We start from the raw sequence: 229641 nt of genomic DNA, 5'->3' as shown, positions 1-229641 counted from the left end.
AAAATATACGTTATCAGGCGATGCTGGAGGCTCAAGGTGAGTTGAATGAGTTACAGGCTCGTTATGCATTGCCCAGTCGTTTGGGGGATATTCTGATCGAGGGGACGCGATCGGCTGGGGCGTTCTTCTCGGTGCCGGGGCGTTTGCATCGGGCATGGCGGCAGAATCGACATGGATCCCCTTCTGCAGCATTGGGGGGGAAATCTTTTGATAAAGTCATTCAGGCATACCAAAAAGGCGGACAAGGCCAGGTGCAGGAGTTGTTAAGTCGAACGACTGCTTCCAATGCGGTCCAAGCAAATGCTTGGACCGCTCTTGCTCGTACTTTGATGGAAACGGAGCCTGCAGTGGCTGCTTCAATGGCAAGCCGGGCTTATGCACTGGAGCCACGAGGTTTTCGGCAGAAATGGTTGGCTTTCCGTTTTCATGAGGCTGGGGATTTTATCAAGGCAGAGGCTTGGCTTGAACTTTTGCCGCAAGATGTACCGTTCACCGAATCAGAGATGCGCCATAAAGAGCGGCTGTTGAAGCAGGCAGTGCAGTACCGTCAGGAGCAGGCTCGTCTGCGTTATGAGGTGGATACTCAGCAACAACAGGTTCAATTTCAGTGGGAGAAGCTGGCTCAAGCGCGTGACGCATTGGCAGGAACCGTCGAGCAACAACGAGCACAGTTGGCTAGCCTGCATACCCAGGTGCAAAACCTGGATCAAGAGCGGGTTGCGCAAATGAATGTATCGCAAGAGTTGCGTGTGCACTCTCAGTGGCTGGAGCAGGAGTTGGCTCAGTTGCGACAAGACCGGGACTTGCAGATACAACGTGCTGATGAATTGCAAGCACACATGCAAGCATTAGCTGAGGAAGCAAAGACATACAAGCAGACCAGTCAGCAGCAGAGTGTGCTGATTGAGCAGCAAGAACAAGAGTGCATCGGCCTCAAGCAGAGTATTGAGAGTTTGCAGCAATCAGTTCGTGATGAAAAAGAGCAGGTATCGCAGTGGTTTGAGCAGTGTCGAGTATTGCAAGCCGGTTTAGCCGAGGCATTCCAGGAGCGAGATCGACTGCAAGAGCTGGAAAAACAGCACAACGAGCAACAAGCCTCGCTGTTGGCGGAACTGGAGTCCTTGGCCCTTCGTCACGATGAACAGCAGCTTTTTGCCGCTCAAAAACAAAATGAGTGCGAGTCTCTGCGCTTGGAGATTAGCGTTTTGGAGGCGCGGCTACAGGAGCATCTGGAGCTTCAGAGTGAAGAGCGGCAGCAACATGCTGTTCTGCAGTCTCAATTTGCGACATTAAATGAAAATCATGAGTATCACTTGGGTTTGCTGAACCAGAAGCAAAGTGAGCATGAGGCTTTAAGTCTGGATGTTGCTGCCTTGCAGTTGAAGTTGAATGAGCAAACGGAGTTGCTGGAAAAAGAGCAGCAACAAAATGAGTTCTTGCAGTCGGAGCTGGATGCTCTTGGTTTGCACCATGATGAGCAGCAGGCACTGACAGCGCAGGCGCAAAGTGATTGTGAGGCACTGGCGCTGGATATCAGCGCTTTGCAACTGAAGTTCGATGAGCAAACCAAGCTTCTGGAGCAGGCTAAACAGCAAGCAGAGGCTGCTCAGCATCAGGCAGAAGCTGTGTTGGCAGATCAGGAGAAAATCAGTGCTCTGAGGACTCAAGAGCATAATGAGCGGCTATCAATACAAACTGCGCTGGATGCCTTGAAACTGGTATGTGCAGAGCAGACTCAGTTAGCGGCACAGCGTCTGGACCGTTGCGAGTCTGTCCAGATGGAATTAAATGCCATGACCACAGCGCATGCTGAGCAGGCTGCTTTGGCTGCACAGCGACAGGGTGAGCTATTGCAGCAGGGGCGAGAGCAACTGAGCCTGGAGAAAGCGAGGGCAGCTTTAGAAAACAAGCAGCGGGAGCTGGAGCAGAAATTGATCGCTCAGATTGAGCGCGAGGCAGGCTTGATTCAGGATTTGAGTAAGCAAGTTCAAGGTTTGGCTGCGCGCGATTTGATTTCACCTGAGACGCTGCAAGGGATGTTGACAGCGCAGGCAGAAGAGTTGGCCAGAGCGCATCGCCAGATTGAATTGTCCGTACAGAAAAGCAGTCTGAATACGGCTCGCCAAATTCAGTCTTTTGTGAGTATGCAGGAGTATTTTGCAACGGGCGTTTTGCCAGCCTTCAATAGTGAAAGCCATAGCTGGCCAGTGTCTGCCGATTTTGCGTTTTGTCTGATACAGCGTTTGGTACTCGAGCAATACGATTTGGTGATCGAGTTCGGCTCAGGCATGTCTACCGTGATTGTGGCACGAACATTAGCCTCCATTGCTGAGCGACAGCAAGCTGCCTCGGCTCACTTTATATCCTTTGACCATTTGGAGGCCTATTACCAGCAGACCTTGGGCTATTTGCAACAAGCTGGTCTGGAAAAGGGTGTTCAGTTAACTCTGGCTCCATTGCAAGAGTGGCAAGGTGCCGATAGTCAAACATACTCCTACTACAGTTGCCAATCTGCTCTGGCGCAATTGGCTAAACAAAAGAAAGCCTCCAGAAAACGTATTTTGGTGATTGTAGATGGCCCCCCAGCAGCAACAGGTCCCAAAGCTCGTTATCCTGCGGGCCCCATTGTGATGCAGCACTTTCCGGATGCCCACATTGATTTCTTGATGGATGATTTTATTCGTCAAGATGAAAAGGAAGTTGCCAAACACTGGCAGCGTGATGTGAAGGCTGCTGGCCTATTGAACGCTGTACGAAATTTCAAGCTTGAAAAAGACGCCTGTTTAATAACTGTTCACCCTAAAGATACAAAGTAATTTTATGAAGATTTTGACTGTATTTGGCACACGACCGGAAGCTATCAAAATGGCTCCGGTGGTTAAGGCCTTGGCTGCCGACTCAGCATTTGAAGCGCGCGTTTGCGTTACTGGCCAGCACCGTCAGATGCTGGATCAGGTTCTGGATATTTTTTCCATCACACCTGATTTTGACTTGAATCTGATGAAGCCAGGCCAGGACCTGTATGACATCACTAGTAATGTGCTGTTGGGCATGCGCGATGTCTACAAGCAATGGCAACCAGACATGATCCTGGTGCATGGTGATACGACGACCACGATGGCTGCTGCCTTGTCGGCCTATTACGCCAAGATCAAGGTTGGGCACGTAGAAGCTGGCTTGCGTACTCACAATAAATACTCGCCTTGGCCAGAGGAAATGAACCGTCGCCAAGCGGGCGTGTTGGCTGATGTGCACTTTGCTCCAACCGAGCAATCGCAGTCTCATTTATTGCATGAGGGTGTGGATCCCAAGACGGTGCATATTACAGGCAATACCGTCATTGATGCGCTGCTGGATGTAGCCGCGCGCGTACGTCAGGACTCGGAACTGCGTAGCCGTTTTGAGGCTCAGTTCTCTTTTATCAATCCAGCCAAACGCTTGGTTCTGGTGACGGGGCATCGTCGTGAGAACTTTGGTTCTGGCTTTGAAAACATCTGCCTGGCTTTGCGCCAGATTGCCTCCCGTGGCGATGTGCAGGTGGTGTATCCCGTGCACTTGAATCCAAATGTTCAGGAACCAGTACGTCGTATCTTATCCGACGTTTCCGATGTTCATTTGATCGAACCACTGGATTATTTGCCCTTTGTTTACCTAATGGATCGTTGCGACCTTTTGGTTACCGACTCCGGGGGCATTCAGGAAGAAGCGCCTTCGTTGGGCAAACCGGTATTGGTGATGCGAGACACGACCGAGCGCCCAGAAGCCGTGGATGCAGGAACGGTGCGTCTGGTGGGAACAGAAACTCACGCCATTGTCAGCGCAGCCACGCAACTGTTGGATGACGCCGCTGAATATGAGCGTATGGCGCGGGCGCACAACCCTTATGGGGACGGCAAAGCCGCCACCCGTATTAGCGAAATTCTAAAAACTTTGATCTCTTGATTCGGAAAACCAGCATGTTTGAAACTCTCTCCATGATCGGCCTGGGCTATATTGGCCTGCCTACTGCAACATTATTCGCCTCACGCCGCAAAAAAGTCATTGGCGTTGATGTGAACGCTTACGCGGTCGACACAATTAATCAAGGCCGGATTCATATTGTTGAGCCTGAACTGGATATGCTGGTGCAGGCTGCCGTACATGGCGGTTACTTGCGCGCCACGCTGACTCCAGAACCTGCTGACGCGTTTCTGATTGCCGTCCCAACTCCTTTCCTGGAAGGCAACAAGCCTGACCTGAGCTATATCGCCGACGCCGCTAAAGCCATTGCACCCGTGCTGGCCAAAGGTAATCTGGTCATTCTGGAGTCGACGTCCCCTGTTGGTACGACTGAACAACTGGCCCAATGGTTGGCCGAAGCCCGTCCTGATTTGAGTTTCCCTCAGCAGGCAGGCGAAGAGGCTGACATTCAGGTGGCCTATTGCCCAGAGCGTGTTTTGCCAGGTCGTGTTGTTCATGAGTTGGTGAGTAACGACCGCGTGATTGGTGGCATGACTCAAAAAGCGACCGAGATGGCAACTGAGCTGTACCGAATTTTTGTGGAAGGCGCTTTGGTACCAACCAATGCCCGTACCGCTGAAATGTGCAAACTGACCGAGAACAGTTTCCGCGACGTCAATATCGCATTTGCCAACGAGCTGTCCCTGATTTGCGATCGCTTGAATATTAATGTGTGGGAACTGATCAGCCTGGCTAACCGTCACCCACGCGTTAATATTTTGCAGCCTGGTGCCGGGGTGGGTGGTCATTGCATCGCTGTGGACCCTTGGTTCATCGTGGACAAAACACCTGAAGAGGCTCGCATTGTTCGCTTGGCTCGCGAGATCAACGATTACAAACCTGAGTGGGTTGTAGAGAAAGTTAAAGCCGCTATTGCCGGCGTGCTGTCGCTGCGTCCTGATGCCCGCATGGCGGATATCAAGGTGGCATGCCTGGGTTTGGCCTTTAAACCCGATATCGATGACCTGCGTGAAAGCCCTGCTGTGGGTGTTGCCAAGAAGATTGCCAGTCTGGGCTGCAAAGTACATGCCGTAGAACCCAATATCAAAGAATTGCCTGCCAAGCTGCAAGGTACGGGTATTGAGCTGTCTGCTCTGGGTAGCGCGCTGGCTGATGCCGATGTTGTCTGCATTCTTGTCAAACATCACCCATTCATCGAGCAAGTTGCTGAAATCCGCAAGCATGCTCAGTGCATTGATGTTGTTGGGTTGTTTGCGGAATAAGTTGGCTGTCTTGCTGTTTAGCAAGCAAAGTGGTTCGGGCCTCATTGACTATTGCGCAAGCGTCACGAGATGTAGGCTTGAACTGCTTTGAGTAGTAGGTTGAATACTTTGGAGCGAGGAGTCAGGCTAGCGTTGGTTAGACATAAGCTGTTGCAGTGCGTTTAGTGTTGTGCTTGCGCTCGCTCTATGTGGTCAGTTGTTTTTAACCGCTTTCGTGCTGTCCTGAACGTGCTGGACTAGCATTCGGGAACGTTTTTTGTGTTTTGTTGTTCCGTTAGGTTGTGAGCCCGCTTTGTTCTCTTTTAATCGCTATGTTCTGCTAACGGTAGATACTGAAGCCTTGCCAAGGCGCGCACAGGATAAGCATGTCCAGCGTTTGGTCTGGGGGGAGTATACGGCGGGGAGCGCGGGTATTCGTGAGATGTGTGCGATTGGTGATGAGTTGGGTGCTAAGCATGTGTTCTTTACAGACTTGTGTGCTACTTTGGGACAACAGGCACAGATGTTGGAGGCTGTTCGCTGGCTTGATAAGCAAGGACAAGATGTACAGTTGCATGCTCATCCTGAGACGTTGCCAAAACAATTCTGGACGGAGCACGGTCTGGAGACACTCCCTAAGTTAATGAACGAATATCAAGACCAAGCTCGTGCCGAATTCGTCTTCCGACACTTCGGCAAGCTGATCTCGGACGTCACGGGCAAACCTATTCTCGCCCACCGCGCCGGTTCGTTCCGTTGGAATGCCCTCACAATCCGTGCTTTGCGGGCCGTCGGTATTCCCTTGTCGTTCAACCAGTCTATGCGGGCCGCCTTGTTGAAACGCTGCCCAACAGGTCAGCCTGATTGCTTGCCTTACGCCTGGTCGAACGGAACGATTGAAGTCCCGGTAACAGAGCGTTTTACACCCGGAGGGTCGGATGCCAAACCAGACCGCTGGTCCAGCCTGACTTATCCGGAGTCTTCTTATTTTCAATATGGTTCGCGGCCTACGACTTTCTGGAAGGATCCTCTGTGGTCTTTACCCAAAGTCTCGGTGGTGTTGATGCATTCCTGGTCTTTGTTGGATCTGGATGAAAATGGCCATTTCCACTACACCAACGACCGTTTGCTGGAGGGCTACCGCCTGTTCTTGCAACGAGTTGTTAAGGACTACGACGTGATCACCACAGCAGATTTTTTGGATCTGCAGGCGCGGGGTAAAATCCGCCTTTCGCGAACAGTTAACTTAGAGCAGGTAGAAACACAGGTATGAGGGATCGCTACGCAATGATTACGGTCGATACAGAGGCTCTGCCCAAGCGCGCCTCTGACGATCATGTTAATCGTCTGATCTGGGGGCGATTTCCTAAGGGGACGGCCGGGGTGGCCGAAATGTGCAAGATCGGTGACGAGTTCGGCGTCAAGCATGTGTTCTTTACGGACTTGTGTGGGGCATACTCGCGGCTCGATGAGTTGAAAGAAGTGGTGCGCTGGCTGGATGAACAAGGCCAGGATGTGCAACTGCACACCCATCCGGAGTACTTGCCTGACAGCTTCTGGAAAGAGCATGGTTTGTCGAACCGTCCTCAGTACATGAACCAGTACACCGAGCAGGCTCGTGCCGAGTTTGTGTTCAGGCACTTTGCGGGTTTGATGTCCGAGGTAACAGGCAAGCCGGTTCTGGCGCATCGTGCGGGTTCGTTCCGCTGGAATGCGGATACGATTCGTGCGCTAAAGGCAGTGGGTATTCCTTTGTCTTTCAACAACTCTGTATGCGCTGTCCATAACAATCAGTGCATTTACAGCAAGCCCACGAACACGCCTTTTACTTGGTCCAATGGCGTGATTGAGGTGCCCATGACCGAGAAACGGATTCTAGGTAAGGTAGGCAAGCCAGAGTGGTGGGCTCGCCTTACTTACCCAGAGTCCAGCTATTTCCGCTTCCGTCCCTGGTGGGGGCAGTTGCTGTTGAATACGCTTAGCGGCAACCCTTCCTTTGCTGTCTTTCTGCTGCACTCCTGGTCCTTGTTGTTCTGGGATGAGAATGGCTTGGGTGAGTATCGTGACGATAGCCGCATGGAAGGCTATCGCAAGTTGCTGGCCCGTCTGACTAAAGACTATGACGTGATTACGACGGCAGAGTTTCTGGATTTGAAGGCTCGCGGAAAAATTGTTGTGCCTGATACGGTGGACTTGTCGCTGGCAGAGCTGCAAGCAGAACCGGACAATAAAATTCAGAAAAAGGCTTGAGGAAAATGCTCTTTAAGTTATGGCGTGGGCTGTTGCGGGAGCCTTGGATGGCTCTGAGCCGGCGTTTGACCTTGTTGACCGTGCGTCGGCAAACCCGACGCGGTCAGCGCCGCGAGACTCCTTACGAGCCTGTGCCAGGACGTTTGCTGTATGTGCCTGCTAGCGCCTTGCCGTACCACATCAGTGGCTACACCACCCGAACCCATGAAATTATCCGCGCCATGCAGGCGGCTGGTGGAGATATCTGCGTGCTGACGCGCCCCGGTTATCCATGGGATCGTAAAGACAGATTAGTGGATGCCGATCAAGATGAAACCCTGGTGGATGGAGTGCGCTACGCGCACGCTCGCAACCCCTCCAACAAGCGCCCCGTCATGCAGTTCGCCATCGAAGCCGCCGCCTCCATCGCCCAGGAAGCCATCAAGCAACGTGTCGCTGTCATCCATGCCGCTTCCAACCACGTTAATGCCTTGCCAGCCTTGATCGCCGCGCGTCAGTTGGGCATTCCGTTCCAATATGAAATGCGTGGCTTATGGGAGCTGAGCCGAGCCTCCCGCATGCCGGAGTTTCGGGACTCTCAAGGTTTCAAGCAGGGGTTGGAGCTGGAGGGTCTGGTTGCCAGTCAGGCAGACCGTTTGTTTGTTATTTCCGAGCAGTTGGGTCAATATGCTCGCGAGCACTGGAATGTGGACCCGGCACGTATGGGTTTGATGCCCAATTGCGTGGATCCCTCGCGCTTTACGCCTGGTGCTGCTCAGGATGTGCAGCCCAATACCATTGTCTATGCCGGTTCCCTGATTGTTTATGAGGGGCTGGATGTCTTGATCGACGCCGTGGCGAATTTGGTGGGCCGTGGCAAGGATGTGACCCTGACCATTATTGGAGATGGGGAGGCGCGCGCTCAGTTGCAGGCTCAGGTGCAAAGTCTGGGTATGGAACAGCACGTGCTGTTTGCGGGTCGGGTCTCGCCTGAAGAGGCCCGCGCTTTGCAGGCCAAGGCTGCATTGGTATGTATTCCTCGTCGTCCTTTTGAAGTGTGTCGCATTGTGCCTCCCATCAAGCTGGTCGAGGCGATGGCGATGGGCAAACCTGTTTTGGTGCCGGATTTGCCGGTGTTCAAGGATGAGGTTGGGTCGTGCCGTTCGGTACGCTTTTTTAAAGCAGGTGATGTGCAGGACTTGGCCCGGGTGCTGAATGAGACGTTTCAGGCGGGGTCGGAGGTCTTGGCGCAGGACGGTGCCTTGGCACGTGAAGAAGCCTCGCAGCGTCGCAGTTGGGCGGACTTTGTGGTGCATGCTTTGCCGGCCGGGGCTAAGTCATGATTGGCCGCGCCATCCGGGCTTTGGGGGCGCGTATTTATACGCACCCCACCGTCAGCGAAGGCGGCAAGCCCGCAGGGCCGTTTGGGCAATTGAAAGTGGCTTTGGTCTCGGACTACTTTACGGCAGACTGCCTGTCCGCCGAGTGCTCGATTCGTATTCTTAGCCCGCGCAATTATCAGGAGGTCATCTCCTCCTGGAAGCCTGATCTGCTTTTTGTGGAGTCCGTGTTTCATGGGCTGGGTGGCGCGTGGCGTTACGAACTGGCCAAGCAGTCGCGGCTGATCCGTTTGCGTACGCCTCGCACGATTTACAAGCTGGTGCAGTTCGCTAAAGATCAGGGCGTGCCCACGGTGTTCTGGAACAAGGACGACGGGGCGTACTTCGAGCACTTCATTGATGTGGCCAAGGCCTTTGATTATGTATTCACTACGGACAGCGATTGCTTGCCGCGCTATCACGCTCGCTTGAGCCCTGATGTGCCTGTGAATACCTTGAGTATGCCGTACCAGCCTGCGTTTCATCATTTCACGGGCTTTGAGTTCACACGCAAGGAAGGCTGTTTTACCGGCAGTTATTACCGCCGCATTCTCAGTGAGCGTCGCCGTTTTCTGGACATGATTTTTGGGGCCTGTGAGGATGCTCAAATGCATCTGAATGCCTACGACAGAAATCACGACAGGCTGTCCCGGCATATTGAATTCCGTTTTCCACGCTCGACTCATGTGCAGGTGCATGGTCAGGTGCCGCACCGCGAGACCGGGCGTATCTATAAAGAGCATGTCATGTGCCTGAACGTGAACTCGGTTACGGATTCTGACACCATGTGCTCGCGCCGCTTGCTGGAAATTCTGGCCAGTGGGGGCATTGCGGTGACCAACCCCGGTCGGGCTGTGGATCGTTATTTCCGAGACTTCTGCCATGTGGTGCATTCTCGTGAGCAGGCCAGTGAATTGTTTGCCCGTTTGCGCCAAGGCCCCTCTGCACAGGATTGTGAGCGTGCGGCGGCGGGGGCGGCTTATGTGCGCCAGTTCCACACCTGGGAGCATCGCCTCCAGGAGTTGGCTGATGTGGTTGGCTTTTAGGGTGCGCTTGTTTCCATGATTGTGAGCATTTTTGCGTACCTGATTCAGGCGCTGTTTTTGCTGGTTGTCGGGGCCTTTGCCTTGTACGTGGTTCTGGAACTGCGGGTACTGCTGATCTCGCGGCGGGTGGAGCGTCGCAAGTTAAGCGAGCTGGTGCAGACGCCTGCCGCCTTGCAGCAGGATTGGTATCCCAAGGTCAGTGTTCTGCTACCGATTTATAACGAGGCTGCCGTTGTCGAGCGTCTGATCGATGCGGCTTGTCGTCTGGACTATCCGGTATCTGCGCTGGAAATTCTGGTGCTGGACGATTCAACAGACAAGACGGCGCTGTTGGCTCAGAACAAGGTGAGTCAACTGGCCAGTCAGGGTGTGCCTGTTCGACGCATTCAGCGTGCAGATCGTGCAGGCTATAAGGCCGGGAATCTGGTGCATGGCATTCAGCATTCCCAGGGCGAGTTTTTTGCGATCTTCGATGCGGACTTTTTACCGCCCGCTGATTTTTTGCAGAAAACCATCCCGCCTTTCAAGGACGAGAAACTGGGGTTTTTGCAGACGGGCATTGGTTATGAAAACCGCGACCATTCTTTTCTGACCCGCTTTCAGGCCATGGAAATGGGGCACCAGCAGTATGTGACGGTGGGGCTGAGTGAAGACGGGGATATGGCCTCCTTAAGTGGCAGCTCCTGTGTCTGGCGGCGCGCTTGCGTGGAAGCTTTGGGCGGCTGGAATGCCTCCACCATTACCGAGGACGTGGATCTGGGCTATCGGGCCCAGTTCGGGGACTGGAAGTACGCCTATTTACGCGATGTGGTGTCCATGTCCACCTTGCCCGAGAACATCAGTGCCTTCCGTGTGCAGCGGGAACGCTGGGGGCGGGGGCTGATACACAGTGCCTTCAAGCACCTGGGCCAGATGTGGCAGCAGGATATGCCCTTGATGAAGCGCATGCATGCGTTTTCCATGATGTTTTCATCGGTCATGCTGGCGTCGATTTATGTTCTGATTCTATTGAGCCTGCCACTGAATTATTTGCTGGATTTTGATCATGTGGTCTTGCTGTGGGGCGCGCCACTATTCTTCTTGCTGGTGGCTGTCTGGGCGTTGAATAATGCCTTTGGGGCTCGCAAGGGCGCGCGTTTTGATGACCGGCCTGGCGTCTTAGGCACCTTGTGGCACACCTATTTGTATGTCGCCATGTTTCCGCCTATGGCTTGGTACTATTTTGTCGGTGGCGTACGAGCCGCCTTCAAGGTCTACGGTGAATTTAACCGCACGCCCAAAGGGGTGGGTGAGAAGGCGGCAAGACAGCCCCGCATCAATCTGTATTTGCTGATTGGTGAAGTGTTCACCTTCCTGTATTCGGCATGGGCTATGTATGTGGCCATACGCATGGGTAATTACTTGTTGGTTCCCTTGAACGCGACGGTTTGTGTTGGTTTTGGCATGGTTTTGTACTGGTCCTTTCAAGAAAGGAGAGCACGTGGGCGTGGCTGAACCTGCAGGGCAGGAACGGATTCTGATTACCGGCGCCACCAGTGCGATTGGTGGCGCGTTGGCGCTTTACTATGCCAAGCCCGGTATAGAGCTGACTCTGCATGGTCGCAATGTGGCGATTCTGGAGGCTGTGGCCGAGCGTTGTCGACAGGTGGGCGCGCAGGTACAGATTTATCAGTTGGACCTGCGTGATCTGGGTGCCTTGCATGCGTGGTTGTCGCAATGTGCCGCGTTTGATCTGGTCATCGTCAATGCAGGTATGAATATCCATGTTGGCCCCAATGGCGAGCCGGAGGCCTGGGAAGATACCGAACTGCTGCTGGATATCAATGTGAAGGCCTCGCTGCGGGTGGTGCAGTCCGTGCTGCCTGCCATGCGTGCGAGAGGGCGCGGTCAGATTGCCTTGATGAGCTCCTTGGCCGCTTACTTTGGCTTGCCCTCCACGCCGTCTTATAGTGCCAGCAAGGCGGCGGTTAAAGCCTATGGTGAAGGCTTGCGTGGTTGGTTGGCGCCAGAGGGGATCAAGGTCAATGTGGTGATGCCAGGCTACGTTAGCTCGCCCATGTGCGATGCCATGCCCGGCCCCAAGCCTTTCTTGTGGAGTCCGCAACGAGCTGCCAAGCGCATTGCCCGTGGTCTGAAAGCCAATAAAGCACGTATCAGCTTTCCTTTTCCTTTAAACCTTGGTTGCTGGTTGCTCGCCGTGCTGCCCGCCCGTTTGTCTGTCTTTATTTTGAGCAAGATCGGTTATGACGCTTGAGCCCGGATTCTGGACTGCAATCCTGGCGGCTTTGTCGGGACTGGCTTTGACAGTCGGGTTGGAGCGTTTTTTGCAAACGGCAGCCAGTTTGCGTCGTCCCGCAGCGGCCTGGGCTTTGCATATTGGTTTGTATGGCTTGGCGTATGTCGTGCTGGTTTTTGTGCTGGGGCGGCCTATCTTTGCCACGGCCTTGCTGTGCGCTTTTTTTCTGCTGCTGGTCGTGGTCAGCAATGCCAAGTTCAAGGCGTTGCGTGAAGCCTTTGTATTTCAGGATTACGAGTATTTTACGGATGCGATCCGTCATCCTCGGCTCTACATTCCTTTTCTAGGATGGGGTAAATTCTTTTTGGCGGCAGCGGGTTTTATAGCTGCTCTGATGATTGGTTTATGGCTGGAAGCCGTGCCTGCGCTACGGGCAGCCTGGACGGGGCAATGGGGAGCCTTGGCGCTAATCGCTGTGCTGAGCCTGGGTTTGCTTTTGTGGGGCAATAGGGCGCGCTTGATGGTGCAGATTGCACCGGAGCAGGACGTGCAGGCCTTGGGGCTGTTAGCCAGCTTCTGGCGATACTGGCAGCAAGGGAAGGAGCGCCCCCGTGTGTTGTCGCCTTTTGAAGGTGTTGCTCCAACGTCTACGTCTGTTTTGTCCGGCGCGGGTTCCTTGGCTGATTTGCCTCATCTGGTTTCCGTGCAAAGCGAGTCTTTCTTTGATGCCCGGCGAATTTCTGATGGAATTCGGCCAGAGATTCTGGCGGAGTTCGACCGCTTCAAATCCGAAGCGGTTTCCAGCGGATACTTGCAGGTTCCCGCCTGGGGCGCGAACACTGTGCGCTCGGAGTTTTCCTTCTTGAGCGGTATTGAAAACAGTACTTTGGGTGTGCACCGCTTCAACCCTTATCGCGCAGTATGCGCGGGATGGTCCGTGGCGACTTTGGCCTCCTGGTTGAAGCAGCAGGGTTACCGGACGATTTGCATTCACCCTTATCCCGCCAGTTTTTACCAGCGTAATCGCGTATTCCCACTGTTTGGGTTTGACGAGTTTTTGGACATCAAGGCTTTTGCTGATGTGGAACGTACCGGCCCTTATATTGGTGATCTGGCGGTGGCAGATAAAGTCGCCAGTGTGCTGGGGCAGGCTAGAGGGCCGGTATTCATACACGTGATTACGATGGAGAATCACGGGCCTTTGCACTTGGAAAAAGTTGCAGCGGGGGATATCGAGGCCTTGTACCAGCAAGCCCCCCCGCCAGGTTGCGAGGATCTGACGATTTACTTGCGTCACATCCGCAATGCTGATGCCATGCTGGCACGTCTGCGCGGGGCCTTGAGTGCATCGGATCGGCCCGCCAGCCTGTGCTGGTATGGTGACCATGTTCCCATCATGCCTTCGGTCTACGCGGCCTTGGGTACGCCGTGTGGGGATGTGGATTACTTTATTTGGAGCTCGACGGGCAATCAGACAAAAACGCCGCATCGGGATGCGGCGATTCATGATCTGGCGCGGGAGTGGATGTGCTTTAGTGGATTGATGGGTAAGTAGACATTTTCTCCGATTGCGGCACTGGTATCTATTATTAGTTTTAGTACCAATCGACAGCCTTGTCTGCCAGGGCGTTATGCATTCCCGCATCGCTGGATACCAAGATGGCTCCTATTGAATGGGCATGGGCTGCAATCAGCATGCCCATATACGACAGTGAGCGACCTTTGGCTTCTATTCCTACACGGAAAGTTGGATAAACATCAGAAACGGAGTCATCCCAATCCAGCACAGTCATCGTGCTTAGCAGGGCTTCTGTTGTTGCCTGCAAGGTAGGTCTGGACTTCTTGGCAAACCCATACATTAGTTCAGCAAGCACAATATTAGAGACAAAAATAGTGCTGGGACTGTGTCCCAGCATGGTTTCTCTTACCTTGCCCCTGTTCATGGCAGCGTTCGAAACTGCATTGGTATCTAGCATGTAGATCATTCTTCCCACCCTGCGAAGTGATCTTTCTCGGGAGCCGGCTCTTTGTCTCTGTTCAGATCTTCCAGGAAGCCTTCGAATTCAGCAGGGTCAGTATTAGCGGCAACATTAAGGAAGTGATCCCAGCCCCTTGGTTTTGAGGACAGAATGACATCGCCAGACTCTTGATCTCGTCGTATGAAGACTCTTTTCCCCTCGAAGCGAAAACCTTCTGGTAAACGCACAGCCTGACTATTTCCGCTCATGAATACGCTTGTTGTCTTGCTGGTAGGGTGAGCTTTCTTGGCGGGTAGTTTTATGTTTGTACGCATAGTTACCTCCATAGCCTGTATATACGAATAGTATACACGCAAAGGTTGGCGAGAAAAATGGAACCGTATACCGTTGATATAAAAAGAAATTAGTTGGATGAAGCTCAGAGGATGACTTTAGTTCTTGAAAGTCTCTATCCAATGCCGAGTAGACGCATCATGTTCAGCAGACATTTCTTTCTCTCCCGACAGCTCCTGCAAAATCCCGTTTGCCAATACTTTGCCGTACTCCACCCCCCATTGGTCAAAGGGGTTGATCCCCCAGATCAAGGCCTGCACAAAAATCTTGTGCTCATACAAGGCCAGCAGGGCGCCTAGCGAGAAGGGGTTCAGGCGGGGCAATACGATCAGTGTGTTGGGGCGTCCGCCCGAGTGCACGCGGTGGTGGGCCAGCTCGGCAGCTTGCTCACCCAGACCTTGTTTTTCGCATTCGGCCAGGGCTTGCTCGTAGGTCTTGCCACGCATCAGGGCTTCGCGCTGTGCCAGGCAGTTTGCCAGCAGCAGGTTATGGTGCTCGGCCTGATTGTGATCCGCCTGCTGGCACACAATAAAGTCCACCGGAGCGCCATCGCTGCCTTGGTGCAGCCATTGGTAGAAGGTGTGTTGTGCGTCTGTTCCAGCCAGCCCCCAGACGGCTGCACCTGTGGCTAAGCCAACGGGTTCGCCGTTGGTGGTGACAGACTTGCCCAGAGACTCCATATCCAGTTGCTGAATGTAGGGCACCAGATTGCCCAGACGGAAATCGTAGGGCGAGATATTCAATGAGCCATAGCCCAGCACACTGCGGTTGACGACACCGGCCAGTGCCATCTGCACAGGTACGTTAGACGCAACAGGAGCCTCCTGAAAATGCTGGTCCATGGCTGCAGCGCCTGACAACATCCCGGCCACCACGTCACTGCTAACTGCTAAGGCCGTGGTTAAGCTGACTGCCGACCACAGGGAGAAGCGGCCACCTACCCAATCCCAGAACTGGAAGATGTTTTTTTGTGGAACACCCCAATGCGAGGCGGTTTCAGGGCGGGCGGTGACCGCAACGATTTGTTCATAGGGGTTGCCAACGCCCGCGGCTTGCAGCCATTCCAGGGCGCGCTGTCCGTTCTTGAGAGTCTCGGTCGTGGTGAAGGATTTGGAGGCGATCACGATCAAGGTGTCGTGAGGGTCCATACCCGACAAGGCATGTTCCAGCGCATGGCCGTCGATATTGGCCAGGAAGCGCACATTGCGCCAGCTATGGCGATAGCCAAAAGCCGCCAGGGACAGACGCACGCCCCAGTCGCTGCCACCAATACCGATATGAATGATGTTGCGCCAGCGGCGCTCGGAGTCGGCTACGCGCACGAATTCGTTCATGCGCTCGCGTTCTTTGGCAACTTCCGCCGTGGGGGCGGGCGCACGCAGGGCGCTGTGCCAGGCGGCACGTTGTTCTGTATTGTTGACGATGCCGCCGTTAAGCAACTGTTTGCGCGCCGTGTCGAAATGGCGGGCTGCCAAAAGGGCGGCCCCGGCAGCCTGTAGCTCTGGCGAATGCCGCTGTCCACTCAAGTCCACTTGCAGGCCTGCTGCCTTCAGGCAATGCAGGTCCAGCGCGTAACGGTCGGACTGGCGTGCTGCCTCGCAAAAACCGGCCCATTCTGGCAGACCGGGCAAAGGGGCAGCACAGGGAAGGTCTGGAGAGTGTACGGACATGGAGATTTAGCCTGCAGTAGACGAAACCGCCATTGTACGAGGCTTTATCGGGCTTGCGCGTCTGCTGGTAAGCGGGTTTGTCTTGGTGTTGACGAGTGCATGGCGACAAGCTGATCCCCATCGTCGGGTAGCACCCAGGCCCGCACACTGGGGTCGTTTGCCAGAACCCGCGCAATGGCTGAGGGCGACATCCATGAGAAGGCCGTGGACAGGGCGTCGGCAATCGTGGCATTCCCAGCCACGACAGAGACACTGCGATACAAAGGTCGGGCCTGACCATTGGCGGGGTTGAACAGATGGGTAACCGATCCATCGCGGCTAAGCGACGTGCCTGACCCCGATGAGGTGCTGACTGCCTGATTGTGTACATCCAGACTCAACAAGCTGGCAGGCTCTGCTTGATCGCCTGCCAGACCGACGCGCCAGGGACGATTACTCGGAGCCATACCCAGGCCACGTATCTCGCCCATATCAACCAGGGCGTGTTCCAGGCCTGCCTGTTTCAACTGCTCGGTGATGCGATCAGTAATGTAGCCTTGGGCTATCCCGTTCAGGGTCAGGGCCATGCCAGGGTGCTGTAGCTGGACAGTGTCATCCTGAATGTGGATGGCTTGGTAGCCCACTTGTTGCAGCGTCTGCTTGATCTCGGCGGCATTGGGAATGGAGGTTTGAATACTGTGTTGAGCGGCCTGACTATACAGTTCCCAAAGCACCTGCACGGTGGGATCAAAGGCCCCGTTCGTTAATTCACTCAGGCGCTGTGACTCCAGCAGCAAGCGCGTCAGATCACCGGGGGCTTGCTTCAGATAGCCGTCGCGGTTCAGACGTCGCAAGGCGCTGTCTTCCTGATACAGGCTGAAAATTCGCTCCAGCCGTCGCACCTCGGACAGGGCCTGATCGATCAAGGTCTGTGCAAAAACCGGGTCGGGATGATGGATATGCAGTTGTGCGTCCGCACCCAAAGCCACGCCTTGCCAGGAGCTGAGCGGGGTAGTGGCCGCTTGCATTGCTTTGGCGGCCCACGGCACGCAAGTCAGTGCGCTGGTTGCGGCCACGATACCGATAAAACGACGACGGGAAACAGGAGTAGAAGTCATGGCAAATACCTGGGATCAGGAAGAGGAGCGTTTCAAGGCAGCGCGACTGCACCGAAGATGTAGTTCTCCGGCATGTCGGCAAAGCGAACCACTTGGCCGCCATGCTGTTGCTGGAAGTCCTTGGCGGCCTGCTCCTGGCTAAAGGGCAGGGCATCAATGGTGCCCATGCCGCCGGTATAGCGGCTGTAGATCAGATACCAGGCCTCTTGTGCCGGTATCCAGGCTTGTTCAGGGAACTGGCCGTCCTGATCGCGCTGGGCCATGTCTTGCACATAGGTGGCGGCGATGGCTTTGGACTCTTCAGGCAGCATGGTGTAGGCAAAGACCTCGCGTATGGTGGTGAACCAGAGTGGCGCTTCGCGTTCGCGCAGAAGAATCTGCCCTTTGGGGCCTTGATGCTCGAACAGGTACATGCCGCAGTAGTGGCCCACGGCGGTTTGGGGAATCTGGACGACGGGCGGCGGTGGGGCTTGTATGGGTTCGGGCTGACCGCAGGCAGCCAGTATCAGGCCCAGGCACAGCAACAGAAAAGTGCGTAGTTTTTTCATAGTGTTTTTTTGTTGAATACCAGGCTTGCCAGACCAAAAGGCACGGCGATCCACAGCAGTAGAACGCTCATCAAGACGCTGGCGGGCAGGCGAGCCTGTTCGCTTAAACCGGCCATGCCGGCAAACATGGCGACATTCTCATAGCCGGTCAGATTCAGCAGGCGGTACACGTCGGTGGGGTTGAACAGCAGGATGATGTTCAGCCAGGAAGCGGTGATCATGGCGCCTTGGTCGGCAACCAGAATACCTAGCAGAGCCATGTCATAAATCACCACGAAGAACAGCCAGATACCGATGGCCAGACCTGCCGCCGTTGCCCGTTCTCTGACCAGGGTGCTGATGAAATAGCCCAAGGACAAGAAGCTGGCACCGAGCAGAATGCTGGCGCCCATCATGGCCAGAAAGGGTGTCCAGACGCTGAAGTCCAGGCCGCCATGTGCTACTTGCAAGGTGACGCCTGCCAAGCCGTAGCCCACCACCGTAGACAGGCTCAGGATCAGGGCATGGCCCAGGAATTTACCGACCAGAACCTGCCAGCGATGGACGGGATAGCTAAGCAGCAAGGACATGGTGCCGCGCTCGATCTCGCCCACAATGGCGTCGTAGGACAGCAGCATGGCAATCAGCGGGATCAGGAAAATAGATAGGCTGGACAGGCTGACAACCGTGACTGTCAACGGATCTACCTTGACGCTGCCGGTGGGGGCGCTGCCCAGAAACCCCAGAGACAAAGCCAGTGCCGCCAGCAAGAGGGTGACGGCCAGTACCCAACGATTGCGCAATCCGTCGCGCACTTCCTTTTGGATGATGATCAGGACAGGGTTCATGGCTTAGTAATCCTCGCGCTTCAAAAAGTGCGCATACAACTCGTCCAGACCGGGGGATTCCAGTTCCAGGTCGGTCAATCCTGCAATGGCATGCGCTTCGCGCAGAATCTGGATTTTTTCGGCTTCGGTGCAATGACGCTCCAGACGATTGGCACCGATGACATTCCAGTGTTGTGGCACAGAGTCGGAAATTTGCTCCACGGTCAGGCGAATACGTACCGGCAAGCCCGCGTGTTGGCGCAGTTCGGACAAGGTGCCATCGGCAATCTTGCGCCCCTGTTGCATCACGATGATGCGGTCTGCCAGACGCTCCATTTCGGCCAGCGCGTGGGTGCTGAGCAGGATGGTGGCCCCGGCATCGCGTAGTTCTTGCACGATCTCGTAGAACAGCAGGCGGGAGGCTGGGTCCAGGCCCGTTGTAGGTTCGTCCAGCAAAAGCACGCGGGGTTTGCCCAGCAAGGTTTGGGCCAGTGCCAGCCGTTGGCGCATGCCTTTGGAGTACGTGCCTACGCGTTTGTGAGCCGCTTGGGCAATGCCGACACGTGCCAGTAAAGCCTGGTTGTCACGGGTCGGCAGCCCTTTCAGGCGGGCGTAAAACGCCAGTGTTTCGGTGCCGGTCAAGGCAGGGTGCAGGGCGACGGTTTCAGGCAAGTAGCCGATATGGGTTCGCAGCCGGGCCGCTTGGGACGAACCAGCGTCATGATCCAGCAAGGTGACCTTGCCTTCATCAGCACGGATCAGGCCCAGAATCAGCTTGATGACGGTACTTTTGCCTGCACCATTGTGGCCAGCCAGCACCGTGCATTGGCCGGGATAAAGCTCGAAGTTCACTGCGTTGGCGGCGCGCTGCTGACCATACAGCTTGCTGACATTGGCCAGTGAGACAGGGGCGGGACCGTTATTGGATGAAATCATGATTGGCCTTGTAGCGCTCCCAGACGGGATTGTCGGGCGCACGCATCAGCGGTGCGCTATCGATGATGCCGCCAGGCAAAATGGCGGGAAATTGAGTTTGCGCCCAGCGCACAATGGAAACAGCAGGGCTGTTCAAAAGCACGCGTGCCGAAGGAGCTCGCCAGACCAGTTGTTCAACAAGGCCATTGGGGCGATAAGCGGTGTCACCAATGCCGTCACCGTTCAGGTCAAAGGCGCTGTGATCGCTCCAGTAATTGCCCCGGTCCTTGCTGGACCACTCCAGGTAGCGGGTGCCCACATACTTCACCTGATTCTGGTTCTGGATGAAGGCGTTTTCCGTGATCTCATTGCCCTCGGAACCGGCGGTGTAGTGCACCCCGATCTGGGTGTTCTGAATCAGGTTGCCGGAGATCTTGTTGAAGTTGGCGTTGTAGAGAAAAACGCCTTTTTCGGCACCGTCCACAATGTTGTCAGTAATGCTTGATTGCTGAGCCGCATTAAGCATCAAACCTTGATGCGTGCTGTTGATACTGATGTTTTCACGGACCGTCAGGAACTGCGAGAACATCAGGGCATACGCAATGTCATTGCCGATGGAGACATTGCTGCTGACTTCACTGTTATTGGTGTACATGTAGTGCACCGCATAGCGCAGTTGGGTAAAGCGGTTATGGCTAAAGACGTTGTCGCGGCTGGCATTGGAAAAAATTCCGTCGCGACCCCAGGAAATATCGTTGTTCAGGATGCGTGAGCCGGGGGAGTTCCATACCGTGACGCCATTGCCGCGCTCGTTCAAACGCAACTCTTTATTGCCCACGATGGTGTTGTGTTGCACCAGCGCGTTATGGGGCCCCCAAACATACACCCCCACCAGGTTGTCGAGGATGTCGTTGTGTTCGATCAGGGCATTATGGGCGGGTTTGTCCAGGAAGATGCCCGCATCCATGTCGGGCAGGCTCAAGCCGGAGTGACGCACGGTTATCTGACGTATCTGCACATCTTCCGCCTGAACCCACACCGTGCGACCTTCACGTTCGCCCATCAACACAGCTTGCCGGTTGCTGGGGCCTTGAAGCGTCAAAGGTTTGTTCACGATGATATTGCCCTGATACGTGCCGGGGGCCAGCATCAGGATGTCGCCGGCTTGGGCGGCATCGATAGCGGCTTGCAGCGCGGTATCGGCAGGCACCTCAATGGTGGCCGCTTGAGCCATTAGGCTACTGGCCGCCAGGGCCAGGGCCGTCAGCGGCTTGATGGCCAGCCTCAGCGCCAAGCTGGGGCGCAGGCACCGTGCACGGGCGGGGAACAGGCGGAAAGGCTTCATGTCACCGTCAGGCTTTGGGTTTCACATTCATCTGACCGGACATTTCCATGTGCAAGGCGTGGCAGAACCACTGGCAGTAGTACCAATGCACACCGGGGCGGGAGGCCGTGAAGGTGACCGAGCTGGTTTGCTGCGGTCCAATTTCCATGGCCACGCCATAGCCGGACAACGTGAAGCCGTGGGTCAAGTCTTCGATCATCTCCATATTGGTGACGACAACGGTGACTTCATCGCCTTGATTGACCTCAAAGCTGGGCACGGAGAACACGGGTGCCACGGCGGTCATGTAGACCCGTACCTTGTTGCCATCACGGATGACTTTGGAGGCACCTTCCAGGGTGACCCCATCTTTTTCGGCCATTTTCCGTGCACCATCCCACCAGGGGTCGTCGCGGGTCCAGACGCGCTTGGGTCGTACCTTCTCGGCGGCAACCAGCAGCATGTCGTGTGGTTCGGCAAAGCTTGGGCCGTCGTGAACCAGCTTCATCTCGTCGCCTGAAATATCGATCAGTTGATCGTTTTCTGGTTTGAGCGGGCCTACGTTCAGGAAGCGGTCTTTGGAAAACTTGTTCAGTGACACCAGCCACTTGCCATCGGCCTCTTTGGTCTCGCCCATGGTGGTGTGGTTGTGACCGGGCTGGTAATGAACGTCCAGTTTCTGGATGATGGGATCGACGTCCTTGCCCTGGTAGGCTTCAATCGCCTTGGCGATATTCCACTTCACGATCTGGCTGTCGATAAACAGGGTGGTGTAGGCATTGCCACGGCCATCATAGGCCGTGTGCAGTGGGCCCAGGCCCAGTTGAGGTTCGGCCACGACGCAGTCGCGTGCTTTGATCTTGTCGGCAAACAGGTCATCCAGGCGGCGCACATCAATCATGGTGACGGTGGGCGAGAGTTTGCCGTTAAAGACCACGTGGATGCCGTCGGGGCTGGCATTGCAACCGTGCGGGGAGTTGGGCACGGGAATATAGCGGGTGTAGCGCGAGCCTTTGCGGCCATCCAGCACTTTGACGCCCTGTATCTCTTTGAAGTCACCTTTTTTGACACCGTCTTCAATGGCCTTGAGGTTGAACACCACAGCCCAGTCCTGCTCGTTGGCACTCATCTCGCCGACATCCACTCCCTTTTCGGAGTTGTAGCAGGTGGAGAAGGCGTATTTGCCTTGATAGTCGGCGTCGCAGTTGTCCAGGTTGCCGTCTACGATCACCTGCCAGGCGATTTCCATGGTGTCGCCATCAATGGCGGTAAACACCGAAAAATAGTTTTCTTTGGGGTTACCAAAGATGGTGCCGTTATTGGGCAGGGGGACAATGTGCTCGCCATTGCAGAACACATAGCCGGTGCGGGGGTAGCGTTGGGGGCGCAGGCCGTGTACACCGTCGGCATTGGGAATCTCGATAATTTTGTCGCACTTCATGACATCGCAGCGCACCCGAGCCACGCGGTTATTGGCCTTGTCATTGATGAAGATGAAGCGCCCGTCGTAGGTCCCGTCGGTAAAGGACATATGGGGGTGGTGAGCGTCGCCGTTAGGCAGGATGCCGCCCAAGGTATCGGCAAAAGCCAGGGTTTCAGGCGTCAGGTTGGCGCGCATGATCTGGCGACTTTCGTTGGTGATCCCCCAGCCGGTGGCACTGCAGATATTGAAGATCGGGATGCGCATCAGCTCGCGCATGGAGGGGAGCCCCATGATGCGGATTTCGCCAGACTGACCGCCGGAGTTAAAGGCGTAGTACTGGTCCAGTTCGCCCGGCTCGATATGGGCATTTTGCCCGTTTGGTGCCTTTTTAGTGTCGGCCAAGGCATTGCCAATGTGGGTGGCGCTGACCACCGCAGCGCCGGATAAGGCGGCGGTGCCCAGAAAGGCGCGGCGGCTCAAACCTTGTTTATCCTGCTTGTTCTCGGACATGGTGTGATTTTCCTTGTGTGTAATGACGTGACCGACTTGGCGCTGGGACGCGCCCAGGCGTCTCACGGCGTGGCGGGGGTGGAATCAGTGCTGTCTACGCTACGTGGACGCACGGTAGGGCGGGCAGCAGCATCGTCTTGCAGCGAGCTGGCAACGGCGATGGGAGCCGGTTTATCTCGCTTGCGTTTGGCGATCTTTTGAATCAGGTGCGGGCATTTTTTCTCGTGGTGATACAGCATCTGGCAGTTCAGACATTGGATGCACTCATTGGGATTAATCGGGCCTTCGGGCTCGATGGCTTGTACGGGGCAGTCGGTCGCACAACGCTGGCAGGGGTTGCCACACATGGGGTAGCGCCGCAGCCAGTCAAAAATGCGCAAGCGGGCGGGGATGGCTAAGGCAGCACCTAGCGCACAGAGGTAGCGGCAGTAAAAGCGTTCGATGAACAGGCTGGCAATCAGCAGCAGGACGGCAAAGATCGTGAAGGGCCAGTCGCGGATGAATTTCAGGATGATGGCGGTCTTGAAGGGTTCGACTTCGGCCATCTTTTCGGCCACGGCCATGTCGTACAGGGCAAAGCCAAACAGCACAATGAAGATCACGTACTTGATGGAAACCAAGCGTTTATGGGCGTTGTAAGCCACCTTGATCTGGGGAATGCGCAGGAAGCGGGCCAGCTTGTTGGCCAGCTCTTGCAGTGCTCCGAAAGGACAGAGCCAGCCACAGAAGGCGCCCCGGTTCCAGAAAATCAGAGAGATGGCGGTGGCAATCCATAGGATGAAGACCAGTGGATCCATCAGGAAGTATTCCCAGCGGAAATCGGTGCGCAAGGCGTGCGAGAAGGTCAGCACATTCACCACCGAGAGCTGGGCCGAGGCGTACCAGCCAATCCAGATCAGGGAAAAGAGCAGAAAACCGATGCGAAAGCGTTGGTAAAAGACCTCGTGCTTGGTCAGCGTGTCCTGGAAGAAAAAGACACCCCCCAAGGTCAGCAAGGACAGCAGCAGTACGGCAATCTGTATTTTCTTGCCGGCCCAGATTTGCTTGTACAAGGGTTGGCTGGCGGTTTCCAGGTCATCGTGCTCTGCGGCTTCGGGGGCCGTTGCAGCGGGAGGGGGCGCCGTCAAATAGGAGTCAGGAAGCTGGTAATTCAGGCTTAGCGTGACAAAGGCTTTGTCTTTGACGCTCAGGACGCGCTGCACCAGCAGTTGCAGCCGCCAGGGCAGAACGGGGTCAAAGGTGGCGGTAGCCGGGATCTTGAACAGGGCGGCTTCTTTGAAGTCCGGCGCGCCTGCGGCTTTCACGCCGGGTAGACGTTGGTGATCCAGGTCGGTGAAGTGAAAGCTGTCCAGGTCCTGGATGACTTCGATCCGGTCGAAAATTCCGCCGCGCACATAGCCCGATCCCTTGAAGGAATACAGCCCATTGCCTAACACCAGCATGGCTTGCTGGCCGGGTTTTAACTCTTGCTGCAGGTAGTTGTAGTCGGCCTCGCCCAAAAGACTTTGCCCGATACTAGGTACGCTGACCAGTGCGGCGTACAGATCAATAAAGGTGTCTTGCGGATTGCCTTCCTGCGGATGGGCGGCGGCCTCTGTGCGGCCATTATCAATAAAGGCCTGGTTGATGTCGGCCACGCTGACATGCAGGCGTTGGATGGCCCCGCTTTGGAGCAGCTCGTCCCAGTTGGAGATAGTGTGATTGCTGGTATCGATGCTGCGTTTGACGGCGGCTGGTGCCGTGGCGGGGGCGGCAGGCTGGCCTATGCCCTCTTGCCGGGCCACCAACTGGGAAGAGCGCATGATGCTGTCGCCCACGACCATCAAGGTCACGGTGGCACCGCTGATGATATCGACGGGTGGCGGTGCGCCGGGTTTGGGACGGTTCTTGATGTAGTTCTGGCCGATATAGCCTTGAATAAAGGCTTCGACGCGCGACTCCGGAATACCGATCAACACGATGGGTTCATGGTGTTCCAGCAGCCTGGCGGCGACGATGCTGCCATCCATGCTCATGGCAACCAGAGTGTCGATGGGGAAACTGGAGTAACCACGGGTGTTGACGATGTCGGTCGTCACATACACATACCCTAGCTGCTCCTGATCCTTAAAGACTTTAGCAACAGGCAGCGTGCCTGCGGGCTCGCTGGTGTGGGTGGCGGTGGGAAAGATCTTGTTGAGGGCAATGTCCGGCAAGAAATGGGCAATGCGCGAACTGGAGTGTGCCGGGGGACTGCTCAGACAGGCTGCCAGTACAAAAAGCAGGAGCCAGATAATACGGAATTGAACATACCGGGCAACGCGAGTGAGGGACGTCATTTCTTACCACCTGCAACAAGATTCTTGCGAGATGGTAGGGGTTACCCTTTGTTTGCTCTTTGTGTCAGAGCAAGGACAGATTCTGACAAGAGTGGGCGCGGGTCAGTGTCAGTCTGTCGCTGATTTGCGATAAATGATGGCAGGCCTTGTGGGCTGGGCCTAAGGTGTGATTGGGTCGTGGCGACGCAAATAATTCAGGACAGTGTCGGCATCACCCTGAAAAATGACCCGATCGGCTTTCTGCTCGCGCTGATAGCTGTACATGGGGTCGTAGTATTGCCTCAGCAAGCCCCCAATCCAGTCGCGGTGGCCGTCCAGTGCGCCACTGCGCTCTTGTTCCTGCAGGGCGGCGTCCATGATGGCTGATAGTTGCTGATAGCGTTGATGACCCAGCCGTTTGGTGATGCGGGCCAGGCTTTGTCGCAGTTGCTCGGCAAACAGCGTAAAGCCGGTTTGCGGGCCGTACTGTTGTGTAAATTCTGCGTGCAGATTCTGGACGTAGTCGCGCACAATGCGCGTAATGCGGTTTTCCAGACTGTCTTCCAGCCAGATAAGGGGCCACTGCTGCATGCCACGATACAGGCTCAGTGGCAGGCTGCAACGGCCGATGGTCTGGCTTTCGTCTTCCAGCACAAAGCCTTGATGCCCTTGTGCGGTTTTCTTGAGCATGGCAATGGACAGGCGGTGTTCAAAGTCGATCTGGCTGGGTTGGCCAGTGGCATGTTTGCCAAAGCTGGAACCGCGATGGTGGGCATAGCCCTCCAGATCCAGGCTGTGATCAAGTTGCTGCAGCACATCAGTTTTGCCGGTACCTGTCATGCCCCCCAGAATCTGAAAGCGGGCACTACTGATGGTTTGTTCCAGATTGTTCAGCAAAAAGCCCCTCATGGCCTTGTAGCCACCTACTACACGGGGGTATCGAATGCCTGCTTCTTCGCGTAGCCAGGTTTGTGCGATCTGGCTGCGTAGACCACCTCGGAAGCAATACAAATAGCCGTCGGGATGGGCTTGCGTAAATTGCGCCCAGGCCTGCAGGCGTTCTCTCTTGATCTGACCGCTGACCAGCTTGTTGCCCAGTGCAATAGCCGCTTCCTGGCCGTGTTGCTTGTAGCAGATACCCACTTGATGCCGTTCTTCATCGTTCATCAGCGGCAGGTTCAACGCGCCGGGAAAGGCACCTTTGTTGAACTCGATGGGAGCGCGAGCGTCCATCAAGGGCACATCGTTCAGGAACAGCTCGCGGTAGTGGTGGGTGTCAGGGCGCATCAAGCGATTTCGACGGCGTGGGTTTGGGCAGGGATGAACTCCCCAATGGCTTCCAGTTGCAGGCCTAGTTCGGCAGCCGTAGCCATAAATTCGGCAGTGGCAGAAGGTTCTACCGCGATCAGCAAACCGCCGCTGGTTTGCGGGTCGCACAGGATATTGATTTGTTCCTGGCTGATAGGGGCAATGCGGTGGCCGTAGCTGTCGAAGTTACGTTGCGTGCCGCCGGGCACACAGCCTTCCTGCAGATAGTGTTCAATGCCGGGCAGCATGGGCACTCGGTCCAGAGTCAGACGGGCGGTCAGGCCACTGCCGTCTGCCATTTCGATCAGGTGGCCCAGCAAACCAAAGCCGGTTACATCTGTCATGGCTTTGACGCCGGACAGTTGTGCAAAGCGGTTGCCAGGTTTGTTCAGCGTACACATCCAGTCGCGTGCCAGGTTTTGATCTTCGGGGCGCAGCTTGGCTTTTTTCTCGGCTGTGGTCAGCACGCCAATGCCCAACGGCTTGGTCAGATAGAGCTGGCAACCTTCGGTAGCCGTGTCGTTGCGCTTTAACTGGCCTTTATCAACCACGCCGGTGACGGCCAGACCAAAAATAGGTTCGGGTGCATCAATGGAATGGCCACCCGCCAGGGCGATGCCCGCGGCATCGCAAGCAGCGCGCCCGCCGCGTACGACTTCTCGGGCGACTTCGGGGGACAGCACATTGATGGGCCAGCCCAAGATGGCGATGGCCATGATGGGCTTGCCACCCATGGCGTAGATATCGCTGATGGCATTGGTCGCGGCAATGCGTCCAAAGTCATACGGATCGTCCACGATGGGCATGAAAAAGTCGGTCGTGGAAACCACGCCCGTTTCCTCATTCAAACCGTAGACAGCCGCGTCATCCCGTGAGGTATTGCCGACCCACAGATTCGGGTCCACGTTTTGGGCGCCGCTTCCCGCCAGGATAATGTCCAATACTTTGGGGGAAATCTTGCAGCCGCAGCCGGCTCCATGACTGTATTGGGTCAGACGAATAGGAGTATCCATATTGTTCGGGGGGAGGTTGTGATCAGAAGTCGTTATGGTAAATCGAGAAGGGCACTTAGGCGATGTCTGGACGTTATGGACAGGCCCCGGTTTGTTTGTTCAGAGTGGTTGTGCCTTGAAAGCGGGATGCGTTTATACCTGAAAATATCCCTGTTTTTTGCTGGATCACATTTTTAAAATAAATATTTTTCATTACAATAATAAGAATAATTCTTATTTGCATGAAGGGGAAGTAATGAAAGTAGTGGTTTGGGCTGGCGGGTATTCCATGGTGTTGGGGCTTTTGATGAGTGCGGCGCATGCTCAGGAAACACCTCAGGAAGTGTCCACCTTGTCGTCCATTAAAGTGCGGGCTCACAATGAGAAGTCAGAGGGGACAGGCAGCTATCAGCAGCAGGCAGTGCCCCAGATTTTGAAGTTGCCAATGACGCTACAGGAGCTGCCCCAGTCTGCAACGGTCATTACGCAGCAACGGATGGAAGATCAGGGCCTGGATACCTTGGGACAGGTCATAGAGCAAAGTCCTGGGGTCAGTCGCCGCCAATATGGAGATGACGGCGCAGGCTACACCTCATTTCAGGCCCGTGGCTTTAACATCACGAACTACGTTATTGATGGCGTGCCTACGACGGCTGCCGCCTTGCAAGGTTATGGCGGGGTGAGCGTCATGGATACGGCTATTTATGACAATGTCGCCATTGTGCGCGGCGCGACCGGCCTGCTCAGTGGGGCCGGAGAGCCGTCCGCATCCATCATGATGCAGCGCAAGCGGCCCACTGCAGAGTTTCAAGGGCAGGTTTCCGTGGGAGCTGGGACCTGGAACCGTTACCGTGGCATGGCCGATATTTCGGGCCCGCTCAATGACAGCGGTTCTGTGCGGGGACGTCTGGTTGCGGCCTATGATCAGTCCCGTTCCTGGAAGGATGGCTACAAGGGTAAACGGGATGTTTTCTATGGCGTGATCGAGGCGGATCTGGGGGCGCGAACGGTAGCCAGATTAGGTATTGAGCACATGGATAATCGTTACGACGGCTCCAGCATGCACGCATTCAGTGTCTCGGATACGGCCGGAAATCCGGTGGAGTGGGATCGCAGTGATTCGGCAACGGCGGCATGGGCTTACAGCAAACAGCGTCGAACGATGGCGTTCGCTCAACTTGAGCACGAATTCAACGATGATTGGTCCATTCAAATGGCGATGGGGCGTTCTTGGCTGAATAATGAGCAATTGTATGGCGTGGCCGCTCCGGCACCGACCCCGCAGGGACGTGGCTCCATGACGGCGGGCTTTAACGAAAAAACACCGACTCAAGATACGGCTGACATCACGATCAAAGGGCGTTTTCAGGCTTGGGGGCAAGGGCATGACATTATGCTGGGGGGCAATTACTACGAGCTTTCCCGGCATGACATGGCTTATGCGCGCCAGCGTATCCCTATTGCTCAGATCAAGGACTTTGACCGTAACTTACCGCGCCCGGACTTGAAAATTACGGGGCCGGATAATCAGCGCGCACGACAGTGGGGGGCGTATGCCGCAACACGCCTGCGCTTGACGGACAAGTTGGCGTTGATCGCGGGTGGACGAGTCACTAGCTGGAAGGATCACTCCAATACGACTTTGCGCAAAGACAATGGCGTGTTCACCCCGTACGCCGGTCTGGTCTACGACTGGAATGAGCAGTGGGCGACCTATGTCAGCTATACGCAAATTTTCAATCCTCAGTCCAGACAGGACAGAGACGGCAATTATCTGGATCCTGAACAAGGTACTAACTACGAGGTGGGGGTTAAATATCTGTTCCCTGGGGAGGCGGCATCCGCATCGTTGGCAGTGTTTCAGACTCGTAAGGATAATCTGGCAGTCGTCGATGGCAAGGAACTGACGCCTAGTGGGAATCAGGCGTACACCGCTGCCAGCAATACGCGTTCTGAGGGGGTTGAGTTCGAGATCAACGGCGAACTGGCCCCCGGCTGGCAAATGGGAGCGGGCTATACCCATTACCGCTTCCGTGGTGCTGACGGAGAAAAGATCAAGACGGATATTCCGGCTGACCAAGTCAAGCTGTTCACGACGTATCGTTTGCCTGGAGCATGGCATAAGTTAACGGTAGGTGGCTCTGTGCAATGGCAAAGCAAGATTTTTGATAATCAGTTAACCGGCGTAGCCCGTGAAACCAACACACAGAAAGCCTATGCGGTGGTGGATCTGATGGCGCGATATGCCTTTACGCCTCGGGCGGATTTAACCGTGAATTTCAATAATATTTTCGATAAAACCTATCGCCTGGCGTACAGCAGTCATACTTACGGTGCTCCACGTAATGTGATGGCGTCATTGCGCTATCGGTTTTGAGCTGACGGGTACTTCTTGCTTGGCTGGCGCCATTTAGGGAAAGGGCAGGGGGCGCACCACCTGGGCAAGCCGGTCAGTAGCGACCCATTGTGCAAACTGCTCGCCCAGGTGCTGGCTGTGTTCAACGGCGTGTTGCCAGGCCAGACGTCGGTCCGCATCAGACAGACGCTTGTAGTCGGAACGATCCGGGATTTTGTGGCCTTTCAGGCGCTGATAAAAGTGTGGGGTGGGGCATAACAGAATCAGATTATCCAGGCTATGGGGGCGGCGGGCCTTCTGCCAGCGTGGCAGGTATTTGTCGAACCAACTGGCGCTGATTTTTTGTGTGAAATGGGGAAACAAGGTCAGGCCAGGGCTGTCCAGATCCAGTGCGCAAAAGTTGTAGTCCACCAGTCCACCGTCCCGGTAGAGCCCGGCGGGCCAGTTATGGGCAGCATCAACACCGTCGATGACTAATGGAATGGCGGTGCTGGCAGCCAGGGTCTGGAACAGGTTGTGCTGATCCAGCGCCGCGTAGCGAGCCTGACTGTGATGTTTGCCGTGGATGGGCAAGGGGCTGCGGGTGTCGTGCACGATGACCCGTTCAAAGAACCAGCGCGGGATGGCTGGGTGTACATAGTTGCCGACCATGCAACCGAGCAGGGCTGCGCCAAGCTGTTTTTGATTGCGAGAGCTCGCCCAGCCTTTGCTGCGCGCCACGGTAATGGCGAAGCGATAGCGCGGGTGGTTCAGGATGGCCGCCTGCGAGTCGGCGTCCCCCAGGAACGTTTTCAGCATGGTCTGGGTAGACCGGGTAATGTCCGCTACTGTGGAGTTAGGTAGAAAGGGGCTGTGTATATAAAGCTGCGCGAAGTCCGCAAAAGCTTTGTGGGGGTCGTTCTGGGCTGCGCAGGCAAACCGCCAGGAGGCCACTGAGCTGCCAAATAACCATAGTGGCTCGTCATGTGTGTTGAGCCAGTCCCCAAACAGGTACTGATCCAGCCCAGTGAGTGCCAAGGCCTTTGGTCCGCCCGCGCTGCCAATTAATGTGCTGATATCTTTGGCATGCAAACCCTGGTTTTGAATGTGGCGATGGGCACGAGGCCCGGCGTAGATCGCGAGGTCAGGCTCGGTGGACGACAAGATCAGCTCCCGAATGTGATGGTTCTGTAGCCAGATGGATGGCTAACAAGGCTTTAGTCTAGCGTTGTTGGGGCGGGGCCGGGGAGAGCTGGGTCGAAGCGAGGGAAGAGCTAGCCCCTGCCACTCCAGTTGAGGAGGGCAGGGGCTCTAGCAAGAGGCCTTAGAAGCTGGCTGTCAAAGTTGCATAGTATTGACGGCCAGGCTCGTTATAGGTGTTGGCACCTTGGCCGCTACCGGAGTCCTCGCGGTACAGACGCTTGTCGAACAGGTTGTTGACGCCCAGGCGGATATTCGTGGACTTGGTCACTTGATAAGCACCGCTTAGGCCGAAGATGGCATACGAGCCACGTTCACGCAGACCATCGCCTGTCACGGCCGAGTTATTGGACAGGTTCTGCGAGCGAGGTTTTTGCTTGCCATACAGGGTGGCGGTTGCCAGCATGGACAGCTTGTCGTTCACGCGCCAATCCAGCGTGCTGTTCAGGGTGTAGCGTGGAATGACGGTCAAAGGCTGATTCGTTTCCTTGGACTTGTTGGTGATCATGTAAGTCAGGTTATTGCTCAGGCTCAGTGTCTCGCCGTTCTCACCCAGAATCGGGATGGTCAGATTGCCCTCCAGACCGCGGATGACCGCCTTGCCGGAGTTCACCCATTGGAAGGGACGCACCAGGGAGCCGCCGATGTTCACCGCATCCGGAATGGTTTGGTCGCCCATATCGGCCACAATCTTGTTGCTGTAGTCGTTTTGAAAGTACGTCAACCCTGCTGCCCAGCCGGCATTGTCGTAGGCCAGACCAATTTCCTTGTTGATGCTGCGCTCGGGCGACAGATTGTCGTTACCGAAGATGTAGCAAGGTCCACTCACACGTTGGCCTGTTACGGGGTCGAACGGGCAACCGTAGCCACGTGTCTGGTACAGGTAGTTGGGGTTGGACTGGTACAGGTTAGGCGCTTTGAACGCGCGGGCAATACCGCCTTTCAGGGTCAGATGGTCGGTCAGGAAGTAGGAGGCGTTCAGGCTGGGGCTCCAGTTGTCGCCAAACTTGCTGTGGTGGTCAAAGCGGACACCGGGAGTGATGGTCAGGGCTTCGGTCAGCTCGATATTGCCTTCCACATAGGCGGCAGTGGTGCGAGCCTTGCTCTTGGAGTCGGTGTTGCCATTGATGGTCTGGCCAGAGCGGGTAGCGTAATCATCATCCAGGCGTTGATCACGGTGTTCAAAGCCTATGGTCATCAGCACGTGCTTGTTGGCGATCTGTAAGGGCGTGTTGTATTCGCCTGACAGGTTCAACGAGCGCAGCTCTGATACGGAACCCGCGCCAGGGTTGGAAATACTGCCTTCGCCACCTCCGGCCAGCCCTTCATTCAAGCGGGAGTTGGTGGTGCCCTCATAGGCAACGGTGAGGCGCGAACGGCGGCCTTGGCCATAGTCTCCATAGTGGCTCAAGGAGCCAGCGCGGCGATACATGATGTTGGTTTCGGCACCGTCATCGGCCAGCGAAGCGATAGTGGCATTGCCATTGGTGAACAGACGTTCGCCGGCAAAAATATTACCCTGGCGACTAAACGAGCCTTCCAGTTCCAGGCGATGGTCGCGGTTGATATCTAGGCGGATCAAGCCGTTGATGTCCTTGTTGCGTACACCTTCGCGGCCTGCGGGTGGGACGTTTGTTTCGCTGACATCAATGCCAGAGGATTGGGCGTTCAAGGCAGGTTTGTCTGCATCGGTTTTGGCGATATTGCCGTAGACGCGGAAAGACAGTTTGTCGGCGATGGGGCCGGACAGGTTAAAGCCGGTGCGACGTGTGGAGCCGTAATCGCTGTCCTCGGGGATTAAGCCATAGGCGGTTACCGAGCCGGAGAAGGTATCGGTAGGCGCTTTTGTGATGATGTTCACCACACCACCGGCGGCCCCGGAGCCGTAGCGCGCGGCTGCTGGCCCACGCAAAACCTCAATGCGTTCGATGGCGTTGGCAGGTACCCAGTTGCTGTCGCCACGGGTATTGCGTTCCCCGTTGCGTCCCATGCGGATGGAGTCGCGCGAGCTGACGGGCTTGCCGTCAATCAGGATCAAGGTGTTTTCCGGGCCCATGCCGCGCAAGTCAATCTGGCGACTATTACCGTAGGTTCCAGATGGGCTGTTACCTGTCAGGTTCACGCCAGGCATGGTACGGATTAGCTCAGACAGATCGTTGGCGGGAGGGCGTTTTTCAATATCCTTGGCGGTGATAGTGGACACGCCTGGAGCCTGTTTGACAGCCTCTTCTGCCGAAGGCAGGACACGGATTTCCTCCAGCGAGGTGACCCCACCACGTACGTTGGAGGTTTGTGCTTGCGCATTGAAACTGGCTGCCAAAGCCGTGGCGAGCAGGCCCAATGCAAAGATCGGGCGGCGGGCCGGTGGCGTCAATACATTCATACTCTCTTTCCTGGTAGCTGATAAATATAATGAGAATTATTCGTAATCAATATTTTGTTTAAAAATGTGTTGGCTGTCGAGAAAGCAGACGAATGTGTGGTGTCTGAAACACGGACAGCACAGATAAGCCTTCAGTGGTGTTCTGGACAAGATTTGTTTTATAGGAAAACTTCTGGTTTTTTTCAGATGGCTGTCATACCTGGACAGCGCCACGAATCCCGAAAATACGCCTACTGCTTCCTTGCTTGGGTTCGATAAAAAAATCTTTTAAGACATTCATTTCTTTATTTGACACGATGGGTCATTTTTGATGAGAATGTGTCCTGAACAATTCAAACTTAAAAAGTTCAGGAGACATGTCATGAAAAGGATGCTTGGTTTAACGATGGCCGGGTGGGCGGCCTTGATGATGTTTGTGGGGTCGGCGCAGGCAACGACGTTTCCAGCTCAGCCAGTGCGTTTGATCGTGCCCTTTGGCGCAGGCGGTATCACAGATCTGGTGGCCCGCCTTCTTGCCCAGCAGTTGGGCAAGGAGTTGGATCAGACCGTGATTGTTGAAAACAAGGCGGGTGCCGGTGGCATGATTGCCGCCCAGGCCGCACAAAATGCCAAAGCGGACGGATACACCGTGTTCATGGGGACAGTAGGGACACAGGTGGTCAATCCCTTGCTTGTCTCCAAGATCAACTACGACCCACAGGCTTTTGTACCCATCGGTATGGTGACGGGGTCGCCGTATGTGCTGGCAGTTCGTTCGGACCTGGGTACAGAAACGTACGCCCAATTGGTCAGCCATGCCCGGCAGGAACCGGGGCTGCTGAACTTTGGGTCTGCAGGAGTCGGGAGTTCTCCGCATTTAGGGATCGAACTGTTCAAGCTAACCGAGAAACTGGATGTACGACATATCCCCTTCAAGAGCGGGGGGGAAGCGGTCAGCGCCGTGGTGGGTCGCCATGCTGACATGGTGATGGATGCCATTCCAGTGATCATGCCGCAAGTGAAGGCGGGCAAACTCCATGCACTGGTGCTGGCTGATAGTCAACGTTCCTCGGCCGCTCCGGAAGTCCCTTCCAGCGCAGAGTTGGGCGCCCCTGATTTGCGCATCAGCTCCTGGAACGTGTTGTTGGCTCCACCCGGTACGCCACCGGAGACCGTTGCTGTATTGAGGACGGCATTACAAAAGACACTGGCCGACCCGGAGTTCAAAGCTCATCTGGAGCAGCAAGGCAGCCAGGTCTACACCGGCACCCAGGACGAGTACCAAAACTTCATCAAGGCCGAGCGCAGCAAGTGGGAGCGTATTGTGCAGACCGCAGCAATCAGCCTGGAGTAAGGGGCAAATGATGAACCAACCGGCACTGGAGCTTATCGACACGATCTATACCGGCAATGGCTGGAAGGTGCGACTGCTGTGTGGCTATCTGGATATAACGCTACAGCGGCGCAGCCTGTCTATCGTGGAGGGGGATCTGGATACCGAGGCGTTCCGGCGTATCAATCCCTGGGGGCAGGTGCCGGTATTGCGGACTCGGGAAGGGCCCTGGCTGGCGGAATCGGCCGCTATCTTGTGGTATCTGGCACAGGGCACGGCGTTCTTGCCCGCCGATGCGCTCACCCAGGCACAGATTCTGCAGTGGCTGTCTTTTGAGCAGACGCAGCATATGACCAACCTTGCCCAGCCAAGACTGTGGGTGACATTGCGAGGCACGATGACGGTGGACGACCCTGCAGTGCTGGCGTGGCGTGAGCAGGGCAATAAGGCTCTGGCCCATATGGAGGCGCATCTGCAGTTACATCACTATTTTGTGGGAGACAGTCCCAGCATCGCGGATGTTGCCTTGTTTCCCTATACCTGCATGGCGCCGCAAGGGGGGTATGATCTGCGCGCTTATCCATCGGTCCGACTCTGGCTCGAGCGCATGCAGGCCCTGGCGGGCTATGTCCCGCTGTTGTGAGCAGGAACGTCATTTACAAAAGGAGTGGTTATGAGTGACACCATGAGCTTGTCTAAATCTGTGCTGATTGAACAAGCACAAAGCCGAATGCAGGCCGTGTTTGAAATCCCTGAACGCAGTGTCCCCGAGAAGCTCGCACTGACTTGCCGTATTCTCTTTGATGGTGGCCATGACTCTGGGCTGGCAGGCCAGATTACCGCACGCGGGGAACAGGAGGGCACGTACTTTACCCAGCAACTGGGCTTGGGTTTTGACGAGATCACCTCGACGAACGTTTTGCTGGTAGACGAGGATCTGACCGTGTTGAAGGGGTATGGCATGCCGAATCCGGCAAACCGCTTTCACTCCTGGGTGTATCGTGCCCGACCCGATGTGAACTGCATCATTCATACGCATCCTTTGCATGTGGCCGCCCTGTCCATGCTGGAGGTTCCGTTAGAGGTCTCTCATATGGACAACTGCCCCTTGTATGAGGACTGTGCGTTCCTGAAAGATTGGCCTGGTGTGCCCGTTGGCAATGAAGAAGGGCAGATCATTGCCGAGGCTTTGGGTGATAAACGCGCTATTTTGTTGTCACACCATGGCATGTTGGTGGCGGCGGCCTCCGTAGAAGAGGCTTGTGTTCTGGCATTGCAATTTGAGCGTACAGCGCGCATGCAACTGTTGGCGATGTCGGCCGGACAGATCAAGCCTATTGCACCGGAATTGGGCCGGGAGGCGCATGACTGGATTTTGAGGCCACGTCGTTCCGAGATCGGCTTTGAATACTATGCCCGAAAGGCCTTGAAACGCCATGCGGATGTTTTTGAGTAGAATAAGAGGCTGCTTTTTTATATGCGCTCCGAGCCTGGCCTCGGGCGCCGCACCTCTTTTTAGCCCACATGACCCATCTTCCCTTTCGCTTGCGCGCTCTGCGTCGCCAACATGGCTTGTCGCTGGAGCAATTGGCCCAGCGTACTGGTCTGACTAAAAGTTATTTGTCCAAGCTGGAGCGAGCTGTCAGCGCGCCCTCTATCTCTACCGTGGTCAAGCTGGCTCAGGCTTATGGCATGGGAGTGTCGCAACTGATTGGAGAGGGGGAGTTGGATCAAGACGAAAGTGTGTGTGTCGTGCGTCGGCACGATCGTATGCCCTTGCCCAGCGTGGCCGGCCACAGCGCGTACCGTTACGAAAGCATGGCCGGGCGACGACGTTTTCGCTTGATGGATCCCTTTATCATTTACCCTCCACACGACCACCAGCAGCCTGCACCGACCTTCCCGCACGGGGGGGAAGAGTTTTTGTTTGTGATTCAAGGACAAGTGCAGGTCACCATTGCCGAACACAGCATGACCTTGGAGGTGGGTGATTCCGTTTATTTTGACTCGGAGCTACCCCATAGTGTGCTTAGCTTGGGGGATCAACAGGCGCAGGTACTGGCGGTGACTTGCTCAGACGCAGGGCCGACAGCAGGGCGTCGTTCCACGCCTGAGAGGTAGGCTGGCCAACACACACACAGGCGTCTCAGTAGTGCCTGTGGCGTTGGGGGCGCTTAAGAAACTGGCGGAAAGCAGCAGGAGTCGAACCTACCTGGGAACGTCTGACGCCCCCAACCGGGTTTGAAGCCCGGCCGTGCCACCGGGCACGGATGCTTTCCATCGAGGCCCTATCATACGTTAGGGCTGAGTACGCTTCAACGATCAGGGTGCTGCATGCCCTGACTCCCGCATGACGCTCCGGGTTCAATGTGCAGCCGACCAGGCTTCCCCCCGTAATACATGGCGATCACGTACCCGTCGTGTATAGCCGACGCGATCAAAGAATTCCAGAATCTGAATGGCCCGTTTGCGGCCCAATCCCGTGGCATCGCGAAACTGCGCGGCACTGAGGCCTTGGCCGCTGTGCAGCTCCTTGACGATATCAGCCAGGATGGCAATCTGGCGGCGGTGATAAAAGAGATCATGCACGATCTGAAACAGCTCCCCTTGGCGTACCAGTCGGCGCAGCACATGGCGGGTCTGGTCTTCCGGGGTTTCGGTCTCTTTGGCCAGATCGCGTGTCCAAGGTGGGTCAAAACGACCGGCTTCGATCAAGGGCAGCAAGGTACTGGCCAAAGCCTGGTCTTCCGGACTCAGGGTAACGCGGTGTCCAGGTGTGTGCAGCCAGGCCCCCTGACGTGCCAGACGCTGGGCGGCTAGCATATGTTCAGTCAGTAGTTGCCAGACGGTGTCGGGCATGGTGGGGGCGGCCATGCGTCGCAGACGGCTGATGGACAGGCCAGGCTCGTCGGGACTGCGTTCGTGGAACTGCAGCATGACGCTTTCGACGTGTTGGGTCAGGGCCTCCAGGCGTGCATCACTGATCAAAATAGACGGGCTTTGTGGGCGAGAACCCGTGTGCCAGCGTGCATTGGCCGGGGCGATCAAACCTTGTTGAGATCCTCCCGACAGACGCAGCAGCGTTGCCTCGTCCAGCCCGTAGGGCGCGTGGGCCAGCAGGCCCTCCAGTGGTCCACCATGCGCCCATTGTGCCAAGGCGTCCAGCCAGGCCAGGCGCGTTGTAGAGCGTCGTTTGCGGTCCGGTGCATTCGGGTCCAGCACAATCCCGCCGCCGACCGTTTCGCTAGCCTGGGCGTTGCGCACAATAAATCGCTCGCCCGTCATGGTGCAGATGGGACGGTCAAAGACCAATTGGACCTTGCCGGTCTGGCCGGGCTGCAAGGACTCGCCATCCAAAGGCACGGCATGGGCCGTCAGGTGTGCGGCCCCCATGTGGACATGCCAGGGCGACCAGGTGCGCAAGGCGGGGATATCTTTGTCCAGCAGGCTCAGTTCCACGTCGATACGCGTGGAGGGGATGAAGCATCGCGCGTCGGCCAGCCAGTCGCCGCGCTCGATATCCTGCACATCCATCCCGCCCAGGTTCAGGGCACAACGCTGGCCGGCTCGGGCCTGGCGCGAGGCCTGGTTCTGGGCATGGATACTGCGTACTCGCACTGGCGTGCCACGCGGCATCAGGCGCAAGTCTATCGCCGGGCCGTCCAGATCCAGCACCCCGTCGTGTACCGTGCCGGTCACGACCGTGCCATGGCCTTGCAGGGTGAAAACACGATCAATGGCCAGCCGGAAATAGCCTTGGCCATTCTGTGTGGCGGATTGCAGGGCTTGTGTATGCAGATGCTGGCGTAACGCTTCCAGACCGGGTCGGTCGTTGGACAGGGCATCGACGACGAAGACGGGCGCATGGTCCAGAAAGGTTCCTTGGACAAGGGTTTGCAGCTCGGCTTTGACGGATTCAATCCGGGCCACATCCGCGCGATCCGCCTTGCTCAGAACGATGGCGCCGGCCTGTAACCCGAGTAGTTGCAGCACCGCCAAATGCTCGCGGGTTTGCGGCATGACGCCGTCATCTGCGGCCACGATCAGCAGGCCAAAATCAATGCCGGTGGCCCCTGCAACCATGGTGTGTACCAGACGCTCGTGGCCGGGAACATCAATAAATCCCAGAATCTGTCCGTCGGGTAAGGGCGTATAGGCATAGCCCAACTGGATGGAGATGCCGCGCTTTTTTTCCTCTTCCAGACGGTCGGTATCCACGCCAGTCAAGGCGCGGATCAAGGTGGTTTTGCCGTGATCGATATGTCCTGCGGTGCCAACAATCATGCTTGCTCGGGAGTCAGTTGTGCGCTGAAGGTGGCTTCAAAGGGCTCTTCCAGACAACGCAGGTCCAGCCAAAAGGCATCTTGCGCAATACGCCCGATGACGGGCTGGGGTAAAGTGCGCAGGCGTTTTTCCAGTGCAGTCAGATGGCGGCCCGGACGGCCTGTGCCTGGGTAGGCAAAGCGTAGGCCAAAGCTGGGCAGCACATCCTCGGGCAGAGCACCGCTGCCAATCTGGCTCAGCATGGCAGTGGGCTCGACAACAAATTGTGTCCCTACCCATTGCTGCAAGACAGGTGCCAAACGCAGTGCCTGGGCACGCATTTCAGCCGCTGGCCGAGTCAGCAGACGCAGGGTGGTCAGGTGTTCGGGCAGGCGTTCTGGCGAACGGTACAAGGCCAGTACCGGTTCCAGCGCGGCCAAGGTAATTTTGCCCACGCGCAGAGCGCGTTTGAGCGGGTTTTTCTTGATCTTGGCGATCAGGTCTGCCCGGCCTACGATCAGACCCGCCTGGGGGCCACCCAGCAGCTTGTCGCCGCTGAAGGTCACGATATCGGCACCGGCTTCGATGGTCTCGCGCACGGTGGGTTCAGGGGGCAGACCCCATTGGCTCAGGTCCACCAAGGTGCCGCTGCCCAGATCCACGCTGGTGGGCAGGCCGTGTTTTTTGGCTATCTGTGCAACTTCTTCGACTGAAACGCTTTTGGTGAAGCCTTTGACGGCGTAATTGCTGCAATGCACCTTCATCAACATGGCGGTGCGCTCGTTGATGGCGTTTTCGTAGTCAGCCGCGTGGGTACGGTTGGTGGTGCCTACTTCATGCAGGCGGGCACCTGCCCGTTTCATGATGTCGGGGATACGGAAGGCGCCGCCAATTTCAACCAGCTCACCGCGCGACACCACGGTTTCCCGTCGGGGGCTCAGGGTGCTGAGCATCAGCAGCACGGCGGCGGCATTATTGTTTACGACCGTGGCGGCTTCGGCGCCCGTCAATTCGCAGAGCAAGGGGTTGATCAGGTCATCGCGGTCGCCTCGGCCTCCGGTGTGCAGATCGAATTCCAGATTGGCGGGGGAGCGCATGGCCTGGACGACAGCCTGGATGGCGTCATCCGGTAGCATCGCACGCCCAAGATTGGTGTGCAGCACGGTGCCGGTCAGATTGAAGACCGGGCGCAGTTGTAGCTTGGATTCTTCTTGCAGCTTGGCCTGCAATGCTTGAGTGAGCTGGGCGGGCTCCAGATCCTGAGGGCGTAGTGCTCCCTTTAACACGGCCTCCCGCAGTGCCTGCAAATGGACGCGGGCGTGCTGACTGACGCGTGTGTGACCGAACTGGCTGAGCAAGGGCTGGAACTCTGGCGAGCGCAGCAGGCGGTCCAGGGAAGGGATGTGGGCGGGGGAGAGTTCAGGAGTAGGGCTCATCATTCAAAGGCAGGCATTTGAGTCTATGGGCGGGGTCCATCAGCTACGCCTTGTGCGCAAAGCGACAAGGCGTAGGGGAATCTTAGCTTAAGACTGCTGCCAAAGAAGTGGATTGCCGCTGGCGCGGGAATAGCCTTCTTCGCCCATCAGAACGTCCAGAGCCAGGCTGGCCAGGTCGTCCGCAACCGGGTCTATGCCCAACTGCTTTTCCTGATAGAAGATTTTGCGGTAGGTGTGGCAGTTGTCGCAGGACTCGGCCTTGATCCCTTCCGGGCCATCTTCAATGGCGTGATAAGCCACGCTTTTGGTGCTTTCGCAGTGCGAGCAGGTGACACGCACCAGATGCCATTCCACGCTGCAACGGGGGCAGCACATGTAGCGGCAGCCATCTTCACGACCACCGACACGCACCACGCTGGATACGGGCAGGCTGCCGCAGGATGGGCATACGCCAAAGGGGCTGGTTACAGACAGTTGGCCCTCGGTCAGCGAACAGGCCAGGTGCGTCCAGTAGACCTGCAAGGCGGCCATGACAAAAGGTGCGGCGGCACCATCTTGTTCTGGCAATTGCTCGGCCAGAATCGCGTCAGCCAGATCTTCCAGCTTTTGTGGGTCAGACTCGGCTTTGTTAAGCAGGCCCTGGCAAACCTCTTGGGCAGCCGCAGGCACATCCGAGGTCTGGATCATGTGATGGAGCAAGCTGCTCAGAATACTGAGCCACTGCGGATCGCGCTTCCAGCCCGAGGCCAGCAAGGGCGGCATGCCGTGTTGTTGTGCCGTTTCCAGCACATCAGCAGGCAGTTCGGCGGGGACAAGCGCAGTGAGTTGCTTGTGCTGCCCGTCCACCAGATGCGCCAGCAAGAGCAGATAGGCTCCAACGGGATTGTCGGCAGCCAATTGACGCAGACGCGCCGCCCGGTCTGCAAAGACGCTGGCTCGCACAGGCAGGCGCAGTCGGGGGATGGAGGTGTGGTCCAGACTTTCGATTTCGCCGCGCGGAAGGATGCGTTGCAAGACAGACTCCTGAAAACAAGACTGCCATGCCCGAAATGGCGCATGGCAGCCGGGTTGCTGATAAAACAGAGCCCCGCTTATTCGGCAGGACGGTTAGGACCTTTTTCCATTTCTTCACGGAACCAGGCGCGGTGGTGTTTCCAAGCCCAGGCACGGGTCACTGTGCCTTGGGTCATGGCTTTGACCGAACCCTTTACCCAGATACCGGCGTAGATGTGCACGATAATCGCGCAAATCATCAGCAGGGCGCAGACCGCATGCAGCACGGAGGCCAAGCGGATGGCCCAGATGGGGAAGAAGGCGGAAAAGTATTCGCGCCACATCACCACACCCGTTGCCAGTAAGCCGATCATGAAGATCACCAGCGCAAAAAACAGGATTTTTTGCCCGGCGTTATAGCGGCCTACTTCGGGGATACGCTCGTCCTTGGCGTTGAGCACGTCCTTGAAGTGACGCAGCCAGGCCGCATCACCCTTGGAGAACATATTGTGCCGTACCATGCGTGCCGCAAACAGGAAAAAGCACACAAACATCACCACGCCAATAAACGGGTGAAGAATGCGTGTCCACGGGCCCCCGCCAAACAGATTGGTCAGCCAGAACATGGACGGATGAAACAGCGCCAGCCCGGACAAAGTCAGCAGCACAAAGCTTATGGCAATAATCCAGTGATTAATGCGCTGACTGGCGGTGTAACGCTGAATCAGGCCTTTGCGGTTGTGATCAGTCATGGTGAGCCTCCTGGATCTTGCGGGCGTCCTCGTCGGCGCGGCGCTCGTCTTCCTCGTCAGTCTCGTTCGGGCCGGTTCGGATGTAGTGGAAGAAACCAACCAGAGCGGTCAGTGCCATCGCTGCAACCCCCAGCGGTTTGGCTACTCCCTTCCAGAGCGAGACCATCGGACTGATTTGCGGGTCTTTGGGCAGGTCGCTGTACAGCTCGGGCTTGTCGGCGTGATGCAGCACATACATGACGTGGGTGCCGCCCACTCCAGCCGGGTCGTACAGACCGGCGTTTTCAAAGCCGCGCGATTTCAGGTCCTCAATACGCTCTTCAGCATGATGCTGCATGTCTTCTTTCGTACCGAAAACAATCGCGCCGGTAGGACAGGTCTTGGCACAGGCCGGTTCCTGTCCGACCGCCACACGGTCCGAACACAAGGTGCACTTGTAGGCTTTCTTGTCCTTTTCCGAAATGCGGGGCACATCGAAAGGACAGCCGGTCACGCAGTAGCCGCAGCCAATGCAGTTTTCTTCGTGGAAATCCACAATGCCGTTGGTGTACTGCACGATGGCGCCCGGCGAGGGACAGGCCTTCAGGCAGCCTGGGTCCTCGCAGTGCATACAGCCGTCTTTGCGAATCAGCCATTCCAGGTCGCCAGCGGGGTTTTCATACTCCGCAAAGCGCATGATGGTCCAGGACTTGTCGGTCAGGTCGGCCGGGTTGTCATACACCCCGACGTTGTGGCCGATTTCGTCGCGCGTATCGTTCCATTCCATGCAGGCGACCTGACAGGCCTTACAGCCAATGCACTTACTGGTGTCGATCAGCTTGGCCACCTCCCCGCCCACGGGCTCGCGCACGCTGGGCGATGGGGTGGTGGTTGCAGAGCGCCGTTTGATATCGAGTGATTGCAAGGCCATGGCTTACTCCTTAACCTTTTCAAGTTGAACCAAAAAGGCCTTGGTCTCCGGCGTTTGCGAGTTGCCGTCCCCTACGGGCGGTGTCAGCGCATTGATCAGGAAACCAGGTCGGGCCAGACCTACAAAACCCCAGTGCAGCGGGATCCCCACTTGGTGGACCGTTTTGCCATCCACGTTCAGGGCCTTGATGCGCTTGGTCACGACTGCCACGGCCTTGATGTAGCCCCGGTTGGAGGACACCTTGACGCGGTCGCCCTGGACAATGCCCACTTCCTTGGCCAGTTCCTCGCCAATTTCCACAAACTGTTCGGGCTGCACGATGGCGTTCAGCTTCACGTGCTTGGTCCAGTAGTGGAAGTGCTCGGTCAGGCGGTAGGTGGTACCCACGTAGGGGAACTTGTCTACCGTACCCATGGCCGCCAGGTCGTCCTTGAAGATACGCGCCGCCGGGTTGGTCATGGCACGAGGCTCGTCAGGACTGAGCGGGTTGTAGCTCAAGGGGCTTTCAAAGGGCTCGTAGTGCTCGGGGAACGGGCCTTCTGCCATGCCTTTGCGGGCAAAGAAGCGGGCCACCCCTTCGGGGTTCATGATGAACGGGCCCATGCCATCAGCGGGATTTTCATCGGCCTTGTAGTCAGGGACGTCCGCACCACCCCAGCGTTTTCCATCCCAGTGAATCAGGTTGCGGCGAGGGTCAAAAGGCTTGCCGTTCAGGTCACAGGACGCACGGTTGTAGAGCACGCGGCGGTTCGCTGGCCAGGCCCAGGCCCAGTTCAGCGTCTGGCCGATGCCGGTTGGATCGCTATTGTCGCGGCGAGCCATCAGGTTGCCTTGCTGCGTCCAGGCACCGGCATAGATCCAGCAACCACTGAGCGTGGTGCCGTCGTCGCGCAATTGGGCAAAGCCATCGAGCTGTTCGCCTGCCTTACGTATGATCTTGGTCGGATCTTTGGGATCGACCAGATCGACCAGTGCCCGCCCCGAGTATTCCTTGGCCAGTTCAGCAGCGGTTGGATCGTGCGGGTTGGAGTACGGCCAGGACAGGTTCAGGATTGGGTCAGGGAAGGCGCCGCCTTCTTTCTGGTACAGCGAGCGAATATGCGTGAACAGCGTGCTCATGATCTCAATGTCGCTCTTGGCCTCCCCCGGAGGGTTGGCGGCCTTCCAGTGCCATTGCAACCAGCGGCCCGAGTTCACCAGTGCGCCTTCTTCCTCGGCGAAACAGGTGGTGGGCAGACGGAACACTTCGGTCTGGATGGAAGCGGAATCGACATCATTGTGTTCGCCATAGTTTTTCCAGAACTCTGACGTTTCCGTGACCAGCGGGTCCATGATGACCATGTACTTGAGCTTGGAGAAACCACGCAGTAGTTTGGCCTTGTACGGAGCCGCCGCCAGGGGGTTGAAGCCCTGACAGATGTAGCCCGTCATCTTGCCTTCGTCCATCAGCTCGAACACCTGCAGCATGTCGTAGAGCTTGTCCAGCTTGGGCAGGTAGTCGTAGGCCCAGTTGTTCTCGGCCTGGGCAGCATCACCAAACCAGGCTTTCATCAGGCTGACGTGGAACTTCTTGTAGTTGCGCCAGTAGCTCAACTGGTTCGGGCGGAGCGGTTGGTGGGCGCGTGCACCAATGTAGCCGTCAAACTCTTGCTCGGCCTGGTTGGGCAAGGTCAGATAGCCCGGTAGCAGGTTGGACATCAAACCCAGGTCGGTCAGCCCCTGAATGTTGGAGTGTCCGCGCAGTGCGTTCATGCCACCACCGGCAATACCGATATTACCCAGCAGCAACTGGACCATGGCGCCGGTGCGGATGATTTGCGACCCAATCGTGTGTTGCGTCCAGCCCAGTGCATACAGAATGGTGCCCGCGCGACCCGGTTCCGCGGTCGAGGCCAGCATTTCACAGACTTTCAGGAACTTGTCCTTGGGCGTGCCACAGACGCGTTCCACCATCTCGGGCGTGTAGCGCTCGTAGTGCTTGCGCAGCAGTTGGTACACCGAGCGTGGGTGTTGCAAGGTGGGGTCGGTTTTGACGTAACCGTCCTCGCCCAGCTCGTAGTCCCAGGAGGACTTGTCGTAGCTGCGTTTTTCTTCGTTGTAGCCCGAATACAGCCCTTGCTCGAAGTCAAAGTCTTCGCGCACGATAAAGGGCATATCGGTGTAGTTGCGCACGTATTCGTGCTGGATTTTGTCGTTATCCAGCAGGTATTTGATGACGCCACCCAGGAAGGTGATGTCGGTACCAGTACGTATAGGCGCGTAATAGTCCGCCACGGATGCCGAACGCGTAAAGCGTGGATCCACAACGATCAGTTTTGCATTGTTGTGTGCTTTGGCCTCGGTTACCCATTTGAAACCACAGGGGTGCGCCTCGGCTGCGTTGCCGCCCATAATCAGCACAATATCCGCGTTCTTGATGTCGACCCAATGGTTCGTCATCGCTCCACGGCCAAACGTCGGGGCAAGACCTGCCACCGTCGGGCCGTGTCAGACACGTGCTTGGTTATCGAACGCCAGAACACCCATGCTGCGGATGACTTTATGGGTGACATAGCCCACTTCGTTACTGCTGGCCGAAGCTGCCAGCATGCCCGTGGTCAGCCAGCGGTTCACGACGGTGCCGTCTTCAGTTGTAGTCTGGAAGTTGGCGTCGCGGTCTTCTTTCATCAGCTTGGCAATACGCGAGAAAGCGTCTTCCCAGGAGATGCGCTCCCATTTGTCCGAGCCGGCGGCGCGGTATTCGGGGTATTTGAGTCGGTTGGGGCTCTTGATGAAATCCACCAAGCCTGCGCCCTTGGGACAGAGTGTGCCACGGTTGACCGGGTGGTCTGCGTCGCCTTCGATGTGAACCACACTGGGCTCGGCATTCATGGCACCGTCACCACGGGAGTACAACAGCACTCCACAGGCTACAGAACAGTAAGGACAGGTATTTCGCGTCTCTGTCATGCGGGTCAGTTTGTACTGCCTGACTTCCGCCATGGCGGGGGTGGGCGCAGCGCCCAGCAAAACCATGCTGGAACTGGCCAGCGAGGCCCCCGTCACTTTGAAGAACTGACGCCGATTCATGTTCACCATGCGGCTCTCCAATAGGATTGTGTTTTCGTGTTTGAAATCTGAAGGGGCTTGCCTTGTGAGCGACACCCCTGTTTTATAGTTGAACAGTATAAGCGTTGAACGTAAGGTTCCGGCCTGATGGGCGTGTCTAATTGAGCAAGAGTAATCTTGATTCTATTGAGGTTTTCACGCGGGAGCCGCAAGTGTAGTCGGTGATGCGGGTATTCACCTATTATTTGTAAGGGATTTTTTCAATTTAGCGGGCGTGTTTGAAGAATTCGATCTGAAAGCGACCGGGCAGCTCAAACTCCACATGATGCAGGACTTGGGGTTCAATGACTACGCATTGTCCGGTAGTCAGGACCACTTCGGTAAAGGGCTCCTGATCCAGCGTGAAGCGTAGTACGCCGGATTGAACCCGCAGCAGGCCCCAGGTGCCGACCTTGGTGTTGTGGGCACGGCGCAGGGCCTCGGGCAAATTGTCCGGCGTGAAAACGGGGGATTGGCTGTAGCGTTCCAGCCCTTCGGGCAGGGTGTCGGGCAGGCGCGTTTGATGGCTTTGCGCCTGATAGGTTTGCCAAAGTTTGGCGGCAATGCGGTCTGCCATCGCGTCTGCCTTTTCTTGCAGGGCGGGTTTACCCAGATTGGCCGTGGTTTGGTGGAAAATTTCCAGCCAGCGTTCAAACAAGGGCCAGGATAACTCGGGCAGGGCCGCATGGCGCGCAATCGGGGCGCCCTTGAAGCGGCGTGTGCCCAGCAAAATGGCCGACCAGAAGTCGCACAGCATATCCAGATGCTCGTCCCAGTCCTGCACATGGTGCTCAAAAATCGGGCCTAGCTGTGTATCTTGCCGCACCTGCGCGTAGAACTGGGTCACTAATTGGCGGATGTCGGCTTCGGTGTCATCGGTCTGCGGCAGCGTGGGTGTCATGGGTATCAGGCAGGGAAGCTAAAAGTCGGCATTCTGGGTCTGCTTGAAAGGTCTTCCAATGACAAAAGTCATGATTGCCTAGAGGTGGAGCACTTCCGGCTTCAGGCGGCGATGCCCTCGCTCAGTTGTTCACACCGCGTTTCAAAAAAGCAGGTGGCCTGTGGTCCAGCTTCTGCGGCTGCTGGATGCGTTGGGACAATCCTTTCTTGGTGGCTTTGATATCACCTAAAAGGAGCGTTGTGCAGGGCTGGCTAAGCGTAGAAGATGGGCCTGGTCGCGTACCTGCCAGTCGCTGCGTTTGCCACTGACATAGCCACGCGCCTGCCAATCCGTAAACAAACGGCTCAAGGTTTCAGCCCGTATACCCAAATGGGCGGCCAGTTGTCGCTGGTTCATGGGAAGCTGAATGTTTTCCCCTTGGCGGGCTTGCAGGTTCAGCAAGTAGTTCGCCAGGCGCTCGGCCGCCGAGCTGGCGGAAATCCAGTCCACTTTATTGACCTGTGCATACAGGGCACTGCTCAGGCCGGCCATCATGTTCATGGCCAGGTCGGGCCAGCGGCGGCAGGCTGCTTGCAAACTGCTGCGTGAGAGCTTGTAAACATGCACGGCTCCTTTGGCGCGGGCGCACATGGGGTAGCGGCCATGGGGCATGAACATGGCCGCTTCCGCCACCAGTTGACCGGAATCGAACACGTGAAAAACACGCTCGTCGCCATTTTGGCTGTAGCGCAGGATTTCTACCTGGCCGCTGTCGACCAGCAAGCAATAGCGGGCCTCGTCTCCTTCATCGAACAGGATCTGCCCCGAATAGGCGTGTTGCGCCAAGGCGTCACGGCACACATGTTGGATGACCTCAATGGGCAGACCTTGCAGGAGACGATGGCGGGCCAGCAATTCAAACAAAGCGGGGCACGGGCCGGGCATGTTGACTTTTGTCATTTGGGCGCTTGGATGAAGATGGGAGAATTCCCATTTGATAATAGTTCTCATTATACGAATCTCCATGCCATATATCTATCAAGGGTTTTGCCGCTGGGCTGCTTCCCAGGCAAAAAGCACGCGTTCCGACAGAGGGCAGCAGGCCATAAAAAAAATTGGCAGTGGGATATTTGTCCCTAAAGCCTTGGGGCGCGTTCTGTCTGGTTTGCTTTTGGCCTCGCTTGTCACAGGTGCCCAGGCTGCGCCCCGTTACGAGTCCCTGACGCTGGCTGGCCCAGGTGCGGTGGTGTCCTATCCCTTGATGCATATGGCCAAGACCCAGGCCTTGAGTCAATACACGGACAAGCTGGAATTTCGTCTGTGGCAAAACCCGGATCAGTTGCGTGTTTTACTGGCCAAAAAAGAAGTGGATTACAGTGCTGCGCCCAGCAATTTGTCCGCCTTGATGTTCAACAAGGGGCAAGCCGTCAAGCAATTGAATATTTCGGTCTGGGGGATTTTGTGGCTGGTCAGCCGAGATCCTGCCGTCAAGAGTTTTAGCGATCTGGCCGGTAAAGAACTGCTGGTGCCATTCCAGCGTGACCTCCCTGCTGTCTTGCTGGATACCTTGCTAGCTAAACAAGCCGAGCCGGGCAAGCAAGCTGTGCGTTTGCGTCGTACCCGCGATGCGCAAGACGCCATCGCCTTGATGTTGACTGGGCAGGGCGATCAAGCCTTGCTGGTTGAGCCCACCGCGTCTTTGCTGTTGTGGCAGGCAGGGCAGAAGAAGGTGGTGCTGCATCGTGGCCAAAGTCTGGAGCAAGCCTGGGCGGAAGTGTTCCCTTCGCAACAGGCACTGCCCCAAGCGGGCGTGATGGCGAACGTCACCGTAGCTCACGATACCGAGCTGAATCAGGCCGTAGAGCGGGCGTATGCCGAGTCGGCCCGCTGGTGCAGCCAGCAGCCGCAAGCGTGTGCCCAAATGGTTCATGGCTATTTGCCGCAGTTCCCGGTTCCAGCCATTCAAACCGCCATTGAAAAGACACGCCTGGACAGTCGCCCGGCCAGTGAAATTCGCCCTCAACTGGAAGCTTTGTATCAATTGCTGGCGGATTCGCATCCCCAAGCCTTGGGGGGTGGTTTGCCTGCTGCCGGGTTTTATGGGCCATGAAAACCAAGCCTCATTTAACAGCTCGTAGCTCTCGTGTCTGGGGCCTGGTGGGTGTGGTGCTGATCCTGCTGTGCTGGCAGATCAGCGCCATGCTTCTGGGGCCTTTACTGATGGCCTCGCCCATGGAAACTGCCCGCGCTATTCCACGTTTGATGATGTCCGGCCACTTTCTGAATGATGCAGGAGCCAGTTTGCTGCGCGTGGCGGTCGGCGTCAGCGTCGGCTGCTCCATCGGTTTCACGCTGGGCATTTTGGCGGCGCACAGCCCGCGGCTGCGCGGCTTGCTGGAACCTTTGCGCTGGCTGCTGATGGCGATCCCACCTGTAGTGGTTGTCGTGCTGGCCATGCTCTGGTTTGGTCTGGGTTCGGGCATGGTGATTTTCATGACGGTGCTGATGATGGTGCCGGGCATGTACGTGAACACCGTCAAAGGCATGTTGCAGGTAGATCGCGACCTGATCGAGATGAGCCACGTTTACCGCTTTGGCTGGTGGCGTCGTCTGCGCCACCTGTATCTGCCTTCTCTGACGGCCCCTTTGACGGCTGCCTTGCTGATCGCCTGCTGTGGCGGTGTGCGTCTGGTGGTGATGGCCGAAGTGTTGGGCGCAGAAAGTGGCGCAGGCTATGCCCTGGCCAATGCGCGCAGCACCTTTGACAGTGCTGAGCTGTATGCCTGGGTGGTGCTGATTCTGGGCTTGGTCGCTGCGATTGAATTTGTCTTGCTGCAACCCTTGCAGCGTCGTCTGGGGCAGTGGCGGGAGGACAGCCATGCTTGAGTTAAGCCATGTCCAGGTGCTGTTCGGACAAAAGCCGGTTTTGCAGGATTTAAGTTTCACCTTGAAGGCTGGGCAGCGTCTGGGCGTTCTGGGGCCTAGCGGTGAAGGCAAAAGCACCTTGCTGCGTTTGGTGGCCGGGCTCATCAAGCCCGATCGCGGCCAGATCTGGAACAAGTTTCGTCATCCCGTGCTGGTGTTTCAGCAGCCTCGCTTGCTCCCCTGGCGCAGCGTGCTGGACAACGTGCAGATTCCGCTGCGCGCGCAAGGTCTGTCCGCTACGCAAGCCAAAGAACGTGCCATGTACTGGCTGGGGCAGGTAGAGCTGGCCGATGTTGCCCAGTTCTGGCCCGGTGAGTTGTCCGGTGGCATGGCGCAGCGGGTGGCACTGGCCCGCGCCTTTGCCTTGCAGCCGGACCTGCTGCTGCTGGACGAACCTTTTAGCGCGCTGGATCCGGCCTTGCGTAACAGCCTGGCTCAAGTCTGCCTGCGCTGTCTGGAAGAAACCGGAGCGGCGCTGCTGTACGTCAGCCATCAACCTCGTGAATTGATGCAGGTTGCTGATTCCTGCCTGCTGCTGCAAAAGGGGCAAGGTCAGTTGTTTCAGCCTGTAGCCCCGGCGGATACCGCTGCCCGCGAGCGTCTGGCCGATTCTTTGTATGCCCAACTTTTGTCTCAGGAGGCTTTGACGCCATGACCGCCTATCCCGTGATCCTGCTGTTTCATCTGTTTGCCGCCCTTTTTTTTATCGGCACGGTGTTTTTTGAAGTCCTGATGCTGGAAGGGATACGCAAGCACGTTCCGCGAGAGGCCATGCGCACCTTGGAGATTGCCATTGGTGACCGTGCCCGCCGCATCATGCCCTGGGTTTTGCTGGTTCTGTACAGTGCGGGGATAGGTTTGGCCTGGCATCACCGTGCGGCGCTTGCCCACCCTTTCGATAACACTTTGGGCCTGTTTCTGACGATCAAGATTCTGTTGGCACTCAGCGTTTTTGGCCATTTTCTGACGGCTATGACTTTGCGGCGCACCGGACGCATGAAGTCCATCCATTTCAAGCGCATTCACCTAAGCGTGTTCTGTCACATGGTCGGGATCGTGATCCTGGCCAAGACCATGTTTTATCTGCACTGGTAATTTCACTTTCTATCGAGAATACGATGTCACACGTTCCTGTATTGCGTCGGCTGACGGTCAGCCTGGCGCTGGGAGGGCTGTGGTCGGGCGCCGTCTGGGCCGACCCGTCTACCCCCACCCTGTCTCCCATTGTCATCAAGGCGCCTGTCGGGCAAAGCGTGCTGCAGGCTGACCTGCGACAAGAGAAAGCCCGCCTGGACGCCGTGCCCGGTGGCACCAACTTGATTCAGCCGCAGGAAGAAGTGCGTCTGGTGACCTTGCGCGATGCCCTGGATTATCAACCCGGTCTGGTGGTGCAGGATTTCTTTGGCGGGATTGATCAGCCACGGCTCAATATCCGGGGTTCGGGCATTCAAAGCAATCCGGTCAATCGAGGTGTCTTGCTGCTGCAGGATGGCCTGCCTTTGAACGAGGCGGACGGCTCCTTTGTGATTGGCTTTCTGGAACCGCGCAACAGCTCCTTGATCAGCGTGCGGCGTGGTGCGAATGCCTTGTCCGCCAGTGCGACCACTTTAGGTGGAGAATTGGATTTTCGCTCCATGAACGGTACACAAGGCGATACCATCAGCGTGGAAGGCGGCAGCTTTGGGCGTCTGGGTTTGTATGCGGCCAAGGGGTTTCAGACGGACGAGTTTGATGGGCGCTTGGCAGTCAGCCATGACAAGGCCGATGGCTATCGTCATCATTCGGATTCCGAGCGCACGAATGTGCAGGGCAATATCGGTTTCAAGCGCGGACAGTTCGAGAATCGTACCTACCTGTCCTATGTGGATTTGAAGTTTGATATTCCCAATGTGGTCCCGCGTGAGCGCCTCTACAGCGATCCGCGCAGTGTGATGGGAGACTACGGCACACCGCAGGATAGGGCGGTGAATGTGTATAAGCGTGACCCGAGTCGCAAGGCTACTCAGTTCCGTCTGGCGAATCGCAGCTACTGGGGCACCGAGGATTTCAACCAGACCGTGGGTCTGTATTGGCAGACGGTGGACGATACCTTTACGAATCCGCAGGTGTCTTCGCCCACCAAGGGGCATACCTATGGGGCGCAGTGGCAAGTTGCGGGCCGCGCGGGCTCTCTGGACTATCGCGTGGCTTTGGACTGGGCGCGCAGTGATATGGATCGTGAGCTGTACGCGGTCAACCCGGCCAATGGCAGCCGTGCGCTGTTCTTTGGGGACTATCGTCTGCGGGCTGAAAACCGCAATGCGCTATTGGGTTTGAGCTGGAAGCTTACACCCCAGTGGACGGTGGTGGGGGATGTGAAGTACAGCCAGGCGATTCGTGATGCGCGCAATCGTTTGGGTGGCGATACCTTGAACCAGAAATGGTCCTATGCCAGCCCGAAATTGGGTGTGGTGTGGCAGCCGTCCGAGGATTTACGGGTGTTTGCCAATGTCAGCCGCAGTCATGAAGCGCCTACGTATTGGGAGATCATCAGCGCGCAAGTGCCGCAGCCCATGAATGTGCGCTCGGCAGTGACAGGGCTGACAGAATTGAATGTGCAAAAGGCCACCACCTTTGAGCTGGGTGGAGCCGGGCGTTTGGGCAGTGGCGAGTCGGCGGTGGACTGGTCCTTGGCCGTGTATCGCAGCAATGTGAAAGATGAGCTGATGGCTGTCAGCGATGCGACGGGAACGTCCTCAGTCACCTTCAACTATGGCGATCGTACGCGTCACCAGGGGGTGGAAGCGGGCTTGAGCGGTTCTTTGCCTGCGCCGGCGGCGGGACGCTGGGACTATCGTCTGTCTTACACCTACAGTGATTTCCGTTTCCGTGGCGGCGAGTATGAAGGCAATCGTATTGCCGGGGTGCCCAAGCATTTGCTGGGTGCAGAACTGATGTATCGACGTGGTGGCTGGCGGTTTGGGCCGAACGTGCGCTGGCTGGCTTCGGATACGCCGACCAATCATCAAAATGTGGAAGGCACGCATCAAAATGCCTATGCCATTTGGGGTTTCAAGGTCGCTTATCAGCATGACAAGCATTGGAGTGCTTATCTGATGGCAGATAACATTTTTGATAAGACTTATGCCAGCAGTTATGTGATTCGTCGCTCGGCGTCGGAGGCGATGCCGACTTATCTGGCGGGTAATGGCAGGAGTTTCTTTGGTGGGGTGAAATATAACTTTTGATCGTTTTGATGCCTGCAGGTTGTAGTTGGGGGTTGGAATAAGGACTAAGGCAGAAAGCATCTCAATGAAGACGCCCCTCTGGCCTGCGCCGGGGCCTTGGGGCTTGAGCTCTTGCCGGTGCTGCGCACCGGTCCCCTTGGCCAGAGATCAGGCAGGGCGCACCCAGAACTCACCCGGTACTTGGTCCCCCGTACATGGACGCCCCTGTTTTGCCAAGCACTCACTTCATGTTGGACAGTGGGTCGAGATTGCACCCGTACATTCGGACTTGATTGCCGCGTCAGCGGCGGTCCCTGATGGGTTTTGCTGGTTGGTGCCTCAATCGGACCAGCGCACTGCGTTGTGCCTGGGGGACATCGGGTTTAACCAACCACGGTCTGACCTATCTTGCCATCATGTCGTGCTTGCCTGAGCAATCGGGGGAAGGGTTAATAGTGGTTTTTAAAGGGGAGCTCAGTTCAGCCTGACTATGAGCCGTCAGGCGTATAGTCAGGCTGGAAGGTTCGTTGATTGGCCAGTAACGCCCAGACGATACGNTTGTTGTTGTTGTTGTTGTTGTTGTTGTTGTTGTTGTTGTTGTTGTTGTTGTTGTTGTTGTTGTTGTTGTTGTTGTTGTTGTTGTTGATATGCGCAGTGCTGTGTTTTGGACGAGTGCCTCTGAACGTGTTCAGAGGCATTTTTTATGGTCTGTGCAGGCGTGTTGCTTGATCAGGATAAGCCAATAGGGTGGGCTGGGGACAGTTTCAGAATTATCTGACAGAACAGGGTGGAACGGCTCGGTAAGTTCATGGTTCACCGTCACCTCTTACATCCCTAGGTCTGTCAGCCATGATGAATACATACTTGTTGAGCACTGAAGATATTGATCCCCGTACGCTACCTGAGCAGGCCATGCTGTATACCCATCTGTTGACACGGGATGCCATGCATGACGAGTGCGTGCGCAAGCTGATGGCCGCGCCGCGTTTTGTGCGCTCGGAAAGGGGTATCCCCTACGCAGTACTTAAGGATATGCACAAGCATCGCTGGACGCTTATTCGTGCCTGGCGGGAATATCTGGAGATCAAGCGTGAGCGTTTGGCCTCTCGATTAGGTATGAGTACGGCGGAGTACGAGGTGCTGGAAAAAGGCTTGGTGCCGCTCAGTCTGGCGATGTTGGCGCAACTGGCTCAAGGAATGGGTTTGGATGAGGCACAGTTGCAGATTGCTGCCCCAGAGGCCGTTTTGCGGTCACGCGTTTTGCAAGAAGGGCGGTCGGTCTCGAGCCTTTAGCAATGACTGCTGGATTGGCTGCCTGGGCTGATGGAACAAAGGCAGCCTGCCCAGGTGCGGCGCTTCGGGCAGGCTGTGTCTGAAAAAGTATCCTAGTCTTGCGGGCAAGAGTCTTCGGTTTGCAGTTTCACTACCTGTTTGGCACGGGTGTCGACATGCAGTGAGAAGATGTCAGGACGCGAGTAGTGGCCGTAAACATCAAAGTCCAGATTGGCTTGTTTGAGCAGATCCATATCTAGATCGGCATACAGTTCGGTTTCTTCGTCGAACACCGGACCGGCCAGCACGTCGCCGGTAGGGCTGACGATCATGCTGCCACCACGCATCACGTAGCTGTCTGGAGCAAATTCGCCGGGCAGGGCAAACTCTTTCTGGAAGGACTCGGGGTAGTCGTTCAGGCGGATGGCCTGGCAAGCGGACAGTACAAATACGCGACCTTCAACGGCGATGTGAATCATGGACGAGGCCCAGGTAGGGCGGTCGTCTGCCGTGGGGGCGCAGTATAGTTCGGTGCCTTGAGCGTACATGGTCTGACGCAGGGCTGGCATGTAGTTTTCCCAGCAGATCACGTTACCGATACGGCCCATAGGGGTGTTGACGGTGCCCAGGGTGGAGCCATCGCCAAAGCCCCATACCAGACGTTCCTGACCGGTCGGCATCAGTTTGCGGTGGATGCCCACCACACCTTTGCCGGGAGCCAGCGTCAGTGCGGTGCAATACAAGGTGCGGCCCATTTTTTCGATCACACCCATCACGGTGTAGACACCAGTTTGAGTAACGGCATCGGCCAGGGCTTCCAGTTCGGGGCCTCCCAGAATGACAGCACCTTCCACATACATCTGGTACAGGGCACGGCCCTCGGGGCGGCGGTTGCCGATCACGCTGCCAAAGCTGATGCCTTTGGGATAACCACCCAGAAAGGCTTCAGGAAAGACCGCCAGGGTGGCGCCGTTGGCCGATACCCGCTGCAAGATGGCAGCGGCTTTTTCGACACTGCTGGCAGAGTCAAACGGGATGGACGCCGCTTGTATAACAGCAACTTTGCTCATAACGAGCTCTCCTTTAAAAATCAGCCTGCGGACAAGTCCACGTTTTTGGTTTCAGGCAGGCGGGTATACAGGATCAGGAAACACAGCAGGGATACGGCAGCCAGGTACCAGGCGGGTACGTTAGGGTTGCCGGTGTACTGGATCAGGGCAGCAGCAATGAAGGGGCCAGGGCCGGCCAGCAGTGCTGACGAGACGTTGTGACCCAAGGCCGCGCCAGTGGAGCGGATCGAGGCTGGGAATACCTCCACCAGCAGTACCACGTTCATGACGGCAGAAATGGCGACTAGAAAAGCCAGGATAGTCAGGCTCAGCAGGATCAGAGCCGGTTTGCCGGTGTTCATCATGAGAAAAACGGGGTAAGCCATGATGGTCAGGCCGGCGGCGGCGAACAAGGCCAGTTTGCGACGACCGTAGTGGTCCGAGAAACGGCCCACCAGCGGGTGCAAAATGCAATACACCACCAACGCGGCGCTGCACAGCCACAGAGCGTTTGTCTTGTTCATGCCCAGAATGGAAACCAGGTGGTTATTGGCGTAGGTGATGAAGTAGTACAGCGACACCAGAAACAGCGCGGAGAATGCAAAGGACAGCACAAAGGCGTTGAACTTGTCCTTGGGCGAGACGCGCGCCAGGGTGTTGTTGGCTTTCTTTTCCTGCAGCTCGTGGTAGACCGGGGTGTCGTTCAGTTTGCGGCGGATAAATACGGCAATGAAGGTCATCACGATGGACAGCACGAAAGGCACACGCCAGCCCCAGTTGTAGACCTGGGCTTCGGTCAAGGTTGTGTTGATGGCGGCCGCCGTGGCGGTTCCTGTCAGAAAAGCAATGCCGGCTGTAAAGGTCACCACGCTGGCGGCGCTGGCGCGACGGTTGGCGGGGGCGCTTTCCACCAGAAAAATACCGGCAGCCGACCATTCACCGCCTACCATCATCCCTTGTAGAAAGCGCAGAATGACCAACAGGGTGGGAGCGGCAATGCCGATGGTGGCATAGCCGGGTAGCAGGCCGATCAAGGTGGTAAAGACACCCATGCCAAAGACAGTAATCATCAGCACGGTCTTGCGACCAAAGCGGTCGCCAATGGGCCCCAGAATCAGGGCGCCAAAGGGGCGCGAGACAAAGCCCACTGCAAACACGGCCAAGGACGACAAGAGGGAAACGCCCGTGGCGTCAGATGGGAAGTAAATGCTGCCGATAACGGCGGCAAAGTAGCCGTAAATTGCGAAATCAAACCATTCCATAAAGTTGCCGATACCGACGGCAACAACTTGTTTTCGACTCAGGGTCGGCTGGCCTGGGGGGGCCGCATTGGCGTGTGAAGGGGCGATGGTGGCAGTGCCCATAGAGGTCTCCTCAAGCGGGGAAGGTAAATACCTGACCCTTATTGTGGTTGTGGTTAATTTTTAGTCTAATCAAGCTAAATAATCATTCAAACTAATTAGAAAAATGGCTTTCATTAATATTGCTAATATCAGGCGCGTGGATTTGAACCTGCTGCTGGTGTTTCAATGCTTGATGAACGAGCGCAGCGTCACCAAAGCCGCCAATGCCTTGTTTCTGACCCAGGGGGCGGTTAGTGCGTCCTTGCGCAAGTTGCGGGTGGTGTTCAATGACGAGTTATTTACGCGTGGATCGCACGGAATGACGCCGACGCATCGCGCCTTGGAGATTGCCCCGCAGATATCGGAAGCCTTGAAAAGCATCTCGGCGCTGGTTACCTCTGATCAAGAATTCGATCCACGCCGCTCCAGTCGGGTTTTTCGTATCGCCTTGTCTGATGATCTGGAAAATATGCTGGCCAAACGCATGATTCGCATGGCCGATGAGCAAGGCTGGACGATCGGTTTTTCTTTCTATCAAACCAATAGCTATGTGTGGCCGCAAAGCATGCAAGAGCACGGGGCGGATCTGGCGATCTGCTCCAGCCCCAAATTGCTAAGCACCATGCACAAGTCCCAAGTGCTGTTTCCGGCCTCGTATATCTGCATATACGATAAGGAGTCTATCCAGTTTTCGGCACCTATCAGCAAGCCGGAGTATCTGCATGCGCATCATGGACGTGTGTCTTTTGATGGTTTGCGGGGGTTTGTTGATGAGCTATTTGATGCCGAGCGTCTGCAGCGCAAGGTCAAGGCCTCGTTCACTCACTTTTCCGGTGCGATCAACGCAATCATTGGCAGCCCTTTGGTGCTGACCATGCCTGATTATGCCGCCCGCTCTTTTGCCGAGTGCAATAGCCGTCTGGCCGTATCCCCGGTGCCCTTGCGTGTCCCGTCGTTTGTGGTGTCCATGATTTGGGATATCAATAAAGAACACGATGAAGAAAGTCGCTGGCTACGTCGGTTTGTGCTGGAGCTGACCGAGCCGGTTAGCGCGTAAAGCGCGGTTGACAAGCTCCGGCGGCGTACTATTGCTCCTGTTCTGTTTTCTTTTCTACCATCCGCCATGCGAATTTTATTGATTGAAGACGAGCCTGATTTGGCCCTGTGGCTGACCCGCAGCCTGCAAAAGAAAGGGTTTTCGGTTGAGTGGTCCAACGACGGGATGGTGGCCTATCACCGTTTGCAGATCGAGGAGTTTGATGCGCTGGTTCTGGACCTGGGCCTGCCGGGTATGGATGGGCGCGCCTTGCTGGCACGTTTGCGCTCGGAGGATGACCGCACTCCCGTGTTGATTTTGACAGCGCGTGATTCCTTGCAGGAGCGGGTAGAGGCGCTGGAGTGCGGAGCAGATGATTTCCTGCCCAAGCCGTTTCGTATCGAAGAGCTGGTGGCCCGCCTCAACGCCTTGATTCGTCGTAGCCGTGGCAAGGACAAGCCTCGCATGGCATGTGCCAGCCTGGTCTATGACTTGTCCACGCAGCGTTTTACGCTGGACGGTGTGCTGTTGTCCGTGTCGCCGCGCGAGGCCGAGGTATTGCGTATTCTGGTGCAGCGTAGTGGCGAGCCCGTGAACAAGCAGTTCATTTTGGACCGGCTTAACGAAAAAGATGAAGACGAAATCAATATCGAGGCCATCGAAGTGCTGGTACATCGTTTGCGCAAGAAGCTGCAGGCCTCGGATGTTCACATCATTACCTTGCGCGGCGTAGGCTATTGCCTGGAGCCGGTCAGCGAAGAGGAACCGTAAGTCCATGCCTTTGCAGGAGCCGCTATGGCCTTGAGCAGTCTGCGTCGCACCTTGTTGGTCATGCTGATTCCGGCGGCTTTGCTGACATCGGCCGTGTCCCTGTTCATTTCCAGCATGACGCTGAAGGATCAGGTGAATGCGGCGTTCGATCGGGCCCTGGCGGGGGCGTTGAAATCCATGTCAGCCAATGTGCTGACCATTAGCGGTGGACTGGCCATGGAGCAGTCCTACTACATGATGGAGTTCATGGAATACACCATCAGCAGTCAGGTGTATTTCCGGGTGGCCACCGAAGATGGTTTGTCGGAAATTGGTTATACCGGTATGCCGTTGCCGCGGGGCAGGCTGGTGAGTAATCAGCCTGTTTTTTATGACGCCCACTATTTGGGAGAGCCTTTGCGTATTGCGGCGGTGGCGCTGGAGTCAGGGGGACGGCTGCAGACGTATCAGGATAGTCGGGTCTTGATCCAGGCTGGCGAGAACGTAAGCGAGCGCGACGAGTTCATCCGTAAAGTCATTGTGCAGAACCTGATTCAGGATGTGGCGGTTCTCAGCCTGTTTACGGTGCTGATTTTGGTGGGAACCTTGCTGGCTTTGCGCCCTTTGCGCAAGTTAAGCGCAGAGGTACGGTATCGTTCTCCCGATAATCTGGAGCCCATCAGCGAGGCCAGTCTGCCCCGAGAAGTGCGTCCTTTGGTGCAGACCATTAATTTGCACATGGATCGCTATGCGCGTAAATCACGCGAGCAGCAGCAATTTCTGGATGATGCGTCCCATCAGTTGAAAACGCCGTTGGCCGTCTTGCTGACTCAGGTGGATTTTGCCTTGACCGTGGCCAAGACAGATGAAATGAAAGAGGTGCTGGAGGCGATTCAGTCGCGTTTGAATAATACGGCCCAGATGACGCATCAAATGGTGGCCCTGTCGCGGGTGCGCGATGCGGCTGATCAGTTGCGCAGCCGTGCTGCTTTGGGAACGGTGGATCTGTGTCAGCAGGCCGGGCAGGTGGTTGACGAGTTGTGGGGCCTGGCCCGATCGCGTCGTCAGGATCTGGGACTGGATGTCCCTTCAAAACCGGTGCGAGTGGCGGGAGAGGCTTGGCTGTTGCAGCAGGCCTTGAGCAATATCGTCAGCAATGCCATCAAGTACTGTCCACGGGCCGCTCGCATTACTGTGTCTGTCTGGCAAGAGGGCGGAATGTGTTATCTGCAAGTGGAGGATGACGGCCCGGGCATGAGTGCAGACGATATGGCCAAGGCGGGCCATCGCTTCCGGCGGGGAGAGGCTGGCAAGGCCTTGCAAGGCTCGGGGTTGGGCCTGGCAATTGTGCAGGCTATTGCTCAAATTCATGGTGCTCGCATGAGCTTGCAGCCTGGACCGCAGCAGCGCGGCCTGATCGTGCGTTTGGCGTTTGAGGCGCTCAAACAGTGATCTTTTAATCTAGGGTATACCCTTGAGATTGGCGGTTTTTGGGGTAATTGAAAGCTAGGCGAAAGCTTCGCTCCGGTAAGGTCGCAACCATTACAACGACGACGATCATCCAGGAGGCGATCCAATGACTATTCACACGAAACTACGGGTGCTGTTTGCGAGCAGCATTCTGGGTCTGAGCAGCTTGAGCGGTGTCCATGCCCAGCAACCTTCCAAACCTGAATGTATTGCTCCGGCCCAACCCGGTGGCGGCTTTGATTTGACCTGCCGTGTGGCCGTCAATGGTTTTCTGGAAACCAAGCTGCTGGAAAATGCCATGCGTACCGTGTATATGCCTGGAGGTGTGGGAGCGGTCGCGTATAACCACATCGTGGCGCAGCGTCCGGGTGATGGCAATGCGATTGCGGCCTTCTCCGGTGGCTCTTTGCTCAATCTGGCGCAGGGCAAGTTTGGCAAATATTCGGTGGATGATGTGCGCTGGCTGGCGTCGATAGGCAGTGATTACGGTGTTGCTATCGTACGTAATGATTCACCCTACCAGGATCTGAAGTCCTTGATGGAGGCATTCAAGGCTGATCCGAGCAAGATCGTGTTGGGGGCCGGTGGGTCCGTTGGTGGTCAGGACTGGATGAAAGCGGCCTTGACGGCGCGTGCGGCTGATGTGGATTTCCGAAAAATGCGTTTTGTCGCGTTTGAAGGGGGTGGCGAAGCCATGACGGCGTTGCGCGGTGGTCACGTTCAGGCCTATATGGGTGATGCTGCTGAGGCACATACGATGCTGGAAGGTGGGGCCCCTATCCGCGTATTGGCCGTGTTCAATGATAAGCGACTGGACGGCGCCCTGGCGGATATTCCTACCGCCAAAGAGCAGGGTTTTGATATTGAATGGCCGATTATCCGTGGTTTTTACATGGGGCCCGAAGTCTCTGACGAACAATATCAGTGGTGGGTTCAAGTCTTTGATCGTCTGATGAAGACCCCTGAATTTGCTCACTTGCAAACACAGCAGGGTTTGTTCTCGTTCAATATGACCGGTTCCGAGCTGGACGCGTATGTAAAACAGCGAGTGGTTCAGTATCGGGACTTGGCTGATTCTTTTGGCCTGATCAAGAAGTAAATCTTTACGGTGTTCCCCAGCTTTTTTGAATCGGGAACACCGCCTTTGTGCCCCGCCGTGCATGGCGGGTGAATCCGGAGATTCCATCATGACGCTAAATGATCGCGTGCTAGGCGTGGGCGCGTTGGTGCTTGCCGCCTTGATCACCGCCTTTGGCTACGACCTAGAGCCCCCCTTTTCCTATGAGCCGGTTGGGCCCAAAGCCTTTCCCTTGCTGCTGGCATTGATTATTGCCTTGTGCGGTTTGCGCTTGATGATCAAGGGTGGTGGGCAAGTGGCTGCCAATCCACCCGGTGCCAACGGCCGCATTTTGATGATGGTGGCGTATTTGGCGGCTTATGCCTGGCTCTTTCAATGGTTGGGCTTCATTGTCGCCACCACGATTATGGCGGCACTGGTTGGGCGCCTGTTTGGCGGCTCCTGGAGGCAGGCCCTTATGGGCGGGCTGGTGATGGGCGTAGGCCTGTTCTTGTTGTTTGACCTGGGCCTGGATGTCGTTCTGCCATCCGGCATCCTGGGAGAGTGGTTATGAGCTCTATTCTTGAATATTTAAGTGTCGGCTTTGGTGTCGCCTTCTCCGCCCAGAACCTGCTGGTGGCCGCTATTGGTGCTTTTATTGGCACCATTGTGGGGGTTTTGCCGGGGCTGGGGCCTATCAACGGCGTCGCCATGCTGGTGCCGATTGCGTTTGCCATGAAATTGCCGCCCGAATCTGCCTTGATTTTACTGGCGGCCGTGTATGTGGGGGCAGAATACGGTGGGCGCATTACCTCCATCTTGATCAATGTGCCGGGCGAAGCGGCCGCTGTCATGACGACATTGGATGGCTATCCGTTGGCACGTAAAGGCATGGCCAGCGTGGCCTTGTCCTTGTCTGCTTTTGCTTCTTTTATCGGTTCCACCATCGCTATTTGCGGGATTGTGCTGCTGGCTCCCCTATTGGCGGGTTGGGCGGTTGCCTTCGGCCCTGCCGAGTACTTTGTGCTGATGGTCTTTGCCTTCTGTGCCTTGACGAGTTTGTTGGGCGATGAACCCGTTAAAGGTATCCTGGCAGCCATGGTGGGTTTGTTCATCTCGACGATTGGGGTGGATGCGAATTCCGGGGTGTATCGATACAGTTTTGACATTCCGAACCTGGCAGACGGTATTGATTTTGTGGTTGTTGTGATCGGTTTGTTTGCGGTGGCCGAGATGTTGCAGATGCTGGAGAATCTGCTGGGTGGGGTGTCAATTGAAGTGCCTAAAAGCAAGCGTAAGCTCTTTAATTTTCAAGAGTTGGGTATGACCTGGTGGAGCACCATACGCGGTGGTGTGATGGGCTTCTTTATCGGTATCTTGCCCGGTGCCGGGGCCAGTGTGGCTTCAGCGGTAACCTATGCTAACGAGAAAAAATACATCGAAGGCAAAGACCCCAATGCCATGTTTGGACAGGGCGATCTGCGAGGCCTGGCTGCGCCCGAAGCGGCCAATAACAGTGCGGCAACCGGTTCCTTTATTCCCATGTTGACGTTGGGTGTGCCCGGCTCGGGGACGACAGCGGTCATGATGGGCGCTCTGACGCTGTACAACATCACGCCGGGGCCAGTGCTGTTTGAGTCGCAGCCACAGATTGTCTGGGGCTTGATTGCCTCCTTGATGGTGGCCAACGTCATGTTGTTCTTGATGAACGTGCCTATGGTGCGGGTGTTTGCCGCTATGCTGGCTATTCCGCCACGCTTGTTGGTGCCGGGTATTCTGGCGATCAGCTATATCGGTGTTTATGCCATCAATGGCACGACGTTTGATCTGCAACTGGTCGTTGGTATCGGTGTCCTGGGTTATTTTCTGCGCAAGATGAATGTGCCGATGGCGCCCATGGTGCTGGGCGTGGTTCTGGGCAATATGATGGAGCAGAATTTGCGTCGTGCGCTCTCGATTACGAATGGCGAAATCGGCATTCTGTTCGAGAGCACTATTTCAATTGCCTTATGGATCGCTGCTGTTCTAGTGAGCGTAGGTCCGATCGTGTTGCGTCATCTTGCCGCCCGCAAGCAAGGGCACGACAAGCCATAAGGAAGTGACCCCCACTTGTCTGGTGGGGGATTTTGAGAGGAAGCGCCAGGCTGCGGCCTGGCCTTGTCGTGTTTGTTATGGCTAACTGGTTTCGAATTGTTCTGGGTTTTGGCGTGGCCTTGTTAGGTGCGCTGGCAGCTACTTGGCTGAGCATGCCTTTGCCCTGGATGCTGGGTGCCCTGATCTTGACAGCGGCCACCAAAATGGCCGGCAGTCCCGGTGCGTGCATGCCGCTGGCGCGGAATGCAGGGCAGTGGGTGATTGGGGCATCCCTGGGGCTGTACTTCACCCCTGCCATGGTGCACCTGATTGGCAGCAATGCCGTGTTCATTGTGATGGGTATGGTGTTTGCGCTGGTCTTGTGCTGTATCGGCACTTTCATGTTGACCCGCTTTGCCGGTACGGACCTGCGTACGGCCTGGTTTGCCAGCGCGGTAGGCGGTGCCAGCGAGATGACCGGGCTGGCAGAACGCTACGGCGCACGTCCGGATCTGGTCGCCTCTGCACATGGCCTGCGGGTGTTGATGGTGGTGGTGATTATTCCCTTCGCATTCGAGGCTCTGGGCTTTTCGGGTGAACAGCTTGGGGCTGTGCTGAGACCCGACTTTTTGAACCTGCCCGGTCTGGCTCTGTTGGTGTTATTGAGCAGTGCTGCAGGGTTGGCCTTTCAAGTGTTCCGTCTGCCCAATCCCTGGGTGTTGGGGCCTTTGCTGGTGGTGGCCATCCTGACGTATAAGGATATTATTTTGTCGGGCTTGCCGGTAGAGATTTCCAACCTGGGGCAGTTGTGTATCGGCTGGGCCTTGGGCGACAAGTTCGGCCCGGATTTCTTCCGTCGGGCGCCCCGTTATCTCGGTGTTGCCGCCGTCAGCACTGTCATCAACCTGGCCTTGGCCTTTGGCTTTGCCTATGGCTTGTATCGATTGTCTGATATTCCTTACCCCACGCTGGTGCTGGGTGTCAGTCCCGGAGGGATTGCGGAGATGGCCATCACCGCCAAAGTCCTGCAGTTGGGTGCGCCCATGGTGACCTCATTCCAAGTTGCCCGCATGGTGTGTGTGCTGGTGCTGACCGGACCTTTGTATACGCGTATTGCCCGGTTTCTGGAAGGTCGTTGATCAAGGCGGCAACTCCTGCGTACCAGAGCGCCAGCAAAAGCCCGGCGCAAGGCCGGGCGTCAGGTTTTAGTCACGCAGCAGGGGCTATATGTAGCGATCTGGTTTGGAGGCAGGGCTGATTTTGCCGTGCTCCCCCAGTTCTGTCAGTTGCTCGCCCGTCAGGGTTGCCTTGAGCATCTTGCCTGCCTGAGCCAGTTTGCCTTCGCGCACGCTCCAGTACTCGGCACTGTCTATCTGTACGCAGACCAGAGCAACATCCGCATCGGTGATGCCTTCTTCAAACCAGGCCTCGACCAGCGTGTTCCAGAATCGCTCCTTTTGATTCATGGAGTCCACAACGCTGGCCATGCCCGAGACCGACACATAGGTGTCAGTCTTGGGGTTGGCATAGCTGACGTTGACATGCGGGTTGGCGATCAGATTGTGGACCACCTGGCTGGACCTGGCCATGAAGAACCAGAGCTTGTCGTGCTCAAAGTCCTCCTGTTCCGAACTCATTTTGGCCTGTTGCGTGGTCATGGGCCAGGCATGAAGCTGGCCGCCTTGTGCGTGGGTGACGAACATCGCAAAGCGAATGTCCTTGATCATCTCTTGCAGTTGTTCAAAGGAAGATTCAATCGTTTCGTTCATGGCATCTCCTTGAAAAAGTTAAAGGGATGAAGGCGCCTACTTGATCACTCCGCAGGCAAAGCGTCCGGCACCGCCGCCCAGTGGTGCAGGGTGGTCGGAGTGGTTGTCACCGCCTTCGTGGATCATCAGGGCTCGGCCCTTGATCTGATCCAGTGACTTCAGGCGCGGGGCCAGAACGGGGGTGCTGGCGCTGCCGTCAGCCTGGACATACAGGGCGGGCAAATCACCCAGGTGGCCATTGCCCCATGGGAAACCGTGCTTGCCGGTCTTGTTGGGATCCAGATGGCCGCCAGCCGCCCCAGCAGGCGTTACCTTGCCGTCTTTCTCGCTGGGGGCGCAGCTGGGGTTCTCATGCACATGGAAACCATGCACACCGGGTTTGAGGTTCTTCAGATCTGGCGTGAAGACCAAACCGTGTTCCGTCTGCCGAACGCTGATTTGGCCGATTTGCTCGCCAGCACCACTTTCGGTAGCCAGATTCATGGGAATAATGACGTCCGCCAGTGAAGGGGCCGACAAGGCAAGGGTGGCGCTGACGGTGGCCAAGGTCATTGCGCATCGTGCTTTGAAGGAAGAAAAACGCATAAGGCTGATTCCTTTACTGGATAAACAAGAGTTAGGACAGCCTAGCATTGCGAGCACGAGATGCCGTTAAGAGACGTTTCTCTTTGTCAGTAAGAGGCGGATTCATACCGCAGGGACTTTTCTATATCTAAATGAGAATTATTGTTAATATGCTCGCTTCATTCGACATTCGTCTCTTGCATTTGCCATGTCCCGCCGACCTTCGCCCAAGAAAGGCTGGCTCGCTCATTACAGCGGGCTGATCGGCTCGTGGGCGAAGCGCAGTTCTTTGCCGCAGGACGCGGAAGATGCCGCGCAGGACTCCATTGAAGGCTTGTTGCGCGGTGAACATGCTGCGGCACTGAATCAAAAAGCCTATCTGTATCGCAGTGCGCAAAACCAATTGATCAGTGAAATCCGCCGCCAGTCGCGCCATGAGGTGGTGCCCTTGCACGATTTGCGCGAGGAGGAGCATCCGGTAGACCCTGGCCCGGAAAGTGATCTGCGCATGGAGCAGCTTAGCCAGGCGTTGCGGGAGGCTTTGCAGGAGCTGCCCTTGAAGTGCCAGCAAGTGTTTTTGTGGAACAAAATAGAGGGCTATACGCAAAAGGAAATTGCAGAGAAGCTGGATCTGACGCCCAGCTCGGTGGAAAAATACATGAAGCGGGCATTACGGCATCTTCAGAAAAAGTTACAAAACTATGCCCCTCATTGATTCCGGATTTCCTTATGCATAAACGTCTTATCAGTGAAGGGCACGGTTTTTTGCCCTGTGTCCCTGGCGACGCGAGCCATGCCTAAAAACGACAAGCCCACCCCCTCTCATCTGCCCCAAGAGCAAGCGCTGGACTGGTTTTCCAGAGAGCAGCTCGGTGAGCTGACGCCGCAGGAACAGCGTGAGCGGGATGCGTGGTTGGCGCAGGATCCGGCTAATGAGCGGGAGTACCGTTCCTTGCAGCAGGTCTGGCAGGTGGCGGATCATCTGCCCATGGACGAGATGCGGGAGATCATGAATCGTCCGGCGCAAGAGGTGCCCAACTTTGCGCGGCGGCGCTGGGTGATGGGTACAGGGGCGACGTTTGCCGCGGTGGCTGCCGGGGCCTGGTTCAGTCGTTCGATGTGGGCCGAGACACCAGTGTTTACCCAGCGCCTGTTGACGGCACGCGGCGAGCGCAAGCAGTTTGAATTGCCGGATGGTTCGCGTCTGGATTTGAATACGGACACGGAAGTGAACATCGCGTTTTACGCGTCGCGCCGTAGCGTGGAGTTGCTGCGGGGCGAGGCCCTGCTTGCCGTACAGTCCGACAAGAATCGACCCTTCTCCGTAGACGCGGGTCAAGCGCAGGTGCTGGTTACCGGCACGCAGTTCAATGTGCGTCGAGAGGCTGAAGGTGTCACCGTGGCGGTGCGCGAGGGATCGGTGCAGCTTTCTACCGGTCCGTGGTGGCGCAGGGACCGGGCGATGTTATTGGCCGGGCAAGTATCCGGCGCGGTAAACAACAAGGTGACGCCTTTGGAGCAGGAGCGTGTGGAAGCGATTACGGCCTGGCAAGAGGGGCGCATCGTGTTCCGCGATGTGCCTTTGACGACGTTGGCAGAAGAGCTGAGCCGCTATCTGGATCACCCTTTGCGGGTGGCAGACTCACAGATCGCCAAGCTGCGCATATCGGGCACATTGAGTATTGAGGAGCCAGCAGCGGCGCTGGATATCCTGCCGGATATTGCGCCAGTCCTGGTGGCGCGACAGGCGGATGGTAGCGCTTTGCTGATGGCGCCTTAAAGTTTCGGTTCGTTTTATGCTTGACTGCAAGCCACAAGCCACAAGCCACAAGCCACAAGCCACAAGCCACAAGCCACAAGCCACAAGCCACAAGCCACAAGCCACAAGCCACAAGCCACAAGCCACGAACCGTGAAGTGCGGACAGTGAACAGCGATTCGAAGACGAATCATGTTGTGCTGTCGAGTCCTGTCGCCAAGCAAATCATGCATCATTGATGATACATTTTGTATCAAAAAGAGCAGTGAGAATCATTCCGGAAAATTTTTCGCTACGGCGTCTTACTTATGGGGGCCTGCTTTCCAGACCGGAAGCAGACTAGCCCATAGCCTTGGCCAAGGGTGTCTGCGCACCGTGCGCGTACTTATTTTTTGGAACTCTGTTCATGCTGGACACGCAAGCTATACCCTCCGCCGCCGCGCGTCGGGGTACGACATCGATTGGTCTTAACGCCCTCGCTCTTTCTCTTTTTCTGGCTATTGGTCTGCATGCACCCCACGCTTGGGCGCAGGAAACGCCGGTGGCGATCAGCATTGCCGCGCAACCCTTGGAGGCCGCGCTGGAAAAACTGGGAGCACAGGCCGGCTTGCAGATTTTCTATCTGCCTGAGGCGGTTAAGGGGATGACGGCTCCCTCTGTGTCCGGCAGTTTGACGGCGGATCAAGCCTTAAGCCGCTTGCTGGCAGGTACAGGCCTGGAGTTCCGGCGTAAGGGCAAGAACGTGTCCCTGACCCGCCCGGTTCAAGGCGAGGCGACTCAGCTGGCTCCGGTTCGTGTGGTGGGGCGTGATCTGTCTACTGAAGGCTCGGGCTCCTATGCCGTGCAGGCGACTACGGCAGCAACAGGTTTGCGCCTGTCACCACGCGAGACCCCGCAGTCCGTCAGTGTGATCACACGCCAGCAGATGGAAGACATGAATCTGACCACACTGGGTGAGAGTTTCAAGACCGTGACGGGGATTGCGACTTCCATGTCGGATATTGACCGTACCGACATCCATTCGCGTGGTTTCTATGTCGACACTTACCAATACGATGGGGTGTCCATTGCCACGCAGAACGACTTTTTCGGGACGTCCAACTTTGATCCCATTCTGTACGACCGCATCGAGATTGTGCGTGGTGCGACTGGTTTGATGACGGGGGCGGGTAATCCAGGCGCCTCGGTGAATATCGTGCGCAAACGCGCGACCAGTGATGTGTTTACCGGCACCGCTTCTGTTGGCATAGGGTCCTGGGACCAGCATCGAGGCACGATTGATCTATCCACGCCCTTGAACAAGGACGGTACAGTGCGTGCTCGCGTGGCAGGGATGATGGAGGAGCGCGACTCGTATATCGACCGTTATCACACGCGTAATCGTGCCTGGTTGGCAACCGCGGAAGCGGATCTGACGGCAGACACCACTGTGCGGGTGGGGGTGGAGCACCAGGCCAAGCGTCCGACAGGGGTGACCTGGGGCGGTCTGCCTACCTTGGATAACAAGGGCGGGGATCTGGATTGGCGTCGCTCGTTCAGTGTTGGAGCAGATTGGACGCGCTGGGATACGACCAGCAATACCTTCTACGCGGGCATCGACCATCGCTTTTCCAATGGCTGGTCCTTGAAAGCCAATGTCAGCCGTCTGGAAAGCGAGTACGACTCCAAGCTGGTGTATTTGATGGGCCACCCTGATCCAGTCACCGGCCTGGGCATGACTTCCTTGCTGAATAACTCGCATCAGGAGTTCGATCAGAACAGCGCGTCGTTGGAACTGAGCGGGCCATTTGAGGCCTTTGGGCAGGAGCACGAGGCATTGGTGGGGGTAATGGGCAGCAAGTCCAACTACCGCTACGGCAATCATGCTCCACAAGGCAATACGCCAGTAGGCAATGTCTTTGAATGGGACGGCTCCTATCCCGAGCCGGTATGGGGGAGTTTCCAGCTGCTGGGTGAGCAGGAAACGCGCCAGAATGCGGTCTATGGTGCTCTGCGCTTGTCCTTGAGCGATTCCCTGAAGCTGATCGTGGGTGGCCGACAAACCAACTGGAAGCGCGAGTCCGGCGATGACACCATGAACCATCACGTATTCACGCCTTACGCTGGTCTGCTGTACGACTTCACCGAGAACGTCACGGCCTATCTCAGCTACACCGATATCTTCCAGCCACAGACCTATCGTGACGCCAGTGGTGGCTATCTGGACCCGGTGCAGGGCAAGAGCTACGAGCTGGGCCTGAAGTCCGAACACTTTGACGGCAAGCTCAACACGTCGCTGGCACTGTTTCGCATCGAGCAGGACAATGTGGCCGAAAAAGACGGCGACAGGACGGTACCCGGTTCTAGCGATTTTGCTTATCGCGGGGCCAAGGGCGTGACCAGCGAGGGCTTCGAGCTGCAGGCTTCAGGTGAAATCCAGCCAGGCTGGCAGGTGTCCGCAGGTTTTTCCCGTAATCTGGTGCGTAATGCCGAAGGCGGTCCCTTCAAAACCTCTGAACCGCAGAATCTGGCTAATCTGCAGACCTCCTATCTTGTGCCGGGCACTGAAGGCAAGCTGACGATAGGTGGCGGTGTGCAATGGCGCAGTCATGTTTATGTGGATAGAACCGTGGCGCCAAACCTTAGCGCCCGACGCGAGCAAGGCTCCGTGTTGCTGGCCAACGTGATGGCGCATTACCGTTTCTCGCCCAGCTTGTCGGCGCAGTTGAATGTGAACAATTTGTTCGACAAGAAGTATGTGGATCTGACGGAGGATTCCCAGGGCTTTTATGGTGCGCCCCAGAAAATCATGCTGACGATGAAGTACCAGTTCTAAAACAAAAGCCCTGCTTGGGTGCCAGGGCTTGATATGGGTATCGGTGTTGTGAAGCAGGGGCCTGCGGGATCAGGCCTCTTCGTCCACCTCTTCTACGGACAGCAGTTCCTGATGGTCGAAGTACAGGTTGGAGCTGATGACGGGGGAGGCCGCATTGGCCTGTGCGCTGAGTTCCAGACAATCGCCGGACAGGTACAGGTCCGTCAGCAGGGCGGGCTTGCCGTTCATCCAGATTTTCCCGCTGACATCCTGATAACGCTGCTTGAGCTGCAAGCGGTAGTCTGTTCCGTCCAGGCCTTCCCACTCCCATTCGCCTGCCACCTGCGCCGGCACAATCCATTTGTAGATTTTGATGCCGCCCACATGCAGGATTTCATCGGCTTCCCAATCGCCCATATCAAAGGCGTGCGACACAATCCGCGCACCGGGTCGCAGCTCCTGCAACAGGCGCGGGCGCAGGATGGCATTGATGGTGTCCATCAAGTACAAGGTCACGATGGTGGCCTGGCTGAAGTCTGCGGTAAACAGATCCTCTTCCACAAAGTCCACCAGATACTCCACGCCTGCATGGCCTGCTTGCTCCATGGCGTCGGCAACACGCAGCGGGTCCAGCTCTACGCCTATGCTGGTGCAGCGGTATTTTTTGGCGGCGGCGATGACAATGCGTCCATCGCCACAACCCAGGTCATACAGGATGTCCTTGCGCCCGGTCCGGGCCAGTTGCAGCATGGTGTCGATGACGCGGTCGTCACTGGGGACGAAGGGGACGTCCAGAAAGATGTCAGGTTCCACGATGGAATGGTCGTTGAGGTCGTTAATCAGGTCTTTGAACAATAGCGGTCCTTATCAGCGGCGTTAAGCGGAAATTCGTTTAAATTCGGCTATCTATAGTTTAAACAACAGCAAAATACGCCAAAATTAGCTTTTTGTGTGAATATGGACGATCATCAGTCTATGTCAGACTTATATGGCTCGACCTCATCCACGCCCGCCAAGTTAAAAACCCGTCTCCAGCATATACGAATCTCGCCTACAGAATCGTTACGTATTCGTTCCTTGGCCGATCACATGCAATATGCCGACCCGTTGGGACACGCCCAGTCTCTGGGAATAGGCCCGGCTGTCTGGCCTTTGTTTGGTCTTGTGTGGCCATCCAGCATTCAACTGGCGCGCAAACTGAAAAACCGCCCCATTCGGGCGGATGAAAGCATTCTGGAGTTGGGCTGCGGCTTGGGCCTGACCAGTCTGGTGATGCATAAACGGGGTGCGCAAATTCACGCCAGCGATTGCCACCCCATGGTGCCGCATTTTCTGAAGCTGAATCAGGCTTTGAATGGCTTGTCCGATCTGCCCTATGTTCATGCGCAGTGGGGGGAGGAATCCTGCCCTGCTTTGCTGGCGTCCCTGGGACTGAAGCCTGCCCGGCAACGCTACGACCTGATCGTGGGCAGCGACTTGCTGTATGAAGGTAATACGCCTGCCCAATTGGCCCAGTTGGTGGACCAGCGTGCGAAGAAGCAGGCCGAGGTCTGGGTGGTAGACCCGGACCGTGGGTATCGCAATAAATTTACTCAGGAAATGGGACGCTACGGCTTTGAGCTGGTGCGGCAAGTGTGTTTACGCGACCGGCCTATCTTCATGCCCGAAGGCAAGGAGTTGTCTTACAAGGGGCGCTGTTTGCAGTATCAACGAGGTTGAATCATTGGCCGGCGGTGGATTGTTGACGTGGATTGTCAGTGGAATCTAAATGTTCCAGATGGTCTTACGTAAAATGGTGTTGATACCCATCATCGTTCTGCCGTTGTTCTCAATGAGAAAAATCCCGCGCTTTAGACGAATGTTCGCACGACGCTGGTCAGTTAATTTGCGAAGTCTTATCTTGTGGTTGTGCCTGTCTTTCGTCCTTTTGGTTTTGTTCAGCAGCTTGCATGCCGCCTATCGGGTGCAACAGGGGCTTTTGCTCGAGCAAAGTGTACGAGTCAATCAGGCTTATGCGGAAAGGTTGGCACACGCCAGTGACGATTTTCTTCGGTCATCGGCTGCGGTGCTGAAAAGTGCTGCTTTGGATATCACGGCAGGGCAACTTGATGCAGCCGTTATACGGGAAGAGTTCAGGCAAGTGATGGAGGTCACCAAGGCGTTCGATGCGCTTGTCTTGGTTGATGTGTCAGGCTCCGTGTTGGCAGCCAGCCCAAACTCTGCTTTGTTGGATGTGACATTGCCCTTGTGGCCGGAGCGGTTCCAGGGCAAGGCTTGGTCAGAGCCGATGGTTACAGGAGCATTTCAGGCGGGAGAGGGGCGATGGATGACAATGGTTGCCACTCCGGTTTTCGCACCGAATGGGGCCTACGCGGGCTTTATGGGTGGAGGGATGTACTTGCAAAGCCGCAGTGCATTGCAGGAGTCGCTGGATAAATTGAGCTATGAGGAAGGAACTTATTTTCGCATCGTCGATGGCTCGCAGGCCATTATTTATCATCCGGAGCAAAGTCAGATAGGGTCCAGAGCCCTGGACGTGGTAGCGGTGATCGAGCAGTCACTGATTAACAGCAGGCAAGCATCGCCTGAGCCGGATGTGGTCAAACGGGATCAGGAACTGGTCAGTGTGGCAGCGATTCCGACCGCTGGTTGGGTTGTTATTGCGCAGCGTCCCACAGAGCGAGTGCTCGCCAATACGGGTGAGCTGCTGTTGCGTACATTTTTGCTTTCCTTGCCAGTCTTTGCTGTGAGCCTGCTGGCAATTTGGTACTTCTCCGGGCTGATTGCCAATCCGTTGCGCCAGTTGGCAATTGCGGCTGCCAATCTGGATAATCACGCTGATTTTCGACGTATTCGGTTTGTTAGGGGGTGGTATGTGGAGGCCGCTCTGATTCGACAGGGCTTGATGCACAGCTTTTCTGCGATAGGTAGTCGGATTCGCAAGCTGTATCAGCAGGGGGCAACCGATCCCCTGACAGGGACGATGAATCGGCGCGGTCTGGATGCTGCCCTGGAGGAAATGACAGAGGCTGAGCAATCCGTAGCGGTGGTGATGATTGATATTGATCATTTCAAAACGGTCAATGATCGGTTCGGTCATGCGGCTGGGGATGAGGTGCTTAAGGCGATTGCAGAGTTGATCATGGCTCAGGTACGTCGGGAAGACGTTGTGGCTCGCCTGGGAGGCGAAGAGTTTGTGCTTGTGTTGCCAGAGGTGGGTCTTGACGCGGCGGGCGAGTTTGCAGAGCGTTTGCGCCTTGCGGTAGCGAATACCGCCTTTGAGGCAGTGGAGAGCGTGACCGTGTCTTTGGGCGTGGCCTGCTACCCAGCGCATGGCAATGATCTTTACGAAACCCTGGCTCTGGCTGATGCGGCCTTGTACCGGGCCAAGGCGGATGGCCGCAATCGCGTCCATCTGGCCGAGTAAAGGACTGCTTGGCACCTCACCAAGTCTACGGGCCTTATTGAAGGTGCGATCAGCCGTACCTGGTCAGTGCCCATTCCTCGTTGATGGGATAGGGCTTCCCGATGTGGCCATAGAAAGCAAAAAGCCCAGTCGTTTGACTGGGCTTTTTGTGTGAATTCTTTGGTGGCCTGGGGCGGAATCGAACCACCGACACAAGGATTTTCAATCCTCTGCTCTACCGACTGAGCTACCAGGCCAACGTGTACTGCTCGGTAAAAATAGAACTATACCACGGTTTTTGATTTGTGCGCATAGTACAACAAAAATTTTATGCATCTTTTCGACTTCAAATTTGTCGTATCCCTAGGGGGAGGCCCTTTTCAGGGAAAAGAAGGCTGCACAAAGGAGGGCAATTGTAATCACAAAACGGCAATTCAAGTAACATTTTTGGCAAAACGGCGGCTTGCGGCGTAAAATCACTTAAATTTCATGCGTTTTGCGTCCGCAAAAACTGCCTGTCTTGGTCTTTTTCAAGGCTATAGCCTGTACTGCTCATGTCTGTAGATGTTCTAACCTTCGGTCTGAATCATGTGTCCGCGCCGGTCGCCGTGCGCGAGCGCGTAACGTTTCCGATCGATGTGTTAAAGCCTGCGCTTGATACCTTGCGTGCCACTTTTGGCACCGGTGTCCGTGAAGCAGCCATCCTGTCTACCTGTAATCGCACCGAGATTTACTGTGCGGCCGAGCCTCATGTTGCAGAACGTTTGCCCGAATGGATGGCAGACTTCAACAGCCTGCGCTCTGCCGAGTTGACCCCTCATTTGTATCGCTACAACCAGAACGAGGCCGTGCGCCATGCGTTCCGTGTTGCCAGCGGTTTGGACTCCATGGTCTTGGGAGAGCCCCAGATTCTGGGGCAGATGAAAGATGCCGTGCGTGCCGCCAACGAAGCCGGTTCGCTAGGCACTTTGCTACATCAATTGTTCCAGCGCACCTTCTCGGTGGCCAAGGAAGTCCGTACGCAAACCGCGATTGGCGCCCATTCGGTGTCCATGGCGGCGGCGGCAGTTCGTTTGGCCGAGCGTGTGTTTGGTGATCTTGGTCAGGCCAAGGTGCTGTTTATTGGGGCTGGCGAAATGATCGAGTTGTGCGCTACGCACTTTGCCGCAGTGAACCCCTGTAGCATCGTGGTCGCCAACCGTACTCAGGAACGTGCTGAAAACCTGGCGTCTCGCTTTATGGGCAGCACCATGAAGCTGGCGGATGTACCCGAGCGTCTGGCGGACTTTGATGTGGTGGTGTCCTGTACGGCCAGCACTTTGCCCATTTTGGGTTTGGGTATGGTGGAGCGTGCAGTACGTTCACGCCGTCACCGCCCTGTGGTCATGGTCGATCTGGCCGTGCCACGCGACATTGAAACCGAAGTGGGCCGTCTGGACGATGTGTACCTGTACACCGTCGATGATCTGGGCCGCTTTGTGCAACGGGGTGCCGATGCACGTCAGGCCGCCGTGGTTCAGGCCGAAGCCATTATCGACACCCAGGTGCAGCACTATATGCACTGGCTTGGCACTCGTGCGATTGTGCCCGCTATTTTAAATGTGCAGCAATCGGTCGAAAAAGTACGCCAGCACGAACTGGAGCGTGCGCGTCGCATGCTGGCTCGTGGTGGTGATCCGGCAGAGGTCATTGAAATGCTGGCACATGGCCTGACTCAAAAGTATATGCATGGCCCCATGGCCGAATTGACGCGCAGCGAAGGTGCAGAGCGTGCGCAACTGCTGGATCTTTTGCCTCGCCTGTTACCCTCGACTACCCGTCGGCGTTAGCGTCTGAACTGCTGTCTGTCCACCGACTTTTCTGCGGTGCAGCCTGATTGCTTTGCACTGCGCCCAGACCTTCTGATTTTCCCTTTAGGCTGTTCCCTATGAAAGACTCTATGCGCAGTCGGCTTGAGCAATTGTCTCGCCGTCTGCATGAAGTTGATGCCATGCTGGCCGAGCCAGAAATTGCCAGCAATATGGATGAGTTTCGCAAACTGTCGCGCGAGCGTGCCGAGCTGGACCCTGTCGTTACGGCTTTCAAGAGCTATGAAGCGGCCGAGGGCGATTTGCAGGCGGCCCAGGACATGATGTCCGACCCTGAATTGAAGGAAATGGGCGAGGAAGAATACAAGCTGGGCAAAGAGCGTATCGCCCAATTGGAGGACGAGCTGCAAATCCTCTTGTTGCCCCGTGATCCGGACGATACCCGCAACGTGTTCATTGAGATCCGTGCTGGTGCCGGTGGTGACGAAAGTGCCTTGTTTGCCGGGGATTTGCTGCGTATGTACATGCGTTACGCCGAAAACTGCGGCTGGCGCACGGAAATCATGTCCGCCAGCGATTCGGAAGTGGGTGGCTACAAAGAAGTCATCGTGCGTATTGAAGGCCAGGATGTATATGGTCGTCTGAAGTTCGAATCTGGTGCGCACCGTGTGCAGCGCGTTCCCGAGACGGAAGCCCAGGGCCGTATCCATACCTCTACGTGTACGGTGGCCGTGTTGCCCGAAGCCGAAGGCTTGGCAGAGATCACGATCAACCCCGCTGACTTGCGTGTGGACACCTTCCGCGCCAGTGGTGCTGGTGGTCAGCACGTGAACAAGACGGACTCCGCTGTTCGTCTGACCCACTTGCCTACGGGTTTGGTGGTGGAGTGTCAGGACGACCGTTCCCAGCATCGTAACCGTGAAAAAGCCTTGCAGGTGCTGGCCGCGCGTCTGAAAGACAAGCAGCAGCGCGAGCAATCCGACAAAGAAGCCGCCGAGCGTAAAAGCCTGGTCGGTACGGGCGACCGCTCCGAGCGCATCCGCACCTACAACTTCCCGCAAGGTCGCATGACGGATCACCGTATCAACCTGACCTTGTACAAGCTGGGCTACATCATGGACGGTGATCTGGACGAGCTGATCAAGGCCTTGCTGTCCGAGCATCAGGCCGGTTTGCTGGCTGATCTGGCACAGGCGTGAGCATGAGCCTATCTGGTGAGCAGGCTGCGCCCCAAGCGGCTACGCCTGCTGATTCTCCCCGTACCTTGCGAGCCTTGCAGCCGCTAAGCCCCTTGCCGCGCCTGGAGCGTGACATGCTGTGGATGCAGGTGCTGGGCGTCGGTCGTTCCTGGTTGATTGCGCACGACACGGACGAGTTACCGCTGGGCAAGATCCAAGCCTATCAAGCCCTGGAAGCCCGCCGTGTGGCGGGTGAGCCCATGGCGTATATCGTCGGTGTCCGTGAATTCATGGGCCATGAGTTTTTGGTATCGCCCTCGGTGCTGATTCCGCGCCCTGATACGGAAACCCTGGTTGAGTGTGCGCTGGAGCGCGTGCAGAACATTCCATCTCCCCGCATTCTGGATATGGGCTGTGGCAGCGGCGCCATTGCAGTTTCTCTGGCGCTGGCACGCCCCGATGCCCATGTGGTGGCCAGTGACATCAGCACGTTGGTCTTGGCGCAAGCGGGGCTAAATGCTCAGCGTTTGTGTGGGAAAGTCGAGTTTTGCCTGGGGAGTTGGTACGATGCCGTGGCAGGCCAGGAACCTTTTGACCTGATCGTGTCCAACCCTCCATACATTGCAGTGGATGATGAACATCTGGCGCAGGGCGATGTGCGGTTCGAGCCGCGTCAGGCACTGACAGATGGCTCTGACGGCTTGACGGATTTGCGTACAATAGTTCAGGGAGCCGGGCCGTATCTACACCCCGGTGCAAGTCTTCTCATGGAGCACGGCTGGGATCAGGCCGACCATGTGCAAAATATGCTGCGGCAGGCAGGGTTCAAGCAGGTCTTTAGTTATGAAGATCTGGCAGGAATCCGGCGGGTCACAGGTGGACAGTGTTAATTCTTTTCTTAAGAGAACATCATGAGTGAAGTTCAAGATTTCATCCGCGAAACCGTCACGGAAAACCCTGTTGTGCTGTTTATGAAGGGCACAGCTCAAGCTCCTCAGTGCGGTTTCTCCGCTCGTACCGTGCAGATCCTGCGCGCTGTTGGCTTGAGCCAGGTGGTGGTGGTCAACGTGCTGGACGACGCCGAAGTGCGTCAGGGCATCAAGGATTTCTCCAGCTGGCCCACTATTCCCCAGTTGTACATCAAGGGCGAATTCGTCGGCGGTTCGGACATCGTGTCTGAAATGTACGAAAACGGCGAACTGGAAACCATGCTGCGCGAGGCTGGGGCTCTGGAGTGAGCACCAAGCGACGCCTGGTCATAGGTATGACCGGGGCCACAGGTGCGGTCTACACCGTGCGTCTGCTGCAAGTGCTGCAGTCCTGTCCGGATGTGGAAACCCATTTGGTGATCTCGCCTTCCGGGGTGCTGAACATCAAATATGAGCTGGATATCGGCAGGCACGAGATCCAGGCTTTGGCCGATCAGGTGCACAGCTTCCGCGATGTGGGCGCAACCTTGGCCAGTGGCAGTTTTCCTACCGCCGGCATGGTGATTGTGCCCTGTTCGATGCGTACCTTGGCCGCTGTGGCGCATGGCCTGTCCGATAACCTGATTACCCGGGCGGCCGACGTTACCTTGAAGGAGCGTCGCCGTCTGGTGATGATGGTGCGTGAAACGCCATTCAATCTGGCGCATTTGCGTAATATGACGGCCGTGACGGAAATGGGCGGGATTATCTTCCCGCCTATGCCCGCGTTTTACCTGCGTCCCAAAAGCATAGCCGATATTGTCGATCACACAGTGATGCGGGTGCTTGAATTGTTCGATATTCAGGTGCCCGGTGAACGCTGGGATGGTTCGCAAAAGCCGAGCTAAGGCCTGATAGCCATTCGGTGGGTGCAAAAAAGCCCCGATATAAATCTCCAAAACCTGGACATCAGTCTAGAGACGGGCGGTTTATATCGGGGCTTTTCATTGTTTGACGCAGGTGTGTTTGCAAGCAGCAAACACGACGCTACGTTGTGTGCCAGGTTTATTGACCGGAACGACGCTTGCTCATGAACACAATCTGCTGTTCGCCAGATGTTGCTGGCTGTGCGGGTGTGAAGGCGTCCTGACGCGCAGTAGGCACTGAGTTATCGGCGTCTTCCTCAAAGCCTGCAGCCAGCAAGCTCTCGGGCAGGTGATCATCAAAATAATCCTGATCAAAACCTTTATCACCTTCCGGGTCCGCCTGTCCTGTCACCTTCAGGTCTGCAAAGTTATGCAGCTTGGGGTCCATCAGGTGCGAAGGCACGACGCGGGTCAGGGCGCCAAACACGTTCCAGGAACGGTGCGGGAATTTTTTGTCCCAGTCCGCAATCATGCGGTTGATTTCCTGGCGTTTCAGGTTTTCCTGCGAGCCGCACAGGTTACAGGGGATGATGGGGAATTCTTTCAGCTTGGCGTAGGCGATCAGGTCTTTCTCGGGCACGTAGGCCAGAGGGCGGATCACAATATGTTCGCCGTTGTCCGACATCAGCTTGGGTGGCATGCCCTTCATACGGCCACCGTAAAACAGGTTCAGGAAGAAGGTCGCCAGAATGTCGTCACGGTGGTGGCCCAGGGCGATCTTGGTGGCACCCAGCTCCTTGGCGACACGGTACAGGATCCCGCGACGCAGGCGCGAGCACAGAGAGCACATGGTCTTGCCTTCGGCAATCACGCGCGTCACTACCGAATATGTGTCCTGCGTTTCGATGTGATAGGGCACGCCCAGCTTTTCCAGATACTCGGGCAGGATGTGGTCAGGGAAGCCGGGCTGCTTCTGGTCAAGGTTCACGGCCACGATGTCGAACTTGATCGGCGCGCGCTTTTGCAATGTCATCAGCACGTCCAGCAGGCCGTAGGAGTCCTTGCCGCCGGACAGGCAGACCATGATCTTGTCGCCTTCCTCGATCATGTTGAAGTCGCCGATGGCGCGGCCCACTTCACGCATGATGCGTTTGCTCAGCTTGTTGTCATTGACGCGTTGCTTGCGTTCAGCCTTGCTGGCAAACACGGGGGTCTCGGTTTCGGAAGGAGGAAGGGTGCTGGTGTCTTGGGACATAAGGAAAAGCGGAAAGAAGTGTCGTCGTGGCCCCGGCAGGGACGCGGGGCGGGGCTTTAGCGGCTGCGTTCGATCTCGATGCCGACGGCATCACAATCGGTAAAGGCCTCGGGTTTGCTGGCCCGGATTTTAACGCGTTCCACGGCCGGGAAATCATTCTGGATGCGATCAGCGAGGCGTTCCACCAGCGTTTCCAGCAGATGGGTGTGCTCGGTCGTGCTGACTTCAATCAACGCTTCGCGCAACTGGCGGTAGTCCAGTACGGTACTGATGTCATTGTCCTGAACGTCCTGCGTAATGGTGGTGTCGAATTCAGCATCAATATGCAGGGGCTGGCGTTGAGTCAGCTCGTGATCCAGCATGCCGATAGAGGCTTGCACCACCAGATTGTTGATAAATATACGGCGTGTTGTCATGGCAAAAACAAAGTATCAGGCCCGCTGGGTGTGGCGGGCCTGTGAGGGTCAATCAGGACTGGCGGCTCAGGACGCATTCGTCCAACGCAGGGCGTGCCAGTTGCAGCGTGAAGCAGTGTAGTTCATCGCGGCGGAAGGCGTGGACCTGAACGGTCTGGCCGGGCTCGTACGCAGCCAGCAGGCGCTCCAGGCTGGTCGTGTCGCTGACACGCAAGCCGTCAATCGCGACCAGGGCGTCACCCGCAGACAGGCCGGCTTGATGCGCTGCACCATCGGTAAACACAGTGGCCAACTGGCATTGACCCGCGCTTTGGCGCAAGCGGGCGTTCAGGCTGGGTAGCTTGGAGGAGGCTTGCCATTCCAGCTTCAAGCCTTGCTCGGCCAGCCAGGTTTTCAAGGGCAGGTCTTCGCAACCTTCAACATAGCGGGCAATGAAGTCCGTGGCGTCGTAGCCGGTTGCTTCCAGAATCAAGGCAGGCATGGCGTCTTCAGGAATGCCTTGTGGCTTGCCTTGATAGAAGTCGCGGCCATAGCGTTCCCACATCAGCAGCATCACCTCATCCAGGCCCTTGGCCTGCTGGGTATGGTTGCGAATGCACAGGTCCAGGCCCAGGGCAATCAGGGCACCCTTGCTGTAATAGCTGACCAGCGCGTTGGGGGAGTTCTCGTCCTGCTTGTAAAAGCGCGTCCAGGCATCAAAAGAGCTTTGTGCGGCGGACTGCTTGAAGCGGCCAGGGCCACGCTCGACGGCGTTGATGTTTTTGGCCAGCAGCTTTAGGTAGTCGGCTTCGTTCAGCACGCCCGAACGCAGCAGCATCAAATCGTCGTAGTAAGACGTGAAGCCCTCAAACACCCATAGCAATCGGGTGTGGTTTTCGCGGCTCAAGTCATAGGGCGCAAATGCAGCAGGCTTGATGCGCTTGACGTTCCAGGTGTGGAAGTATTCATGGCTGACCAGACCCAAAAAGGTTTGGTAGCCTGCGCTTTTCACCGATTTGTCCTGGCCCTGGGTGGGCAGGTCGCGGCGCGAAGCCATCAGGGCGGTCGAGGCACGATGCTCCAGGCCGCCGTAACCGTCGTCGGTCACCATGGTCATGAACACGTAGCGCGAGCTGCTGTCCAGAAAGGGGGCGCGGCGGGTTTCGGGTTCAAAAAAAGCGATTTGTGCGGCGCAGATTTTCTCTACATCACGGGCGATGCGAGGCAAATCCAGATTGGGGATGACGCCAGTAAAGACCAGTTCGTGTTCGGCGCCGTGGACAAAGAAGCTGATGACCTGGGGAGTGCCCATTTCAATCGGGTGGTCGATCAGTTCGTCATAATTGCTGGCGCGATACAGGCCAAAACCATAACGTTCGGCCGCGCCCGGTATGCCGGTTGCTTCGGGCAGGCTGGTGTAGACCTGCCAATCCTCCATGTCCTTGTTGGATACCAGTTCCAGCAGGCAAGGCTGTTCGGTCTGGCCCTCAACGGCCAGCAGGGCACTGGTGCCATTAAAGAAAGCATGGGTCTGATCAATATGTGCGCCTCGTACGGACAGGTCCCAGGCATAGACCTGGTACTGCACGTTCAAGGGGCCTTCACAGGACTCGCACTGCCAGCGGTGATTGTCCAGCTTGTGGATGGCAACCGGCTTTTCGCCAGAGAAGGCAGTTATGCTTTCGATCTGACGCGAGAAGTCGCGGATCAGGTAGCTGCCAGGAATCCAGGCCGGAAGGCTCAAGATCTGGCCATCTGTTTGGGGGGAAGTGATCTGTATCTGGACAGTCAGGCGGTGGCCGGCGAGATCTGTCGGTTCGGCACGGTAAAGTACGGGTGTAGGTTCCATTCCCCTATTCTATTTAATTTTTCTGGGAGTCAGCATGAACGAACCCTTAGTCAAAGCAGAGGTGCATGGTCGTGTTGCTTTATTGACATTAAATCGACCCAAGGCTTTGAATGCGCTCAATAACGAGCTGATCGCCGAGTTGTATGCCCTGTTAAAGAAATACGATGCCGACAACGAAATCGGTTGTATTGTGCTGACCGGTAATGAAAAAGCCTTTGCGGCCGGTGCTGACATTGGCGCCATGAAAGACTGGACTTACCACGATGTCAGCTCCCAGGATTATTTGGGTGGTCAGTGGGAAGAGCTGCGCCGTTTCCGCAAACCCATCATCGCCGCTGTTGCGGGCTACGCCTTGGGTGGTGGCTGCGAGTTGGCCATGCTGTGCGACTTCATCATTGCGGCTGACTCCGCCCGTTTTGGTCAACCGGAAATCAAGCTGGGCGTGATTCCCGGTTTCGGTGGCACGCAGCGTCTGCCTCGTGCCGTGGGCAAGGCCAAAGCGATGGATTTGATTTTGACCGCGCGCATGATGAACGCCGAAGAGGCTGAGCGTTCCGGTCTGGTCGCCCGCGTGGTGCCTGCCGACAAACTGTTGGAAGAAGCACTTGAAGCCGCAACGGTTATTTCAAGCATGTCACTGCCGTCAGTTTTGATGGCCAAAGAATGCGTGAACCGCGCGTTTGAGTCGTCTCTGGAAGAGGGGTTGCTGTTTGAACGTCGCAACTTTCATGGCTTGTTTGCCACTGACGATCAAAAAGAAGGCATGCGTGCTTTCGTCGAGAAACGTCAGCCCGAATTCAAGCATCGCTAAGTTTCCCAATCGCTGATAAATCAGGGGGTGTGTTGTAAAATTGCTGCGCTGCAATGTTACAAAATAAGCGGACCCCTTGATGCCATTGGGATTGTGTATATCGGCCTTGTATTAAGTATCAAACAAGCAAGGCTGAATTTGCTTACAACAAAAAAAAGACGCTATACTTTATGGGTTTGACGACACCGGCTTTTTAAAAGGGGCCGATAATATTGCGCGGATGGATTGGCCAAGGCCTTTGCAGTACATCCACCCACACAACGTTATCTGACAGTTTCCTATTATGAATCAGCCGATTTATCAGCAAACAGGCACCACCGCCACGGTGCAGGCAGCAGGGGACAAAGCACCATTTCCCGAACCCGTCGTATTGACGCCCGAGCAACGTAGCCGCATGGCTCGCCGGGCAGGGCAAGGGATTGTGCGCACACTGCTTGCTCAGGCTTTTATGGGTCTGTTGGCGATTGGCCTGTCGGCATGGATTTCCGGCGCATATGCAGCAGCCTCGGCACTTATTGGTGCGGCTGCTTATTTTGTGCCTAACGCATTGTTCGCATTGCGTCTTTTGCTGGGTTTGATGGGCGGCGGCAACGCCGGCGCACTTTCCTTCTTTTGGGGGGAAGCCTTCAAACTTGGCTTTGCTGTATTGACACTGGCAACGGCTGCCATGGCAAATACAGGCTGGTTGGTTTGGCCTGCTTTGCTCTTTGGCTTGCTATGTGTCTTGAAGGGATATGTGCTGCTGCTGTTTTTTCGCAAGCTGCCATAACGAATTTTGTTTCACGGGCTTGTCCCATAACATATACATCACAGGGTAAATACAGATGGCTGCTGCTAGTGATATTTCGCCTCAGTCAGGGTACATCCAGCATCACCTGGTTCACTTGAATAACGTGGGTGAAAAACAGGATGTTCTGGCCAACTTCGGTGTCATTAACTACGACTCCATGTTCTGGTCTCTGCTGATGGGTCTGATTGTGGTTTTCTTTCTGTGGCGTGCCGCGTCGGCCGCAACAGCCGGTGTGCCAGGCCGCTTGCAGTCTTTCGTAGAAATGCTGGTCGATTGGGTTGAGGATCAGGCCAAATCGATTGTGCCCAATGCCGAGTCCCGGAAGTTTGTCTCGCCTCTGGCGCTGACCGTGTTTCTGTGGATCCTCATGATGAACGTGCTGGATTTGCTGCCGGTTGATGCCTTGCCATGGTTTTTCATTCAAAGCGGCCTGGGTACCGAGCCTAGCGACCCTCTGTATTACCACCGTATTTTGCCAACTGCTGATTTGAACGTGCCAATGGGCATGTCCATGGGTGTGCTGCTGCTGATGTTCTACTACGGCATCAAGATCAAGCATCCCGGCGGTTTTGTCAAAGAGCTGTTTACTGCACCATTCACCGCGACTGGCCTGATGGCTGTTGTGCTTGTGCCTTTCAACTTTTTACTCAATTGCATCGAATACGCGGCCAAGTCTGTGTCTTTAGGTATGCGGTTGTTTGGCAATATGTTTGCCGGTGAATTGGTTTTCATGTTGATCGCTCTGCTGGGTGGCGCATGGACAGGGTTTAATGGCGCCAGCCTGGGGTTGGGTATCGGTCACATTCTGGCCGGTTCTGTGTGGGCAATCTTCCATATCATGATTGTGTTGCTCCAGGCGTTCATCTTCATGATGCTTACCCTTGTCTATATCGGACAAGCACACGAAGGCCATTAATCCGATTCCGACTGGACAATGGTGTCTGGTTGGGGGGAGCAGGCTTAGCCTGCTAACGCTTTGATTTTTTTGAATTACACCTGATTTTTAACCAAGGAGTTGTCATGACCAACGTAGCTCTCGTTGCTCTTGCTTGCGGTATCATCATCGGTCTGGGCGCTTTTGGCGCTTGCATTGGTATCGCCCTGATGGGTGGTAAATATCTGGAAGCATCGGCTCGTCAGCCTGAACTGATGAACGCTCTGCAAACCAAGATGTTCCTGTTGGCCGGTCTGATCGATGCTGCTTTCCTGATCGGTGTCGGTATCGCCATGTTGTTTGCATTCGCCAACCCATTTGTTGGGTAAGAAGGCGAGTCCGCTGCCGTTTTTGGCAGATGGGCAGGCAGTCGTCGTTAGCGGTGTGTTGCTCGGTTTGATCATGCACCGCTTGTCGACTTGAACATACATGTGTCAGGACGCATACCGCATCCTACACACGTGGTATTGAAGGGATACGACCGTGAATTTAAACGCGACTCTCTTTTTTCAGATGATCGTGTTTTTCGTTTTGGCCTGGTTTACGATGAAATTCGTATGGCCGCCACTGACGAAAGCAATCGATGATCGTCGTCAGAAAATCGCTGATGGTTTGGCTGCTGCCGATAAAGGCAAGGCCGATCTGGCACAGGCCCAAGCGCGTATCAGTCTGATGGATGCGTCGGCCAAGTCCGAAAACCATCAACGCATTGTTGACGCTGAAAAACAAGCGACTGCTCTTTTGGAGCAAGCTCGTCGTGAAGCCGAAGCCGAAAAAGCCCGCATTATTGCGCAGGCCCAGCAAGACGCCAACCAGGAAGTGCAACGTGTACGTGAAGGTCTGCGTAGCGAAGTGGCTGCCTTGGCTGTCAAGGGTGCCGAGCAAATCTTGCGACGCGAAGTTGACGCGAATGCGCATGCCCAGCTGCTCGAGCAGCTCAAGGCAGAACTTTAACATCAAGGCAGGCCATGGCTGAACTATCGACTATTGCCAGACCTTACGCCGAAGCCCTGTTCGCCGCCTTGCGCGACGACAGCCAGGGTCTCGAATCGTGGTCGGCCCTGTTGTCCGAAATGGCTCAGGTGGCCGGTCTCCACGATGTGCGCGAGGCACTGAACGATCCGCGCCTGAATAATGGGCAGCGACTCGAACTCTTTACGGGCCTGGTTAAGTCACAGGTCACCGAAAAGGCTCGCAACTTTCTTCAATTGTTGGTGGATAACCAGCGCATCTTGCTGCTGCCACAAATTGCAGAACAGTTTGATCTATTGAAACACCAACTCGAAGGCACGGCGCAGGCACAGATTATCAGTGCTTTCCCGATGGCTGAGGCTCAGATTGCTGAGCTGACCGCTGGGCTGGAGAAAAAGTTTGGCCTGAAGCTAAAACCGACTGTGACCGTCGACACTGACCTTATCGGCGGTATTCGGGTGATTGTTGGTGACCAGGTGCTCGACACTTCCGTGCAGGCCCGGCTGGCCAGCATGCGCGATACGCTGACCGCATAGCGCGAGTCAGTAAACAGGATTTCAGGAGTCTGAACATGCAACTTAATCCGTCCGAGATCAGCGAACTGCTCAAGAGCCGCATCGAAGGCCTGGGCGCGTCGACTGACGTTCGTACACAAGGTACGGTCGTATCCGTGACCGACGGTATTACGCGCATCCACGGTTTGTCCGATGTGATGCAGGGCGAAATGCTCGAATTTCCGAACAACACGTTCGGTCTGGCCCTTAACCTCGAGCGCGACTCTGTCGGCGCCGTGATTCTGGGTGAATACACTGGTGTTTCCGAAGGCGACGCAGTCAAAACAACTGGCCGCATTCTGGAAGTACCCGTTGGCCCCGAACTGCTGGGTCGTGTGGTTGATACGCTGGGTATGCCTATCGACGGCAAGGGCCCGATCAACGCCAAGATGACAGACGTCATCGAGAAAGTGGCTCCTGGCGTTATTGCCCGTGAGTCCGTCTCCCAGCCCATGCAGACTGGCACGAAAGCCGTGGACTCCATGGTGCCAATCGGCCGTGGTCAGCGCGAACTGATCATTGGTGACCGTCAGACCGGTAAAACTGCCGTGGCTGTGGACACCATCATTGCTCAAAAGGGCAATGGCGTTAAATGTATCTACGTTGCCGTGGGCCAAAAAGCCTCCACGATCAACAACGTGGTGCGCAAGCTCGAAGAGCACGGTGCTCTGGAGTACACGATTATTGTGGCCGCCTCGGCTTCCGAGTCCGCTGCCATGCAATACCTGGCTCCTTACTCCGGTTGCACCATGGGTGAATACTTCCGTGATCGTGGCGAAGACGCCCTGATCATTTATGACGATTTGACCAAGCAAGCTTGGGCCTACCGTCAAGTATCCCTGTTGCTGCGTCGCCCACCAGGCCGTGAAGCCTACCCCGGTGACGTGTTCTACCTGCACTCCCGTCTGCTCGAGCGCGCTGCTCGCGTGAACGCCGAGTACGTAGAAAAATTCACTAACGGTGAAGTGAAAGGCAAGACCGGTTCGTTGACCGCACTGCCTATCATTGAAACGCAAGCCGGTGACGTTTCCGCTTTCGTTCCAACCAACGTGATTTCGATTACTGATGGTCAGATCTTCCTGGAGTCTGACTTGTTCAACGCAGGTGTTCGCCCTGCTATTAACGCCGGTATTTCGGTGTCCCGCGTGGGTGGCGCTGCTCAAACCAAGGTCATCAAGAAGCTGTCCGGCGGTATTCGTACCGACTTGGCTCAGTACCGTGAATTGGCTGCGTTTGCTCAGTTTGCTTCCGATCTGGACGACGCAACCCGTCGCCAGTTGGAGCGTGGTAAGCGCGTGGTCGAACTGCTCAAGCAGCCCCAGTATCAGCCTCTGGCTGTGTGGGAACTGGCCGTGAGCCTGTACGCTGTGAACAACGGTTACTTCGACGATCTGGAAGTCGCTCAGGTTCTGCCTTTCGAGAAAGGCCTGAAAGATCACCTGCGCAGCAAGTTCGCTGCCCTGGTTGAGCGTATCGAAAGCAAGAAGGAACTGGTTAAAGAAGACGAGGCTGAGTTGGTTGCAGCCATCCAGGACTTCAAAAAGCACGGCGCTTTCTAATCATTGTTGGCAGGCGCCGGAAACCCCGGCGTCATGATTAGCGGGAGTCGACAGCCTAGTCTGGCTCCCGATAATGCCCTTACAGGAAAGTGTGATGGCCGGAATCAAGGAAATTCGTACTAAGATCAAGAGCGTGCAAAACACGTCCAAGATCACCAAAGCCATGGAGATGGTGGCGGCATCCAAGATGCGCAAGGCGCAAGAGCGGATGCGTGCTGGCCGTCCCTATGCAGACAAGGTGCGCGAGATTGCTTCGCATCTGATGCAGGCGCACCCCGACTACACTCACCCCTACATGGTTGAGCCCGCCGAAGTCAAATCGGTCGGTATCGTGGTTGTCAGCACGGACAAAGGTCTGTGTGGCGGCTTGAACACCAATATTTTGCGTCTGGTTCTTGCGCGTGTTCGCGAGTTTGAAGACAAAGGTATTAGCGTTCAGACAACGGCTCTGGGTGGTAAAGCTGCTGGAACATTGGCGCGTGTGGGTGCCAATCTGGTTTCTCAGGAAGTGGGTTTGGGCGATGCGCCTAACCTGGAACGTCTGATTGGCGCTATCAAGGTGCAGATCGACGACTTCGTGGAAGGCCGTATTGATGCTGTTTATCTGGCGACCAGCCGCTTTGTCAATACGATGAAGCAGGACCCAACATTTATTCGCTTGTTGCCCCTTCCTTCCGGTCTGAAAGATCCTTTCCAGGCTGGTGATCAGGTAGAGGCTCAAGAAAGTGCTAACTCTTCCGAATACGGTTGGGATTACATCTACGAACCTGATGCCAAGTCGGTTATTGATGACTTGTTGCTGCGTTACGTAGAGGGTCTGGTGTATCAGGCCGTTGCCGAGAATATGGCCTCTGAGCAGTCTGCCCGTATGGTGGCCATGAAAGCCGCTTCGGACAACGCCAAGACCGTTATCGGTGATCTTCAGCTGGTCTATAACAAGACCCGCCAGGCAGCGATTACGAAAGAAATCTCTGAAATCGTGGGGGGTGCCGCCGCTGTGTAATCACGGCAAGGCACACCATCAAAGTTATATTGCAAGGACTCAACATGAGCAACGGTACCATCGTTCAGTGCATCGGCGCCGTGGTGGATATTCAGTTCCCCCGCGACAGCATCCCTAAAGTCTACGAAGCATTGACGCTCGTTGACGAAAGTTCGGCTTTCGCAGAAAAAGGCCTGACTTTTGAAGTACAGCAACAATTGGGTGACGGTGTAGTTCGCACCATCGCCATGGGTTCCAGCGACGGCCTGCGCCGTGGTATGGAAGTGGCCGGTTCGGGCGCTCCCATCTCCGTGCCAGTCGGTGTTGGCACCCTGGGCCGCATTATGGACGTTCTGGGTCGCCCGATCGACGAAGTCGGTCCTATCCAGTCCGACGAGCGTCGCGCCATTCACCAGGCTGCGCCTACGTTTGACGAACTGTCGCCTTCCGTAGAGCTGCTGGAAACCGGTATTAAAGTGATTGACCTGGTTTGCCCGTTCGCCAAGGGTGGTAAGGTTGGTCTGTTCGGTGGTGCCGGTGTGGGCAAGACCGTGAACATGCTGGAGCTGATCAACAACATCGCCAAGGCACACAGTGGTCTGTCCGTGTTTGCCGGTGTGGGTGAGCGTACCCGTGAAGGTAACGACTTCTACCACGAAATGGCTGATGCTGGCGTTATCCAGATGGATAACCTGAGCGATTCCAAGGTGGCTATGGTGTTCGGTCAGATGAACGAACCTCCAGGCAACCGTCTGCGTGTGGCACTGTCCGGCCTGACCATGGCTGAGAAGTTCCGTGACGAAGGCCGTGACATCCTGTTCTTTGTGGACAACATCTACCGCTACACGCTGGCCGGTACCGAAGTGTCTGCTCTGCTGGGTCGTATGCCTTCCGCAGTGGGTTACCAGCCTACGCTGGCCGAGGAAATGGGTAAGCTGCAAGAGCGTATTACCTCCACCAAGACCGGTTCGATTACGTCCATCCAGGCCGTTTACGTTCCAGCCGATGACTTGACTGACCCATCGCCTGCTACGACCTTCTTGCACTTGGACTCCACCGTTGTGTTGTCCCGTGATATTGCTGCTCTGGGTATTTACCCCGCTGTGGACCCTCTGGACTCCACCAGCCGTCAGTTGGATCCACAAGTTGTGGGTGAAGAGCATTACGCAGTGGCTCGCGGTGTTCAGCAGACGCTGCAGCGTTACAAGGAATTGCGCGACATTATCGCGATTCTGGGTATGGATGAGCTGTCTCCAGAAGACAAGCAGGCTGTTGCCCGCGCTCGTAAGATCCAGCGTTTCCTGTCTCAGCCTTTCCACGTGGCAGAAGTGTTTACCGGCTCGCCTGGTAAGTACGTTCCACTGGCTGAAACCCTGCGTGGCTTTAAGATGATCGTCGACGGCGAGTGTGATGCTCTGCCAGAACAGGCGTTCTACATGGTCGGTTCCATCGACGAGGCTTTCGAGAAAGCCAAGACTATTCAGTAAAAAGGATTGCTCATGGCTAAGCTTCATGTTGACGTGGTCAGTGCCGAAGAATCGATCTTTGCCGGTGAGGCAAAGTTCGTGGCGCTGCCCGGCGAGGCTGGAGAGCTGGGTATTTTGCCTGGTCACACTCCACTGATCTCGCGGATTCGTCCCGGCACGCTGAAGATCGTTATGGACGATGGCAGCGAAGAGCATATCTTTGTCGCTGGCGGCATACTCGAGGTTCAGCCTGGGAAAGTCACTGTATTGTCGGATACCGCGATTCGCGCACACGACTTGGATGAAGCAAAGGCTCTGGAAGCCCGCAAACATGCGGAAGAAGCCCTGCGCAACACCAAGGACAAAGCCGACATCGCTGTTGTGGAAGCCGAGTTGGCCATGCTGGCCGCTCAAGCCGCCGCAGCACGACGCCTGAGCAACGCGCGCAAGCACTAAGCTCAAGTCGGTAGCAAACGCAAAAAAGCCACCCTTGGGGGTGGCTTTTTTGCGTTTGCTGTAGACAGAAGGGTGGGGTTGAATATCTACTTTTTCTGACTGCAACTGCAACTGCAGTAATCAACTACCTGAGTGGCGACTATGTCAGAGGTATAGGTAGAGATTCCGACTGGCAGTGGGTGTCCCTGATGGGTCGAACTCGGCTACCACAGGGCAGAATAAGCACACCATCCGCTTTGGTTGTGGCACCCATGCGGCTTGGTTTGCTACATCTGTTTCAGGGCAAGCAGACTTTGCTCGATACCGTGTTGCCAGTCTTTTTCGATATGTTGTGCACCTAGCAGAGCATCCAGCCTGCCTTGTAGCAGACTAGACTGTGCTGGCCGCTTGGCAGGTGTCGGGTACTGGCTAGTAGCGATAGCGTTCAACCTTGGTGCCTGCGCAAGCAGTCCCAGTTTGACGGCCTGGGCAAAGATTTCCTGGGCGAAGCCATACCAACTGATAGAGGGTTGGCCTGCAAAATGGTAGATGCCGGATGGAGACTGCTGCTTGCCAGTGTCCTGTTTGGACTCACACAGCCGTTGTGCCAGTTGCAGTAATACTTGAGCAATATGTGGCGCGTAGCTGGGGCCACCAATCTGATCATCCACAATGTTCAGCTCGGTGTGCTCTTTGCCCAAGCGAAGCATGGTCTTCAGAAAGTTCTTTCCAAACTGACTGAACACCCAACTAGTGCGCAAAATGATGGCCGAGGGCAGGGCAGCCAGGACTGCTTGTTCCCCCGCCAATTTGCTTTGTCCGTAGACACTGGCAGGCTGCGTAGAGGCGTCTTCGGCATAGGGAGTCTCTGCCAGACCGTCAAAGACGTAGTCTGTAGAGACATGTACCAGCCCTATGCCACGTTCAGCGCAGGCAGCGGCCAGAAGGCCGGGGGCTATGCCGTTGATCAGGTGTGCTGTCTCTGGTTCGGACTCTGCCTGGTCGACAGCGGTGTAGGCAGCTGTGTTGATTAGGACTGTTGGCTTGTACTGATCTAATGCGCGTGCGATTGAGTCTGGTTGGGTGATATCCAGTTCATCTCGGCTGAGCAGACTTAGGTTGCTGTCCAAGGGTCCGAGCTTGTGTATCCATTGGAAGGATTGCCCTAGCTGGCCTTGAGCTCCTGTAACAAGAATGGGGGTGTGTGACATGGATACTCAAGTTCTTTGTTGTGTCGCCAACTGTTGAAGGCCTGGATATTGTGTGTCTTTTTCAGATAGCTTCGGGTTTTGGATTGGCCATGCTATTGCCACTTCAGGACAGTTCCATGCCAGTCCGGCCTCGTCCTGGGGGGAATAGTAATCGGTGCATTTATAGGTGAAGTCGGCAATCTCGGACAGAACACAGAATCCGTGTGCATAGCCTGGGGGAACCCATAGTTGGCGGTGATTACTGTCGCTAAGCTCTACCCCAACATAGGTGCCAAACGTAGGTGAGGAGGGGTTGATATCGACAGCGACATCGTAAACTGCACCCCGTGTCACGCTGACTAATTTGCCTTGCGGTCGGGTGCGCTGAAAATGCATCCCACGCAGAACACCTTGTTGTGAACGTGAATGATTATCTTGAACGAATGGCAGTGCAATGCCTGCTTGATCACGATATCGTTCGACACTGAATGTCTCCTTAAAGAACCCTCGTTCGTCGCCGAAGACACGTGGTTCGATGATCATGACTCCATTCAATACAGTTTCAATCACCTTCATGTTGCGCTCCAGCCAGTTTCAGCAGGTATTGGCCATAGCCCGTTTTAGCCAACGCCAGAGCTTGCTTGTGTAGCTGCTCACGACTTAGCCAGCCCTGATTGAAAGCAATTTCTTCCAGACAGGCGACTTTCAGACCTTGACGATGCTCAATCGTGCGCACGAAGGTGCCCGCTTCTTGCAGGCTTTCGTGAGTGCCTGTATCCAGCCAAGCAAAGCCCCTGCCTAAAAGGCTGACGTGTAATTCGCCGGACTCCAGGTAGGCATTGTTGACGTCGGTGATTTCCAGTTCGCCGCGGGCGGAAGGTCTGACTTGACGGGCGATGTCGACCACCCGGTTATCGTAAAAATACAGGCCAGTGACAGCAAAATTTGATTTGGGTTTGGAGGGCTTTTCCTCAATCGAAATCGCTTTACCTAGTGCGTCGAATTCGACAACGCCAAAGCGTTCTGGATCACTAACTTGATAGCCAAAGACTGTTGCGCCTGTTTTTCGTTCTGCAGCTTCGCGTAACATCTGGCTAAATCCGTATCCGTAGAAGATATTATCTCCGAGAATCAGACTGACATTGTCTTGGCCGATGAAGTCGGCGCCAATAATAAAGGCTTGGGCCAATCCATCCGGAGAGGGTTGTTCAGCGTAAGACAAAGACAAGCCGTAGCGAGAGCCATCTCCGAGTAGTTTGCGGAAACTGGGAAGATCTTCGGGGGTGGAGATAATCAAGATTTCTCTAATGCCTGCCAACATCAAAACCGATAAAGGATAGAAAATCATCGGTTTATCGTAGATGGGCAGCAGTTGTTTGGACACGCCCATGGTAATGGGGTGAAGGCGAGTCCCAGACCCGCCTGCCAGAATAATGCCTTTCATGCCTTGTTTCCTATACGATCCAGACGGTAGTCGCCGCTAAGCACTCGTTCCCACCAGCCCGTGTTTTCCAGATACCAGGCCACGGTCTTGCGCAGTCCTGTTTCAAATGTTTCTTTTGGGCGCCAGCCTAGCTCATTGGCAATTTTGCTTGCATCGATTGCGTAGCGTTTGTCGTGACCTGGGCGGTCTGTGACAAAAGTGATCAGATCGGCGTATTGTTTGACCCCCTCGGGTTTGCCAGGAGCTAATTTTTCTAGAATAGTACAGATGCTTTGTACGACTTCTAGGTTCTGCTTTTCGTTGTGGCCGCCAATATTATAGGTTTCACCCGCCTTGCCAGCTGTAGCAACCAGTACCAATGCACGTGCATGGTCTTCGACATATAGCCAATCCCGAATCTGATCGCCTTTGCCATAGATCGGCAAAGGCTTACCTTTCAGTGCATTCAAAATGACGTGGGGAATGAGCTTTTCCGGAAAATGGTATGGCCCATAGTTGTTGGAGCAGTTGGTAATCAGCACCGGTAGCCCATAGGTGCGGTGCCAGGCACGGACCAAGTGATCGGAGCTGGCTTTACTCGCAGAATAGGGTGAACTGGGCGCATATGGCGTTGTTTCAACAAACAATTGATCCGTTCCGTCCAGATCGCCATAAACCTCGTCGGTAGAAATATGATGGAAGCGGAACCTGGCTTGTTCCTCACCCTGCAAGCTTGACCAGTACTGTCGTGCGGCTTCCAGCAGGGTGTAGGTGCCCATGATATTGGTCTGAATAAATGCGGAGGGCCCATCGATAGAGCGATCCACATGAGACTCCGCGGCCAAGTGCATGATCACGTCGGGGCAAAACTGCGTGAGTAACTGACTCATCTGGGAGGCGTTACATATATCAGCATGAGCAAATTGGTATCGGGGATTGTGAGCTACCGGAGCAACAGACTCCAGATTCCCCGCGTAAGTCAGTTTGTCGACATTAAGGACGCTGTGATCCGTATCCAGGATCAAGTGGCGGATGACTGCCGAGCCGATGAAGCCCGCGCCGCCGGTGACTAGAATGCGCATGAAGAGATCTCGTTAGTGCGGTTAGACAAAAGATAAGACTCGGACAGTGAGAATTAGCGGTATCGTTTGGACAACAGGACAAGTGCCAGGCAATCTACACTGACTCGTATCGTCCATGCCAGTGCTGCGCCGATGACGCCCCACCGATTGATACTCAAATAGAGCAGCCCTAAATAAGGCATGATCTCGGCCAGGTGCAGCAAGGCGGTGACACGTGAGTGGCCAGCTGCTTGAATGACGGTGTATGGGATCTGCGCAACGGCATTAAAGAAAAAACCGACCAACAGAATCTGAAGTACCGGAACGGCATCTCCCAGAAAGTCCTGTCCTAACCATAAAAGTAGAATCCACTTTGCCAGTAAAATGCCTGTTAGTGAAATGGCACCACATACACCACATAGCAGCAGGTAGGATAACCGTGTTTCATTGCCAGTGCCGCTGCGTGCGCTGAGCACGGGGAAGATGACTCTGACCACTGACCCAGGTATGGCCAGTAGTCGGGTGATTGCTTCTGCTGGCCCAGTGTAAAAGGCCACGACTTTGGCTCCATTCATTGTAGAGAGCAGAAAACGATCAAAATATACCATTAGGGGGCTGATTAAATTGCTGACGGTTAGCCAGCCGCCGAAACGGAAAAGGGAAAACGCTGTTGCTGTTTTCCACTGCAACAAATACCTGCGAGATGAGCCGGGTAAGCTCCAGATATAGGCGATCAGGGCAGTTAGTAAACGGCCAAAGAAGAGCCCCCAGACAGCGTGGCTCAAATCAGCATGCATCCAGACGCCAATCAATGGAAAAATAGCGAGAAAGATTCCGCTGAGAGTTCTGAGCATATTAAGAAGGCGAAAATTGGACATGCCTTCCAAGTAGGAAAACCATACCGAGCTCAGTAGTACGAGGGGAATGGTCACGGCTAGTATGGAAAAAGCTCGCGCACTGTCTGTCTGGTACTCAGGGCTGATTGAAAGCAACTGAACCAGCGTGGTATTGAACCCAGTGATAAGTAGTAATGCTAGCAAGCTGCTTGCAGCGACAAGGATAGTCGAGGTACCCAGGATGCTATGGATGCCTGCTGGGTTGTCTTGCTCTATGGCAACGGAACGAATGACGGCACGACTGATACCGAGGTCAAACAGACTGGCGTAGCCAACGACTGCAAAAAACAAGGTGAAAATACCAAACTGCTCGACGCCTAATAGACGAGCAATAGCGCCCATTGCTGGAATGGCAATAATGAGTGGAGCAGCATATCCCGCTAAGTTCCAGAAAGAGTTTTTAATTAAACTCATTGTTTGGATAAGGACGCACGAGTGTTAGCGATGTTACTGAAGTTCATGAGACTCCAAAAAATAGAAAGAGCTAGAAGAAAAAATAATAATGTATTATTTCTTTCCATCATGTTTTGTGTGAGGTTGGATATTGAGTAAACCACAATAAGGATAGATCCATTAATGGCTGATTGTTGTTTTAATGGATTTTTGTGGAGAATATTTTTGGCAAAATAGAAAAAACAAAAAACAAATAAAGAAACCAAAAGAAATAAGCCGCTAATGCCAAAATGCAGCCATGTTTCAATATAGTTATTGTGTGAATTTGCTAGGCCGAGAATAATCGGAGCGTCGGCCCTGTTTAGTGTGAGCTGTTCCAGTGCTTTTTGATGTTCAGTATCGGACCAGCCCGCAATAGGGCGTTGCTTGATTAACTCCCAGTTAGCTTGCCATATTGCTAGGCGAGCGCCGATTGATGTATTAGCGTTGCCTTCCTGGAATTGAGTAATGTCTTGGGTAGCCAGTTTATATCGTTCTTGAACAAAGGGGCTTTGTGTCAGCAGGGCGCCGGCAAGGATGACCGCCAGCGCACCGCTTGTGATGCTGCGCACAGCATAGCGTTTGGGTGTGTATCCGATAAACAGTATGGCAAGGGCGAGGGGTAACGCAATCCATCCTCCTCGGCTACCAGAAGCCAGAGAGGCGAACAAGCCTGCGAGGGCTCCTAAGGCATAGAGAGCGGCAGGGCCTCGCTTGAACTCTTTGGTACGCCATTGGGCAAGTAAAGCCGTCATGCAAAACAGTCCAAGCAGGAGGGCAATATTGCCAAACTGAATGGCGCCGGTATAGCCATAAACCCTGCCATTGTGAAGTTCACCTCCTAATTGTGCGTAAACTAGCCATAGGGAGGACAGGCTGCCCAATGCAAAGGAGGCTGAGATCCAGTCAGGTTTGAGTGTTACCTTGCTCAAGGCATACAGGATGGGCAGTAGCAGCACGTAGCGGCTGATCAGGTCAAGCTGACGGACGGCATCACCGTGATAAAGCCACATGGCAAACCCGTTCAGGAAGATCAAGAGCAACAGTACAGGCAGCCCTTTGTTAAATGAACTTGCCGGGTTGGGTTGGAGGGAGCGTAGTAAGCACAATGCCAGCGAGCTGACTAACAATAGGCCTGCCGCAATGGCATATACGTTCCGAGTCGATAGAATACTGGCGAAAAACAGTGAAAAACCCAGGTTAATACCTAAATGTGCGTATGTGGCAAAATTGAAAGAAGGTCGTTGCATGGTGGGCTGTATTGTACGCGTAGGTTTATTGGGTGTTGACTATTGTTAAACGGTCTGAAAAAGGTTGCTGTAGGTTACAATTTACAAAGCTTAGCATCCACAGCAATCATGAAGATGAGATAACTTAGGAATTATTTTAATAGTAGTGATTCTCATTTATATAGATAAATATAAGCGTTTTCGCGATGCGCCCAATATTTAGTTGTAACACCCTATGCGTATAATGTTTTTTGACTCCAACTTGAAATATTGGACCACCGATTCAGAATGAGCCAGTTAAAAATTCGTCGATTTCAGCGTTTGCATGAGTTGCTGTTGCTGTCTCTGCCTATTTCCCTGTTATGTGGCTTGTTGGTGACGGTCGTTGCCCCCGCCTTAGGTTTGTGGGGAACGCGCGTTTTGCTCCATCCAGATGTGGGGCAGTTAACAGCATGGATATTAACCAGTTGTGCTTTTGTCGTCAGCAAGCTAAGTATTAATAAAAGTTCGTCTGACTATCCAGGGGCTCATAGTGCGTGGCTTATTGCGCCCACGGTGCTCTGTGTGTACATCCTGCTGTATGTGGTGACGTTTTTCTTTCGCTTTGATGCATCGCGGGCCCTGTTGCTAAGTAGCGGTGTCTTGTCCGTTTGCTGGCTGCATCTTGAGTATTTTTTGACTAGTCGATATCGCATTGTCAAATTAGCGGTGTTACCTGGTGGCGAGGCAGATTTCCTGACTGGGCTGCCAGGCTTGGACGTCCGTTATATTTCTGATTTTGATCTTACTGGGCGACGGTTTGATGGGGTTGTGGCAGATTTTTCGTGTCTGGATGCGAATGGCGAGCGTTTTCTAACTCGCTGTGCATTGCAACGGATTGCTGTATACAGTGCCCGACAGGTTTTTGAGTCGGTGACCGGACGCGTGCGGATTGATCGAATGTCTGAGAACAATATCGGCTCGTTGCTGCCCTCGCGTCAATATGAGATAAGCAAGACCGTTTTCGATTACACGATTGTCTTGTTGAGCTCTGTTATTGTAGTGCCCGTGTGCCTGCTAACGGCGTTGGCGATTCGACTGGAAAGCCCGGGCAAGGCGATCTACTCGCAAGTGCGAGTAGGGCAAGGTAACCGTCCTTTCACCATATACAAGCTGCGCAGCATGCGTTTTGATCGAGACGCATGTGAGCAGTTTGCAGGGGAAGATGATCCGCGTATTACGCGTGTAGGGCGGATTATTCGTAAATTGCGTATTGATGAGCTGCCGCAGTTCTATAACGTATTGCGCGGGGATATGAGTCTGATTGGTCCGCGGCCAGAGCAACCGTCTTTTGTGAGGGAGTTTGACGAACTGATTCCTTTTTATAGTTACCGTCATGTCGTCAAACCTGGTATTACGGGCTGGGCGCAGGTTCGACATGGGTATGTTTCCAATGCAGAAGATACCCGGGTCAAGATTCAGCACGATCTTTACTATATTAAGAACTGTTCGATCATGCTGGATCTCTACATTACCTTTCTGACACTAAAGACGATGGCTACAGGTTTTGGAGCACGTTAGGCTCTTGATGACAGGCGTTTCTTGACCCAGTTTTTTAGCGGTTGCAAAGTGCCGTGAATCAGATGGTAGAGGCGATGCAAGACGGGCCCCCAGCGCCTGTAGTGCTTGTTCAGATAGATTTTCATCCCGTCGCTATAACAACGGCCCCGGAATGACTCGTCTGTAAATGTACCACCTGACTCGTGCAAGTAACGTGCGGCAGGGACATGGATAGAAGCAATGCCTTGTTGCCTTGCCCGATACTGCAGGTCTGTTTCTTCAAAGTAGAGAAAGAAAGACTCGTCAAAGCCGTGAAGCTGCTGAAATTGCTCGCGACCGATTAGTAGTAAGGAGCCAGAAACATAGTCTACCTGGTGAGGTTCTGTGCGGGTGTACGAAGGAGTCAGTAGGCGCCCCAGCCCGAATGCTTTGAGAAGTAGTGTCCGTGGTGTGGGAAAGTGCTCGTAGGCATAACTTGGTTTGCCTTGGCTATCGACGGATAAGCCCCCTAGAATGGGCTGTGGCCCCGAACGGGGTACTGCCAAATACTGCTGAAAGATCTCGATCACATTGCAGAGTAACTGGGCATCAGGATTAAGCAGCAGGATTTGAGGGGCATCGGTGTGGCTTGCACCGATATTGCAGCCTTTTCCAAACCCGTTGTTTGCGCCCGTGCGCAGTAGTTGAATCTGCGGGTAGCGTTGCTCGATCTGATCACAGCTATTATCACTGGAGCCATTATCCACGACGGTAATGCGATAAGTATTGGGTGTACTGTGCCGCTCGATACTCGCTATGGTCTCCAGAATCTGGTGACCGCCGTTGTAATTGACGAGCAGTATGTCTACCCAGGCTGCGGTCTGTGATGAAACATTCATGGGATTAAAGTCTTTTGAGGATGGCTTTGCTGAGGTAATGCAGCATCAGATACGTGCTGTAAGGCGCAGACAGGCCCAGATGCTTGCGGTAGATTTCCCAAGTCCATTGAACCGATTTAAATTTGTTTGATGACAATGAGGTATGGCCTACTCGGTAGGCTGCCAAGGGTTCGGATACTGCGCAGACTGTGCCCGCTTTACGCGTGATTTCCAGCCACATGAGATAGTCTTCGTGGCGAATGGGCTGCTGATAAAATTTACCCAGTGCTTGGCAGTCGTACATTCCAGTCAGATTGCCGATGACATTGCCTTGAAGAAGCTGGTGATAGCTGGTGTATTGAGGGGGGGATGAGGTGCTCAGCCACTGTCCAGGCTCTCGGAATCGGTAATACGCGCTAGTGCAAACCAGTTTGCTGGTGACGTGCATTAGCTCGAGCTGTTTTTCCAGCTTTTCAGGTAGCCATAAGTCGTCTGAGTCCAGAAAAGCGATGTATTGTCCTTGGGCAAGTTCTATCCCGGCATTACGGGCCCGAGCAACACCCCCATTAGTTTCACACTGTATTAAACGGATTCTGGCATCTTCTTGGGCCAGATCCTGCATGACTTGACTCGTGTTGTCGGTCGAGCAGTCGTTAATGATCAAAAGCTCAAGATGAGGGTAGGTCTGCTCAAGTACAGAGCGAGCAGAATCGACCAGAGTAGCTTGAGCGTTGTAGGCCGGCATGATGACACTGACAAGAGGGGGGGCGGTTTGTGATGTCATGAATTTCGAATAGAGATACGGGATCTTCAAGTATGGCCTTATATGGCGTTTCTACATATGTTACCCGTACAGTCTTGGGTAAGGGATGATCCTGCTTATGACGTCACCTAGGTAAGGGCCGGCGGTAGGTCGCGTATCGGGGGAAGGAAATAGAAGTTCCTGGAAGCGCGTGGGTACAAGATTGATAAGTTCTACGCTTAATGTTCCCTCGCTTATGGGAGGGGGGAAGTAAGCTGATTCTATAATATGGCGTTCCATCTTTAAGTAATTTTTTTGATCATCTATATTATATTTTTAGGTTTTGAGAATTGTCAAAAATATCTGTTTTAATTCCAACGCATAAGCCGGGTGGATATATTTCTGCCTGCTTAAATAGCATTAATTGTCAAACTTTAGGAAAGGAGTCTTTTAAGGTTTATATTGCATTAAATGGATCTGAGGATTGTTTTTTTTTCTATTTGAAGGAAGTGTTAGAGAAGAGTTGTTTTGAATTTGAATTGTTCAATTTGCCAGAGTCAGGGGTGTCGATGGCAAGGAATTTTCTTATTGAAAACTCTAAAGAGGATTACATTGTTTTCATTGATGATGATGATGTAATCAGTGAAAATTATTTGGAAGGGCTTTTGGCTAAATCTTCTGATGAGGCTATGGGTATAGCTAACTCATATAATTTTGAATCTGACCTAGGTGATTTGAAGGAAAATTATATAGGTAAATGTTTCGAGAGACTGCCGGAGGTGACTTGTTCAAAGTACAAATCTAGGAAATATTTTTCCTCTCCATGTGCCAAATTAATACATAGAAATATGATAGGGGAAACTAGGTTTGATGAGAATCTTAAGATTGGGGAAGACTCTTTATTTATGGCAAAAATTTCAAATAAAATAAAAAGAGTTGTGAAGGCTGATCGAGATGTTTGTTATTATGTTTATGAGAGAATGGGTTCTGTTACCAGAAGGGGGGTAAAGAAAAAAAATGAAATTAATCGTATTCTTTATTTATTAAGAGAATATTTAAAAATGTTGTTTTCGATGGAATACAATTTATTGTTTATAGTTAGTAGGATCGTTGCGACATTAATTCATGGAAAAAAATTAATTATATAGTTTTTTATATGGAAGGTTGGGTTTTATTCGGGGCGATGGATTTCTATTTGCAGGGATTTTTTGATGACAAAATCTCGTTGAAATTTATCTAAAAGAAAAAATGGTTGGTATTGGTTCAAAAAATCCCGCTCGGGATTCTTATGTGCAAGGTAGAGCGAGAGGCTCATTGTAAATGCACAGGCTGCAATGAAAGCACCACGCAGGAATGGGGTTTTTTTGTAAAACACTATTCCGAATAAGAGTGGGTGAACCGCCAGTAGTGCCCAGCTTATTCTTGATATATGAATTCCAAAAGGAAGGGCTGCCGAGAAGAGTAGAATCCCAATGAAATAACAATGAAATAAGAAGATATGATTACTTTTTTCGAATATGTATTTTCTGTTTATCAAAAAGAAGATGTATATCAAGGAAAGTAAAGCATAAATCTTGAGGCCGCTGCTTGAGAGGTGCAAGGTAAAGTAGCTGGTGTATAGGCCTGTGTATTGCGAGACAGCGGTAATTAGCAATGGTCCTAATGTTAGAAAGCAAGCCCACACTAGCACATAGATGGGCCAAGAGTGCGGTTTGGATAACCAACGTCTTAGTATCACCAGAGGGAAGAGGACCAGGATTGATTTATGAAACAGAGCTGCAATTAGCAGCCAAGCCATAGAAATTAATGTGCGACGATGGATGTTGCTGGCAACATAAACAAAAATCGCGATAGCGATAAATTGACGAATCACTCCTAAGCTATCCAAAAACGCGATAGGTAGGCCTAGAAAGGCAAAAATACCTACCGGATGCCATTGGTAGAGCCGGCTGTAGCGATCGAACGCGAGATAGTAGAACGTTGCGATCAAGGCGCTGGATAGAATAAATAACAGAACAGGATCGGTGTGATGGCCAATATCCATCAGAGTACGGGATAAAGGCTCGAACCAGTTGTAGTCATCTTTTTGGCTAAGATCATAATAAACAGGGTAGTCATATCCTGCATTGAAGCGTATGCCAGAAAAAATGCACAGTATTAGCAGCGACAAGAAAACTTGGAGCCTGAGAGAGACTCCAAGTAGGTAGAGGTAAAGCAGTGCCAGAAAGAGAAAGAGGTAGTAGATCACAGTAAGTGTGTGAGGTTACTGAGTTAGAGTCGTTGATCTTTTTCTGAATAAATACGACAGTCTGGTCAAAATATAAAGACAGGCCATGCCGAAGCCACCTAGTAGGCCTATGGCCAGAGTTATTAACGTACGTGGTTTATAAGGTGTGCTTGGTTCAATAGCGGGCTGATCTATGGTCGCAACTTGCCCTGAAAGTTGAGCCACATCGATGCTGCTTAACAAGTCCAGCTTAGCTTTTAGCAGTGGCAGGGTAGGAATATAAGGATCATTATTCTGGCGCTCTTGGAGTGTATCTAGTTGTGCTTGCAAAGCTTTTGCACCGCGCAAGTACAAGTTGTCTCCTGCATAAGAAGTAATGAGATTACCCGTAGAGGAAGGCTGTTCCAGCCCAATGCTCAGGGCAATTTCATGGGCGTCCTTTATGCGCGAAATTTGTGCCTGTCGTTCTGTTTCAGCAAATAAGCGCAGAGCAGTGATTTGGGAACCGGTTGTCTTTTTCTCCAGATCTGCCGTGCTTTGCACTGTTTGCAGAACTTCAGCACGGCTCTTTTGCAACGCCATGGCAACGAACTGGTTTGTCCAGGTCTTGGCTAACTGGGGATCTCGATGACTTAGGGTGACCTCTGCTGTTGGTACACCATTCGGGTTGGAGTTTACGATATTGAGGTCTTGCGAAAATTGTTCTCGTAGTATTTCTCTTTCCTGGGCGGGTAAATCCGCGTTGTTCAGATGAGCGAGATAAACCGTTTCGAAAAAATCGTCGAGGGTCTTTGGGGAGTTCAGATGCCGGGTGAAAATTTGAAAAGCAGCTTCTGGAGTAAGTTCGGCAAGATGGTGTTTGCTCGCTTCTCGGATCTGCTCATTAAGAATGTCGTCTGTTTCAGGGCCCAGGGTGCGAATGGCGGTATTGAAATGGACCAGGTCAGTGGGGGTGGGTGGAGTTAAAGTGGAGTGCGCCCGAAAGCGGGGTTCTGCTATGAACAGGTAAGCAGCCGCGCATAATATGCCCGCCAACGATAGCAGGACAACAGGCAATTTGTTATCGCGTAGTGCATCCAGAACATCAAAGATCGTAGGGCCTTGTTCAACTGAAGAGGGGGGGATAGACGGACTAGTCAAGCGAAAGCTCCTCTGATGGGGAAAGCTATGCACCAATTTAGGCGCTCGGTCTTAGTATGCTCGTTATTGTATAGCGGGATGTGAGAAGGAATCCTACCAACCATACGGGGTTCGACCAGTAGTTACAGCTATGAGCAGAAGATCTTATATTTTCTGTGGTTATTAACAAATAAAGATACGTCTCCCCAACAGGTTTAAGCTTCAGTTTTCGCCTGTTTCACGAGATCCTTATGTTTTCCCGTTATTTAGCCCCTGGCCTTCTTGCTCTGTCTGTCTCCTTCTCTGCACAGGCTGCCGAGCAAGCTCTGGAGATCGGCTATTTACCCATCATGCCTGCGGCTCAATTGTTCGTGGGCTTAGGGTCTGGCGACTTATTGCCGCAGGGACAACCGGACCCCAAGCTGGTCCAGTTTCAAAGCGGCCCCGCGCTGACTCAAGCTCTGATCGCTGGTCAGTTGGACGTCGCCTATGTGGGGATTGGCCCCGCTTTGGTGGCCAAGGCTAAAGAGGCCGACGTCAAAGTGGTCGCGTCCAATATCGTGGAGCAGGTTAGTGTGGTGGCTATTGGCGATCTGGCCGCTTATCTGGATGCCGATAAGCCTGATTTCGCAGCCGCAGTGGCCAAGTTCACTCAGGAGAAGGGCCATAAGCCCAAGGTGGCCAGCTACCCCAAAGGGGCGGTGCCTGAGGCTGCCTTGCAGTATTGGCTGCGCAATATGCTGAAAGTCGACCCGGATGTGGTCGAGGTTATTTACCAAGGTGAGGCTCAGATTCAGCAGGCGCTCAGCAATCATGCTGTTGATGCCGCTGCCATCCTGGAGCCTACGGTCAGCCAGATTCTACAGCGTCAGCCTGATACCAAAATCGTGGCCCACGGCAGTCAGTTGTTTCCCAATGAGCCTGGCTCGGTGCTGTTGGTGCGTGAGGGTTTGATCAAGTCCCATCCTGATCTGGTTCAGCACTTGGTAAATGCTCACCTGCGTGCCACGGCCATGCTGCGCGACGAACCTGCCAAGGCAACGCCTTATGTGCAAAAGTATGTAGGCGGTGGTCGTTTACCTAAAGACATTGTGCAGGCCGCTATCGAGCGTTCGCGCGATCAATTTCAGCCAGACCCTCACAAGATTATTGACGGCACGGTTCAGTTGCAGGATTTCCAGGTTTCGTTAGGCACACTGGCGACCAAGCTGGATGATGTCCAAAGCCTGTTTGACGTTCGCTTTTATGAGAAGGCAGCACCGTAATGAGCGTTGCGAAACAAGCCAGTTTGCCCGCCGCGGCACCTGCACCTGCCGGTGCCTGGGTTGATGCCTTGTGGCGTCGCGGTCTGGAGCGGGTTGTCTACGGGATCGCCGGTTTGGCCTTGTTTATCGTGGTGTGGCGCCTGGCGTATGCCTATGGCTGGGCTCCGCGTGGTACTTTGCCTGATCCCTTGAGTCTGCCCTCGGCCTTGCTCCAGGAGATTGAGGCCGGTCGTCTCTGGCCTGCAGCTCAGTCCAGTCTGGTGCATTATTTCTGGGGCTTGGGCGTAGGCACTTTCTTGGGCATTGCTTTTGGTCTGGCGGCGGCAACGATCCATCGCTTTGATTTGTTGCAAGCTTATTTGGTTCGCTTGCTGCGTCCGATCCCGCCGCTGGCCTGGGTCGTATTTGCCATTGCCTGGTTCAAGGTCAGCCATACTGGTGCAGCCTTTGTGATTGCAATCGGTGTGTTCTGGCTGAACTACTTTGCGACTTACAGTGCCGTGCGCTCAGTCGATCCCCGTTATTACGAGCTGGCTGCCGCTTTTGGGCATAACTCCTATTTTGCTCGTGCCTGGACGGTGGTTTTGCCAGCGATCAGCCCCGGCTTGTTGAGCGGTGTGCGTGCCGGTATCGGCCAGGCCTGGATGACGCTGATTGCGGCTGAATTGCTGGGTGTGCCTGGCATGGGTCAGGAAATGAATGCCGCTGCGGGTGTGGGTGCTTACGATGCGGTTGTGGTCTACATGCTGATTATCTCGGTGGTTTACACCGTGTGCGACATGCTTTTTCTGGCTTTCAACAAATGGGTACTTCAGTGGCAGCCTTGATTCAGTTTCAGGGGTTTGGTTTTCAATACCCTGGTGCGCCTGCTCCTGTGATCCGCGATGTGAATCTGGACGTTCAGGCAGGACATTTTGTGGCGATTGTGGGCGGTTCAGGCGTCGGCAAAAGCACCTTGTTGCGCGCCGCGGCCGGTTTGAGCCAGCCCAGCTTTGGGCACCTGCGTTCCAAGCTGCAAGATAGTCCTGGCCGTCGGGCCAATGCCTTTGTGTTTCAGGACAGCCGTCTTTTGCCGTGGCGGCGTATCGCTTCCAACGTGGCCTATGGTTTGGAAGGTTTGGGCCTGTCGCGTCAAGAGCGCGCTCAGCGTGTGGACGCTGCCTTGAATCAGGTGGGTTTGACGCATTTGAAAGACCGCTGGCCGCATCAACTCTCGGGCGGTCAGGTGCAGCGAGTCGGGATTGCTCGTGCCTTGGCCGTACAGCCGGATTTGCTCTTGATGGATGAACCTTTCTCTGCGGTCGATGCCTTGACCCGTCAAGCCTTGCAGGATGAGCTGGTGCAAGTGTGGCAGCGCAGTTCGGCAGCGGTTCTGTTCGTGACGCATGATATTGATGAGGCCGTTTTTCTGGCCGATACCATTATCGTTTTGGGTGGCAGCCCGGCTGGTGTCAGTGCCCGGATTGAGGTGGACTTGCCACGCCCGCGAGATCGCACGGCGCCTCGCTTTGGGGAACTGGTGAAAGAGGTCGGTCAGGCCTTGTAATCTGCTTTGTGCGCCTTACACTGCTGGTTTGACGCCTAAGCAGATGGCAAGGAGAGGACATGAAGCACCCGGTAAACACATTCAAGCAGGCCTTGCAACAGGGCAAGTCCCAGATCGGTTTGTGGCATGGTTTGGCCAGCCCTTATGTGGCAGACCTGTGTGCGGGTCTGGGCTATGACTGGATCTTACTGGATGGCGAGCACGTTCCCAATACGGTGCAGACTTTACTGGCGCAGTTGCAGGCGGTCTCGGCTCATCCCATTGCGCCTATTGTGCGCCCTAGTTGGAATGACCCCGTGCAGATCAAGCTGCTGCTGGATATGGGGGCTCAGAATCTGTTGATTCCCATGGTGCAAAACGCCGAACAGGCCAAAGCGGCTGTTGCCGCGACACGTTATCCTCCGCACGGTATTCGAGGGGTGGGGGCGGCTTTGGCGCGTGCTGCTCGCTGGGGGGAGACCACGGACTATGTAGCGCGAGCCAATCAGGAAATGTGCGTGATCTGTCAGGTGGAAACGCGTGAGGCACTGGATAATCTGGACGAAATTCTGGCGGTAGAGGGCGTGGACGGTATTTTCATCGGACCGGCGGACTTGGCGGCCAGCATGGGGTATTTGACTGAACCAGGGCACCCGGACGTGTTGTCAGCGATCGAGGACGCGATTGTGCGTATCAGCAAGGCTGGCAAGGCCCCCGGAATTTTGCAGGCAAATGTCGAGGCAGCGCATCACTATTTGTCTTTGGGTGCCTTGTTTGTGGCCGTAGGGGTGGATGCAGTGTTGTTGCGACAGGCGGCAACGGCGTTGTTGGGTCAATTCAAGGATGAAGTTGAGGTGCCAGTTGCTCAGCCCGGCGCAGCTTATTGACGCTTGTTTGCTCGCCAGGCTTCTTGCGGATAGCTGCTCTGTCTCAGTTATTTTGCAAAGGCCGGGCCTGCTTATTAGACGATATGACCTTGGCCGTAGCACCGGCTAAGGTCGGCTTTCTTAAGCGCCGCTCTCGAGCAGGAAGCTCAGCAAGCTTTCTGCGCTCGGTTGCAGGTCACTGCGGCGGCGCACACTGATTAGAATTTCTCGCTGGCTCCACTTTTCGTCCAGCTCAATCACGCGGGTATTGGGAATCTGATAAATGCTGGCGCTCTTGCGCGGCAAGATGCCAATACCCATGCCAGCATTAATTAATAAGCACATGGCGTCGTAGCCAGAAACCTCAGTCCGGATGCGCACGGAACGGTTGGCTTCCATAGCGGTTTTGGTGATCTGGTAATGCAGTTGCGTACCAGTCAGCAGCGTAATTTGCTCATGCTCTAGTGTTTGCTCGAAGCGGATTTTTTCATGCTGAGCCAAGGGGTGTTGGATAGGCACCAGCACCACCAGTTTGTCACTGCGAAACGGGTAGGCTTCGATGTCGGCTGTGTAGGGCAGGCGGGTAAACACGCCCAGGTCGGCTTTCCCTTCCGCCAGGGCCCGAATAATGTCCAGGCTGGTCTGCTCTTCCAGTTGCAGGGGAATAGCGGGGTGCAAACGCCCAAACTCACCCAGCGGCTCGGCCAGAAACTGAGAAATAGCGGATGTATTGGCCAGGATATGTACCAGCCCCTGTTGGCCTTGTGAGAACGCTTGAAGGCGTGTCTCGATCTCTTGCGCGCTATTGAGTAAGGCGCGTGAACGGTACAGCAGCTCCAGGCCTGCTGCGGTCGGGCTGACGCCTTTGTTGGTGCGTAGCAGCAGTGTTGTATTCAGAGATTGCTCCAGATCTGCAATCCGACGGCTGACTGCCGCGGCAGCAATATGCTCACGCTCTGCCGCTTGGCTGATCGTGCCTTCTTCCAGTATTCGGACAAACAGTTTGAGGGTCAGCAGGTCCAGTTTCATGCAGGCATCATATCGCTTTTTTTTGCTGATCTGCAGATGGGGCGACCGTGACCGCGCAGAGAGCCATCGTCCTAGGCTATATGGCTACTTCGCGTAGCATCTACATCCATGCCCATATAGACATCGTGGCAAAGGGTGTCATCAGTCTGTATCGAGAACGAATGGCCATTTGTGGTTTGGCATTTGTTTATGATCTGGCACAACTGCGCTTTTTACCGCACGCTTTGATGACGTCCAAGCATAAAAAAACCCTGCCAACGCAAGGTTGGCAGGGCTGTGTACTGCTAAGCCGGTTTGATCAGGCTTGTGGCTTGGCACCCGACAGGATGTGGCCAGCGTTAGGAACGCGGGTTTCCAGACCCAGGGTTTTGAGCATTTGGTACACGGTGCAAACAGCGGCGGACAGAACGGGCTTGCCGATCTGGTCTTGGGCGCGCTGGATAGCAGGCAGGGAAGGCATCTGTACGCAAGCGGACAGGATGACCGCGTCCACGCCGTCATGGTTCAGGCGCTGGACGTGCTCCAGCAGGTTTTCTGGGTTCAGCAGGCCCACTTCCAGGTTGTCCGACACTTCCAGGCTGATGGAGTCTTGAACTTCGATGCCTTCAGCTTCGATGTAGTCGGCCACGCGCTTGGTCAGCGGTTTCATGTAAGGGGTGATGATGGAGACTTTCTTGTAGCCGAATTCTTTCAGCGTATCGACCAGGGCACCAGCCGAGCTCAGCACAGGAATTTCCACGCCGTTTTCTTTAACGGTGTTTTGCAGACGGGCTTGCGAGACGCGGTGGTAGCCGTCGCCTTGGGCCATGATGGCAACCAGGCAAGCGTAGGCCATCACGCTCATGCGGGCGTCGCTTAGTTCAACCGCGCAGCGGTCGCTGGCGATGTCCATGGCTTTCAGCTCTTCGGGGTTCACGTGCATCATGCGCATGCGTGAGGAGTGAAAGGTGAAACGCTCTTCAGGAAACTCGGCGTAACGAGCCTGCAACATGGCAGGAATCTCGGTTTCCATGGTGGTGTTGGAGCTGGGAACGATCTGACCGATGCGGTAGGTTTTCATAGGAATCTGTCTCTGAGGGTGGTTTTTAGATTGACGCCTTCATTCTAGGACCCGTTTTCTTCCTTGCAAATCAATCATCTGTCAACGTGCCATCGCCAACGGCGATGGCACGAGGGCAGGGATCAGGACAGTCCAGATTGCCATCGCCAGGCTTCGCCGCTCCCCGTTTGGAGATTGCCTCAGCAACCTTCAACTGCGTGGTGTACGGCCAAGAGGGGCCAGCGTGTACTTGCTTTTTTTAGTCTATGCGCTTCAAGGCCGTTTTGTAGTAGCCACCGCGTTTGGCGTAGACACTGGCGTTTTGGCGCAACTTGGCAATGTCTTCGTCGCTCAGGGTACGCACGGCTTTGGCGGGTGATCCGATGATCAGGCTGCGCTCGGGGAAGACTTTGCCTTCAGTGACCAGTGCGCCGGCACCAACCAGGCTATCGCGACCGATGACGGCACCGTTCAGCACGACGGCCTGGATGCCGATCAACGCGCCTTCACCGATGGTACAGCCGTGCAGCATGGCCTGGTGGCCGATGGTGACGTGGTCGCCAATATCCAGAGGGTAGCCGGGGTCGGTGTGCAGTACGGCACCTTCTTGCACGTTCGAGCCTATACCCACGGTAATGGTTTCGTTATCGCCACGGATAACGGCGCCGGGCCAGACACTGCTGTGCTCTTTCAATACGACCTTGCCAATCAGGGTGGCCTCTGTGGCAACAAAGCTGCTGTCGTCGATTTGTGGGCTGTGTTCGTCTAGTTGATAGATAGGCATAACAATGTGCAAAAATCAGAAGTCGAAGAGGGAGGCGGAATATAGCCAGCCTGGATAGGATTCACTGCGCTGGGTATAGGTGAGATTTGGGGCCGAAGAGCAAAGATCATAATGCCGAGCGTATTGGAACGCCGGCAGGATAGCGCCTGCAGACGCGTCATTAATGATCTGGCCAAGGCAGAAAAAGGGCTGATGGTTCAAGCGGGCTGCCAGATCCTGACCACGATAATAAATATAGCCCGGTACGTCACCCAGTATTTCTTTTGGGGCGGAGGGGGAGAACATATAGTCGTCGTTCATTTCCCCCGTTCGTATGAAAAAGTCATCTGAGAAAATATTTTCTTGATGGAAAAAATGGGTCAAGGCGGGCTTGTGGTCGCCAACAAGAAGGATGAGGGAGTCTGGGTGGTCGGCAAGGAGCTGGTTGGCAAATTCAGCCACATCACGCAGGCTTTGAGTCAGTTTTTCTTGATAATGTTGCTCGCCGTGATCTCCATCGCGTGGGTAGTAGGCTCCGTGTGTATAAACGGTTGTGATGAATTGAAAGTTTGGCCTGTCACTGTTTTGCCGTTCTTGAGTGGCAGCTTTGAAAAGAATCTCATCGTTGGCCCAGATCGGGCCGTCGTAATTCATGTCCTCAAGTGCAAGAAACCGTCGAAACCCAAGCTTTGGATTAATAATGTGCCGGTTCCAGAAGATTGCATTGTGATTGTGTAGTGAAACGCTGGCATAGCCGGTGTTTTCAAGACTACGGGGCCAGCTCCACGCCTGTGGGGAGAGCAGCTTCGTGTATTCCTGGTAAATAATTCCATTTAAGGCTCCATTGGCGGGCAACCCTGTCAGGAGCTCAAAAGCTGAGTTGACGGTTCCTCCTCCATATACGGGAGCAATGGCACGGAAGGCTTGAAACCCAATCTTTTTCAAAGGACTGAAAGCCTCTTTGAAATGCTGTTCATCATGCCAGCATGCTTCACAGAGAATCACAACGATGTTGGAAGGCTGAACGGATGTGTCAGTACTGGATGCTTTCAAAATATCAAACTGCTCCCGTTCTGCTGTTGAAGGCGGTGGGGGTATGCGGCGCTGGCTGGTTTGCACCAAATGGGTGAGCAGGCCGTTTTTTCTGATATTCCTGGGCCAGTCCCAGACGACGTAGTTGATGTCCTGGCGAGTCAGCTCAAACTGCGCTACGTGACTTAACGGCGTATCGATACGATTCAAGTAGGGGTGGAGGGATAGCAGGGAGAAAAGGACGACCAGCAGAATTCCAGCCTTTTTTAAGCGTGCAGTTCGATCAAGGCGCATCAGCAGCACAATCCCGGCGACTACCAGTAAGGCATAGATGATGTGGGATTGGCTGATGTAATGAGGTACAACTGACAGGTTGTCAGTGCGAGTGATATCCGTCCAGCTCAGGGGTTCGGTCGTCAGGGCTTGCTTGGTATTGCTGATTTCTGTCAGTACCAAGGAGGTCCCTGCAGTCAGGGCTCCGGCCACCGTACAGGGTAAAACTAACCGTAGCAGAAAATAGAGCGCAAACAGTGGGGTCAGAGAGAGCGCCAGCGCAAGCCATCGATATTGGCCCGCCTCATCCAGAAATAGGAAATCCAGATGGTTGTGTAAAAGGTAGTACTGGAAATATCCCAGCGCGATAACAACAGCCAGATCGATGAGTCTTGTTCTTGTCATGTCGCAAGCGAACAGCCCGGCTCGAGGGCCGGGCTGTTGTCAAATGAACTGAAGGACGTTTGAGCTTAGCTTGTTTCACCAAACAAGTCATATTCACTGGAATCCGTAATGCGCACGCGCACCATTTGGCCCGGTTCCAGTTTTTGTTCGCTGGTGATGAAGACGTTGCCGTCAATTTCGGGGGCGTCGGCGCTGGAGCGGCCAACGGCATCGCCGTCCTCATCAATCTCATCAATCAGCACGTCCATTTCGCGGCCCACTTTGGCGGCCAGGCGGGCGGTGGAGATGGCTTGTTGATGTTCCATGAAACGTTCCCAACGCTCTTGTTTGACTTCGTCGGGGACAATGCCGTCGAGCTTGTTGGCGGGGGCGCCTTCCACGGGGGAATACTGGAAACAGCCGACGCGATCCAACTGCGCCTCGGTCATCCAGTCCAGCAGGTATTGGAAGTCTTCCTCGGTCTCGCCGGGGAAGCCGACGATGAAGGTGGAGCGGATGGTCAGATCCGGGCAGTCCTGACGCCATTGCTTGATGCGCGACAGGGTGCGGTCTTCAAAGGCAGGGCGTTTCATGGCGCGCAACACGGAAGGGCTGGCGTGCTGGAAGGGAATATCCAGGTAGGGCAGCACTTTGCCCTCGGCCATCAGGGGAATGATGTTGTCTACATGAGGGTACGGGTAGACGTAATGCAGACGCACCCAGGCACCCAGTTCGGACAGGGCGGCGCTCAAGTCCAGCATGCTGCTCTTGACGGGGCGGCCATTCCAGAAGCCGGTACGTTGGCGGATATCTACGCCGTAGGCGCTGGTGTCCTGGGAGATCACCAGCAGCTCCTTGACGCCAGCCTTGACCAGACGTTCGGCCTCGCCAAGGACATCGCCGACAGGACGGCTGACGAGCTTGCCGCGCATGGACGGGATAATACAGAAACTGCAGCTGTGGTTACAGCCTTCGGAAATCTTCAGATAGGCGTAGTGACGTGGGGTCAGCTTGATGCCTTGTGGCGGCACCAGATCAATATAGGGATTGTGATCCAGCGAAGGTGGGGCGGCTTCACGTACGGCGCGCAGTACCTGTTCGTATTGCTGGGGGCCGCTGACGGACAGTACGGAAGGGTGTACGTCGCGAATCAGGCCTTCGTCCACACCCATGCAGCCGGTGACAATGACGCGGCCGTTCTCAGCCAGTGCCTCGCCGATCGCTTCCAGCGATTCGGCCTTGGCGCTGTCGATAAAGCCACAGGTATTGACCACCACTACATCTGCATTGTCGTAGCTGGGGGTGATCTGATAGCCGTCGGTGCGCAGTTGGGTAAGAATTCGTTCGGAATCAACCAGGGCCTTGGGACAACCCAGGCTTACGAATCCGACTTTTGGGGCGCTCATAGAGGGTCCTTCTGGAGCTTGAGGGCTCGAAATTGGGAAATAGGCTTGATTTTACCGTCCCATGCCCGGATGCGTGCGGATCTTGTGCGTTTGAGCCCGGTTTATGCGGCAAATAGTGCTACAGTCGCAGTCATATTTTTCTTTTCTAGCGGTTGTTCTGTGTCCGACACCCATCTTTCCCCCTCCTTGCCCCTGTCCGAAGTCATGCTGCTGAGTGCGCGCCATATTGAAGGCGTGCTGGCGGGCAAGTCCCTGACTGAAAGTTTGGCTGCAACGCCAGCGCCTGCCCGTGCGGCGGTGCAATCGGTCAGCTTCCATGTGTTGCGTCGTCTGGGCCATGCCCGTCAGATTCGTATTACGCTGGTGCCCCGTCAGCCCAGCAATACCTGGCTGGATGCCTTGCTGATGGTGTCGCTGGCTTTGCTGGATACGGCCATGCGTGTGCAAGAGGATGCCAAGACTTTTGAGGATCGCCCGGATGTGCCGGTCTATGCCGTGCATACGGTGGTGGATCAGGCCGTGCGTGCGGCTGATAGCCAGGCCGCGCTGCGTCTGTCCAAGGGTTTGGTGAATGGGGTGCTGCGTCGCTTTACGCGCGAACGCAAGATGATTTTGTCTCAGGTAGAAAGCCGCCCCGAAGCACGCTGGAATCACCCCGGCTGGTGGGTCAAGGAGTTGCGTCGTGCTTACCCGCGTGATTGGGAGGCGTTGTTGCAAGCGGCCAATCGCCCCGGTCCTTTGACCTTGCGTGTGAATCAGCGTCGCTGTTCAGTGGAGCGTTTGCAGGCGGTCCTGACCGAAGCCGGTATTGCCTCCAGTAGCCCCGGCGTGGGTGCTGTTACCTTGGACAAGGCCATGCCGGTTCAGGCGATTCCTGGTTTTGATCTGGGCTGGTGGTCGGTGCAGGACTGGTCGGCTCAGCAAGCTGGTTTGCTCTTGCCGGTCAAGGATGGCATGCGCGTGCTGGATGCGTGCGCGGCCCCAGGTGGCAAGACCGCTCATTTGCTGGAACAGGCGGATGTGTCCTTGCTGGCCCTGGACTCCGATGGCGAGCGTCTGGAACGTGTCGGCCACAACCTGCGTCGTCTTGGCCTGGAAAGCGATAAGGTTGAACTCAAACGGGGTGATGCGGCGCGTCCGGCCCCATGGTGGGATGGTCAGCCCTTTGATGCCATCCTGGCTGATGTGCCTTGTACCGCTTCAGGTATTGTGCGTCGTCACCCCGATATTCGCTGGTTGCGCCGCGAGTCAGATATTGCCGATACCGCGCGTTTGCAAAGCGCTATACTGGATGCCTTGTGGTCCACATTGCGGCCCGGCGGACATTTCCTGTATTCGACCTGCTCGATTTTTCCGGCAGAAGGGGAACAACAGGTCGAGGCGTTTTTGGCCCGCCACCCCGAAGCGCAGCTTCTGGATTCTCCCGGCCAGATTTTGCCCGGTGTTGCGGGACGATCACTGGCAGATGGCGACGGTTTTTTCTACGCCTTATTTACGCGCCCGGTTTGACTTGTCACAATTAGGGCTCTGACTTTGTCCTTTTTGCGGTTAATCACGATGTGGCGCGTTTTTCTGTCTTTTCTGCTGATTTTCAACTGCGCGCTAAGCTCGGCCAATACGATTGTGCCGGTCGCTACTTCGGGAGAGCGGGTTGTCAAGGTCGAGCCCCATATTCGGGACGAAAAACTCTATATCGACGCGGATGTTGAATTCGAGTTAAGTCCGGAGTTGCGCACTGCTGCCGAGAAAGGGGTGCCGCTGTATTTCACGGTTGAAGTGGAATTGGCCCAGCCACGCTGGTATTGGTTTGATAAAAACGTTGTTAAGGAACAACAAACCTGGCGGGTTGTGTACAACGCTCTGACCCGTCAGTGGCGTGTGGGCACCGGGGACCTGTCTTTACCCGAATCCTCCATGAATGACGCACTGGCCATGCTGCGGCACATTCGCGGCTGGGCCGTGGCGTATGTGGCAGATCTGGACCGCGACCAGCAATACCAAGGTCGTGTGCGTCTGCGCCTGGATACCTCTTTGCTGGCCCGTCCGTTTCAAGTGGACGCCATCAATAGTTCTGCCTGGACACTGGCTACTCCATGGAAAACCTTTTCCTTTTCCGTCTCCGTCGACGAGCCCCAACCTTGATTCGTTGGATCTTGCGCACCGCTCTGTTCGGAGCGGGGGTCAGCGCCTTGGCGCTGTTTTCGCTTCTTGTCTGGTCTACGGGCAACGCCTCGCGCTACGCACAGCAGTATGACTTGCTGTTGGTGCTTAACGGTGTATTGGCCGCCACGCTGATTTCCTGGGTGCTGTTGCTGACGATTCGTCTGTTCAGACAAATACGCCGACGTCAGTTTGGTGCCCGTATGACGGCGCGCTTTGCTTTTTATTTCACCTTGATCGGCATTATTCCGGGGGCGCTGATTTATCTGCTTTCGGTGCAGTTCATGTCACGTTCTATCGAGTCCTGGTTCAATGTACGGGTGGATTCGGCGCTGGAGTCGGGCTTGAGCCTGGGCCGCGCCGCCCTGGATTCGCAGTTGAACGAGCTGGAAGGTCGGGCAAATGAAATGGTGTCGGCACTGAACAAGGCAGATAGTGCGCAGTACAGCAGTTTGCTGATCTCCTTGCGTGAGAACAGCGGGGTGACGGAGGCAATGGTGTTTTCGGGCAATGGTCGTTTGATTGCCTTTTCCTCGGGCCGCTATGACACGCTGCTACCTGATATGCCGCCCTCCAGCGTGATGAATCAGCTGCGTATTGCAGGCCGCTATTCGGCTGCCGAGGTGGATGATGATGCCCCTGTTCACGATAACGGGCTCGATGAAGGCGGGGTACCTGCAGAGTCAACAGGCTTGCGCCTGCGCACGGTTCTGCCTTTGGCGGATCCCAATCGCTTTGCGGCGACCTTGAGTGGTACGGCAGACTCGCGCTGGCTGCAGGTCATTCAGCCTGTGCCGGACAAGATTGCACGCAATGCCAACCAGGTGCAGCAAGGGTTTCGGGATTATCAGGAGCTGGCCTTGTCTCGTCAGGGCTTGCGCAAGCTCTACGGTATTACGCTGACGCTGGCTTTGATCCTGGCTGTGTTTACGGCAGTGGCGGCCGCCTTGGCCTTGTCGCGCCGCCTGACGCGCCCATTATTGACGCTGGCCGCCGGGACGCAAGCGGTGGGGGTAGGGGACTACCGTGCTTTGCCTGAGCCACCTGCCAAGGATGAAGTCGGCCAACTGACGCGCTCTTTCAATGCCATGACCCGACAGTTGGATGAAGCGCGTCGCATGGTTGAGAAAAATCGCCTGCAGTTGGAACGCTCCAATATGTACTTGGAGTCGGTGCTCAGTAACCTGTCCAGTGGTGTGTTGGCTTTTGACGAGATGTTCCGTGTCACCATGTTCAACCAGGGCGCGCAGCGTATCTTGCAGGTGGATTTGCGCTCGATTAAAGGGCGTCCGTTGGAAACGCTGGAAGGGGCCGTGACTTTTGCTTCGGTGATACGAGAAGCCTTTTCCACGCATCAGGCCATGGGCTCGGATCACCCTTATTGGCAGCAGCAGTTTGAATTGGAAATGCAAGAAGGTAATGAAGCGCGTGATACTATCGTCACCGTTTTGGCTCGTGGTACCTTGTTGCGTGTGGATGGTCAACCAACCGGCTATCTGGTGGTGTTTGACGATATTACTGACGTGATTTCCGCCAGCCGTCTGGTGGCCTGGAGCGAGGTGGCCCGACGTCTGGCACACGAGATCAAGAACCCCTTGACGCCTATTCAGTTGTCTGCCGAACGTCTGGCCATGAAACTGGAGTCGCAGTTGGATGACGTCCATGCTGCCATGTTGCTGCGCTATACCAATACCATCGTCAATCAAGTTAGTTCGCTGAAAAAGATGGTGGAAGATTTCCGAGAGTATGCTCGTAAGCCCGCTACTCAGATGCAAGCTCTGAATCTGAACGAGCTGATTACTGAAGTGTTGACTTTATATGGTTGGGACCCGGAAGAAGGCATGGTCCGGGACGATGGTTATAGTGTGGCGATCGATGTGGAGCTGGACCCCGATTTGCCCATGGTGCAAGGGGATCCGACGCAACTGCGTCAGGTTATCCATAATCTGTTGGCCAATGCCCGTGAAGCGGCGGCTCAGGATCAATCACTTGACCAGGCGCATGTATTTGTTAAAACCATGATTGCGGGCGTAGAAGGTTCCGATTCTTCTGGTGCAGTCAGTTTTGTGGTGTCAGATAACGGACCTGGTTTTGATCCCCAGATGCTGGTGCGTGTTTTTGAGCCTTACGTAACCACCAAGCCCACCGGTACGGGTCTGGGACTTGCTATAGTTAAGAAAATCATCGAGGAGCACGGCGGCAGAATCGATGTTTCCAATCGTCGTGAGGGGGGGGCTCGCATTTCCATCCTCTTTACCCGGCTTGCTGGCCAGCATATTCGTCTGGACTCTGGGCGGCGAGCAAACGATAATGCGTAAAAAATCACGTAGGTGACGTTTTATGGCCAGAATTCTGGTAGTTGATGACGAAATCGGCATTCGGGAACTTTTGTCGGAAATTCTTTACGACGAAGGGCACACCGTGCAATTGGCAGAAAATGCCGCCCAGGCTCGCGAGGCACGCTTGCGGGGCCGTCCCGATCTGGTCTTGCTGGATATCTGGATGCCAGACACGGACGGTGTCAGCCTGCTCAAAGAGTGGGCCTCCCAAGGCTTGCTGGATATGCCTGTGGTCATGATGAGTGGCCATGCCACGGTGGATACCGCGGTGGAAGCCACCCGTATTGGGGCGGTGGATTTCCTGGAAAAACCCATCACCATGCAGCGACTGCTCAAGACCGTAGCCTCGGGGCTGGAGCGTACTGTTGCCCCCAAATCGCTGGCAGTCGCAGCTCGCCCGATGGCTCAAGGGGGTGATCGTCGTCCGGATGCAGCAGCAATGGCTCCCGGTCTGGCACCAGCCATGGCCGTCCCTGAAGTCGAGCAGGATGAGTCTCAGCTAGGCAGCATCTCTTTGGATCTGCCATTGCGCGAAGCGCGTGACGAGTTCGAGCGCATTTATTTTGAGTATCATCTGCGCCGTGAAAATCACAGTATGACACGCGTGTCGGAGCGTACCGGTCTGGAGCGCACCCACTTGTATCGCAAGCTTAAACAACTGGGTATAGACTCGTCGCGCAAGCGTAATCAGTCTTGATACCGACGTTATCAGACAGATGACCAGCAAGCTTCTGGCTAACCCTGGTGCTGCGGGTAAAAGTAGCCCAGAGGGTTGGGATTGAAGGCGGCCTTTTCAGGCCGCCTTGCCATTTAGAGCGCGGCGACAGATGCCGCAGGCAGAGCCTGCAACTTGCTCACGGTATCCAGGCACGTACGGGCCGCTTCCTGCCCCTTGATCACAAAGTGACGGTGGAAGTAATCGTGGTGTTCTTTGCCATCATGGAAATGGTGAGGAGTCAGCACGACTGAAAACACCGGCACGTTGGTGCTGAGCTGGACTTGCATCAAGCCTTGAATCACGGCGGTCGCTACAAAGTCGTGGCGATAGATACCGCCATCAACCACCAGACCGGCAGCCACAACAGCGGCATATTGACCCGATTGGGCCAGACGTTGCGCATGTAGCGGGATTTCAAAGGCGCCGCCCACTTCAAAGACCTCGATCTGGCTGCTGTCGTGGCCCATGGCTTTGACTTCGTCGATAAAACCCAGGCGGGCCTGATCCACAATGTCCTTGTGCCAGCACGCTTGAATAAAGGCGATACGGGGAGCCAGAAGATGGGCTGGGGTAATGCTGTTCATGTTGATTTCCTGTTTTATGACAACAAAAACAGGGCATGCAGGAAGCAGGATAGCTCAAGCCCATAGCAGGATGACTCCTGTACAGGTGCGTGAACCTATCCCGTTCTCTCTTTATCCGGACTATACCGTCGGCCCCGGAATCACACCGGATCTGCTGTCCCTGACCACAGGCCAGGCGCTCGCGGGCTAGGCTAGTGCCATTACCGCCGGTGGGGACTTGCACCCCGCCCTGAGAACAAGTTGGCCAGCTTGGCCAAGCACAAAAGTGTACCCCTAAACCTTTTTTTTGTCAGAGGCGGGCGCAGCCAGTGGCAGCAAGAGCCTTAGGGTGCAGGGTGCGCCGGGCAGGAACAAAGCCTGGCCACCGTGGCGCAGCAAAATCTGGCGCACAATCGTCAGCCCCAGGCCCGCTCCTTTGCTGGCGCTGTCTTGCTTGTGAAAACGCTCAAAGGCCAGATGAGCTGTTTGCGCATCCAGGGCTGTACCTTGATCGCTGATATCGATCGCACATTGGTCAGGTCGTGGGTTATGCAGATGCAAGCTGACCGCACCTTGGCCATGTGTCAGGGCATTGTCCAGGGCGTTGGCAATGGCCTCGGACAGATCGGCCTCGCAGGCTTGAACAGTATCTTGCGAACTACCATCGTGAAATTGAATCTCCCGATTGGCCTGTTCAAAAAGTGGCCATACGTCCCCCATCACACGGCGGCACAATGGTGCCAGGGCAGTGTGGTCTGTTAGTTCCGTGGCCTGCTCCTGCTTGCGGGCCAGGCTGAGCCATTGGCTGACCAGACGCTGCAAGTGGGTAATATCTTCGCGCAGCAAACTCCAGTCCTGATCGCTATGGTGTTCAGCCGTTTGCAGACGCAAGGACATGACCGCCAGGGGGGTACGCAGTTGATGAGCTGCATCTGCAACCAGTTGCTGCTCATGCTTATAGGCCTGCATCAGGCGGTCCAGACTTTGGTTGACGGCCTGTGCCAAGGGACGAATTTCTTTGGGCAGTTCGGTGACCGGCAAGCGCAGCTCGGGTTGAGCAGGGCCTAGCGTCGCAGCCAGATTTGCGGCCTGTCGTACCGGGCGCAAGGTCCAATGGATAAGCCAGGCGATCAGCAACAGGCCCACCGCACATACCGGCAACCACAAAAGCAGTGAGCGCCACATGCGGGTTTGCAACAAGGCTCCGATCAACTCACGTTCGCGCTGGTCTTGTTTGGCGACCATCAGGATTTCGCCACTGGGTAGCGTTACCGAAACCGACACCACATAGCCACTGCGATGTTTCAGTCTGAACAAGGCCAACTCATCCTCGGGCTGAGCCGGGCGCAGGCGTCGCGGGCTTGTCAAATTGGATGAGGCCTGGAGCAGCGCACCCTGGGCGCTATACAGTGAATAAGACATTTCCCCACCAGCGTATTGACGCGGCAAGCTATCCAATGATTTCGAGGGATTAAAGTCGCGGGCAATTTCCTCGGCCTGCAAAAACAGGCTGATGCGGCGCAACTCGTCTCGCGTATCGAACAAGGACAGGGCCAATGCGCAAAAACCCAAGGCCAGCATCAGCAAAAGGCTGATCAGCAATCGCCCGCGCAGACTGAAGGCGCGTCTGCTCACAGAACGCGCAAGCGGTAGCCCACACCGCGCACCGTGTCGATGCAAACCAGCGCATTTTGCTCGCGTAGCTTGCGGCGCAGTTTGGAGATCAATGCTTCGATGGCATTCAGACTGACATTGGCCTGGTTTTGATACAACTGCTCCAGCAAGTAGTCCTTGATCAGCAAGCGAGGGCTGGCCTGCATCAGTTCCAGCAAGAGTACACTTTCCCGCCTTGGCAGCATCAAGGCCTGGTCATTGACCCAGGCCTGTCGTACTTCAGGCTCGAAGCATAGGTTGGCAATCACCAGTTGCTGGTAACGGTGGGGGGCTGCTCGCCGCAAGATCGCACTTAATCGTGCCTCCAACTCGACCAGATCAAAGGGTTTGAGCAGGTAGTCATCCGCACCGCCTCGCAGTCCTTGCACACGGTTGTGGATGGCATCGCGCGCGCTCAAAATCAGGCAGGGAAGGCGTTGGCTGCGATCTGGATGATGCAACTGCGCCAGAATCTCCATGCCGTCCATATCGGGCAGGCCCAGATCCAGAATCAGGGCGTCAAAGCTGTGCTCTTGCAGCAGGGCAAGACCAATCCGTCCTGTGGTGGCGGTGCGAATCGCGTATCCCTGCCCTTGCAGATGGCTTGCCAACAGGCTCAACAAAGGCCGGTGGTCTTCAATAATCAGAATAGTTTTCATCAGACTATGGTCAGGAACCGGGCTCATGATAGTAGCAAATAGAAATGAGTTTGGTTCGTATTATAAGCAATGGAAAAAGCCGTGATGAAAATGAGAACGGGCCTGCGTTGGCCCTTGGCCACCTTATCCTTGGCGTGCATGTCCGCCTGGGCGCAGGAAAATAATGATGTTGAACAGCTCAGTGCCATCTCGGTGACGGCATCGGGCTTTGCTCAGGAGGTGGTGAGTGCACCGGCATCCATCACCGTGATCCCGCGCGAAGAGCTGGAGGGCAAACGCTTTGAGTCTTTGGCCGATGCCTTGCGCCAGGTGCCGGGCGTCAGCGTTTTAGGTGGCGACAAAGGGGCTATCTCGATCCGAGGCATGGAGTCTGAGCATGTGCTGGTTCTGATTGACGGTCGTCGTCAGGATATGCGCCAGATCACCATGAAGGGTGGGGTGTCAGAAGCTCTGGACATGAACTGGATTCCCCCGTTGGAAGCTATCGAACGTATCGAGGTGGTGCGGGGCCCCATGTCGACCTTGTACGGCTCCGAGGCTTTGGGTGGGGTCATCAATATCGTGACGCGTAAAGTGGCCGACAAATGGCATGGCTCCTTGACCGGTGGCTATACCTTGCAGGACAGCGGAAAGGCAGGCAATAGTGGCTCGGCTGATTTGTACCTGTCAGGCCCCATCGTGCCAGGGCGTTTGGGCTTGCAGTTCTGGGGTTATCACAAGCAGCGTCAGGAAGATCAGGTTCTGAATGGCTTTGCGCGTGCCAAACGTCAAAACGGTACGGTGCGCTTGTGGGCGACTCCCAATGACAATCATGAGTTCATGTTTGAAGCAGGCCGCACGACTCAGCACTTCTGGACTACACCGGGCAAGTCCCTGGCATTAACGGGCAAGGCTAACGAAAACGAGTACGTGCGCGATAGTTATACACTGGCGCATACTGGCCGCTGGGGCAGCTTTGATACCGAATTAAGCCTTAACCGTGAGCAGGCTTATCGCGATGGCCCAACTCAGACCGCTCGCCCTGATATCCGCAATACCGTGATCGATGGCAAGGTGACTTTACCGTTGGCCGATCATATGCTGGTAGGCGGTTTCCAATGGCGCAAAAGCGAGTTGAAGGCCGATGGCTACTACGCCAATCCGAATGGTGCAGGTGTGGATACTTCCGTGCGTGAGTACTCTTTGTTCCTGGAGGATGAGTGGAGTCTGAGTCCATCCTTCGCCCTGACCGGCGGCGTGCGTATGGACGATAACGAGTTCTTTGGCCGCCATTGGACACCTCGCTTGTACGGTGTCTGGAGTGCAACGGATGCCTGGACACTGAAAGGCGGGATCGCCAAGGGCTTCAAGTCCCCGACCATTATGCAAAGCAATCCGCAAATCGGATTGCCACAGCGTGGCGGTGCCTATACCTGGGGTAATCCGGATCTGGAACCGGAGGTCAGCACCAACGTAGAACTGGGCCTGTACTTTGATGATGGCGGTCCGTTGAGCGCGAACGCCACCTTGTTCCACACCCGTTACAAGAACAAGATCGCCAATACCGGCTCGCGTCAGCTGTACTATCCCGATGGTCGCCCTGTCCCTCCGGATCCGTATACCAACAGCATGTACAGCACCTACTTCAATATCACTGAAGCACGGGTACAGGGTCTGGAGTTGGGCTTGGCCTACCGCTTTAATGACCAATGGAAAGTGCGCGGCAGCTATACCTTCACGGACTCCAAGGTACGTAATGGCAGCGCCACGATTCTGGGCTTTGGCTACCCGCAGTCTGAAGGTCAACCCTTGGTGGCAACTCCACGCAATATGGGGAGTCTGACCGTGGATTGGACGCCGAATGAAGCGGTATCTGCTTTTTCGACCTTGAACGTGCGTGGTCGGGAAACCAATATCTCCTGGGGGCGAGGCGGTGCCGTCAGCGAGAGCATGGGGACAATTGCCACGGTGGATCTGGGCGCCAGTTGGCGCGCCAGAAAGGACCTGAGTTTGAGTGCCGCCATCTATAACCTGACCGATCGCCGTCGCGACTCGGGTACCAGCGGAGCCTATTCCTACGCGGAAGATGGCCGCCGCTTCTGGTTGCAGGCCGAATACCGTTTCTAAGCGCAGCGGTATTTATTCCTGGGATTTGGGGCGGCGGCTGATTGTGGAGATCGGTACGCTGACCTCGCCCTGGGTGCTGCGACGGCTACGGGCACGCCAGGCGTGCCCGTAGGCAATTTCCAGGCTGAGATGCAAAGTGCCATCCATATGGCGCTGTTTTTCCAGGGCGTTGAGCAGGCGTTGACGCCAGGGCAGGGTGCTTAGGCTCGCCTTGCGTTGCGGGTGCGGATTGCCGCCCAGCAGACGCAAATCATCCAGCAGTTTTTCAGCACTGCGATATGTCAAGGTCACGACTTCCTGATCCATGACAGGGTCAGCAAAGCCGTTTTCCAGAAGTAGATCGCCAAAGTCGTGCATGTCCACGAATTCCAGCGTTTTGGTGTCCAAATTGGCCTGTTCCATGGCGCTGCGCAGCTCGGCAAACGAGCCGGGGCCCAGGCAGGAGAACATGACCAGCGTTTCAGGTTTCAACAGGCGGTTCCATTCGGCCAGGACCCGATGTGGTTCCGGGTGCCAGTGCAAAGCCATATTTGACCAGACCAGCTCCTGGCTTTCTGCGGGCAGGCCGCTATTGGCCATATCCGCCTGAACCCAGTTGGCTGCTGGCGTGGGCTGATTACGCAGCTTTTGCCACAGGCTGGGTTTGGATTGGTAACGCTCGCGGGCGACCTCCAGCAGCTTGGCGCTGCGATCCAGGCCGGTGTAGTTCATGTCCGGGTAGCGGGAGCGCAGGGGCTCCAGTGCGTGGCTGGCGCCACAGCCGGCATCCAGAATATGGGTGGGCTGTAAGCGCACCAAGGCCAGTCGAGACAACATCCGTTGCGCGACTTCACCATAAAGAAACTGAGCGTGATCCAGTGGAGCGCGGCGATTGAATTGCTGCTCGACATGGGCGGAGTTGATGGGTAAAGAAGGTAACTGGGACATAGTTGCGCGGACGTTACTGGCCTGGATCTGTGGTATGTGCTGTGATCGGATCAGCTTGGCTCTGAAAGGTAATGATCTATTATGGCGCATCCCCTGTTCCGGCGCGAGTCGCCCCATCGTCTTGTAGGGATTCCACTGCTGGCACGACCGTGTGTGTTGTGTGGACTACGTTCGCAAAGCGGCTCGTTGTGCACCTTTTGCCGACATGCGCTGACAACACCCGCCCAGCAGTTGCGCTGTTCTCGTTGTGCCCTGGCCTTGCCGCCCTTGGCTTTACTGGCATGCCCGGATTGCGGCGCAGGGCAATTGTCTCTGCAAGCGACGGTTGCTGGATTCGACTATGAACATCCTGGCGATATGTTGATACATGCGTTTAAAATTTCCCGTCGGCTGGAAATGGCGGCAGTGTTGGCGGGACTGATGGTGCAGCAATGGCGTAGGCATGGGCCTGTGCTGAATGCTGCTTGCCGGGTCATACCCGTGCCTTCGCAGCGCAGCGCCTTGCTCCGTCGGGGCTTTAATCCGGCCGCAGTACTGGCCAGGCGCGTGGCGCATTCATTGGGTTTGTCCGCACGTTTGCATAGCGTTGTGGCGCCATCCCGGGATGGGCAGGCACAGAAGAACTTGGGGCGTCAGGCTCGCAGACAGGCCATGCGGGGTGCTTTTAGCGTGCGGGAGTCCTTGCTGGGCAGTGATGTGTTATTGGTCGATGATGTGTTGACCACTGGAGCCACGTTGGATGCCCTGGCGCGGGCCTGCCGTGTGGCAGGGGCGAGTTCTGTTTATGCCTTGGTCGCTGCACGGGCTCCCTGGAAATGGAAGGCATCTTAGCCTTGTATACTGCGTCGCCTGTTCGCGGTTTTTTCTGCACTTTTTAGGTTTTTCATGTTTCATATCGTCCTGGTTTCACCCGAGATCCCTCCCAACACGGGTAACGTCATTCGACTGGCGGCCAATACGGGCTGTGTCCTGCATTTGGTGCGGCCCCTGGGCTTTGAGCTGGAAGACAGTAAGCTGCGCCGTGCCGGGTTGGATTATCACGAGTGGGCGCAAGTGAAGGTGCACGACAGCCTGGAAGAAGCCTTGCAGGCCACGGGTTCCGCGCCTGATCGCGCCTTTGCCCTGACTACACGTGGCAGCCATTTGCTGGCTGAGCAACGCTTTCAGCCGGGTGATGTGTTTGTGTTTGGCCGTGAAACCGCAGGCTTGTCCGCAGAGCAACTGGCCTTGTTTCCCAACGAGCAGCGGATTCGTCTGCCTATGATGACAGGGCAGCGTAGCTTGAACTTGTCCAATGCCGTGGCAATCTGTGTTTTTGACGCCTGGCGGCAGGCGGGTTATGAGGGCGGCGTCTAAACGCTCACAACGAATACCCGCCGCGCCTCAGCCTTATTGCCGCGTCTGGGCGTGATGCAATACCCATTGCTTGGGGGCCGCGCCCTTATTGGCACGAAAGACTTTGCTGAAGTGACTCAGGCTGGAAAATCCGGTGGCATAAGCCGTATCGGTGACCGAGCCGCCTTGCAATAACAGGGCGGCGGCAGCGTCCATACGTATCTGGGTCAGCAAGGCATGGATGGAAACTCCAAACATGGCTTTGAATCCTGATTGCAGGCGTTTTTCGTTCAGCCCCACGACATAGGACAAGGCGGGAATGGACCAGTCCCGGCCATACTCGTTCTCCAGTAACTGTCTGGCCTGCAGCAGCCTTTGCCTGTCTCTGGGCGTGGGTAAAGCCGGCTCGGCGTCCTTGGTGATTTTCTCCAGCACAATGCTCAAGGCTTCCATGGCCTTGGCGCGCATATACAGGTTGCGGGCTGTCTGATTGCTGAGCTGGCAGGACAGCACATCGCTGGCCACCTGCATCAAGTCTGTGCAGGCAGGGGCGCAGCCCATAAAGGTATCCTGACCGGGCAAGCTTCCATCTTGCAACAGCTTGCCTTGCAGCGAAATGACCGACTGGCCTGTCAGCTTGTACAGGGCCTCGGGTGTCAGGCGTATATCAATCATGCTAAAGCCGGATTCGGCGCTGAAATGATCCCAGCCTGTGGCCGTTGTGCCGGTAGACATCACTGAGAACATGCCTGGACCAAAGTCCAGTGTGCCGCCGCCTTGCATGGCAGTGCGTAAACGTCCTTTGAGCATGACTGCTACGCAGAACATGGGCTGGCTGCTGGCTTGCAGTATCCATTCCTTGTGTGTGCGGCCTTGCATGCAGCCAATACTGATGCCATCCCCCGGTTCGTGCCGTTGAAGCATATTGGCCCATTCCTGGGGCATATCGGGTGGGTGGGGGAGCGCGTAAAGCTCATCGACACGGTGCATAGCCTGACTGATCTGCGCCTTGCCGCCTCTGTTATCCATAAATTTTCCTGAAACCGTCTGTTTTTTCTTAAAACCGTTAGCCGCCACAAGCTCAATAGTAAATGATAATGATTTTCATCTAAAAGTATTTAGCTTACACAGGAAGAGGCCGTTCATGCCATTGCGACAAATTCAGCTACGTGTGCCCATTGCGGTGCTCACTTCAATGGCCGTTCTGACGCCAACCTCTCAGGTCTGGGCCGATAACAGCAACAGCGAGGAAGTCTCGGCCTTGTCGCCGGTGATTGTTCGTGGCAGCAAACGCGATCAGCGTCTGGAGAGCATTAACGGCGGCGCGTCGGTGGCGGATCGTACCGAGCTGGAGGATGCTCAGGTCAACAGCACACTGGGTTTGGGGCGTGTGTTTCCCGAGCTGCAAATGTCTTATAGCGGCTCTGTCTTGTTTCCCAGCATTACCGTGCGCGGGGTGACTTCGGCTCAGGATTTCTACAACCCGGCGTTGACGGTGTATGTGGACGGCGTGCCACAACTTCCGGTCGCGGCCATCCAGTCCCTGGCCGATGTGGAGCAGGTGGAGTTGTTGAAAGGCCCGCAGGGGACCTTGTACGGCAAGAGTGCGCAAGGCGGTGTGCTCAATATCGTGACGCACCAGCCTGATGACACGGTTCAGGGCATGTTGCGGGCAGGTTTGTCGGGCCGTGGCGGTAATCAGTTGCAGGCGAATGTATCCGGGCCTTTGGTCAGCGGTTTGCTGTACGGCTCCGTGTCGGTCATCAACGACAAGGTGCCCGGCGAGTTGGATAGCCCCATTCTGGGTGATCGAATTGGCGGCCTGCGCTCCACTGCCGGGCATGCCAAGCTGCGTCTGGCACCTGAAGGCAGTCCATGGGAGCTGGGCCTGTCGGCAGGGCGTGATTGCGCCAAGGGTACTCAGGATGTCTACGTTTTGTATGACGATATTGATCAACGCACGGCCTATGCGCTGGATGGCTTACCGGATGCGTACCGCAACACGCATCAGCGCCGGTGTGTGAATGCTTTTTCCGCCAACGGGAAATACAACTGGCAGGATTGGCAGCTAAGTGCCATTGTCAGCTCGCAGGATCTGGATATCGAGCGTAACTACGCTTTTGGTTCGCAGTATTCGTGGCAGCCTGAAACCTGGAAGCAGAATACGCAGGAACTGCGCCTGTCCACCCAACCCAGAGAAGAGGGCAGCACCCGTACTTGGGAGGGTGTATTCGGCCTGTACCGGCAGCAGCTCAAGCAAAGCCGTCACTACACCATTGATATGGTGCTGCCTGCGCATTCGCCCTTTCTGGACAGCCGGTCGCGCAATAAGAGCGAGTCCATTTCTGTTTATGGTGATGTGACCTGGTACATGACTCCCAAGTTTGATGTGTCTACAGGTGTACGCTTGTCGCGGGACAAGGCGCAGACCCGGTTTGTGGGTAATTTGATGGGCACCCCGGTGGCGGCAGACCGCTCCACCAGCGAGAACACGTGGCTGGGGCGTATCGGTGCCGGTTATCAATTTGACCCGCAATGGCGTGGATATGTGAACGTGGTGCAAGGCTATAAGCCGGTTGGCTATGCCTTGGCCCCCACCAGTGAAGCGGATGCCGAAGGCTTTGGGCGCGAACGTTCCACCAGCTATGAAGCAGGCTTGCGTTATGCAGGCGAAGATTTGCGCTTGAGCGCCGCCGCCTATCTGGTTGACACCCGTGATGCACAGCTTTATGGCGATGGCAATATGGGCTATCAGACCCTGAAGAACGTGGGCGACATTCGCTCCATGGGGCTGGAGTTGGGGATGGAGTGGGATGTCAGCAAGGACTGGACGCTAGGCGCGACCGGCTACATCAGCAATGCCAAGTTCCGCCGTTACATTGCCAGCACTTGCGCAGATTGTGACTCTAATAAGGTGCCGTTCGTGCCTGAACATGGGCTAACGGTTTCAGCTCAAGGTCGCGTGCGTGTGGGTGATACCTTGCTGCGTCCACGCTTTGCCGCCCGTTATGTGGGGGCGCACTACTTCGATATCGCTAACCGTCTGGAGCAAAAGGGCTATACCTTGCTGGATGCCAGCCTGGCCTGGTCGCCGCGATCCGATGTGGAAGTATCGGTATATGTGAATAACCTGACAAACAAGGCGTATCGCACTTACGGGTTTTCTTATGGCCCGGGCGCAGATTTTGCGCAGCGCGGAACAGGGCGAGTGGTAGGCGCGACCTTGAGCTATGTTTACTAAGAAAGTGGGCCTGGGCGTTTTATTAAGCGCCTTGGCCGGCATCTACATCACCCAGGTGATGATCACCACGATTGCGATGCAGTCCTTGCCAGTATTGCTGCGTCAAGCAGGGGCCTCCTTGCAGTTTGTGGGCCTGAGCGCCTTGTTCATGTTGCCTTGGGCTTTGCGTTTTGTATGGGCTCCGGCAGTGGAGCGTTGGCGTTTGCCCGCTGGTACGGTGCAGCGGCGCTCCCGTACCTTGATTCTGCGTGGTCAATGGCTATTGGCAGCCGGTATGGCCGTGGTGGCGTTTGCCGGGGTTGCAGGCTATTTGTCTTTGGCTGAACAGGGCAGCTTCTTGCTGGCCCTGTTTTTTCTAGCCGCCTTGTTGTCTGCTTCGGTTGATATTGCTTGTGGCGGCTTTGCTGTAGACCAACTGGCTCAAGGGCGTCGCAGCCTGGGCAATATGGCCAAGGTGGGCGGTAGCTACGTGGGCATGTTGTTGGGCAGCAGTATTTTTCTGCTGTTGGCGGGGCGCTACGGCTGGGCCTGGGCATTGGGGTGTGCAGGTTTGGCTATCGTGGTGTTGACCTTACCCTTGCTGTCCTTGCAAGAGCCTGCGCGAGAGCAACCTGGCGATGTACAGACCCGTCCCAGCCTGATGCAGTCCTGGTGTCGGCCTCAGGTTCGCTTGGGCCTGTTGCTGGCGTTTTTCTTGGGTGCCGGGGTACGGACGGCGGTGGTGATGGTCGGTCCTTTATTGGTGGATAAAGGTCTCAGCAATACCGATCTGGCCTGGATTTTTGGTGCGTTCAGCGTGGGTGCTGGCTTGGTGGGTACGGTGCTGGGTGGCTTGTTGATGCGCTGGTTTTCCAACTGGACGGCAGTCACTGTGTCTGTCGCCTTGCAAGCTTTGATTTTGCTGGTTTTGTCCTTGAGTGCTGATCAGGTGTCGGTAGGCAATCTGGTACTGCTCTCCGGACTGTTGTTTGTTGCCATGGCTTGCGGTTTTGTCACGATTTACTCCTCGTTGATGGGGCTGACTACACCCAGCCAGCCGGGTGTGGACTGGGCGCTGTTTCAGTGCGCTGATGCCTTGATGGCCATGCTGGGTGGGTTGCTGGGTGGTGCCTTGGCCGAGCGTTGGGGCTATGGCCTGTGCTTTCTTTTGGCCGCTGTTTTGGCAGCATGCGCTTGCGTGCTGGTGGTGAAGTGCCGACCAGCACAAGCGTAAGGACAGCGCGATGAAGAAAGAACTTCCAAACCGTTTAGGTTTTTTCAGCCTGCTGCGCCTGGCTCCGGCTTATTTGGGCTGGGCGATGGGGGTGGCCATTGCCTCGGCCGCCTTGAGCCTTCTACCGTTTTGGCTGATCTATGTGGGTGTGGCAGAGCTATTGCGTGACCAGCCCGATATGGGTTTTGTAGGGGGGCTGGTTGCCTGGGTCTTTGGGGTGTTGGCCTTGCGCTGGGCCTTGATGGCAGTCAGCCATGTCCTGGCGCATATGGGTGCTTTCGCGATTCAGCGCAGGCTCAGGTTGGCGATGGTGAGTCGATTGGGCCAAGTGCCGCTGTCGTTCTTTTCTGGCCGTCATTCCGGTAGTTTGAGGCGTACCTTGACTGACGATGTCAGCACGCTGGAAGGTTTTTTTGCTCATATGTTGCCCGACACCGTGGCGGCAGTTGCCGTGCCTTTGGTGGCATTGGCGCTGTTGTTTGTCGCGGACTGGCGTCTGGCCTTGGCGGCCTTCGCTCCCTTGCCATTGGCCATGCTGGCGCAGTGGTGGTTCATGCGCGGCAGTACCGAGCGTATGCGCACCTGGCATGACATGCAGCAAGGTATCACCAATCAGGTGGGCGAATATGTGCGTGGCATTCATGTGGTGAAAAGCTTTGGGCTGGAGATGCAATCCTTCGCGGGTTTGACCAAGGCAGTGAATGCTGCCGTGGATCTGGTTGTCAGCTATGCGAAACAGGTTTCTCAGGGCTGGGTGTTGTTTGTGGGTTTGTTGACGGCCAATCTGGTGATGGTCGCGCCCTTGGGTGCCTGGCTCTATCAGCAGGGCAGTCTGGATCTGGCAACCTGGGTCCTGTTTCTGCTGGTGGCTCCTGCCGTGTTTACGCCCTTGCTGCGCCTGACGTTCGCCTTGGGCGAACAGGTCCAGCGTGCTGAGGCCTTGGCACGTATTGCGGCCGTCGTCGCGGCTCCGGTGCTGGAGCAGCAGGCCACAGCCGCTGTTCCTGAAGGGCCGCTGGATATCGAGTTCAAGAACGTTGCGCATCGCTATGGAGAACGGCTGGCTCTGGAGGAGATCAGCTTCACTGCAAAAGCCGGGCAGGTAACGGCGGTGGTGGGCGCCAGCGGTTCGGGCAAAAGCACCTTGCTGCGTCTGGTAGGGCGTTTGTATGAGTGTGAAACCGGCTCCGTGAGCATTGGGGCAGTGGATGTCCGTGATTGGCCTTTGGATACCCTGATGGCGCAGCAGGCCAGCGTTTTGCAGGACGTATTTCTGCTGTATGGAACGGTGCGTGAGAACCTGTTGCTAGCGTGTCCGCAAGCCAGTGATCAGCAAATCGAAGCCGCCACGCGTGCCGCTTGTGCGCATGATTTTATCTGCGCTCTGCCGCAAGGCTACGACACGCCTTTGGGGGATCGAGGTATACGTTTATCGGGTGGGGAAAGACAGCGTTTGTCGATTGCTCGGGCCTTGCTCAAGAACGCACCGATTCTCTTGCTGGACGAGGCCACGGCCAGTGTGGATATGCAAAACGAAGTCCTGATTCAGCAGGCTCTGGCGACCTTGTGTCAGGGGCGTACCGTCTTGATGGTGGCCCATCGCTTGCGCACGGTCATGCACGCTCATCAAATTGTGGTGCTGGAGTCGGGTCGCCTGCTTGGTAAAGGCACGCATAGCGAGCTGTTGGAGAGCTGTGCTGTTTACAAAAAACTCTGGGATGACCACGAGCAAGCACGTCAGTGGTCCTTGAATGAAGGGCGGGTGGAGCAGCCATGATTGCCAAGTTGATACGGTCTGGCTTCGAGTTGTCGGGCAAGCAGGATGCTCGCCTGAATCAGGGGCTGGCCTGGATGGTGTTTGAGGGCCTGTGTGCGGCCGCGCTCTATCCCTTTTTGTACATCCTCTTGAGTCAGGCTATAGGTGGCACGCTTGGAGGTCAGAGCATTGTGATGCTGGGCCTGGCCATGGTGGCCAGTGTCTGCTTGCGTATCTGGGCCGGGCGAATCGCCGCGCCTTTGGTGTTCAGCGGCGCGTACGCCATGATGGGTTCGGCTCGTTTACGTATTGTGGATCATCTGCGTCATTTGCCCATGGGCTGGTTTGCGCGTCAGCGGGCCGGGGATCTGGGAGCCAGATTGACCTCGGATCTGGAGCTGATTGAGGGTCTATGGTCTCATTTTCTGGGCATGTTTTTGGCCGGTCTGAGCATGGCTGTGTTTTTGATGGCCTTTCTGTTCTGGCTGGATGCGGGCCTGGCCTTGGTGATGCTGGCCGGTTTGCCGCTGGCTCTGCTGGCTTTGCTGTGGTCGCAACGGGTGCTGACACGCACTAGTGCCCGTCTGTTGCAGGCCAATGCGAATGCTCACTCCTCCTTGCTGGAGTACGTGCAGGGTATGACGGTGATTCGCGGTTTTGGACGTTTTGGCCAGGCATACAAGCGTTTGCGAATGGTGCTGGATGAGCAGCATCAGGCCATGATCGCCACGGAGGCTAAACCGGCACCTTGTCTGGTGGCCTTTGGTTTGGCCTTGGAAACGGGCTACGCCAGCTTGCTGCTGGTAGGGGCATGGCGGATTTCTCAGAGCAATTTATCGCCTGCTGTACTGGTCAGTTTTCTGGTGCTGGCACTGCCTGTATATCGGCAACTGTTTGATGTGGGCTTGTCGGCCATGTTGCTGCGTTTTTCACAGCATTCTTTGGCTCGTGTGGAGGCTTTGTTGCAGGAGCCTGCCTTGCCGGAGCCGGATCAGCCACGCGAACCGCAAGGTTATGAACTGGTTCTGGACAAGGTTTGCTTTGCTTATGAGAGTGATGCAGAGCAGGCGCTGGAGCAGGTGTCTTGCGTGATTCCGGCTCATGGTTTGACCGCTGTGGTGGGACCTAGCGGGGCGGGTAAAAGTACCTTGGTGCAGTTGATGGCACGTTTGTGGGATGTGGACTCCGGCTCCATCCGTCTGGGTGGGGTGGATGTGCGCGACATCGGTACGCAGGCGCTGCATCGTCATGTGGCCTTGGTGTTTCAGGACGTGGTGCTGTTTTCGGGCACGGTCATGGATAACTTGCTGATGGGGCGTCGGGATGCCAGCCCGGAAGAGGTCGTTGAGGCGGCCAAACGTGCGCAGGCCCATGGTTTCATCATGGCCTTGCCGCAAGGTTATGACACGGTGCTGGATGAGGGTGGCAGTTCCTTGTCTGGCGGCGAGCGCCAGCGATTGTCGATAGCACGGGCCTTGCTCAAGAATGCCCCTGTCTTGTTGCTGGATGAGGCGACGGCCAGCGTAGACCCCTCAGCCGAGGCGGATATTCAGCGTGCCATGACGGAGCTGGCCAGAGGCCGCACGGTGCTGGTGATTGCGCATCGCCTGCGCAATATACGGCATGCCGATCATATTCTGGTGCTGGATCAGGGACGCTTGGTCGAGCAAGGGCGGCACGAGGATTTGCTGGCACAAGAAGGAATCTATGCGCGCTTGTGGCGGGCGCAGCAACCCACGCGGGATTGGAGCTTGATGGCTTGATTGCGAAGAGCGATGTGATTGTGATGCGGTAGCGTTGACGGGTTTAGGCAGTGTCTGTGGCAAAGTAAAACCTAAACCAAGAATTTCAGCAGAAGTGAAAGCAGCAGTTGAGACAGTAGTAAAGAAACGGCCCGGCAAACAATCAGTTTGCCGGGCCGTTTTTGATGGAATCCAGTTGCCGGTTTTATTCCAGCGACAGATTCAGACGTTCAATCACCTCATCCCAACGAGCTTTGTCGGCAATGATCTTGTCCGTCATTTCTTGCGGCGTTGATGGCTCGGACGAGAAGTAAAAGGCGTTGAGCTTGGCCTTGATATCGTCGCGCTGCAGGATAGTGGTGATTTCCTGATTCAGGCGTTTGACCACATCCTCCGAGGTGTTGTGGGGCACAAAGAAAGCGTCCCAGGAAATGGCCTCAAAGTTCTCCAGACCGGTTTGTGCCATCGTGTTCAGACCTGGCAGCAATTCACTGGGTTGCAAGGACGTTACGGCCAGGGCTTTTACCTTGCCCGCTTCAACCTGGGGCATGGCAATACCGGGCACCATGAAGGCGGCATCAATGTCACCCCCAATAATGGCGGTCAGAATTTGTGGAAAGCCTGAGTAGGGGATCTGTTCCAACTTGATATCAACCGCATGCTCCAGCATGGCCATGGCCAGATGGGCCGAGCTGCCTGGGCCAACGGAGCCGTAGTTCAATTCGCCGGGACGAGACTTCGCCAAGGCGATGAATTCTTCCACGGTGTTGGCGGGCGAGTCTGCCGGAACGACCAGTACGTTGGGGCTGGTGCCAATCATGGAGATTGCCTGCAAGTCTTTCAGCGGGTCGTAACCCAGCGAGGTCTTGTATAGGGTAGGGGCAGTCACCATGGGGCCATTGATGGTCAGCAGCAGGGTGTAGCCGTCGGGTTTAGCATGTGCGACAAAGCGCGTGCCAATATTGCCACCGGCGCCTGGACGGTTGTCCACAATAACTGTTTGGCCCAGGGCCTGGGATAGCGGTTCGGAAATGGCACGGGCCAAGGCGTCTGGCGAGGAACCCGCAGGGAAGGGCACCACCATTTGAATCGGGCGTTCGGGCCAACTGGATTGGGCCTGAGCCGAGGGGGCCAGCAAACCAGTGCAGGCCAGCCCCAGAACGGAGCGAATCAGAAGATCACGAGAACGAGCAAGCAATGACATTGTTTTGGTTTTGAGTAAAAGACGGTTGACTGCTGGTTTGACGGCGCCGAGGAGGTGCCAGACCGGCAGACGGCAGGAATCAGTGGCCTTCTTGTTTGGCCTCGCGGGTGAGCAAGGCATGGACGGCTTCGCGTGGGGCCAGTTGTTCAAACAGAATCTGGCAGACTGCCGCCGTAATCGGCAAGTCAATCTGATGTGCGTGGCCCATTTCCAGAACGGAGCGGGCGCAGCGTACCCCTTCGGCAGTAATGCCGGTAGCAAGAATGCTGTCCAGGCTTTCACCGGCGCCCAGTGCTAGCCCCACTTGCCGGTTGCGGGACAATTCGCCCGTGGCCGTCAGGACCAGATCTCCCAGACCGGCCAGGCCGGAGAAAGTCTCTGCTTGTCCGCCTAGCGCAACACCCAGGCGCTGCATTTCAGCCAGACCTCGGGTAATCAGGGCGGCACGGGCGTTGTGGCCTAGGCCCAGCGCGTCGGCAATGCCACAGGCAATGGCCATGATGTTTTTGACAGCGCCGCCCACTTCCACGCCGATCATGTCGGTGCTGGTGTAAAGACGCGCTTGTTTGCCATGCAAGGCCTCCAGGGCAATGCCAGCCATATCAGCAGGTTCGCAAGCCAGTGTCAGGGCAACGGGCAGGCCTTTGGCGACTTCCAGGGCGAATGAGGGGCCAGAGAGCACCGCACGACCTAACCAGGGATGGCCGGGCAGACTTTCATGCACAATCTGGTGGGGTAACAAGCCACTTTCCTGGTGGAAACCTTTACACGTCCAGACCAGCAAGACGGGGTGGCGGCGTGTGGCAGGCAGGTACTGCGCCAAATCCACGCAGGTTTGCGCCAGACCACGTACAGGCACGCCCAGAATCAGCAGGGCAGGGCCGGTGTCATCCGCCAGGGCAAACTCCATGACTTGCTGCAGGCTGTCGCTAGCCTGCAGCAAGTCGGGTAGCACGACACCGGGCAGGTAGGCAGGATTGCGATGCTCCTGCCCGATAGCTTGTGCTGTTGCTGCCTTGCGCGCCCACACCATCGTGGGAGCCTGGGTGCTGGCCAGGGCGGCCAGTGCCGTTCCCCAGCTGCCGGCGCCCAGAACTGCGACACGAACAGGAGTGTGCGCGTTTGACATCATCAGGCCTGCAAAGGCTGGCCGTCAGCTTGGTCAGCACCTTGTTGCTGCGCCAGGCGCTGCTCGTACAAGGACTGGAAGTTCACTTCAGTCAGGTGCAGGGCAGGCAGGGACGTGCGGTTGATGGCGTCGGCCACGGCAGCGCGCAAGTAGGGGTACAGCATGGTAGGGCACACAATGCCCAGCAGGGGCTCGAGCTGTTCTTCAGGGATGTTGGCCGCTTCGAAGATACCGGCTTGGGTGGCTTCCACCAGGTACATGACCTTGTCGCCAATGCGCGTGGTCACTGTCGCGGTGACGGTGCTTTCGTAGACGGTGTCAGCCAGGCGTTGGCCACCCACATTGATGGACACTTCCACGGAAGGGGCTTCTTGCTCCAGAAAGATCTGGGGCGCATTGGGCATTTCGATGGACAGGTCTTTGATGTAGGTGCGCTGCAGGCTGAAGCTGGGTTGTTGCGCTTCTTGTTCAGCGGCTGGGGTGTTCTGGTCGGCCATGGGGGATCCTATGGGATAAAAAAATTGTTAGAAAAAAAATCAGGCAGCCAGCAGAGGCAGCAGGCCACCTTCGCGGTCCAAAGCGGCCAGATCATCGTAGCCACCTACATGGGTGTCGCCAATGTAGATTTGGGGAACGGTACGCCGACCGGTGCGCTCCATCATGAGCGCGCGCTGTTCGGGTTCGCGATCAATCATGATTTTAGTGATTTCAGTGACGCCGCGTTGCTTGAGCAGCATTTCAGCGCGCACACAATAAGGGCACACCATTGTGGAGTACATCGTGACTTTTGCCATGAGAGCCTCGTAGAAGGGGGAGCTTACGATTTTTTGACGGGCAGGCTGGATTGTAGCCAGCCTTGAATGCCGCCTTGTAGTGTGTAGGCTTCGTTGATGCCGTGCTTGCGCAGGACGGCGACGCTGCGCGGGGCGCTGCGACCGGTATCGCACACCAGAATGACGGGCTTGTCTTTGGGCAGCGTGCTGGCCTTGGCGTCAAGGTCAGCCGCAGGAATGTTGCGAGATTGTGCAATTGCCCCGGCTTTGAACTGATCGGTGCTGCGCAGATCAATCAAAATGGCGTCTTTCTGGTTTACCATTTGTACCGCTTCCGAGCTTGAAACGGCGCGTCCCGCACGGCCTTTGAAAAAGCTGGGTATTAACAGCATAATGCCGGCAAGCACCGCAATTGCTAAAATTAAAAGATTGTTCTGACTTAAGATGAAGTCCACGTTAAATCCTGTTGATTACCAAGAAAAGCAAGAAAAAAGGGCAAGATCACACGATTATAGAGTGGCGCCAATTTTTCAACCTCGAGGCTGTTTTTACCATGTATAAACTTGTACTGATGCGGCACGGCGAAAGCCAGTGGAACCTGGAGAACCGGTTTACTGGCTGGACCGATGTCGATCTTACCGAAACCGGGCGTCAACAGGCAAAGCAGGCCGGTGAACTGCTTAAAGAAAACGGTTTTGAGTTCGACCTGGCTTTCGCTTCGGTCCTCAAGCGCGCTATCCGTACCTTGTGGATCGCCCTGGATTCGATGGACGCCATGCACACCCCCGTGGGTTTGAGCTGGCGCCTGAACGAACGCCATTATGGTGCTTTACAAGGCTTAAATAAAGCCGAAACCGCACAAAAGTACGGAGAAGACCAAGTCTTGATCTGGCGTCGTGCCTACGCGATCGCTCCCGATCCCGTGGCTGAGGACGATCCACGCAACCCGCGTTTTGATGCCCGCTACGCCCGTGTGCCCGCTGATGAGCTGCCGCGCACCGAGTGTTTGCAAGACACCGTGGCCCGCGTCGTTCCTTTCTGGGAAGAGTCCATTGCTCCTGCTATTCGCGCCGGTCGTCGCGTTTTGGTGACGGCTCACGGCAACAGTCTGCGCGCGCTGATCAAGCACCTGGACGGCATCTCCGACGAGGATATCGTTCATCTGAACATTCCTACTGGCCAGCCTCTGGTGTACGAGCTGGATGAAAACCTGCGTCCTATCCGTCATTACTACCTGGGTGACCAGGAAGCGATTGCGGCTCAGATGCAAGCCGTCGCCAATCAGGGCAAGGCGCAGTAAATAATGTGGCGCTACAGCGTCTGCCTGTTGCTGGCAGCCTGGACCTTACCGGCCCTGGCGGCTGACCCGGACTTGGCTGCTCGCCAGGCCCAGGCTCAAAAGCAGCAGGCAGAGCTGCGCCAGAAAATTGAATCGCTGCGTCAGTCTATCGACACCCGCGAAAGCTCGCGTCGTGATGCTGCCAATGCCTTGCGCGAATCCGAGCAGGCTATTTCCGATATCGATCGCACGCTGGCCCAGATCGAGCAGCGGCAAGAGCAACTGCACCAGCAACTGGGCGTACTGGGAAAGCAAATCAGCGAACAGCAAGCGATTAAAGAGCAACGACAGCAGGAGCTGGTCGAGCAATTACGTGCGCAATATGCCAATGGCGTATCGCCTTGGTCGGCCTTGTTGTCGGGCGATGATCCCAACGCCATCAACCGCGAATTGCATTACCTGGGTTATGTCTCGCGTCAGCAGACCGAGCAGGTTCATCAGGTACGTCGCACCGTAGAGCGGCTGGATCGTTTGCAGGCCCAGGTTGCCGCGAGTGAAAAAGAGCAGGAAAAGCTGGCTACAGAAGCCGCTGCCCAAAAGGTGGCTCTAGAGGAACAGAAAGAAAAGCGGGCCAAGGTGGTGGCTGACATTAGCGCCGAACTGGAACGTCAGCGTAGTCAGGCTGCCAATCTGCAAAGTAATGACAAACGGCTGGGGGATTTGATTTCCGGTCTGGAAATAGAAATTGCGCGACAGGCTGAGCGGGCCCGCCGCGCTGAAGAGCAACGTCGACGGGAAGCGGCTCGCCGTGCTGAAGAAGCGCGCAAAGCCGAGCTGGCTCGTCAGCAAGAGCAGACTGCCCGTGAACAGGCGCGTCTGGAGCGCGAACGGGAGTTGCTGGAGCGGGCTCGGGCCACGCAACCGCCTCTGCCTGCGGCCTTGCCACGCAGCAAACCGGAACCGGCCGAGCCATCGCAGCCGGATGCCATGATTCCGCGGCCTCCACTGACCTATACGCCGCCGACCGCGAACGAGCGTCTATGGTCAGATAGCCTGGAAGCCTCGTCCGAGCCTAGTGAACCGATCAGCAAACCGGTCGCCCCAAAAGTGCGCGAGGTTCAGGTCGTTGAAGAGCCCGCTGAGCAGACTTTTGCTCCTGCCTTGGAACCAGAAGGGGGTTTCCAGGGTCTGAAACGTGTCTTGCCCTATCCGGTGCGTGGCGAAATGCAAGGCAAGTTCGGGGCCGAGCGTCCTGATGGCGGTATTTGGCGTGGGGTTGTGTTGCGCGCACGGGCAGGTACCACCGTTCGTGCGGTGGCCCCAGGGCGTGTGGTCTTTGCTAGCTGGATGACTGGTTTTGGTAATCTGCTGATTATTGATCATGGTCGTGATTACTTAAGCGTCTATGCCTATAACCAGAGCACGCTTAAGCAAGTCGGCGATATTGTGGGGCGTGGAGAACCCGTTGCGCGGGTGGGAGCCACCGGCGGACAGGTTGAACCCGGCCTGTACTTTGAGTTGCGCCATCAAGGCAAGCCCATTAATCCGCAGGTTTGGCTGGGTTCCTGAGCCGCTTTTGCTGTTGGCGTTTACTTTTGCTCGCATTTGTTGCGCCGGGTAGCGACTCCAGCCCGGTTCACGCTGGTCGACACTTTACGCTACTCTTATAATGCATGGTCGGGTCAACTCCGGGAGGTGGCCCCGTCTTGAATCTGAAAATAATGGGAATGTGCATGAGCACTCGAAGGATTGGCAGCATAGGTCTAGTGGCAGCAGGTGCTGTGGGCGGTATTTTGATCAGCCTGGGCATTACTGCGGTCGCTCAACGCGGCGAGCCATTGCCTTTGCGCGAACTGCAGCAGTTCGCCAATGTGTTCGCTGCCATCAAGAACACGTATGTAGAGCCCTTGACGGATCAAGCCTTGGTCAATAATGCGATCAAGGGCTTGTTTACCGATCTGGATCCACACTCGGCCTATCTGGATGCCGACGCTTTCAAGGAAATGGAAGCCATGACTCAAGGCGGTTTTGGCGGCCTGGGCATTGAGATCGGCAGCGAGGACGGGATGCCCAAAGTCATCTCGCCTATTGAGGATACGCCTGCCGCACGTGCCGGTATTCTGGCGGGCGACATCATTACGCACATCAATGGCAAACCCACCAAGGATTTGAGCCTGAACGATGCTGTCAAGCAGATGCGTGGTGAGCCTAAAACCTCCATCAAGCTGACGATACGCCGTGCTGGCCGTGACAAGCCACTGGAAATCACCCTGGTGCGCGATATCATCAAGGTGCGCAGCGTGCGCTCCAAGATGTTGGCTGACGACGTAGCCTATGTGCGCATTGCCCAGTTCCAGGAACGCACCGCTGCGGATCTGATCAAGCAATTGTCCGAAGTCCACAAGGGCCCAGGCGCACCGAAAGGCTTGGTGATCGACCTGCGTAACGACCCCGGTGGTTTGCTGGAAAGCGCCATTGGCGTGTCTTCCGCTTTCCTGGACTCGGGTGATCTGGTGGTGTCGACCAAGGGTCGCATTCCTTCGTCCAATCGCGAGTACTACGTTAAATCCATGCAGTCTGTGCTGGGCGAGCTAGATACGGACGCGGATGTTCTGAAGAAACTGGATTGGCTCAAGAACGTGCCTATTGTGGTTCTGGTGAATGTAGGTTCGGCCTCTGCATCGGAAATTGTGGCTGGGGCGTTGCAAGACCACAAACGCGCCACCATTATTGGTAATCGCACTTTCGGCAAGGGCTCGGTACAAAGCGTTGTTCCTCTGTCCGAGGAGTCCGGCCTGAAACTGACGACTGCCCTCTATTACACACCTAACGGAACGTCGATTCAGGTAACGGGCGTACAGCCAGATGTGGTGGTGGATGATACCGCTCAGGGTAATTTGTTCCGTCTGCCGCGTGAAGTGGACTTGAAGCGGCACCTGCTCAACAGCAAGGTGGACGAAAGCGCCGAAGTTGAGCAGTCTGATCTGGGCATGAGCCCAGAGTTCAAAATGTTTGAATTTGGTGGGGATGACGACTTCCAGTTGCAGCAAGCACTGAATCATCTGGCTGGCCGTCCTGTGATCAAAAATGATCCAGCGAAAGTAGCTGCGGCCAAGGAAGCTGCTGCCAAGCGCGAAAAGGAAGTAGAGTCCGAGTCGCCAGAAAAAAAAAGTCCCCTGAATCAGCAACCCAGCGTTGAGCGGTTCCGAATCACCCCCCAGGGTCTCGAACCGGTAAAACCGTAAAAACAGGTTCTTGACGTGGAAGATCAGCAATTACTGCGCTATGCGCGGCATATTCTGCTCGATGAATTCGGGGTAGAAGCGCAGGAGCGGATTCTGGCTTCCCGCATCCTGGTCGTTGGAGCCGGGGGACTGGGGTCCCCCGTGGTGGCTTATCTGGCGGCCTCGGGTGTCGGCGCCATCATTCTGGTGGACGATGATCAGGTGGAGCTGAGCAATCTGCAGCGTCAGATTGCTCACACCACCGATCGTCTGGGCTGGGACAAGGTTGAATCTGCCAAGCTGCATATCGAGCAGCTCAATCCGGAAGTGAGGGTCACGCCTGTCGTTCAACGTCTGGACGAGGCGGGCTTGATGCATTGGGTTCAGCAAGTGGACTTGGTGCTCGATTGCTGCGACAACTTCGCCACTCGCCATGCCATCAACCGTGCCTGCGTGGCATTGCGTAAACCGTTGGTGTCCGGTGCGGCGATTCGTTTTTCGGGCCAGGTCAGTACCTATGACTTGCGTCAGCCCGAGGCTCCTTGCTACCACTGTCTGTTCCCTGAAGCGGATGATGTCGAGGAACTGCGTTGCGCCACTACAGGTGTTCTGTCACCTTTGTTGGGTATGGTGGGGAGTGCGCAAGCAGTGGAGGCCTTGAAGCTGTTAGGTGGCTTTGGAGAGCCCTTGGTGGGCCGTTTGTTAAGCGTGGATGCTTTCAATATGAATTGGCATACCGTGCGTTTCCGCAAAGACCCGGCTTGCCCGGTATGTGGTTCAGCGGCGGCTGAACACGCCGATCACACTTGATCTGTTTTTGATCGCTGCTTCACGACTCCAGGTCATGACTATAAAAATCGCCTGGCGTGATGTCAAAGCGCCGTCGAAACGGACAGTGGAAGTAGGATAGATCCGAAAGTCCCACTGAATAGGCAACTTGCGCCACCGTGCTGGATGATGTCTGGCGCAGCAACCGTGCAGACATAAGCGAATTGAAGTGGGTCACGATCCAGCAAGGGGAGCACCAACTGGCGTTCCAAGGCGCCCTAGGGACGTGGCCAGTTCTTGACCAGTTGCGCGATGCGGTTAATGCGGTGGTCAACATATGGGCTGCGTCCGTGATACAAGGCGCTGAACGGGGTGCCTGCGTTATAGATATGGATGGTTTGCATCCCTAGCTGGCGGGCACTTTTCAGATTGCGTAGCGTATCTTCGACCAACACGATGTCACGGGCCTGGGATTTCAGCACGGCCAAAGCCTGTTTCATCAGCGCCTGTGAGGGCTTGGGTCGATAGCGGCCTTGTAGCTGCATATGCTCAATGGCCCATAGCCCGTCAAAAACAGGCAGCAGATTCAAGGCTTTTAAGACACGTTGTGCGTAGTCCAGCGGTGCGTTGGTCAGCAGCAGCTTATAGCCAGGTAAACGACGCAATTGATGGGCAAGACCGGGTTCGGCGCTGATCAGGGACGGCACATCAAAATCGTGTGCGTGTTTCAGGAATGTTGCTGGGTCCGCACCATGATGGCGTTGCAGACCAATCATGGTAGCGCCGTAACGCTTCCAGTACTCCAGACGTAGCCGGTCGGCCTCGTCCATATTTACACCCAGCGTTTGCGCTACGCCGATGCGCATGCGTCCATCAATCGCCTGGAAAATGCCTTTGGAGGCATTGTGCAGGGTGTTATCCAGATCAAACAGCCAGATGGTTTCATCTGGCTGGCAGGCTGACAAAGGCCGTGCCCAGGCATGGGCACGGATAGGAGCGCGCACGGATTAATGCGAGCTGATCATGGTGCCAACACCACGGTCAGTCAGAATTTCCAGCAACAGGCAGTGAGGGACACGGCCGTCAATGACATGTACGGAGTTGACGCCATTGCGTGCCGCATCCAGGGCCGAAGATATCTTGGGGAGCATGCCGCCGGAGATTGTGCCATCGGCAAACAGCTCATCAATCGTCTGGGCCGACAGGCGGCGCAACAGTTGGCCCGCCTTGTCCAGCACACCGGGGGTGTTGGTCAGCATGACCAGTTTTTCGGCACTCAGTACTTCAGCCATCTTGCCGGCCACCACGTCAGCATTGATGTTGTAGGCTTGGCCGTCCTCGCCGTAGCCAATGGAAGAGATCACGGGGATGAACTGGTCGTTCTGCAAGGCTTTGACCACTTCAGGCTGGATGCTTTCGATATCACCCACAAAACCAATATCCAGCAGTTCACCAGGATGTTCGGCATCTGGCAGCATTTTCTTGGTGACGCGAATCATCCCGCCGTCTTTTCCGGTCAGACCCACAGCCTTGCCGCCGGCTTCATTGATCATCATCACGATGTCTTGCTGCACCTGCCCACCCAGTACCCACTCCACCACTTCCATGGTTTCTGCATCGGTGACACGCATGCCCTGAATAAAAGTGCCTTCTTTGCCCACGCGCTTGAGTGCGTCATTGATCTGGGGGCCACCACCGTGCACCACAACGGGGTTCAGGCCAACCAGCTTGAGCAAGACAACGTCATGGGCAAAGCTGCGCTGCAACGCTTCTTCGGTCATGGCATTGCCACCGTATTTGATGACAACGGTCTTGCCGTGGAAACGACGAATATAAGGCAGGGCCTCGGACAAAACTTCTGCTTTGACGGTCGAGGAGTAATTCTGCGAATCTGTGGTGCTCATTGATGCGCTCACTTGAAGAAAACCCGGGTCCACTGCTGGTACCCGGGGTTATGTGGCTGGGGGCAGAAACAGGCTTTTAGCTGCTGGCCAGGGCTTTTTCGACGGTGGCAATGAATTCCTGCTTGTCGTAGTTGCCCAGGTAGCGTTTGATGATGTGGCCCTGTTTGTCGAGTAAAAAGGCTGTGGGCGTCAAACGGACGTCCCCAAAAGCCTTGGCGATTTCGCCCTTGTCGTCATGGACAACCGTGAACGGCAGTTGGCGGGATTGGGTGAAGTTACGCACATAATTGATGGGATCGTGCTTCATGGCGACAGCCACAATATCAAAGCCTTTACTGGACAAAGCATTGAAGTTCTCAATGTTGTCGGGCATTTGTGCCACGCAGGTCGTGCAGTCTGTGGCCCAGAATTTTACGAGGACGACCTTGCCCTGCAAGTCTTTGGTTTCAAAGTGCTTGCCATTCAAGTCGGTAAAGGCGACATTGGGGGCGCTGGCCTTGGAGTGGCTGCCGGACATGGTCCAGACGCCCAACCCTACGGCGATGGCAACTACAAAGGCAATGATGACGACTTTTTTCATTGGACAGGCATAACTTCTACAGAAGAGGCGGGTGCAGGGGCCGTTTCAGAGGCTGCTGTGCCAGAGTTAGTGCTTGGTTGCGTATTGGTGCTCAAAGGCTGTGCCAGGCTTTCAGCACTGATGTAGTCAAAGAGCTTGGCGACTTTGTTCACGCCAGGCACGCTGGAGGCGGCAATCGCAGCGCGCTCACCTTCTTCGCGTGTGACACGGCCCAGCAGGTAGACGACGCCACGCTCGGTGGTGGTGGAAATCGTGCGACTGGGCACATCTTTGGCATTCAGCAATGCTGTGCTGACACGGGTAGTGATCCAGGAGTCGTTCGAGCGTACGCTCAGCGGGGTCGGTTCGCCTACACGTAGCTCGTTGACGACACGTGTCACTTTATCGACCTTGGAAACCAGACGGGCGGCTTCTTCCTTGTCTGCCTGGGTGGGGACATCACCGGTCAGCAGGGCAACGCCGGCGTAAGACGTCGTGTTGATGCGGCCTTCCTTGTTTTCCAGCAGGCGGCGTGTTTCTACGCCCGCTTTCATGACAATCGCTTTGTCTTCGACCTGCTCACCTGTGGTACGGCGGTCGGTAGCGACAACGGCGGTAGTGGCAGCAGCGCCACCCACTACCAACAGGCCGCAACCGGTCAGGGTGGTGCTGGCCAGCAAGGCGGCCAGAATCAAACGATGTTTCATAGTGGATCTCCGAGCAGCAGCGCATCAATGCCATCGCACATGGCGTGCAACAGAACAATATGTACTTCCTGAATGCGCATGGTTCGATCGTGCGGAACGCACAGATGGATGTCGGTATCCGAGAGCAGTTCAGCGATTTGTCCACCGCCTTTACCGGTCAAGGCAATAATGACCATATCGCGTTCACGAGCTGCTTCAATGGCACGGATGACGTTTGGCGAATTACCGCTGGTTGAGATGGCGACCAGAATGTCGCCAGTTTGTCCCAAGGCACTGACCTGACGTTCAAAGATGCTGTCAAAGCCATAGTCATTACCCACCGCCGTCATGATGGAGGTGTCGGTGTTCAAGGCGATGCCAGCCAAGGGCAAACGGTCGCGCTCAAAGCGGCCCACCAGCTCTGCAATAAAGTGCTGAGCATCGGCTGCTGATCCGCCGTTTCCGCAAGCCAGAATCTTGCCGTCGTTGGCCAGGGTGGCAAACAACAGCTCGACAGCGGCGGCCAACGGTTCGGCCAGTTCGCGTGTGCTGGCTTTGAGAGTATCGACGGAATCGTCGAAATGCGAAGTCATTAAGGCGATAAGGTCCATAGCGCGCATTATCGCACGGAGAATTTCTCTGTGGGGCAGGCAGATCGTGTCATGTTGAAAAAAACGCCACGGTATTGAAACCAGATGCTGTCAGCAAGCCGGATTAGGAAGTGGCGGTTTGTTGTGTGAGGCGCTGTGTCTTTCGGAGCCTTGCAGGAAGGCCAGCCTCATGTCCTGTCGCTTAGCTTTGCTCGAAGGCATTCTGGATCCAGATCAGCGTGTCTCCTTCAATGGCAATGACGTCAAAACGGCAGGCGGGCAGATTGCCCTGGAAATAACGCTGGCGCAGAGTCGGCAGCCATTGTTGGGCCGTCAGGATCAAGCGCCGTTGCTTGTCCCGGTTTACACTGGCAAGCGCCCCTCCGTAGCTCTTGTGATTACGCTGGCGCACTTCCAGAAAGACAAGATGATCCTGGTGCCACAGAACCAGATCAATCTCCCCAAAGCGAGTACCCAGTTGACGAGCCAGAACGCGGGCGCCGTGGGCGGTGACATAGTCGCAGGCCCGTTGTTCAGCCTGATCGCCTCTTGCTTGGCTGGGGGAGCGTTGTGGTGTTTCCTTTTTGGCTGCAGGACGACTGCGCTGTTTGCGACGAAGTTGCCGGTTTTGAGCCTGGCGAGCGTATTCAAAGGGATTCATAGAACACATGAAAATAAACAAGCAGGATCGAGCATGAGCGATACCGAAAACCGAACCGGGAATGCTGGCGTTTGGCAAGGCATGATGGACAAGGTGCAGGGCCAGGTCTGGCCGCAGTCTTGCCTGTATGTAGTGGCCACGCCCATTGGCAATATGGGAGACCTTAGCCTGCGTGGCTGGCAGGCGCTGGAACTGTGCGACATTATTGCGGCAGAGGATACACGGGCCACGCGTCCTTTCTTGCAAGCCTGGGGTATACAAACGCCTTTGATGGCGGCCCATCGCCATAACGAGGCGCAGGCAGCTCAGGCGATTATCGAGCGTCTGGAGCAAGGGCAGCGAGTGGCATTGGTGTCGGATGCAGGCGCACCCGCCGTCAGTGATCCAGGTGCCCGCGTTGTGCGCTCGGTGCGGGAAGCAGGCTTTCAGGTGGTGCCTTTGCCCGGTGCCTCGGCGGTCATTACTGCCTTGATGGGCAGTGGTGCAACCAGTGACGAAAACCCCGCTTTTGCCTTTGCCGGTTTCATGCCGCCCAAAACCGTGGCGCGTCGCAAGTGGCTACAGCATTGGTCCAGCCTGGGGATGCCAGTATTGATGTTTGAGTCCCCTCACCGCTTGCGAGCCGCCTTGCGCGATATAGAGGAGGTGTGTGGGCCGCAGCGTGAACTGACTTTTGCGCGTGAGCTAAGCAAGCGTTTCGAGCAGATTCATACCGTGCCTTTGGGACAGGCTCTGGCCTGGCTGGACGAGGACAGCCACCGCGAGCAGGGTGAGTTTGTCCTGATCCTGCATGACGCTGGGCGCGAAGTGGATGAGGATGCGCCTGCGTTGGATGCCACCACAGAACGTTGGATGAAAGCCTTGTTGGAGCAGGTCTCGCTGCGCGATGCAGCCCGGATCGCCAGTCAGGCGACCGGGATTGCTCGTGATGTTCTGTATGCCTGGGGTTTGGCAAATTCGCCCAAGGACTAGGATGTTCGGGTTTCAGGCCTTCATGTTGCTCCGATAGATCACGATGAACAACGGACAGCTTGAACTGGCTATCGTATTTCGCCACGAAAACACCCCAAAGGTTGGATCAATGTTCAACGTTTGGGCTGCAGTTCATGAAGGGGATGTTTTGTTGTGGTGGGCTGGGTGTGGCTTAGCGGACGGCAACCGAGGGGCTCAAGCCGGTTTTTTGCTGAATGCGGTAAGCGGCATTGATGGCCTCAGTCCGATTTTGATACGGACCAATTTGCACACGGTACAAGTCGTTGTGCATTTGAACCTGGGCGTCTCGGTACTCTACTTGTGAGATCTGCTGGTTCAGTTGCCGCGCCAATGCGGCGGCGTTTTCGCGTGCGGAAAAAGCACCGAATTGTAGATAGACCCGGTTCTGGCCTGAAGGGGCCTGGGGTGGGCGGGCTGTTGTGGGTGATGATTGCACGATCAGTTGCTGATCGTTCGCATCGCTGCTCCAGCTGGGTGTATCGTCCAGCTCAACGGTCAGCTCCTCCGGGGGCAAAGCAGCGAGGGCGTCAGGGGTGGGTTCCAGCGTTTCCGTGATGGTCAGGCTGGGTTTAGGTGCCGCAGGAGCCGGCGCCGTGCGGGCAGCGGGTGTTTCAGCCACATTGACCTCGTCACGATTAAAGCTGCCACTGCGTATTTCTTCCTGTGTGATGGATTCAACCACCACGGTGCCGCTGCCAGGTGCAATCAAGTCCAGCTTGGCGGCGGCAACGTAGGACAAGTCGATGATGCGCGAGCTATGAAAGGGCCCGCGGTCGTTAATGCGCACGATCACTGATTTGCCGGTTTTAGGGCGGGTGACACGGGCGTAGCTGGGAATAGGCAAGGTGGGATGGGCCGCCGTCATGGCGTACATATCGTAGGTTTCGCCATTGGCTGTTTTTTTGCCGTGAAATTTGCGTCCGTACCAGGATGCCGTGCCGGTCTGGGTAAAGGCTTTGTGTGATTTGTGCGGAACAAAGCTTTTGCCGAGCACGGTGTAGGGGCGGGTATTGCTGCGGGCGATAGGTTCTATTCGGGGAACGGCGTCGGGGGTGGCCTGGAGATTGACGGGTATTCGATCGTGGGGGCCGTCGTCTTTGTAATAGCCTCCCCCGCGCGGCGCTGAAACCGTCGCCCCTGGTTTGGCTTTGGCTTTGGTTCGCTTGGGGCTGGAGGCGCATCCAGCCAATAGAGCCAGGATGCTCAAGGCAGCGCCTAATTTCACTAAAGTTGGATGGCTCATGGCACAGGATTGATGGGAGGTTGGTTGCGATGGCGTACCAGCAACGGGGCGTAATCCGCAAAGCGTAACGCCAGTTGTTCGGTAACGTATACGGAGCGATGCTGGCCACCCGTGCATCCAATGGCGACCGTCAGGTAGTTGCGGGTGTCCTGCATATATAAAGGTAACCAGCGACGTACAAAGCCCGCAATGTCATCCACCATGGTTTCGACAGAGCCGAACTGAGCCAGCCACTTTGCAACCGGCTCATCACGGCCTGTCATGGGACGCAGCTCTGGGTCGTAGTGGGGGTTGGGTAGGCAACGTACGTCGAAAACCAAATCCGCATCGCCCGGTACGCCACGTTTGTAGGCAAAGGACTCGAAAGTCAACACGACACTGGCGCGATCAGCCTGTACCAGATCGCGAATCCAGGCACGTAGCTGGCCAGGGGTCAGGTCGGTAGTGTCGATAATGTGGCCCAGCTCGCGCAAGGGGGCCGTCATTTCGCGTTCGACCTCGATACATTCCTGCAAGGAAGGCGAGCGGCCATCCTGACGTAAACGGTCCGTCAACGGATGGCGGCGGCGCGACTCCGAGTACCGCTGCATCAGGGTGTGATCGCTGGCGTTCAAAAACAGGACGCGCAGGGCGTAGCCTTCTTCGTTCAGTTTGCTGATAACGCCGGGAAGGATGTCCAGATCACCGGCGCCGCGTACGTCAATGGCAACGGCTAGCCGCTCCAACCCTTGTTCAGCAGAGCGTTCGACAAATTCGGCCAGAAATCGGGGGGGGAGGTTGTCGATGCATAGGTAGCCAGTATCTTCCAACAAGCGTAAGGCAACTGATTTTCCCGAACCGGATATGCCGGTAATCAATACAACTTTCAGCATCGTGGCAAAGGACTCCGAGTCGTTGTCCAGAGGGCAACGGTTAGGTGAAACAGGACAAAGCTGACAGGGCTGTTTAGTGCTAACCAGCCCTGGAGTGCCTAGTCTTCGCGACTATTCATGATAGCCAATGCCTGACGCTCGATGAAGTCACCCATGGTATCAATGCCGCGAAAGGCGAGGATGGTGTTGCGCACAGCGGCCTCTACCAGTACGGCCAGATTTCGGCCTGCGGCTACTTGCAGCATGACGCGTTTGATATCGACCCCCAGCACTTCCTGGGTCTGGTCTTGAGTAGGCAGGCGCTCGAAGCTGTCCGGGTTGGAACGAACCAAGTGCACAATGAGTTTAAGCTTCATTTTACGACGAACGGAGGTTTCGCCGAAAATGGTGCGAATGTCCAGCAAGCCCAGTCCGCGTACTTCCAGCAGGTTTTGCAGCAGGGGTGGGCACTGGCCGTCAATCATGTTGGGCGCGGTGCGCGAGAGTTCAACCGCATCGTCTGCGACCAACCCGTGACCACGGGAGATCAGCTCTAGCGCCAATTCGCTTTTGCCCAGACCGGATTCACCCGTGATCAGTACTCCCAGACCCAGGACATCCATGAACACGCCGTGCATGGTTGTTTTTGGGGCCAGACGTTTGCCTAGATAGATGCGCAGCAGATCAATCAGTTGGGCGGCGTCGATAGGGGTATAAAGTAGCGGTATCCCTTGTTCTTCGCAAAACTGGATCAAGTCATCGGGCGCAACGGCATCGTTGGCAATGAACAGGGCAGGAACACCGCCTTGCCTGAGGTCATCCAGATGATGCAGGCGACGTTTGACGTCAAAGCGGTTGTAGAAAGAGAGCTCTTCCGGGCCGAAAACCTGAATGCGGCCAGGGTGAATCAAGTTCAAGTGTCCGACCAGGTCTGCCGCAGAGGCGCCAAGATCGGGGATACGGCGTTGAGCAGCGTGTTTTCCGGCTGCCCAGCTTACCTCGAGCTTGTCATTATTGTTATTGACCAGTTCTTGAACTGTCAGCATCGGGATGTTCCGCGTTGAGATCAGGGGTCTGGGTCAGGATTTGATGGATTTGAACAGGGTCCGTTTCCTGGGCGAGCGCCTGGCGGATATCCTGATCGGCCATCAAACGAGCAATCTCGGCCAGCAGATCCAAGTGGATTTGAGTCGCTGTTTCGGGAACCAGCAAAAAGAACAGCAGGCTGGCGGTACGACCGTCACTGGCGTCAAAACGTACTGGCTCGGCCAAGCGCATGAAAACCGCACAAGGCTCTTTCAAGTCCTTGATGCGACCATGCGGGACGGCGACGTCGTGGCCAAGGGCAGTGGAACCCAGGCGCTCGCGTGCGATCAGGCTATGGAACACGGCTGTCCGGGCAATGCCGTGATGGTTCTCGAAAATCAATCCGGCTTGTTCAAAAGCGCGCTTCTTGCTGGTGACAGCAAGATCCAGAACCACGTTGGACAAAGGCAAAATACGCGACAAGAGATTCATGACGGCCATTATAGGGGGGAATGTTTTTTAGCTAAACTTTTTTTGGATGGCTAACAACAGGCGGACACTGTGCCAAGAAACACAAAACCCCGAACTTCTGAAAGTACGGGGTTTGTTGGCAGGCTATACCTGCTGTAACAGTTCGGCCAGATCAGGCGGCCGGAACTTCGAGCCGCTTGGCGGGCTCATGCGCATGGCTGTTTGCCTTTTCCTTGTATTTCAGAATCTGGCGGTCGATTTTATCGGCCAGCAGATCGATAGCAGCATACAAGTTTTCGTCTGAAGAGGCGCAGTGTATATCTTTGCCGGGAACGCGGACGGTCACTTCGGCATTATGCTTCAGACGTTCAATGGAAAGCATAACCTGCGAGTCAACCACGTTATCGAAGTGTTTTTCAATTCGACCAATTTTGCTTTTGACGTAGTCGCGAATGGCAGGAGTTATGTCAAGATTACGGCCAGTGATATTAAGGCTCATATAGGCTCTCCGTAGTAGTCAAACAACGTGTTCAAGAAGGGGAAGGTTGATCGTCTTTAGCCTCCTTACTACTGATCCTGGATATTCCAGTATACCTATATGTGGGTCAGATAACATGACCTGGATCAATCTGCGATGTGCAGGAAAACCCTTGCTCCGACAGGCCCCGTTACAGGGCCAAAAATCGGCTTACATTCGGAAGTTCGAGCCCAGGTAAACTTTGCGCACGGCTTCGTTGTCGATAATTTCGGATGGGTGCCCGCTGGTCAGTACCGTGCCTTCGCTGATGATGTAGGCGCGGTCACAGATGCCCAGCGTTTCGCGCACGTTGTGGTCGGTAATCAGCACGCCAATATTGCGGCCTTTCAGAAATTGCACAATGCGCTGAATTTCGATGACGGCGATCGGGTCCACCCCAGCAAAGGGTTCGTCCAGCAGAATGAAACGGGGGTTGCTGGCGAGCGCACGGGCAATTTCTACGCGGCGGCGCTCGCCACCAGACAGGGATAGGGCGGTATTTTTTCGGATGTGCGCAATTTGCAGCTCGCTGATCAGGGTTTCCAGGCGCTCGTTGATATCGTTTTTGCTGATGCGGCGACCATTATCATCCAGCTGCAGCTCCAGCACAGCACGGATGTTCTCTTCGACGGTCAGGCGTCGAAAGACGGAGGCATCCTGAGGCAGGTAGGACAGGCCCAGGCGCGCCCGTTTGTGCATGGGCATGGCGGTAATGGGCGTGCCATCAATTTCAATACGACCTGCATCAGCGGGCACAATGCCCACAATCATATAGAAGCTGGTAGTTTTGCCAGCCCCGTTCGGGCCTAGCAGGCCGACGACCTCACCACTTTCCACGTTCAGAGAAACATCCTGCACGACCGTACGTTTGCCGTAGGTTTTACGCAGGCCTTGTGCAATCAGGCTGCCTTTGGTTGAGTGGCTGGCGCGGGTAGGGGGAGACGGGTTGTTAGGAGCAACCATAATTCAGGGGTGTCCGGACTATTTGCGGGGGGAAGACTTGCGTTGGCATTCAGCCAGAGCTGCGTCGGCATTGGCACGTGGGCGGGCCACGGAGCGAACCCGGCCATCACGTGTGGCAGAGTCAGAGCCACCAAAGGCCTGGTACGTGCCATCTTTCTGGCGATAGATAATGCGCTGACCCTGGACGGAGTCTTGCAGCTTGCCGCAGACATAACGGTTGACGACAGCCTTGCCAATCAGCTCGACCTCTTCGGTTTTACCGTTGTAGATGGCTCGGACACCTTCGGCGACCATCAGTTCAAATTTGGCAGGGTCTTCCTGACGAATGGTGACGCGGGCGCGTTCGCTGACTGTAGCCGTGCCGTGTTGGAAACCTTCCGCATCTTGCTCGATGGCCAATTGGTCTGCCATCAAGGTCATGGTGCCACGAGTCAGGATGATGTTGCCTTTGTAGATCGTTTGCTTGGCAATATCGTCGTAAGTCAGGGTGTCGGACAGCACGGAGGTGTCCGGTTCAGCGGCAGCGGAGTCAGCCGTTTGAGCCAGAGCCGGAGCCGTAGGCAGCAAAGCCAGGCTTGCAGTGCTCAGGCACAGGGCCAGGGCACCACACAAAAGGCTAAAAGAGAGCATGGGCTTGTGGCCCAGGCGGGCGCTGTCAGGCGTGGTCATGGAGGGGAATCCTTAGAGCTATTGGAAGAACGCGCTTTTTGTGTTTGTTGGCCCGAGATTTTAACGTCGGATTCCGACATGACGTTCAATTGGCGAACGCGATTATCGTAACGCATACCGGTACCGCGCATGGTGGACTGGCCATTGACGACCAAGGCCGGTTCGTTGGTGTACACCACGTCCTCTTCGGGCAGGATGATCAGTACTTCGCTACGCACATCCATGGCCTCGTCCTCGGGTGTGGCCTGGCGGTGGATGTGGGCATTGCCCTTCATCGTGATCACATCTCCGTCTGCATTCATATGCGCGGTGTCGGAGGTGGCAATGGTCAACGGCGAGTTCACCCGGTTGCTGACCGCGCGCGGGGAGGTAATTTCGTGTGAGTCGTCATCCGGGTAGTGGTAGGCAATCTTGCCGTCCAGCCGGCTGATGGCCATCCCGCTTTGGTCAGAGCTGATCATGGTGAAATTGCGCGCCCAGGAGTCGGGCTCATGGGTAACACGGCGCGGCGGATCAATGGCAACCGAGCGTTGGGTGTAGTCGACCGCCCACAAGGTTGCCAGTACCAGCAAGGTCAGCAATAACAGGGAAATAACGGTGGGTAGACGGTCACGCATGATTACTGAATGACTCCCGTGGTCTTCAAGGGACCACCTGTAATAAAGGAGGCAAGGCGACCCTGGGAGGCCAGGATGGCATCACAGCATTCGCGCACTGCGCCGTGGCCGGCGGGCTGTGTGGCTACCCAACTGGCAATTTGACTGATATAGAAGGGGGCTTCAGGCACGCTGGCGGAGAAACCCACGCGCTGCATGGCCGGCAAATCGATCAAATCGTCGCCCATATAACCCATTTCGCTTAAAGATATGCCGTTTTCCTGGGCCAATTGGGTCAACACAGCCATTTTGTCACGTACGCCCTGGTGGACAAAAGGAATGCCCAGTTCGGCTGCCCGGCGTGAAACGATACCGCTTTCGCGTCCGGTAATCAGGGCGACATGAATGCCACTTTCCCCCAGCATGCGCAAACCATGGCCGTCCAGAGCGTGAAAACTCTTGAATTCCTCGCCGTTCGCGCTGTACCACAGGCGTCCGTCGGTCAGTACGCCGTCCACGTCAAATACCATCATGCGCAACTGACGTAACTGGTTGCGTATGTTCTCGGGCAACTTGGCCAGGATTTGAGCTTCAGCGGGGTGGAGCGGTGGGGTGGGCGTATTCATCATGATTAGATTACCTTTGCAGCCAACAGGTCGTGCATGTGCAGAGCTCCCAATAGTAGCCCGTTTGTGTCCAATACCAGCATTTGGCTGATACGCAGGGCATCCATTTGTTCGGCCGCTTCAATGGCCAGGGCTTCGGCACCAATGCTGCGTGGTTCGCGCGACATGCCCTCGGACACTGGCACTTTGCGGATATCACCAACACGTGCAATTAAACGGCGCAGGTCGCCATCGGTGAACATGCCAACGGGATGGCCGTGCGAGTCAGTGACAATGGTCATGCCCATGCCTTTGCTGGACATCTCCATCAAAGCGTCAGGGATCAAGGTCTCGGGGCTTACCAAGGGCAGTTGTTCGCCGCTGCGCATGATGTCACGCACAAACGTCAGTAATTGACGGCCTAGCGCACCACCGGGGTGGGAGCGGGCGAAATCTTCACGGCTAAAGCCGCGTGCTTCCAGGCAGGCAACGGCCAGTGCATCGCCTAGTACTAAGGCGGCCGTGGTGCTGGCCGTAGGGGCCAGGTTGAGCGGGCAGGCTTCATGTTCCACATGGGCATCCAGATGCAGGTCCGCATTTTGGGCCAGCTCGGACTGGGCGTTGCCAGTAATGGCAATCAGCTTGGCACCCATGCGACGCAGCACAGTCAGCACCGTGACCAGTTCCTGGGCCTGACCGGAGTAGGAGATGGCAATCACGACATCCTGCTTGGTGATCATGCCCAGATCCCCGTGCAGGGCTTCGGCGGCGTGCATGAAAAAAGCGGGGGTGCCGGTTGAGGCCAGCGTAGCGGCAATCTTGCGGGCTACATGGCCGGACTTGCCGATGCCCGTCACCACCACGCGGCCCTGACAGTGCACGAGCAGCTTGGTGGCTTCTACAAAACTTTGGTCCAGACGTTTGCCCAGTGCTTGTAACGCGTCCATTTCAATGGCAAAGGTGCGTTGTGCCGAGGACAGGATAGGTGCTGGATCTAAAAGTGCCGATGTATTCATGGCGAAATTGTAAACGTGAAGTGTGTGCTTGGCATGTAGATTTGCAGGAGGCAAATTGTAAGGCCAGATGCCCTTGGACCAGTGGCAGACAGATTAGTTTAGGGTTAAGATACGTCTTGTTTTGTAATTTCAGTAATTACTGAAAATTCAGGAAGCCATGAATTTAGGACCACAGGCAGAGCGTTTTGTTCTGCACTTCGGGGAGATGGGCGGGCGCTGGGGGGTCAACCGAACGGTGGGCCAGATCTATGCCTTGTTGTTCATTTCCCCCGAAGCCCTCCACGCCGACGAGATCGCTGAAACGCTTGGCATCTCCCGTTCCAATGTCAGCATGAGCTTGCGTGAATTGCAGTCCTGGCGACTGGTCAACATGACACACAAGATCGGCGAGCGCCGCGAGTACTTTGAATCTCCCAGTGATGTGTGGGAGATTTTTCGTACTTTGGTGGAAGAAAAGCGCAAGCGCGAGATTGATCCCACATTGACCTTATTGCGAAGTATCCTTATGGAAGCGCCCGTCAATGACGAAGAAGCATATGGGCAGCAACGCATTAATGAAATGCTGGAATTGATCGAGTTGGCTTGTGGTTGGTTTGACGAGGTTCATCACTTACCGCCTGAGACCCTGCAAAATCTGATGCGTTTAGGTAGCAAAGTTCAGAAAGTGCTGGGTTTCGCCGGAAAGATTCGCAAAGCTGATCAAACTGGGGATCGTCATGATTGATCTGGATGTCGTTACCTTATCGCGGTTGCAATTTGCTTCCACCGCGATGTTTCACTTTTTGTTTGTACCCTTGACGCTGGGCCTGTCTTTTTTGCTGGCCATCATGGAAAGCGTCTATGTCATGACGGGCAAAGCCATCTGGCGCCGCATGACCAAGTTCTGGGGCGTGCTCTTTGGCATTAACTTTGCCCTGGGTGTTGCCACCGGGATTGTGATGGAGTTTCAGTTCGGCATGAACTGGGCCTATTACAGTCACTATGTAGGCGATATTTTCGGAGCGCCGCTTGCCATTGAAGGATTGATGGCTTTCTTCCTGGAAGCTACCTTTGTCGGCCTGTTTTTTTTCGGCTGGGATCGCCTCTCCAAACTGGGACACCTGATCGTTACCTGGCTGGTTGCCATCGGTACCAATCTATCGGCCTTGTGGATTCTGGTCGCCAATGGTTGGATGCAGAACCCGGTCGGTGCCATCTTTAACCCCCACACCATGCGTATGGAAATGACCGACTTTGCCGAGGTCATTCTCAATCCTGTCGCACAAGCCAAAGTTGTTCATACTGTCAGTGCCGGTTACGTTCTGGGTGCCATGTTCATCATGGGCATCAGTGCGTGGTACCTGCTGCGCGGCCGTCACATTGATCTGGCCAAGCGTTCGATGACGGTAGCGGCCAGTTTCGGCTTGGCGGCATCCCTGTCCGTGGTGGTGCTGGGTGATGAAAGTGGTTATCTGACCACTGAGCATCAGCAAATGAAGATTGCCGCCATGGAATCCATGTGGGAAACCGAGGAGGCCCCGGCCAGTTTCAATCTTCTGGCCTGGCCTGATCAGGAGGCCCGTGAAAACCGCTTCGCTGTGGAAATTCCATGGGTGATGGGTTTAATCGGGACGCGCTCAGTCAGTACTCCCATGCTGGGAATCAATGAGCTGGTCGAGCATGCCAAGATCCGCATTGCCAATGGCTTGCGCGCCTATGAGGCTCTTCAGTTGGTGCGTGCTGATGCGGGCAATCTCGAGGCCCGTCGCGTCTTTGACAATAACTGGAAAGACTTGGGCTATGCCTTGCTGCTCAAGCGTTATACGGACGACATCACCAAGGCCGATACCGATACCATCGCACAGGCGGCTTGGGATACGGTGCCGCAGGTTGCGCCTTTGTTCTGGAGCTTCCGCGTCATGGTGGCTTTGGGTCTGTACTTCATTCTGTTCTTTGGTGTGGCCTTCTTCCTGGCATCGCGTGATCGTCTGCAACGTCACCCGCGCTTGCTTAAAGCAGCAGTCTGGAGCATTCCCCTGCCTTGGATTGCGATCGAGTGCGGCTGGTTTGTGGCTGAATTCGGACGCCAGCCCTGGGCGATCGAAGGTGTCTTGCCGACTTACTACGCGGCCTCTGGCTTGTCCTTTGTAGACTTGATGATCAGTATGACGATCTTCCTGTTGCTCTACGGCACCCTGGCGGTGATTGGTATCAAGGTCATGCTGCATTCAATTCGCAAAGGTCCGGACGAGGCTGGCGAGACCGTCACACCTTCCGCTTTGTCTTATGGTTCGCGCAACGCTCCGTTGCTGCGCGGTTAAGGAGGGGGAACCATCATGGATAACTTGATTCTTCTCGATTACGACACCTTGCGCATCATCTGGTGGTTGCTGCTGGGCGTTTTGTTGGCGGCATTTGCCATCATGGACGGGGCTGACCTTGGGGTGGCCATGGTGTTGCCACTGGTTGCCCGCAGTGATGACGAACGGCGCACGCTGTACAACGTGATTGGCCCGGTCTGGGAAGGTAACCAGGTCTGGTTGATCGTGGCTGGAGGGGTCGCTTTTGCGGCCTGGCCCCTGTTGTATGCCATGGCTTTCTCGGGCTTTTACTTGGCCATGATGCTGCTTTTGGTGGCCTTGATCGTGCGCCCGGTGGCCATCAAGTACCGTAGCAAGCTTAGCTCGTCACGTTGGCGTCGCAACTGGGACGCGATCTGGACCGCTTCCGGTCTGGTTTGTGCCCTGGTGTTCGGGGTAGCCATTGGCAACGTCATGCTGGGCGTTCCGTTCGGCTTTGACGAAACGACGTTGCGCCCGATGTACGAAGGCAACTTCTTCGGTCTGTTCCAGCCTTTCGCTATCCTGTGTGGTTTGCTCAGTGTCTTGATGTTGGCATTCCAAGGAGCGGTGGTGGTCGCTTGGAAGGGAAGTGATCATGTGGCTCGTCGTGCGCGTGCCTGGGCCATGCCTTTGGGGTTGTTGTCCATCGTAGCTTTTGCTGCCGGTGGCTGGTGGATTAGCGCCATGAATGGCTACAGCATGCCTTGGCCCGAAGTGGCTCACGCCATGTCCAACCCCATTGGAAAGACGGTCGAGATGGTGGAAGGCGCCTGGCTGGCCAATTACCGGACCTGGCCTGCTTTGTGGGCAGCACCGATTGTCGGTTTCGCAGGTCTGCTGCTGGGCGCATTGCTGGCTGGTCGTGGCCGTGGTTTGCTGGCCCTGCTGTTCTCGTCCCTGGCGCTGGCCGGCATCATTCTGACCTTTGGCTTTGCGGTTTTCCCCTTCCTCTTGCCTTCGTCCTTGAACCCAGGCTCCAGCCTGACCTTGTTTGATGCCTCAGCCAGTCATCTGACTTTGTGGATCATGTTGCTGGTGACTTTGGTGTTCTTGCCGATCATCGTGCTCTATACCTCCTGGGTATACAGCGTAATGCGTGGCAAGGTGTCGGTTGCCAGCATGAAAGACTCTTCTCATTCTTATTAAGGAGGCCAGCGCATATGTGGTACTTCTCTTGGGTTCTAGGTTTGGGTCTGGCCTGCGCATTCTCCATCCTGAATGCGATGTGGTTCGAGCTGCGTGAAAACACGGCGTTGCAAAATGCAGCCGCCTCCAAGGCTAAAGCAGATATCGAGGTCTGATTGACACTACAGAGTCCAACGGCGCAACAATGGCTGGGGCAATTCTCCAGCCGCGCCCGCACGGCTTTGCGGGCTTCCATGCTGGCCCCCGTGCTGGCCGGCGCCTTACTGATTCCCCAGGCCTGGTTGCTGGCAAAGATCGTGCAGGCAATTGTGGTCGATGGCCTGCCCTGGACAGGGCAGCTTTTCTCTATCTTGATGGTGGCCGCACTCTTACTGCTGCGTGCTGCTATTTCCGCTTTGGGCGAGCGCCGTGCGCAAAAGGTTTCAGAACAACTGAAGCAAGGGTTACGCTCCGAGCTGTTTGCCCGACTGTTCCGCAGTACGATGCCGCGTTTGCGGGCCAGCAATAGCGGCGAGCTTTCTACTAGTTTGATCACGCAAATCGAAGCCCTGGATGGCTTTGTGACACGCTACATCCCTTGTATGGCGGCGGCGGCCCTGGTGCCTTTGGCACTGGTGCTGGCAGTCTTGCCGGTCGATGGCATTGTCTCCTTGATTCTTTTGTTGAGCACGCCTCTGATTCCTTTGTTCATGGCCCTGGTGGGTTGGGGCGCGGAGGCTGCCAGCCGAGAGCAACAACAAACAACCTTGCGCCTGTCAGGCTTTTTTGCAGACCGTCTGCGCGGAATTTTTACCTTGAGCCTGATGGGGCGGGGGCAGGACGAGTTGCAGCGTGTGGAGCTGGCCAGTCAGGAGCTGCGCACACGCACCATGAAAGTGCTACGCATCGCGTTCTTGTCATCGGCGGTGCTGGAGTTCTTTGCGGCATTGGGTGTGGCCGGGATCGCTGTTTATATTGGTTTGGGTTATCTGGGCTATCTGGGTGAATCCTTTGCCGGTGTCAGCTTGCAGCAGGGCTTGTTCTGCTTGCTTCTGGCTCCAGAGGCGTATCAGCCCTTGCGCCAATTAGCTGCCAATTATCATGACCGGGCAGCGGCACGTGCGGCTGCGGTAGAGGTCGACAGACTGTGGGCGAGTCTGGGTCAAGACTTGATTCCCGCTGCTTCTGCTCGTGCAGACGTTGAAACTGTTTTTCCGAACTTGCCGGTCTTGGTGTTGCGACGTCTGCATTTACCACAGTTGGGCGGGCAGGGGACCTTGCTGGAAGTGCCCAGTCTGCAACTCTATATCAATCAGTCTTATGCGGTGTTGGGGGCCAGTGGCTCGGGCAAAACCAGTTTGCTGGAAAGCCTGATTGGTTTGCGCCCTTTGGCGCAGGGCGAAATCCTGCTGCGTAACAGTGATACAGCCGGGCGTTTGTTGACGCGTCACGATGGGGTTGTGCTGATTTCTCAACAAGCTTTTTTAGCCATGGGTACGATTGCTGACGGCCTGCGTTTGGCAGCGCCACAAGCCAGTGATGAGCAATTGTGGCAAGCCTTGGAACAAGCCTGTGCGGCCGAGTTCGTACAAGCTTTGCCTCAAGGTTTGCAAACCGAGCTGGGCGAAGGGGGCTTTGGCCTGTCCGGGGGGCAGATTCAGCGCCTGGCTCTGGCTCGCCTGTTCTTGACCAATCCCCATGTCGTGCTGCTGGATGAGCCCAGCTCCAGGCTGGATGCGGCGACACGGGATCGTGTTATGGGTAACATTCTGCGTTTTTGTCAGGGACGCTGTCTGGTCGTAGCCACGCATGATCAGGAGCTGGCGGCCATGTGCTCGAACCAGTTACACATTGCCCAAGGAGTTCTGACGGCATGAAAGCGTGGTTTCGTCTTTTAGGTTCCAGCTTGCGCGCGCGACGCGGTGCCGTCTTGTTTACGGTTCTGTTGGCGATCAGTACGGTGGCTGCAGGTGTGAGCCTTCTGGGGGTGGCGGGTTGGTTCCTAAGCAGTGCTTTCCTGGCGGCTCTAGGCGTCGTATTCAATCTGTTTGGCCCCTCGGCCATGATCCGTGGCCTGTCTTTCTGGCGTATTGCCTCCCGGTACCTGGAACGGGTGGTGGGGCATGCCCTGACCCTGGATTTGCAAGTACGCATTCGGACTCTGGTTTTTGGACGGTTGAGCCGGTTCAGTCAGTCGCGCTTGGCCCAATTTCGGGATGGGGAGTTGGCTTCTACCCTGACCGCTGATATCGCTGTGCTGGATTTGGTGCTCCTGCTGATTCTGGTGCCGCTGACTACGGCGGTGGTGGCCGGTCTGGTCTTTAGCGCGGTGCTGCAAACCTGGCTGTTTTGGTGGGCCTGGTTGATTTTGGCCTGCCTGCTGATCGCCGCCTGTTTAATTCCGTATATCTGTGCCCGTGGTGCTGGCCGTGCGGCCCAACGCGTGCATCAGCTGGAAAATCGCCAACGTGTTCTGGTGCATCAGGCCATTCGTGCCTATGCCGATATTCAGGTGTTTGCCGCTGCGGGTACCGTGCAGGAGCAAGTGGACAAGCTTAATCAAGAGTTGGGGCAGGCCCGTTTGCGCAGCAATGGCTGGGGCATTGTCGGGCAGTTTTCCCAACAGGTGTTGATGGGGGTGGCCCTGATGACCTGCTTGTTGGTAGGCGCCCAGCAGGTCAATTTGGAGACGATGAGCGGCCCTTTATGGGTTGGTTTGGTTTTGGCATTGTTGGGTTTGTTTGAGATCATGGCCCCGATGATGCGCGGCGCGTCCCGTTTGGGAGAAGTGCAGGCGGCCAGTCATCGTTTGCTGACGATTCTGGATGAACCCGAGGAAACCGATCCGGAGCAAGGGCAGGCGATTGTGCTGGATAAGCCGGCCTCTCTGGAAATTAAAGATCTGAGCTTTGCCTACGGTTCGCAACCGGTGCTGGATCAGTTGTCGCTACAGGTTAGGCCCGGTGAGCATATTGCCATTTTTGGGCCTAGCGGTTCGGGCAAGTCCACCTTGCTGAGTGTGCTGATGCGCTTGTTGCCTGCCTCGGGCCAGCAGTATTTGGTAGAGGGTGAGGTGGCCCAGGACTGGAGTCGCGCTAGCTGGTTTGATCACTGCGCCTTGCTGGCACAGGACTCACCGCTGTTTCTTGGCTCGGTGCGCGATAACCTATTGCTGGCAGAACCGACAGCTTCGGAGCAACAAATCTGGCAGGTTCTTCACGATGCTCAACTGGACAGTATGGTACGTGATTTGCCCCAAGGACTGGATACCTGGCTGGGCGAGGGTGGGCAGCAATTATCCTTGGGGCAGCAGCGCCGCCTGTGTCTGGCGCGTGTGCTTTTGTCGTCCGCTCATATCTGGTTTCTGGATGAGCCTACGGCCAGCCTGGATGGCCCAACCAGTCAGGCTTTGATGCAGGATATTCTGGCCGCGGCGCGTGGGAAAACCGTGATCATGGCCACCCACGACACCCGTTTACTGCCTTTGGTCGATAGCGTTTATCAGTTTGAAGCGGGTCGTTTGCAGCGTAAACCCGGCACACTAATAAATACTTTAGGGCCAAACTAAAAGGATGCTTCGGGTCAAGTCTGCCGGGATTTTGGATCAATCGCGTCGTATTAGTACAACTTACGGGCACAAGCCGGGTGAGCCCTTGTTGCGGCTGACCAATTGTGTACACTTGCAACGTATCCAAGAGCGCCCTTCGCGCCCGGATTTTTTGTTGTAGAAGCTTTGACATGCAAATTGATCCCACCCAGTACATCCGTCAAATCATTCGCAATGTGCCGGATTGGCCCAAGCCAGGGGTGACGTTCCGCGATATCACCACCGTCTTGCAGGACCCACGCTCCTTCCGCGTGCTGATTGACCTGTTTGTCTACCGTTATATGGGACAAAAACTGGATCTGGTGGCGGGTGTGGATGCACGCGGCTTTATCGTGGGTTCGGTTCTGGCCTATGAGTTGAACCTGGGTTTTGTGCCAGTGCGTAAAAAGGGCAAGCTGCCTTTCAATACCGTGGCCGAAGAATATTCCCTGGAATATGGCAATGCCAGCGTCGAGATGCACACCGATTCCGTGCGTCCTGGTCAGCGCGTCCTGCTGATTGACGACCTGATTGCGACCGGTGGTACATTGCTGGCGGCGGCTCGTTTGCTGCAGCGCCTGGGTGCCAACGTGGTGGAAGCTGCCGCGATTATCGATCTACCCGAGTTGGGCGGTTCCCAAGCCGTTAAGGATTCTGGCCTGTCGGTTTACACTGTCTGTAGCTTTAACGAATCTGATCGCTAATGCTTAACCGGCCGTAGCCGGTTTGGGTTTGTAGCCTGAGTCCCTGCCATGCCTTCTGAGCATCGCAGGGTTTTTTCATGCCTGTCTGCTTGATCAGACACGGAGCTGACGTACTGTCAGGCCCGTGTCTTTTGTCCTGATTAGAAACGCACTTTCATGAACAAGGAGCCGGCATGATCCTGATTGCGGCCAAACTGCCCCTGGTAGTTCAGGCCGAAGGATGTGCTCTTGCCTGCTTTCAGCTCTGCGCCCAACTCGGCAACAGCGGCATTTTTGGCGATAGGTGCGCCGCTGATACGGAAGTTGCTGCCGGGCAGGGCGGCAAAGGCCAGTTCACGTTCGGGTGTGGTGTCGCCCAGGGCATGACGCCAGCCTAAACCGGCGCTTAGGGATAAGGTGGTTTTAGACAAGTCCAGCTCCGTGCTACCCCGCAGTCCCAGCGTGACAGTGCTCAGGTTCTGACGTTGGGAGTCGCCTCGCAATGCCGCCTGACCGCCTGATTCGCTAAAGGCGCCGTGACGCAGTTGGTGCCAATTGATACTGGCATAGGGCTCGACGCTGGAGCGGGGGCTGACGGGCATGCGGTAACCCAACTGGGCAAAGGCTTGAATGCTGTGTGCTTTGTAGTCCGCTTTTAGTGTTTCGCTTTGGTGAACAGAGATAGAACGCTCGCTGTCCAGGCTATGGCGGGTGTAAGCGCCACCGGCCAGCAGGTTCAGGCTACCCGAACCCATGTCCCAAGCCTGTGTTCCGTACAGGGCTGCGCTGTAGCTATTGCTGCGTGATGTCTGACGGCGATCATCCAGCTTGATGCGGTTTTCCAGATAGCCCAGAGCGGCCCCCATGCGCCAGCCTTGCTCACCGATGGCGGTATCACCACCGAGGAACAGACCCCCGACTTTATGACGAACATCCTGGCTGTTGTCGTCACCGTCCAGATCACGCTGTTGGTGGATCACCTCTGCCCACAGGACGGTCTTTTTGCCGGTTGTATTACGTGCGCCCGAGGCTTGTTTGCCCAAGGTGCGGGGCAGCAGGTCGCCATTGCTGAGCAGTGCCGAGGTGGTGCCTGCATGGATTTGGCCTTGTAGTTGCTCCATATAGCCTGCAACCTGCCCGGACTGCGCATTGAGTACGGTGTTATACAGTTCAGCCATTGCAGCGGGCGGTTGATCCGAGCCAGTATCCAAGGCCGTGGCTACGGCTTTCTGGTTACTTGTATTGGCAAACGCAGCAAACGGCGTGTCATTGCGTTTGATCAGCAAGGACAGGCTGGGGCCGTAGAGCAGGGTGGGCGACAGGAAGGCCATGTCATAAGTGATGTGGCTGTACTGACCCGTCACCCCATTGGCCGCATCCAGAAAGGCATAGGCCACGTTCTGGCGGAAAGGGCCACCGGCCAGCTTTAGTGTGCCGTCGATATGGGCGGCACCACCTACTACTAAACGATCGGTGGCACCTGCAGGGCCAACTTCCAATTCATGCACTGAACCGGCATGGGCGGTGTAGTCGCCGCTGACGGTCAGCGTGCCAACCGAGTTGCCCGGAGCCAGTGTGCCGTAGTTATCGACTTGAGCGACTGTACCGGAACCGCCCAGTGTTCCTTCACGTTCAACAGTCACGGAAGAAGCCAGTGTGCCATTGACGGCCAGACGCCCTCCGCTGACGGTGGTGTCGCCGGTATAGCTGTTATTGCCCGTCAGCTCCAGGGAGCCGGAGCCGCGCTTATGCAGGCCGCCTGTGCCGCTGATGTCATTGGCGAAGGTGGAGTGGTAGCCCAGCGTGTCTACATCGAACAGACGGGTGAATTGCGCTGGCCCTTGGACTGCCTTGCCCACATTCATCAGGCCCCAACCGTAAATGCTTGGGTCACCCAGAGGCGTTGCGGTCGTTAGCAAGGTTTGCTGCAGGTGATACGCCGTGAAATAGGGAAAGGCTTCTTTCACCAGGGCAGCACCGCCTGCGACGTGTGGGGATGCCATGGAGGTGCCGCCCGCATAGGCATAGCCACCATCAGAGTTGACGGAGTAGATACCGGGATTCTCGCCACCGGGGGCGGACAAACACCATTCAGCAGCGACGCCGCATTTATTGGCATAGGAGGCTAGATTGCCGTGTTCATCCAGGGCTGTGACGGCCAGCCAATTGTCTTTAAGTTCGGGAAACCAGTGAGGAGAGCCAGCCATGAAATCGGGGTGGTCTTGTTGCTCATTACCGGTGGCAAACACCATCAAGGTGCCCGCTTCTACGCTGTTCCTGAAGGAATCAATAATCAAGGGCTGCCAGTCCAGAGCACCTTGTGCTGAGCCATACTCCAGGATATGGCAAGGTGGGTCATAGGAGTCACTGCAGTCATTGAGTCCTAGGCTGTTATTGATAATGGGCAGTTTGAACTGAGCAAGATAATTCCAGCTTCTGGAAAACTCACGGTCGTCGTACGCGGCTTCTTCTTCGGGGGTTAGGGAATTCTTGTTTTCGGCGTAAGCAACGGCAAAGAGCTGGCTGTTGAAGGCAACACCGTGCATGCCGACGCCATCGCGACGTGCACCGATAATTCCAGCAACATGAGAGCCATGGCCGGGTATGTCGTCGTCTGAGTCCACCCCTTGGGTATTGGTGTAGGGAGTATTGGTGGTGAAGTCAAAGCCGCCCGCAATGGCACCCGCAAACTCTGGGTGTTTGGCTTCAATTCCCGAGTCCAGATAGCCGACTGTCACGCCCTTGCCCGTAAAGCCCAGCGAGTAGGCTTTAGCCGCATTGATCATGTCCAGGCCAGATTGGCGCTTGTACTCTTTTGTGCGCCATTGCTCCAGTGTGTTATCGGGTTCTGCATGGGCGATACCCGGTAGGGAAAGGCTTAGCAAGGCCATCTGCACCAGCAGATAGATAGGGCGTTTCTTGTTCGACATCTCTTCCTCTCTTGGGTTTTTCTATGTGTAGCGGCAACTCGTTGTGAGCTTGCGTCGTCGAGTGACTTGCGAATCATTTAACGCCATCGCCGTTGAATCTTATAGCGACCCAATTTACGTTTTGTCATGCCTGGCGTTTGAAGCAGGCGAAAATGGACGATTGCATCGATAGGGCAGGAAGGGGAAATGGCGATTTCTCTGGTGAGAAAGGCGTTTAATGGGCAATCTAATTCCCTTATATGGAAATCAGTTAGTGACGACTTTGTTGCAAGGCTCGCAACATTTGGGATGCGGGTCGGAGCCAGCAAGGGGCTCAGCCCCCCAGTTCTTCGCTGTTTTAAGGTGCTTTGATGTAGTGATGGCTGGAGTGCAGACCCAGCGCTTCCCAGGTTTGTGGCGATAGCAGGCTCTGGGGCTTTAATTGTCCACAGGCTCCGCCAGCAAAGCGCGTACCAGCTCAGGTTTCAAGGTCCGTGCCGCTGCAAACCCCGCGATATGGCGCACCCTGACCAGATCCAGTGCAAAGAAATGGAAGTCGGTAAAGCTGCTTAGAAATTCCATATCGGGAAAGCGGGCCGTATAGGCTTGCTTGGCCTGTTCCCAGTCGGGCTGCTCGCGCTCCAGTTGGCGAGCCTGCATTTGAAAGGTGACGCGGGGCAGGTCATGGACGGCATCCTGGCCATGCTCGCTTTGGCTGATCATCAGGCTGGCATCGGGGCGTTGCAGCAAATAACGGGTATGAGCCGCCATTTCGCTGATGTGGATGATGATGCTGGCTTGCTCGGGGCAGATCGCAAAGGGGACACGGGAAACTACCGGCAATCCCTGATTGCTGAGTGTACCCAAAGACGCAGTGCGTTCGCTGCGGAGCAGGGTTTGCAGGCTGATTAGCAATGGATCATCAATAGACATAAAACACCTATTCTGAAAAAGCTTTCATACTGCGTTTGGACGACATGCACCCCGAGGGGGCGTCGTTTGACGTGCCCCGCAGAAAAGTGCTCAACATGGCATCTTCGCTTTGCTGCCATCCCAAGAGTACCTTTGAGAATAGGCCCAGCGAGGGAAAAGCCCGATGCTGCGCCTTCGGCTTGCTGCACCCCGAGGGGCGCTTTTACCTTGAAATCGGCCCAGCGATAAAAAATACTCACACACCACTTATCAAACAGGCCGACATAAAGCCGGCCTGTTCAGGGGAATGCAAGCGTGTGGTTTACACCAGAACGCGCTCAATACCACCGTCGTTGGCGCGGCGTACATAGTCCGCCATCCAGTTCTCGCCCAGCATGTGCTTGGCCATTTCCACCACAATGTAGTCCGCATCCATCTTGGTTTCGTCCTCGTAACGGGACAAACCTTGCAGGCAGGACGGACAGGAAGTCAGTACTTTGACTTCGCCCTGGAAGCCATCAGCACGGACAGCGTCCTGGTTCTTCTGCAGTTCTTCGTGCTTGCGGAAACGGATTTGCGTGGAGATGTCTGGACGCGATACGGCCAGTGTGCCCGACTCGCCACAGCAACGGTCTGCCTTGATAGTGCTGTCGCCCACCAGGGATTTGACCGTTTTCATGGGCTCTTGAAGCTTCATGGGGCTGTGGCAAGGGTCGTGGTACATGTAGCGCACGCCTTGCACATCTTCCAGCTTCAAGCCTTTTTCCAGCAGGTATTCGTGGATGTCGATCAGGCGACAACCGGGGAAGATCTTGTCGAATTCATAGCCTGCCAGTTGGTCGTAACAGGTACCACAGCTGACCACCACGGTTTTGATGTCCAGGTAGTTCAAGGTGGTGGCCATGCGGTGGAACAGCACACGGTTGTCGGTGATGATCTTCTCGGCCTTGTCGCTTTGACCGCTACCGCGCTGCGGGTAGCCACAGCACAGGTAGCCAGGAGGCAGAACCGTTTGTACACCGACATGCCAGAGCATGGCCTGGGTTGCCAGACCTACTTGCGAGAACAAACGCTCCGAACCACAGCCGGGGAAGTAGAACACGGCCTCTGAGTCCACCGAGGTGGCTTCAGGGTTACGGATGATAGGTACGTAATCCGAGTTCTCGATATCCAGCAATTTACGGGCCGTCTGCTTGGGCAGGCCGCCCGGCATCTTGCGGTTGATGAAGTGGATGACCTGTTCGCGGATCGGTGCCTTGCCAATGGTGGCAGGCGGGGCGCTGACCTGTTTGCGGGCGGGAGCCGCCAGCAGATTGTGGGCGGCACGCTGGGCTTTATAACCCACTTCGATCATGGCGGTTCGAGTGGCCTTGATGACGCGTGGATCCTTGGCGTTCAGGAAGAACATGGCCGCTGCCGAGCCTGGATTAAAGGACTTCTTGCCCATGCGCTTTAACAAGGAACGCATTTCCATGGACACATCGCCAAAGTCGATATCCACCGGACAGGGGTTGTAGCACTTGTGGCACAGGGTGCAGTGGTCGCCTACGTCTTCAAATTCTTCCCAATGTTTCAGGCTGATCCCGCGACGTGTTTGCTCTTCGTACAGAAAGGCTTCGATCAGCAGGGAGGTGGCCAGAATCTTGTTGCGGGGCGAGTACAGCAGGTTGGCGCGTGGCACGTGGGTGGCACAGACCGGTTTGCACTTGCCGCAACGCAAGCAGTCCTTGATGGCGTGGGAAATGGAGCCGATTTCGCTGCGCTGCATGATCAGCGATTCGTGGCCCAGCAGGTTGAAGCTGGGAGTCCAGGCGCCGCTTAAATCCGCACCGGGCATCAGTTTGCCGGCATTGAAGTGGTTGTTCGGGTCTACTTCGCGCTTGTAGTTCTGGAAGGGGTCCAGCTCTTCTTGTGTCAGGAACTCGTATTTGGTCAAACCAATGCCGTGTTCACCGGAAATCACGCCGTCCAGACCGCGTGCAATTTGCATGATGCGGGCCACGGTGACGTTGGCCTGCTGCAGCATGCCGTAGTCGTCCGAGTTCACGGGGATATTGGTGTGTACATTCCCGTCACCGGCGTGCATGTGCAGTGCCACGAACACACGGCTTTTCAGCACGCGGTCATGAATGGCTTGCAGTTCAGTCAGTACGGCCGCGCAGTCGGCACCTGGGAAAATGTGTTCCAGGTTTTCACGAATCTCGCTCTTCCAGGAGGTGCGAATCGTGTGATCCTGCAATAGCTGGAAAATCGAGGTGTTCGGGTCTTCTTGCAGACGGGCGTCAATAGCGGCGTTGTCCAGCGGCACGCCAATCTCGGCCAGATCAGCCTGCGAGTCTTTCAGAGGCTTGTCCAGATTGTCCTGCAGCCACTGCCAACGCTGGCGTACATCACGTACGATTTGCAGGGCGTCATGACGGCGCTCGTCCAGGATCTCTTCGCGAGTGTGCTCGGCGTCGCTGTGGTCTTCGATCTTGCCCACGGGAAGATCGCCTTGCAGGAAGTCTTCTAGTTCACGCGTCAAGCGCAGCTTGTTGTCCGTGGATAGCTCGATATTGATGCGTTCGATTTCTTCGGTGTATTCACCCATGCGGCGCAGGGGGATCACCACGTCTTCGTTGATCTTGAAGGCGTTGGTATGACGGGCAATGGCAGCGGTACGGGCACGGTCGGCCCAGAACTTCTTGCGGGCTTCGGCGCTGACGGCTACAAACCCTTCGCCGGAGCGGCCATTGGCCAGCCGTACGACTTCCGAAGCAGCCGTTGCCACGGCATCGGGATCGTCGCCCACGATGTCGCCAATCAGGACCATCTTGGGCAGGCCGTCGCGCTTGCTCTTGGTGGCATAGCCCACGGCGCGCAGATAGCGTTCGTCCAAGTGCTCCAGACCAGCCAGAATTGCGCCGATACGCTTGCCTTCACCGTTCAGGTAGTCAATGACTTCCACAATGGAGGGCACGGCCTGTTTGGCCTGGCCGAAAAACTCCATACAGACAGTGCGTGTATGCGCAGGCATGCGGTGCAAGACCCAGCGGGCCTGCGTGATCAGACCATCACAGCCTTCTTTCTGAATGCCGGGCAGGCCAGCCAGGAATTTGTCGGTAACGTCCTTACCCAGACCTTCCTTGCGAAAGCGTCGGCCCTCAATATGCAGGGTTTCGCTGCGCAGCAGTTGGGCACCGGGAGCGTAACGGCCATCAAACCATTTGACTTCAAAGTGAGCCATTTCCACGTCGTGGATCTTGCCCATATTGTGTTCAAGACGGGTGACTTCCAGCCAGTTTCCCTGGGCATCGACCATGCGCCACCAGGCGAGGTTATCCAGCGCGGTGCCCCACAGCACGGCTTTCTTACCGCCGGCGTTCATGGCGATATTGCCGCCCACACAGGAGGCGTCCGCCGAGGTGGGGTCTACTGCAAACACGGCACCGGCAGCGTCGGCGGCATCGGCCACACGGCGTGTTACCACGCCAGCGCCGGTCAGGATGGTGGTGACGGGCTCGTCCATGCCGGGCAGTGTGGTTTGTTCAGGCTTGCCAATGGCATCGAGCTTTTCAGTGTTGATCACCACCGAGCGCCAGCTAAGCGGAATCGCGCCGCCGGTGTAACCCGTACCACCCCCACGTGGGATGATGGTCAGCTTCAATTCGATACAGGCACGGACCAGCGCGGCCATCTCGTTTTCGTGGTCAGGGGTGAGCACGACAAAGGGATATTCCACACGCCAGTCGGTGGCATCGGTGACATGCGAGACGCGTGACAGGCCATCAAACTTGATGTTGTCCTTGGCGGTCAGGCGCGACAGGGAGCGTACGATTTTCTGGCGTAGTTCGCGGGTATCGGTAAATTCTTGTTCGAATGCGGCCACAGCGCCACGGGCAGCGTGCAGCAGACGCAAAACCTTGGCATCGCGATCGGGCACGGCGCTGTCGCGGCGCTGGTCGATTTCGTTCAAACGATGGTTCAAGGCTTCGATCAGTTGATGCTGACGTTTGGGGTTGTCCAGCAGGTCGTCCTGCAAATAAGGGTTGCGTTTGACGACCCAGATGTCACCCAGCACTTCAAACAGCATGCGTGCGGAGCGGCCGGTGCGGCGTTCGGAGCGTAGCTCGGACAGCTTTTCCCAAGCTTCCTCACCGAGCAGTCGCAGGATAATTTCCCGGTCCGAGTAGGAGGTGTAGTTGTAGGGGATCTCACGCAGGCGCGGCGTGTCGGTGTTGCGTGCCTGGGCAGCCAGGTGCTTGCTTGCAATGGGGGCGTTCATGGCGATAGTTGGCAAGGCCCGTCAAGGGCGGCTCAGCGAGGAGCAGATAGGCAAAAGACAAGTGTATACGAATCGTAGCCACGCTGCCCCCTTACTACATGGGCAAATCAGGGATAAGCGGTCGTTTGCAGCCAGTTTGCAGCAAATTACCAACCCAATTTGGGGAAAATCCATAGCAGACCGGCGGTCATGGTGATGTAGCGCGCCAGTTTGCCTACTGCCATGTAAAACAGGCTGGGCCAAAACGGCAGGCGCAGCCAACCCGCTACGGCGCACAGGGGGTCGCCCACTACTGGCAACCAGGACAAGAGCAGGGCGGGTGGGCCCATGCGGGTCAGCCAGCGTTGCCCCAGCTCATGCCAGCGACCGGCGGCCTTGTTTTGGGGTGTCGTCCCCGCTTCTGGATGCTGTGGGTGCTTTTCGCGCCAGGCTTCGTAGGCTTTCTCGGCAGCCAGGCCAGTGGCATAGCTGATTGCCCCACCTGTTGTATTGCCCACCGTGGCGACCAGTACCGCTGGCCAAAACATATCCGGGGCCAGGTTGATATACGCGAATACCGCAGGTTCCGAACCAAGAGGAAGGAGAGTGGCCGAGACCAGACTGACGATGAAAATGGCACTTAAACCGATTTCGGGCAGCGACAGGGTGGTCAAGAGCCACGAAATAAGATCAGAGATCCAGGCTTGCATAAGTAATGTGGATGGGTGTTTGAAGAGAGCAATGGACGCCAGTTAGGGCATCCGCCTATGGTATTCTGTTTTTCTTTCCCGGTGAGCAGTCTCAGGCAGGGGCCTGCGACTGGCCTTGGTGGCAAACCGGCTGTTAATTGAAGCCTGAGAAATGTCGAACGATTACCTAAAGCGAATTCTGACCTCGAAAGTGTACGATGTCGCCATCGAAACACCACTTGAACCCGCTCCCCAGGTATCGGCACGAATTAGTAACACGGTGCTGCTCAAGCGCGAAGATTATCAGCCTGTTTTTAGCTTCAAGCTGCGCGGTGCCTATAACAAAATGGCCAATTTGTCGGCCGCAGAATTAAAACGGGGTGTACTGGCGGCTTCGGCGGGCAACCACGCTCAGGGCGTGGCCATGGCCGCGCGCAAGCTGGGCTGCCGTGCCGTTATCGTGATGCCAACTACCACCCCGCAAGTGAAGATTGATGGCGTGCGCAATCTGGGCGGTGAAGTGGTCCTGGCGGGCGAGAGCTATTCGGACTCCTACCAGCATGCTGTGGAACTGCAAAAGAGCGAAGGTCTGACCTTTGTTCATCCCTTTGACGATCCTGATGTGATCGCCGGGCAGGGCACAGTGGCCATGGAAATCTTGCAACAGCATCCCGGTCCGATTGAAGCGGTATTTGTAGCGATTGGCGGGGGTGGGTTGGCAGCGGGTGTCGCAACATATATCAAGGCCTTGCGCCCCGAAATCAAAGTGATTGGCGTGCAGACCGAAGACTCCTGTGCCATGGTGCGTAGTATCAAGGCGGGCCGACGCGTAAATTTGTCGGACGTGGGTTTGTTCTCCGATGGCACGGCGGTCAAGCAAGTGGGGTCGGAAACCTTTCGTCTGGTGCGTCAGTACGTGGATGACTTTGTCATCGTGGATACGGATGCGATTTGTGCGGCTATCAAAGATGTGTTCCAGGACTCGCGTAGCGTGCTGGAACCGGCTGGTGCCCTGGCTTTGGCCGGTGCCAAGCGCTACGCTGCTCAAAACAAGCTCAAGAACAAGACTCTGATTGCGGTGACGTCCGGTGCGAACATGAACTTTGACCGTATGCGCATGGTGGCAGACCGTGCGGATGTGGGGCAGGCTCGTGAAGCTTTGTTTGCCTTGACGATCCCCGAGGCCAAAGGCAGCTTCCGCCGCCTGTGCGATGCCCTGGGTACTCGCTCGGTGACGGAGTTCAACTACCGCATGTCCAACCTTGAAAAGGCACATGTCTTTGTGGGTATGTCGATTTCCTCCGAAGCGGAGATCGAAAAGCTGGAAGAGCGTTTCGTCAAGAAAGGGTTTGGCACCCTGAATCTGACTGGCAACGAGCTGGCCAAAACCCATGTGCGTCATATGGTGGGGGGCGTGTCCAGTCAGGCTACGAACGAAGTTCTGTTGCGTTTCGAGTTTCCAGAGCGCCCTGGTGCCTTGCGTAAATTTTTGTCCAGCATGAACCAGGACTGGAATATCAGCTTGTTCCACTACCGTAATCAGGGCGATGACTATGGCCGTATCCTGATCGGTATCCAGGTGCCACCGTCGGACAAAAAAGAGTTCAAGGCTTTCCTGGGTAATCTGGGCTATCCGCATTGGGACGAAACAGATAACCCGGCGTACAAGCTGTTCCTGTAAGTCTGTGCAGGGCGCAAGGCAGTCGCTGTCTTGCACCAGACAAAATGAAAACACCTCGCCTTCCCAAGCGAGGTGTTTTTTATAGGTGCGTGAATGTGGTGGCTGTCGTTGGAGCCGTATTGAACTTGGGAGCAAAGAGTAGTGGGTGTTTGCTCCTGGGCTTGTCAGGGGGGGGCAAGCTGTCTTATCTTCTTGCGATCGGATGGGCCAGTTAGGGCATACGAATGCGAGACAGCGTCAGCCGTTCTGCCTGTACTGGTGCTGTCTTAATAGACTTCTACGCCACACACTGTTTCAAAGCCTGTCGCAAAGGCTCCAGGCCGTCATTCAGACGCGTAAAAGCCTGTTCCTGACGGGCAGACAGCGCATGGGCCTGTTCTACCGTCACCACTTCAAAGCCCAGACTCTGACCTGGCAGGCGTTGTGCCACTTGAGCCAGATCCACGCTGGCGACTTGTCCGATACGCGGATAACCCCCGGTGGTTTGTCGATCTGCCATGAGAACAATGGGTTGGCCGTCGTTCGGAACTTGAATCGTTCCAAAGCAGGTGGGCGCGGACAGCAGTTCTTTTGGCGTCTTGCGCTGCAAGGGTTGACCTTCCAGGCGATAGCCCATGCGTTCCGACGCTGGGCTGATGCGGTAGCTTTGGCTTTGGAACAGTTCTAGTGATTCGTCAGTAAACAAGTCGGCTTGATCCAGCATGATGCGCAGGCGGTCCCGTGGCGCCAGGGCCAGGGCTGCCGGCATATAAATCCGTAGCTCATCCAGCAGGGCTTGCAGCTTGTTCAGCGCATCCTCCTGATTGGGCAGGGCTTGGGCCAGTTGAATCTGGTCACCTTTTTTCAAGGCGCGGCCTTTAAAACCACCCAGGCCAACGCGCATATGAGTGCTTTGACTACCCAGCAAGGACTCAACCTGAAAACCGCCGTAAACAGACAGGTAGCTACGTGCTCCTTGGCCGGGTTTGGCGGACTGCATTGTCAGGGTCTGCCCGGCACGTGCCAGGGTAGGGCGCAGGACTGCCACGGGCTGGCCGTCCAGGCTGGCATTCATATCCGCGCCGGTCAGGGCAAACAGGGCAGGTGCGTCAAAACGCAGGCTTGGGCCCTGGACGGTAATTTCCAGGCTGGCCAGATCCTGCTCGGCGGTATTACCTGCCAGAAAATGGGCCAGTCGGTGGGCGCGTTCATCCATGGCACCGCTGGGCGAGACTCCCAGGTGTTGGTGTCCATAACGGCCTCGGTCTTGCAGGCTGCTCATCATGCCGGGTTTGAGGATATGTACCGTCATGCAGGTGTCCAGTGATCAAACTGCTCGTGGGGCAGAGGCACAAAGCGTACTTGGTCGCCGGGGGCGAGCAGGGCGGCGGGCGAGCGCCGGGCATCGAACAAATTAACGGGCGAGCGGCCTATCAGATGCCAGCCGCCGGGAGATTCGTTGGGGTAAATAATGGTTTGCTGGTTGGCAATGGCCACCGAGCCTTTGGGCAGCACAGTGCGCGGGGTGGCGCGACGTGGCACATTCAACGGCTCGGGCAAGATGCCCACATAGGGAGCACCGGGGGCAAAGCCCACCATGAATACCAGTTGTACCTGGCTGCTATGCAGTTCAATGACTTGGTCCTGGCTTAGTCCCAACTGCTCGGCAATGGCGGGCAGATCGGGTCCGAAAGGGCCGCCATAGCAAACGGGAATATCCACCAGGGTGCCGGTAGCGATCTGATCCTGGCTGGTGTCCAGCTCGGCCAGTGCCTGGTGAACATAGTCCTGCAAACGGGCAAGCTGGTCGCTGCTGCCATCTGGATAAAAGTGGATCGCAACCGCGGTAAAGCTGGGGACCAGATCACGGACACAGGGTGGCGCATGATCGCGCAGCAAGCGTGCGGCGCGGGTACAGCGTAAACCGGTCTCCAAAGAAAGCGATCCACTGAACTGCACGAGCAGACAGCGGTCGCCTTGCTCGGTAAGTAGCCAGGTTTTATGCATCTTTATTTGGCGAAAAGGGAATCCAGGTTGTTGAATGCTTTGAATTCCAGGGCGTTGCCTGACGGGTCCATGAAGAACATGGTGGCCTGCTCGCCGGGCTCGCCCTTGAAGCGGATATAGGGTTCGATCACGAACTGGGTGCCAGCGGCAATCAGCTTGTCAGCCAGGGTTTGCCAGGTGGGCATGTCCAGCACGACGCCAAAGTGGCGCACGGGCACGTTGTGAGCATCGACGGCACTGGTGGCATTGCTGCCGCATTCTGAAGGAGCCAGATGAGCCACAATCTGGTGGCCGTAGAAGTTGAAATCAATCCATTGGTCAGAGGATCGGCCTTCGGGACAGCCCAGTGTCTGTCCGTAGAACTGGCGTGCAACGGCCAGATCATGGACCGGAAAAGCAAGGTGGAAAGGGCGCAGCTCATGGGTATTGGACATGCTTGGCTCCTGTGCGGCATGAATCCGCCAATGTGGTCTTCAGAGCCGTTTATTGTAGGACCAATATGGCCCCACATGTTCTAGCTGTCCTGCAGTCGAACCCGACTCTTGGGGAAACGCAACATAAACACGCTGCCCACGCCCAGACGGCTTTGAATTTGCAGCTCGGCGTTATGTCGCACGATGATGTGTTTGGTAATGGCCAGGCCCAGGCCGGTGCCACCCGTGGAGCGGGAGCGGCCCTTGTCCACACGGTAAAAACGTTCGGTCAGGCGGGGAATATCCTGGGCGGCGATACCGATGCCGGTGTCCTGAACGGAATAACAGGCTTCGCCATTGTCATTCAGATACCAGCGTACGGTGATGGTGCCGTCCTTGGGGGTATAGCGCACCGCATTGGTAATCAGGTTGGAGACGGCCGAGCTTAGTTCAGTTTCCATACCCTGAATGGCAATACGTGGATCAATGTCCGTGACAAAACTGTGTTGTCCGCCGGAGATGGCCTCGCCTTGTTTCAGCGCGCTTTCAATCAATTGGCTGAGCTGCACCGTTTCCCCTTCCACCGTGGGTGAGGATTCCAGGGTCGATAGGGTCAATAAGTCGGACACAATCGACTGCATGTGACGGGTCTGCTCCAGCATCATTTGTTCGTAACGCTGGCGCTGCTCCAATGGCAGGCTCTCGGCTGGCATGTCCTGCAGGGTTTCCAGAAACCCCAGCAATACCGTCAAGGGGGTACGCAGTTCATGGGAGACATTGGCCACAAAGTCTTTGCGGGTGGTCTCCAGCATTTCAACCTGGGTGACATCGCGGGTCACAATCAGGAACTGGCCCAGACCATAGGGTGTTAACTGCAGTAGCAAGGAGCGTTCGCGTCCGTCTTTGCTCAGGTGCAGCAGCAATGGGCCGTCCCACTGAGGTTGGCGGGCATAACGGGAGAACTGGGGTTCGCGCAGGATGTTGAAGATGCTGTGATGACGGTCTGTAGCCAGATTCAGGCCGATGTGCTCACAGGCGGTTTGGTTGCACCATTGCAGCTCCATTTCCCCGTTAAGGGTAATGGCACCGTCGGGCAGGGCCTCGGCGGCCATCATGATGCCATCCACGTAGCGATTCAGATCCTGAATTTCCTGTCGATCACGGCGTAATTGGCGATAGATGGGAGCCAGAATGGCGTCCCAGGGGCCAATGGCGGGCGGTGGGGGATCACTCAGGTTACGGGTCCAACGCTCAACGCGGGACAACTGCAAGGTGCTGATGAAAACCAGCATCAACAGGCCACCGCAAAACAAGGCCAGGCCGACGAATGGCCCGAGCCACCAGCCGATCAGGCTGCCTAGCAGGGCCCAGATAACAATAGACGTAAATATGCTGAACATGGGATCAGGCGTTGGGAGCCTTTTCCAGTGGGGAAAGGGCAAAACGATAGCCTGAGCCACGAATCGTTTCAATATGTTTGTCGTGTCCGCTAGGCTCCAGCGCCTTGCGCAAGCGACGAATATGGACGTCTACCGTGCGCTCTTCCACAAATACGTGATCGCCCCAGACTTGATCCAGAAGTTGGGAGCGGGTGAAGACACGCTCGGTGTGGGTCATGAAGAAATGCAGCAGGCGAAATTCGGTGGGCCCAATGGTCAGTGCCATGCCCTGGCTGGACAAGCGGTGTGTGCTGGGGTCCAGTTGCAGGTTGCCAATGGAGATTACGTCATCCGTCAGTTGAGGCGCGCGGCGGCGCAACACGGCCTTGATGCGGGCAATCAGCTCTTTGGGCGAGAAGGGCTTGGTGATGTAGTCGTCCGCACCGGCTTCCAGGCCATCGACCTTGTCTTGCTCCGAGCCTTTTGCTGTCAGCATGATGACCGGGATGTGTCGGGTACGTTCGTCCGAGCGCAGTTTGCGGGCCAGGTTGATGCCCGAGGAGCCGGGTAGCATCCAGTCCACCAGAATCAAATCAGGCAGTTCGGCGCGAATGAGGATCTGGGCTTGTTCGGCATCGAAGGCGCGCAGCACTTTATGGCCGGCAAAGGACAGATTGACGGAGATCAGTTCCTGGATTGCAGGCTCATCTTCCACGACTAATATGCTTGTACTCATTGTTAGCTTCAGGCTGGTCCGATAAAAAATAAAAGAGGTCAGGCTGGCTGTTTGTATTGCACTTGAGTGACAGGTAGTACGGTGGCTCAAGAGAAACACAGGGGCGCTTCAATCCCTGACTGCACGTAATAGCGCCATCATATGGCGTTAATGTTTCAGGTTTGTGAATGTGTCAAAAAGGGCGGCGCTCAGCGAGCTGGATTTTCGTTTCTGTACCGGGAAATCTGCGTTACGATTATGCCATTATGGAAAAACAGCGTCCTCAACACCCTAGTGCCCAGCACACCGATACGCATTTTGGCTTTCAAACCGTCGCTGAAAGCGAAAAAGCAGGCAAAGTCGCCCAGGTTTTTCATTCGGTAGCTAACAATTACGACATCATGAATGATCTGATGTCGGGTGGTCTGCATCGTATCTGGAAAGCCTTCACCATCGGTCGAGCGGCGGTACGCCCTGGCATGAAAGTGCTGGATATTGCGGCAGGAACGGGCGATTTGACCAAAACCTTTGCACGTCAGGCTGGTGCAGACGGCGAGGTTTGGCATACCGATATCAATAGCTCCATGCTGCGTGTGGGACGTGATCGTTTGCAAGACAAGGGCCTCATCACACCGGTTGCGGTCTGTGATGCCGAGCACCTGCCTTTCCCGGATGGCTATTTTGATCGCGTCTCGGTGGCCTTTGGGCTGCGCAATATGACGCATAAGGATCGTGCACTGGCTGAAATGAAGCGGGTGTTGCGTCCAGGCGGCAAACTACTGGTGCTGGAATTTTCCCGTGTGGCCAAGCCTTTGCAGGCCCCGTATGACTGGTATTCCTTCAACATCCTGCCTCGCATTGGCAAGTTCGTTGCCAAGGACGAGGAAAGCTACCGTTATCTGGCTGAATCCATTCGTATGCATCCTGATCAGAACACCTTGGCCGACATGATGCGCGAAGTGGGCCTGGAGCGCGTGCAGTATTTCAATCTGACAGCCGGTGTTGCTGCGCTGCATGAAGGCATCCGTCTGGATTGATGCCTGGCCTCTCTTCCCTCTCTCTATATGTAGCGGCACCTTTGGGTGCCGTTCGTTTTTTGCTTGTCATTCACGGTAAAAAAAATATGGTGCATGGGAACTTGTCATGTTAATGTTCAGCTTATCGTAAGTTTTCTTGAATATTCGACTGGGATGGCATGGTCGCGGGCTTTAAAGCCCTGTGTCTTAAACGCTTGTTCTGGTCAGGAGTTTGTGACTATGTCTGGACGGCTTTCTCGTTACTTCATGGCTGCTGTACTGGCCTTTAGCACCGGCGCTTTGTTGACCGTTTCGTATGATGCGGAAGCACGTCGCATGGGTGGTGGCTCCAGCTTTGGCCGCCAATCCTCCAACATCACCAGCAATCGCTCGGCAGTGACTCCTCCTGCTGCTGCAAATAACGCCACTCGTTCGGCTGCTCCAGCCGCTGGCGCTGCTGCTGCCGGTACGGCCGCAGCAAGCACGGCTGCCAAGTCGGGCATGTCCCGCTTCCTGGGTCCGATCGCCGGTATCGCTGCTGGTTTGGGTATTGCTGCCTTGTTGTCCAGCATGGGTCTGGGCGGTGCTTTCCTGGAAATGATGTCCAGCCTCTTGTTGATTGGTCTGGTCATCTTCGCTGTTCTGTTCATTGTGCGTCGTTTCCGTGGTTCGGCGGCTCGCCCTGCCATGCAACAGGCCGGTGGTCAGTCCATGATGCGCAATGCCGATCCGGCACCTAGCCCATGGCAACAACCACAGGCTGCGCCCGCTCCTACACCGGCAGCCGCTGCTGCTGCTCAGCCCGCTGCTGCTGCCGCTGTTCCAGCGCCTCCAGTCGACGAGAGCTGGTTCATCCCTGGTGATTTCGACACACCTACTTTCCTGGCCAATGCCAAGACTCAGTTCGTGGAAATCCAGAAGCTGTGGGACAAGGGTGATGTGGAACAACTGCGTACCTTCCTGACCGACGATCTGCTCAAGGAAGCCGCTCCTCAAATTGCCCAGCGCCAAGGCGAGAACGTGACTGAAGTGGTCCTGCTCAATGCCGAATTGCTGGGTATCGAGAAAGTGGCCGACGGCCACCTGGCCAGCGTGCGCTACTCCGGTATGTTGCGTGAGGAAGCGGGTGCAGAAGCCTTCCGCTTTGAAGAAGTCTGGAATCTGTTCAAGGCCGACGGTGCAGGCTGGCTGCTGGCAGGTATTCAGCAGATCCCGGTTGACCCCAACGCTTGATCTTTATCGATACAAACAGCCGCCTTCTAATCCAGGCGGCTGTTCTGTTATGAGTGCTCCCGTTTCTCTGTGATTCCATCTGCCCGTGTTCCTGTCGCCCTGTGCATCCGGCCGTGTCTGTGTCGGGTTAAACTGGCTGTTTTAATTGGACTGGTTTACTTGCCCCGGCAGTAGACTTGCATGGACATGCTTGGTATCCCTTCATTCCTAGAACCTGGCGCCGTGGGCGTGCGTTTGCTCAATGCCTTGCTTGATCGTGAGGATTGGGCGCGTGAGCGTTTGCGTAGCTATGCAGGTAAAACCGTCTCGCTGATTGTGGGCCGTTTGCAACTGGTCTACACCATCAGTTCCCAGGGAAAACTGGAGCAAGGCCATCCTGCCGTGGTGCCGGACGTCACGCTGACACTGCCCCAGGACAAGCTGCCCGAATTACCTCAAATTCTGCAAGACGGCGATTTCAGCCGAGTCACGCAGTTAATGCATGTACAAGGTGAAGCTGGCCTGGCCAATCTGGTGTCGGATCTGGCCGCCAATCTACGCTGGGATGCCGAGCACGATCTGGCTCAAATCGTCGGTGATGTCATGGCGGTGCGCTTGTTGAGTGGCGCACGCCGAGCCTTTTCCGGCTTGCGGGATCTGGGCCAGCGTCTGGCAGGCAATGCCAGCGAATACTTGACTGAAGAAAGTGCCTTGCTGGTGACGCGTCCCGAACTTGATCGGCTGCGTGAACAATCCGCTGTGTTGGCTCAGCGCCTGGACAAATTGGACCAGCGTTTGAATCGTCTTGATACGCGTCGGCGGGAGTCCTGAGCATGTTCTCCTTGTGCCGTTTGCTGACCATTTTGCTGGTTGTATTCCGTTATCGCCTGGACGAACTGGTGCTATCGAGCATCCGCCATCCCTGGGCTTCCCGCCTGTTGCGTATTGTGCGCCTGGGCCGCAAGCCCAAGCTGCCGCGTGGTGTGCGTTTGCGTTTGGCCCTGGAAAGTCTGGGGCCTATCTTCGTCAAGTTCGGTCAGGTGCTCTCTACCCGCCGGGATCTGATTCCGCTGGATATTGCCGAGCAACTGGCTTTGTTGCAAGATCGTGTGCCTCCATTTCCTTCCGAGGTGGCCGAGGCCACGATTCTGAAGGCCTTGGGTGCGTCGCCTTACGAGTTGTTCAAGACGTTTGATCGTGAGCCTATCGCCTCGGCGTCGATTGCCCAGGTCCACTTTGCCGAGCTGCATAATGGCCGCGAAGTAGCCGTGAAGGTATTACGCCCTGGCATGCGCGAGGTTATCCATAAAGACCTGCGTTTGATGCGTGTGCTGGCCGGGTTTATGGAACGCCTGGGTCCTGATGCCCGTCGCCTGAAACCGCGCGAGGTAGTCGCCGAGTTCGACAAGTACTTGAATGACGAGCTGGATCTGATCCGCGAAGCCTCCAATTGCAGCCAGTTGCGCCGCAATTTCACCAAAGATGTAGAGCGGACTGAGTTGCTGATCGTGCCCGAAGTGCATTGGGATTATTGCGCCTCGACCGTGTTCACCATGGACCGTATGAAGGGCATCCCGGTCAACCAGATTGACCGCTTGCGTGCGGCCAATGTGGACTTGAAGGATCTGGCCCGCAAAGGGGTGGAGATTTTTTTCACCCAGGTGTTTACCGACGGCTTTTTCCATGCCGATATGCACCCCGGCAATATTTACGTCTCGGACGCCCCTGAAACGCTGGGGCGCTATATTGCTCTGGACTTTGGCATTGTGGGGTCGCTGTCCGAGTTCGACAAGAATTACCTGGCGCAAAACTTCCTGGCTTTTTTCCGGCGAGATTACCGCCGTGTGGCTCAATTGCATATCGAGTCTGGCTGGGTGCCACCTGAAACCCGCGAAGAGGAGCTGGAAGGCTCGGTACGCGCGGTATGTGAACCGTATTTTGACCGGCCCTTGTCCGAGATCTCCCTGGGGCAAGTGCTTTTGCGCCTGTTTCAGACTTCGCGCCGGTTCAATGTGGAAATTCAGCCGCAGTTGGTGCTGCTGCAGAAAACCCTTCTGAATGTGGAAGGGATGGGGCGGGACCTGGATCCGGAACTGGATCTGTGGGATACCGCCAAACCGTATCTGGAAAAGTGGATGTACCAGCGTATTGGTCCATCGGGCTTTTACTCGCGTTTGAAACAGGAAGCCGGGCAGTGGGCCCAGATCATGCCGCAGCTTCCGCGTCTGGTTTATTCCAGCTTGAATAGACCGGAGACAGGGCAGGCGTTGAACCAGGAACTTAAGCTGTTGCGCCAGTCGCAGCAGCAGACCAACCGATTGCTGACGGCCTTGTGCGCGGTATTGGCGCTTGCGGTCGGGGTGGCCATCTGGGCTTTGGTGGGGCGATAAGTGTGATCTCTCCGCAACGCGTCAGTTTTTTTGTGGCTGACATATTTCTGATAACTGCAGGTTCTACGATAGACGCAGGTCCGCCAGCGAGTTGTTAAGCTGGTGCTTTCCGGCGCCTTCCGGACGGTAAATGGCCGCCCTCAAGGAACCGCTTGATTCTTTTTAGGAATCGTTATGCTTTACCATGACTTATTTAAATCCATGGAAGCGGTGCGCTGGAATTTTGCGCATGACATACCGTGGGATGACTTTGATGGCAGCAAGCTCACAGACGAGCAAGCCTACACCATCAAAATGAACGCCATTACCGAGTGGGCCGCCTTGCCGGCTACCGAAATGTTCCTGCGTGACAATAAAGATGACAGCGACTTTTGCGCCTTTATGTCCGTGTGGTTCTTTGAAGAGCAAAAGCACTCGTTGGTTCTGATCGAATACCTGCGCCGCTTCCGCCCCGAACTGATGCCTACCGAAGAAGAGCTGCATAAAGTGCGCTTTGACTTTGATCCGGCCCCCGCCATGGAAACGCTGATGCTGCACTTTTGCGGCGAAGTGCGTCTGAACCACTGGTACCGCCGCGCTGCTGACTGGCACACCGAGCCTGTGATCAAGGCCATCTATAAGATCGTGGCTCAGGACGAGGCCCGTCACGCCGGTGCTTACCTGCGCTACATGAAGCGTGCTCTGGTGCACAAGGGTCAGGAATTTGGCCTGCAAGCCCGTTTGGCTTTCTCCAAGATCGGTGTTCTGATGGCCTCGGCGCATCGTACCGCTCAGGCCTTGCACCCCACCAACTTGCACGTGAACAAAGCCATGTTCCCGGATGATACGGTGCAGTCCAAGCTGCCATCGCCCGGCTGGCTGGAAAACTGGCTGGATACGCAGATTTGCTTCGACAAGGAATGGGAGCACAAGGTCAGCTCGCGCATCTTGCACAATATGTCGCTGCTGATGGGCAGCTCCTTTGAAACCGTGCAGGAATTGAACCGCTACCGCAAGGATCTGGCCCGTCAGGTCGGTTCTGATTCGACGCTGGTGCAGGCTTGATATGAGCGCACGTTTCGAGGCCAAGGTATTGGGCCTGGATGCCTTGCGTGAAGCGGTGCAGCAGGGGCGCGTGGCGCGCCCGCTGGTCTTTACCAACGGTGTATTTGATATCTTGCACCGTGGGCATGTCAGCTATCTGGACGAGGCGGCTCAGTTAGGCGCTTCGCTGATTGTGGGTGTGAATACTGATGCCTCGGTGCGACGTCTGAACAAGGGGCCGGAACGCCCCATCAACCCTGAACAGGATCGTGCCGCTTTGCTGGCTGCGCTGGCTTGTGTGGATGCGGTGGTCTTGTTTGACGAAGACACACCCGAAGCCTTGATCGCGGCACTGCGTCCAGACCTGATCGTCAAGGGCGGCGACTACGATATGGAAGCCTTGCCCGAAACGGCTTTGGTGCGTAGCTGGGGGGGCGATGCGGTCGCCATTCCTTTTGAGTTCCAGCGTTCCACGACAGCACTGGTCCAGAAGCTGCGCGACTAAAAAGCGAAGTACAGATTGATGTGATGAATCCCGGCTTGGTCCGGGGTTTTTTTTGAAGGGAATTTGGGGGGGGGCTGACACCCAGGATCGTCTGGTGTTTGAGGTCTGCACGGTAATGGGATTAAAGCCAGACCGGGTTGCTACTGCCACTGTCAGTGGCTGAACAAGGTTTGATGTGGTCCTTGTACGTGATCTTGTTTGCTTGGCGTGTCTGTCTTAGAGGCAGATATTGAGCGTATTTGGGAGATATTAAAGCTGGCTGGAGAGGTCTCGCTTTAAAGGTCAGATTGCGGCGCCTGGTCTGTGTTTTTTGCCAGCGCAGGCTTCAGGATGCCGGTTCAAGCAGATCGTTGACAGCACGCAGGTCGTTTTCGCTCAGTGTGCCGCTGGCTGCTTTCAAGCGCAGGCTGTTCATCAGAACCTCATAACGGGCCTGAGCCAAGCTGCGTTGTGCTTCGTAAAGCTGCTGCTGGGCATTGAGCACGTCGATATTGACACGCACACCGACTTCGTAGGCCAGCTTGTTGGCCTCCAGAGCATCCTGGCTGGACTTGGTGGCTGCTTCCAGGGCTTGCACACGGTCCAGACCCGTGGTGACGCCAGAGAAGTACTGACGCGTCTGCTGGATGGATTGCTGAATGGCGAATTGATGATCGTAGCGGGCTTGTTGCAGGCGCGAGCTTTGTTCACGAACTTGCGAGCTGGTTTCGCCGCCACGGAAAATCGGGATGCTTAGTTCCAGACCCAACGCGCTGTTCAGCGAACGTGGGCCACCGCCCGCCTGGCCAAACAAAGTCTGGTCGCTACCGCTGCCGGTTTGGGCTTTCAGGGCCAGGGTTGGCTCGTGCAGGGCCTGGGTGCTTTTCAGTTGCTCCTGGGCGGCGCGGGCCTTGATATCGGCCAGCACCACGCGTAAACCAGATTGGCTGGACTGATCCAGCCAGTCTTGCAGATTCGCAGGCTGTGGGGCGGGTAGACGTAAAGGCTCCCGCAGGCGAGCCAGAGTGTCATACCGCTCCAGCGTCAGTGCAGCCAGCTTGTCCTGGGCCACCTGCAGGGTATTTTCAGCCTGCAAGACGCTGGCTCGAGTTAGGTCCAGGCGCGACTTGGCTTCGTAGGCATCGGTAATCGTGGTGCCACCCAGTTGAAAGTTCAGGTCAGCGGCGCGCAGTTGCTCGTCAATGGCAGCTTGCTGGGCTTTCAGGGTGGATAGCGTATCTTGTGCTGCCAGCACATCAAAATAGCGTTGGCTGACGCGTAGCATCAAATCTTGTCGGTCCAGTGCCAGTTGAACATCGGCACCCTGCGCCAGTAATTGGGCGCGTTCGTAACGGGCCCAGGCATTGCGGTTGTAAACCGCTTGGCTCAGCGTGAGCGTCCAGGCGGCTCGGTCGCTGGAGTGCTGATTGGATAACTGGCTGGTTTGACGGCGCTCTTGCCGTTCAACTGTGCCGATGGCGCTGATCTGTGGCAACAATGGTGCCCGACTTTGAGGCACTTGTTCTTGATCGGCTTGCTGTGCAGCCTGCGCTGCGCCAAATTGCGGTTCACGTGCCAGGGCTTGGTTCCAGGCTTGCAGCAGATCTTGCGACTGGGCGGTGCTGCTTAAGGCAAATAGGCAGAGCAGCGCCAGGCGCAAGGAGGTCATGAACTGCACAGGCACTTAAAAACGGAATTGCGAAACGGCGGTGCCGCGCAAAGGTTTGATCCAGGTGTCGAACAGGGGCGTGGTCTCGAAGCTGGCCGCGCTGGTGCGTGTGATACGTACCGCTGTCATAACCGGGTTTTGACCGACCACCACCACCAGACGGCCCCCGATACAGAGTTGGTACTTCAAGGCATCAGGAATGGTGGGCACGGAGCCGGTGACCAGAATGGCGTCGTACTCGGTGGTGCCCCAGCCGGCATGCGCATCGCCCACTTCAACTTTGACATTGCGCACATTGTTGCGCTGCAGGTTTTCCTGGGCAAAAGCGGCCAGTTTGCTGTCAATCTCGATGGAGGTGACTTGTTGGGCCAGGTGCGCCAGCAAAGCGGCCTGATAGCCCGAGCCGGTACCAATTTCCAGCACACCGTCGCTTGGTTGCAAAAGCAGCTCTTGAGCCAGTCGAGCTTCCACTTTGGGCGAAAGCATGGTTTCGTGCGTGTCCACGGCATTGATGATCAGTGGCAGCTCGGTGTCCGAAAAGGCCGAAGAGCGCAAAGACGAGGGAACAAAGCGTTCGCGCTGGACCTCGACCAATGCTTGCAGCACGTTTTCGTCGGATACGTTCCAGGGACGGATCTGTTGTTCCACCATGTAGTAACGGGCACGTTCGAGTTCAGACAGCGCAATATGGTTCATAGCTTCCAGAAAACTAAAGGCTTGGGAAAGAGCCGATTATAAGCCAGCGCATCGATAAAGAGGCGCAGTTGGGCTTAGCAAGACGGCACCATTGCATGGAGCAAGGTGCTGGCGTTATTGACAGCGATGGGCAAAAAGGTGTCAAAGTCCATGTGTGCTTCGTTGTTGGCATTGTCTGAAATGCTGCGTATACAGACAAAAGGTACAGTATTCAGATAGCACACCTGGGCAATGGCGCCACTTTCCATTTCGCAGGCTAAGGCATTAAAGGTGGCGCTTAACCACTGTATTTTATCGTTACAGGCGATAAATTGGTCGCCGGTAACAATGCGGCCCGTATGGACCTGATGCCCTTCAATCTGTTGGGCGGCAGTTTGAGCGATCGCCAGCAAAGTGGGGTCAGTCGGAAAATCAAAAGTGTCCAGGCGGAAAACCTGTCCCGGCGTCAGGCCCAGGGCTTTGAGCTCTACATCGTGCTGGACCAGGGTATCGGCAATGACGATATCGCCTGGCCGGATGCTGGGCTCAACTGCACCGGCAATGCCGATATTGATGATGCTGCCCACGGCAAATTCCGAGATCAGCATCTGGGTGCAAGCTGCGGCATTGACCTTGCCTACGCCACAGACCACGGCCACAACGGGCTTGCCCAGATAGCTGCCGCGATGAAAGTCCATGCCGGCGCGCTGGATGGTCTGGGGCTCTTGCAAGCGTTCCAGCACAATCTCCAGCTCCTCGCGCATGGCGACAATAATTCCAAGTGTAGGCATAAGACAGGGGCCTTCAAGCGGCCCGATCAAAGGGCACGTATCAGGACGATGGCCACAGTTTATGGAAGTGATGCACTGGACCGTGTCCGCTGCCCACTGTCAGTTCACCCGAACGGGCAATGGCTTCGTACAGGTACTTTTTGGCAGCCAGGGCAGCATCAGGCACATTGCTGTATTGGGGCAGCAGGGCGGCCAGCGCAGCCGACAAGGTGCAGCCGGTGCCGTGCGTATTGGCCGTATCAATACGTTTGGCGGGCATTTCGATCATCTTGTCACCATCGTGCAACAGGTCTATGCAGTCCGAGCCGGGTAGGTGGCCACCTTTCAGAAACACCCAACGCTGATCGCTGTGATTCATCAGGCGACGCAGGCGCTCGGCAGCCTGACGCATTTCCTTGACGGTTTCTACCGGGCGGGCGTCCAGCAGGACACCAGCTTCGGGTAGATTGGGCGTGATCATGGTGCACTGGGGCACCAGTTGCTCGCGCAAGGCATGGACAGCCGACTTTTCCAGCAGGTGATCGCCGCTTTTGGCGATCATTACCGGGTCCAGCACCAGGTGCGTGGGCTTGAAGTGGGCCATGCGTTCGGCCACCACGGTGGTGACGGCCTCCTGGCCCAACATGCCGATCTTGACGCCATCAATGCGCACATCGGCAAACAGCGTGTCAATTTGCTGGCGCACAAAGTCGGCAGGAACGGGGCTGATCCCGGTGACCCCTTGGGTATTTTGTGCCGTCAACGCGGCAATCACAGCGGTGGCATAAGCACCCAGGGCGCTCATGGCTTTGACATCAGCCAGAATACCGGCGCCGCCGGAGGGGTCAACTCCGGCAATGGTCAGCGTATTGGGAATCATGTCTCGATCAGGTACGGGAGTGAATCAGCCCTTCGGTGGGGGAGCTGGGGTCGGCATCGTAGTATTTGCGGGGCACGCGGCCTGCCAGATATGCCTGGCGACCGGCTTGTACCGCCAGATTCATGGCGCTGGCCATCATCACAGGCTGACGGGCACCGGCAATGGCGGTGTTCATCAGGACGCCATCGCAACCCAGTTCCATGGCAATGGCCGCATCCGAGGCGGTACCCACACCGGCATCCACCAGCACCGGCACCTTGCTCTGATCAATAATCAGGCGCAGGTTCCAGGGGTTGATGATGCCCATGCCCGAGCCAATCAGCGAGGCCAAAGGCATGATGGCCACACAGCCCATGTCTTCCAGCATGCGGGCCTGGATAGGGTCGTCGGCACAATACACCATCACATCAAAGCCTTCATCCACCAGGGTTTTGGCGGCTTTCAGGGTTTCGGGCATATTGGGGAACAGATTGCCGGAGTCGCCCAGCACTTCCAGTTTGACCAGCTTGTGACCGTCCAGCAGCTCGCGAGCCAGACGCAAGGTACGTACGGCGTCATCGGCGGTGTAGCAACCCGCGGTGTTGGGCAGCAGGGTGTATTTGGAAGGGGGCAGGTAATCGAGCAGATTGGGCTCGTTGGCGTTCTGGCCGATATTGGTGCGGCGAATGGCCACGGTCACAATTTCAGCGCCGCTAGCTTCAATAGCCAGACGAGTTTCATCAAAATCTTTGTATTTACCGGTGCCTACCAGCAGCCGGGATTGGTAGCTGGTTCCGGCCAGGATAAAGGGGTCGTTGTTCACTGTTTGGGTCATGGTGGTGCTTTGTTGCTTGTCCGTCTTTGGCGACGGATAGATAAGTGGTTTTTGCTGGGCAAACACTGCAAGAATAATCCATTTGGCCAGTGCTCGCAGGAAAACCCGTATACAGGCTTGCTGGTGTTCGGGGTGAAGGGCGCGTGAGCAGCAGGCTGGAAAGCCTCTTCATTCGGGGGCTTGTGGGTACCCTGCAAAATCACATATCCCTAAGTATAAATTTGATGTCCACAAGGTGATGGAAAGTGTGCCAATACCTGACAGACAAGCCTTGGGCCAGATGCGAAAATATCGTTGGTGCAAAAAACCTTGCCCCTTTTTTTAACTACTCACGTTTAAAAGTAAATGGACCCTGATCCTTTTTTATGGCTTTGTTCCTGTAAAGGGCAAACCTTCTTAATGACCAGTCAATTGGACGCTGGACCACAAAGCGGGCCCCTCTGATGAGGTGAGCACTCTTTCTGGGCCCTCGTGTCCGAAGGAGAATGCTATGTTCCGCCTCAACCTGTTCCGTTCCGCCCCACACAACCACGCTTTGCAAGATGCTCTGCGTCTGGCCGCATCCCGCCAGCGTCAAGGCTACCTGCTGGAGCTGCTGCATACACACGGTGCGCGTCAGTTTGCTTACGCACTCAACGACCTGTCTGGTCGCACTATTGAAAACGCACTGTCCACACTGCCGGCAGTGCAACGCAGCCAAGTCCTCAAGCATCTGTCCCGTCATGCCAAAGCCCGTCTGAACGATGTAGAAGGCTTGCGCTGTCAACCCAATCATGCCGTGCTGACCTTGCCCTCCTTTGTGAGGTAAGGGCTCTGTTGGTGATTCAAGCCCCTGCTCGTGATCGGCGCAGGGGCTTGATCGTCTGTGCTTAAAACGTCAGGTTGCGATAGCGATCCAACTGCTCACATAGTTCGCGAGTCGCCTCTATCAGCCTGGGGCCGGGGCGGTACAAGGCATCCGGGTTCAGGTTCAGCAAAGCGTGGGGGCTGAGCCCCAGATGCTTTTCCCAGAACAGATGGCGGGCGCGCAGTTGGGCCGGATCACGGTAGGCCATGATGACCACTTGCGGGCGCTTGTGCAGCACGTCTTCCAGACTGATGGTGGGGGCGACGGCGGCATGGTGAGCATAGATGTTTTGCGCCTTGCAGGTGGTCAGGACATCTTGCATTAAGGGGTCACGTGCCAAGGTGTACAAAGGCTCGGAGCCGATTTCCAGAAACACGCTGACAGTCTCGCCCAAGAGGCTGTTCTGACGCAGGGCAGCAATCTGATTGTCCAACAGGGCAGCCATTGGAACAGCGACATCAGCGGTATCCAGGCTGTCACCTGCCAGACGGATAAAAGCGGAAATATCGTCCAGTTTCTCAGGGGCGGCAAAGATCAGGCTGATCTGGGTCTGCTGTAGCTGGTGCTGTAATTCAGGCCCGATTTGGTTGGCTTGCCAGGCCCAGACTTGATCGGGTTTCAGCTCCAGCAGCCGTTCGGGGTTCACGCGCAAGGCGTCCCCAATGCGGGGCAGATCCTTGGCGGCAGGGGGGTAGTCACTGGAACTGTCTACGGCGATCAAATGGTCTTGAGCACCCGCGGCAAACAGGATCTCAGTGATGTGAGGGGCCAGACTGATCGCGCGGGCTGGAGCGACAGTGGGTGTGGGTGGGGCGTCTTGTTCCTGCGCTTGCGTCAGGATGGGCAATCCCAACAGCAGGGCGAACAGGCAAAGCAATCCCCATAGCTCCAATTCGCTCCAGACAGAGACCTTCGGGTGTTGAAGACGATAAGTCGCAGGCAAAGGGGGCATCATGCGCCTTTAAGTCAATGGCGCGGCTCAATAGCCGCGCCAGAATCAAGCAAAGCTGATTTTACTGCTTACATGCGCCAGGCAAAGTTCAGGAACACGCTGGAGCCGGCATTGTTATAGCCACGCGCCAAGGTGTAGTCCTTGTCGAACACATTGTTCCAGCGCAGTTGGGCTTCCAGGCTGGAGGTCAGCGGGTAGCTGGCGGTCAGGTTCAACAAGCCGTAGCTGCCCAGACGCTGTTCGTTCTTCGCATCTTCATAGCGATGGGAGGCGAACAGGTACTCAGCCCCGGCTTTCAGGTCACCAAACTTGTGATCAACAGCCACCTTGTAGTTTTGCTTGGCACGACGCACCAACTGTTTGTCGGTGTTTCTATCCTTGGGGTTGGTGAAGTCGGCACTGGCGGTCAGTGTGGTGTCCCCCAGTTGCTTCATGGCCGTCAAGGTCACGCCCGTGATGCGTGCTTGTTCGGTGTTGCTGGTTGTGCACTCGAAGTTGGCGTCACACACATAGGGGTTGATCATGTCGCGGATGCGGTTCTGGTAGACCACCAGGCCCAGTTCGGTCGTGTCGTCCGTATAGCGGATATGGGCTTCCACGTTGCGAGACTTTTCCGGTTTCAGATCAGGGTTGCCCTGAAAACCCCAGCTATATGGTGAGTACAAGTCGGCGAATGTAGGTGCACGAAAGCCCGTGTTGGCGGCCACACCCACGGTCCAGTTGCGGGTGATGTCCAGGTCATAGCCCAGGCCACCCGTTACTTTGTTGCCATAGCCGCTGATGTTGTCATTACGCAGGCTGGCTTGCAGGTGGTGTTGATTGATGTCGCCACGGTAAATCAGGGCAAAGGCATTGGTGTTGCGCTTGTCATCCTTGTGTACGGTCGTGTGTGTCATGCGCTCTTCCAGACGCTCGGCCAGCAAGGACACCGTATGGCCTTGGGCAAATGTCAGGTCGTTTTGCCAACTGTATTGACGTTGCAGGGTGGAATAGCGAGAGGCAAAAGCGCGGTTTTCGACTGTTTCTTTGCTTAGCGAGGCGCTCAGACGGCTAGTCCACAATTCAGATAGCTTGTTGGTGCTGGTCAGACCGTAGGCTTGCTGACGTGTTTGTGTGCTAGGGGTGCGGCGCTCGAACAGGCCGTTGTCGAATTGACCATCCATAAAGCTGTTGATGGCCGTCAGACCGAGGTGTTGGCCTTGAGCCCATTCGTAGCCCAAGGAGCCGTTCAGTCCGTGCTGGGTGTAGCCGTTCTTGTCCGGGTTGTAGCTGAAAGACAGTGGGTTGGTGGCGTTGAAGCCATCGCTGGTACCGTAGCTGGAGGCCAGGCTGTAGTCCCAACCTTGGGCCGCACCTGAAAAACCGGCGCTGGCTTTGAAGGTGTCTTGGGAGCCTATGCCCACATTCCCCCAGGCGCTCAAGGCACGGTCGCCGCCGCCTTTTTTGGTGATGATGTTCACCACACCACCAATCGCATCCGAGCCATACAGGCTGCTGCCCGCGCCACGCACAATTTCAATGCGCTCGATCAGGGCAGGGTCAATGGCTTGCCAGTTCACCGAACCACTGGTGGAACTGTTGATGCGCATCCCGTTGATCATGACGCGGGTATGTTGTGGATTGGTGCCGCGCAGGTAAATGCCGGTCGTGGTTTGCGGACCCCCGCTGCTGTAAATCTCCACCCCAGGCTGACGCTGCAAAATCTCGGCCACGCTGCTTTGACCCGCTTTTTGCAGAGTTTCCTGATCAATCACTGTAACGTCACCCACCACGCTTTTCAGTGACTGTGCCAGACGGCTGGGGGTAACAACAATTTGCTCCAGCTTGGTGACAGGGGCAGTTTGGGCCGTGGCGATGAAAGGCAGGGCGCCCGCCAGGGCGACCATCAAAGGTCTGATGGACAGTTGTGTCATGGAGATTCCTGTGAGATGTGCGTCCCCGCACATCAATAAGCGAAGCCACCCACCGTGGGATGGCCATGAATTCAGGGTCCAGAAGCAGGCTGGTGTCGGGCTTTGCGCGTAGCAGGTACCGTTGCGGGGGCAGCACGTCTGGCAGTTCCAGGGTGGAACCGCTTACGTTTCCCATTTGACTTTCCCAGGCCCAAGACTACATGGGCCGGAAAGCACCTCTTTCCGAGCGGAAAATGTTACATGCCGCTGGCGCAAAGGTTAAGTGTTTGGGGCGGATTTGCCGTACAAGGCGCTACAATTGTGGCGCCAATCCACCATTCTCGCGGCTCTTGCTGTCAGATGCCGTCAACGTCCCGTTTCGTGCTACGGAGCTTTTTAGTGTCCTATCCTGCTTTGCCTTATCCGATCTCTGCCTATACGCGTGGTGCTGAGTTTGCGCACCGTTTGGGGCAGCAAATTCTGATTCTGGACGGTGCGATGGGCACCATGATTCAGCGTTACAAATTGGGCGAGGCTGATTTTCGGGGCGATCGTTTTGCGGATCATCACAAGGATGTAAAGGGCAATAACGAATTGCTGTCGCTGGTGCGACCCGACATTATTCGTGAAATTCACGAGAAGTACCTGGCGGCCGGAGCCGATGTAATTACGACCAATACCTTTGGTGCAACCGATGTGGCCCAGGGTGACTACGATTTGCAGGGCATCAGCTATGACCTGAACCTGGCTTCGGCTCAACTGGCCTGTCAGGCACGTGATGCCTTCAGCACACCTGACTGGCCGCGCTTTGTGGCTGGTGCCTTGGGCCCGCAGCCCAAGACGGCTTCTATTTCCCCGGATGTGAATGACCCGGCTGCTCGTAACGTCACCTTTGAGCAGTTGCGCGTGGCCTATACGGAGCAGGTTCGTGCCTTGCTCGATGGTGGCGTCGATATTCTGTTGATCGAAACCGTTTTTGACACGCTGAACGCCAAGGCGGCTGTTTTTGCGCTGGAAACGGTCTTTGATGAGCGCGGTGAACGTGTTCCAGTGATGGTATCGGGCACGGTCACGGACGCCTCTGGCCGCATCTTGTCTGGCCAGACTGTGGAGGCCTTCTGGAACTCCATGCGTCATGCCCGTCCGATTACGATTGGCCTGAACTGTGCCTTGGGCGCCGCCTTGATGCGCCCATACGTGGCCGAGCTGTCCAAAATTTGTGACACCTATGTGTGTGTCTACCCCAACGCTGGTTTGCCTAACCCCATGGCAGAAACCGGCTTTGACGAAACGCCTGCTGATACGTCCAGCTTGCTGCAAGAGTTCACGCAAGCTGGCTTGGTGAATATGGTGGGTGGCTGCTGTGGTACGACGCCGGAGCACATCGCCGCCATTGCCGAGCTGTGCCGTAAGCTGCCTCCACGCGCTGTTCCCGAGGTTCCTGTCAAAACCCGTTTGTCGGGTCTGGAGCCACTGAATATTGACGAAGATACCTTGTTTGTGAACGTGGGCGAACGGACCAACGTCACGGGCAGTAAAGCGTTCTTGCGCCTGATTCAGCAAGAAAATTATGAAGAAGCTTTGTCGGTGGCGCGTCAGCAGGTGGAAAACGGCGCCCAGATTATCGACATCAATATGGACGAAGGCATGCTGGACTCAGCAGCCTGTATGCACCGCTTCCTGAACCTGATTGCCTCCGAGCCGGATATTGCCCGCGTGCCCATCATGATCGACAGTTCCAAATGGGACGTGATCGAAACGGGTTTGCGCTGTGTGCAAGGCAAGGCCATCGTGAACTCGATTTCCATGAAGGAAGGTATTGAGCCTTTCCTGGAACATGCCCGTTTGTGCCGCAAATACGGTGCCGCTATTGTTGTGATGGCCTTTGATGAGCAGGGTCAGGCTGACAACTACGAGCGTCGGGTAGAAATTTGCGAACGCGCTTACCGCCTGCTGGTAGATGAAGTTGGTTTCCCGCCAGAAGACATTATTTTTGACCCCAACGTCTTTGCCGTGGCAACCGGCATGGACGAGCACGCCAACTACGGCCTGGACTTCATTCGCGGCGTTAGCTGGATTCACAAGAATCTGCCGCACGCGCGCTTGTCCGGCGGTATTTCCAACGTCAGCTTCTCCTTCCGTGGCAATGAAGCCATGCGCGAGGCGATTCACACGGTTTTCCTGTACTACGCCATTCAGGAAGGACTGACCATGGGTATTGTGAATGCCGGTCAGTTGGGCGTGTACGCCAATATCGAACCGCATCTGCGTGATCTGATCGAAGACGTGGTTCTGAACAGGGCCGAGCCTAAAGGCAAAACTGATCCGGCGGACGAACGCACCCCTACCGAGCGCCTGGTAGAAATGGCCGAGAGCGTCAAAGGCTCGGGCGCCAAGAAAGAGGAAGACCTGAGCTGGCGCGAAACCACGGTTGAGCAGCGTCTGATCCACTCTTTGGTGCATGGCATCACCAGCTTCATCGTGGAAGACACCGAAGAAGTCCGGCAGAAAATTGACGCCCAGGGCGGTCGCCCCATCAGTGTCATTGAAGGCCCCTTGATGGACGGCATGAACGTGGTGGGTGACTTGTTCGGTCAGGGCAAGATGTTCCTGCCGCAGGTGGTGAAATCCGCGCGTGTGATGAAACAGGCCGTGGCCCACCTGATTCCTTTTATCGAAGAAGAAAAACGCCAGATTGAGGCTGCAGGTGGGGACGTGCGCTCCAAAGGCCGCATGGTGATTGCCACGGTGAAGGGCGATGTACACGACATTGGCAAGAACATTGTGTCCGTGGTGATGCAGTGCAATAACTTTGAAGTGGTGAATATGGGCGTGATGGTGCCGTGTGCCGAGATCCTCGCCAAGGCCAAAGAAGTGGATGCCGATATTGTGGGCTTGTCCGGCCTGATCACGCCTAGCCTGGAAGAAATGGCCTACGTTGCGTCCGAGATGCAGCGCGACCCCTACTTCCGAGAGCGCAATATTCCCTTGATGATTGGCGGCGCGACCACCAGTCGTGTGCACACAGCCGTAAAAATCGCACCGCATTACGACGGCCCGGTTATCTACACGCCGGATGCCAGCCGCTGCGTGGGTGTGGCTACTCAGTTGGTGTCAGATAACGTGGACGAGTTTTTGGCCGAAGTGCGCCAGGAGTACGAACAAGTGCGCCAGCGTCATGCCAATCGTAAAGCCACACCGTTGATCTCGCTGGAAAAAGCGCGCCAAGACAAGCCTGCCATTGACTGGACCACCTACGTGCCGCCACGCCCTAAATTCATTGGTCGCCGTACCTTCAAAAATTACGACCTGGCCGATATTGCCCAGTTCATCGACTGGACACCGTTCTTCCAGACCTGGAGCCTATTCGGCAAGTACCCGGCCATTCTGGAAGACAAGGTGGTGGGCGAGCAGGCCAAGACCTTGTTTGCCGAAGGGCAGGCTATGTTGAAGAAAGTCATTGAAGGTCGCTGGTTGACGGCAAACGGTGTGATTGCGTTCTACCCCGCCAATACCGTCAATGGTGAAGATATCGAGGTCTATTCGGACGAATCGCGCAGCGAAGTTCTGTTCACCTGGCGCAACCTGCGCCAGCAAGGCGTCAAGCGTGAAGGTGTGGACAGCAAGTGTCTGGCCGACTACATCGCCCCTAAAGAAAGCGGCGTGGCGGATTACATCGGTATGTTTGCCGTCACCGGTGGGATCGGCGTAGACAAACTGTCCGAGCGTTTCCAGGCCGCTGGTGACGATTACTCCGACCTGATGATCAAAGCACTGGGCGACCGTTTTGCAGAAGGCTTTGCAGAATGTCTGCATGCTCGCGTGCGCACGGACTTGTGGGGCTATGTGACGGACGAACGTCTGTCCAACGAAGAGCTGATTGACGAGAAATACCAGGGCATTCGCCCCGCACCCGGCTACCCAGCCTGCCCGGAGCACGTAGTCAAACACGAAATGTTCCGTGTCCTGCAGTGTGAAGACATTGATATGTTCATCACCGACAGCTACGCCATGATTCCTGCTTCCAGCGTGTCGGGTTTCTACTTCAGCCACCCGCAGTCCAAGTACTTCAACGTGGGCAATATCGGCGAGGATCAATTGCAAGACTACATCCAGCGTAGTGGCCGTACAGAAGAAGACGTACGCCGTACCTTGTCGGGCGTTCTAGGCTGATATGGGAACGACGGGGCCTAATCCGGGCGGTGCCGAGAGCGCGTCCCAAACCCGGCGTCAGGCTTTGGGACGTTTCTTGCGTCATGCGCGGGAACGCATCCGGCCTGTCGACCTGGGCCTGGCCCCCGGCGTGCGCCGTCGCACTCCTGGTTTGCGTCGTGAAGAAGTGGCGCAGCTGTGCGATATCAGCACCACCTGGTACACCTGGATCGAGCAGGGCCGCGACGTTACCGTGTCTCCCACCGTCTGCGCCCGCTTGGCAACGGTCCTGAAACTGGCCCGGGCCGAGCGCCACTACCTGTTTGAACTGGCCGACTGCGCCGACCCCGAGCATTGGCAAGGTGATATTCAACCCTTGCCGCAAGGCCTGAGCGCATGCGTCGATAGCATCTCCGCCCCGGCCTACATTCTGGATCGCAGTTGGAACGTCTTGGCCCGCAACGAGGCTTTGCTCAGCCTGTTCGATGGTTGGCCGGACCGCAGTGAGCAGCCCAATTTATTACGCTATATCTTCCTGGACCCCGCCGCGCGTGAGCTGGTGGTGGACTGGGAACAGCGTGCCAGCCGCGTCGTGGCCGAATTCCGCGCCGACGTAGGTGCCCATGCCGATGAAGCCGATGTACAGGCCCTGATCCAGGAACTGGCGCATCAAAGCCAGGTATTCGCTTTCTGGTGGGGACGTCAGACCGTCGTGGAGCGAGAAGGGGGCTTACGGGATTTTCGACACCCCAGCCAAGGCGTGCGCCGCTTTCAGCAATTTACCTTTCGCCTGGCAATACGCCCGGACTGCAAGCTGGTGATGTTGCTGGAGGATGAGGATAAGCCGGTTTAAATTGGCGTCCTTATTATTTATTTTTCAAGATTGGTTTTTCTGCTAATCAGGTTTTTTCAATAAAATAAATTATAAAAATTATTGATTGCTTATCTATCGATTTGAATTAATTCTAGGATTCTCTTCAATTACTTGAGCACCGGAAAATGCTGCATTTTCCGAGATTGAGAAAGGGTGCCGGGCGTCAGGCCATAACTTGAGACGAAATGGCGTGTTAAGTGGCTTTGATCTGCAAAACCCGATAAAAGAGACGCTTGAAGCAAGGTGTGTCCTTGCATGATCAGGCGGCGTGCCATTTGCAGCTGACGCTGTAGCCGATACGCATGAGGTGGCAATTGCGTGACAGCCTTGAACGCTCTTAGAAATTGGAATCGGCTTAAACCGGCTTCCGTTGCCAGCTCATTGAGCGAGACCGGGATTTCTGGGTGGGCATCAAGACGAGCCTTCGCTCTGGCCAATTCGGCAGACAGAATCTCGGCTTCCGTGGGCTGAGTATTTCCAAGCAGTGGCACCAGAATTTGAAAAAGCTCCTGCTCCGTAATTTCATCGATCAGCCCTGGCTTTGGTTCGCGCTTTGGATCGGTTAATGTCGCGTACAGGCGCTGGAATGCCATAACTGCGGAGGTGTCGCTCAGAACAGGATGGATGAATTCCACCCCGGCGCTATGCCCCATGGACTGTGCAAATTGAGCGATCAGCTCTGGGTCCAGATACAGCATGCGCCAGGTTCTTGCCTTGCCTGCGACGGGTCTTCCATCATGAACTTCATTGGGGTTGACGGTAATCATATTGCCGTTGGTTGCCCGTACCTGTCCGCGGCCACTGGCTGAGTCTTGGGCCCCGCTGACTACTACCCCTATCCCAAACTGATCGTGAGTATGTCGACCAAACGATTGGCTGGACATCGCCTCAACGGCGACGATATCTGTCTGCCCGCATACCCTTGCTTCAAATTGCTTATTGACCTTCATCTGGGACATTTCCTTTCCTTGTCTAAGAACACACTTCGTGTTCCTGGATGAATAGGGAAATTATTATTCTAGTCGCTTTCTATTTTTGTTTTTATCAAAAATATAGTGCTTCGTCTTGAAGGCTGCGGCTTTTTTATGTCCTTGCAATATCGTTCAAGATTTTTCTTTATCAATGCTATTAAATGCCAAGGTTATTACCTGAATTGATTTGCGTCCAAGGGGAAAAGATGTCAAGTCGCACGCTTGGCTATGTATTGTTGTCCTTGGCCATGATGACGGTTGGGTCGACTGTCATTGCGTCCAAACTGATCGCTGGCAGCATGCCTGCGTTTTTGGCAACAGCGCTTCGTTTTGCGCTTGCCTTGCCGGTTTTGCTCGCCCTGGTGTTCTGGCAGCGAGAGCGGTGGCCCAAGTTGATGTTTCGGGACTGGGTGCTGTTACTGCTCCAGGCCGGGGCGGGCAGTGTTGGCTATACGACTTTGCTGATAGCCGGTTTGTCCCATCTGTCAGCGGCTGATGCGGGTGTAATCATAGGCACATTGCCCGCCGTATCTGCGCTTTTCTCCGTGATCGTTCTGGGTGAACGGCCAGGGCTAAGGCTCCTGATCAGCGTCGTGCTGGCGACCTTGGGCGTCATGGCAGTGGCCTGGAAAGGAACCGGCCCGAGTTCGTCGATTGGCATGTTGTACATCCTGGGGGCAGTGGTTTGCGAGAGCGCATTCATTTTGCTGAACAAACGCATCCCTGTGCCGCTGCGGCCTTTATTGCAGGCCACCACGATGACAGGTCTGGGCCTGCTGGTGTCCTTGCCCTTTGCTTTTCATGAATTACCGCCTTCCATGCCAGATGCCGCAGCGATAGGCGCAGTGGTTTGGTATGCGCTTGTCCCTACTGTTGCAGGGTTTTTGCTGTGGTATGGCGGGGCGGCGCGAGTCAGTGGCAGCGAAGCGTCTGTGTTTACGGCGGTTGCTCCTTTGACAGCCGTCACCCTGGCAGCGCTGGTTTTAGGGGAGCAGATTGGGTGGGTACAGATTGTGGGTGTCGCCACGGTCATTCTTGCCATTTTTGTGTTGACCTTCCCGGTGCGAGCCCGAGCCCGAACCGCACTGACGCAATAGGCAGTGTGCTTGCCTGTATTTCACATTTTCAATCGAGGAAAGGTGCCTTGCATACCATGTACTTCAATCATTCTGACACTGTGTGGAACCGCTTTCCGGGGCTGACGGCATTAGTCCTGGTTTTACAAGGGGTGAAGGCAGCCGAGCTACAAAACGATGCCCTGAACAGTACATTCACGAGGGTCAGCCAGTTACTGGAGCAGGGGCCGGAGAGCGAGCTCCCGTCTATTCAGGCCTGGCGTCAGGCTTACTCCCAGATGGGCATGAAGCCGACCCAATACCGCTGTGCAGTTGAAGCATTGCTGCGTCGCTTTCGTAAAGACGGACACCTGCCTGGCTTTCATCCTTTGATCGATACCTTGAACGCAGAGTCTATGCAGGCAGCCATTCCGATTGCGGCATTTGACTGCGCCCATATTTCTGGAGGCATCACAGTTCGGCCTGCCTATGGCACGGAGATTTACCGAACCTTTCAGGGTGAGGTCGAACATCCAACAGAAGACGAGATTGTGTTTGCCGATGAGGCCAACCATGCGCACTCACGTTGCTGGGTTTTCCGGCAGGGGGCTCAGTCCGTGGTCTCCAAAGAGTCAGATACGGTGCTGGTCGTCGCGGAGGCATTACATGAGCGGGCCCATGAGGATCTAGAGGCCTTGCACGAACGCATCACGATACGTGCGGCTGAGCTGGGCGTGTCTATTCAGAAAGCCGAGATGCTGAGTCAGTCATACAGGCGTTTTGAGTTCGTTTCGTAGCTTTATTACTAGACTAAAGCCCGTTGTAAACATGCTGGCTGATGAGGGGGCAAGCATGTCTGATGAGCTATAAAACCGTTCGGGCCTACTTCTTCTGCAAAGACTCCCCATCACTGGCTGACAGCCGGGCAAAAGACAGGCTGGAGATTGCGGTAATCGCGCCCAGAATCAGAAAGGCCCAGATCGTATCTTGCGTCTCTACACTGTTGGCCCCGCGCAATGCCATGCTGACATTGAGCGTCACCGCAGCACATGCCACGCCCAGGCTGATGGCCAGTTGCTGCGCCATGGCGGCAAAACTGCTGGCCTGGCTCATGGCTTCGGATTCCAGGTCGGCGTAGGTCAGGGTATTGACTGCGGTGAACTGCAGGGAGCGGAAGAAACCGCCTGCGGTCAGGACGGCAATCATGAGCCACATGGGGGTGGTGGCCTGGAACATGGCGCACAGGGCGATGAACAAGCCTGTTAGCCAGGCGTTGACGATCAGGACTTTGCGAAAACCGTAGCGCCGGATGATGGGTGGAGCCACCAGTTTCATGCCCAGAGCGCCAATCGCGCCGGTGAAGGTGATCAGACCCGCCGACAATGCACTCATGCCAAAGTTGGTTTGCAGCATGATTGCTAACAGAAATGGCGAGGCCCCTAGCGAGAAGCGGCACAGATTGCCGCCCAATACAGAAATGGCAAAGGTCTTGGTGCGTAGCAAGGACAAATCAATAATGGGATAGGCTACTTGCCGTGCATGCCAGATGTACCATGCTCCCGCGACCAGACCGGCCAGGGTCAGCCATCCCAGAGTGGCCCAACTGATGGTGCCGTGGCCTACGTTCTCGAAACTGGTTACCAGCGTGGCCAGACAGATGGCGCTCAGGATAAAGCCCAGCCAGTCCAGGGGTGGGCGCTCGGTGGGGTAGTCCTCGCGGATATAGCGCAGTACCAGGGCAATGCCCAGCACCCCCACGGGGATGTTGATCAGGAAAATCCAGTGCCAGCTGGCATACGTGACTAAAAAACCACCCACAGGCGGGCCGATGATGGGGCCCAGCAAGGCGGGTAAAGTCAGCACCGCCATGGCGCTCAAAAGCTCATCTTTAGGGACGCGCCGCAGTAAGATAATGCGTCCTACCGGCACCATCATGGCCCCGGCCATGCCTTGTATCACGCGGGAAATAATCAGTTGGGACAGGGTCTGGGACAGTGCACATGCAACAGAACTGGCGGTAAAGAGTAGAATGGCGGCTAGGAACACCTTGCGTGCACCAAAGCGGTCTGCCGCCCACCCACTGATAGGAACGAATACAGCCACGGCCAGCAGGTAGCTGGTAATGATGGTATTCATGCGGATGACACTGGTATCCAGCGACAAGGCCATCGTGGGCAGGGCAGTGGCGACAACCGTAGAGTCCAGCATTTGCATGAACAATGCACATCCCACAATGTAGGGAATAATGCGTATGGCTCGACGCTCTTGAGGGGACAGGGTCGCCGGTTTGACGGCTTCAGTCTGTTCAGATGCCATGCGGCGAACTCTCTGGTGTGCGGTGCAGTAAACTCAAACTTTTCTGTTATCCAATTTATTTTAGGCGTACAGGTATTATGGCAAAGAATTTCGAATCCGAAATTACCCAGTTTCTTAAACAATATAAAGATCAGAACCCGGATACCGAAGCACGGCAGCGTGAAGGCCGCTATCGTTTGTGGGACAAGCAGATTGATCAGGAACTGCAAGATGGTTACAAGGCTGCTCGTACGCCTCAAAAACCATACGTGTACTACGAAAACAACTAAATCTGTACGTCTGCGCCTGTGACTGAGATTGCACAGCAGCCAGTTGTGGATACGCCAGCGCCTCAGCCCGAGGATGTGCTGGCGCGTCTTTATGGTGAGCCGCTGTTTGCGATCCCCCAGGATCTGTACATCCCGCCTGATGCGCTGGAAGTGTTTCTGGACGCTTTTGAAGGCCCGCTGGATCTGTTGTTGTATCTGATTCGCAAACAGAACTTCAATGTACTGGATATTCCGATGGCCCAGGTCACCGGGCAGTATCTGGCTTATGTCGAGCAGATTCGCGCCACGAATCTGGAACTGGCGGGCGAGTATCTCTTGATGGCGGCGTTGCTGATCGAGATTAAATCGCGCATGTTGCTGCCGGTGCGGCGCGCGGATACGGGCGAAGAAGTTGAAGATCCACGGGCGGAGCTGGTACGTCGCCTTTTGGAATACGAGCGCATGAAGGAAGGCGCGCGTCGTCTGGACGAGTTGCCTTTGATGGGGCGCGATTACCTGCTGGCCAATGCCCAGGCCGAACTGGTTGTGGAGGCCATCCCGCCGGAGGTGAGTGCGGAGGATTTACGCGAAGCCTGGCTGGGTATCTTGAAACGTGCCAAGCTCAATGCCAGTCACAAAATTACGCGTGAGCAGTTGTCGGTGCGCGATCACATGAGCCAGATTCTGCGACGTTTGCAGCATGTGCGCTTCATGGAGTTTACTGAGCTGTTTAATGAACGCCTGGATCAGGGTGATCCGGCGGCGGTGCTTGTCGTGCATTTTCTGGCCATGCTGGAATTGGCACGAGAGTCACTGCTTGAAATCACGCAGGCCGAGCCCTACGCTCCTATTTATTTGCGCCTGACCTATATTCGAGCGCAGGCCGATGGGCCTGATCTTATTCCGTAGCGGAGAATTTTTTGAAAGTCGTCCATAACATCCAAGAACTGCGCGATCAGCTCCAGGGCCAGACACGCGTGGCATTTGTTCCAACCATGGGGAATCTGCATCGGGCTCACCTGGACTTGATGAAGATGGCTCGCCAACATGGCGATCCGGTGGTAGCCAGTATTTTTGTCAATCGTCTGCAATTTGGCCCGAACGAGGATTTCGACCGTTATCCGCGTACCTTGCAGGATGATGCGGCCAAGATGGAGCAGGAGCGCGATGTCTACGTCTTGTTTGCTCCCTCGGAGCGCGAGATGTACCCGGAGCCGCAAAGTTTCCGTGTTAGCCCGCCTGATCATTTGGGTCGAATTTTGGAAGGCCACTTCCGTCCGGACTTCTTTGAAGGCGTCTGTACCGTTGTGCTGAAGCTGTTTTCCTGTGTGCAGCCGCGTGTGGCGGTATTCGGGAAGAAGGATTATCAGCAACTGATGGTGGTGCGTCAGATGGTACGCCAGTTCCAGTTGCCGGTAGAGATTCTGGCTCACGAGACGGTACGTGAAGAGGATGGGTTGGCCATGTCTTCACGCAATCGCTATTTGAGCCCCGAGGAGCGCGCCCAGGCTCCGCAGATTTATTACGCGCTGCAGGAAATGAATGAGCGTTTGCAGCAAGGTCAAAGCCGCGAAGAGATCGAGGCTTATGCGACCAAGAAGATGACGGATCTGGGCTGGAAGGTGGACTATATGGCCTTGCGTCGTCAGTCGGATTTGCTGGGACCGACGCAAGAGCAAATTGCAGCCGGTGAGCCTTTGGTGGCATTGGCTGCGGCCAAATTGGGCACAACGCGCTTGATCGACAACCTGGAAATGGTTAAAGCCTGATTTCTTGTGTTATTTGGTGAGAAAAGCACAGTTTTTACTGTGCTTTTTTTATATCTGTGTGGTTCGATTCTGTGTCTGTGTCTGTGTCTGTGTCTGTGTCTGGTTTTCTGGTCGCTGGTGGTAACAGGCCATGTTTATTCATGCTGGGGATGGACTCAGTAAGACGCCACTCTGACGCGCCGCTCAGGGGAGCGGCTGACTACTTGCCGGTGCTGTGCACCGGTGCCCTTGTCGAGAGATAGCTACGGGCGCACCCTGAACTCACCCGGTACTTGGTCCGCCGGACCAAGTACAAGCGTCGGGTTCAAACAGCAGGGTGCTTGCATCCCTCTGCGCTATCTCCCGACTGCGGCAAGCAGTCTGAATCGCCGTTCCCCTGAGCGGCGCGTCAGAGTGGCTCATAGCCGTCGATGGCCATCTCTGTTGGGAGTTTATGGGTGGGATTTTGTGCTCGTGCCTACCGCTAAGTGAATTTGACCTAGGTGATTGATGTGTTTGAGGTGGTGAGAGGGGACTGGTTTTTCCTATGCTTATCACCAATTTGTCGGATGAAATGGCTGTTTTTCGGCGCATTACAAACCTTGTTCTTATATTAGTCATGTGACAAAAACATCCCGTATAAGTTAACAGTCGTGTAGTCCCTGCCTAAAATGACAAACTCTGTCTATGGTTAATTCTTCACATCGCAGGCGGTCTGTTCGCCTGGTACAGATATACGAGACTGACATGGTATTGAATAGTCATTTACCCGCTTCTGTGTTGTTTGAAAGTCTGACTCCGCGCGAGCGCGACGTGCTGTCTTACATCGCCATTGGCAAGGCGAATAAGGTGATTGCGGCTGAATTGGCGATTTCCCAGCGTACGGTGGAGGCGCATCGCGCACGCGTTTTTCAGAAATTACGTGTGCGCAATGCGGTTGAATTGACTCGTTTTGTGTTTAGTGAACCAGGCCTGCGGGATGTGTTGCCGCCCAGCTTGATGGGCAGCCTGTCCGTACCGTAGCTTAGCGGCAGGTGGGGTTGGCCTGACCGTCCAGCTCGCTGACCGGGTCGATGTCGGCTTGGCGAGTCAAGTGGCTTTCCAGCGTGGGGCGCTGCTGGTTGAACGTGTTGATACGCAAGACGTTGTTGTTTACAAAGCTCAGGTCGGCCAGGGTCGAGTCGTTATTGGCCAGCAAGGCGATACGGGTGGGCTGTGTGCCGATTGGAACCCAGCAGCCGCTCATGCGGTGTTCTTCGCCAGCACCCAGTGGGGTGGCACGCAAGCGCCATTGGCCAGCAGGAGCCAGGGTTACGCTGATTTTGTAGGGCTCACATGCGCCGCCTTGCGGTGGGCAGGACAGGGTGCCCAGAAAGGTTTTGGGCTCGGCCAGCTCTGGAACGCTACGGTCAACCATGGCGGCGGGCTGTTCGGCGCGGGTCGGTGTAATGGCGTGCAGGCCTTCCTGGTTGCCAAAACCCAAATTGATTTGTGAGGGGGCGCGGGTGGTACTGCTGCCTTGTGCTTGGCGCAGGGCGTCCTTCTGGGTGGAGCCACGGCCCTCGTTAGGGCTGGGCTGTACAGGTGCCTGGGCACATGCGGCCAGCAAAACAACCGAAAGCAAGGTCAGGGAACGCAGAGGGAAAATCGTGGAGAAAGACATGGCGGGCTTCCGTGGACGGGTTGATAGCTGAATTCTACGCTAGACCAGGGGGGGCGGGACAGTTTCAGGCCTATTGCGGGTAGGAGGATTGGCGCGGGTACGTTACAGTTTGGATTTTTATCTGTGGATTGTGCATGCTGACGATTGGGCTGACTGGTGGAATTGGATCGGGCAAGAGCCAGGTGGCCCATTTTTTTGCCTCTTGGGGGGCGGCCGTTGTGGATACGGATGTGATCGCACATGAGCTGACCGCGCCCGATGGCCTGGCCATTGAACCGATCCGCGCCGCTTTCGGTGCGCAGGCCTTGGCAGCAGATGGTTCCATGGATCGGGATTGGATGCGGGCCTGTGTGTTTGCTGACCCCAATGCCCGCCATCGCCTGGAGGCCATCATTCATCCCTTGATTTGGGATGTAACAAAAGCACAGGCCTTGAAAGCGCAAGGATGTTATCTTGTTGTGGTTGTACCCTTGCTGGTGGAGTCAGGACGATGGCGTGACCGTGTGGACCGGATTTGCGTTGTGGATTGTGATGAAGCGACCCAGATCGCACGCGTACAAAAGCGTAACGGGCTGGCAGTGGACACCATTGAACGTATCATGGCAGCACAGGCGCAACGTCAGCAACGTTTGGACGTGGCTGATGATGTGGTTCTGAACGATGGGCAGACGACTTTACCTCTGTTGGAGGCGCGGGCGTGGGCAGTTCACCAACGTTGGTGTGCCTTGACGACCTGACAACATGACGTGTCTGGCCCTATAGTCGACAAAAAAGGTTTTAAACGCGTGACTCTATACGAATACCCTTGCAATGAGCGTGTCCGGGCTTTACTGAGAGTCGAGTATTTGTTCGATAGGCTGTTTCATTTTTCAGCCAGCCAGGATGCGTACTCGCATCAGATTGCTGTAGCGACTTTGTTTGATTTGCTGGACATCTCGGATCGGACCGATTTGCGTTCTGCCGTTCTTCAGGATCTGGAGCGTCAGCGCGTGGCGTTGGCTGCGCTACGTGAACACCCAGGTGTTGAGCTGCAGGCGCTGGACAAGATGATTGAGCAGATTGTGCGTGCGGCTGCTGACCTGTCGGCCCAAGGGCGGGTGGGGCAGGGCCTGCGCGATAATGAATGGTTGACCAGTTTGCGGGGCCGGGTTGCTGTACCCGGCGGTACGTCCCAGGTGGATATGCCTTCATATTATTCCTGGCAGCAGCGTCCCGATACGGATCGTGTCCAGGACTTGCGCCGCTGGTCGGAGTCTTTCCTGCCGCTGTATCACGGTCTGGCCTTGATTTTGCGCTTGCTGCGCCAGTCGGGCGACCCGGCTGACCTGTTAGCCCGCGACGGTTCCTATCAAGAAATGTTGGCAGGCAAGACCTTCCAACTACTGCGTGTGTGGGTGGATGCGGGTGCGTGCATCTATCCGGAAATGAGTGCTAACCGCTACGTCATCTGGATACGCTTTGTGCAGCAAGACAATCAATTAAAACCGCAGGCCGTCACGGCTGATATCCCCTTTAGGCTGGCCCGTTGCAACTTCGGCTGAAAATGCTGTTCATATAAGGTTCAGACAGCCGCTTTTATACTTGCGGTGCCAACTTGGTCTAGTCGGGATACGGTTTTTTTCAGGGCTTGTATCCCTTTATCGTTTCAGACTCATTGCGATCGTGGTTTGGCGGCATAATGCGTGTCGCTGTCACGGTAAGTAGTGCTTATTAAACGCTTATGTAGACCGTGCATAGAGACAATCAAGTTTTAGCCGGGGAGTATTCATGTCGGAGTTGAACACAGGCAGAGGTCGGCGTTCCCGATCCTTCTATGTCTGGGTGGTGGTAGGGCTGCTGCTGACAGCAGGTCTTATTTATTACGCCTTGTCTTCCCCCTCAGATACGCCTACCTCCATGCGCGGGCCACGTGGCATGATGGGGGCCACCAAAGTCCCGGTTCAGGTCGCTACAGTCAAGCCAGGTTTGATTGATCAAGCGGTCAATGCGATTGCCACGGTCAAGCCTTTGCAGACAGTCGCGGTACGCGGTCAGGTCGATGGCGTGCTGGAGCGCATTCACTTCAAGGATGGTCAGCGTGTGAAGGCCGGCGATTTGTTGGCCGAAATTGATCCGCGTACCTATCAAGTGCAGTTGGATCAGGCACGGGGACAACTGGCACAGAGTCAGGCCCAACTGAAAGGGGCGCAGCAGGAGCTGGCCCGTCATCGCATCCTGTTTCAACAGAATTCGATTGCTCGTCAGGCCTTGGAGACCAAGGAAACGGCTGTTCAGCAACTGCAGGCACAAATCAAATCCAATCAAGCAGAAGTCGCCCGTACCCAGGTGCAACTGGACCGTACTCGCATCACGGCGCCCTTGGATGGTCGCCTGGGCCTGCGCAAGCTCGATCAGGGTAATCTGGTCTCTGCCGGTAATACTGATGGGATCGTCGTGATTACTCAGGTTGATCCCATCGGCGTGGAGTTCTCCTTGCCGCAGAATCAATTGAGCAGCTTGCTGGCGGCCATGAAACAAAGCGAATCGCCTTTGCCAGTGTCTCTGATCGACAGCACAGGTCAGCTCTTGTCGGATAAAGGCCGTTTGCAGGCCTTGGATAATCAGATCGATATCAATACCGGCACGCTGAAAGTGAAGGCCGAGTTTGATAATGACGACGAAACCCTGTTTGCCAATCAGTTTGTGAATGCCCGCGTTTTTTTGGGTCAGGAACAAGGTCTGCTGATCCCATCACATGCGGTGCAGCGAGGTTCGGTAGGTACCTATGTGTACACCCTGGATGACGAGGACAAAGTTCATATTCAGGTCGTGGAGTTAGGTACCGCCACCCTGGAGTCGACACTTATTAAAACTGGCCTGAAAGAAGGCGATCGTGTGGTGGTGGAAGGGACTGACCGTTTGCGCGAAGGCTCGGAGGTCGACGTGATGCAGCAAGATGGTCAGACCAAGGAAAAAAAGGCGCCCACTGATGCAGGCGCTCAGCCAGAGCAAGACACACGTCCGGGTGAGGGTCGCCGTCCACGTCCTGCAAGCGAGTAAGCCGTGAGCATGTCGCGTATTTTTATCCTGCGCCCGGTGGCTACCACCTTGGCGATGGTGGCTTTGCTGGTGTCCGGTTTGCTGGCCTATCGCATGTTGCCCGTAGCCGCTTTGCCACAGGTGGACTACCCCACCATTCAGGTGGTGACGCTTTATCCAGGTGCCAGCCCGGATGTGGTGGCGGCCTTGATTACGTCTCCGCTGGAGCGGCGCTTTGGCAGTATGTCAGGACTGTCGCAGATGATCTCGTCCAGTTCGGGCGGGGCATCGCGCATTACCTTGCAGTTCGATTTGGGCTTGCCCTTGGACGTAGCCGAGCAAGAGGTGCAGGCGGCGATTAATGCCGCCTCCACGATGCTGCCCAATGATTTGCCCGCTCCGCCTATCTACAACAAGGTCAATCCGGCTGATACACCAGTCATTTCCCTGGCGGTGACCTCCCCCAATATGCCCTTGCACGAGGTGCGAGACCTGATTGATGTACGGGTCGCACAAAAGCTCTCGCAGGTGACGGGTGTGGGATTGGTCAGCATTGCAGGTGGTCAGGAGCCGGCCATGCGGATTCAGGCCGATCCCAACGCCTTGGCAGTGCGTAATCTGACGCTCAATCATTTGCGGCAAGCCGTGGTCGCAGCCAACGTGAACCAGCCTAAAGGGAATCTGGACGGGCCACAGCGTTCCACCAGCATCGGTGCCAATGAGCAGTTGAAAACAGTACAGGATTACGAAAACCTGATTATCAGCTACAAGGACGGCGCAGCGGTACGCCTGGGCGAGCTGGCCAAGGTTGTGAGGGACGCTCAGGATGTGCGTCAGGCTGCCTGGATGGGTGCTGTGCCCGCGATCTTGCTGAATATTCAACGGCAGCCTGGGGCCAATGTCATTGATGTGGTTGACCAGATTCAGAGCCTGTTGCCCGAGATCCGCCGCTCTTTGCCGGTAGGCGTGGATGTGACAGTCGCCACGGACCGGACCCAGACCATTCGGGACTCCGTTGACCATGTGCAAAAGGAAATGATGCTGGCCATTGTGCTGGTGGTGCTGGTGACCTTTGTGTTTCTGCGCACTTGGACCGCCACGCTGATTCCCAGCGTTGTTGTGCCCATTTCTCTGATCGCTACCTTTGCCATCATGCTGATGTGGGGCTTCAGTATTAATAACCTGACCCTGATGGCCTTGACGGTTGCCACGGGTTTTGTGGTTGATGATGCGATTGTCATGATCGAGAACATCGCCCGTTACATCGAAAAGGGCGAAACTGCCTTGCAGGCCGCCTTGAAGGGGGCGGCGCAGATTGGCTTTACGCTGCTGTCCTTGACCATCTCCCTGATTGCCGTGCTGATCCCGCTGCTTTTCATGAGCGACGTTATTGGCCGCCTGTTCCGTGAGTTTGCCATTACCCTGGCCGTCGCTATCCTGCTGTCTCTGTTCATTTCGCTGACGCTCACACCCATGATGTGCGCGCGCATGCTCAAGCCCGAGAACGAGCGCCAGTATGGCCGCTTCACCACCTGGTTGGGGAATCAGATGGACCGCATTATTGCGGCTTACGATCGTGGCCTGATTGTCGTGCTGCGTCACCAGACGCTGACCTTGTGGGTGGCTCTGGGCACAGTGGTGTTGACGGGCCTGCTGTACGTGATCGTACCCAAAGGCTTTTTCCCGCAACAGGATACCGGCCTGATTCAGGCGATTACCCAAGGACCGCAAACCGCGTCGTTCCGCGCAATGGGGAATTTGCAGCAGCAAGCGGTGGCGATTGTGCTGGAAGATCCGGATGTAGAGGCCGTTACCTCTTTTATCGGGGTGGATGGCACGAACGCCACCTTGAACAATGGCCGCCTGCAAATTGCCTTGAAGCCCATTGGCTCGGGCCGGGCCAGTGCCAACGAGATCATGGACAGGCTCAATGAGCGCCTGAAGGATATTCCCGATTTGTCGGTGTATCAGCAGTCCATTCAGGAACTGACGGTGGACGACCAGATCAGCCGCAATGTGTACCAGATGGCCTTGTCTGACCCGGAAACAGAGGTGTTGACCACCTGGATGCCGCGCTGGCTGGATGCTGTCAATGCTTTGCCGCAGATTAAAGAAGCGTCCATGAGCCTGCAAAACAATGGTTTGCAAGTGCTGCTGGATATAGACCGGGATGCGGCGGCTCGTGTGGGCGTGACCAAAGCCAATATTGACGATGCCTTGTATGACGCCTTTGGGCAGCGTTTGATCTCGACGATTTATACGCAGTCTGCCCAATACCGCGTTGTGCTGGAAGTCAAGGATCAATATCGCCAAGGTCCGCAGGATCTGGAGAACATCCATGTGATGACGGCAGCAGGCATACCTGTGCCGATTACCTCCCTGGCGCGTATTCAGCAGGTGCCAACCACGCTGTCGGTGGAGCGTTTAGGGCAGTTTCCGTCCGTGAACGTGTCCTTTGATCTGGCCGATGGTTATTCCTTGTCTGATGCCATTGAAGCCATTGAAACCGTGCCCGACCAGATCGGCATGCCCACCTCGATTGATACCCGCTATCTGGGTGCCGCCAAGGCGTTTCACGCGTCCTTGTCCAGCACACTGTGGCTGATGCTGGCTGCCGTGCTGACCATGTACATCGTGCTGGGCGTGTTGTACGAAAGCTATATCCACCCGATCACTATTTTGTCGACCTTGCCCTCTGCGGCGATTGGGGCGCTGCTGGCCTTGCTGTTGGCCGGACGGGATCTGGACATGGTAGGGGTGATCGGGATCATTCTGTTGATTGGTATCGTGAAAAAGAACGCCATCATGATGATCGACTTCGCGCTGGAGGCGCAGCGTGAACAGGGCATGAAACCGCAAGAGGCCATTCACCAAGCTGCCTTGCTGCGTTTCCGCCCCATCCTGATGACTACCCTGGCGGCCTTGTTCAGTGCCATTCCACTGATGCTGGCGACCGGCTCTGGTGCCGAGCTGCGCCAACCTTTGGGATTGGTGATGGTGGGGGGATTGCTGGCCAGCCAGGTGTTGACCTTGTTTACGACCCCCGTTATCTACCTGTTCTTTGACCGCTTTACCCGCCGTGGTGCTCAGTCGGTACGCGAGTCGTCATGAAGCGTTTGCTAGGGCTGTTTATCTTCCGGCCAGTGGGCTCCAGTCTGCTGGCGCTGGCCATGGTGCTCGTGGGGGCTTTGGCTCTGCGTTTATTGCCGGTGTCATCGTTGCCGGAAATGGATTTCCCGGTGATTGCGGTCTCGGCAAATTTGCCCGGTGCCAGCCCGGAAACCATGGCTTCCAGTGTGGCGACCCCGCTGGAGCAGGCTCTCGGTTCTATTGCCGGTGTCTCTGAGATGAGCTCTCGCAGTAGCGAGGGTTCCACTCAGATCGTATTGGTGTTCGACCTGGACCGGGATATTGAAGGGGCTGCGCGTGATGTGCAGGCTGCTATCAATCAGGCTCGCCCGATGTTGCCGTCGGGCATGTCCAGTGTGCCTACCTACGAGAAGGTCAACCCTTCGTCCATGCCCATCATGGTGCTGGCGCTGACTTCGCAAACGGCCAACAAGGCGCAGCTATTTGATATGGCCAGTGGCATTGTTCAGCAAAAACTGGCTCAGATTCCGGGGGTGGGTTCAGTAGACGTGGGCGGTGGCTCTTTGCCTGCGGTACGGGTGGGGCTGAACCCTAAGGCTTTGGCCTCGGCTGGTATTGCGCTCGATGATGTGCGCTCGGTGATCAATAACGCCAACAGTTTGCGTCCCAACGGCTATCTGGAAGGCGAGCAGGGCCAGTGGCAGATCAATTCGGGCAAGCAATATAACCAGGCCCGTTTTTTTGAGCCACTGGTTCTGAAGAATCAGGACGGGCAGGTGATCCGTTTAAGTGATGTCGCCAAGGTCGAGGACTCCGTTGAGAACATTCACAGTCTGGGGTATTGGAATAACCAGGAAGCAGTCCTGCTGATTGTGCGTCGTCAGGCGGGGGCCAACATTATTGAGACCGTCAATACTATCCGTGAACGCTTGACCAGTATCGAGGAAATGCTGCCTAGCCAGGCGCAATTGACGGTAGCACAGGATCGCACCCCCAGTATTCGGGCCACGCTGGAAGAGGCTCAACTGACCCTGATTATTGCGGTGGCCCTGGTGGTGCTGGTGGTCTTGCTGTTTCTGCGAAATTGGCGTGCTGCCTTGATTCCGGCCATTGCGGTGCCCGCTTCCTTGATCAGCACTTTTGCTTTCATGCATTTGTTCGGCTTTACGCTGAACACCATTTCCTTGATGGCCTTGATTGTGGCCACCGGGTTTGTGGTGGATGACGCCATTGTGGTGCTGGAAAGTATCATGCGCCATCTGGAAAAAGGCCTATCCCCGATGCGGGCGGCTTTGCGCGGGACGCGTGAGGTGGGTTTCACCGTCACGGCCATGAGCTTGTCGCTGGTGGCGGTATTTATTCCCTTGTGGTTGATCGGGGGGCTGGCCGGGCGCCTGTTCATGGAGTTTGCGGTCACCTTGTGTACGGCTGTGTTGGTGTCCCTGGTGATCTCCTTGATGCTCACTCCCATGATGTCCGCCCGATTGCTGCGACCAGGGCCGCAGGAGCACGAGTCTGCCAACCCTGTCAGCCGCATGCTGGGCTGGATAGGCAGCGTTAGCTGGCGTGCTTATCGTCGCTCTTTGAATTGGGCGCTCAAGCATCATCGCCTGATGTTGTTCTCCTTGTTTGCCACGATAGGGCTGAATGTGTACCTGTATGCGGTGGTGCCCAAGGGGCTGTTTCCGCAGCAGGATACCGGGCAGTTGATGGGTTTTTTCCGGGTTGATAGGGGCACTTCGTTCCAATCTATGGAGCCTAAGCTGGAGTACTTCCGTTCCATCTTGAACCAGGACCCGGACATCCGTTCGGTGGCGGTATTTGCCGGTGGCCACAGCGGTAGCACTTCGTCCTTCATTCTGGTTGAACTCAAGCCCATGGATGAGCGCAAAGCCAGCACAACGGATATTGTGAATCGCCTGCGTGATCCTTTATCCACCACGCCGGGTGCGCGCATGTTCATGGTGCCGCAGCAAGATATTCCAGTTGGCAGCGGGGGCGGCGGGCGTAGTGGCTCCTATGACTATTCCTTGCTGGGTAGTGATCTGGAGCTGCTGAAAACCTGGTTGCCCAAGGTTCAGCAGGCCATGGCCGAATTGCCTGAGCTGGTGGACGTGGACACAGGCACAGATGACAAGGCGGGCCTGGTTCAACTGGAAATTGATCGGGATATGGCCACGCGCCTGGGCATTGATATGTCCATGGTGGCGGGGACCTTGAACAATTCTTTTTCTCAGCGTCAGGTTTCGACAATTTTTGGACGTTTGAACCAGTATCACGTGGTCATGGAGGTGGAGCCGCGTTTTGCCCAGGATCTGGAGTCCTTGAAGGAGATCGAGGTCGTTGCCAAAGACGGCACGCGCGTGCCTTTGTCCGCTTTTACGCGCTTTACGACGGGCACCGCGCCGCGCAGTATTAACCATATGGGTTTGCTGGTAGCCGAGTCGGTGTCTTTTGGTCTGGCTGAAGGCGTCACCCTCAGTCAGGCTACAGAGGCCATTGAGCAGGCCATGGCCCGGATTCAGTTGCCTACCCGCGAGATTCAGGCCGGCTTTGAAGGTAATACGGCTCAGATGCTCGATGCCCTGGCCAAGCAACCCTTGATGTTTCTGGCTGCTTTGGTGGCTTTGTATATTGTCTTGGGAATGTTGTACGAGAGTTATATGCACCCGCTTACCATTCTGTCCACCTTGCCATCGGCTGGGATTGGGGCTCTGCTGGCCTTGATGATGACCAGTGGCGAGTTCAACCTGATTGCCATGATCGGCGTGTTCTTGTTGATTGGTATTGTCAAGAAAAACGCCATCATGATGGTGGACTACGCCTTGCAAATGGAGCGTGAGCGTGGCATGGACTCGCGTGAGGCCATTTATGAAGCCTGCCTGGTGCGCTTTCGTCCCATCATGATGACGACCTTGTCCGCTATTTTTGGTGCTGTTCCCTTGATTCTGGCTTCCGGGCCGGGCGTGGAAATGCGCCAGCCGCTGGGGGTCACCATTGTGGGCGGTTTGGTGCTCAGTCAAATCTTGACGCTGTACACCACACCGGTGGTTTATCTTTATCTGGATCGTTTGCGCCATCGCTTCATGCGCCGCAAGAACCAGACAACTTTGACTATATAAGCTGATATGCCTACTTCTAACGCCATGATTTTCCCGCGCTTCGCACTGGCCGGGATGGTGCTGCTCCTGTCCGCATGTGCTGTTGGCCCTGATTATCAGCGGCCCGAAGCGCCGGTGGGGGAGCACTTCCGGGAAGAGGTGCGTTCCACGGCCTGGAAACAGGCCGAACCGGCTGATTTGAAGGATCGCGGCCCTTGGTGGGAAAGCTTCAATGATGGCGTGCTCAATACCTTGATGCAAAGCCTGAACGAACAGAATTTCACTTTGCAGCAAGCACAGGCACGCGTCCGGCAGGCGCAAGCTACCTTGTCCAACACGCGCTCGACTCAGTTTCCGCAAGTGGGCAGCTCGGCCAGTACGACGCGGCGGGGCAGTGGGTCGGGTGATACCAGCCAAAGCAGCAGTGCTTACGATGCCAGCATTACGGTAAATTGGGAAGTGGACTTATGGGGGCGAATTCGCCGTCAGGTAGAAGCGGGTGATGCGGGTCTGCAAGCCAGTGCTGCCGATATGGCCGCCACGCGCTTGAGCCTGCAATCTCAATTGGCCCAAACCTATTTGCAGTACCGCAGTGTGGAATCCAGCGAGCGCGTGCTGGATGAAACCGTGGCCGCGTACGAGCGGTCCTTGCAAATCAATCAGAATCGCCTGGATGCAGGTTTTTCGGCCCCGGGAGACGTAGCGGCGGCCTTAAGCCAGCTTGAAAACGCACGTACTCAGCGTCTGGCCTTGAATCGTGAAAAGGCCACCTACCAGCATGCCATGGCGGTGTTGGTGGGCCGTGCGCCGTCCCAGTTCGAGGTGGTGCCGCATGCGCCTTGGCCTGTCGCCCCGGATATTCCGGTGGGCCTGCCATCCAGCTTGCTGGAGCGTCGCCCTGATGTGGCTCGCGCTGAACGCCGTATGGCGCAGGCCAACGCCCAGATCGGTGTAGCCAAAGCCGCGTGGTTTCCCAGCTTGAACCTGAAAGCCAGTGGTGGGTTCAGCAGCAGTGATTTAAGTGAATGGCTGACGGCACCCGCGCGTGTTTGGTCCCTGGGGCCTGCCTTCGCCCTGACCTTGCTGGATTTTGGAGCGCGCCGTGCACAAGTTGAACAGGCCGAGGCCAGCTATGACGAACAATTGGCGGCTTACCGCCAGACTGTTCTGGATGCGTTGAAAGAAGTGGAAGATGCCTTGTCTGAACGCAATGGTCTGGAGCTGGAGCAAGCCAGTCAGGCGCGTTCTCTGGCGGCGGCACGTGAGTCCCTGCGGCTGACGCGTAACCAGTTTGATGCCGGTCTGGTGGATTTCCTGAGTCTGGCGCAAACCCAGGCCACGGCCCTGTCGGCCGAGCGGCAGGCTTTGGATTTGGAGTCTCAACGCTTGCGGGCGGCGGTCAAGCTGATGGTGGCTTTAGGAGGCGGCTGGGATGTGGCGACCGGCCTGAATCCCGAAGAGACTAAAGCGCTAGAAGCTGATCCATCCGCTAAAGCAGAATAGGTTCGGCCTGACCTACACTAACCTGACCTGACCTGACCTGACCTGACCTGACCTGACCTGAATTGATCTGATCTGATTTAAGTTTGGTTTGGCGTTGGCTAGGCTCCTTGGCGCTTGGTTTGGTAGTTTCACCATGCTCTCCGGCCTGGGGCTGGACCGGAGCAGCCACGTCCGGTTTGCCCCGTATGGACCAAGCAAAGATTGGACTACCTCCCAAGATTGGGGCTGCAGTTTGCTTGCTTGTAGTTCAACAGCGGCTCATTCATTGCTTGATATTGCGCGGAAACCGCCTCAGTCCTGGTCCATCCAGGCATACAGCCCGTCAACCCATTCCTTGCCGTCGCCCAAGCCCAAGAGGGCGTGGATCTCTTCAGCACGCTGGTACAAATCATCAAAATCAATTTGTGGTGGGTCCATAAAAGCCAGGGCAACCAGATTCCCGTCATGGGTTTCGGGTAGCCAGACCACGGCAGGAAAGCTCTCTTGCAGCGCATGTAGATTACGCGCATGTACCAGCTCCGAGCCCAGTAAATTCACCGTCAATAGTCCTTGCGGCCCCAGAGCTTTGCGACAGGCTTGGTAAAAGGTTTCGCTTTCCAGTGCCGGGTGCTCGGCTTGGTCGGAATACACATCGATTTGCAGCACATCCAGCTCGCCATATACCGCGTCCAGATAGTCCAGTGCGTCTACCGTGTGTACATTCAGTCGTTCGTCGTCGGGTGGCAGATTAAAGAGCAGGCGGCTGGCTTGCACCACTTCCGGGTTGATTTCCACTGCGTCAATACGCGTTTTGGGGAAGTGCTGGTAGCAAAACCGTGTCAGGCTGCCTGCGCCTAGACCAAGCTGAGCAATACGGCGTGGACTGGTCTGGAATAAAGTCCAGATCATCATTTGACGGATGTAATGCAGCTCCAGTTGATCGGGAGCCTCCAGGCGCATGGCGCCCTGCACCCAGGCCGAGCCCAGGTGCAGGTAGCGTACGCCTTCGTGTTCCGAAATAGAGACCTGCGGCATCATGCCGGGGCCTTGTCCAGCATGTGGCGTATACCGGCAATGCCATGTGCACCGTGATTGCGGGCTTCCGCCAGGGTGTTGGCCGATTGTCCGCCGATTGCAAATACAGGCAGGCCTGCTTGTTCGGCCAGGCTGGCAAAACGAGTCCAGCCCATGCCGGGATCGCCGGGATGAGAGGTGGTTTCCAGAACATGGCCCAGAACCAGAAAGTCTGCCTGAATTTTGCGGGCTATTTCAATATCACTTTCATTGTGCGTGGACATGCCGATCAGGCCCTTGCTGATTGCGGGAAATGTTGCCAGGGTGTCGTGGCATTTCGCAGACAGGGCTTGGGCGTCGCTGGCGCGTAAGTGCACGCCATCGGCGTGGTCCCACCAGCTTTCGGGGTGCAGGCTGTTGACCAGGCAGCGCGCTTGGTAACGTTGGCACAGGTTCACAACCTGCAGGAATGCTTGGTGCAAATGAAACTCGGCATCGGGTCGGGCAGCCCAGGCGGGTTCACGAAACTGGACCAGGGCCGGGCCTTGTTGCAGGGCTTGTTCCAGTTGTTCCAGATAGGCGGGTAAGCGTGCTGGCTCGTCGATATTGCTAATCAGGTAGCGTTCGGGCAGTTGCAGCCATTTCAGTGGCGGTTCGGTAGCCGGCAGTACAGGGCCGACTTCCAAAGGACCTTTAGGGTTGACCCAGGCAAGCTCCTGGCCTTCCAGGCACTGAGGGGTGCCTTTCCATTCCCGCACCAGGCAAAAAGAGAGTTTGACGAAGTTCTTGGGGTATTCGTGTGTGTAGGTGACCCAGGGGTGCGCGTAGGTCGTTTCAATGCCGAGCTCTTCACGAAGTTCCCGTACCAACGCCTGTATGACGCTCTCGCCGGCTTCAATCTTGCCACCTGGCAGTTCCCACCAGCCTGGCCAGGGTTTATCGGCTGGGCGTTTTCCCAGTAGCACTTGGCCGTGTTGGTTCAGTAAAACGCCAACGGCCACTTCCAACGTGGGTTTAGACATGTCTAGCGGTCCAGTCTCTAGCAAATTGACGTGCTACCCGGCCAGAGCGCGAGCCACGCTCCAGAGCCCATTGCAGGGCTTCCATACGTGAGCGTTCAATGTGTTCTGCAGGGCAACCCAATGCGCCCAGCCAGTAATACACAATGTCCAGGTAGTCGTCTTGTTTAAAGGGATAAAACGACAACCATAGTCCAAAGCGTTCGGACAGGGATACCTTTTCTTCAACGGCCTCACCGGGGTGGATCTCTCCGTCCGCAGACGTGGAGGTACTCAGGTTCTCTTTCATGTACTCGGGCATCAGGTGACGTCGGTTGGACGTAGCGTAGATCAGTACATTGTCGCCAGGGGAGGCCAGTGAGCCGTCCAGCACGGATTTGAGCGCCTTGTAACCGGCTTCGCCTTCTTCAAAGGATAGGTCGTCGCTGAAGATGATGAAGTGCTCGGGGCGGGTGCTGATCAGGTCAATGATGTAACCCAGATCGCCCAGATCGGATTTGTCTACTTCAATCAGGCGCAGGCCCTGGTCGGCAAATTTGGCCAGCATGGCTTTGACCAGCGAGCTTTTGCCGGTACCGCGAGCACCGGTCATCAAGACGTTATTGGCCGGTTTGCCTGCCAGGAAATGGCGGGTGTTGCGCTCAATAATATTTTTTTGGCGCTCGATGTGGTGCAGGTCGTCGGTGTGGATAGTGGCTACGTGCTGGACACCTTCCAACCAGCCACGCGTACCATTGGTGCGCCAGCGAAAAGCCACGCAATCCCAGTTGATGGGGGGCGGAGCAGGGGGGAGCCAGGCTTCCAGTTGAGCGAGAACCCGCTCGGCCCGGCTGATCAGGGTACTCAGGTCTTGCGAGCTCAAGACGGTCTCCGTTTCAGGTCGAAACGCTTATTATCGCTAATTTGGCACCTTTTTCTGTGATCACTGTTGTGCTTGATGCGTAACAATGGGCCTAAAGCGATTCAAAATCGTATAATCACAAAGTTATGGTTGGCCGCTATCGGTCCCCTCCCTCACTCGTCCGGAATTCTGTTTTGAACCTGTCCACCCTGATTGAACCTATTGCCGACGACATGAAGGCTCTTGATGTCGTCATTCGTGAACGCTTGAATTCGGATGTGGTGCTGATACGCACAATTGGCGAATACATCGTCAGTGCGGGTGGCAAGCGTATGCGTCCCGCGCTCTTGTTGCTGGTAGCCCGCGCGCTGGCCTATCAGGGGAGCACACATCATTTGCTGGCGGGCGTCGTGGAATTCATCCACACGGCTACCTTGTTACACGACGATGTGGTTGACGAATCCGATATGCGTCGGGGTCGCCACACGGCCAATGCCGTCTATGGCAATGCAGCCAGTGTGTTGGTGGGCGACTACCTGTACTCGCGCTCCTTTGAGATGATGGTGCAGTCAAACTCCATGCCGGCCATGGCTGTGTTGTCGGCAGCCACCACGGTGATCGCCGAAGGCGAGGTCTTGCAACTGCTGAACGTACACGACCCGGATGTTTCCCTGGAGCGTTACTTGCAAGTCGTACGCTACAAGACAGCCAAACTGTTTGAGGCGGCCGCGCAAGTTGGTGCGATTGTGGCCGGCGCGTCGCCCCAGATGGAAGAGGCCATGGCGGCTTATGGCCGTCATCTGGGCACGGCTTTCCAGTTGGTTGATGATGTGCTCGATTACTCCGGCGATGCCCAGGCATTGGGCAAGAACGTGGGGGACGATCTGCGTGAAGGTAAACCCACCATGCCACTGATCCGTGTCATGGAAGTGGGTACAGCCGAACAAGTCCAGTTGATCAAGTCCGCCATTGAAACGGGTGATGCGGATTTTGCGGCAGTGGCCCAGGCCATTGAGCAAACTGACGCGCTGGCTTACACCCGCGCAGCGGCCGAGGCAGAGGCTCAACTGGCTGTGCAGGCTCTGGCGGATGTGCCCGAGAGCGAATTCAAGCAGGTCTTGCTGGGCTTGTGTGCGTTTTCCATCGAACGCGATCGCTAAACATCCCCCTTTCTCCAACCCGCCAACCGGCGGGTTTTTTTGTAATAAGGCGGGCCGATTAACGGAAATAGGCGTCATTAGGCGCCTGTTCATGTTATTTTTCTCGGTTTTGCTACGCTGTTGATGGTTATGTCTTTGCCCCACAAGGGCGAAGTCGCAACGATAGGTATGCCTATTTGAACAAACTGGTTTGAAGCCTTTGTCAAACACAGAGGTGCAGGCCCCTTATTCCAAAGATGTAAGGAACGGATAGATGAATATTCAGCTCGATATAGCGCAAACAGTAGGTTTGGCGGCTGTTTTTCTCGTGCTGGGAGAATATATAAAGAATCGCGTTGCTGTGTTGGCCCGCTATTTCATTCCCAGCCCCATTATTGGCGGTTTGATTTTTGCCTTGATTGCACTGGTGGGTCACGAGACGGGCTCGTTTAACTTCTCTTTCAATAACGATATACGCAACTTCTTGTTGATGGCCTTTTTTACCACTATTGGCTTTTCGGCAAGTTTCGAGCTGTTGAAAAAGGGGGGGCTGGCTGTGGCCCTGTTTTTGGGCTGTGCGGTTGTCCTGATTATTCTGCAAAACGTGATGGGTGTTACCCTGGCAACCTTGATGGATGCCAACCCCTTGTTGGGCCTGGCTGCCGGTTCGGTCGCCATGACAGGAGGTCATGGTACCTCTGCCGCTTTTGGCCCCTTGCTGGAGAACGCGGGTGCTGTGGGCGCTTTGCCCGCTGCCATCGCCGCTTCGACCTGGGGGCTGGTGATGGGTTGCGTCATCGGCGGTCCTTTGGGCCGACGCCTGATGAAAAAACACAAGATTGACGGCCCCGTACCACACCGTCGTCACCGTCGCCAGCATGAAGGTGCAGACGCGCCTCATGCCATGCAAACCTCGGTTAAAGACACTGTTCAGCTTGACGATGGTGGTTTTGAAATGCCGGTATACGCGGTCGTCCTGCTGTCCATTGCGATTGGTGTGGGCAGTGTCATCATCGAATGGCTGGGTGAGCGAGGCATCGTGCTGCCTGCCTACCTGGGGTCCATGCTGGTGGCAGCCGTTATCCGTAATGTGATCGATTGGCGTCGTTACCGCTTGCCGGAAAAAGAGTTTGAAATTATCGGCAACGTCTCGCTGGCGTTCTTCCTGGTCATGGCTCTGATGGTGATGAAGTTGTGGGAACTGGCCCAAGTGGCCGGCCCCTTGCTGGTGATCCTGATTGCCCAGACTGTCATGATGTATTTCTTTGCCCGATATGTGACCTTCAATGTCATGGGCAAGGACTACGACGCGGTTGTGATGTCGGCCGGGCATTGTGGTTTCGGTATGGGCGCAACGCCGAACGCCATGGCCAATATGCAGGCCTTCACGGAAGATAATGGCCCTTCGCGCAAAGCTTTCTTTGTCATTCCCTTGGTGGGCTCCTTGTTTATCGATTTTTTCAACGCCGTGATTATCACTGGCTTTGTGAATTTTCTGACGTAAGTCGACGGAGACGGACGCATTACCTTGCCTTGCTGTTCGATCCTAAAGCCCCTTGAGTCGATATGTGACCAAGGGGCTTTTGTTTGCCTTGGAGCAAGGACGCGATGTTCTCGCTACGTTTCAATGATGATTGTCTCTAGGGGGTACATAATGCGAAGCCATGTAGTGGGATCCGTGCTGTTAGTGGCCATACTGGCCGGATGTTCGGCTGGCGAGTCCAGCAATCCGTCCGCTTTGCCCGAGCTGGTGGAAGTGGCTGGTCCGGCACGTGAGGTCATGCAGGCTGGTGAGTACTTGCTCGATGGCCGCCTGATCGCGTCCGATACGGTGATGTATGCCCCGGCCCCGACTCTGAAAGCGATGAAGTATCAAGTCAGTCAGTACGAGTACGATCAATGTGTCCGTGCCGAACGTTGCAAGGCCGCAGACGCGGTGGGCCGAGGGCAGGCCAAGAACATGCCGGTTGTCGGGGTGAGCTGGCAGGACGGGCAGGATTACGCTGCCTGGTTAAGCGAGCGGACAGGCAAGACATTCCGGTTGCCGGAGTATCTGGAGTGGAGTTACTTCGCGGACCAGACAGTCCCTGAATCGGCTCAGGGTGGCCTGGATGAGAACGAGCAGGCGGCCTTGTGGTTGCAGGAGTATCAGGAAAGCTACAAGCGCAAACAAGAACAAGAGGTGCCCTTAGCGCCCTTGGGGCAGGGTGTGGCCAATGCGTACGGAGTATTTGATGCCGGCGGGCAGGTGGCAGAATGGACCAATACCTGCCACGTACGGGTACACCGCATCAGCATGCCCCGCGCAGAATCGCGCCTGGAAAACTGTGGTGTCCGTACCTTGGGGGGCGAACACATTGCGGTGATGCCCGACTTTATCCGCGACCCAAAAACCGGGGCGTGTTCGGTTGGTGTGCCACCGCGTTACTTGGGTCTGCGTCTGGTCACTGAAGACTAGGCTCGCGCTTAGCCGCGTTCCAGAACGGCCTGTGCAAACTTGTCCAGGTCCGCAATCGTAATTTGCTTGCGGCCTGCCAGGATCAAGCCCTGATGATCCCAGCTACTGACGACACGGCTGGCCGTGTACAAGGTAGTGCCGGCCAGATCCGCCAGATCTTGTCGGGTTACCGGAATGCTTAAGGACGTCCCTTGTGCACCGCTTTGTCCTACTTGGCGAATCAAACGCAGCAGGCTGTGAGCCAGCCGCTGCTCCACCTCCAGACTGTGAATTTCCAGCAGGCGATCATCCGCATCGCTCAGTCGTTGTGCAACGGTGTCTTGTGCGGAACTGAGCAGGCAAGGAAAGCGTTGTGTCAGGCTGTCCCAGGATTTTTCAGGCCAGGCCAGTGCCGCACTGGTGGTTACGCTGATTGCGGTAGCCGGATAGTTGCGGCGGCGCAGGGCAGGGGCAATGCCAATGACATCGCCGGGCAAGGCAAAACGTACCAAGAGTTGCGAGCCATTGGGCATGGTGCGCACGACTTTGATCAGGCCTTGCAGCAGGACGAAAAAATGGTCGCTGCTTTGTTCCTGGCGAAAGACCTGGCTGTCCTTGTCGTAGTGGATCAGGCGTCCTTCTTGCCACAGCTCGTCAATGCTGCTGGCGTCCAGCTTGGAGAAAACGGGTAGGCTGGCTAACAAGGAGGGGTAGGATATGTCAGTCATCACTTAAGCTTTCTGAGCGGGTTTTAAGCCCTAGTTTGCTGGCCAGCTTGTGTAGATTGCTGGGGTCTATGCCTAGCTGCCGTGCAGCCTGGCTCCAGTTACCGGCGGTGTCCTCCAAAGCCTGTCGGATCAGTTGGCTTTGTAGTTGCTCCACGGACTGACGCAAGGATTGGCGGGGAGTATCAACCGCCATACTGACCGTTGCGACAGGCTGGTGGGTAGAAGGTAACAAATTGAGATTATCCGCGCTAAGCGTAAATATTTGGTTACGTTCCGGTGAGTCGACCAACAGGCGGATAGTTGCCCGGCTGATCAAATGTTCCAATTCTCGAACATTACCCGGCCAATGATAAGCCAGTAAAGCGGCTTCTGCGTCGGGAGACAAGCGGATTCCGCGTAATCCCAAACGGGATCGGTTGATTTCCAGAAAGTGGCCCGCCAGCAGCAAAATGTCCTGATGGCGCTCGCGCAGTGCCGGAATAGTCAGTGGAAAAACCGAGAGGCGGTGAAACAGGTCCGCCCGGAAACCGCCGTGGGCGATCTGCTGACTCAGGTCACGGTTGGTGGCGGCAACCAGACGCACATTCAGCTTGATGGGGTGGTCCGCCCCCAAGCGTTGAATCTCGCCATTCTGCAAGGTACGCAGCAGCTTGGCCTGAATCGTCAAAGACAACTCACCGATTTCATCCAGAAACAGGGTGCCGCCCTGGGCTGCCTCAAAGCGCCCGGCGCGGTTCTCATGCGCCCCGGAAAACGCCCCCTTTACATGCCCGAATAACTCGCTTTCCGCCAAAGACTCGGGCAGGGCGGCGCAGTTCACGTAGATCAAGGGACTGTTGTGACGTGGTGAGCGTTGGTGCAGGCGTTGTGCAAACAGTTCCTTACCCACGCCGGTTTCACCCAGCAAGAGCACAGGCAACTCAGAGGTGGCCACTGTGTCCAGCAACTGAACCACTTCCAACAGCGGTTTGCTATTGCCAATGATAGCGGCCGAGTTATGGCGCGATAAATAATCGGGTGGCAAGGTGGAGAGCAGTCGCAGGCTGCGGTTCTCTTCTTCCAGTTCGCTGATGCGAATGGCGCTCTCCAGCACCAGACACCAGTGCTTCAGCTCCACCAGCATGGAGGCCGAAAACGTCCCTGGCCGCAAGGCATCCAGCGTCAGGATACCCCAAGGCGTGCCTTGGACTTGCAAGGTAATACCGACGCAATCGTGCACGGGCAAGGGTTGCCCCAGCTTGTCATCAAGTAGGCCATCGTAAGGGTCGGGCAGGCCACAGTTGGGTTCAAAACGAGTCAGGCTGGCTGAACTCAGAATTCGTGTCAGACGAGGGTGGTCGGCGATCACGAAGTGCCGCCCCAAGGTGTCATGCCCCAGGCCGCTGGCCGCCACAATACGCAGCACCGTGTCGTCCAGCTTCAGCAAACCGGCCGCATCACAGCCAAAGTGCCGCGCCAGCAGATGCACCATGCGCTGCAGGCGTAGTGGCTCCGGAATCTCGGTAGCAAGGTCCGCAATCAAGAGATCTAGCATGGGTGAAAACTACCCTTATGGTGAAAAATACCCAGTTTTGTTGGGGTAGTTTATACCTAGGATGGTGACAAACCATTGATCTATATCGTCTTGGACTTGGCACGGTCTTTGCTTTAGAGGTTTTGTCATACATTTTTAAGGACTATGACATGACCCCCGACTTAGCAGAACATCGCTACAAGGCGTGTACTTCGGTCCGTCCCCCGTTCCGGGGCCGTACCCAAACAGGTTTTGACCAGGTAACTGGTTCCTGCCAGGGCCTGTTTGGATTGGGTCGTTTGATTCATCAGCGAGACGGAGAAGAAAATGCGTAGCTATAAAAAACTATGGTGGTCCCTGGTGGCAGTCACCATGGTCACCTTTGCCATCCTGGGATGGACTGGCGTGGAGGTGTATCGTCAGGCACCCCCCATGCCCGTCAAGGTAGTCACACCGGATGGCCGTGAATTTACCTCACAGGAACAGATACATCGTGGCCAGTCCGCCTGGCAAAGTACCGGCGGCATGCAGTTGGGCTCGATCTGGGGCCACGGGGCTTATCAGGCGCCGGACTGGAGTGCAGACTGGTTGCATCGCGAGGCTCTGGCCTGGCTGGATCTGGCTGCCCAGCAAACCTACTCGTTGAACTATGATCAGTTGACATCTAGTCAGCAGGCCACCTTGCGGCAGGAGCTGCAAGACGAGTACCGTCCTAACCGTATTGATGAGGCAACGGGTGTACTGCAGATCAGCGAACGCCGCGCCAAGGCCATCGATACCACGGCCCAGTACTACATTGACCTGTTTGGTGACGCGCCCGAGCTGAAATCCAGCCGCGAGAGCTTCGCCATGAAGGACAACACCTTGCCAGAGTTGCAGCGTCGTCAGGACATGACCCGCTTTTTCTTCTGGTTGTCCTGGGCGACGGTAACCGAGCGTCCCGGCACCACTGTCAGCTATACCAACAACTGGCCACACGAGCCCTTGGTGGACAACCATCCTTCCACAGCCAATATCGTCTGGTCCATCGTCAGTATCGTGCTGCTGTTGGCCGGTATTGGCTTGCTGGTCTGGATTTGGGCCTTTACGCACAAAGAAGAGCAAGCGCCTGTTGCACCAGCTACCGATCCGGTGCTGGCTTTTCGCCTGACCCCTTCACAGCGTGCCTTGAAGAAATACGCTTTCCTGACAGTTGCTCTGTTTGTCATCCAGGTTTTCCTGGGTGGCTTTACCGCGCACTACACGGTTGAAGGCCAGATGTTCTATGGCATAGACGTGTCGCAGTGGTTCCCTTATTCCCTGACCCGTACCTGGCATATTCAGGCAGCTCTCTTGTGGATTGCCAGTGGTTTCCTGACCGCCGGCTTGTTCCTGGTGCCATTGATTAACGGGGGCGAGGATCCCAAGTTCCAGCGCCTGGGGGTGGATATCCTGTTCGGCGCCCTGATAGTGCTCTTTATTGGTTCTTTTGCTGGTAATTTCCTGGCCATCAAGAACATCCTGCCCCCCGAGCTGAACTTCTGGTTTGGTCATCAAGGCTATGAGTACCTGGATCTGGGGCGTTTCTGGCAGATCATCAAGTTCATCGGTTTGGCTTTCTGGCTGTTGCTGATGCTGCGTGGCATGTGGCCTGCTCTGCGTCGGGACAAGGGCGACAACCACCTGCTGGTTCTGCTGACTATCTCCACTGTGGCGATTGGCCTGTTCTACGGTACCGGCTTGTTCTATGGCGAACACACCAATATCACCATCATGGAATACTGGCGCTGGTGGGTGGTTCACCTGTGGGTTGAAGGTTTCTTTGAGGTCTTTGCCACGGTTGCCATGGGCTTTATCTTCCTGACCTTGGGGCTGGTTTCCAAGCGTAGTGCCACCATTGCCGGTCTGGCTGCTGCCTCGCTGTTTCTGGTGGGCGGTGTGCCGGGTACCTTGCACCACCTGTACTTCTCGGGTACGACCACACCGATCATGGCCATTGGTGCTTCCTTCAGTGCTTTGGAAGTGGTGCCCTTGATCATGCTGGGTTACGAAGCCTTCCATAACTGGAAAATGCAGAAGCAAGCTAGCTGGATGAGTGATTTGCGTTGGCCTGTCATGTTCTTTGTAGCCGTGGCCTTCTGGAACATGCTCGGTGCCGGTGTGTTTGGTTTCCTGATCAACCCACCTATCTCGCTGTACTACATTCAGGGTTTGAATACCACGCCACTGCATGCACACGCCGCCTTGTTTGGTGTGTATGGTTTCCTGTCTCTGGGCTTTGTCTTGCTGGTGGTGCGTTATATCGCGCCCGAGGTTCGCTATAACGACCGTTTGATGAGCTGGGGCTTCTGGACGCTGAACGGTGGCTTGGTTCTGATGATGTTCGTCAGCTTGCTGCCTGCCGGGATTATCCAGGCCTGGGCCAGTATTTCGGAGGGCATGTGGTACGCCCGCAGCGAAGAGTTCATGCAGCAGCCCATCTTGCAATCTCTGCGTTGGTGGCGCACCTTGGGTGACGTCGTCTTTATTGTCGGTGCCTTGATTGTGTTCCAGCAGGTCTGGGTACGTATCATGGCTGGCCGTCGCGGTGCCGCCGCCAATGCGCTAGGTGCAGTAAAAGCATCATGATCTTGTTTAGGGGCGGTCTCTTTTCTCTGTGAGATTCCGTCTATGAAAAAACCGCCTTCGGGCGGTTTTTTTTATGTTGGAGGCAAGTTTGTTTAGCAAGGGGGAGGGCTCCACTTGCTTTGGCCAGACTAGTGCCCTTTTGCAAGGCTGTGTGGCTGTTATTTCAGGTACCTAGGGTTAACGCTGTATTGTGATGAACAATAATAGTTATTTATCATAATAATTATTAAATCAAATTAATTGGATAAAGACCCAATTTCACAAGAGCAAGGAAGGCTGATGAATATTGAACGCACAGAAGAGCAAACCGTGTCGTGTACGGTAGAGCACCGTATCGCCTGGGTGAAATTCAATCGTCCCGAAAAACGCAATGCCATGAGTCCGCAACTGAATCGCCAGATGATGCGTGTGCTCGATGAGCTGGAGTTCCGTGAGGACGTGGGTGTGGTGGTGCTCAGTGGCGAGGGTTCCGCTTGGACTGCTGGCATGGACTTGAAAGAGTATTTCCGGGAGACCGAGGCCACAGGCCTGGAAGGGACGCGCAAGGCGCAACGTGAAAGTTACGGTTGGTGGCGCCGGTTGCGTTGGTTTCAGAAACCGACGATTGCGATGGTCAATGGCTGGTGCTTTGGTGGAGGCTACGGCCCCTTGTTCGCCTGCGACCTGGCGTTTGCCGCTGATGAGGCCACGTTTGGCCTATCAGAAATCAACTGGGGTATTTTGCCCGGTGGCGGGGCCTCAAAGGTTGCGGTCGAGCTCTTGTCGTTCCGTAATGCGATGTATCACGCCATGATGGGTGAGAACATTGACGGTCGGACGGCAGCTCAGTGGGGGCTGGTCAATGAGTCCTTGCCCTTGGAGAGCTTGCAAGAGCGCGTGACGCAGGTTGCCCAAACCTTGCTGCAAAAGAACCCGATTGCCTTGAAGGCCACTAAAGATGCCATTCGTCGTGTGCGGGAAATGACTTACGACAATGCTGAAGATTATCTGGTGCGGGTTCAGGAAGCAGCCAACAGTTTCGATAACGAAGGCCGCAAAGAAGGTATGCGTCAGTTCCTGGACGATAAAACATACAAGCCTGGCCTGGGAACCTACGACCTTTCCAAACAAAAAGCCTGATAACCGGCATAGCAGGGCAGACAGCCTCCTTGGACTGAAGGAGAGCTGACATCACCCAATGGGAGACAACAGTGATAAGGACACAGAGGGTGGCCGCTCAGCGGCCGGATATCGGACGGCTGTTAAAACCGGGTTCCATTGCTATTGTGGGCGCGTCCGCGACACCCGGCGCACTGGGCGCATCGGTACTGGGTAATCTGGAACGCAACGGTTTTGCCGGTGAGATTTACTTGATCAATCCCAAGCGTGCCCAGATAGCAGGCCGCCCTTGCCTGGCATCCGTTGAACAGCTTCCTGACGGCGTGGATGTGGCTGTCTTGGCGATTCCACAAACAGCCGTCCTGGATACCGTTCGTTCACTGGCCAAGCGGCGTGTTGGTGCGGCGATCATCTTTTCGGCAGGTTTTGCCGAGGCTGGTGAGCAGGGCCAGGCCGAACAAAGTGAGATTGCTCGAATCGCGGCTGAGGCTGGCATGGTGATCGAAGGGCCTAACTGTCTGGGGAGCATCAGTTATCAGCAAGGTGTGCCACTGACGTTTGTGCAAGTGGATATTCGGCATAAGACGCAGGAACAACAACCGTGCATCGGGGTGGTGTCGCAAAGCGGTGCCATGATGACGGTGTTGTGCACCACCTTGTCTAGCCGCAATTTGCCCTTGTCCTACGCCGTCTCGACGGGCAATGAGGCGGCCAGTGCTGCAGAAGACTATGTGGAGTTCTTGCTGGAGCAAAGCCATACCCGTGTTATTGCGATGATTGTCGAGCAGTTTCGTCATCCAGAGCGCATGCTGGCAGCGGTGACCCAGGCACGTCGTCAGGGCAAGACGCTGGTACTGCTTCATCCGGGCAAAAGTAGTGCGGCTCGCGCTTCTGCGGCCACACATACCGGGGTTTTGGCAGGCGACTATTCCTTGATGCGCACCAAGATGGAGCGTGCGGGTGCTGTTTTTGCAGAAACACTGGAAGAGTTGGGTGATATCGCCGAGATTGCCATTCGTTGTCCCGCCTTGCCGGCTGCGGGCGTAGCGGTTCTGGGGGAGTCGGGCGCTTTCAAGGCCCTGACCCTGGATTGGGCCGAGGCCTTGCACCTGGACCTGCCGGTGATCAGTGACCAGGACTCGCCGCAGCTCAGGGCGGTGTTGCCCGGTTTTGTGGGGGTGAGCAATCCCCTGGACCTGACGGCACAAGGTTTGGTCGATCCGGATCTTTATTACCGTACCTTGACGGCCTTGCTGGAGGACGAACGCTTCTCCACCCTTGTCATTGGTCTGATCCAGGGCGATGCGGTGACCTGCGGCATCAAAATGCCCCCGGTGCTGCGAGCCATACACGATTTGCGTCCCCGTAAAGCCGTGGTGCTTGCTGGATTGGATGAGGGGGCGGCTGTCCCGCCCGAGTTCATTGAGCAAATGCGCAGCCTGGGTGTTCCGTATTTCCCCAGTACCGAACGGGCCTTGCGCGCTGTGCAACGTTTGACAGCGTTTCAAGCACGCCGCTTTGATAGCAGCCACAGTGAACCTCAAGCCTTAGCGTTGCCGGCAGATCGCACCGTTGTGCCTGAATATCAGGCCAAGCAAATTCTGGCCCCAGCAGGCATACCATTTGCTCGTGGAGAATTGGCTACGTGCCTGGAGCAGGCGGTAGAGGCTGCCCAGGCGCTGGGTTGGCCTGTTGCGCTCAAGGCCCAGTCCGCGCAGTTAAGTCACAAGAGCGATGCAGGTGGCGT

Annotated in this window: 201 protein-coding genes, 2 tRNA genes and 2 riboswitches (2 of these 205 cut by a window edge); of the genes, 105 read left to right on the top strand and 98 right to left on the bottom strand. The window is 55.9% G+C overall.

Annotation, left to right across the window (positions count from 1 at the left end):
• The 10 genes from ACDI13_RS08750 to ACDI13_RS08705 form a co-directional block, all read left to right on the top strand.
• Nucleotides 1-2816 carry the 3' portion of a hypothetical protein gene (locus tag ACDI13_RS08750; RefSeq protein ID WP_316988891.1) on the top strand. The gene continues 226 nt to the left of window position 1, outside the view, so 2816 of the gene's 3042 nt are visible here — the last part of the coding sequence; the start codon falls outside the window, past its left edge; its stop codon occupies nucleotides 2814-2816.
• Nucleotides 2817-2820: 4 nt separating this feature from the next.
• Nucleotides 2821-3942 (top strand): non-hydrolyzing UDP-N-acetylglucosamine 2-epimerase, encoded by a 1122-nt coding sequence (gene wecB, locus ACDI13_RS08745; protein ID WP_316988890.1) that lies wholly within the window; start codon nucleotides 2821-2823, stop codon nucleotides 3940-3942.
• A gap of 14 nt (nucleotides 3943-3956) precedes the next feature.
• Nucleotides 3957-5222, top strand: a complete 1266-nt coding sequence (gene wecC / locus ACDI13_RS08740; protein ID WP_316988889.1) for a UDP-N-acetyl-D-mannosamine dehydrogenase — start codon at nucleotides 3957-3959, stop codon at nucleotides 5220-5222.
• 292 nt (nucleotides 5223-5514) lie between these two features.
• On the top strand, nucleotides 5515-6474 hold the full coding sequence (locus tag ACDI13_RS08735; protein ID WP_316988888.1) for a polysaccharide deacetylase: 960 nt from the start codon (nucleotides 5515-5517) through the stop codon (nucleotides 6472-6474).
• Between the two features lie 14 nt (nucleotides 6475-6488).
• Nucleotides 6489-7451: a polysaccharide deacetylase gene (locus ACDI13_RS08730; protein WP_372373044.1), complete on the top strand. Its 963-nt coding sequence runs from the start codon at nucleotides 6489-6491 to the stop codon at nucleotides 7449-7451.
• 47 nt (nucleotides 7452-7498) lie between these two features.
• Nucleotides 7499-8773: a glycosyltransferase family 4 protein gene (locus tag ACDI13_RS08725; RefSeq protein ID WP_316988886.1), complete on the top strand. Its 1275-nt coding sequence runs from the start codon at nucleotides 7499-7501 to the stop codon at nucleotides 8771-8773.
• Nucleotides 8770-9855 (top strand): glycosyltransferase, encoded by a 1086-nt coding sequence (locus ACDI13_RS08720; RefSeq protein ID WP_316988885.1) that lies wholly within the window; start codon nucleotides 8770-8772, stop codon nucleotides 9853-9855. Before ACDI13_RS08725 ends, ACDI13_RS08720 begins: the two co-directional genes overlap by 4 nt.
• A 15-nt stretch (nucleotides 9856-9870) precedes the next feature.
• Nucleotides 9871-11349 carry a glycosyltransferase gene (locus ACDI13_RS08715; RefSeq protein WP_316988884.1) on the top strand — a complete coding sequence of 493 codons (1479 nt, stop codon included), beginning with the start codon at nucleotides 9871-9873 and terminating at the stop codon, nucleotides 11347-11349.
• Nucleotides 11336-12109: an SDR family NAD(P)-dependent oxidoreductase gene (locus ACDI13_RS08710; protein WP_316988883.1), complete on the top strand. Its 774-nt coding sequence runs from the start codon at nucleotides 11336-11338 to the stop codon at nucleotides 12107-12109. Before ACDI13_RS08715 ends, ACDI13_RS08710 begins: the two co-directional genes overlap by 14 nt.
• Nucleotides 12099-13646, top strand: a complete 1548-nt coding sequence (locus ACDI13_RS08705) for an LTA synthase family protein (protein WP_316988882.1) — start codon at nucleotides 12099-12101, stop codon at nucleotides 13644-13646. Before ACDI13_RS08710 ends, ACDI13_RS08705 begins: the two co-directional genes overlap by 11 nt.
• Nucleotides 13647-13686: 40 nt before the next feature.
• Here the strand turns inward: ACDI13_RS08705 and ACDI13_RS08700 are convergent, their stop codons facing one another.
• The 12 genes from ACDI13_RS08700 to selD form a co-directional block, all read right to left on the bottom strand.
• Entirely contained in the window at nucleotides 13687-14067 is a 381-nt protein-coding gene (locus ACDI13_RS08700) for a PIN domain-containing protein (protein WP_316988881.1), read from the bottom strand.
• 5 nt (nucleotides 14068-14072) lie between these two features.
• Complete coding sequence (locus ACDI13_RS08695) at nucleotides 14073-14384, bottom strand: antitoxin (protein WP_042485857.1); 312 nt, start codon at nucleotides 14382-14384, stop codon at nucleotides 14073-14075.
• Between the two features lie 117 nt (nucleotides 14385-14501).
• Complete coding sequence (pgi, locus tag ACDI13_RS08690) at nucleotides 14502-16073, bottom strand: glucose-6-phosphate isomerase (RefSeq protein WP_316988880.1); 1572 nt, start codon at nucleotides 16071-16073, stop codon at nucleotides 14502-14504.
• Nucleotides 16074-16117: 44 nt separating this feature from the next.
• Entirely contained in the window at nucleotides 16118-17170 is a 1053-nt protein-coding gene (locus ACDI13_RS08685; protein WP_316988879.1) for an FAD:protein FMN transferase, read from the bottom strand.
• Nucleotides 17171-17202: 32 nt separating this feature from the next.
• The gene (locus ACDI13_RS08680) at nucleotides 17203-17718 is read right to left on the bottom strand and encodes a nitrous oxide reductase accessory protein NosL (RefSeq protein ID WP_316988878.1); all 516 of its coding nucleotides are present in this window, start codon (nucleotides 17716-17718) and stop codon (nucleotides 17203-17205) included.
• Nucleotides 17715-18545: an ABC transporter permease gene (locus ACDI13_RS08675; protein WP_316988877.1), complete on the bottom strand. Its 831-nt coding sequence runs from the start codon at nucleotides 18543-18545 to the stop codon at nucleotides 17715-17717. The genes ACDI13_RS08680 and ACDI13_RS08675 overlap by 4 nt, the downstream gene beginning before the upstream one ends.
• Nucleotides 18546-18548: 3 nt before the next feature.
• Entirely contained in the window at nucleotides 18549-19460 is a 912-nt protein-coding gene (locus ACDI13_RS08670) for an ABC transporter ATP-binding protein (protein WP_316988876.1), read from the bottom strand.
• Nucleotides 19444-20784 (bottom strand): nitrous oxide reductase family maturation protein NosD, encoded by a 1341-nt coding sequence (locus tag ACDI13_RS08665; protein WP_316988875.1) that lies wholly within the window; start codon nucleotides 20782-20784, stop codon nucleotides 19444-19446. Before ACDI13_RS08665 ends, ACDI13_RS08670 begins: the two co-directional genes overlap by 17 nt.
• Nucleotides 20785-20791: 7 nt before the next feature.
• Nucleotides 20792-22696 carry a TAT-dependent nitrous-oxide reductase gene (gene nosZ / locus ACDI13_RS08660; protein WP_094197951.1) on the bottom strand — a complete coding sequence of 635 codons (1905 nt, stop codon included), beginning with the start codon at nucleotides 22694-22696 and terminating at the stop codon, nucleotides 20792-20794.
• 62 nt (nucleotides 22697-22758) lie between these two features.
• Nucleotides 22759-25014, bottom strand: coding sequence for a 4Fe-4S binding protein (locus ACDI13_RS08655; protein ID WP_316988874.1), 2256 nt, complete (start codon nucleotides 25012-25014; stop codon nucleotides 22759-22761).
• 159 nt (nucleotides 25015-25173) lie between these two features.
• Nucleotides 25174-26280 (bottom strand): tRNA 2-selenouridine(34) synthase MnmH, encoded by a 1107-nt coding sequence (mnmH, locus tag ACDI13_RS08650; protein WP_316988904.1) that lies wholly within the window; start codon nucleotides 26278-26280, stop codon nucleotides 25174-25176.
• Entirely contained in the window at nucleotides 26280-27314 is a 1035-nt protein-coding gene (gene selD / locus ACDI13_RS08645; protein ID WP_316988873.1) for a selenide, water dikinase SelD, read from the bottom strand. The genes mnmH and selD overlap by 1 nt, the downstream gene beginning before the upstream one ends.
• A gap of 235 nt (nucleotides 27315-27549) precedes the next feature.
• Between selD and ACDI13_RS08640 the strand changes: the two genes are divergently transcribed.
• Nucleotides 27550-29670: a TonB-dependent siderophore receptor gene (locus ACDI13_RS08640; protein ID WP_316988872.1), complete on the top strand. Its 2121-nt coding sequence runs from the start codon at nucleotides 27550-27552 to the stop codon at nucleotides 29668-29670.
• 33 nt (nucleotides 29671-29703) lie between these two features.
• Here the strand turns inward: ACDI13_RS08640 and ACDI13_RS08635 are convergent, their stop codons facing one another.
• Both ACDI13_RS08635 and ACDI13_RS08630 read right to left on the bottom strand, forming a co-directional pair.
• Entirely contained in the window at nucleotides 29704-30792 is a 1089-nt protein-coding gene (locus ACDI13_RS08635; protein WP_316988871.1) for a hypothetical protein, read from the bottom strand.
• 160 nt (nucleotides 30793-30952) lie between these two features.
• Nucleotides 30953-33211 carry a FepA family TonB-dependent siderophore receptor gene (locus ACDI13_RS08630; RefSeq protein ID WP_316988870.1) on the bottom strand — a complete coding sequence of 753 codons (2259 nt, stop codon included), beginning with the start codon at nucleotides 33209-33211 and terminating at the stop codon, nucleotides 30953-30955.
• A gap of 361 nt (nucleotides 33212-33572) precedes the next feature.
• Here ACDI13_RS08630 and ACDI13_RS08625 point away from each other — a divergent pair, with 361 nt between their 5' ends.
• The 4 genes from ACDI13_RS08625 to ACDI13_RS08610 all read left to right on the top strand — a co-directional run bounded on the left by ACDI13_RS08625 (nucleotide 33573) and on the right by ACDI13_RS08610 (nucleotide 36644).
• Complete coding sequence (locus ACDI13_RS08625) at nucleotides 33573-34544, top strand: tripartite tricarboxylate transporter substrate binding protein (RefSeq protein WP_316988869.1); 972 nt, start codon at nucleotides 33573-33575, stop codon at nucleotides 34542-34544.
• Nucleotides 34545-34551: 7 nt separating this feature from the next.
• Nucleotides 34552-35166 carry a glutathione S-transferase family protein gene (locus ACDI13_RS08620; protein ID WP_316988868.1) on the top strand — a complete coding sequence of 205 codons (615 nt, stop codon included), beginning with the start codon at nucleotides 34552-34554 and terminating at the stop codon, nucleotides 35164-35166.
• A 30-nt stretch (nucleotides 35167-35196) separates the two neighbouring features.
• Nucleotides 35197-35979, top strand: a complete 783-nt coding sequence (locus ACDI13_RS08615; RefSeq protein ID WP_316988867.1) for an aldolase — start codon at nucleotides 35197-35199, stop codon at nucleotides 35977-35979.
• A gap of 68 nt (nucleotides 35980-36047) precedes the next feature.
• Nucleotides 36048-36644 (top strand): helix-turn-helix domain-containing protein, encoded by a 597-nt coding sequence (locus ACDI13_RS08610; protein ID WP_316988866.1) that lies wholly within the window; start codon nucleotides 36048-36050, stop codon nucleotides 36642-36644.
• Nucleotides 36645-36706: 62 nt separating this feature from the next.
• Here the strand turns inward: ACDI13_RS08610 and ACDI13_RS08605 are convergent.
• The 9 genes from ACDI13_RS08605 to ACDI13_RS08565 all read right to left on the bottom strand — a co-directional run bounded on the left by ACDI13_RS08605 (nucleotide 36707) and on the right by ACDI13_RS08565 (nucleotide 47804).
• Nucleotides 36707-36802, bottom strand: a tRNA-Sec gene (locus ACDI13_RS08605).
• Nucleotides 36803-36887: 85 nt separating this feature from the next.
• The gene (selB, locus tag ACDI13_RS08600; protein WP_316988865.1) at nucleotides 36888-38807 is read right to left on the bottom strand and encodes a selenocysteine-specific translation elongation factor; all 1920 of its coding nucleotides are present in this window, start codon (nucleotides 38805-38807) and stop codon (nucleotides 36888-36890) included.
• Nucleotides 38804-40222 carry an L-seryl-tRNA(Sec) selenium transferase gene (gene selA / locus ACDI13_RS08595; protein ID WP_316988903.1) on the bottom strand — a complete coding sequence of 473 codons (1419 nt, stop codon included), beginning with the start codon at nucleotides 40220-40222 and terminating at the stop codon, nucleotides 38804-38806. Before selA ends, selB begins: the two co-directional genes overlap by 4 nt.
• 87 nt (nucleotides 40223-40309) lie before the next feature.
• Nucleotides 40310-41236, bottom strand: a complete 927-nt coding sequence (fdhE, locus tag ACDI13_RS08590) for a formate dehydrogenase accessory protein FdhE (protein ID WP_316988864.1) — start codon at nucleotides 41234-41236, stop codon at nucleotides 40310-40312.
• 77 nt (nucleotides 41237-41313) lie between these two features.
• Nucleotides 41314-41967: a formate dehydrogenase subunit gamma gene (locus ACDI13_RS08585; protein WP_316988863.1), complete on the bottom strand. Its 654-nt coding sequence runs from the start codon at nucleotides 41965-41967 to the stop codon at nucleotides 41314-41316.
• Nucleotides 41960-42877 carry a formate dehydrogenase subunit beta gene (fdxH, locus tag ACDI13_RS08580; protein WP_316988862.1) on the bottom strand — a complete coding sequence of 306 codons (918 nt, stop codon included), beginning with the start codon at nucleotides 42875-42877 and terminating at the stop codon, nucleotides 41960-41962. The genes ACDI13_RS08585 and fdxH overlap by 8 nt, the downstream gene beginning before the upstream one ends.
• Nucleotides 42878-42880: 3 nt before the next feature.
• On the bottom strand, nucleotides 42881-45955 hold the full coding sequence (fdnG, locus tag ACDI13_RS08575) for a formate dehydrogenase-N subunit alpha (protein ID WP_316988861.1): 3075 nt from the start codon (nucleotides 45953-45955) through the stop codon (nucleotides 42881-42883).
• 235 nt (nucleotides 45956-46190) lie between these two features.
• Nucleotides 46191-46865, bottom strand: coding sequence for a DUF1971 domain-containing protein (locus ACDI13_RS08570; RefSeq protein ID WP_316988860.1), 675 nt, complete (start codon nucleotides 46863-46865; stop codon nucleotides 46191-46193).
• Nucleotides 46866-47090: 225 nt separating this feature from the next.
• The gene (locus tag ACDI13_RS08565; protein ID WP_316988859.1) at nucleotides 47091-47804 is read right to left on the bottom strand and encodes a Crp/Fnr family transcriptional regulator; all 714 of its coding nucleotides are present in this window, start codon (nucleotides 47802-47804) and stop codon (nucleotides 47091-47093) included.
• A gap of 211 nt (nucleotides 47805-48015) precedes the next feature.
• Between ACDI13_RS08565 and ACDI13_RS08560 the strand changes: the two genes are divergently transcribed.
• From ACDI13_RS08560 to ACDI13_RS08535, 6 genes are all read left to right on the top strand, one after another.
• Nucleotides 48016-48954 carry an ABC transporter substrate-binding protein gene (locus ACDI13_RS08560; RefSeq protein ID WP_316988858.1) on the top strand — a complete coding sequence of 313 codons (939 nt, stop codon included), beginning with the start codon at nucleotides 48016-48018 and terminating at the stop codon, nucleotides 48952-48954.
• Nucleotides 48951-49730 (top strand): ABC transporter permease, encoded by a 780-nt coding sequence (locus tag ACDI13_RS08555; protein WP_316988857.1) that lies wholly within the window; start codon nucleotides 48951-48953, stop codon nucleotides 49728-49730. Before ACDI13_RS08560 ends, ACDI13_RS08555 begins: the two co-directional genes overlap by 4 nt.
• A complete protein-coding gene (locus ACDI13_RS08550; RefSeq protein WP_316988856.1) occupies nucleotides 49723-50424 on the top strand; it encodes an ABC transporter ATP-binding protein in 702 nt (233 codons plus the stop codon). Before ACDI13_RS08555 ends, ACDI13_RS08550 begins: the two co-directional genes overlap by 8 nt.
• Complete coding sequence (locus ACDI13_RS08545; RefSeq protein ID WP_035270184.1) at nucleotides 50421-50864, top strand: CopD family copper resistance protein; 444 nt, start codon at nucleotides 50421-50423, stop codon at nucleotides 50862-50864. Before ACDI13_RS08550 ends, ACDI13_RS08545 begins: the two co-directional genes overlap by 4 nt.
• A 23-nt stretch (nucleotides 50865-50887) precedes the next feature.
• On the top strand, nucleotides 50888-52996 hold the full coding sequence (locus ACDI13_RS08540; RefSeq protein WP_316988855.1) for a TonB-dependent receptor: 2109 nt from the start codon (nucleotides 50888-50890) through the stop codon (nucleotides 52994-52996).
• Nucleotides 52997-53824: 828 nt separating this feature from the next.
• On the top strand, nucleotides 53825-54268 hold the full coding sequence (locus ACDI13_RS08535; protein ID WP_316988338.1) for a helix-turn-helix transcriptional regulator: 444 nt from the start codon (nucleotides 53825-53827) through the stop codon (nucleotides 54266-54268).
• A 92-nt stretch (nucleotides 54269-54360) separates the two neighbouring features.
• On the opposite strand, the gene ACDI13_RS08530 is transcribed toward ACDI13_RS08535, so the two are convergent.
• Both ACDI13_RS08530 and ACDI13_RS08525 read right to left on the bottom strand, forming a co-directional pair.
• On the bottom strand, nucleotides 54361-55317 hold the full coding sequence (locus tag ACDI13_RS08530; RefSeq protein ID WP_316988337.1) for a carbon-nitrogen hydrolase family protein: 957 nt from the start codon (nucleotides 55315-55317) through the stop codon (nucleotides 54361-54363).
• 20 nt (nucleotides 55318-55337) lie between these two features.
• Nucleotides 55338-56660, bottom strand: a complete 1323-nt coding sequence (locus tag ACDI13_RS08525; protein WP_316988336.1) for an MFS transporter — start codon at nucleotides 56658-56660, stop codon at nucleotides 55338-55340.
• Nucleotides 56661-56763: 103 nt separating this feature from the next.
• On the opposite strand from ACDI13_RS08525, the gene ACDI13_RS08520 reads away from it, so the two are divergent.
• From ACDI13_RS08520 to ACDI13_RS08490, 7 genes are all read left to right on the top strand, one after another.
• On the top strand, nucleotides 56764-57696 hold the full coding sequence (locus ACDI13_RS08520; RefSeq protein ID WP_316988335.1) for a LysR family transcriptional regulator: 933 nt from the start codon (nucleotides 56764-56766) through the stop codon (nucleotides 57694-57696).
• Between the two features lie 66 nt (nucleotides 57697-57762).
• Nucleotides 57763-58446, top strand: a complete 684-nt coding sequence (locus ACDI13_RS08515) for a response regulator (protein WP_316988334.1) — start codon at nucleotides 57763-57765, stop codon at nucleotides 58444-58446.
• Between the two features lie 24 nt (nucleotides 58447-58470).
• Complete coding sequence (locus tag ACDI13_RS08510; RefSeq protein ID WP_316988333.1) at nucleotides 58471-59877, top strand: sensor histidine kinase N-terminal domain-containing protein; 1407 nt, start codon at nucleotides 58471-58473, stop codon at nucleotides 59875-59877.
• Nucleotides 59878-60001: 124 nt separating this feature from the next.
• On the top strand, nucleotides 60002-60994 hold the full coding sequence (locus ACDI13_RS08505) for a tripartite tricarboxylate transporter substrate binding protein (protein WP_316988332.1): 993 nt from the start codon (nucleotides 60002-60004) through the stop codon (nucleotides 60992-60994).
• An 88-nt stretch (nucleotides 60995-61082) separates the two neighbouring features.
• A complete protein-coding gene (locus ACDI13_RS08500; RefSeq protein WP_316988331.1) occupies nucleotides 61083-61526 on the top strand; it encodes a tripartite tricarboxylate transporter TctB family protein in 444 nt (147 codons plus the stop codon).
• A complete protein-coding gene (locus ACDI13_RS08495; protein ID WP_316988330.1) occupies nucleotides 61523-63046 on the top strand; it encodes a tripartite tricarboxylate transporter permease in 1524 nt (507 codons plus the stop codon). Before ACDI13_RS08500 ends, ACDI13_RS08495 begins: the two co-directional genes overlap by 4 nt.
• Nucleotides 63047-63123: 77 nt before the next feature.
• Nucleotides 63124-64164 (top strand): AbrB family transcriptional regulator, encoded by a 1041-nt coding sequence (locus ACDI13_RS08490; protein ID WP_316988329.1) that lies wholly within the window; start codon nucleotides 63124-63126, stop codon nucleotides 64162-64164.
• 84 nt (nucleotides 64165-64248) lie between these two features.
• On the opposite strand, the gene ACDI13_RS08485 is transcribed toward ACDI13_RS08490, so the two are convergent.
• Both ACDI13_RS08485 and sodC read right to left on the bottom strand, forming a co-directional pair.
• The gene (locus tag ACDI13_RS08485) at nucleotides 64249-64794 is read right to left on the bottom strand and encodes a pyridoxamine 5'-phosphate oxidase family protein (RefSeq protein WP_316988328.1); all 546 of its coding nucleotides are present in this window, start codon (nucleotides 64792-64794) and stop codon (nucleotides 64249-64251) included.
• Between the two features lie 36 nt (nucleotides 64795-64830).
• Entirely contained in the window at nucleotides 64831-65379 is a 549-nt protein-coding gene (gene sodC, locus ACDI13_RS08480) for a superoxide dismutase [Cu-Zn] SodC (protein ID WP_316988327.1), read from the bottom strand.
• A 187-nt stretch (nucleotides 65380-65566) separates the two neighbouring features.
• On the opposite strand from sodC, the gene ACDI13_RS08475 reads away from it, so the two are divergent.
• The 3 genes from ACDI13_RS08475 (at nucleotide 65567) to ACDI13_RS08465 (ending at nucleotide 69931) form a co-directional block, all read left to right on the top strand.
• The gene (locus tag ACDI13_RS08475) at nucleotides 65567-66073 is read left to right on the top strand and encodes a sigma-70 family RNA polymerase sigma factor (RefSeq protein ID WP_316988326.1); all 507 of its coding nucleotides are present in this window, start codon (nucleotides 65567-65569) and stop codon (nucleotides 66071-66073) included.
• A 78-nt stretch (nucleotides 66074-66151) separates the two neighbouring features.
• Nucleotides 66152-67138, top strand: coding sequence for a FecR domain-containing protein (locus tag ACDI13_RS08470; protein WP_316988325.1), 987 nt, complete (start codon nucleotides 66152-66154; stop codon nucleotides 67136-67138).
• Nucleotides 67139-67522: 384 nt separating this feature from the next.
• The gene (locus tag ACDI13_RS08465) at nucleotides 67523-69931 is read left to right on the top strand and encodes a TonB-dependent siderophore receptor (protein WP_316988324.1); all 2409 of its coding nucleotides are present in this window, start codon (nucleotides 67523-67525) and stop codon (nucleotides 69929-69931) included.
• Between the two features lie 69 nt (nucleotides 69932-70000).
• Here the strand turns inward: ACDI13_RS08465 and ACDI13_RS08460 are convergent, their stop codons facing one another.
• On the bottom strand, nucleotides 70001-70765 hold the full coding sequence (locus tag ACDI13_RS08460) for a class I SAM-dependent methyltransferase (protein ID WP_316988323.1): 765 nt from the start codon (nucleotides 70763-70765) through the stop codon (nucleotides 70001-70003).
• 120 nt (nucleotides 70766-70885) lie between these two features.
• Between ACDI13_RS08460 and ACDI13_RS08455 the strand changes: the two genes are divergently transcribed.
• Both ACDI13_RS08455 and ACDI13_RS08450 read left to right on the top strand, forming a co-directional pair.
• The gene (locus tag ACDI13_RS08455; RefSeq protein ID WP_316988322.1) at nucleotides 70886-71629 is read left to right on the top strand and encodes a methyltransferase domain-containing protein; all 744 of its coding nucleotides are present in this window, start codon (nucleotides 70886-70888) and stop codon (nucleotides 71627-71629) included.
• A gap of 607 nt (nucleotides 71630-72236) precedes the next feature.
• Entirely contained in the window at nucleotides 72237-73337 is a 1101-nt protein-coding gene (locus ACDI13_RS08450; RefSeq protein WP_372373030.1) for a diguanylate cyclase, read from the top strand.
• Nucleotides 73338-73497: 160 nt separating this feature from the next.
• On the opposite strand, the gene ACDI13_RS08445 is transcribed toward ACDI13_RS08450, so the two are convergent.
• Nucleotides 73498-73573 (bottom strand) — tRNA-Phe (locus ACDI13_RS08445).
• 297 nt (nucleotides 73574-73870) lie between these two features.
• Between ACDI13_RS08445 and hemA the strand changes: the two genes are divergently transcribed.
• From hemA to ACDI13_RS08420, 5 genes are all read left to right on the top strand, one after another.
• On the top strand, nucleotides 73871-75145 hold the full coding sequence (hemA, locus tag ACDI13_RS08440; protein WP_316988320.1) for a glutamyl-tRNA reductase: 1275 nt from the start codon (nucleotides 73871-73873) through the stop codon (nucleotides 75143-75145).
• A 98-nt stretch (nucleotides 75146-75243) separates the two neighbouring features.
• Nucleotides 75244-76323, top strand: coding sequence for a peptide chain release factor 1 (gene prfA / locus ACDI13_RS08435; RefSeq protein ID WP_316988319.1), 1080 nt, complete (start codon nucleotides 75244-75246; stop codon nucleotides 76321-76323).
• A gap of 2 nt (nucleotides 76324-76325) precedes the next feature.
• On the top strand, nucleotides 76326-77192 hold the full coding sequence (prmC, locus tag ACDI13_RS08430; protein WP_316988318.1) for a peptide chain release factor N(5)-glutamine methyltransferase: 867 nt from the start codon (nucleotides 76326-76328) through the stop codon (nucleotides 77190-77192).
• A 21-nt stretch (nucleotides 77193-77213) separates the two neighbouring features.
• Nucleotides 77214-77540 carry a Grx4 family monothiol glutaredoxin gene (gene grxD, locus ACDI13_RS08425; RefSeq protein WP_094197909.1) on the top strand — a complete coding sequence of 109 codons (327 nt, stop codon included), beginning with the start codon at nucleotides 77214-77216 and terminating at the stop codon, nucleotides 77538-77540.
• 26 nt (nucleotides 77541-77566) lie between these two features.
• Nucleotides 77567-78118, top strand: coding sequence for a UbiX family flavin prenyltransferase (locus tag ACDI13_RS08420; protein ID WP_372373108.1), 552 nt, complete (start codon nucleotides 77567-77569; stop codon nucleotides 78116-78118).
• Between the two features lie 157 nt (nucleotides 78119-78275).
• Here the strand turns inward: ACDI13_RS08420 and ttcA are convergent, their stop codons facing one another.
• From ttcA to ACDI13_RS08405, 3 genes are read right to left on the bottom strand one after another with little or no spacing between them, the layout of a single operon-like run.
• Nucleotides 78276-79331: a tRNA 2-thiocytidine(32) synthetase TtcA gene (gene ttcA / locus ACDI13_RS08415; RefSeq protein ID WP_316988316.1), complete on the bottom strand. Its 1056-nt coding sequence runs from the start codon at nucleotides 79329-79331 to the stop codon at nucleotides 78276-78278.
• A 56-nt stretch (nucleotides 79332-79387) separates the two neighbouring features.
• Nucleotides 79388-79747, bottom strand: coding sequence for a dihydroneopterin aldolase (gene folB, locus ACDI13_RS08410; protein WP_316988315.1), 360 nt, complete (start codon nucleotides 79745-79747; stop codon nucleotides 79388-79390).
• A gap of 52 nt (nucleotides 79748-79799) precedes the next feature.
• The gene (locus tag ACDI13_RS08405) at nucleotides 79800-81575 is read right to left on the bottom strand and encodes a PDZ domain-containing protein (protein ID WP_316988314.1); all 1776 of its coding nucleotides are present in this window, start codon (nucleotides 81573-81575) and stop codon (nucleotides 79800-79802) included.
• 34 nt (nucleotides 81576-81609) lie between these two features.
• On the opposite strand from ACDI13_RS08405, the gene ACDI13_RS08400 reads away from it, so the two are divergent.
• The 10 genes from ACDI13_RS08400 (at nucleotide 81610) to ACDI13_RS08355 (ending at nucleotide 90099) form a co-directional block, all read left to right on the top strand.
• Nucleotides 81610-82386: an enoyl-CoA hydratase gene (locus tag ACDI13_RS08400; RefSeq protein WP_316988313.1), complete on the top strand. Its 777-nt coding sequence runs from the start codon at nucleotides 81610-81612 to the stop codon at nucleotides 82384-82386.
• A gap of 283 nt (nucleotides 82387-82669) precedes the next feature.
• The gene (locus tag ACDI13_RS08395) at nucleotides 82670-83155 is read left to right on the top strand and encodes an ATP synthase subunit I (RefSeq protein ID WP_316988312.1); all 486 of its coding nucleotides are present in this window, start codon (nucleotides 82670-82672) and stop codon (nucleotides 83153-83155) included.
• Between the two features lie 55 nt (nucleotides 83156-83210).
• The gene (atpB, locus tag ACDI13_RS08390) at nucleotides 83211-84092 is read left to right on the top strand and encodes a F0F1 ATP synthase subunit A (RefSeq protein WP_316988311.1); all 882 of its coding nucleotides are present in this window, start codon (nucleotides 83211-83213) and stop codon (nucleotides 84090-84092) included.
• 104 nt (nucleotides 84093-84196) lie between these two features.
• Entirely contained in the window at nucleotides 84197-84439 is a 243-nt protein-coding gene (atpE, locus tag ACDI13_RS08385) for a F0F1 ATP synthase subunit C (protein ID WP_009464117.1), read from the top strand.
• A gap of 154 nt (nucleotides 84440-84593) precedes the next feature.
• Nucleotides 84594-85064 (top strand): F0F1 ATP synthase subunit B, encoded by a 471-nt coding sequence (locus tag ACDI13_RS08380; RefSeq protein WP_009464119.1) that lies wholly within the window; start codon nucleotides 84594-84596, stop codon nucleotides 85062-85064.
• A gap of 14 nt (nucleotides 85065-85078) precedes the next feature.
• A complete protein-coding gene (locus ACDI13_RS08375; RefSeq protein ID WP_316988310.1) occupies nucleotides 85079-85618 on the top strand; it encodes a F0F1 ATP synthase subunit delta in 540 nt (179 codons plus the stop codon).
• 35 nt (nucleotides 85619-85653) lie between these two features.
• Nucleotides 85654-87195 carry a F0F1 ATP synthase subunit alpha gene (gene atpA / locus ACDI13_RS08370; protein WP_316988309.1) on the top strand — a complete coding sequence of 514 codons (1542 nt, stop codon included), beginning with the start codon at nucleotides 85654-85656 and terminating at the stop codon, nucleotides 87193-87195.
• Between the two features lie 94 nt (nucleotides 87196-87289).
• Nucleotides 87290-88198, top strand: a complete 909-nt coding sequence (gene atpG, locus ACDI13_RS08365; RefSeq protein ID WP_316988308.1) for a F0F1 ATP synthase subunit gamma — start codon at nucleotides 87290-87292, stop codon at nucleotides 88196-88198.
• A 44-nt stretch (nucleotides 88199-88242) separates the two neighbouring features.
• Nucleotides 88243-89664 (top strand): F0F1 ATP synthase subunit beta, encoded by a 1422-nt coding sequence (gene atpD, locus ACDI13_RS08360; protein WP_316988307.1) that lies wholly within the window; start codon nucleotides 88243-88245, stop codon nucleotides 89662-89664.
• A 12-nt stretch (nucleotides 89665-89676) separates the two neighbouring features.
• Nucleotides 89677-90099, top strand: coding sequence for a F0F1 ATP synthase subunit epsilon (locus tag ACDI13_RS08355; protein ID WP_316988306.1), 423 nt, complete (start codon nucleotides 89677-89679; stop codon nucleotides 90097-90099).
• 266 nt (nucleotides 90100-90365) lie between these two features.
• Here ACDI13_RS08355 and rfbD read toward each other — a convergent pair whose 3' ends face one another.
• Genes rfbD through ACDI13_RS08325 form a run of 6 tightly spaced genes read right to left on the bottom strand, consistent with a single transcriptional unit; the run spans nucleotide 90366 to nucleotide 96330 of the window.
• Nucleotides 90366-91289 (bottom strand): dTDP-4-dehydrorhamnose reductase, encoded by a 924-nt coding sequence (gene rfbD / locus ACDI13_RS08350; RefSeq protein WP_316988305.1) that lies wholly within the window; start codon nucleotides 91287-91289, stop codon nucleotides 90366-90368.
• Between the two features lie 6 nt (nucleotides 91290-91295).
• On the bottom strand, nucleotides 91296-91844 hold the full coding sequence (rfbC, locus tag ACDI13_RS08345; protein ID WP_316988304.1) for a dTDP-4-dehydrorhamnose 3,5-epimerase: 549 nt from the start codon (nucleotides 91842-91844) through the stop codon (nucleotides 91296-91298).
• Entirely contained in the window at nucleotides 91831-92712 is an 882-nt protein-coding gene (gene rfbA, locus ACDI13_RS08340; protein WP_316988303.1) for a glucose-1-phosphate thymidylyltransferase RfbA, read from the bottom strand. Before rfbA ends, rfbC begins: the two co-directional genes overlap by 14 nt.
• Nucleotides 92709-93773, bottom strand: coding sequence for a dTDP-glucose 4,6-dehydratase (rfbB, locus tag ACDI13_RS08335; protein ID WP_316988302.1), 1065 nt, complete (start codon nucleotides 93771-93773; stop codon nucleotides 92709-92711). The genes rfbA and rfbB overlap by 4 nt, the downstream gene beginning before the upstream one ends.
• 53 nt (nucleotides 93774-93826) lie before the next feature.
• Nucleotides 93827-95062, bottom strand: coding sequence for a flippase (locus tag ACDI13_RS08330; protein WP_316988301.1), 1236 nt, complete (start codon nucleotides 95060-95062; stop codon nucleotides 93827-93829).
• Nucleotides 95059-96330 (bottom strand): O-antigen ligase family protein, encoded by a 1272-nt coding sequence (locus ACDI13_RS08325; protein ID WP_316988300.1) that lies wholly within the window; start codon nucleotides 96328-96330, stop codon nucleotides 95059-95061. The genes ACDI13_RS08330 and ACDI13_RS08325 overlap by 4 nt, the downstream gene beginning before the upstream one ends.
• A gap of 267 nt (nucleotides 96331-96597) precedes the next feature.
• On the opposite strand from ACDI13_RS08325, the gene ACDI13_RS08320 reads away from it, so the two are divergent.
• Nucleotides 96598-97869, top strand: a complete 1272-nt coding sequence (locus ACDI13_RS08320; protein WP_316988299.1) for an exopolysaccharide biosynthesis polyprenyl glycosylphosphotransferase — start codon at nucleotides 96598-96600, stop codon at nucleotides 97867-97869.
• Here the strand turns inward: ACDI13_RS08320 and ACDI13_RS08315 are convergent.
• Both ACDI13_RS08315 and ACDI13_RS08310 read right to left on the bottom strand, forming a co-directional pair.
• The gene (locus ACDI13_RS08315; protein WP_316988298.1) at nucleotides 97866-98726 is read right to left on the bottom strand and encodes a glycosyltransferase family 2 protein; all 861 of its coding nucleotides are present in this window, start codon (nucleotides 98724-98726) and stop codon (nucleotides 97866-97868) included. The genes ACDI13_RS08320 and ACDI13_RS08315 overlap by 4 nt on opposite strands.
• A 4-nt stretch (nucleotides 98727-98730) precedes the next feature.
• Entirely contained in the window at nucleotides 98731-99489 is a 759-nt protein-coding gene (locus ACDI13_RS08310; protein ID WP_316988297.1) for a glycosyltransferase family 2 protein, read from the bottom strand.
• Between the two features lie 308 nt (nucleotides 99490-99797).
• Here ACDI13_RS08310 and ACDI13_RS08305 point away from each other — a divergent pair, with 308 nt between their 5' ends.
• Nucleotides 99798-100595, top strand: a complete 798-nt coding sequence (locus ACDI13_RS08305; protein ID WP_316988296.1) for a glycosyltransferase family 2 protein — start codon at nucleotides 99798-99800, stop codon at nucleotides 100593-100595.
• 23 nt (nucleotides 100596-100618) lie between these two features.
• On the opposite strand, the gene ACDI13_RS08300 is transcribed toward ACDI13_RS08305, so the two are convergent.
• Complete coding sequence (locus tag ACDI13_RS08300; protein WP_316988295.1) at nucleotides 100619-101617, bottom strand: EpsG family protein; 999 nt, start codon at nucleotides 101615-101617, stop codon at nucleotides 100619-100621.
• A gap of 93 nt (nucleotides 101618-101710) precedes the next feature.
• Nucleotides 101711-102814, bottom strand: a complete 1104-nt coding sequence (locus ACDI13_RS08295; RefSeq protein WP_316988294.1) for a Wzz/FepE/Etk N-terminal domain-containing protein — start codon at nucleotides 102812-102814, stop codon at nucleotides 101711-101713.
• Nucleotides 102815-103044: 230 nt separating this feature from the next.
• Here ACDI13_RS08295 and ACDI13_RS08290 point away from each other — a divergent pair, with 230 nt between their 5' ends.
• The 4 genes from ACDI13_RS08290 to hpaI are packed head-to-tail and all read left to right on the top strand — an operon-like array spanning nucleotide 103045 to nucleotide 106470.
• A complete protein-coding gene (locus tag ACDI13_RS08290; protein WP_316988293.1) occupies nucleotides 103045-104058 on the top strand; it encodes an ABC transporter substrate-binding protein in 1014 nt (337 codons plus the stop codon).
• Nucleotides 104058-104885 (top strand): ABC transporter permease subunit, encoded by an 828-nt coding sequence (locus ACDI13_RS08285; protein ID WP_316988292.1) that lies wholly within the window; start codon nucleotides 104058-104060, stop codon nucleotides 104883-104885. Before ACDI13_RS08290 ends, ACDI13_RS08285 begins: the two co-directional genes overlap by 1 nt.
• Nucleotides 104861-105604: an ABC transporter ATP-binding protein gene (locus ACDI13_RS08280; protein WP_316988291.1), complete on the top strand. Its 744-nt coding sequence runs from the start codon at nucleotides 104861-104863 to the stop codon at nucleotides 105602-105604. The genes ACDI13_RS08285 and ACDI13_RS08280 overlap by 25 nt, the downstream gene beginning before the upstream one ends.
• A 59-nt stretch (nucleotides 105605-105663) precedes the next feature.
• Entirely contained in the window at nucleotides 105664-106470 is an 807-nt protein-coding gene (gene hpaI, locus ACDI13_RS08275) for a 4-hydroxy-2-oxoheptanedioate aldolase (RefSeq protein ID WP_316988290.1), read from the top strand.
• Nucleotides 106471-106590: 120 nt separating this feature from the next.
• Here hpaI and ACDI13_RS08270 read toward each other — a convergent pair whose 3' ends face one another.
• The 5 genes from ACDI13_RS08270 to rimO all read right to left on the bottom strand — a co-directional run bounded on the left by ACDI13_RS08270 (nucleotide 106591) and on the right by rimO (nucleotide 112375).
• Complete coding sequence (locus ACDI13_RS08270) at nucleotides 106591-107478, bottom strand: LysR substrate-binding domain-containing protein (RefSeq protein ID WP_316988289.1); 888 nt, start codon at nucleotides 107476-107478, stop codon at nucleotides 106591-106593.
• Between the two features lie 298 nt (nucleotides 107479-107776).
• Nucleotides 107777-108538, bottom strand: coding sequence for an aspartate/glutamate racemase family protein (locus tag ACDI13_RS08265; protein WP_316988288.1), 762 nt, complete (start codon nucleotides 108536-108538; stop codon nucleotides 107777-107779).
• A gap of 238 nt (nucleotides 108539-108776) precedes the next feature.
• Nucleotides 108777-109301 carry a gamma carbonic anhydrase family protein gene (locus ACDI13_RS08260; protein ID WP_316988287.1) on the bottom strand — a complete coding sequence of 175 codons (525 nt, stop codon included), beginning with the start codon at nucleotides 109299-109301 and terminating at the stop codon, nucleotides 108777-108779.
• Between the two features lie 15 nt (nucleotides 109302-109316).
• On the bottom strand, nucleotides 109317-110990 hold the full coding sequence (locus ACDI13_RS08255) for a sulfatase-like hydrolase/transferase (protein WP_316988286.1): 1674 nt from the start codon (nucleotides 110988-110990) through the stop codon (nucleotides 109317-109319).
• A gap of 65 nt (nucleotides 110991-111055) precedes the next feature.
• Entirely contained in the window at nucleotides 111056-112375 is a 1320-nt protein-coding gene (rimO, locus tag ACDI13_RS08250) for a 30S ribosomal protein S12 methylthiotransferase RimO (protein ID WP_316988285.1), read from the bottom strand.
• Nucleotides 112376-112579: 204 nt separating this feature from the next.
• Between rimO and rsmB the strand changes: the two genes are divergently transcribed.
• Genes rsmB through ACDI13_RS08230 form a run of 4 tightly spaced genes read left to right on the top strand, consistent with a single transcriptional unit; the run spans nucleotide 112580 to nucleotide 117571 of the window.
• On the top strand, nucleotides 112580-113884 hold the full coding sequence (gene rsmB, locus ACDI13_RS08245) for a 16S rRNA (cytosine(967)-C(5))-methyltransferase RsmB (protein WP_316988343.1): 1305 nt from the start codon (nucleotides 112580-112582) through the stop codon (nucleotides 113882-113884).
• A gap of 48 nt (nucleotides 113885-113932) precedes the next feature.
• Nucleotides 113933-114517, top strand: a complete 585-nt coding sequence (locus ACDI13_RS08240) for a DUF4390 domain-containing protein (protein WP_316988284.1) — start codon at nucleotides 113933-113935, stop codon at nucleotides 114515-114517.
• Nucleotides 114517-116853 (top strand): ATP-binding protein, encoded by a 2337-nt coding sequence (locus ACDI13_RS08235; protein ID WP_316988342.1) that lies wholly within the window; start codon nucleotides 114517-114519, stop codon nucleotides 116851-116853. The genes ACDI13_RS08240 and ACDI13_RS08235 overlap by 1 nt, the downstream gene beginning before the upstream one ends.
• Nucleotides 116854-116875: 22 nt before the next feature.
• Complete coding sequence (locus ACDI13_RS08230) at nucleotides 116876-117571, top strand: response regulator (protein ID WP_316988283.1); 696 nt, start codon at nucleotides 116876-116878, stop codon at nucleotides 117569-117571.
• Between the two features lie 113 nt (nucleotides 117572-117684).
• Here the strand turns inward: ACDI13_RS08230 and ACDI13_RS08225 are convergent, their stop codons facing one another.
• The 3 genes from ACDI13_RS08225 to ACDI13_RS08215 form a co-directional block, all read right to left on the bottom strand.
• A complete protein-coding gene (locus ACDI13_RS08225) occupies nucleotides 117685-118176 on the bottom strand; it encodes a 6,7-dimethyl-8-ribityllumazine synthase (protein WP_316988282.1) in 492 nt (163 codons plus the stop codon).
• 98 nt (nucleotides 118177-118274) lie between these two features.
• Nucleotides 118275-118417, bottom strand: a riboswitch (FMN riboswitch).
• A gap of 32 nt (nucleotides 118418-118449) precedes the next feature.
• Nucleotides 118450-119790: a HAMP domain-containing sensor histidine kinase gene (locus ACDI13_RS08220; RefSeq protein WP_316988281.1), complete on the bottom strand. Its 1341-nt coding sequence runs from the start codon at nucleotides 119788-119790 to the stop codon at nucleotides 118450-118452.
• Complete coding sequence (locus ACDI13_RS08215) at nucleotides 119787-120494, bottom strand: response regulator transcription factor (RefSeq protein ID WP_372373018.1); 708 nt, start codon at nucleotides 120492-120494, stop codon at nucleotides 119787-119789. The genes ACDI13_RS08220 and ACDI13_RS08215 overlap by 4 nt, the downstream gene beginning before the upstream one ends.
• A 57-nt stretch (nucleotides 120495-120551) precedes the next feature.
• Between ACDI13_RS08215 and ACDI13_RS08210 the strand changes: the two genes are divergently transcribed.
• Nucleotides 120552-122573 (top strand): TonB-dependent receptor domain-containing protein, encoded by a 2022-nt coding sequence (locus tag ACDI13_RS08210; protein ID WP_316988279.1) that lies wholly within the window; start codon nucleotides 120552-120554, stop codon nucleotides 122571-122573.
• Nucleotides 122574-122585: 12 nt separating this feature from the next.
• On the opposite strand, the gene ACDI13_RS08205 is transcribed toward ACDI13_RS08210, so the two are convergent.
• Nucleotides 122586-123500, bottom strand: coding sequence for a methyltransferase domain-containing protein (locus ACDI13_RS08205; RefSeq protein WP_316988278.1), 915 nt, complete (start codon nucleotides 123498-123500; stop codon nucleotides 122586-122588).
• An 81-nt stretch (nucleotides 123501-123581) separates the two neighbouring features.
• On the opposite strand from ACDI13_RS08205, the gene ACDI13_RS08200 reads away from it, so the two are divergent.
• Both ACDI13_RS08200 and ACDI13_RS08195 read left to right on the top strand, forming a co-directional pair.
• Complete coding sequence (locus ACDI13_RS08200; RefSeq protein ID WP_316988277.1) at nucleotides 123582-124331, top strand: phosphoribosyltransferase family protein; 750 nt, start codon at nucleotides 123582-123584, stop codon at nucleotides 124329-124331.
• Between the two features lie 54 nt (nucleotides 124332-124385).
• Complete coding sequence (locus ACDI13_RS08195) at nucleotides 124386-124856, top strand: tRNA (cytidine(34)-2'-O)-methyltransferase (RefSeq protein ID WP_316988276.1); 471 nt, start codon at nucleotides 124386-124388, stop codon at nucleotides 124854-124856.
• 33 nt (nucleotides 124857-124889) lie between these two features.
• On the opposite strand, the gene ACDI13_RS08190 is transcribed toward ACDI13_RS08195, so the two are convergent.
• The gene (locus tag ACDI13_RS08190; protein ID WP_316988275.1) at nucleotides 124890-125864 is read right to left on the bottom strand and encodes an AraC family transcriptional regulator; all 975 of its coding nucleotides are present in this window, start codon (nucleotides 125862-125864) and stop codon (nucleotides 124890-124892) included.
• Between the two features lie 115 nt (nucleotides 125865-125979).
• Here ACDI13_RS08190 and ACDI13_RS08185 point away from each other — a divergent pair, with 115 nt between their 5' ends.
• The 4 genes from ACDI13_RS08185 to ACDI13_RS08170 are packed head-to-tail and all read left to right on the top strand — an operon-like array spanning nucleotide 125980 to nucleotide 132808.
• Nucleotides 125980-128076: a TonB-dependent siderophore receptor gene (locus tag ACDI13_RS08185; protein ID WP_316988274.1), complete on the top strand. Its 2097-nt coding sequence runs from the start codon at nucleotides 125980-125982 to the stop codon at nucleotides 128074-128076.
• Nucleotides 128066-129289 carry an MFS transporter gene (locus tag ACDI13_RS08180; protein ID WP_316988273.1) on the top strand — a complete coding sequence of 408 codons (1224 nt, stop codon included), beginning with the start codon at nucleotides 128066-128068 and terminating at the stop codon, nucleotides 129287-129289. The genes ACDI13_RS08185 and ACDI13_RS08180 overlap by 11 nt, the downstream gene beginning before the upstream one ends.
• A 10-nt stretch (nucleotides 129290-129299) precedes the next feature.
• A complete protein-coding gene (locus tag ACDI13_RS08175; protein ID WP_316988272.1) occupies nucleotides 129300-131066 on the top strand; it encodes an ABC transporter ATP-binding protein in 1767 nt (588 codons plus the stop codon).
• Nucleotides 131063-132808, top strand: coding sequence for an ABC transporter ATP-binding protein (locus tag ACDI13_RS08170; protein ID WP_316988271.1), 1746 nt, complete (start codon nucleotides 131063-131065; stop codon nucleotides 132806-132808). The genes ACDI13_RS08175 and ACDI13_RS08170 overlap by 4 nt, the downstream gene beginning before the upstream one ends.
• A 184-nt stretch (nucleotides 132809-132992) precedes the next feature.
• On the opposite strand, the gene ACDI13_RS08165 is transcribed toward ACDI13_RS08170, so the two are convergent.
• The 5 genes from ACDI13_RS08165 to ACDI13_RS08145 all read right to left on the bottom strand — a co-directional run bounded on the left by ACDI13_RS08165 (nucleotide 132993) and on the right by ACDI13_RS08145 (nucleotide 136285).
• The gene (locus ACDI13_RS08165) at nucleotides 132993-133991 is read right to left on the bottom strand and encodes a tripartite tricarboxylate transporter substrate binding protein (protein ID WP_316988270.1); all 999 of its coding nucleotides are present in this window, start codon (nucleotides 133989-133991) and stop codon (nucleotides 132993-132995) included.
• Between the two features lie 79 nt (nucleotides 133992-134070).
• Entirely contained in the window at nucleotides 134071-135123 is a 1053-nt protein-coding gene (locus ACDI13_RS08160) for an NAD(P)H-dependent glycerol-3-phosphate dehydrogenase (protein WP_372373012.1), read from the bottom strand.
• Nucleotides 135123-135617, bottom strand: coding sequence for a protein-export chaperone SecB (gene secB, locus ACDI13_RS08155; RefSeq protein ID WP_026483747.1), 495 nt, complete (start codon nucleotides 135615-135617; stop codon nucleotides 135123-135125). The genes ACDI13_RS08160 and secB overlap by 1 nt, the downstream gene beginning before the upstream one ends.
• A gap of 39 nt (nucleotides 135618-135656) precedes the next feature.
• Nucleotides 135657-135914 carry a glutaredoxin 3 gene (grxC, locus tag ACDI13_RS08150; protein WP_316988269.1) on the bottom strand — a complete coding sequence of 86 codons (258 nt, stop codon included), beginning with the start codon at nucleotides 135912-135914 and terminating at the stop codon, nucleotides 135657-135659.
• Between the two features lie 23 nt (nucleotides 135915-135937).
• On the bottom strand, nucleotides 135938-136285 hold the full coding sequence (locus tag ACDI13_RS08145) for a rhodanese-like domain-containing protein (RefSeq protein WP_258866265.1): 348 nt from the start codon (nucleotides 136283-136285) through the stop codon (nucleotides 135938-135940).
• 161 nt (nucleotides 136286-136446) lie between these two features.
• On the opposite strand from ACDI13_RS08145, the gene gpmA reads away from it, so the two are divergent.
• The 4 genes from gpmA (at nucleotide 136447) to ACDI13_RS08125 (ending at nucleotide 141206) form a co-directional block, all read left to right on the top strand.
• Nucleotides 136447-137193 (top strand): 2,3-diphosphoglycerate-dependent phosphoglycerate mutase, encoded by a 747-nt coding sequence (gene gpmA, locus ACDI13_RS08140; RefSeq protein ID WP_316989622.1) that lies wholly within the window; start codon nucleotides 136447-136449, stop codon nucleotides 137191-137193.
• Nucleotides 137194-137196: 3 nt separating this feature from the next.
• Nucleotides 137197-138741, top strand: coding sequence for a peptidoglycan DD-metalloendopeptidase family protein (locus tag ACDI13_RS08135; RefSeq protein ID WP_316989623.1), 1545 nt, complete (start codon nucleotides 137197-137199; stop codon nucleotides 138739-138741).
• A gap of 164 nt (nucleotides 138742-138905) precedes the next feature.
• Entirely contained in the window at nucleotides 138906-140417 is a 1512-nt protein-coding gene (locus ACDI13_RS08130; protein WP_316989624.1) for a S41 family peptidase, read from the top strand.
• A gap of 15 nt (nucleotides 140418-140432) precedes the next feature.
• Nucleotides 140433-141206, top strand: a complete 774-nt coding sequence (locus ACDI13_RS08125; RefSeq protein WP_316989625.1) for a HesA/MoeB/ThiF family protein — start codon at nucleotides 140433-140435, stop codon at nucleotides 141204-141206.
• Between the two features lie 19 nt (nucleotides 141207-141225).
• Here the strand turns inward: ACDI13_RS08125 and ACDI13_RS08120 are convergent, their stop codons facing one another.
• The 7 genes from ACDI13_RS08120 to ACDI13_RS08090 all read right to left on the bottom strand — a co-directional run bounded on the left by ACDI13_RS08120 (nucleotide 141226) and on the right by ACDI13_RS08090 (nucleotide 145564).
• Complete coding sequence (locus ACDI13_RS08120; RefSeq protein ID WP_372373009.1) at nucleotides 141226-141381, bottom strand: AraC family transcriptional regulator; 156 nt, start codon at nucleotides 141379-141381, stop codon at nucleotides 141226-141228.
• Nucleotides 141382-141442: 61 nt separating this feature from the next.
• Complete coding sequence (locus ACDI13_RS08115; protein WP_316989626.1) at nucleotides 141443-142168, bottom strand: pyrimidine 5'-nucleotidase; 726 nt, start codon at nucleotides 142166-142168, stop codon at nucleotides 141443-141445.
• A 3-nt stretch (nucleotides 142169-142171) separates the two neighbouring features.
• Nucleotides 142172-143068, bottom strand: a complete 897-nt coding sequence (argB, locus tag ACDI13_RS08110; protein WP_316989627.1) for an acetylglutamate kinase — start codon at nucleotides 143066-143068, stop codon at nucleotides 142172-142174.
• A gap of 76 nt (nucleotides 143069-143144) precedes the next feature.
• Nucleotides 143145-143648, bottom strand: a complete 504-nt coding sequence (locus ACDI13_RS08105; RefSeq protein ID WP_316989628.1) for a TlpA disulfide reductase family protein — start codon at nucleotides 143646-143648, stop codon at nucleotides 143145-143147.
• The gene (locus ACDI13_RS08100) at nucleotides 143645-144334 is read right to left on the bottom strand and encodes a BON domain-containing protein (RefSeq protein WP_316989629.1); all 690 of its coding nucleotides are present in this window, start codon (nucleotides 144332-144334) and stop codon (nucleotides 143645-143647) included. The genes ACDI13_RS08105 and ACDI13_RS08100 overlap by 4 nt, the downstream gene beginning before the upstream one ends.
• A complete protein-coding gene (locus tag ACDI13_RS08095; RefSeq protein WP_162496917.1) occupies nucleotides 144331-144924 on the bottom strand; it encodes a phosphoheptose isomerase in 594 nt (197 codons plus the stop codon). Before ACDI13_RS08095 ends, ACDI13_RS08100 begins: the two co-directional genes overlap by 4 nt.
• Before the next feature lie 181 nt (nucleotides 144925-145105).
• Nucleotides 145106-145564 (bottom strand): YraN family protein, encoded by a 459-nt coding sequence (locus tag ACDI13_RS08090; RefSeq protein ID WP_316989630.1) that lies wholly within the window; start codon nucleotides 145562-145564, stop codon nucleotides 145106-145108.
• A 33-nt stretch (nucleotides 145565-145597) separates the two neighbouring features.
• On the opposite strand from ACDI13_RS08090, the gene rsmI reads away from it, so the two are divergent.
• On the top strand, nucleotides 145598-146536 hold the full coding sequence (gene rsmI, locus ACDI13_RS08085) for a 16S rRNA (cytidine(1402)-2'-O)-methyltransferase (RefSeq protein WP_316989631.1): 939 nt from the start codon (nucleotides 145598-145600) through the stop codon (nucleotides 146534-146536).
• A gap of 172 nt (nucleotides 146537-146708) precedes the next feature.
• On the opposite strand, the gene ACDI13_RS08080 is transcribed toward rsmI, so the two are convergent.
• The 10 genes from ACDI13_RS08080 to ACDI13_RS08035 form a co-directional block, all read right to left on the bottom strand.
• Nucleotides 146709-147800, bottom strand: a complete 1092-nt coding sequence (locus ACDI13_RS08080) for a septal ring lytic transglycosylase RlpA family protein (protein ID WP_316989632.1) — start codon at nucleotides 147798-147800, stop codon at nucleotides 146709-146711.
• The gene (gene rapZ / locus ACDI13_RS08075) at nucleotides 147797-148672 is read right to left on the bottom strand and encodes an RNase adapter RapZ (RefSeq protein WP_042486727.1); all 876 of its coding nucleotides are present in this window, start codon (nucleotides 148670-148672) and stop codon (nucleotides 147797-147799) included. Before rapZ ends, ACDI13_RS08080 begins: the two co-directional genes overlap by 4 nt.
• A 98-nt stretch (nucleotides 148673-148770) precedes the next feature.
• Complete coding sequence (hprK, locus tag ACDI13_RS08070) at nucleotides 148771-149697, bottom strand: HPr(Ser) kinase/phosphatase (protein WP_316989633.1); 927 nt, start codon at nucleotides 149695-149697, stop codon at nucleotides 148771-148773.
• Nucleotides 149669-150169, bottom strand: a complete 501-nt coding sequence (locus tag ACDI13_RS08065) for a PTS sugar transporter subunit IIA (protein ID WP_162496918.1) — start codon at nucleotides 150167-150169, stop codon at nucleotides 149669-149671. Before ACDI13_RS08065 ends, hprK begins: the two co-directional genes overlap by 29 nt.
• Nucleotides 150170-150320: 151 nt before the next feature.
• Nucleotides 150321-150647, bottom strand: a complete 327-nt coding sequence (hpf, locus tag ACDI13_RS08060) for a ribosome hibernation-promoting factor, HPF/YfiA family (RefSeq protein WP_009458652.1) — start codon at nucleotides 150645-150647, stop codon at nucleotides 150321-150323.
• Nucleotides 150648-150836: 189 nt separating this feature from the next.
• Nucleotides 150837-151628, bottom strand: a complete 792-nt coding sequence (gene lptB, locus ACDI13_RS08055; RefSeq protein ID WP_316989634.1) for an LPS export ABC transporter ATP-binding protein — start codon at nucleotides 151626-151628, stop codon at nucleotides 150837-150839.
• 18 nt (nucleotides 151629-151646) lie between these two features.
• A complete protein-coding gene (gene lptA, locus ACDI13_RS08050) occupies nucleotides 151647-152297 on the bottom strand; it encodes a lipopolysaccharide transport periplasmic protein LptA (RefSeq protein ID WP_316989635.1) in 651 nt (216 codons plus the stop codon).
• Nucleotides 152294-152914 (bottom strand): LPS export ABC transporter periplasmic protein LptC, encoded by a 621-nt coding sequence (gene lptC, locus ACDI13_RS08045; RefSeq protein ID WP_316989636.1) that lies wholly within the window; start codon nucleotides 152912-152914, stop codon nucleotides 152294-152296. Before lptC ends, lptA begins: the two co-directional genes overlap by 4 nt.
• A 2-nt stretch (nucleotides 152915-152916) precedes the next feature.
• Complete coding sequence (locus ACDI13_RS08040) at nucleotides 152917-153522, bottom strand: HAD hydrolase family protein (protein WP_316989637.1); 606 nt, start codon at nucleotides 153520-153522, stop codon at nucleotides 152917-152919.
• Nucleotides 153523-153524: 2 nt separating this feature from the next.
• A complete protein-coding gene (locus ACDI13_RS08035) occupies nucleotides 153525-154514 on the bottom strand; it encodes a KpsF/GutQ family sugar-phosphate isomerase (RefSeq protein WP_316989638.1) in 990 nt (329 codons plus the stop codon).
• Between the two features lie 157 nt (nucleotides 154515-154671).
• Between ACDI13_RS08035 and ACDI13_RS08030 the strand changes: the two genes are divergently transcribed.
• The 7 genes from ACDI13_RS08030 (at nucleotide 154672) to ACDI13_RS08000 (ending at nucleotide 162250) form a co-directional block, all read left to right on the top strand.
• Nucleotides 154672-155238 (top strand): GbsR/MarR family transcriptional regulator, encoded by a 567-nt coding sequence (locus ACDI13_RS08030; protein ID WP_316989639.1) that lies wholly within the window; start codon nucleotides 154672-154674, stop codon nucleotides 155236-155238.
• Entirely contained in the window at nucleotides 155231-156814 is a 1584-nt protein-coding gene (locus tag ACDI13_RS08025) for a cytochrome ubiquinol oxidase subunit I (RefSeq protein WP_316989640.1), read from the top strand. The genes ACDI13_RS08030 and ACDI13_RS08025 overlap by 8 nt, the downstream gene beginning before the upstream one ends.
• 15 nt (nucleotides 156815-156829) lie before the next feature.
• Nucleotides 156830-157981: a cytochrome d ubiquinol oxidase subunit II gene (gene cydB, locus ACDI13_RS08020; protein ID WP_316989641.1), complete on the top strand. Its 1152-nt coding sequence runs from the start codon at nucleotides 156830-156832 to the stop codon at nucleotides 157979-157981.
• A gap of 14 nt (nucleotides 157982-157995) precedes the next feature.
• A complete protein-coding gene (cydX, locus tag ACDI13_RS08015; RefSeq protein WP_316989642.1) occupies nucleotides 157996-158136 on the top strand; it encodes a cytochrome bd-I oxidase subunit CydX in 141 nt (46 codons plus the stop codon).
• On the top strand, nucleotides 158137-159837 hold the full coding sequence (gene cydD / locus ACDI13_RS08010) for a thiol reductant ABC exporter subunit CydD (protein WP_316989643.1): 1701 nt from the start codon (nucleotides 158137-158139) through the stop codon (nucleotides 159835-159837).
• A complete protein-coding gene (gene cydC / locus ACDI13_RS08005) occupies nucleotides 159834-161528 on the top strand; it encodes a thiol reductant ABC exporter subunit CydC (protein WP_316989644.1) in 1695 nt (564 codons plus the stop codon). Before cydD ends, cydC begins: the two co-directional genes overlap by 4 nt.
• 170 nt (nucleotides 161529-161698) lie before the next feature.
• A complete protein-coding gene (locus ACDI13_RS08000) occupies nucleotides 161699-162250 on the top strand; it encodes an adenine phosphoribosyltransferase (protein ID WP_045929588.1) in 552 nt (183 codons plus the stop codon).
• Nucleotides 162251-162390: 140 nt separating this feature from the next.
• Here ACDI13_RS08000 and ACDI13_RS07995 read toward each other — a convergent pair whose 3' ends face one another.
• The 4 genes from ACDI13_RS07995 to ACDI13_RS07980 form a co-directional block, all read right to left on the bottom strand.
• Complete coding sequence (locus tag ACDI13_RS07995; RefSeq protein ID WP_316989645.1) at nucleotides 162391-165159, bottom strand: autotransporter domain-containing protein; 2769 nt, start codon at nucleotides 165157-165159, stop codon at nucleotides 162391-162393.
• 417 nt (nucleotides 165160-165576) lie between these two features.
• Nucleotides 165577-166071: a pyridoxamine 5'-phosphate oxidase family protein gene (locus ACDI13_RS07990; RefSeq protein ID WP_316989646.1), complete on the bottom strand. Its 495-nt coding sequence runs from the start codon at nucleotides 166069-166071 to the stop codon at nucleotides 165577-165579.
• Between the two features lie 301 nt (nucleotides 166072-166372).
• Nucleotides 166373-170314, bottom strand: a complete 3942-nt coding sequence (locus tag ACDI13_RS07985; protein WP_316989647.1) for an FAD/FMN-binding oxidoreductase — start codon at nucleotides 170312-170314, stop codon at nucleotides 166373-166375.
• Nucleotides 170315-170460: 146 nt separating this feature from the next.
• On the bottom strand, nucleotides 170461-171003 hold the full coding sequence (locus tag ACDI13_RS07980; protein WP_316989648.1) for a YqaA family protein: 543 nt from the start codon (nucleotides 171001-171003) through the stop codon (nucleotides 170461-170463).
• 151 nt (nucleotides 171004-171154) lie between these two features.
• Here ACDI13_RS07980 and ilvA point away from each other — a divergent pair, with 151 nt between their 5' ends.
• The gene (ilvA, locus tag ACDI13_RS07975) at nucleotides 171155-172663 is read left to right on the top strand and encodes a threonine ammonia-lyase, biosynthetic (RefSeq protein WP_316989649.1); all 1509 of its coding nucleotides are present in this window, start codon (nucleotides 171155-171157) and stop codon (nucleotides 172661-172663) included.
• A gap of 277 nt (nucleotides 172664-172940) precedes the next feature.
• Here the strand turns inward: ilvA and ACDI13_RS07970 are convergent, their stop codons facing one another.
• From ACDI13_RS07970 to phoB, 5 genes are all read right to left on the bottom strand, one after another.
• The gene (locus tag ACDI13_RS07970) at nucleotides 172941-173954 is read right to left on the bottom strand and encodes a biotin-dependent carboxyltransferase family protein (protein WP_316989650.1); all 1014 of its coding nucleotides are present in this window, start codon (nucleotides 173952-173954) and stop codon (nucleotides 172941-172943) included.
• Nucleotides 173951-174649, bottom strand: coding sequence for a 5-oxoprolinase subunit PxpB (gene pxpB / locus ACDI13_RS07965; RefSeq protein ID WP_316989651.1), 699 nt, complete (start codon nucleotides 174647-174649; stop codon nucleotides 173951-173953). The genes ACDI13_RS07970 and pxpB overlap by 4 nt, the downstream gene beginning before the upstream one ends.
• A gap of 2 nt (nucleotides 174650-174651) precedes the next feature.
• A complete protein-coding gene (locus ACDI13_RS07960; protein ID WP_316989652.1) occupies nucleotides 174652-175083 on the bottom strand; it encodes a VOC family protein in 432 nt (143 codons plus the stop codon).
• Nucleotides 175084-175163: 80 nt separating this feature from the next.
• On the bottom strand, nucleotides 175164-176462 hold the full coding sequence (gene phoR / locus ACDI13_RS07955) for a phosphate regulon sensor histidine kinase PhoR (RefSeq protein ID WP_316989653.1): 1299 nt from the start codon (nucleotides 176460-176462) through the stop codon (nucleotides 175164-175166).
• A gap of 4 nt (nucleotides 176463-176466) precedes the next feature.
• Complete coding sequence (gene phoB, locus ACDI13_RS07950) at nucleotides 176467-177177, bottom strand: phosphate regulon transcriptional regulator PhoB (protein WP_316989654.1); 711 nt, start codon at nucleotides 177175-177177, stop codon at nucleotides 176467-176469.
• A 245-nt stretch (nucleotides 177178-177422) separates the two neighbouring features.
• Here phoB and ubiE point away from each other — a divergent pair, with 245 nt between their 5' ends.
• From ubiE to rfaE2, 6 genes are all read left to right on the top strand, one after another.
• Entirely contained in the window at nucleotides 177423-178193 is a 771-nt protein-coding gene (gene ubiE, locus ACDI13_RS07945; protein WP_316989655.1) for a bifunctional demethylmenaquinone methyltransferase/2-methoxy-6-polyprenyl-1,4-benzoquinol methylase UbiE, read from the top strand.
• A 219-nt stretch (nucleotides 178194-178412) separates the two neighbouring features.
• Entirely contained in the window at nucleotides 178413-179405 is a 993-nt protein-coding gene (locus ACDI13_RS07940; RefSeq protein ID WP_316989656.1) for a TIM44-like domain-containing protein, read from the top strand.
• A gap of 186 nt (nucleotides 179406-179591) precedes the next feature.
• A complete protein-coding gene (locus ACDI13_RS07935) occupies nucleotides 179592-180215 on the top strand; it encodes an SCP2 domain-containing protein (RefSeq protein WP_372372996.1) in 624 nt (207 codons plus the stop codon).
• A 2-nt stretch (nucleotides 180216-180217) separates the two neighbouring features.
• Nucleotides 180218-181774, top strand: a complete 1557-nt coding sequence (gene ubiB / locus ACDI13_RS07930) for a ubiquinone biosynthesis regulatory protein kinase UbiB (RefSeq protein ID WP_316989658.1) — start codon at nucleotides 180218-180220, stop codon at nucleotides 181772-181774.
• Between the two features lie 174 nt (nucleotides 181775-181948).
• Nucleotides 181949-182818: a ferritin-like domain-containing protein gene (locus tag ACDI13_RS07925; protein ID WP_121739680.1), complete on the top strand. Its 870-nt coding sequence runs from the start codon at nucleotides 181949-181951 to the stop codon at nucleotides 182816-182818.
• Nucleotide 182819: 1 nt separating this feature from the next.
• The gene (rfaE2, locus tag ACDI13_RS07920; RefSeq protein WP_316989659.1) at nucleotides 182820-183302 is read left to right on the top strand and encodes a D-glycero-beta-D-manno-heptose 1-phosphate adenylyltransferase; all 483 of its coding nucleotides are present in this window, start codon (nucleotides 182820-182822) and stop codon (nucleotides 183300-183302) included.
• Between the two features lie 325 nt (nucleotides 183303-183627).
• On the opposite strand, the gene ACDI13_RS07915 is transcribed toward rfaE2, so the two are convergent.
• From ACDI13_RS07915 to ACDI13_RS07895, 5 genes are all read right to left on the bottom strand, one after another.
• Nucleotides 183628-184950 carry a TolC family outer membrane protein gene (locus ACDI13_RS07915; protein WP_316989660.1) on the bottom strand — a complete coding sequence of 441 codons (1323 nt, stop codon included), beginning with the start codon at nucleotides 184948-184950 and terminating at the stop codon, nucleotides 183628-183630.
• 15 nt (nucleotides 184951-184965) lie between these two features.
• Entirely contained in the window at nucleotides 184966-185646 is a 681-nt protein-coding gene (locus tag ACDI13_RS07910; protein WP_316989661.1) for a protein-L-isoaspartate O-methyltransferase, read from the bottom strand.
• Between the two features lie 74 nt (nucleotides 185647-185720).
• Nucleotides 185721-186416, bottom strand: coding sequence for a 5'-methylthioadenosine/adenosylhomocysteine nucleosidase (locus ACDI13_RS07905; RefSeq protein WP_316989662.1), 696 nt, complete (start codon nucleotides 186414-186416; stop codon nucleotides 185721-185723).
• A 40-nt stretch (nucleotides 186417-186456) separates the two neighbouring features.
• On the bottom strand, nucleotides 186457-187275 hold the full coding sequence (gene thiD / locus ACDI13_RS07900; protein ID WP_316989663.1) for a bifunctional hydroxymethylpyrimidine kinase/phosphomethylpyrimidine kinase: 819 nt from the start codon (nucleotides 187273-187275) through the stop codon (nucleotides 186457-186459).
• Between the two features lie 7 nt (nucleotides 187276-187282).
• A complete protein-coding gene (locus tag ACDI13_RS07895; RefSeq protein WP_109089154.1) occupies nucleotides 187283-188089 on the bottom strand; it encodes a thiazole synthase in 807 nt (268 codons plus the stop codon).
• A 490-nt stretch (nucleotides 188090-188579) separates the two neighbouring features.
• Between ACDI13_RS07895 and ACDI13_RS07890 the strand changes: the two genes are divergently transcribed.
• Complete coding sequence (locus tag ACDI13_RS07890; RefSeq protein ID WP_316989664.1) at nucleotides 188580-188897, top strand: hypothetical protein; 318 nt, start codon at nucleotides 188580-188582, stop codon at nucleotides 188895-188897.
• Between the two features lie 61 nt (nucleotides 188898-188958).
• Here the strand turns inward: ACDI13_RS07890 and ACDI13_RS07885 are convergent, their stop codons facing one another.
• On the bottom strand, nucleotides 188959-189891 hold the full coding sequence (locus tag ACDI13_RS07885; RefSeq protein WP_316989665.1) for an ABC transporter substrate-binding protein: 933 nt from the start codon (nucleotides 189889-189891) through the stop codon (nucleotides 188959-188961).
• A gap of 65 nt (nucleotides 189892-189956) precedes the next feature.
• Complete coding sequence (locus ACDI13_RS07880) at nucleotides 189957-191801, bottom strand: TonB-dependent receptor domain-containing protein (protein ID WP_316989666.1); 1845 nt, start codon at nucleotides 191799-191801, stop codon at nucleotides 189957-189959.
• 69 nt (nucleotides 191802-191870) lie between these two features.
• Nucleotides 191871-192036, bottom strand: a riboswitch (cobalamin riboswitch).
• A gap of 143 nt (nucleotides 192037-192179) precedes the next feature.
• Between ACDI13_RS07880 and metH the strand changes: the two genes are divergently transcribed.
• Both metH and ACDI13_RS07870 read left to right on the top strand, forming a co-directional pair.
• A complete protein-coding gene (gene metH / locus ACDI13_RS07875) occupies nucleotides 192180-195953 on the top strand; it encodes a methionine synthase (protein ID WP_316989667.1) in 3774 nt (1257 codons plus the stop codon).
• A gap of 1 nt (nucleotide 195954) precedes the next feature.
• Nucleotides 195955-196785 carry a helix-turn-helix transcriptional regulator gene (locus ACDI13_RS07870; RefSeq protein ID WP_316989668.1) on the top strand — a complete coding sequence of 277 codons (831 nt, stop codon included), beginning with the start codon at nucleotides 195955-195957 and terminating at the stop codon, nucleotides 196783-196785.
• 128 nt (nucleotides 196786-196913) lie between these two features.
• On the opposite strand, the gene ACDI13_RS07865 is transcribed toward ACDI13_RS07870, so the two are convergent.
• The gene (locus ACDI13_RS07865; protein ID WP_316989705.1) at nucleotides 196914-197756 is read right to left on the bottom strand and encodes an AraC family transcriptional regulator; all 843 of its coding nucleotides are present in this window, start codon (nucleotides 197754-197756) and stop codon (nucleotides 196914-196916) included.
• 227 nt (nucleotides 197757-197983) lie between these two features.
• Between ACDI13_RS07865 and ACDI13_RS07860 the strand changes: the two genes are divergently transcribed.
• Together ACDI13_RS07860 and ACDI13_RS07855 are read left to right on the top strand one after the other, a co-directional pair.
• Complete coding sequence (locus tag ACDI13_RS07860) at nucleotides 197984-198874, top strand: DMT family transporter (RefSeq protein WP_316989669.1); 891 nt, start codon at nucleotides 197984-197986, stop codon at nucleotides 198872-198874.
• Nucleotides 198875-198930: 56 nt separating this feature from the next.
• Nucleotides 198931-199629, top strand: coding sequence for a phenylalanine--tRNA ligase beta subunit-related protein (locus tag ACDI13_RS07855; protein ID WP_316989706.1), 699 nt, complete (start codon nucleotides 198931-198933; stop codon nucleotides 199627-199629).
• An 85-nt stretch (nucleotides 199630-199714) separates the two neighbouring features.
• Here the strand turns inward: ACDI13_RS07855 and ACDI13_RS07850 are convergent, their stop codons facing one another.
• Nucleotides 199715-201148 (bottom strand): DHA2 family efflux MFS transporter permease subunit, encoded by a 1434-nt coding sequence (locus ACDI13_RS07850; protein WP_316989670.1) that lies wholly within the window; start codon nucleotides 201146-201148, stop codon nucleotides 199715-199717.
• Between the two features lie 77 nt (nucleotides 201149-201225).
• Between ACDI13_RS07850 and ACDI13_RS07845 the strand changes: the two genes are divergently transcribed.
• The 4 genes from ACDI13_RS07845 (at nucleotide 201226) to ACDI13_RS07830 (ending at nucleotide 204167) form a co-directional block, all read left to right on the top strand.
• Entirely contained in the window at nucleotides 201226-201417 is a 192-nt protein-coding gene (locus ACDI13_RS07845; RefSeq protein WP_316989671.1) for a DUF3460 family protein, read from the top strand.
• Nucleotides 201418-201462: 45 nt separating this feature from the next.
• On the top strand, nucleotides 201463-202305 hold the full coding sequence (locus tag ACDI13_RS07840) for a ScpA family protein (RefSeq protein WP_316989707.1): 843 nt from the start codon (nucleotides 201463-201465) through the stop codon (nucleotides 202303-202305).
• An 11-nt stretch (nucleotides 202306-202316) separates the two neighbouring features.
• Complete coding sequence (gene panC / locus ACDI13_RS07835) at nucleotides 202317-203165, top strand: pantoate--beta-alanine ligase (protein WP_316989672.1); 849 nt, start codon at nucleotides 202317-202319, stop codon at nucleotides 203163-203165.
• 726 nt (nucleotides 203166-203891) lie between these two features.
• A complete protein-coding gene (locus ACDI13_RS07830) occupies nucleotides 203892-204167 on the top strand; it encodes a LuxR family transcriptional regulator (RefSeq protein WP_316989673.1) in 276 nt (91 codons plus the stop codon).
• Between the two features lies 1 nt (nucleotide 204168).
• Here ACDI13_RS07830 and ACDI13_RS07825 read toward each other — a convergent pair whose 3' ends face one another.
• Nucleotides 204169-204807, bottom strand: coding sequence for a hypothetical protein (locus tag ACDI13_RS07825; protein ID WP_316989674.1), 639 nt, complete (start codon nucleotides 204805-204807; stop codon nucleotides 204169-204171).
• A 134-nt stretch (nucleotides 204808-204941) separates the two neighbouring features.
• On the opposite strand from ACDI13_RS07825, the gene coaE reads away from it, so the two are divergent.
• From coaE to ACDI13_RS07795, 6 genes are all read left to right on the top strand, one after another.
• Nucleotides 204942-205544: a dephospho-CoA kinase gene (coaE, locus tag ACDI13_RS07820; protein WP_316989675.1), complete on the top strand. Its 603-nt coding sequence runs from the start codon at nucleotides 204942-204944 to the stop codon at nucleotides 205542-205544.
• Between the two features lie 48 nt (nucleotides 205545-205592).
• Nucleotides 205593-206348 carry a cell division protein ZapD gene (gene zapD, locus ACDI13_RS07815; RefSeq protein WP_316989676.1) on the top strand — a complete coding sequence of 252 codons (756 nt, stop codon included), beginning with the start codon at nucleotides 205593-205595 and terminating at the stop codon, nucleotides 206346-206348.
• A 226-nt stretch (nucleotides 206349-206574) separates the two neighbouring features.
• Nucleotides 206575-207846, top strand: coding sequence for an efflux RND transporter periplasmic adaptor subunit (locus tag ACDI13_RS07810; protein WP_316989677.1), 1272 nt, complete (start codon nucleotides 206575-206577; stop codon nucleotides 207844-207846).
• Nucleotides 207847-207849: 3 nt separating this feature from the next.
• Complete coding sequence (locus tag ACDI13_RS07805; protein WP_316989678.1) at nucleotides 207850-210936, top strand: multidrug efflux RND transporter permease subunit; 3087 nt, start codon at nucleotides 207850-207852, stop codon at nucleotides 210934-210936.
• The gene (locus tag ACDI13_RS07800; protein WP_316989679.1) at nucleotides 210933-214037 is read left to right on the top strand and encodes an efflux RND transporter permease subunit; all 3105 of its coding nucleotides are present in this window, start codon (nucleotides 210933-210935) and stop codon (nucleotides 214035-214037) included. Before ACDI13_RS07805 ends, ACDI13_RS07800 begins: the two co-directional genes overlap by 4 nt.
• A gap of 6 nt (nucleotides 214038-214043) precedes the next feature.
• A complete protein-coding gene (locus ACDI13_RS07795; RefSeq protein WP_316989680.1) occupies nucleotides 214044-215519 on the top strand; it encodes an efflux transporter outer membrane subunit in 1476 nt (491 codons plus the stop codon).
• Nucleotides 215520-215810: 291 nt separating this feature from the next.
• Here the strand turns inward: ACDI13_RS07795 and ACDI13_RS07790 are convergent, their stop codons facing one another.
• Genes ACDI13_RS07790 through ACDI13_RS07780 form a run of 3 tightly spaced genes read right to left on the bottom strand, consistent with a single transcriptional unit; the run spans nucleotide 215811 to nucleotide 218393 of the window.
• A complete protein-coding gene (locus ACDI13_RS07790) occupies nucleotides 215811-216536 on the bottom strand; it encodes a spermidine synthase (RefSeq protein ID WP_316989681.1) in 726 nt (241 codons plus the stop codon).
• Nucleotides 216533-217534 carry a Nudix family hydrolase gene (locus ACDI13_RS07785; RefSeq protein ID WP_316989682.1) on the bottom strand — a complete coding sequence of 334 codons (1002 nt, stop codon included), beginning with the start codon at nucleotides 217532-217534 and terminating at the stop codon, nucleotides 216533-216535. The genes ACDI13_RS07790 and ACDI13_RS07785 overlap by 4 nt, the downstream gene beginning before the upstream one ends.
• The gene (locus ACDI13_RS07780; protein ID WP_316989683.1) at nucleotides 217527-218393 is read right to left on the bottom strand and encodes an ATP-binding protein; all 867 of its coding nucleotides are present in this window, start codon (nucleotides 218391-218393) and stop codon (nucleotides 217527-217529) included. Before ACDI13_RS07780 ends, ACDI13_RS07785 begins: the two co-directional genes overlap by 8 nt.
• 173 nt (nucleotides 218394-218566) lie before the next feature.
• Between ACDI13_RS07780 and ispB the strand changes: the two genes are divergently transcribed.
• The 3 genes from ispB to ACDI13_RS07765 all read left to right on the top strand — a co-directional run bounded on the left by ispB (nucleotide 218567) and on the right by ACDI13_RS07765 (nucleotide 221969).
• Nucleotides 218567-219532, top strand: coding sequence for an octaprenyl diphosphate synthase (gene ispB / locus ACDI13_RS07775; protein ID WP_316989684.1), 966 nt, complete (start codon nucleotides 218567-218569; stop codon nucleotides 219530-219532).
• A 253-nt stretch (nucleotides 219533-219785) separates the two neighbouring features.
• Nucleotides 219786-221015: a sodium/glutamate symporter gene (gene gltS / locus ACDI13_RS07770; RefSeq protein ID WP_316989685.1), complete on the top strand. Its 1230-nt coding sequence runs from the start codon at nucleotides 219786-219788 to the stop codon at nucleotides 221013-221015.
• A 150-nt stretch (nucleotides 221016-221165) separates the two neighbouring features.
• Complete coding sequence (locus tag ACDI13_RS07765; protein ID WP_316989686.1) at nucleotides 221166-221969, top strand: SUMF1/EgtB/PvdO family nonheme iron enzyme; 804 nt, start codon at nucleotides 221166-221168, stop codon at nucleotides 221967-221969.
• 8 nt (nucleotides 221970-221977) lie between these two features.
• Here the strand turns inward: ACDI13_RS07765 and ACDI13_RS07760 are convergent, their stop codons facing one another.
• Nucleotides 221978-222676, bottom strand: a complete 699-nt coding sequence (locus ACDI13_RS07760; protein ID WP_316989687.1) for a Crp/Fnr family transcriptional regulator — start codon at nucleotides 222674-222676, stop codon at nucleotides 221978-221980.
• Nucleotides 222669-224210 (bottom strand): nitric oxide reductase transcriptional regulator NorR, encoded by a 1542-nt coding sequence (gene norR / locus ACDI13_RS07755; protein ID WP_316989688.1) that lies wholly within the window; start codon nucleotides 224208-224210, stop codon nucleotides 222669-222671. The genes ACDI13_RS07760 and norR overlap by 8 nt, the downstream gene beginning before the upstream one ends.
• 306 nt (nucleotides 224211-224516) lie before the next feature.
• Here norR and ACDI13_RS07750 point away from each other — a divergent pair, with 306 nt between their 5' ends.
• The 3 genes from ACDI13_RS07750 to ACDI13_RS07740 form a co-directional block, all read left to right on the top strand.
• Entirely contained in the window at nucleotides 224517-226796 is a 2280-nt protein-coding gene (locus ACDI13_RS07750; RefSeq protein WP_316989689.1) for a nitric-oxide reductase large subunit, read from the top strand.
• Between the two features lie 279 nt (nucleotides 226797-227075).
• Nucleotides 227076-227915, top strand: coding sequence for a p-hydroxycinnamoyl CoA hydratase/lyase (locus ACDI13_RS07745; protein ID WP_316989690.1), 840 nt, complete (start codon nucleotides 227076-227078; stop codon nucleotides 227913-227915).
• A gap of 89 nt (nucleotides 227916-228004) precedes the next feature.
• Nucleotides 228005-229641 carry the 5' portion of an acetate--CoA ligase family protein gene (locus ACDI13_RS07740; RefSeq protein ID WP_316989691.1) on the top strand. 487 nt of this gene lie beyond the right edge of the window, so only the first 1637 of its 2124 coding nucleotides appear in the window; it begins with the start codon at nucleotides 228005-228007; its stop codon lies off the right edge, out of view.

The sequence above is a fragment of the Alcaligenes faecalis genome (assembly GCF_041521385.1).
GTDB lineage: Bacteria > Pseudomonadota > Gammaproteobacteria > Burkholderiales > Burkholderiaceae_B > Alcaligenes > Alcaligenes faecalis_E.
Note: the sequence above shows the minus strand (reverse complement) of the source record. Positions and strands in the feature narration are given on the sequence as shown.

What these genes read in the sequence shown, in the direction of transcription:
- wecB (WP_316988890.1), top strand. Translation starts at nt 2,821, where the DNA reads ATGAAGATTTTGACTGTATTTGGCACACGACCGGAAGCTATCAAAATG.
- wecC (WP_316988889.1), top strand. Translation starts at nt 3,957, where the DNA reads ATGTTTGAAACTCTCTCCATGATCGGCCTGGGCTATATTGGCCTGCCT.
- ACDI13_RS08730 (WP_372373044.1), top strand. Translation starts at nt 6,489, where the DNA reads ATGATTACGGTCGATACAGAGGCTCTGCCCAAGCGCGCCTCTGACGAT.
- ACDI13_RS08725 (WP_316988886.1), top strand. Translation starts at nt 7,499, where the DNA reads ATGGCTCTGAGCCGGCGTTTGACCTTGTTGACCGTGCGTCGGCAAACC.
- ACDI13_RS08720 (WP_316988885.1), top strand. Translation starts at nt 8,770, where the DNA reads ATGATTGGCCGCGCCATCCGGGCTTTGGGGGCGCGTATTTATACGCAC.
- ACDI13_RS08715 (WP_316988884.1), top strand. Translation starts at nt 9,871, where the DNA reads ATGATTGTGAGCATTTTTGCGTACCTGATTCAGGCGCTGTTTTTGCTG.
- ACDI13_RS08705 (WP_316988882.1), top strand. Translation starts at nt 12,099, where the DNA reads ATGACGCTTGAGCCCGGATTCTGGACTGCAATCCTGGCGGCTTTGTCG.
- ACDI13_RS08700 (WP_316988881.1), bottom strand. Translation starts at nt 14,067, where the DNA reads ATGCTAGATACCAATGCAGTTTCGAACGCTGCCATGAACAGGGGCAAG.
- ACDI13_RS08695 (WP_042485857.1), bottom strand. Translation starts at nt 14,384, where the DNA reads ATGCGTACAAACATAAAACTACCCGCCAAGAAAGCTCACCCTACCAGC.
- pgi (WP_316988880.1), bottom strand. Translation starts at nt 16,073, where the DNA reads ATGTCCGTACACTCTCCAGACCTTCCCTGTGCTGCCCCTTTGCCCGGT.
- ACDI13_RS08685 (WP_316988879.1), bottom strand. Translation starts at nt 17,170, where the DNA reads ATGACTTCTACTCCTGTTTCCCGTCGTCGTTTTATCGGTATCGTGGCC.
- ACDI13_RS08680 (WP_316988878.1), bottom strand. Translation starts at nt 17,718, where the DNA reads ATGAAAAAACTACGCACTTTTCTGTTGCTGTGCCTGGGCCTGATACTG.
- ACDI13_RS08675 (WP_316988877.1), bottom strand. Translation starts at nt 18,545, where the DNA reads ATGAACCCTGTCCTGATCATCATCCAAAAGGAAGTGCGCGACGGATTG.
- ACDI13_RS08670 (WP_316988876.1), bottom strand. Translation starts at nt 19,460, where the DNA reads ATGATTTCATCCAATAACGGTCCCGCCCCTGTCTCACTGGCCAATGTC.
- ACDI13_RS08665 (WP_316988875.1), bottom strand. Translation starts at nt 20,784, where the DNA reads ATGAAGCCTTTCCGCCTGTTCCCCGCCCGTGCACGGTGCCTGCGCCCC.
- nosZ (WP_094197951.1), bottom strand. Translation starts at nt 22,696, where the DNA reads ATGTCCGAGAACAAGCAGGATAAACAAGGTTTGAGCCGCCGCGCCTTT.
- ACDI13_RS08655 (WP_316988874.1), bottom strand. Translation starts at nt 25,014, where the DNA reads ATGACGTCCCTCACTCGCGTTGCCCGGTATGTTCAATTCCGTATTATC.
- mnmH (WP_316988904.1), bottom strand. Translation starts at nt 26,280, where the DNA reads ATGCGCCCTGACACCCACCACTACCGCGAGCTGTTCCTGAACGATGTG.
- selD (WP_316988873.1), bottom strand. Translation starts at nt 27,314, where the DNA reads ATGGATACTCCTATTCGTCTGACCCAATACAGTCATGGAGCCGGCTGC.
- ACDI13_RS08640 (WP_316988872.1), top strand. Translation starts at nt 27,550, where the DNA reads ATGAAAGTAGTGGTTTGGGCTGGCGGGTATTCCATGGTGTTGGGGCTT.
- ACDI13_RS08630 (WP_316988870.1), bottom strand. Translation starts at nt 33,211, where the DNA reads ATGAATGTATTGACGCCACCGGCCCGCCGCCCGATCTTTGCATTGGGC.
- ACDI13_RS08625 (WP_316988869.1), top strand. Translation starts at nt 33,573, where the DNA reads ATGAAAAGGATGCTTGGTTTAACGATGGCCGGGTGGGCGGCCTTGATG.
- ACDI13_RS08620 (WP_316988868.1), top strand. Translation starts at nt 34,552, where the DNA reads ATGATGAACCAACCGGCACTGGAGCTTATCGACACGATCTATACCGGC.
- ACDI13_RS08615 (WP_316988867.1), top strand. Translation starts at nt 35,197, where the DNA reads ATGAGTGACACCATGAGCTTGTCTAAATCTGTGCTGATTGAACAAGCA.
- ACDI13_RS08610 (WP_316988866.1), top strand. Translation starts at nt 36,048, where the DNA reads ATGACCCATCTTCCCTTTCGCTTGCGCGCTCTGCGTCGCCAACATGGC.
- selB (WP_316988865.1), bottom strand. Translation starts at nt 38,807, where the DNA reads ATGATTGTTGGCACCGCAGGACATATCGATCACGGCAAAACCACCTTG.
- selA (WP_316988903.1), bottom strand. Translation starts at nt 40,222, where the DNA reads ATGAGCCCTACTCCTGAACTCTCCCCCGCCCACATCCCTTCCCTGGAC.
- ACDI13_RS08585 (WP_316988863.1), bottom strand. Translation starts at nt 41,967, where the DNA reads ATGACTGATCACAACCGCAAAGGCCTGATTCAGCGTTACACCGCCAGT.
- fdxH (WP_316988862.1), bottom strand. Translation starts at nt 42,877, where the DNA reads ATGGCCTTGCAATCACTCGATATCAAACGGCGCTCTGCAACCACCACC.
- ACDI13_RS08570 (WP_316988860.1), bottom strand. Translation starts at nt 46,865, where the DNA reads ATGACACCCACGCTGCCGCAGACCGATGACACCGAAGCCGACATCCGC.
- ACDI13_RS08565 (WP_316988859.1), bottom strand. Translation starts at nt 47,804, where the DNA reads ATGACAAAAGTCAACATGCCCGGCCCGTGCCCCGCTTTGTTTGAATTG.
- ACDI13_RS08555 (WP_316988857.1), top strand. Translation starts at nt 48,951, where the DNA reads ATGAAAACCAAGCCTCATTTAACAGCTCGTAGCTCTCGTGTCTGGGGC.
- ACDI13_RS08550 (WP_316988856.1), top strand. Translation starts at nt 49,723, where the DNA reads ATGCTTGAGTTAAGCCATGTCCAGGTGCTGTTCGGACAAAAGCCGGTT.
- ACDI13_RS08545 (WP_035270184.1), top strand. Translation starts at nt 50,421, where the DNA reads ATGACCGCCTATCCCGTGATCCTGCTGTTTCATCTGTTTGCCGCCCTT.
- ACDI13_RS08540 (WP_316988855.1), top strand. Translation starts at nt 50,888, where the DNA reads ATGTCACACGTTCCTGTATTGCGTCGGCTGACGGTCAGCCTGGCGCTG.
- ACDI13_RS08535 (WP_316988338.1), top strand. Translation starts at nt 53,825, where the DNA reads ATGATGAATACATACTTGTTGAGCACTGAAGATATTGATCCCCGTACG.
- ACDI13_RS08530 (WP_316988337.1), bottom strand. Translation starts at nt 55,317, where the DNA reads ATGAGCAAAGTTGCTGTTATACAAGCGGCGTCCATCCCGTTTGACTCT.
- ACDI13_RS08525 (WP_316988336.1), bottom strand. Translation starts at nt 56,660, where the DNA reads ATGGGCACTGCCACCATCGCCCCTTCACACGCCAATGCGGCCCCCCCA.
- ACDI13_RS08520 (WP_316988335.1), top strand. Translation starts at nt 56,764, where the DNA reads ATGGCTTTCATTAATATTGCTAATATCAGGCGCGTGGATTTGAACCTG.
- ACDI13_RS08515 (WP_316988334.1), top strand. Translation starts at nt 57,763, where the DNA reads ATGCGAATTTTATTGATTGAAGACGAGCCTGATTTGGCCCTGTGGCTG.
- ACDI13_RS08510 (WP_316988333.1), top strand. Translation starts at nt 58,471, where the DNA reads ATGGCCTTGAGCAGTCTGCGTCGCACCTTGTTGGTCATGCTGATTCCG.
- ACDI13_RS08505 (WP_316988332.1), top strand. Translation starts at nt 60,002, where the DNA reads ATGACTATTCACACGAAACTACGGGTGCTGTTTGCGAGCAGCATTCTG.
- ACDI13_RS08500 (WP_316988331.1), top strand. Translation starts at nt 61,083, where the DNA reads ATGACGCTAAATGATCGCGTGCTAGGCGTGGGCGCGTTGGTGCTTGCC.
- ACDI13_RS08495 (WP_316988330.1), top strand. Translation starts at nt 61,523, where the DNA reads ATGAGCTCTATTCTTGAATATTTAAGTGTCGGCTTTGGTGTCGCCTTC.
- ACDI13_RS08490 (WP_316988329.1), top strand. Translation starts at nt 63,124, where the DNA reads ATGGCTAACTGGTTTCGAATTGTTCTGGGTTTTGGCGTGGCCTTGTTA.
- ACDI13_RS08485 (WP_316988328.1), bottom strand. Translation starts at nt 64,794, where the DNA reads ATGAACGAAACGATTGAATCTTCCTTTGAACAACTGCAAGAGATGATC.
- sodC (WP_316988327.1), bottom strand. Translation starts at nt 65,379, where the DNA reads ATGCGTTTTTCTTCCTTCAAAGCACGATGCGCAATGACCTTGGCCACC.
- ACDI13_RS08475 (WP_316988326.1), top strand. Translation starts at nt 65,567, where the DNA reads ATGTCCCGCCGACCTTCGCCCAAGAAAGGCTGGCTCGCTCATTACAGC.
- ACDI13_RS08470 (WP_316988325.1), top strand. Translation starts at nt 66,152, where the DNA reads ATGCCTAAAAACGACAAGCCCACCCCCTCTCATCTGCCCCAAGAGCAA.
- ACDI13_RS08465 (WP_316988324.1), top strand. Translation starts at nt 67,523, where the DNA reads ATGCTGGACACGCAAGCTATACCCTCCGCCGCCGCGCGTCGGGGTACG.
- ACDI13_RS08455 (WP_316988322.1), top strand. Translation starts at nt 70,886, where the DNA reads ATGTCAGACTTATATGGCTCGACCTCATCCACGCCCGCCAAGTTAAAA.
- ACDI13_RS08450 (WP_372373030.1), top strand. Translation starts at nt 72,237, where the DNA reads ATGACAATGGTTGCCACTCCGGTTTTCGCACCGAATGGGGCCTACGCG.
- hemA (WP_316988320.1), top strand. Translation starts at nt 73,871, where the DNA reads ATGTCTGTAGATGTTCTAACCTTCGGTCTGAATCATGTGTCCGCGCCG.
- prfA (WP_316988319.1), top strand. Translation starts at nt 75,244, where the DNA reads ATGAAAGACTCTATGCGCAGTCGGCTTGAGCAATTGTCTCGCCGTCTG.
- prmC (WP_316988318.1), top strand. Translation starts at nt 76,326, where the DNA reads ATGAGCCTATCTGGTGAGCAGGCTGCGCCCCAAGCGGCTACGCCTGCT.
- grxD (WP_094197909.1), top strand. Translation starts at nt 77,214, where the DNA reads ATGAGTGAAGTTCAAGATTTCATCCGCGAAACCGTCACGGAAAACCCT.
- ACDI13_RS08420 (WP_372373108.1), top strand. Translation starts at nt 77,567, where the DNA reads ATGACCGGGGCCACAGGTGCGGTCTACACCGTGCGTCTGCTGCAAGTG.
- ttcA (WP_316988316.1), bottom strand. Translation starts at nt 79,331, where the DNA reads ATGTCCCAAGACACCAGCACCCTTCCTCCTTCCGAAACCGAGACCCCC.
- folB (WP_316988315.1), bottom strand. Translation starts at nt 79,747, where the DNA reads ATGACAACACGCCGTATATTTATCAACAATCTGGTGGTGCAAGCCTCT.
- ACDI13_RS08405 (WP_316988314.1), bottom strand. Translation starts at nt 81,575, where the DNA reads ATGGAACCTACACCCGTACTTTACCGTGCCGAACCGACAGATCTCGCC.
- ACDI13_RS08400 (WP_316988313.1), top strand. Translation starts at nt 81,610, where the DNA reads ATGAACGAACCCTTAGTCAAAGCAGAGGTGCATGGTCGTGTTGCTTTA.
- ACDI13_RS08395 (WP_316988312.1), top strand. Translation starts at nt 82,670, where the DNA reads ATGAATCAGCCGATTTATCAGCAAACAGGCACCACCGCCACGGTGCAG.
- atpB (WP_316988311.1), top strand. Translation starts at nt 83,211, where the DNA reads ATGGCTGCTGCTAGTGATATTTCGCCTCAGTCAGGGTACATCCAGCAT.
- atpE (WP_009464117.1), top strand. Translation starts at nt 84,197, where the DNA reads ATGACCAACGTAGCTCTCGTTGCTCTTGCTTGCGGTATCATCATCGGT.
- ACDI13_RS08375 (WP_316988310.1), top strand. Translation starts at nt 85,079, where the DNA reads ATGGCTGAACTATCGACTATTGCCAGACCTTACGCCGAAGCCCTGTTC.
- atpA (WP_316988309.1), top strand. Translation starts at nt 85,654, where the DNA reads ATGCAACTTAATCCGTCCGAGATCAGCGAACTGCTCAAGAGCCGCATC.
- atpG (WP_316988308.1), top strand. Translation starts at nt 87,290, where the DNA reads ATGGCCGGAATCAAGGAAATTCGTACTAAGATCAAGAGCGTGCAAAAC.
- atpD (WP_316988307.1), top strand. Translation starts at nt 88,243, where the DNA reads ATGAGCAACGGTACCATCGTTCAGTGCATCGGCGCCGTGGTGGATATT.
- ACDI13_RS08355 (WP_316988306.1), top strand. Translation starts at nt 89,677, where the DNA reads ATGGCTAAGCTTCATGTTGACGTGGTCAGTGCCGAAGAATCGATCTTT.
- rfbD (WP_316988305.1), bottom strand. Translation starts at nt 91,289, where the DNA reads ATGTCACACACCCCCATTCTTGTTACAGGAGCTCAAGGCCAGCTAGGG.
- rfbC (WP_316988304.1), bottom strand. Translation starts at nt 91,844, where the DNA reads ATGAAGGTGATTGAAACTGTATTGAATGGAGTCATGATCATCGAACCA.
- rfbA (WP_316988303.1), bottom strand. Translation starts at nt 92,712, where the DNA reads ATGAAAGGCATTATTCTGGCAGGCGGGTCTGGGACTCGCCTTCACCCC.
- rfbB (WP_316988302.1), bottom strand. Translation starts at nt 93,773, where the DNA reads ATGCGCATTCTAGTCACCGGCGGCGCGGGCTTCATCGGCTCGGCAGTC.
- ACDI13_RS08330 (WP_316988301.1), bottom strand. Translation starts at nt 95,062, where the DNA reads ATGAGTTTAATTAAAAACTCTTTCTGGAACTTAGCGGGATATGCTGCT.
- ACDI13_RS08325 (WP_316988300.1), bottom strand. Translation starts at nt 96,330, where the DNA reads ATGCAACGACCTTCTTTCAATTTTGCCACATACGCACATTTAGGTATT.
- ACDI13_RS08320 (WP_316988299.1), top strand. Translation starts at nt 96,598, where the DNA reads ATGAGCCAGTTAAAAATTCGTCGATTTCAGCGTTTGCATGAGTTGCTG.
- ACDI13_RS08315 (WP_316988298.1), bottom strand. Translation starts at nt 98,726, where the DNA reads ATGAATGTTTCATCACAGACCGCAGCCTGGGTAGACATACTGCTCGTC.
- ACDI13_RS08310 (WP_316988297.1), bottom strand. Translation starts at nt 99,489, where the DNA reads ATGACATCACAAACCGCCCCCCCTCTTGTCAGTGTCATCATGCCGGCC.
- ACDI13_RS08290 (WP_316988293.1), top strand. Translation starts at nt 103,045, where the DNA reads ATGTTTTCCCGTTATTTAGCCCCTGGCCTTCTTGCTCTGTCTGTCTCC.
- ACDI13_RS08285 (WP_316988292.1), top strand. Translation starts at nt 104,058, where the DNA reads ATGAGCGTTGCGAAACAAGCCAGTTTGCCCGCCGCGGCACCTGCACCT.
- ACDI13_RS08280 (WP_316988291.1), top strand. Translation starts at nt 104,861, where the DNA reads ATGGGTACTTCAGTGGCAGCCTTGATTCAGTTTCAGGGGTTTGGTTTT.
- hpaI (WP_316988290.1), top strand. Translation starts at nt 105,664, where the DNA reads ATGAAGCACCCGGTAAACACATTCAAGCAGGCCTTGCAACAGGGCAAG.
- ACDI13_RS08270 (WP_316988289.1), bottom strand. Translation starts at nt 107,478, where the DNA reads ATGAAACTGGACCTGCTGACCCTCAAACTGTTTGTCCGAATACTGGAA.
- ACDI13_RS08265 (WP_316988288.1), bottom strand. Translation starts at nt 108,538, where the DNA reads ATGAAAACCTACCGCATCGGTCAGATCGTTCCCAGCTCCAACACCACC.
- ACDI13_RS08260 (WP_316988287.1), bottom strand. Translation starts at nt 109,301, where the DNA reads ATGCCTATCTATCAACTAGACGAACACAGCCCACAAATCGACGACAGC.
- ACDI13_RS08255 (WP_316988286.1), bottom strand. Translation starts at nt 110,990, where the DNA reads ATGACAAGAACAAGACTCATCGATCTGGCTGTTGTTATCGCGCTGGGA.
- rimO (WP_316988285.1), bottom strand. Translation starts at nt 112,375, where the DNA reads ATGAGCGCCCCAAAAGTCGGATTCGTAAGCCTGGGTTGTCCCAAGGCC.
- rsmB (WP_316988343.1), top strand. Translation starts at nt 112,580, where the DNA reads ATGCTGCTGAGTGCGCGCCATATTGAAGGCGTGCTGGCGGGCAAGTCC.
- ACDI13_RS08240 (WP_316988284.1), top strand. Translation starts at nt 113,933, where the DNA reads ATGTGGCGCGTTTTTCTGTCTTTTCTGCTGATTTTCAACTGCGCGCTA.
- ACDI13_RS08230 (WP_316988283.1), top strand. Translation starts at nt 116,876, where the DNA reads ATGGCCAGAATTCTGGTAGTTGATGACGAAATCGGCATTCGGGAACTT.
- ACDI13_RS08225 (WP_316988282.1), bottom strand. Translation starts at nt 118,176, where the DNA reads ATGAACAGCATTACCCCAGCCCATCTTCTGGCTCCCCGTATCGCCTTT.
- ACDI13_RS08215 (WP_372373018.1), bottom strand. Translation starts at nt 120,494, where the DNA reads ATGAGCCCGGTTCCTGACCATAGTCTGATGAAAACTATTCTGATTATT.
- ACDI13_RS08210 (WP_316988279.1), top strand. Translation starts at nt 120,552, where the DNA reads ATGAAAATGAGAACGGGCCTGCGTTGGCCCTTGGCCACCTTATCCTTG.
- ACDI13_RS08205 (WP_316988278.1), bottom strand. Translation starts at nt 123,500, where the DNA reads ATGTCCCAGTTACCTTCTTTACCCATCAACTCCGCCCATGTCGAGCAG.
- ACDI13_RS08200 (WP_316988277.1), top strand. Translation starts at nt 123,582, where the DNA reads ATGGCGCATCCCCTGTTCCGGCGCGAGTCGCCCCATCGTCTTGTAGGG.
- ACDI13_RS08195 (WP_316988276.1), top strand. Translation starts at nt 124,386, where the DNA reads ATGTTTCATATCGTCCTGGTTTCACCCGAGATCCCTCCCAACACGGGT.
- ACDI13_RS08190 (WP_316988275.1), bottom strand. Translation starts at nt 125,864, where the DNA reads ATGGATAACAGAGGCGGCAAGGCGCAGATCAGTCAGGCTATGCACCGT.
- ACDI13_RS08185 (WP_316988274.1), top strand. Translation starts at nt 125,980, where the DNA reads ATGCCATTGCGACAAATTCAGCTACGTGTGCCCATTGCGGTGCTCACT.
- ACDI13_RS08180 (WP_316988273.1), top strand. Translation starts at nt 128,066, where the DNA reads ATGTTTACTAAGAAAGTGGGCCTGGGCGTTTTATTAAGCGCCTTGGCC.
- ACDI13_RS08175 (WP_316988272.1), top strand. Translation starts at nt 129,300, where the DNA reads ATGAAGAAAGAACTTCCAAACCGTTTAGGTTTTTTCAGCCTGCTGCGC.
- ACDI13_RS08170 (WP_316988271.1), top strand. Translation starts at nt 131,063, where the DNA reads ATGATTGCCAAGTTGATACGGTCTGGCTTCGAGTTGTCGGGCAAGCAG.
- ACDI13_RS08165 (WP_316988270.1), bottom strand. Translation starts at nt 133,991, where the DNA reads ATGTCATTGCTTGCTCGTTCTCGTGATCTTCTGATTCGCTCCGTTCTG.
- ACDI13_RS08160 (WP_372373012.1), bottom strand. Translation starts at nt 135,123, where the DNA reads ATGATGTCAAACGCGCACACTCCTGTTCGTGTCGCAGTTCTGGGCGCC.
- secB (WP_026483747.1), bottom strand. Translation starts at nt 135,617, where the DNA reads ATGGCCGACCAGAACACCCCAGCCGCTGAACAAGAAGCGCAACAACCC.
- grxC (WP_316988269.1), bottom strand. Translation starts at nt 135,914, where the DNA reads ATGGCAAAAGTCACGATGTACTCCACAATGGTGTGCCCTTATTGTGTG.
- ACDI13_RS08145 (WP_258866265.1), bottom strand. Translation starts at nt 136,285, where the DNA reads ATGCTGTTAATACCCAGCTTTTTCAAAGGCCGTGCGGGACGCGCCGTT.
- gpmA (WP_316989622.1), top strand. Translation starts at nt 136,447, where the DNA reads ATGTATAAACTTGTACTGATGCGGCACGGCGAAAGCCAGTGGAACCTG.
- ACDI13_RS08135 (WP_316989623.1), top strand. Translation starts at nt 137,197, where the DNA reads ATGTGGCGCTACAGCGTCTGCCTGTTGCTGGCAGCCTGGACCTTACCG.
- ACDI13_RS08130 (WP_316989624.1), top strand. Translation starts at nt 138,906, where the DNA reads ATGAGCACTCGAAGGATTGGCAGCATAGGTCTAGTGGCAGCAGGTGCT.
- ACDI13_RS08120 (WP_372373009.1), bottom strand. Translation starts at nt 141,381, where the DNA reads ATGTCTGCACGGTTGCTGCGCCAGACATCATCCAGCACGGTGGCGCAA.
- argB (WP_316989627.1), bottom strand. Translation starts at nt 143,068, where the DNA reads ATGAGCACCACAGATTCGCAGAATTACTCCTCGACCGTCAAAGCAGAA.
- ACDI13_RS08105 (WP_316989628.1), bottom strand. Translation starts at nt 143,648, where the DNA reads ATGAAAAAAGTCGTCATCATTGCCTTTGTAGTTGCCATCGCCGTAGGG.
- ACDI13_RS08100 (WP_316989629.1), bottom strand. Translation starts at nt 144,334, where the DNA reads ATGAAACATCGTTTGATTCTGGCCGCCTTGCTGGCCAGCACCACCCTG.
- ACDI13_RS08095 (WP_162496917.1), bottom strand. Translation starts at nt 144,924, where the DNA reads ATGGACCTTATCGCCTTAATGACTTCGCATTTCGACGATTCCGTCGAT.
- ACDI13_RS08090 (WP_316989630.1), bottom strand. Translation starts at nt 145,564, where the DNA reads ATGAATCCCTTTGAATACGCTCGCCAGGCTCAAAACCGGCAACTTCGT.
- rsmI (WP_316989631.1), top strand. Translation starts at nt 145,598, where the DNA reads ATGAGCGATACCGAAAACCGAACCGGGAATGCTGGCGTTTGGCAAGGC.
- ACDI13_RS08080 (WP_316989632.1), bottom strand. Translation starts at nt 147,800, where the DNA reads ATGAGCCATCCAACTTTAGTGAAATTAGGCGCTGCCTTGAGCATCCTG.
- rapZ (WP_042486727.1), bottom strand. Translation starts at nt 148,672, where the DNA reads ATGCTGAAAGTTGTATTGATTACCGGCATATCCGGTTCGGGAAAATCA.
- hprK (WP_316989633.1), bottom strand. Translation starts at nt 149,697, where the DNA reads ATGCTGACAGTTCAAGAACTGGTCAATAACAATAATGACAAGCTCGAG.
- ACDI13_RS08065 (WP_162496918.1), bottom strand. Translation starts at nt 150,169, where the DNA reads ATGAATCTCTTGTCGCGTATTTTGCCTTTGTCCAACGTGGTTCTGGAT.
- hpf (WP_009458652.1), bottom strand. Translation starts at nt 150,647, where the DNA reads ATGAGCCTTAATATCACTGGCCGTAATCTTGACATAACTCCTGCCATT.
- lptB (WP_316989634.1), bottom strand. Translation starts at nt 151,628, where the DNA reads ATGGTTGCTCCTAACAACCCGTCTCCCCCTACCCGCGCCAGCCACTCA.
- lptA (WP_316989635.1), bottom strand. Translation starts at nt 152,297, where the DNA reads ATGACCACGCCTGACAGCGCCCGCCTGGGCCACAAGCCCATGCTCTCT.
- lptC (WP_316989636.1), bottom strand. Translation starts at nt 152,914, where the DNA reads ATGCGTGACCGTCTACCCACCGTTATTTCCCTGTTATTGCTGACCTTG.
- ACDI13_RS08040 (WP_316989637.1), bottom strand. Translation starts at nt 153,522, where the DNA reads ATGATGAATACGCCCACCCCACCGCTCCACCCCGCTGAAGCTCAAATC.
- ACDI13_RS08035 (WP_316989638.1), bottom strand. Translation starts at nt 154,514, where the DNA reads ATGAATACATCGGCACTTTTAGATCCAGCACCTATCCTGTCCTCGGCA.
- ACDI13_RS08030 (WP_316989639.1), top strand. Translation starts at nt 154,672, where the DNA reads ATGAATTTAGGACCACAGGCAGAGCGTTTTGTTCTGCACTTCGGGGAG.
- ACDI13_RS08025 (WP_316989640.1), top strand. Translation starts at nt 155,231, where the DNA reads ATGATTGATCTGGATGTCGTTACCTTATCGCGGTTGCAATTTGCTTCC.
- cydB (WP_316989641.1), top strand. Translation starts at nt 156,830, where the DNA reads ATGGATAACTTGATTCTTCTCGATTACGACACCTTGCGCATCATCTGG.
- cydX (WP_316989642.1), top strand. Translation starts at nt 157,996, where the DNA reads ATGTGGTACTTCTCTTGGGTTCTAGGTTTGGGTCTGGCCTGCGCATTC.
- cydC (WP_316989644.1), top strand. Translation starts at nt 159,834, where the DNA reads ATGAAAGCGTGGTTTCGTCTTTTAGGTTCCAGCTTGCGCGCGCGACGC.
- ACDI13_RS08000 (WP_045929588.1), top strand. Translation starts at nt 161,699, where the DNA reads ATGCAAATTGATCCCACCCAGTACATCCGTCAAATCATTCGCAATGTG.
- ACDI13_RS07995 (WP_316989645.1), bottom strand. Translation starts at nt 165,159, where the DNA reads ATGTCGAACAAGAAACGCCCTATCTATCTGCTGGTGCAGATGGCCTTG.
- ACDI13_RS07990 (WP_316989646.1), bottom strand. Translation starts at nt 166,071, where the DNA reads ATGTCTATTGATGATCCATTGCTAATCAGCCTGCAAACCCTGCTCCGC.
- ACDI13_RS07985 (WP_316989647.1), bottom strand. Translation starts at nt 170,314, where the DNA reads ATGAACGCCCCCATTGCAAGCAAGCACCTGGCTGCCCAGGCACGCAAC.
- ACDI13_RS07980 (WP_316989648.1), bottom strand. Translation starts at nt 171,003, where the DNA reads ATGCAAGCCTGGATCTCTGATCTTATTTCGTGGCTCTTGACCACCCTG.
- ilvA (WP_316989649.1), top strand. Translation starts at nt 171,155, where the DNA reads ATGTCGAACGATTACCTAAAGCGAATTCTGACCTCGAAAGTGTACGAT.
- ACDI13_RS07970 (WP_316989650.1), bottom strand. Translation starts at nt 173,954, where the DNA reads ATGACGGTACATATCCTCAAACCCGGCATGATGAGCAGCCTGCAAGAC.
- pxpB (WP_316989651.1), bottom strand. Translation starts at nt 174,649, where the DNA reads ATGCATAAAACCTGGCTACTTACCGAGCAAGGCGACCGCTGTCTGCTC.
- ACDI13_RS07960 (WP_316989652.1), bottom strand. Translation starts at nt 175,083, where the DNA reads ATGTCCAATACCCATGAGCTGCGCCCTTTCCACCTTGCTTTTCCGGTC.
- phoR (WP_316989653.1), bottom strand. Translation starts at nt 176,462, where the DNA reads ATGTTCAGCATATTTACGTCTATTGTTATCTGGGCCCTGCTAGGCAGC.
- phoB (WP_316989654.1), bottom strand. Translation starts at nt 177,177, where the DNA reads ATGAGTACAAGCATATTAGTCGTGGAAGATGAGCCTGCAATCCAGGAA.
- ubiE (WP_316989655.1), top strand. Translation starts at nt 177,423, where the DNA reads ATGGAAAAACAGCGTCCTCAACACCCTAGTGCCCAGCACACCGATACG.
- ACDI13_RS07940 (WP_316989656.1), top strand. Translation starts at nt 178,413, where the DNA reads ATGTCTGGACGGCTTTCTCGTTACTTCATGGCTGCTGTACTGGCCTTT.
- ACDI13_RS07935 (WP_372372996.1), top strand. Translation starts at nt 179,592, where the DNA reads ATGCTTGGTATCCCTTCATTCCTAGAACCTGGCGCCGTGGGCGTGCGT.
- ubiB (WP_316989658.1), top strand. Translation starts at nt 180,218, where the DNA reads ATGTTCTCCTTGTGCCGTTTGCTGACCATTTTGCTGGTTGTATTCCGT.
- ACDI13_RS07925 (WP_121739680.1), top strand. Translation starts at nt 181,949, where the DNA reads ATGCTTTACCATGACTTATTTAAATCCATGGAAGCGGTGCGCTGGAAT.
- rfaE2 (WP_316989659.1), top strand. Translation starts at nt 182,820, where the DNA reads ATGAGCGCACGTTTCGAGGCCAAGGTATTGGGCCTGGATGCCTTGCGT.
- ACDI13_RS07915 (WP_316989660.1), bottom strand. Translation starts at nt 184,950, where the DNA reads ATGACCTCCTTGCGCCTGGCGCTGCTCTGCCTATTTGCCTTAAGCAGC.
- ACDI13_RS07910 (WP_316989661.1), bottom strand. Translation starts at nt 185,646, where the DNA reads ATGAACCATATTGCGCTGTCTGAACTCGAACGTGCCCGTTACTACATG.
- ACDI13_RS07905 (WP_316989662.1), bottom strand. Translation starts at nt 186,416, where the DNA reads ATGCCTACACTTGGAATTATTGTCGCCATGCGCGAGGAGCTGGAGATT.
- thiD (WP_316989663.1), bottom strand. Translation starts at nt 187,275, where the DNA reads ATGATTCCCAATACGCTGACCATTGCCGGAGTTGACCCCTCCGGCGGC.
- ACDI13_RS07895 (WP_109089154.1), bottom strand. Translation starts at nt 188,089, where the DNA reads ATGACCCAAACAGTGAACAACGACCCCTTTATCCTGGCCGGAACCAGC.
- ACDI13_RS07890 (WP_316989664.1), top strand. Translation starts at nt 188,580, where the DNA reads ATGTTCCGCCTCAACCTGTTCCGTTCCGCCCCACACAACCACGCTTTG.
- ACDI13_RS07885 (WP_316989665.1), bottom strand. Translation starts at nt 189,891, where the DNA reads ATGATGCCCCCTTTGCCTGCGACTTATCGTCTTCAACACCCGAAGGTC.
- ACDI13_RS07880 (WP_316989666.1), bottom strand. Translation starts at nt 191,801, where the DNA reads ATGACACAACTGTCCATCAGACCTTTGATGGTCGCCCTGGCGGGCGCC.
- ACDI13_RS07870 (WP_316989668.1), top strand. Translation starts at nt 195,955, where the DNA reads ATGGGAACGACGGGGCCTAATCCGGGCGGTGCCGAGAGCGCGTCCCAA.
- ACDI13_RS07865 (WP_316989705.1), bottom strand. Translation starts at nt 197,756, where the DNA reads ATGAAGGTCAATAAGCAATTTGAAGCAAGGGTATGCGGGCAGACAGAT.
- ACDI13_RS07860 (WP_316989669.1), top strand. Translation starts at nt 197,984, where the DNA reads ATGTCAAGTCGCACGCTTGGCTATGTATTGTTGTCCTTGGCCATGATG.
- ACDI13_RS07855 (WP_316989706.1), top strand. Translation starts at nt 198,931, where the DNA reads ATGTACTTCAATCATTCTGACACTGTGTGGAACCGCTTTCCGGGGCTG.
- ACDI13_RS07850 (WP_316989670.1), bottom strand. Translation starts at nt 201,148, where the DNA reads ATGGCATCTGAACAGACTGAAGCCGTCAAACCGGCGACCCTGTCCCCT.
- ACDI13_RS07845 (WP_316989671.1), top strand. Translation starts at nt 201,226, where the DNA reads ATGGCAAAGAATTTCGAATCCGAAATTACCCAGTTTCTTAAACAATAT.
- ACDI13_RS07830 (WP_316989673.1), top strand. Translation starts at nt 203,892, where the DNA reads ATGGTATTGAATAGTCATTTACCCGCTTCTGTGTTGTTTGAAAGTCTG.
- ACDI13_RS07825 (WP_316989674.1), bottom strand. Translation starts at nt 204,807, where the DNA reads ATGTCTTTCTCCACGATTTTCCCTCTGCGTTCCCTGACCTTGCTTTCG.
- coaE (WP_316989675.1), top strand. Translation starts at nt 204,942, where the DNA reads ATGCTGACGATTGGGCTGACTGGTGGAATTGGATCGGGCAAGAGCCAG.
- ACDI13_RS07810 (WP_316989677.1), top strand. Translation starts at nt 206,575, where the DNA reads ATGTCGGAGTTGAACACAGGCAGAGGTCGGCGTTCCCGATCCTTCTAT.
- ACDI13_RS07800 (WP_316989679.1), top strand. Translation starts at nt 210,933, where the DNA reads ATGAAGCGTTTGCTAGGGCTGTTTATCTTCCGGCCAGTGGGCTCCAGT.
- ACDI13_RS07795 (WP_316989680.1), top strand. Translation starts at nt 214,044, where the DNA reads ATGCCTACTTCTAACGCCATGATTTTCCCGCGCTTCGCACTGGCCGGG.
- ACDI13_RS07790 (WP_316989681.1), bottom strand. Translation starts at nt 216,536, where the DNA reads ATGATGCCGCAGGTCTCTATTTCGGAACACGAAGGCGTACGCTACCTG.
- ACDI13_RS07785 (WP_316989682.1), bottom strand. Translation starts at nt 217,534, where the DNA reads ATGTCTAAACCCACGTTGGAAGTGGCCGTTGGCGTTTTACTGAACCAA.
- gltS (WP_316989685.1), top strand. Translation starts at nt 219,786, where the DNA reads ATGAATATTCAGCTCGATATAGCGCAAACAGTAGGTTTGGCGGCTGTT.
- ACDI13_RS07765 (WP_316989686.1), top strand. Translation starts at nt 221,166, where the DNA reads ATGCGAAGCCATGTAGTGGGATCCGTGCTGTTAGTGGCCATACTGGCC.
- ACDI13_RS07760 (WP_316989687.1), bottom strand. Translation starts at nt 222,676, where the DNA reads ATGACTGACATATCCTACCCCTCCTTGTTAGCCAGCCTACCCGTTTTC.
- norR (WP_316989688.1), bottom strand. Translation starts at nt 224,210, where the DNA reads ATGCTAGATCTCTTGATTGCGGACCTTGCTACCGAGATTCCGGAGCCA.
- ACDI13_RS07750 (WP_316989689.1), top strand. Translation starts at nt 224,517, where the DNA reads ATGCGTAGCTATAAAAAACTATGGTGGTCCCTGGTGGCAGTCACCATG.
- ACDI13_RS07745 (WP_316989690.1), top strand. Translation starts at nt 227,076, where the DNA reads ATGAATATTGAACGCACAGAAGAGCAAACCGTGTCGTGTACGGTAGAG.